The organism is [Mycobacterium] fortunisiensis, assembly GCF_019050325.1.
Classification (GTDB): Bacteria; Actinomycetota; Actinomycetes; order Mycobacteriales; family Mycobacteriaceae; genus Mycobacterium; species Mycobacterium fortunisiensis.
Genome location: NZ_VOMB01000024.1, coordinates 1 through 209,604, shown reverse-complemented (window position 1 = coordinate 209,604; position 209,604 = coordinate 1). Strand labels below are relative to the sequence as shown.

The following is a 209,604-nucleotide window of genomic DNA, read 5'->3' as shown; positions in this document are numbered from 1 at the left end:
TCTCAGCGGCGCGCGGCGAGGGCATCACCCACCCTAACAAGAGCGAGCGAATTAATGACTCAGGACACTAGAACTCTTTGCGCCGAGAGTGACGCCGGGGTCGTTGTGGCATCACGCCCACGACCCCTGCGTCACTCTCGCATCGTTATTTCCGGCTGCGGTGCTAATCGTTCAGCCTCCGGCTGAAGCGCCCGTGCGGCGCCTGGTCCCGCGGCCGGATCACGATCTGGTCGAGGTTGACGTGCGACGGCCGGGCCGCGACGAACCCGATCACCTCGGCGACGTCCTCGGCGATCAGCGGCGTGATGCCCCGGTACACGTTGTCGGCGCGCTCCTGGTCGCCGTCGAAGCGCACCAGGGAGAACTCCGTCTCCACCGCGCCGGGCGCAATCTCGGTGAGCCGCACCGGTTTTCCGAGCAGTTCGCCGCGCAGCGTGCGGTGCAGCGCACCCTGGCCGTGTTTGGCGGCGGTGTAGCCCGAGCCGCCATCATAGGTTTCGAACGCCGCGATCGAGGTGACGGTGACGATCAGGCCGTCGCCGGAGGCGATCAGCTTGGGCAGCAGCGCCCGCGACACCCGCAACGTGCCCAACACGTTGGTCTCCCACATCCACTGCCAATGGTCGAGGTCGGCGTCGAGCACCGACTCCAGTCCCTTGGCCCCGCCGGCGTTGTTGACCAGCACATCCACCCGGCCCAACTGGGCGGCCAGAGCATCGACGGCGGCCTGATCGGTGACGTCCGCCACAATCGCGGTGCCGCCGATCTCGGTGGCCAGGGCCTCGATCCGGTCGGCCCGGCGGGCCACGCAGACCACGTGAAAACCCTGGGTGGCAAGGGTTTTGGCGGTTGCCGCGCCGATACCCGCACTGGCGCCGGTCACCACGGCGACTCGTTTTTCTGACTGAGAAGTCGTCATTCCACCAACATTAGATGGCGTGCTAAATTCTCCGTGTGTCTCGGAGTTCTCAGGCTGCCCTCGTGCGGCGTGCGTGTTGTTGTCGCGCACCCCGCCGCGCCTGAAGCGAGCCCGGACACCGTTTCTGTCCCAGCTGAGTCGCCAGGTGTGGTTCCGCCCCACCCGCCGACACTCAGTAAGGACCCTTCACGTGACCACCGCCGTCGCCGCTCCCGTTCGTAAGACCACCGGCACCTCCGCCCGTGCCATTTCCGGCAACCTCGCCCGCTCGGGCCGGGCACCGTCGCCCGCCGCCGCGCGGTTCCCGCAGTCGCGGCTGCTGCACATCGTCGCCCCCGCGCTCAAGGTGCCCGACGCCGCGCCGGCCTCGGTGTTCAGCGCGGTCCGCACCCGCGGCCCGATCGCCCGTGACGCGATTGCCCAACTCACCGGGCTGAGCATCGCCACCGTCAACCGCCAGGTCACCGCGCTGTTGGAAGCCGGGGTGTTGCGGGAGCGGGCCGATCTCGCCGTCTCCGGGGCCATCGGCCGGCCCCGGGTTCCCGTCGAGGTGAACCACGAGCCCTACTTGACCGTGGGCATCCACATCGGGGCCCGCGCCACCAGCATCGTGGCCACCGACCTGTTCGGCCGCACCCTCGACGTGGTCGAGACGCCGACGCCGTCGGGATCTCAGTCCGCGGCGCTGGCGACCCTGGCCTCCAGCGCCCGTCGCTACCTGAGCCGCTGGCACCGACGCCGCCCGCTGTGGGTCGGCATCGCCTCCGGTGGAGTGGTGGACAGCGCCACCGGATACCTCGACCACCCGCGGCTGGGCTGGGCCGACGCCCCGGTGGGTCCGGTGCTCGGCGAAGCCCTCGGGCTGCCGGTGTCGGTGGCCTCGCACGTGGACGCGATGGCCGGAGCCGAGCTGCTGTTGGGCGGACGCCGGCACAGCGCCGATGCCGCCGGCACCCAGGCCAAGACCAGCCTCTACGTCTACGCCCGCGAGACCGTCGGCTACGCGCTGTCCATCGACGGCCGGGTGCACACCCCGGCGAGCGGGCCCGGCACCATCGCCGGGCTGCCCGCACAGTCCGAATTATTGGGTGGCTCAGGGCAATTGGAGTCCACCGTGAGCGACGAGGCGGTGCTCAACGCCGCCCGCAGGCTGCGCATCATCCCGGCCGAGGGGCCGTCCTCGACGGTGTCGGGGGTGCTGCGGGCGGCCCGCAACGGCAACGACAAGGCCGTCGAGCTGTTGGCCGACCGGGCCCGGGTACTCGGCGAGGCCGTGGCGTTGCTGCGCGATCTGCTCAACCCCGACGAGCTGGTTCTCGGCGGGCAGGCCTTCACCGAGTACCCCGAGGGCATGTCCGTCGTCGAAGAGGCCGTGACCCGGCGCTCGGTGCTGGGCCCCCGCGACATCCGGCCGACGGCGTTCGGCAACCGGGTCCAGGAGGTCAGCGCGGGCATCGTGTCGCTGGGCGGCCTGTACGCCGACCCGATCGGGGCCATGCGGCGGGCGCAAACCCGCCGGTCCGCGAGCGGGGCAGGCGTGGCGGCGGTGTAGACATGACGGTGTGCGTCTAGCCACGGACCTCGAAACCCCCCGCCGGGTTGCGGTGCTATCCGTCCATACCTCGCCGCTGGCGCAGCCGGGGACGGGTGATGCCGGCGGGATGAACGTCTACGTGCTGCAGACCGCGCTACAGCTGGCCCGCCGCGGTGTCGAGGTGGAAGTGTTCACCCGGGCCACCTCGTCCTCGGATGCCCCGGTGGTGCCGGTGGCCCCCGGGGTGCTGGTGCGCAATGTGGTGGCCGGGCCGTTCGAGGGCCTCGACAAATACGATCTGCCCACCCAGCTGTGCGCGTTCACCGCCGGGGTGCTGCGGGCCGAGGCCACCCACGAACCCGGCTACTACGACGTCGTGCACTCGCACTACTGGCTGTCCGGTCAGGTCGGCTGGCTGGCCCGCGACCGTTGGGCGGTGCCGCTGGTGCACACCGCACACACCCTGGCCGCGGTGAAGAACGCCGCGCTGGCCGAGGGTGATGCGCCCGAACCGCTGCTGCGCGCGGTGGGGGAGCAGCAGGTGGTCGACGAGGCCGACCGGCTCATCGTCAACACCGAACACGAAGCCCACCAACTTGTTTCGCTGCACCACGCCGATCCGGAGCGGATCGACGTCGTGCATCCCGGCGTGGATCTCGAGGCGTTCACCCCGGGAGACCGGGATGCCGCCCGGGCCGTGCTGGGCATCGCCCCCGACGAACGCGTGGTCGCCTTCGTCGGCCGGATCCAGCCGCTCAAGGCGCCCGACGTGCTGTTGCGGGCCGCCGCCAAGCTGCCCGGGCTGCGCGTGCTGGTCGCCGGCGGGCCGTCGGGCAGCGGCCTGGCCGAACCCGACACCCTGGTTCGCCTGGCCGACGAACTGGGTATCACCGACCGGGTGACATTCCTGCCCCCGCAGTCCCGTGACCAACTGGTCAACGTGTACCGCGCGGCCGATCTGGTGGCCGTGCCCAGCTACTCCGAATCCTTCGGTCTGGTCGCCATCGAGGCCCAGGCTTGCGGCACGCCGGTGGTGGCCGCGGCGGTCGGCGGTCTGCCGGTCGCCGTCGCCGACGGGGTCAGCGGGGCCCTGGTGAACGGCCACGACGTCGATGACTGGGCCGCCGCGATCGACACCGTGCTGCAGCGCGATCCCGGTCCGCTGCGGGTGGCCGCGGCCGCGCACGCCGCGCAATTCTCCTGGGCACACACCGTCGATGCCCTACTGAACAGCTACGCGCACGCGATGAGCGACTACCGCTCCCGGCACCGCCGGCCGGCCGGTCGCCGTCCCGGGCGCCGGTTCGCGTTGCGCCGGGGGGTGCGGTTGTGACGGGCACCAGCGTCGAACAGATCATCACCGAGGCCCTCGACGAGCACGGGCTCGTCTACCACCACCACGACGGCGGTGACCGCAGCCTGCCCGGCATCGTCGTCGAACTGCCCGGTGAGCGTCGGCTCATCACCAACACGATCCTGAGCATCGGTGAGCATTCGGTGCGGGTCGAGGCGTTCGTCTGCCGCAAACCCGACGAGAACTTCGAGGGCGTCTACCGGTTCCTGCTCAAGCGCAACCGCCGCCTCTACGGCGTGGCCTACACGCTCGACAACGTCGGCGACATCTATCTCGTCGGCCGGATGGCGCTGGCCACGGTGAGTGCCGACGAGATCGACCGGGTGCTGGGCCAGGTGCTCGAAGCCGTCGACTCCGACTTCAACACCCTGCTGGAGCTGGGCTTCCGCTCCTCCATCCAGAAGGAATGGGAGTGGCGGATCTCCCGTGGCGAGTCGCTGAAGAACCTCAAGGCTTTTGAACATTTGATAGAAGAGCCCTCGAACGAGCGTCCGAACGGCACCGGCGACGCCTGAGTCGCTATGACAGGATGAGCGTCATGCCGACGCTGATCCTGCTCCGCCACGGTGAGAGCGACTGGAACCAGAAGAACTTGTTCACCGGGTGGGTCGATGTCGACCTCACCGAGAAGGGCCGCACCGAGGCGGTCCGCGGCGGCAAGCTGCTGGTCGAAAACGAGGTGCTGCCCGACGTGGTCTACACCTCGCTGCTGCGTCGCGCGATCACCACGGCCAACCTGGCGCTGGACGCGGCCGACCGGCACTGGATCCCGGTGCACCGCGATTGGCGGCTCAACGAGCGCCACTATGGCGCGCTGCAGGGCCTGGACAAGGCCGCCACCAAGGAGCGCTACGGCGAAGAGCAGTTCATGGCGTGGCGGCGCAGCTATGACACCCCGCCCCCGCCGATCGAGAAGGGCAGCGAGTTCAGCCAGGATGCCGACCCTCGCTACGCCGACATCGACGGCGGCCCGCTCACCGAATGCCTCAAGGACGTGGTGGCCCGGTTCGTGCCGTACTACGAGGCCACGATCGTGCCCGACCTGGCGGCCGGCAAGACCGTGCTGATCGCCGCGCACGGCAACTCGCTGCGGGCCCTGGTCAAATACCTCGACGGAATGTCCGACGAGGAGGTCGTCGGCCTGAACATCCCGACCGGCATCCCGCTGCGCTACGAGCTCGACGACAACCTCAAGCCGCTGGTGGCCGGGGGGGAATACCTCGACCCCGAGGCAGCTGCCGCCGGTGCCGCGGCCGTCGCCGCGCAGGGAGCCAAGAAGTAGGTTTGCCGCATCTCGTACGCCGCGTACCCCGCGTTTCGCCGAAACCGCATTCCAGCAGGCCGCCACTCGCACTTTCCCTGCCGGAATGCGGTTTCGGCGGTTGTACCCGGGGTTAACTCCGGCCGAACACCTGTATTTGTCGGTGTGACTTGTCCCGATTTGGCCGCTCGTTGCACCGCTGACGTTCACCGGGTGCGTACGATTTTCGCGTGAGCTTGGTGTCGGCGTTACTGCTGACGGCGGTCGTGTCGTTGCTCGCGCTGATCGTCGGTGCGGGCGTGGCCTCGGTGGTCGCGCCCCGCGTCGTCGCCAACCGGCGGCGGCGGGAGGCCGACCGGGCCGGCATGACGGTGTCGCAGATGTTGCAGCACATCGTGGCCGTGTCGCCCAACGGCATCGTCGTGGTCGACACCTTCAACGACGTGGTCTACGCCAACGACCAGGCCGGCGAGCTCGGCATCGTGCGCGACCGGCTGCTCGACGACCGGGCCTGGCGCGCCGCCGAGCAGGTGTTCGCCACCGGCCAGCCGGTCGAGGTCGACCTGTCGCCGCGCAAACTCACCCGCCCGGGCCGTTCGGGCCTGTCGGTGCGCGGCTGGGTGCGGCCGCTGTCGGCCGAGGACCGTCGTTTCGCCGTGGTCTACGCCGACGACCAGTCTGAGCACGCCCGGATGGAGGCCACCCGCCGGGACTTCGTGGCCAACGTGAGTCATGAGCTCAAGACCCCGGTGGGCGCGATGCGGGTGCTGGCCGAGGCGCTGCAGGCCTCCGCCGACGATCCCGACATGGTGCACCGCTTCGCCGACAAGATGGTGGCCGAATCGCAGCGGTTGGCCGACATGGTCGGGGAGCTGATCGAACTGTCCCGGCTGCAGGGCGCCGAGCGGCTGCCCGACCTGGGGGCCGTCGACGTCGACACCGTGGTGTCCGAGGCCCTGTCGCGGCACAAGGTGGCCGCCGACAAGGCCGACATCTCGATCACCACCGACGCTCCGACCGGCTTTCGGGTGCTGGGCGACGCGACCTTGCTCGTCACCGCCATCGCCAATCTGGTGTCCAACGCAATTGCGTACTCGCCCAATGGATCTGGCATATCCATCAGCCGCCGCCGGCGGGGCGGCAGCGTCGAGATCGCCGTCACTGACCGCGGGATCGGAATCGCCAAGGCCGATCAGGAACGGGTCTTCGAGCGGTTCTTCCGGGTCGACAAGGCCCGCTCGCGCGCCACCGGCGGCACCGGCCTGGGCCTGGCGATCGTCAAACATGTGGCCGCCAACCACAACGGAACCATCCGGCTGTGGAGTCAGCCGGGCACCGGGTCGACGTTCACGTTGTCGATCCCGGCCTATCCCGAAACCGATGAGTCAACCGATGACTCAGACGACCGAGAGGATTAGCGAGACCGATGACCAGCGTGTTGATCGTTGAGGACGAGGAGTCGCTGGCCGATCCCCTGGCATTCCTGCTGCGCAAGGAGGGCTTTGAGGCCACCGTGGTGGGCGACGGACCTTCTGCACTGGCCGAATTCGAGCGCTCCGGCGCCGACATCGTCCTGCTGGACCTGATGCTGCCCGGGATGAGCGGTACCGACGTCTGCAAGCAACTGCGGGCCCGATCCAGCGTGCCGGTGATCATGGTCACCGCGCGCGACAGTGAGATCGACAAGGTTGTCGGGCTCGAGTTGGGCGCCGATGACTATGTCACCAAGCCGTATTCGGCGCGCGAGCTGATCGCGCGGATCCGGGCGGTGCTGCGCCGTGGCGCCGACACCGACGACAACGGCATCGGCGACGGCGTGCTGGAGGCCGGGCCGGTGCGGATGGACGTGGAACGGCACGTCGTGAGCGTCAACGGGGAGCAGATCACGTTGCCGCTCAAGGAATTCGACCTGCTGGAATACCTGATGCGCAACAGTGGCCGGGTGCTCACCCGCGGCCAGCTGATCGACCGGGTGTGGGGCGCGGACTATGTCGGCGACACCAAAACCCTTGATGTGCACGTCAAGCGGCTGCGGTCCAAGATCGAGTCCGACCCGGCCAACCCGGTGCACCTGGTGACGGTGCGCGGCCTGGGTTACAAGCTGGAGGGCTGAGCCGGCCGGTGTCTAGGCGGGGTGCCCGGCAACCCGGGTGCGGTTAGCTGACCCCTACCCCGTGCGCAGTATTTGACGGAAGCGTAAAGTCTGCGTGTGCGGTGTCGGCTGTGTGGATCAGAACGTCTGCTGAGCGTGCTCGACCTCGGCGCCACGCCGCCGTGCGAGAAGCTGCTCTCGGCGGCCGAACTGGATCTGCCCGAGCAAACATATCCGCTGAATCTGCGGCTGTGTGAAGACTGCCTGCTGCTGCAGATCCCGGCGCTCATCACACCCGAGGACACGTTCACCGAGTACGCCTACTTCTCGTCGTACTCCGATTCCTGGGTGGAGCACGCCCGCACCTTTGTCGCCGCGGCGCTGGAGCGGCTCGGCCTCGGTGCCGACGCGTTCGTCGTCGAAGTCGCCAGCAACGACGGGTATCTGCTGCAGCACGTCGTCGCCGCCGGGCTGCGGTGTCTGGGCATCGAACCGTCGGTCAACGTCTCCGCGGCCGCCCGGGAACGCGGCATCCCCACCCTGACCGAATTCCTCGACGAACCGACGGCGGCGACGGTGCGCACCGCACACGGGGCGGCCGATCTGGTGGTCGCCAACAACGTCTACGCCCACATCCCCGATCTGCTGGGCTTCACCCGGGCGCTGCGCGCCCTGGTGGCCGACGACGGCTGGGTGTCCGTCGAGGTCCACCACGCCGGCAACCTGGTGCAGTTCGCCCAGTTCGACACCGTCTACCACGAACACTTCCAGTACTACTCGGTGGCGTCGGCGAGCCGGGCCCTGGCCACCGCGGGTCTGACCGTCGTCGACGTCGAGGCCATCGGTACCCACGGTGGCTCAATCCGGTTGTGGGCCAGGCCGGATGCGGTGGCCGGACCGCCGTCGGCGCGGATGGCCGAGCTGTTGGCCGCCGAGGAACGCGCCGGGCTGCACGACGTCAGCGGGTATGCCGATCTGCAGCGGCGCGCCGACACGCTGCGCCAGGATCTGCTGCGTCTGCTGCTCGACTACCGGCGGGCCGGCAAGCGGGTGGTGGCCTACGGCGCCCCCGGCAAGGGCAACACCCTGCTGAACTACTGCGGTATCCGCCCCGACCTCGTCGAGTACACCGTGGACCGCAACCCGTACAAGCACGGCAAGTTCACCCCGGGGGCGCGCCTCCCGATCCACCCGGTGGAGCGCATCGACAAGGACCGCCCCGAGGTGATCCTGGTGTTGCCGTGGAACCTGGAGGCTGAGCTCACCGCACAGCTGGCCGGCACCGGCGAATGGGGCGCCCAACTGGTCTACCCACTGCCGGAACTGCACGTGGTGGTAGCGGGAGGGACGTCGTCATGAAGGTCGTACTGTTCTGCGGTGGGTACGGGATGCGGATGCGCAACGGTGCCGACGACCTGATCCCCAAGCCGATGCAGATGATCGGCAATCGGCCGCTGATCTGGCACGTGATGCGCTACTACGCGCACTTCGGGCACACGGACTTCATCCTGTGCCTGGGCTACGGGGCCGCCGCCATCAAGAACTACTTCCTGGCCTATCAGGAGGCGCTGTCCAACGACTTCGTCATTCGCGACGGGCAGGTCGAGCTACTGCAGTCCGACATCAGCGACTGGTCCATCACGTTCGTCGACACCGGCACCGAGTCGCCGATCGGTGAGCGGTTGCGCCGGGTCAGCCGGTTCGTCGCCGACGACGAGTACTTCCTGGCCAACTACGCCGACGTGCTGACCGACGCACCGATGAACGACATCATCGCCGAGGTCAGGGCCAACGGTGCCGCGGCGTCGATGCTGGTGGTCCCGCCACAGTCCTCGTTCCACTGCCTGGAGCTGTCGGATTCCGGTGTGGTCAGCGGGATCAGCGCGGTGTCGCAGCTGCCGATCTGGGAGAACGGCGGCTTCTTCGTGCTGTCCCGTGCGGTGCTGGATCTGCTGACCGAGGACTGCGATCTGGTCGAGGACGTGTGCGCCAAACTGGCCGCCGACGGCCTCCTGTACGGCTACAAGCACCTCGGTTTCTGGAAGCCGGCCGACACGTTCAAGGAACGCGCCGACCTGGATGCGGCCTATCAGCGCGGCGAGGCGCCGTGGATGCTGTGGGAGAACCGGGCTTCGTGATCGGGCTGCACACTCCCGGAATCGACGAGATCGCGGTGCTGGGCGCGCATTGCGACGACATCGCGATCGGGATGGGCGCCACGCTGCTGACGCTCGCGCGGGCCCGGCCGGGGCTGCGGGTGCACGCCCTGGTGCTGTCCGGAGCCGGCGGGGTGCGAGAGGCCGAGGAACGGGCCGCGCTGAGCGCATTCTGCCCGGGCGCCACCGTGGCGCTGCGGGTGCTCGATGTCCCCGATGGCATGGCCCCGGCCCATTGGGGGCGAATCAAGGCTGAACTCAACGCTTTTCGGCAGAGTTGCGGGCCCGATCTGGTGTTCGCCCCGCACCGCCGCGACGCCCACCAGGACCACCGGATGCTCGCCGAACTGGTCCCGACGGAGTTTCGCGACCAGCTGATCCTGGGCTACGAGATCCTCAAGTGGGAGACCGATACCCCCGCGCCGGCGCTGTTCCACCCGCTCGACGCCGATGTCGCGCACGAGAAGGTGCGGCTGCTGCGCGAGCACTATCCGTCCCAGGCCGGCCGGGACTGGTTCGACGACGCGGCGTTCCTGGGTCTGTCACGGCTGCGCGGCGTGCAGTGCCGCAGCGCGCACGCCGAAGCGTTCGTGCTCGAGAAGGCCATTGTCGGTTTCACGGAAAGGGTTGGGGCGTGAAGGTTCTCGTCACCGGACACCAGGGTTATCTCGGCACGGTACTGGTGCCGATACTGCAGCAGGCCGGGCACCACGTGGTCGGCCTGGACACCGGCTACTTCGCCGACTGCACGCTGGGGCCGCTGCCCGCCGAACCGCCGGGTCTGAACCTCGACCTGCGCGACGTGACGGCCGCCCAGCTCACCGGGTTCGACGCCGTGATCCATCTGGCCGCCCTGTCCAACGACCCGCTGGGCGCGCTCGAGCCCGACGTCACCTTCGACATCAACCACCGCGCCTCGGTGCGGCTGGCACAGCTGGCGCGCGACGCCGGGGTGCGCCGGTTCCTGTACGCCTCCACCTGTTCGGTGTACGGCGCGGCCGGCGACGGCCTGGTCGACGAGCAGGCACCGCTGCGGCCGCTCACCCCCTACGCGATCAGCAAGGTGCGCGTCGAAGACGACGTGGCCGCCCTGGCCGGTCCCGGCTTCGTGCCGGTATTCCTGCGTAACGCCACGGCTTTCGGGTTCTCCGGACGCCTGCGGGCCGACATCGTACTCAACAACCTGGTCGGCCACGCCGTGCTCACCGGGGTGGTGCGGGTGCTGTCCGACGGCACACCGTGGCGCCCGCTGGTCCACGCCTCCGACATCGCCGAGGCATTTCTGCTCTGCCTGACCGCGCCCGCCGCGGTGGTGTCGGCCCGCGCCTACAACATCGGGTCGGAGGTCAACAATGTGACAGTGGCCGAGATCGCCGACGACGTGGTGCGTGCCGTCCCCGGTTCCGCCCTCGCGATCACCGGCGAGACCGGCCCCGACCCCCGGTCCTACCGCGTCGATTTCGGCAGGGCCAGAGGCGAACTCGGCTTCGAGGCCAAACGCACCGTGGCCGACGGTGCCGCCGAGCTCTACGCCGCCTACACCGAACACGGCCTGACCCGTCAGGATTTCGAGCGCAGGTTCACCCGGCTGGCCCGGTTACGGCAACTGCGCGACGACGCGGCCGTGGATACCCAGTTGCGGCGCGTCAGTGCAGTTGCGTGATCAGCCCGGCCCAGCTGCCCGCGGTGGTGTCGCGCTCGGATATCACAGTCACCGGCAACGGCCATCGGATCGCCAGGTCCGGGTCGTCATGGGCGACGGCGACGTCCTCGGCCGGGTCGTGCCCACGGTCGATGCGGTAGCACACGTCCGCGGTGCGGGTCAGCGCCTGGAAACCGTGCAGCAACCCGGGCGGCACGTACAGGTGCCGAAAGTCGTTGTCGTCGAGCAGGAACGACTCGTGCTGACCGAACGTGGCCGAGCCCGGCCTGGCGTCGACCAGGACGTCGTGCACCGCGCCGTTGGCGCACCGCACCAATTTGGCCTCGCCACGACCACGCCGCCCGTGCAGCCCGCGGATCACCCCGCGCCCCGAACGGGACTGCGAATCCTGGACGAACGTCGCTGCGGCACCGGGCACCCCGAGCCAGTCGTCGAAGATCGCGGCATCGAACGTCCGGGTGAACAGGCCGCGCTCGTCGCGGTGTGGATCCGGGACGAACACCGCCACCCCGGCGAGACGCGATGGCTCGATACGCACAGGGTCATGCTGCCATGAGCGGCTGCCGGGGGTGTGGCGGGCGGCGCCGGCAGCGGGTGCTCGATCTCGGCACGGTCCCGGCCGCCGACCACTTTCCCTCGGCGACGGAGCCGATCGGGGCCGGGGAGGTCGCGCACCGGCTGGCCATGGAGCTGTGCGCCGATTGCGGGCTGGCGCAACTGGCCGAGGACGACACGGTGACCGCCGAACCCCGCGGAGTGGAGCCCCAGGCCCTGCGAAACCAGGCGGCCGACGCGGTGGCACGGGTGGCCGACGCCGGCTGGCTGACCGGAAAGACGGTGCGAGAGTTCGGCAGCCCGCACGGTGGCAGTTGGCTCGGACTACTGGCCGAACGTGGATTCAGCGTCGGGCCCGCCGCCACCGCAACGGCCGACGTGGTCCTCGACTGCTTCGGCATCATGCACGAACCCGACCAGCGATCGGCGTTCGCCGAACGGGCCACCGCCACCGCCGACGACGGAGTGCTGCTCCTGCAGTACCACACCTTGGCCGCAATCGTGGCCGGCCGGCAGTGGAATGCGTTGCGGCACGGACATTTCGCCTACTACTCGGCGGCCGCGCTGGACCGATTGCTGGCGGCCGCCGGGATGACCGTGGTCCAGACCTGGCATTTCGACCTGTACGGCGGCACCGAGTTGGTGGCCGCCGTACACGCGCCGGAACGAGGCGCGCGCCGCGCCGTCCGTCCCGCCGGCCCCGAGACCGAACAGCTGCGCCACGGCGCGTTGCAGCGGGCCGCCGAAACCCAGGTCCGGCGGCTACGCGAGTGGCTGGCGGCCCGGCGCCACGACGGGCTGCGGGTGTACGGCTACGGCGCTGCGTCGCGGGCCGTGGCCCTGTTCGCGCTGGCCGGGCTGGATCGGGGGCTGCTCGCCGCGGTCGCCGACGCCGCACCGGCCAAACACGGACGGCGCATGCCGGGCACCGATATCCCGGTCATCTCGCCCGAACACCTCGTCGCCGCCGAGCCCGACCTGGTGCTGCTCACGCTCGCCGAGCTGTCCGACGAGGTCGCCGCTGACCTGCCGCAGTTGGCCGGGCGCTGGGTGCTGCTCGATAGCCTGTGGGAATGACAGCGAAACCGACGCTTTCCGGCGTGACGTCGGCGGGTATCCCGGTGACGCTGCGACCGCCACGGTTCTCCGATGCCGCCGCATGGCGGGCGGTGCGCCTGGCGAACCAGGACTGCATCGAGCCGTATTGGGACCATTCCCCGCAGAGCTGGCCGGAACGCCACACGGTGGGTGCCTGGCTGCGCGAGTGCCTCAAGGCGCGTCGACGCATGCGCCGCGGAGCGGGCCTGCACTTTGTGATCGTCGTCGAGGGCCGGCTGGCCGGCCAGTGCGACGCCTGGATCGACAGGTTCCACGGCCGCAGCGAACTGGGACTGTGGGTGGATTCGCGACAGCACGGTCGCGGGGTGGCCGCTGCCGCCGGTCGGCTGATCGTCGCGCAGCTGTTCGCCGAGCCGGGAATCGAACGGATCGCCGCCCCCATCGCGACCGGCAACACCGCGACCACCCAGGTGGCGCAGCGGGTCGGGTTCGTCCGCGAAGGGGTGCTGCGCCAGTACATGGCGATCGGCAGTGGGCAGCGGCACGACCACGAGCTGTGGAGCCTGACCCGTGACGACTGGCTCAGCGGACCGTGAATGCGGTGACCGGGTAGCGGCCGTCGGCGTCGCGTCCGTCCTGCGCCAGGTTCATCGGCGGAAAGTCCACCCGCGCTGTGGCGTTCGGCTTGTGCTCAGCCCACACCACCTGGGCCCGCACTTCGTAGCGCCCGCGGGGCAGACCGGGATCCACCGGCACGGTGTCCACTTCCGAGGCCGCGGCCGGCTCGGCGGTGACATCGGTGAAGCTCTGGTCGGCGACGAGACCGCGTAGCTCGGTGCCTGCGGTCAGGGTGCGCACCACCTGCCCCGACGACGAGACGATGTCATACCGCGGGTGCCAGCGTTCGTACACCGGCGCCGAGCCGAAGTTGGTCCAGCGCAGCCTCAGATTGAACGGCTGCCCTGCCGGGACGGGCCCGGCCTGCGGCTCGGCAGTCACCGCGTAGCGGTAGCCGCTGAACTTGTTGGCCTTCACCCACACCGCATACTGGTCGGCCGGCATCGGAAAAGCGTTGAGCTGACCGGGAAATCCGGTGCTCGATGTCATCGAGACATGCCGGTTCACCACATCGCGCAGGCCGGTGGTGTAGTAGTCCATGATGCCCGTCGGCGGTGGGTTGGGAATCCACTCGGTGACCACCGGTGCCGTGCGGTACCGGTTGAGCACCACGTTGACGATCGGATCGCGAATCTGGACATACCGCGAGTACTGATTGCCGGCCCAGGTGGGGATCGGGTCGAAGGCGCCGAGCCCGTCAGCCCGGATCCCCACCGGCTTTCGGCGCCCCCGCAGCAACGGGCTGTCCCGGAACAGTTGCTTGGTGATCTCGGGATTGCCGGTGGCGGTCACCAGCGCGGTGTTGGGGAAGGCCCGCAGGTTCGCGTTCACCAGCACGGTGATCGAGTCCTTGGTGATGTACTGGTCGCGGTACTGGCTGAAATAGCCGAGGGCTGACTGGCTGCGCTCCGGGGCCGGGCCCGGACTGCCGAGGACGTCGCGCAGGAAAGCCACGTGGTTCTCGCTGAAATCGCCGTAGCCGGACATCTCGACCACGGCGAGCCGTTCGTCACGGTCGTAGCGCCGCCCCAGGGCGGCAAGGAGATCGGTGAAGTACGACAGGTAGGCCTTGTTGTTCCAGTCCGGTATCACGTACCTGACCCCGTCATGCCGGTAACTGCGAGTGGTGCCGGCCAGGCTGGGCAGCCAGTCCGGCACCGAGATGTCCGTGGCGTCGGGGTAGCTGGTCTCGCAGCACGAATTGAACGCGGTGACACGGAATCCCACCCGGCGACCGGCTTTGTGTGCCGCCGCCAGCGCCCGATCGATCAGGCTGAAATCGTACTTGACGTGGTCGGGGGCATTTTTCGGCAGCTTGCGGGGGTCGCGCGGTTGCAGTGTGCGCCAGTCGATCCGCAGGCTGACATCAGCGGTGCCGGGCCAGCGTGGATGGTCCCGCTGCGCCGGGTCGGCCTGCGGGAACAGCGGCGTCGCCAGGTTCTCGTACTGCCCGCGCAACGGGTTGACCAGGTCGGCCGCGGAGAACGGGATAATCGTGGTCTGCCAACTGGTTTCGCGCACCGGCGGCCCAGATCCGCAACCGGCCAGCACCGTACCGACGAGGAGCACGGCACCGAAAAACCTTGCGTTCACCCGGCCCATGATGGTTGTCCGCCTCCTGATGAGCTCACGGGCTGCCGACGCAGCCGCCACACCACCGTCGACAGCGCGATGAGAATCCAGGTGACCGTCCAGATCTGGATGAAGCCGCTGACATCGAGGATCACGGCGATCACGGCCAGCGCGGCCAGCGATCCGCTGACCGCACTCGCCAGTTCTGCGACGAGCGGGTCCGCGGCCGCCGAGGCCCGCAGGGCCAACAGGAGTGCGACGCCGACCAGCAGGACGAAGCTCACCAAGCCGAACGCCCCGGTCTCCATCAGGCGCGAGAGGTACTGATTGTCCAGTACCGGCTGACGATATGCCGGGTACATCCCGGTGCCCTGTCCGATCCAGAAGTGGTCCCGGTAGTGGCTCGCGACATAGGCCGCCCCCACACCGCGCGACGCGATGGACGAGTCGGTGGTGACGGTGGTGAACGACTGGACGAGCGCGGAAAAGACCTGGAGTTGGGCCAGCGCCCCGACCCCGATCGCGGCCGCCGCGGCGAGCAGCAGCGCGGCGAAACGCTGGACCGGCCACCGCCACGCCATCACCACCAGGGCCGCGGTCAGGCCCACGATCGCCGACCGGGACACCGTCGTCAGCGCACCGCCGGCCATCAGGGCGGTACACAGGATCCACGGCCAGGTTCGTTGGCCTTTCGCCCGGGCGCACACCACGACGGCCAGGCCCAGCGGAATGATCACCGTCAGCACCCCGGCCAGCTCGAGCGGATGCCCCGCGCTGCCCTGCGGGCGTTCGACACCACCCCTGGCCAGATTGGTGACCAGCACGAAATCGCTTGCCTTCAAACCCGGAAGGATGAACATCGGCGCCGGGTCGATGCCGGCGACCAGTTTCACGATCGCGAAGGCGGCCGACAGCGCGCCGCCCAGCACCAGCCCCTTGAGCAGCAGCAGCACCTGGTCGCCGGTGGTGATCATGACGACGATCGCGATCACCATCGCGCTCAGGGTGAGATCGCCGAAGATGTAGCGGTCGGCGAAGACGATGCCGCGCGGCACCGTGCCGCGGCTCATCGCCGCGCCGTAGGACACCAACGACGCGGTCAGGTAGGCCAGCGTCGCCAGGATCAGCCAGCGGTTCGCGATCGGGGATCTGCTGCCCGCCCGGCCGAACAGCACCCAGGCCGGCGCGGCGAGGTAGAGCAGGAACTGGCCGAGGCTGAGCCCGAATGTGAGTGGCACCGTGAAGGTTTGACGCATCCCCAGTAGAAAGAATCCCCCGGCGCCCAGGATGAGTGGTCCGATCAGGTCACGGCGCGGCGCCGCGGCGTGCGTTGCCGCCGGTGCGCTCAGGTCAAGGTTGGGCATGGTCGTCGGCGGGGGAGTCGGTGAGCGGTTCGCCGGCCGGTTTCTCGGCTGGGTCGGGGGCAGGTTCGGGGGCCGGACGCCCGCGGCTGCGCTGGACGATCTCCCGCGTCGCGTCGACGAGCAGCAACACCATCAGGCCGGCGAGGACCGCGCCGAGCGCGTATGTGGCGGCGGCGCGGGCCCCGCTCGTCGGCATCTGGACGGCGTCGGTCGGTTCCACAGACGGAATGAGCAACGCGTTGTTGACCACGGGCACAGCCGAATCGAGCTGGATCTGGTTCAGGCAGGTGCGGGCGTATTCGACGACGGCGGCGGCCGCCTGCCGGGCGGCATCCGGATCGGGGCCCTCGGCCACGATCACCAGCTGAGGCGACAGCTGTGCGTAGAGCGACGCGTCGCCGTATGTGGTGGTGACGGTGAAGTCGCCGGTCCCGCCGGCCTCGGCGGCGGCACGGTGTCCGCCGTCGCTCTGGATTGCCGTGGCCACCACGGCGGCCAGTTGTGCCATGTCGTTGTTGAGGTTGATCAACGGGTTCAGGCCGGCGTCGGGGGATCCGCTGCCGGGCGGTATCACGACCGCCACCGCGGTCGACTGGTACCTCGACGCCGTCGAGGACAGCCCGAAGTAGCCGGCGACGGCCGCAACGATTGCCAGCAGCGTCATGGCAACCGGTCGCGCCAGGAGCGACCGGAGAAACTGGGCGACGTTCAAAGACAATCCCTGCGGGTGAGGTCTGCGGTTGTGAACCGTTTCCGGGCGATATTAACTATCACGGCAATAACTGCAACAGCGATGTGGTACTGATTCGCTGAATCTGGCGACCGAGAAAGGCAGCCAACGTTGCTGACACTCCCCGTCCGGCCGCGCATGCGGGTCGGTAGCACCTCGGTTACCCGGTTGTCTGCGGACGAGGTCGTTGCTCTGGTGCGCCGCCGCCTCACCGCCCCGGCGGCGTCGCCGTTGGCGATCGGCTCGGTGAATCTCGACCACGTGCACCATTTCCGGGCCGGCCGAGCCGAGGTGGCCGGCGGGCCGCAGTGGGTGTGGGTGGCCGACGGGGCTCCGGTGGCCTGGCGCGGCTCTCGACTTGTCGGTGCGCCCTGGCCCCGGGTGACCGGAGCCGACCTGCTCGAGCCGCTGCTGGATGCGTGCGTGCAGCACCGCGTGCCCGTCGGCTTCCTCGGTGGCCGGCCCGACACCCACCGGCGGCTGGCCCAGGTATGGGCCCAGCGGTATCCGACTGCGGAACCGGCCTGGTTCTGGTCACCGAGTCGTGGTGACGTCGAGTGTCCGCTGAAGTCGGCAGAGTTGGCCGGGCAGGTCCGCACCGCCGGGGTGCGCACTCTGGTCGTGGGACTGGGCAAACCACGACAGGAGCTCTGGATCGATCGGCACGCGGCGCGAACCGGTGCCGACGTGGTGCTGGCCTTCGGCGCGGCGGCGGATTTCCTTGCCGGAGTGGTGAATCGAGCCCCCGGCGGCTACCAGCGCCTGGGCCTGGAGTGGTTGTACAGGTTGTGTCAGGAGCCGCGCCGGCTCGCGCGCCGCTACCTGGTGCACGGGCTTCCGGCGCTCCTGAGACTGCGCAACGCGGTGCTGGATACCGGGGGTGCGACGGTGTCACACCGCCCGGACCAGAGCGGCCAAGTTGGCGACCATGCGTGAGGAGGTGAACCGCTCGCGAGCCCGGATCGCCGCTGCGGCACCCATTTCCGCCCGCCGGGCCGGGTCGGACAGTAATTCCCCGATCGCCGCGGCGAACGCGTCGACATCGTCGGGCGGTACCAGCAGGCCGGTGACGCCGTGCTCCACATAGGCGTCCACCCCCGGGTTGGCGGTCATCACCAGCGGGCGGCCACTGGCCATCGCCTCCAGCGCCACCGTGAGACCCGAACCGCTGACGGTCGGCTTCAGCGCGACGGCCACCACGCCGGCCCGCCGGTAGAGATCGCGCATCTTGCCGTCGAGCCGGCCGCGGTACAACGTGCCGAGGTCCTCGGGCAGCCGCACCGGCAGGTCGGTCGCCAACTCCAGGCGGATGCCGGGATACCTGCTGCGCAACCGCGATACCGCGGCGACCAGAAGCGGGTGGTCGCGGTAGCGGTCCTCACCCGCGCCGGCGACGACGGTTGTCCCCGGTTCGGGTCCGGGCTGGACCGAGTAGAAGTCGGTGTCGATGCCGAGCGGCACATAGTGCAGTCGCGACCGCGGCACACCCCACTCCCGGTGCAGGATTCCCAGCACCGGTTCGCACTGGGTGAACACCGACGCGGCGCGCCGCACCGCCCGCTGGGCGAAGGCACCGTGCAGACGCGGGGCGGCACCGCGGTGGGTCAGCCAGCCGATCCCGAGCACCGTGGGCCGGTGCCCGGTGGCGTGCAGCAATGTGGCCGGCACCCCGGTGCGTTCGTCGTACGCCAGCACCACGTCGGCCCGGCGCCTGTCCCCGGCCGTCAGCAGCCCTTCGACCAACTCGAGCCCACAGGTGCGGTACCGCACCGACGCCGCCACGCGTTCGGTGATCCGGCCCGGGGCAACCTCTCCGAAGGTGACGTCGACGCCGTGGTCGGCGAGCCTGTGCAGGCCGTACGGTGACGCGTCCGGCACCTCGCCGCGGCGGTGCCGCTCGGCCCACGCGGTGGCGGAAAGACCCTGTGGCAAAGGTATGTACGCGCGCATCTGTCCCCGGTTCCAGAGTCGCTGAGTTGACTGAGGGTAGCAGCGTGGCCGATGCCGGCACGGCACCCGTGGGGCGGGCAACCAACCGGGCGATGGCCCGGGCGTTCGGTCAGCAACTGTTCTTCCGGGCGCTGGGGATGGTGGCCTCGGTGCTGACGGTGGCGGTCACCACCCGGTATCTGGGGCCGGCCGGTTACGGGTACCTGACCACGGCCGTGGTGTTCGTCGGGCTGTGGACCAGCCTGACCGAGCTGGGTGTGGGCGCCGTCGTGGTGCGCCGGGTGGCGTCGGGCACCGGCGAACTGAGCCGGTTGGTCCGGGTCAACGCCGGGATGTCGCTGGTGTACTGCATCCCGTTGTACGTGATCGCCGCGATCTCCGGGACCGTGGTGTACCGCGGCCAGGACGAAGTCGTCCAGATGGTGCTGATCATCTCGTGCGGCTTGATCCTGACGACCGTGACCAGTTGTCTGGAGCCGGTTTTCCTGGCCAGCCTGCGGTTCACGGCGGTGGCGTGGTCGGACCTGGTCAGCCGGATCGCGTCGCTCGGTGCCACGGTCATGTTGATCGCGATGGACGCCGGCATGGTCTGGTTTGCCGTGGTGCAGCTGATCCCACCGTTGGTGGTGCTGACGATCCAAGGGCTGGCGGCCGCCCGGATCAGTGACTGGCGGCCGGTGTTCTCACTGTCGGAGAGCTGGCACCTGCTGCGGGAAAGCCTGCCGCAGACCGGGGTTCTGATCATCGCGGTGTTGTACTGGCGCGCCGACGGGGTGATCCTGAGCCTGCGCAGCACCCCCGAGCAGGTCGGGGTGTACGGCCTGGCCTACACCTTGGCGTTCACCCTCTCGGTGCTGTCGACGTTCTTCCAGTCCTCGACGCTGTCCACCGCCACCCACACCTTCGCAATCGACCGGAACAGCTTCGCCCGGTTCGTCACCCGGACGGTGGAATCGATGCTGTTTCTGGGCGCACCGATCGCGGTGGTGGGAATCATCGTGGCGCACAGCCTGATCGAACTTGTTGGCTCGTCGGAGTTCGGCGCCCACGGCGGCCTTACCCTGGCATTGCTGCTGGTGGCCGTCACACTGACCTTCCTCAACGCGGCGATCAGCCAAGCCCTGTTCGCCGCGCATGACCAGGTGTTCCTGTTCCGGTTGAACTTCGTCAATCTGATCGGGAACATCGTGCTCAACGTCGTCCTCACGCCCAGCCATGGCGCGGTCGGGGCCGCCGCGGCCCTGATCGTCGCCGAGGCGACCGGACTGCTGGTGGCGACCTGGCGGTTGCGCCGAATCGCCCCCTACCGCACCCCCTGGCCGTTCATCCTTCGGCTGGCGCTGCCGCTGGGTGCCGCTGCCGCGGTGCCGGTGTCCCTGCCGCACGCATCGGTGCTGTGGGTGCTGCCGCTGTCGGCGGCGGTGTATCTGGCGGTGAATCTCGCGACCGGGCCGGTGACGTTGCGGGTGATCAAGCGCATGCTGACCGAACCTGAGCCGCAATGAACGGGGAACTCGACCGGGCCTATCTGGCGCAGCGGTTCCGCGTCCCACGGCCACCGCAGGCCGCGCCGGTGCGGCGTGCGACCGCGGTCCTGATCGTCGCCTACCGCAATCCGATGTTGCTCACTGATTGTCTTGCGGCCGTGCACAACCAGCTGCCGGAGCTGCCGGTCCTGGTGTGGGACAACTCCGGCCCACAGTATCCGGGGATGGCAGCGGTGGCGGCCACCCACCGCGGGGTGCGGTGGTTCCGCGGGTCATCGAATGTGGGGTTCGCCGCGGCGGTCAACGCGCTGGCCGCCGAAGTTCCCGAACACAATCTGTTGCTGCTCAACCCCGACGCGGTGCTGCAGGGGCCACTCGAAAAGACCCTGTCGCGGCTGGATCGGCCCGGTGTCGCGGCGGCAGCGCCGCTGGTGACCGGGCATTCGGTCAGCCAGAAGCACCATCGCACTTGGGATGTCGCTCATCGTGAGCACGGCCTGGTGCGTGCGCTGGTCTCGTACGCCGGGTATGCCGACCGGTTGCGGGGCACTCGGGTGTCCGAACTGTACGGTGCCCGTCCGACCTCGGTCGGCGGCTATCTCACCGGCGCCTGCCTGGCCGTCAGCCGTGATGCCTGGGCGGCGGTCGGCTGCTTCGACGAGGAGTTCTTCCTCTACGGCGAGGAGGCGGACTGGCAGCGCAGGGCCCGTTCGGCCGGCTGGACAGTGGAACTGGTCGACGAGCCCGGGGTGGCGCACACCGGCCACGGCACCGTGTCCGACGATGCCGCCGCGGCGGTGCGGTCGCGAGATCTGTTGCGTGCCAACATCGCCTTGAACCTGGAACTGGACAAGGGCAAGAGGACAGCTGACCGGTACCTGGCCGGAACCTCGGTCCTGGACCGGGTGCAGCGTTCGACCCGGCGGCAGCGTACGGCCCGCCGGCGGCCGGCCGGCACCCGCCCGGCAGTGATCATCACCTCCAACCGGCTGGTCTTCGGCGGCGCTGAACGCCAGCACGTGCTGCTGGCCGCGGAGCTGGACCGGCGCGGATACGAGGTGGTGATCGTGTGCGTCCAACGACTGGGGCCCCTGGTCGCCGAGATTCCGCTGTCGGTGCGGGTGGTGCGGCAGCCGTGGTGGGCGCCGGTGGTGGACGTGGGGGCCGGCCGAGCCATCGTGATCAGCGGTGACACCAACACCGAGACCGGATTCGCCACCGGGTGGCGGGCCGCCGGACCGGGACGCCGGTGGCTGGTGGCCGCACACATTCCGCCGAACCCGCACGGCCCCACCTACTCCGCGGTGCTGGCCGCCGCCATGCGGCGGGCCGACGGTTTCGTCGCGCTGTCACCGCGGCACTGGGCGGAGGCGACGACATACCAAAACCTTGGCAGCACCAGGTTTTTCGCGCCCAACGGGGTGTCAACGCGCGCCGAGGCGGCGTCGGTACCGGCCCGGCCGCCGGTCGCCGAAACCCCGCATCTGGTGATGCTCAGCCGCATCGTCGAGCACAAGAACCCGCACCTGCTCATCGCCGCCCTCGACGGTCTGCGGCACCTGCCGTGGCGGCTGTCCATCTACGGGGACGGACCGGATCGGCAGGAACTACAGGCCGCGATGCCCGCCGGGCTGCTCGACCGGGTGGCATGGCGGGGCTGGTCGCCGGGCCCGGGGCCGGCGCTGGACGATTGTGACCTGCTGTGCGTGCCCAGCCGGTCGGAGGCATTTCCGTTGGTGATCCTCGAAGCCATGGCCCGGCGGATCCCGGTGGCCGCATCGGCGGTGTGTTCGGTCGCCGACATGCTCGACGGCGGGCGGGCGGGCTTTCTCGTCGAGGACATCTCGGTGGCCGGCTGGCGCACCGCGCTGGATGCCGCGCTGCGGGACCTGTCTGGATGGAAAGAGCTGGGCGACAGTGGTTTCCGGAGGATGGTCGAGCGCTACACGATCGAGGCGATGGCCGACGCCTATGAGACGGCGATCGCGGCGGCGTTCGGATGACGGGGCTGCGGGTGCTGTGGCTGTCGCCGTGGATGCGGCCGCTGGCCCGTGTCTACGCCGAGGCCCTGCATGCTGTTGGGGCGCAGGTGTTGCTGGTGACGTCGGACCAGCATCCTTCCTCGGACACCGCCCGTCCCTACGAACGCGTCCTCGATCCCCGCCCGAAGAATCTTCGGACTTGGCCGGATGCCGCGCGAACGGGGTGGCAGATCACGCGGTTCGGTCCGGACGTCGTGGTGTCCGAGCTGGTGCGTGATCCGCGCTGGCTGGCGTTCGCCCCGGCGACGCCGCGGGTCGAGTTGCGGCACGACGACCGGCCGCACGATGTGGGGGAGGTCCGGCCGCGGTGGGAGCGCGAGCTGTTCGGCCGCCGCGCCCGCACGGCCCGGACGGTGGCGTTCAGCCGCTACGTTGCCGACGCCGTGGGGGTCGCCGATATCGTCCCGCTGACCAGCGATCTCGCCGACAGGGACGTGCCGGACCTGGTCCCGGCCACCGCCCGGCGCGACTTCGTGCTGGCCGGCCGGCTCAACGGATACAAGAACATCGACGTGTGCCTGCGCGCGTGGCAGAAACACACCGCGGGCGGTGCCTGGGCCGGTGACGATCTCGTGCTGCTCGGCGACGGCGAGTGGCGCGGCGCCCTGCCCGATCATGTGGTGTGGCACCGCAGGTCGTTTCGGTACGCCGACGTGGTGCCGGTGCTGGCCCGCGCCAAAGGAACGGTCGTGCACTACCGCCGGGCATCCCAGAGCGGGGTGCAGGTGCTGGCCATGCAGTTGGGCGTGACGCCGATCGTGTCCACCTCGGGCGCACTGCCCGAGTTTCAGCCGCCAGGGGAACTGCCCATCGGCGTGGACGATGTCGACGGGTTGAGCCGCGCGTTCGACGAGCTGGCCGACGGTGGCGCTGCGGCCGCCCGAGGCGCACGGGCCCGCGACCATTACCGCCGAACGTATTCTGCGCCGGCGTCGGCGCGGGCCCTGTTCGAGGTGCTCAGCCGTGTTGCGGCGCGGAGAGGCTGAGCCACAGCGTCGCGAGCCGGGCCCGCCAGTCCGCGACGTCGAATGCCTCGGCACGGTGCCGGGCCGAGTCGGCCAGCGCGCACCGCAGGGCGTCGTCTGTGGTCAGCCGTTGCAGCGCCGCGGCCAGCGCCGCGGGTTCGCCTGGCGGAACGAGCAATCCGGTCACGCCGTCGACAACGGCCTCCGGGATGGCCCCGACGGGCGTGCTGACCGGTACCACCCCGTGCGCCATGGCCTCCAGGATCGCCATCGGCAGGCCTTCGTCGTGACTGGGCAGCGCGAAGATGTCGGCGCGCTGCAGCAGCCGGTCTCGGTCGACGGGCCCGACCCAGTCGTGGATCTCGATCACGTCGTCCAGACCGCCGGCGGTGACGAGGGCGCGTACCTGCGCCACCTCACCGTCGCCGGCGATCACGACGCGCAACTGGGCACGGACGTCGGCGGGCAGCCCGGCGACGGCCGCCAGCAGATCGTAGGTGCCCTTGCGCTGACCGACCCGTCCGAGCGAGAGCACCGTGAGGGGACGGGAACTCGGGTCGCGGGCCGGGGCGATCTCGGGCAGGACGACGGGGTTGTGCAGCACCTCGACCTTGTGCCCGGGCAGGGCCAGGCTGCGCCGGTACTGCTCGGCCAGGGTGGCGCCCAGTACCAGCCAGTGGTCGGCCCGCAGTGCGACGCGCACCAACCGGCGGATCGGTGCGGGCAGCGGGTCCAGCCAGCCCGAGAAGTCGAAGCTGTGCCCGTGCACGATCGCCGGGATGCCGCGCAGTCGGGCTGCCATGAGTGGCAACGACTTCCGCACCACGCTGCCGCCGTGCGCCAGGTGGACATGGACGACGTCGGTGCGACCGCACAGAATGAGCGCCGTCGCGATCGCCATGCCACGGACCCCGGTCCACAGCCGGGCCGGCATTCCGGCATCGATGAAGGTGGGAACCGCGGTGAGGACGAACCGTGGATCGGGATCGTCGAGCAGAAGCCGCATCACCGTGGCCATCCCGCCACGGCTCCGGTCACTGGCCGGCGCCGGTCCGATGGCCAGCACCCGGCACCGCACTGCGCTGCGCACCGTGCGAGTATGGCAAACATTATTCGTGACGTGTCTGCCGGCCGGGGCGCTGGCCGCTCGGGGGCATGGGCCGCCGGCCGGGATGACGCGCAGCGTCCCGTCGCAGGATCGGTGCGGGTCGCGGCCAATCGACACGAGTCCCGCGGTCGGCGCCTCGCCGGGCTCGGCGGCGAATTCTGGCGATCTGACGAAAAACTTTGCGGTGTCAATAAATTAGCTGCTGACAGCAATCAATGGTTATTGCGAAACCTGCACTCGAGTGTCAATCGACGTAGGCTCATGTGATTCCACTCACATATTGACGCTCGCGTCTGTTAACTCGGCCTTCGATGCTGCAAGCTTGACGCGTTCTTATGTTGGTTCCGAGGAGTGGCGCAATCATGGGTCTGTCGGATCTGACTGCGTCCCCCGGGCTCTATCACTCAGCAACGAAATTCCTCGACGGCACAAGCGCTGTCGCCGCCGGTCTGCTGCCCGCCCGCGGCTTGCGGTCCCATCAGCGTCGGTACGTGCGCTGGCTGACATTCTCCGACGCGGTTGTGGTGGCCGCGGTGGTGGCCCTGGCACAGACCTTGAGGTTCGGCTCGGTCACCGGCGAGAGCCTGGCCTACACCAACGTCGACTATGCCTTCGTCTCGGCGGTGATCGTGGTGGCCTGGCTGGTGGCCCTGGCTTCGCAACGGAGCCGGGCGGCCCAGGTGCTCGATCACGGACTCGAGGAATACCGCCGGGTGTGGACGGCCACGCTGTCGGTGTTCGCCGTCGTCGCGGTGATCTCGGCGATGTTCCAGCTCGAGATCGCCCGCGGATTCCTGGCCCTGGCACTGCCGCTGGGCCTGGCCGCCCTGACGCTCAACCGCATGCTTGGCCGGCGCTATGTCGCGGCTCGGCGCCGGGCGGGGCAGTTCGTCAGCTCGGTGCTCGCGGTCGGGCACCCCGGCTCGGTGCGGGCGTTGGCGCGGGAGCTCAGTTGCCACCCGCAGGGCGGATACCGCGTGGTCGGGGTCTGCGTTCCGGAGGGTGCGGGGGTGGGGCTTGCCGCGGTGGACGGCATCCCGGCCTACCAGCACCGCGGCGACATCGTGCACGCCGTGCTCCGGTCGGGCGCCGACACCGTGGCACTCACCTCCGGGCATCTCGACCCGAACGAAATCCGGGACCTGTCATGGCAATTGGAGAAGTTGGATATCGACCTGGTGGTGTCGCCGGGCATCGTCGACGTCTCCGGTCCGCGGCTCATGATGCGTCCGGTCGGCGGCCTTCCGCTCATCCACGTCGACAAACCGCAATACGAGGGGGCCAAGCGGTTCCACAAACGGGCCTTCGACCTGTGCCTGGCGACCGCCGCGTTGACCGTGGCGGCGCCGGTGATGCTCGCGGCTGCCCTGGCCATCAAGCTGACCAGCCACGGCCCGGTGTTCTACAAGGCCGAACGCATCGGCCTGGACGGCACTCCGTTCACCATGATCAAGTTCCGCAGCATGGTGGTCGACGCCGATCAGCGGCTGGCCCAGCTCGCCGGACGCAACGACGGCAACGGGGTGCTGTTCAAGCTGCGCCACGATCCGCGCGTCACCCCGGTGGGCCGGTGGCTGCGCCGCTACAGCATCGACGAACTGCCCCAACTGATCAACGTGCTGCGCCGGGAGATGAGCATCGTCGGCCCCCGGCCGCCGCTGCGCAACGAGGTCGACTGCTACGACCAACAGGTGCGGCGGCGGATGTTGGTGCCTCCGGGGATCACCGGGCTGTGGCAGGTCAGTGGCCGCTCGGATCTGTCGTGGGAGGATTCGGTGCGGCTGGACCTGTCGTATGTCGAGAACTGGTCGATGGTAGGCGATCTCGTGATCATCGCCAGCACCGCCAAGGCCGTCGTGCTCGGATCGGGTGCCTACTGAGCCGTGCGTGCCGAACCGACCATGCCACCGCGCACCACATTCGAGCGGTCCAATCACCTGCAGGCCAGGCTGCACGAACTGGTGCCGGGAGGGGCGCACACCTACGCCCGCGGATCGGACCAGTATCCGGAATCCATGGCACCGGTGCTGGTGCGCGGCCGCGGATGCCGGGTCTGGGATGCCGACGGCAACGAGTTCATCGAATACGGAATGGGTCTGCGTGCAGTCACATTGGGCCACGCCTACGCCCCGGTCAACGAGGCGGTATGCGCAGCGATCGCCGACGGCGTCAACTTCAGCCGGCCCACCGTGCACGAGCTCGCCGCGGCCGAGGACTTTCTCCGGCTGGTGCCGGGGGCCGACATGGTGAAGTTCGCCAAGAACGGGTCGGACGTGACCACCGCCGCGGTGCGGCTGGCCCGGGCGTTCACCGGGCGCACCAAGGTCGCGATCTGCGACCAGCCGTTCTTCTCCTCCGACGACTGGTTCATCGGCACCACGGCGATGGCTGCCGGGATCCCGGCACCGGCCGTGGCCGGCACCGTGCGCTTTCGCTACAACGACCTGCCGGCCCTGGAAGATCAGTTGCGGCACAACGATGTTGCCTGCATCGTGATGGAGGCCGCGACCGCCACCGCCGAACCCGAGCCGGGGTATCTCACGGCGGTCCGTGAACTGTGTGACCGGACCGGCACCCTGCTGGTGTTCGACGAGATGATCACCGGCTTCCGCTGGTCGGCCGGTGGGGCACAGGAGGTGTACAGGGTCACGCCGGACCTGTCGTGCTGGGGAAAGGCCATGGGCAACGGCTTCCCGCTGTCCGCGCTCGCCGGCAAGCGCGAGGTCATGGAGCTCGGTGGGTTGCGGACCGATCGCGATCGGGTGTTCCTGTTGTCGACCACCCACGGTCCGGAAACCGCTGCGCTGGCAGCCTTCCGGGCGGTGGTCGCGGCCTACGCCGACGGCGCCCCCATCGCCCGCATGGAGCACGCCGGGCAATTGCTGGCCGACGGTGTCACCGCCGCGGCCGCCGGGCACGGGCTGTCGGCACACGTGCAGGTGATCGGCCGGCCCTCGTGTCTGGTCTTCGTGACGCGCGATGCCCAGCTGGAACCGTCGCAGGCCTTCCGTGCGCTGTTCCTGCAGGAGCTGTTGAAACACGGGGTGCTCGGCCAATCGTTCGTCACCTCGGCCGCCCACGACGACACCGCCGTCGCCCGCACGGTCGCCGCCGTCGATGCCGCGCTGCGGGTGTATCGCCATGCCGTGGACCGAAAGTCGGTGGACGGGTTGCTGATCGGGCGGCCCGTGGCGCCCGCGGTCCGGCGCTCGGCGCAGCCGCGCCGGCTCGAAGAACGGCCGGGCGGGGGTGGTGATGGTGGAACCCGCATTCACTGACCCGGGCAGCGCACCGGGCCGGCCGGGGAATCAGGGCCGCCGCCACGATCCCAAGCGCTACCTCTGGCCGCTCGCCGCGGTCGTCCCCGGCTTGGTGGTGCTCTCCTGGCTGGCGGTGAAAGTCACCGGCCTCAGCTGGTTTTGGTGGTTGGGGCCGGTGCTGGCGTTCGTGCTGATGCCGCTTTTGGACCACCTCGTCGGGACCGACAGCAGCAATCCGGCCGAGGGGGCCTATGTCGATCTCGACCGTGACCCCTGGTATCGCTGGGCCACCTGCCTGTACCTACCCAATCAGTACCTGTCGTTGGTCTTCGCCTGCTGGGTGTTCAGCGGCGGCGGCTGGGTGGCGCTGTCGGTGGCCGACCGGCTCGGGCTGCTGGTGACGGTGGGCATCGTCGGCGGTATCGGCATCAACGCCGCGCACGAGTTGGGACACAAGAATGCCCGCCTCGAACGGCGGCTGAGCCGGGCCGCCCTGGCCCAGACCTGCTACGGCCACTTCGCCGTCGAGCACAATCGCGGCCACCATGCCCGCGTCGCCACCCCGGATGATCCGGCCAGTTCGATGCTGGGACAAAGCCTTTACCGCTTCATCGGACGGTCGGTAATCGGCGGACTGCGTTCGGCCTGGGGATTGGAGGCCCGCCGGCTGGCCCGGCACGGACGCTCGCCGTGGACGTTGCAGAACGACGTGCTCAGCACCTGGCTGACGAGCGCGGCGCTGTTCGCCGGGTTGGCCGTCTGGTTCGGACCGGTGGTACTGCCGCTGCTGGCCGGACAGGCCGTGGTCGGTGTCGGCCTGCTCGAAGCGGTGAACTACATCGAGCACTACGGCCTGCGCCGGGCACGGCTGCCCGACGGTCGCTACGAACGGGTGTCCACACAGCACAGCTGGAACGCCAACACCCTGGTGGCGAACATCTTCCTGTTCCATCTGCAGCGCCACTCGGATCACCACACCAATCCCCAACGGCGCTACCAGAACTTGCGCAGCGTACAGACGGCCCCGCAACTACCGGCCGGCTACGGCACGATGCTGATGCTGGCCCTGGTGCCGCCGCTGTGGCGCCGGGTCATGGACCCTCGCGTGATCGCGCACTACGCGGGCCGGATCGAGCTGGCCGCCCTCGATCCGCGCCGCCGCGACCACCTCCTGCGCGTCCACGAAACGCGCGCCGCATGAGCACGCTGTCGCGCAGGCAGCTGTTCGGCGTCGGTGCGGCCGCCGCGCTGGGCGCGGGCGGGGCGGGCTGGCTGGTGCACCGCCACCCCGAGCCGAGCGCGCCGCGGGCGCACTACCCGGCGATCGTGGTGGGCAGCGGATACGGCGGCGGGGTGTCAGCACTTCGCCTGGGGCAAGCCGGAATCGAGACCCTGGTCATCGAGAAGGGCCGGTCCTGGGACACCCCCGACGAAGACGGCCGGCGCTTCACGAAGATGTTGCCCGCCGACACCCGGGCCGGGTGGTTCCAGGCCGTCCCGCCGAGCCTGGTCACCTCGTTCGAGGGGTTTTCGATCGAATCGGTGGCGCAGCACGCGCCGTCCGCGCAGCCGGTCCAGGCCGGTGTCTGCGACAAGTCCACCCACGGCGCCCATCGAGTTTTCCACGGCGTCGGAGTGGGTGGGGGATCACTGGTCAACGCGGCGGTGGCGGCAATCCCGACCCCTGGCCAGGTTGCCGAGTGCTTCCCCGACATCGGGGCGGACGAGTTCTTCGGGACCTACCTGCCGCGGGCCGAGCAGACCCTGCGGATCAGTTACCGCGACATGGACTGGTTCGAGCGCACGCCGTGGTTCCAGTTCGCCCGGGTGGGCCGCCAATATGCCGCTGCGGCAGGCTATCCCGTCGACTACAGCGGCAGCGCCTACTCGTTCGACTACATGCTGGGCGAGGAGGCCGGCACCGTTGAACGGTCGGCGTTCGCGTTCGAGCAGCAGTTCGGGAACAACCACGGCCGGGTGGGCAGTGTCGACCAGACCTACCTGGCTTCGGCGGTGGCCACCGGCAACGTCACGGTGCGACCGCTGACCGAGGTGACCGCGATCCGCCGGGAGGGCCGCGACGAGTACGTGGTGTCCACCCGGTCGATCGACCGCTGGGGGACAGAGACCGGCCGCCAGGAAATCGGCTGCACACAGCTGTTTTTGAGTGCCGGGGTGCTGGGCACCAATCAGATCCTGTTGCGCGCCAGGGAAACCGGGGCGCTACCGGATCTGCACGATGCCGTGGGACGCGGGTACGGCAACAACGGCGACATGATGGTGGCGCACTGGCTCAACGACAGCGATCCGGCCGGCACCCAGCAATCGCTGCTCGGACTGATCAACCTCGATGGCCGGGCGGACCCGGAAAACCCGGTGTACGCCACCATGTTCTCGATCCCGCTGCCCGTCGAGACCTACATGCTCGGCTACTACGTGATGGTCAAGACGGGCGACCGGGCCGAGATCAGCTACGACCGCGGCTCCGATTCGATCACCATCGACTGGCCCACCGCCCACACCGACCACCTGGTCGAGCGCACGCGAGCGGTCTTCGACAAGCTCACCGGGGCCAACGGGGTGGAGTACCGCGACGACATCTTCTCCGGCGAGGTCTTCGCCCCCAACACCGTGCATCCGCTGGGCGGTTGTGTGCGCGGTGCGGCCACGGATGCGTTCGGCCGGGTCCACGGGTACCAGAACCTGTACGTCAACGACGCGTCGCTGATACCCGGCTACCTGGGCTGCAACCCGTTCATGACCATCACGGCACTGGCCGAACGCAACATCGAGGCGGTCCTGGCCGGGCGACGCTAGGGCGGCCGGCGCGACTACTCGGCCAGTCGGGTCGCCGGGTGCACCGCGACCAGGCCCAGCGCGCTGCGCCGCCGGCACATCGCGGCCAATTCGGCGTAGGCCTTCTCACCGAGCACCGCGGTGAGTTCAGGTGCGTAGGACTCGAACACCGGGCGGGCCCCGACATGGGCGGCCGGATCCCCGGTGCAGTACCAGTGCAGATCGGAGCCGCCCTCGCCCCAGCCGCGCCGGTCGTATTCGGTGATGACGGTCCGCAGGATCTGGGTGTCGTCGGGCCGGGTCACCCATTCCTGGCTGCGCCGGATCGGCAGCTGCCAGCACACGTCGGGCTTCATCGTCAGCGGCTCGACACCCAGCTTGAGGGCCTTGCTGTGCAGCGCGCAGCCGATCCCGCCGGCGAAGCCGGGACGGTTCAGAAAGATGCACGCCCCTTTGTACTTTCGGGTGCGCAGGTTGGGCTTGCCGTCGTACTCGTCGTCCTCCAGGTAGCCCTTACGGCCCAGGCCCTTCTCCCGGAACTGCCAGTCCTCGTCGGTGAGCTGGGCGACCGCGTCATCGAGCCGGGCCCGGTCGTCGTCGTCGGACAGGAACGCGCCGTGCGAGCAGCAGCCGTCGTCGGGACGACCCTCGACCGTGCCCTGGCAGGCCGGGGTGCCGAACACGCACGTCCAACGGGACAACAACCACGTCATGTCGGCCGCGATCAGATGTGTCGCATCCTCGGGGTCATAGAACTCCACCCACTCGCGGGCAAAGTCCAGTTCCACCTCACCGGGATGCACATCTGTCACGCCCCAAACGCTACCTCTATATGGCCGAACACATTTCCCAGCCGCGCCACGACGCGCGGCGGATCACACCGCAGCCCGCGACGATCGGCCCCGGCAAGCTGCGGGCACACCGGCCACAGAGCCCGCCTGGGCTGCGGTTAGGTTGGTGCGGTGCGGTTAGGCGTGCTCGATGTCGGGAGCAACACGGTTCATCTCCTCGTGGTGGATGCGCGCCGTGGCGGTCATCCCACCCCGATGAGCTCGACCAAGGCCGCGTTGCGGCTCGCGGAGGCCATCGACGATTCGGGCAAGCTCACCCGCAAGGGCGCCGACAGCCTGGTCGCCACCGTCGACGAGTTCGCCAAGATTGCCACCAGCTCGGGATGCGCGGAGCTGATGGCGTTTGCCACCTCCGCGGTGCGCGACGCCACCAACTCCGAAGAGGTACTGGCCCGGGTGCGGGCCGAGACCGGGGTTTCGCTCGGCGTGCTCAGCGGCGTCGACGAATCCCGGCTGACTTTCCTGGCGGTGCGCCGCTGGTATGGCTGGAGCGCCGGCCGCATCGTCAACATCGACATCGGTGGTGGCTCCCTGGAGCTGTCCAGCGGGGTCGACGAAGAACCCGAGGTGGCACTGTCCCTGCCGCTGGGTGCGGGCCGGCTGACCAGGGAGTGGCTCACCGAAGACCCTCCTGGACGGCGCCGGGTCGCGATGCTGCGGGACTGGCTGGCCAATGAGCTCGCCGACCCCGCCGTCACCATGCGCCGGTCCGGCAACCCCGACCTGGCGGTGGCGACCTCGAAGACCTTCCGATCGCTGGCCCGGCTGACCGGTGCGGCCCCGTCCGGGGCGGGTCCGCGGGTCAAGCGCACCCTCACCGCGACTGGATTAAGACAGCTCATAGCTTTCATCTCTAGGATGACAGCGGCTGACCGTGCCGAACTGGAAGGGGTGAGTGCCGAGCGGGCACCACAGATCGTGGCCGGTGCTTTGGTAGCTGAAGCTAGTATGCGAGCACTGGAGATCGATTCCGTCGACATTTGCCCCTGGGCGTTGCGAGAGGGGCTGATTCTGCGGAAACTCGACAGCGAGGCCGACGGCACAGCCTTGGTAGAGACGTCTGCGCGGGATGCTGGACGTTTGAGGAAAGCTAGCCCCAAAGGCACACAGGTATGACAGGACCAGAAAACAGCCCATCCGGCACCCGGCCCATCTCGGTCGCGGAGCTGCTGGCGAAGAACGGGACGATCGGAGCACCACCGGTCGGCGGCCGTCGTCGTCGCCGGCGCGCTAACAGCGATGCGGTGACCGTCGCCGAGCTCACCGGCGAGATCCCGGTCATCACCGACGACATGGACGAACCCGAGCCGCAGGACGAGCCGGCCGGCTTCAGCCCCGCCACGCGGCCCGATCCGATGGCCGACACCACCGTCGTGGAGCCGATCGTCGACGAGCCCCGCGGACGCGGCGGGCGCAACGGCGGCCCGCGACCGGCCCGGGTCGCGCCACCGGAACCCGAGGTGGTCCCCACCGAGGCCGAGGACGACTACGACGCGCACCTGGCCGCCCGCGAGGCCGACCCCGAGCCCGTCGAGTTCCGCCCGCGCCCACGTCGCGCGCCGTCCAAGCGGCGGCCCAAGCCCGACTACCAACCGTCGGGCACCGGTGCCGAACGGATGAGCCCGGACCCGCTCGACGAGTTCGACGGCACCGAGACGGACGAAGCCGAGGACACCCACGCCGAGTCGGAAGCGGCCGAGGATGCCGGCTACCCGGGCTTCGGGGACTTTCCGGACTACGCCGACGACTACTCCGACAGCTACGGCGGCGACGGCTCGTACTCGTCGCTGGGCCCGCTGTTCGGCGGGGAGTCCGTCGCCGACGACGTGGCCCGCCGCCCGCGCGGCCGCGCCGGCTTCGACGACGCCGATCTCGATCATGACGACGAGCCGGCCCGGGGTGACGAGGCCGACGAGTTCGACGACTTCGACGAGGACGAGCAGCCCAGCTCCCCGCTGGTGCGCGGGTTGTGGATCGTCGGTCAGTGCGTGATCGCGGTGGCCTTCGGGGCCGGGCTGTTCATCGCGTTCGATCAGCTGTGGAAGTGGAACACCATCGTGGCCCTGGTGCTCGGTGTGCTGGTCATCCTCGGCCTGGCCGGGGGCGTGCGGGTGGTCCGCAAGACCGAGGACATCGGCAGCACGCTGACCGCGGTCGCGGTCGGGGCGCTGGTGACGTTCGGACCGCTGGCGTTGCTGCAGGCGAGTTAGCACCCTGGCAGACGCGAAGAGTCCAACCGCACCAGACACAATTGCCGTTGTGCGCCCAGCCATCAAGGTCGGTCTGTCGACCGCGTCCGTCTACCCGCTGAGAACCGAGGCCGCCTTCGAGTACGCGGCCCGGCTCGGCTACGACGGTGTCGAGTTGATGGTGTGGGCCGAATCGGTCAGCCAGTCCGTGGAAGCCGTAGCCGCGTTGTCGTCTCACTATGGAATCCCGGTGTTGTCGGTGCATGCACCCTGCCTGCTGATCTCGCAGCGGGTGTGGGGTGCCAACCCGATCTCGAAGCTCGAACGCAGCGTGCGCGCCGCCGAACAGCTGGGCGCCCAGACGGTCGTCGTGCATCCGCCGTTCCGCTGGCAGCGGCGCTACGCCGAGGGATTCAGCGACCAGGTGGCCGCGCTGGAGGCCGACAGCGAGGTGCTGGTGGCGGTCGAGAACATGTTCCCGTTCCGCGCCGACCGGTTCTTCGGCGCCGGCGGCACCTCGGTGGAACGGATGCGTAAGCGCGGCGGCAGGCCGGGACCGGGCATCTCGGCGTTCGCACCGTCCTACGACCCGCTGGACGGCAACCACGCGCACTACACGCTCGACCTGAGCCACACCGCGACGGCGGGCACCGACGCCATGGAGATGGCCCATCGGATGGGCGACGGTCTGGTGCACCTGCACCTGTGCGACGGCAAGGGCGCGTCCACCGACGAGCATCTGGTCCCCGGCCGCGGAACCCAGCCCGTCGCCGAGGTGTGCCGGCTGCTGGCGGCCGGCGACTTCGCCGGCCACGTCGTGCTGGAGGTCACCACCTCGGCGGCCAAGACCGCCGCCGAACGCGAGGCGCTGCTGACCGAGTCACTGCAGTTCGCCCGTGCCCACCTGATGCGCTGACCGTGAGGACGCCCATGCCCGGATCCACCCTGTTCACCGATGCCATGGCGCTGACGGCCGCCGGCGACGGTGTCTATCACGGCGAGCTCAACGAGCACTGGACCATCGGGCCCAAGGTGCACGGCGGCGCGATGCTCGCGCTGTGCGCCAACGCGGCCCGTACCGAGTTGGGTACCTCGGCGCAGCCGCTCGCGGTGTCCGGGAACTTTCTGTGGGCACCGGATCCCGGCCCGATGCAGGTGGTCACCACGGTGCGCAAGCGCGGCCGCCGGATCGGCCTGGTGGACGTAGAGCTCCGGCAAGGCGAGAGAACTGCGGTGACGGTGTCGGTGACGCTGGGCGAACCGGAACATCATGTGCCGCCGCTGCTGTCGTTCAACCCGGTGGTGCCGTTGATGACGCCGGAACCGCCGCCGGGGCTGGAGGCGATCGGGCCCGGACATCCGATGGAGCATGTCGTGCACCTGGCGCACGGCTGTGACATCCGGCCGGCGCTGCACACGATGGGCCCGCGCACGGATGGGGGACCGCCCGTGTTCGAGTACTGGGTGCGTCCCAAGGGAGTGGCTCCCGACGTCCTGTTCGCGCTCCTGTGCGGCGACGTGTCGGCTCCGGTCACCTTTGCCGTGGAGCGCACCGGTTGGGCGCCCACGGTCCAGCTGACGGCCTATCTGCGGGCGTTGCCGGCCGATGGCTGGCTGCGGGTGATGTGCACCTCGGTGCAGATCGGGCAGGACTGGTTCGACGAGGACCACATCGTGGTGGACTGCGAGGGGCGGATCATCGTGCAGACGCGGCAGCTGGCGATGGTGCCGGCGGCGTCCTGACGCCGGAGGCGTCGATGCAGCCCTGACGCCGGAGGCGTCGATGCAGCCCTGCGCCGCGACGTGAAATGCTGTCGGCCATGTCGAGAATCGCGATAATCGGCGGCGGCAGCATGGGCGAGGCGCTGCTGTCGGGGCTGTTACGGGCTGGCAGACAGGTCAAGGACCTGGTGGTCGCCGAGAAGTTCGGTGACCGGGCCAAGTATCTGTCGGAGAAGTATTCGGTGCTGGTCACCTCGGTTGCCGACGCTGCCGACAACGCGGCCTGTGTGGTGATCGCGGTGAAGCCGGCGGACGTCGAGCATGTGATCGACGAGATCGCCGAGGCCGCCGTGAAGGCCGACACCGACACCGCCGAGCAGGTGTTCGTCAGCATCGTCGCCGGCGTCAGCACGTCCTACTACGAGAACAAGCTGCCGGCCGGCGCCCCGGTGGTCCGTGTCATGCCCAATGCCCCGATCGTGGTCGGCGGCGGGGTGAGCGCGCTGGCGGCGGGCCGGTTCGTCACCGCCGAGCAGCTCAAGGAGGTCGCGTCGATCTTCGATGCGGTCGGCGGGGTCAGCACGGTCAGCGAATCGCAGCTGGACGCGGTGACCGCGGTGTCGGGTTCGGGGCCGGCGTATTTCTTCCTGATGGTCGAGGCCCTGGTGGATGCGGGCGTGGAGGCGGGGCTGTCGCGGGCGGTGGCCACCGATCTGGCGGTGCAGACGATGGCCGGTTCGGCCGCGATGCTGTTGGAACGTCTCGATGAGGTCAAGGCGGCCGGCGGTTCCGGGCTGGACACTTCACCGAGCCGGCTGCGGGCGATGGTGACTTCACCGGGCGGGACGACGGCCGCTGGGCTGCGGGAATTGGAGCGTGGTGGCCTGCGGGCCGCGGTCGCCAATGCCGTTCAGGCCGCGAAAACGCGCTCTGAGCAGCTCGGAATTACATCTGAGTAATTAGATTAATTCCGATCGATTAGCCCACACCCGTCGCAGTAACCCCACCCGCCACGCTATTCTCCCTTTGTATGCGCGGGTCGGTGCCAGCGGTGGGGAAGCCGCTGGAACTGCCTGTGCCTGATTGATTGGGTTGCGATGACGTCTATGAACGGGCCATCGGCGCGGGATGCTGGTGACGGTCAGCCTCGAGCTCAATTTCTGACGGTCGCCGAGGTGGCGAGCTTGATGAGGGTCTCGAAGATGACGGTGTACCGGTTGGTGCACAACGGTGAATTGCCTGCGGTACGAGTGGGTCGATCGTTCCGGGTCCACGCCAAGGCCGTCCACGATCTGCTGGAGTCTTCGTACTTCGACGCCGGCTAGGCACGCGGTCGCAGCGGGCTGGGCGCCCAGAGCAGGCTGGCGTTTTCCGTTTCGGTGGTTGGCCCGGGTAAAGTAGCCGGGTCAATCATCAGCGTCAGTAAGCGGAAGACACCGGGGTTTATGGGCTCAGTCATCAAGAAGCGGCGTAAGCGTATGTCGAAGAAGAAGCACCGCAAGCTGCTTCGGCGCACTCGGGTGCAGCGTAGAAAACTCGGTAAGTAGCTTTCCGCTGCGGCCGCTAGGCTGAGCCGATGGATTCTGATGGTCGTTCGGGGGGACGCCCGACGGGAGTCCCCGGTCCGTCTGGTGTGGACCACCCAGGTGGTGCACAGTCCGCAGACGCACCGTCCCATCCCAAGGTTGTCCTGGTCACGGGTGCGTGCCGGTTCCTCGGTGGTTATCTGACCGCCAGGCTGGCGCAGAACCCGTTGATCGAGCACGTCATCGCCGTCGACGCGGTCGTGCCGAGCAAGGACCTGCGGCGCCGGATGGGGCGGGCCGAGTTCGTCCGCGCCGACATCCGCAACCCGTTCATCGCCAAGGTGATCCGAAACGGGAACGTCGACACCGTCGTGCATGCCGCGGCGGCGTCCTATGCCCCGCGGTCCGGCGGCCGGGCCACGTTGAAGGAACTCAACGTGATGGGCGCGATCCAGCTGTTCGCGGCGTGCCAGAAGGCGCCGTCGGTGCGTCGGGTCGTGCTCAAGTCCACCTCGGAGGTCTACGGCGCGAGCCCGCGCGATCCGGTGATGTTCAGCGAGGAGAGCACCGCCCGCCGTCCGCCGGGGGACGGGTTCGCCCGCGACAGCATCGACATCGAGGGCTACGCCCGCGGTCTGGCCCGGCGCCGTCCCGACATCGACCTGACCATCCTGCGGCTGGCCAACATGATCGGCCCGGCGATGGACACCGCGCTGTCGCGGTATCTGGCCGGGCCGCTGGTGCCGTCGATGATCGGCTACGACGCGCGCCTGCAACTGCTGCACGAACAGGATGCGCTCGGCGCGCTGGAACGGGCCGCGGTGGCCGGCAAGGCGGGCACGTTCAACATCGGTGCGACGGGCATCATCATGATGAGCCAGGCGATCCGGCGCTCGGGGCGGATCCGGGTCCCGGTCCCGCCGGGAGCGCTGTCGGCGATGAATTCGCTCAGTCGCGCAACGCGTTACACCGAACTCGACCGCGATCAGATGAACTATCTGAGCTACGGCCGGGTCATGGACACTACGCGAATGCACAGGGATCTGGGCTACAGTCCCAAGTGGACGACGGCCGAGGCATTCGACGACTACGTCCGCGGTCGTGGATTGACTCCGATACTCGATCCACGATGGGTACGCTCAATGGAGAGTCGCGCCGTGGGGGTGGCGCAGCGTTTGGGACAGTAGGACTGGCTCTATCCGGGGTGGGGAGAAGGTATCGACGTGTCGGGTGAACCTCACGCGAAAGTTATTCCGCTGCATGGGAACTCGAATCGTTCCTCGGCTGCGCGCCGCGCCGCCGCCCGATCTGAGAGCGCTCGCAGGCATCCGTCGGTGCTAGCCGATCCGGGTGGCCGCGCCTCGGCCGAGCAGATCGCCGCGGTGGTACGCGAAATCGATCAGCGTCGCGGCGCCTCGGGTCAGTCGGCGGCCGACGCCGGGCCCTCCGAACTCGTCAAGGGGATCGCGGCGGCGTCGGATTTCGTCCGCACCCGGATGACCGGCGAGTATTCGGTGGACGAGTTCGGGTTCGATTCGCACATCACCAACGCAATCTTTTTGCCTTTGCTGCGAACATTGTTCCGGTCCTGGTTCCGGGTCGAGGTGTCCGGCATCGAGAACCTGCCCGAGAGCGGGGCGGCGCTCGTGGTGGCCAACCACGCCGGGGTGCTGCCGTTCGACGGGTTGATGACCCAGGTGGCCGTGCACGACCACCACCCGGCGCACCGGGACCTGCGACTGCTGGCCGCCGATCTGGTGTTCGACCTGCCGTTCGTCGGGCAGGCCGCGCGCAAGGCCGGGCATACCGTGGCGTGCACCACCGACGCTCACCGGCTGCTGGCCAACGGTGAGCTCACCGCGGTGTTCCCGGAGGGGTTCAAGGGGCTGGGCAAGAATTTCAAGGACCGCTACAAGCTTCAGCGGTTCGGCCGGGGCGGCTTCGTTTCCGCAGCTCTGCGGGCCCAGGTGCCGATCGTGCCGTGCTCGATCGTCGGGTCGGAGGAGATCTATCCGATGATGGCCGACGTCAAGCTGTTGGCCCGGCTGCTCGGTCTGCCCTACTTCCCGGTGACCCCGCTGTTCCCGTTGGCCGGTCCGTTGGGCATGGTGCCGTTGCCGTCGAAATGGCACATCCAGTTCGGCGAGCCGATCGAGACCACGGAGTACGACGAGAGCGCCGCCGACGATCCGATGGTCACCTTCGAGCTGACCGACCAGGTTCGCGAGACCATCCAGCACACGCTGTACCGGCTGTTGGCCGGCCGCCGAAACATGTTCTTCGGCTGAGCTTTTTCTGCTCGCGCAAAGGAAAGTCAGCCGCCGGACTTTTGCCCGGCAATCATCTTGGCGATCGCGGCGTCGCGCTTGGCGGCGATTGCCGAGCTGATCTCGTCGGCCTCGTCGGGATGGGCGGCCTCGCCGAGCATGGTGACCACACTGGTGGCCACCGGCTTGCCGTCGTCGTCGGTGACCTCGGCGCGCACCTCACAGATCACCGTGCCGTGCGACTCGATCACCGAATCCAGGTACGAGTCGAACCACAGCTTGTCGCCGACCATGATCGGCCGGTGGAAGATGAGCTTCTGGTCCCGGTGCAGCACGCGCTCCAGGTTGATCGGGATGTCGAACTTGTCGAACAGCTCCAGCTGCACTCGCCGCCCGGCCACCGCCAGGAACGTCAGCGACGCCACCACCGCGTCGTGGCCGTACTCCTTGGCGGCCTCGGCGGAGTAGTGGGCGGGATGGTCGTCTTTGACCGCGGAGGCGAACTCCCGGACCTTCTCCCGGCCCACCTCGAAATAGTCGGGGTACCGGTAGTGGGTTCCGATGATGTTTGCGGCGATGCTCATATTCCCTGCGCTGTTCGGTGTGCTGGGCGCACAAAAGTGCCTGGCGGCGGGACCGTCGGGCGGCCCGCCGCGGAAGTTTATCAGCGCGGGACCGCGGCTCAGCGAATGTCGTGACGACGCGACGCCACCGCCGCCAGGGCACCCCCGAGCGCGCCGAGCGCGAGCGCCGACGGCACCCCGATGCGGGCCGCCTTGCGGGCGGTGCGGAAGTCGCGGATCTCCCACCCGCGCTCGCGGGCCACGTCCCGCAGGGCGGCGTCGGGGTTGATTGCCACCGCGGTGCCGACCAGCGACAGCATCGGCACATCGTTGAAGCTGTCCGAATAGGCCGTGCACCGGCGCAGGTTCAGCCCCTCCCGGATGGCCAGCGACCGCACCGCGTGGGCCTTGCCGGTGCCGTGCAGGATGTCGCCCACCAGCCGGCCGGTGAACACGCCGTCCACCGACTCGGCGACCGTCCCCAGCGCCCCCGTGAAGCCCAGCCGCTTGGCGATCGTGGCGGCCAGCTCGTAGGGCGTGGCGGTGACGAGCCAGACCTGCTGCCCGGCGTCGAGGTGCATCTGGGCCAGCGCCCGGGTACCGGGCCAGATCTTGTCGGCGATGATCTCGTCGTAGATCTCCTCGCCCAACTCGACGAGCTCGGCCGTCGAGCGGCCCTCGATGAACGCCAGGGCCTTCTGCTTGCCCTCGGCGACGTCGTCGCTGTTCTCCTTGCCGGTGAGCTGGAACTTGGCCTGGGCGTACACGATGCCCAGGATGTCGCGGTAGGTGAAGTACTTGCGGGCGGCCAGGCCGCGGGCGAAGTGCACCAGCGACGAGCCGTGCACCAGGGTGTTGTCGACGTCGAAGAACGCCGCGGCGGTCAGATCGGGCGGCGGTGCCGGCACCCCGGCGGGGTCGGTGTCGGACTCGAGTTCGGTGACGGCGAGTTCAGCGCTGGCCTCGGCGGCAAGCTCCTGTTCGAGCGCATCGGCACTACCGGATTCGGGCACGTTTTCACCCTAAGTCACCGCGCCGGGATACTGGCGGTGTGGAGCACGTGCGGACCGAGACCGGCGGCCGAGCCACGGTGACGTTGCTGACCAGGGCCGGCTGCAGCATGTGCGCGCGCGCCGCGCAGCAGCTGGCGGCGCTGCGCGAAGAACTGGACTTCGAGCTGGCGACGACGGACGTGGACGAGGCCGCGGCCGCCGGTGACGCGACGCTGCGGGCCCGGTTCGGCGACCTGTTGCCGGTGATTTTGCTGAACGGAACCGAGCACAGCTATTGGGAAGTCGACGAGCAGCAGCTCCGGGCCGACCTGACCGGCCGATGACGCCACCGGCTGAAATTTGGTGGGCAGGGGAGAAAACGATTACCTTGTTAACGTGGTGATGACGCCGTGAGTGTGCTGCTATTTGGGGTTTCGCACCGCAGCGCGCCGGTGTCTGTTCTCGAACAGTTGAGCACTGACGAATCCGATCAGGCCAAGATCATCGACGAGGTGCTGCGGTCCTCGCTCGTCACCGAGGCCATGGTGCTGTCCACCTGCAACCGCGTCGAGGTGTATGCGGTGGTCGAGGCCTTCCACGGGGGCCTGTCGGTCATCGGCCAGGTGCTGTCGGACCACTCGGGCATGTCGCTCAACGATCTCACCAAATACGCCTACGTGCGCTACGCCGAGGCTGCCGTCGAGCACCTGTTCGCCGTCACCAGCGGCCTGGATTCGGCCGTCATCGGCGAGGCCCAGGTGCTGGGCCAGGTGCGTCGCGCCTACGCGACGGCCGAAGAACACCAGACTGTCGGCCGCACCCTGCACGAGCTGGCCCAGCGGGCCCTGAACGTCGGCAAACGGGTCCATTCCGAGACCGGGATCGACGCGGCCGGCGCCTCGGTGGTCTCGGTGGCGCTCGGCATGGCCGAGACCAAACTCACCGGCGGGCTGGCCGGCCGCAGCGCCGCGGTGATCGGCGCCGGCTCGATGGGCGCCCTGGCCGGTGCGCACCTGCTGCGGGCCGGGATCGAGCGGGTCAACGTCGTCAACCGCTCGTTGCCGCGGGCCCAGCGCCTGGCCGCCAACCTCACCGAGCAGGGGGTGCAGGCCCGGCCGATGTCGCTGGATCAGCTGGCCGAGGCCTTGTCCGACGCCGACGTCGTGGTCAGCAGCACCGGCGCGGTGCGCCCGGTGGTGTCGCTGGCCGACGTGCACCACGCGCTGGCGCAGCGCGACGCCACCGCCGGTGATCGCCAGCTGATCATCTGTGACCTGGGCATGCCGCGCGACGTGGATCCGGCGGTGTCCGGGCTGCCCGGTGTCTGGGTGGTCGACATGGACCGGATCCAGCGCGAGCCGTCGGCGCGGGCCGCGGCCACCGACGCCGACGCCGCCCGCACGATCGTCGCCACCGAGGTGGCCAACTACCTGGCCGGCCAGCGGATGGCCGAGGTCACCCCGACCGTCACCGCGCTGCGGCAGCGCGCCGCCGACGTGGTGGAGGCCGAGCTGCTGCGCCTGGACAACCGGCTGCCCGGGTTGGACGCGGCACACCGTGACGAGGTGGCCAAGACGGTCCGCCGCGTCGTCGACAAACTTTTGCACGCACCCACGGTGCGGGTGAAACAACTCGCCAGCGCACCTGGCGGGGACAGCTACGCAGAGGCCCTGCGGGAGCTGTTCGAGCTCGATCCGCAGGCCGTGGAAGCTGTCGCGGCCAGCGAATTGCCCTTCATGACAACAGATCTCGATAAGACTGAGTAGAGCTTGGTAGAAACGCGCGATACGGTAATCCGGATCGGCACCCGGGGTAGCCTGCTGGCGACCACGCAGGCCGGCACCATCAGGGACGCTTTGTCGGCGGCCGGTCACCCGTGTGAGTTGGTGATCATCTCGACCGAGGGGGACCGCAACCAGGGGCCGATCGCCGAGATCGGCGTCGGGGTGTTCACCGCCGCGCTGCGCGAGGCCATCGCCGACGGCCGGGTGGACATGGCCGTGCACTCCTACAAAGATTTGCCCACCGCCCGTGACGCCCGGTTCGTGATCGCCGCGGTCCCGCGTCGTGAAGATCCCCGTGATGCGCTGGTGGCACGCGACGGAATGGTGCTCGGGGAGTTGCCGGCGGGGTCTGTGATCGGGACGTCGAGTGCGCGACGGGCCGCGCAGCTTAGAGCACTGGGTCTCGGTTTGGAAATCCGCCCCCTACGAGGCAACCTAGATACCAGGTTGAACAGGGTTACGAGCGGTGATCTCGACGCCATCGTGGTTGCCCGGGCGGGCCTGGCCCGTATCGGACGCCTCGATGAAGTCACCGAGGCGCTCGAGCCGGTGCAGATGTTGCCGGCACCGGCACAGGGTGCGCTCGCGGTGGAATGCCGAGCCGAGGACACCGAGCTGATCTCGGTGCTGTCGGAATTGGATGACGCCGATACACGCGCCGCGGTCACCGCCGAACGGATCCTGCTCGCCGAACTGGAGGCGGGTTGTTCCGCACCGGTGGGCGCGATCGCCGAGGTGGTCGAGTCCATCGATGAGGACGGCAACGTCTTCGAGGAGCTGTCGTTGCGCGGTTGCGTGGCGACGCTGGACGGATCCGACATGATCCGTGCGTCCGGCATCGGGACTCCCGAGCGGGCCGAAGAGCTTGGGCTCTCGGTGGCGGCGGAGCTTTTCGAGCTGGGTGCACGCGAGCTGTTGGTAGAGCGCGGGAGTGAAGAATGACCATGCGAGGCCGCAAGGCGAAGCCCGGCCGCATCACATTTGTGGGCTCGGGCCCGGGCGATCCGGGGCTGCTGACGGCGCGGGCGCAATCAGTGTTGGCGCACGCCGAGTTGGTGTTCACCGATCCCGACGTTCCCGAAGCCGTACTGGCCCTGATCGGCACCGAGTTGCCGCCGGCGTCCGGCCCGGCCCCGGCCGAGCCGGCCAAGGCCGCTGACGCCTCAGGTGCCGAGGCGACTGCCAGTCCCGCAGACGAGCAGGCCGCCGTCATCCCCGGTGGGCCCGAGATCCGCCCCGCCCTCGGCGATCCTGCCGAGGTGGCCAAGACGCTGGTCGCCGAGGCCCGTCACGGCTACGACGTGGTGCGCCTGGTCGCCGGTGACCCGCTGTCCGTGGATGCCGTCATCACCGAGATCGGTGCGCTGGCCAAGAGCCACGTGAACTTCGAGATCGTCCCCGGGCTGCCCGCCACCAGCGCGGTGCCGACCTACGCGGGCCTGCCGCTGGGGTCCTCGCACACCGTGGCAGATGTCCGGGGTGACGTGGACTGGGCGGCGCTGGCCGCCGCGCCGGGGCCGCTGATCCTGCACGCGACGGCGTCGCACCTGCCCGAAGCCGCCCGCACCCTGATCGAGCAGGGGCTGGTCGAGAGCACCCCGGCGGTGGTGACCGCCAGCGGTACCACCTGCCAGCAGCGGTCGGTGGAGACCACGCTGGGCGGTCTGCTCGACAAGGGCGTGCTGGAGAAGCCGGCCGGCAGCGAGCTGGCCGGTCCGCTCACCGGCCCGCTGGTCGTCACGATCGGCAAGACCGTGGCCAACCGGGCCAAGCTGAACTGGTGGGAGAGCCGCGCCCTGTACGGCTGGACCGTGCTGGTGCCGCGCACCAAGGATCAGGCCGGCGAGATGAGTGATCGGCTCGTGGGCCACGGCGCCCTGCCCATCGAGGTGCCGACCATCGCCGTCGAGCCGCCGCGCAGCCCCGCGCAGATGGAGCGCGCGGTCAAGGGCCTGGTCGACGGACGCTTCCAGTGGGTGGTGTTCACCTCCACCAACGCGGTTCGCGCGGTGTGGGAGAAGTTCAACGAGTTCGGTCTGGACGCGCGGGCGTTCTCCGGGGTGAAGATCGCCTGCGTCGGGCAGGCCACCGCCGACAAGGTGCGGGCCTTCGGGATCAACCCCGAGCTGGTGCCCTCGGGTGAGCAGTCCTCGCTGGGCTTGCTGGAGGAGTTCCCGCCGTTCGACGAGGTTTTCGATCCGGTGAACCGGGTGCTGCTGCCCCGGGCGGACATCGCCACCGAGACCCTGGCCGAGGGCTTGCGTGAGCGCGGCTGGGAGATCGAGGACGTCACCGCCTACCGCACGGTGCGGGCCGCTCCGCCGCCGGCGCAGACCCGCGAGATGATCAAGACCGGCGGGTTCGACGCGGTCTGCTTCACCTCCAGCTCGACGGTGCGCAACCTGGTCGGTATCGCCGGCAAGCCGCACGCCCGGACCATCGTGGCCTGCATCGGTCCGAAGACCGCGGAGACTGCCGCCGAGTTCGGCCTGCGGGTGGACGTGCAGCCGGAGACCGCTGCCGTGGGGCCGCTGGTCGACGCGCTCGCCGAGCATGCCGCACGGCTGCGCGCCGAGGGTGCGCTGCCCCCGCCGCGGAAGAAGAGCCGCCGCCGGTAGGGAACCGTGCCGGTCGAAACGACATTCCGGCAGGCTGGTACTCGAACTTCTTCTGCTGGAATGCGGTTTCGGCGGATAAGGGGACAACGAGAAGGAGGCTTGGCTGTGGCGTTTCCGAGGCACCGGCCCCGTCGCCTGCGCTCCACCCCGGCGATACGTCGTCTGGTGGCCCAGACGACCCTGGAGTCGCAGCACCTGGTGCTGCCGATGTTCGTCGCCGACGGTCTGTCGGAACCGCGCCCCATCGGTTCGATGCCCGGCGTGGTGCAGCACACCCGCGATTCGCTGCGGCAGGCGGCCGCCGACGCGGTGGCCGCGGGCGTGGGCGGGCTGATGTTGTTCGGCGTGCCCCGCGACGAGGACAAGGATCCGACGGGCGCGGTGGGTATCGATCCGGACGGCATCCTCAACGTGGCGCTGCGGGATCTGGCCAAGGACCTCGGCGACGCCACCGTGCTGATGGCCGACACCTGCCTCGACGAGTTCACCGACCACGGACACTGCGGGGTATTGGACCGGGCCGGCAGAGTTGACAACGACGCCACGAATGCCCGCTACGTGGAACTCGCTGTGGCACAAGCGGAATCGGGTGCGCACGTGGTCGGGCCCAGCGGCATGATGGACGGTCAGGTGGCCGCCATTCGCGACGGGCTGGACGCCGCCGGGCACGCCGACGTCGCGATCCTGGCCTACGCCGCCAAGTTTGCCTCGGCGTTCTACGGCCCGTTCCGCGAAGCGGTCTCCTCCAGCCTCGTCGGCGATCGTCGTACCTACCAACAGGATCCGGGCAACATCCGCGAGGCCGTGCACGAGATCGAACTCGACATCGACGAGGGCGCCGACATGGTGATGGTCAAGCCCGCGATGAGCTACCTCGACGTGGTGCGCGCCGCGGCCGACATCTCACCGGTACCCGTTGCGGCATACCAGATCTCAGGTGAGTACTCGATGATCTGCGCGGCCGCCGCCAACGGCTGGATCGACCTGCGCTCGGCGGCGCTGGAGTCACTGACCGGGATCCGGCGGGCCGGCGCCGACATTGTGCTGACCTACTGGGCGGCCGATGTGGCCGGTTGGCTGGCGTGACGGACCCGAGCGGCGAACCACACCCGGACCCGGCCGAACGTCCCGACGACGTCGACACCGGATTCTGGCTGTGGACGGCGGCGCTGGTACTGATGGTGCTCGGCTATCTGATCGACCTGTTCACCGGCACCGGCACCGGCACCGGCACCGGCGTGCAGCGCTCGGTGACCGTGGTGTTCTCGGCGATGTTCGTCGTGGTGCTGACCTCGATCGTGGTGGCCTTCCTCCTGCTCATGCGGCAGGGCTACCGATGGGCCCGCACCTTGCTGACCAGCGGCGGACTCGTATCGATGCTGCATGCGATCAGCAGTCTGCTGACCGGTGAACGTGAGGATGCGGCCGCGGTGGGTTACGCCGTCACCGCCATCGTCGGCTCGGTCCTGATCGCCGGCGGGGTGTACCTGCTGCACCGCAAGGACGCCAACGGTTTCTTCACCCGGTGATTCGCTACGCTTCCCGGCAATGCCTTCATCACCCGCGTCGCAAGAGCCACGTCCGGCGCCGAGTCGACCACTCGTGGCAACTGTCGGCTTCGGCTTCTGGCTGGTGGCCGCGGTGCTGCTGGTCGTCGGTGGAATGTTTGCGGCCTCGGTGAGCTTGCCCGGCGCGGACCCGCTCCTGCTCCGTGGTGGCGGGGTGCTCACCGCGCTCGCCGGGTTCGGCATGGCGTATCTGGCCGGCCGCAGCCGCACCGGTGACCCGCGGTTCCGGCGGGCCGCGATCGCGTTGTCGCTGGCCACCATGGTCATCGTGGCGTTGACCGCCCGGCTCGGTGTGGTCCACATTCTCACGGTGCTCGGTGTGCTCCTGCTGATCGTGGGAACGGGTCTGAGTGCGCTGCCGCAGCGGAGGGAAGACGAAGGTGAGTGAGCAGGTGAACAAGGTCACCCCCGAGGTGCTGTTCTACGAGAACGGGGCCAGCTGGGGCTGGCTGCTGTTGGGCCCGTTCGCCGGGGTCGGGATGGCGATCCTGCAGAAGACCGGCGGATACGGCCACGACCTGTGGATCCCGCTGGTGTTCCTGCTGCTGGTGTCGGGGTTCGTCGCCATCCAGATCAAGGCCGCCCGCATCCACACGTCCGTCGAGTTGACCGCCCACACCCTGCGTCAGGGGGCCGAGACGTTGCAGGTCGACGAGATCGTGGCGATCTATCCCGAGGCGTCGGGTTCAGAAGTGCCCAAGTGGCAGTCCGCGCGTGCCCTCGGCGAGCTCACCGGGGTGCCGCGGGGCCGCACCGGCATCGGGTTGCAGCTCACCGGCAAGCGCTCGGCTCAGGCGTGGGCGCGCAAGCACCGACGGTTGCGCGAAGCATTGGAGCCGCTGGTCGCGGAGCGGACCCCGTGAAACCGCGGGCTGTGCTCGAGCTGGTGGTGGCCGTGGTGGCGGCCGTGGGCGCTGTGCTGAGTTGGCTCGCGGCCAGCACCACGATCGAGGTGGCCCCGGTGCTCGACGGCGAGCCGGCCACCACGGCGGTCGGCTATTCGGCGCCGCTGTTGGTGTTGTCCCTGGTGTTGGCGGGAACGGCCGGCGTGCTGGTGGTGCTGGCTATCGCCCGGTTGCGTCGCTGACCCAAGGCGCGGTTCAAGAATCGAGCCAGGCAAGCTCATCGGACAAGTGCGCGCGCCAGAATTCCTGATCGTGGCCGCCGGGGTAGAAGCCCACGGTCGGGGTCCTCGGTAGCTGGTTGGCGAACATTCTGGACGCGGCGTAAAACCTGTCCCCGGTGCCGCAGTCGATGCGCACCGGGATCGACCCCAGCGCCGGTAGCAATCTCAGCGCAGAGTTCTGCTGCCAGTCTTCGAGGCTGTCGAAGGCGTCGGGCGGCGCGCCCCAGTACGTCAGGTACAGCGCCGCGCTGATCGCACAGACCGCCGCGGTGCGCGCGGCGCCCAGTCTGGCACCCAACAACATGGCGCCGTAGCCGCCCATCGACCAGCCCATGAAGGCCACGCGTGAGGTGTCGAGGCCCTTGGTGGCCAGCATCGGGATCAGCTCGTTGAGCACCATCGCCCCGGAGTCCTCCCCGGAAGCTCGACGGCGCCAAAACGAGTTGCCGCCGTCCACACTGACCACCGCGAACGGCGGCCGGCCGGCTGCGGTCAGCTGGGCCAGTGCTTCCGGGATGCCGAGGTCCATCACGCCCGCAGCATCGTTGTCCATCCCGTGCAGGGCGATCACCGGTCGCAGTGGGCCGTGCTGGCCTGGCGGGCGGGCGATGATCCAGTTGGTTTCGACACCGCCGCGGGCCGCGGAGATGAACGACCCCGAATCGCGGGTCGGCAGCGGGGCGCCCGCGGAGGCGGGTTGGTTGGGGCCCGGAGACGCGTGGGGCGTCGGCGGATCGAGCAGGCCGCCCAATGCCATCAGTCCCGCGGCACCCGCACCGGTGACGCCCAGACGCAGCGCGTCGCGGCGGGTCAGCGAGGTCACCTGCGCATCATTCCAACGGCGGGTCTCAGCACGCGACCGGTCCGGCAACGGCACGATAACGCCGACCACCCTGTCGGTGACCCCGGTCACAGCGTCTTGGTACAAAGTGCGAAATCTGTAACACTGTGTCCATGACCGAGTTGGCCGATCACCCGCAACAGACCGACGGCTTGCCGCTGGGACCGCAATCGCTGGTCTGGAAGTACTTCGGTGACAACCGGATGTATCTGATCGGGCCGCGTCCCGCCGTCCTGCAGAACATGCTGGCCGAGCTTGGGCAGGGCGTGCTGGACCATTCGACGTTCTTCGCCGACACCGCCGAGCGACTCAAGCGCACCATCCCGCCGATCTTCCGGACGGTCTACGGGTCCGAAGCTGACAACGCCGGCCTCCAGGTGCGCGACTTCCACCACCACGTCAAGGGCGATATGCCCGGCCCCGACGGAGAAGTGGTGTCCCGCTATCACGCGCTCGATCCCGACACCTACTTCTGGGCGCACGCCACCTTCGTCGAGCAGATCTTCTACTTCGCCGACACCTTCGTGAAGCGGCTCAGCGACGCCGAGAAGGAGCAGATCTACGCCGAGTCCAAGACCTGGTACCGGCGCTACGGGGTCAGTGACCGGCCGATGCCGGCCACGTATGCCGAGTTCGAGAAGTACTGGGACCGGATGCTCAACGAGGTGGCCGTCCCGCACAAGTCGGCGCGCTACGGCGTCGGCTATGTCACCAAGGGCTTCCCGTGCCCCAAGGCCGTACACCCGGCCGTCTGGCGGATCGTCGCCCTCGTGTTCAACCCGGCCGCGGCGTTCCTGACCACCGGCGGTCTGCCGCCGCGGGCGCGTGACCTGCTGGAGCTGCCGTGGAGTGAGCGCCAGGAACGCAATTATCAGCGGTTCGCGGCATTCTGGCGCAGCCGCCCGGTGAACTGGGTGTGGGATCATCTACCGATGAGCGTGCGCTACAACAAGTTTGCCCAAAAGGGCTATGCCCGGGGCTGATTCGTCGCCCGCGACGGGGTCTGATTCGTCGCCCGCGACGGTGGCAATCCTGGACGCTGCCCTCGTCGAGTTCGAGCGTCACGGTCTGCGCCGGGTCGCGCTCGACGATGTCGCGCGCCGGGCCGGGGTCAGCCGCACCACGATCTACCGCAGGTTCGCCAACCGCGACGAGCTGGTCGCGGCGGTCATCGAGCGGGAGAACGCGGCGCTGTTCGCCGATATCGCCATCGAATTGAAAAATGCCGGACCGCAATCGAATTACTATGTCGAGGCGTTCACGCTGTCGATTCTGCGGTTCCGCCGGCACCATGTGCTCAACCAGATGATCGCCGACGAACCGGTGTTGGTGATGGAGATGCTGCACACCCACTACGGCGCGGCGATCGAGCGAATGGCAGCTGCGCTCAAGGTGATCTTCCCGGCCGGGTTCGCCGACCGGATCGGCCAACGGGCGGTCAACGACCTGGCCGACACCATCCTGCGGTACGCGGCGATGGTGCTGCTGTTGCCCAGCGTCGAACCACTCGACACCGCCGAAGACATCCGAGCCTTCGCCACCCGCCATTTCCTGCCTAGCCTGCCGGTGTCGCTTCGGACGATCTCGGCCTGATCTTCCGCGCCCGGTGGTGGGCGTTGCCTACGCTGGCGGTGTGACCTCACTGGAGCGCGTCGCCCCTGCCTTCGTCGAGATGGCCCACACGATCGTGTGGGCGTCGGTGGCCACCGTCGATGCTGACGGGCGGCCGCGCACCCGCATCCTGCACCCCATCTGGGAGTGGGACGCCACCGATCTGTTCGGTTGGGTCGCAACCGTTCCCAGCCCGGTGAAACGCGCGCATCTGGCGGTGCACCCGTACATGTCGGTCAGCTATTGGGCCACCGGCCACGACACCTGCGCCGCCGACTGTCTGGTGGAGTGGTACACCGACGACGAAACCTGCACGCAGGTGTGGGACCGGTTCGCCAACGGCCCCGCGCCGGTGGGCTATGACCCGTATGTCATCCCGCAGTGGAGCGGCGGGCCGACCTCGCCCGAGTTCGCCGCGCTGCGGCTGACCCCCTACCGGTTGCGCGTCATGCCCGGCACCGTCATGACGTCCGGTTCCGGCGAGCTGCTCAGCTGGCACCAGGGGTGAAGCGTGAATGCTACTAACAAGTAGCCGCAACTATTCATTACGCTACCGTAAGTAGCAATATTGACGAATTCCCAGTTGGTTCAGCACCATTGCCATTGCTAAATATTGCGCATTCAAGTGGACGCAAACTCGGTTCGGACAATACTGAAACACGTTACATATCGGCGGGTAACGTCCCTCGTCGTCGGCTGCGGACGGTGCGCCGAGTCACCGCCTGCGAATGTCGACCAGGATGAAAGGGATCGCATGCACGCAGCTGTTCGGCCCTATCTCAGTGCCGGTATAGCCCTCGTCGGAGCCGGCGTCATCGCCACCGCTCCGGTCCAACCACCTCTGCAAATCCATTCGGATGCAGTGCAACTCGCTGCCGCAGTGGAAAACCCAGCCCAGGTGTTCGCCCCGGTGTTCGAGTTCGCCGAGAATCTCGCCACCGGCATCATCACCGAGGAGCTCAGTGACCCGGCCCCGGTCCTCACCCAGTTCCTCGCCAACCAGATCGAATCGGCCGTGGTGGCGGGCGGCATCGTGGTGGACGGTGTCACGACCCTGGGCGCCACGGCCGCCGGGCTGCCCGACGGGATCGCCGCGGCAGTAGCGGCAATCGCCGAGGGGAACCCGGGGCAGGCGCCCATCGAGATCATGAATGCGGTGCTGACACCGGCCATTCAATTCCTGCAACGGTCGATCCCGCAGGCCGAGTGGCTCCTGCAGCGTCCCCTGGCCGTAGCGCAGGCGTTGGTTCCGGTGGTGCTGGAAAGCGCGTTCTCACTGCCCATCTACCTGGGCATAAGCTATGTGAAGCCGCTGATCGACACGGCCGCCGCGGCGGTGGGTGACGTCCTGGCCGCGGTGGTGACCGGCGATGCCGGCAACGCGATCAACGCTGTGCAACATGGCGTGAAGGATGTCGCCATGCGCACGCTCGATCTGACGGGCGCCACGGTGGCGGTGATCAGCAGCACCCGGCAGGCAGTCAAGACCGCACTCCAGACCCAGCCGGTGGCACCGCATTCGGAGCAGGAGCAGGAGCAGGAGCAGGAGCAGGGCGTGGCGGCCCGCATCCAGGCCGATGTCGCTACGGGTTCGCGAACCACCATCAGCACGGCGGTGACGCCCAAGTCTGTCCGGCCGAGCCTGCGTTCGATCTTCGGTGACGGCAACAAAGTTCGGCCGGGCCGGGCCCTGATGAGGTCTGGTGGCAACGATAGAGCCATGGCGCAGGCACCGGCCGCGGTGGCAGTGAAATCCGCTGTGACGAGGGCGAAGTCGAGCCCCGGCCGGCTCGCGAAGGTCTCCGCTGCGCCGAGTGGATCGTCTGGGGCCGCGGCCTCTTCGGGTGACAGTCAGGAGTAGACGTGCGTCGGGTGCGGCCCAGTGGCCGCACCCGGACCGCATGCCAGGCTGATCGCCGCAGGCTATACCGGACGGTGCCGCACAGTCGGTGCGCTGTGGTGGCCACGATGAAGCCCGGGCGCCAGCATCGGCACCCGCTTCCGGTAGTCGCGGTACTGATCGCCCAGGTTGGCCACCAGATCGTGCTCCTCCAGTTGGATCGCGGCCAGGATGTAGGCGGTGCTGCCGGCCGCGAACAGCAGGTGGCCCGCGGTCATCGTCGGGATCGCCCAGAACGCCACGATGAAACCGGTCATCAGCGGGTGCCGGACCACCCGGTAGAGCATCACCGTGCGGAATCCCGGCTCGTCATACGGCCGGTCCCGCCAGTTCAGCCACACCTGCCGCAGGCCGAACAGGTCGAGGTGGCTGATCATGAACGTCGAGGCAAATGCGGTGGCCCAGCCCAGCCAGAACAGTGTCCACAGAATTGCCTGCCCCACAGGAGATTCCACGTTCCACACGATCGTTGGCATGGTGCGCCACTGCCAGTACAACAGGAACAGCACCAGGCTGGACAGCAGCACGTAGGTGCTGCGCTCGATGGCCTGCGGGACGATCCGGGTCCACCAGCGTTTGAACGCCGGCCGGGCCATCACGCTGTGCTGGCCGGCGAAGACCAACAGCAACAGCAGGTTGACGATCACCGCCTCGGCAGGGGGTGCGGCGATGCCGGAGTCGACGGTGCGTGGCACGGCGAAATCGCCGACGAAGCCGATTGCGTAGAGGAAGGCCGCGACGAACACCAGATAGCTCGCGGTCCCGTAGCCGAGGACGAGTAGGCGCTTCATGGTGACCTCCTGCCACCGGCTGATGATCTCCCACGGTAGTCCTGGAAACCCCAGGTGAACATAGATCTGGAGACCGTGAATCCGGTGGATCTGCCAGAGCAAATCGCGATCAGCGCGGTCTCCCTTGCAGAACTTGCCGCTGGCCCCCTTCACACCCGGCCGGGCCAACCAATGCGGCAGCCGCATGGCACCATCATTCGCCGTTGGGATGCGCTTTCCAGTGGGAATATGAGCGCATGGTCGGGATTGGGGACGTGGTGCAGGAACCTGATGTCAGCGCGTTGCCGTTGGCGCCGAAGAACCCCTTGTCGCTGTGGCGGCTGGCGCGCTCGGTGCGCGATCTGGACGCCGGCCAGGACGTGCTGCGGGCCGCCGGCGGCACGGTCACCCGGGTGCAGTTCGGTCCGCGCTGGTTGGCGCCCCCACTCGTGGCGGTGTTCGACCCGGCGGCCATTCGCGATGTGCTGGGCCGCAACGACGCGTTCGCCGAACGCTGCATCGTCCACGACGAGGTCCGCCATGCCGCCGGCGACAGCCTGTTCGTGCTGCCCAATGAGCCGTGGCGGCCCCGCAAACGGGCGCTGCAACCGGTGTTCACCAAGCACGGGGTGCGTGACTTCGGTGGGCACATGTCGCGAGCCGCTCAGGACACCGTGGACGGCTGGGCCGACGGCGGCGAGGTCGGTCTCGACGCCGACGGCCGGCGGCTGACCATGCAGTCGCTGGGACACTCGGTGCTGGGCATCGATCTCAACGAGCATGCCGAGAGCATCGCCGAACACATGCACGTCGCCTCCTCCTACACCGCCGACCGGGCATTACGGCCGGTGCGGGCGCCGCGCTGGCTGCCCACCCCGGCCCGGCGCCGGGCTCGGCGCGCAGTGGCGGCGATGCTGGCGTTCACCCACGAGATCCTGCAGGGCTGCCGCGACGATCCGGACCGGGACGCCCCGCTGGTGCGGGCGCTGATGGCGGCGGTCGACCCGGAGACCGGGCACCGACTGTCCGACGACGACATCTGCAACGACCTGCTGATCTTCCTGCTGGCCGGCCACGACACCACCGCCACCGCGCTGACCTACGCGTTGTGGGCACTCGGCCACCATCCGGAGATCCAGCAGCGCGTCGCCGCCGAGGCCGCCGCGATCGGGGACCGTGAGCTGACCCCGCAGGACGTGCCGCAACTCGGCTACACCAATCAGGTGCTCAACGAGGCGTTGCGGATGTGCCCGCCGGCGGCCGGGGTGGGCCGGTTGCTGGTGCGCGACATCGCCGTCGGCGGCTACCGGGTGCAGGCCGGCAGCTTGGTGGCGGTGGGTATCGCCGCGCTGCACCGCGACCCGCAGCTGTGGCCGGATCCGCAGGTGTTCGACCCGGACCGGTTCGCTCCGGAGCGGATCAAGCAGCGGGATCGCTGGGAGTTCCTGCCGTTCGCGGGCGGTTCCCGGTCCTGTATCGGCGAACATTTCGCGCGGTTGGAGACGACGCTGGCGCTGGCCACGATCGTGCGGTCGGTCGAGCTCACCTCGCTCGAGGACCATTTTGCCGTCGAGGTGCCGTTCACCACCATCGCCAAGGGGCCGATCCGGGCCCGGGTGCAACCGCGCCGGCCCGCCCACCACAGCGGGGCCGACGCGGACTGACGGGTTTCAGATCCGCCGAAGCAACACCGCCTGCTCGACCGGCACCCGCTCGAAGACCCGCCGCACCCTGCCTTTCACGTGCTCGGCCGCCTCGGCCTTCGTCACCATCCGTGGATCGGCGAGGCGAATCGTCTTGCCGTGCCGGCGCATCTGAGCGCCGCCCGCGGCGGTGATGTTCTTGAGCCAGTCCCGGTTGGGGCCGTAGGTGAGCAGGATCGCGACGCCGTCATCGGTGCTGAACACCGACAGGGGAGTCCGATAGTGGGCGCCTGACTTGCGGCCGACGTGTTCGAGGATGCCGTAGAGCGGCGCCCACCCCGCCCACAGCTTCTGGATGGGATTGGTGACGTACCGGTTGAGTTTGGCCAGCCATTGCGGGAGTTGCATGGCACCATCATTCGCCGTCGGGTCGCGTTGCGCAGTGAGAACATGCCGGTTTCAGCGTTCCACCGTTGCCAGCACGGTGTTGTTGGCGTCGACGATGTTGAGCTTGCGCAGCTTTGGCATCGGTATCGACGTCGCGCCATGTACCACTCCCGCCCCGGTCGGCATCGCCGCCCAGGTGGCGGCCGGCTGCATCTGCCCGCTGTCGTCCATCGTCCGCAGCGTGAATACACCGTCGGGGGGCAGCTCTTTCAGGTCGAGCACGATGGCCGTCCCCCACGGCTTGGGGGTCAGGGTCACCGACCCCGAGGCGCCGGTGGCGGCCATCGAATGCATCGCGAAGGTGCCGGTGCCCGGCGGGGGTGTGTCGCCTCGCGGGATGACAACCAGGAGCGCGACTGCGGCCAGCACCGCAGCGCACGAGCCCAGCGCCACCCGTCTGCGCAGGCGGCGGTGCGCCGCCGCACGTCGCTCGGCCAGCATGTCCGCCAGCGCGGGTGTCTGGTCGTCACCGGCTGTGGATTCGGTTTCGAGATCGGCCGGGTCGGCTTTGCTCAGAAGTGCCGGCAGCGGCGCGAAATCGGCGGCCTGAGCGCGGCACTGCGCACACTCGCGCAGATGCGCCTCGAACGAGGTGCGTTCCTCGGCGTCGAGGCCGCCGAGAATGTAGGCACCCAGAAGAACATGAGGTTCGTCGATCACAGCAGCCCCATCTCGTCGAACACACTGCGCAGCGCGCGCACTGCGTAGTAACTGCGTGATTTCACGGTCCCGACAGCAACATTGAGCCGTTCGGCTGCCTCGGCAAGGGTGAGATCGTCGAAGTACAGCGCCTTGACCACCTCGCGATGTTCGGGGGACAACCGTTGCAGCGATTCCCCGATGACGATCCGTTCCAGGGACTTGTTGACGGCATCCGGGCTCGGCGGCGTGATGGCGGTGCCGAGGTCGGTGTCGGTGTCGACAAGTACTTCGCTCCGGCGTGACCTGCGCCGCCATTGGTCGACGATGACGTTGTGGGCCACCGTGAACAGGAACGATCGGGGATTGCCCTGGGTTGCGTCGATCTGGTCGATGTTCTTCCACGCCCGCGCGAAAGTCTCCTGCACGACGTCCTCGCGCTGCTGTACGTCGACGACGTGGCCGGCGACGAATCGCCGCACCGCAGCGCCGTGATCGGTGTACAGCGCGGTCAACAGCCGGTCGTCGGCGCCGCGCGCCTGCCTTCCGGCCGACAGCCGGCGACGTCGTGGTCGGTTCGCCATACTCAGCGCTTCCCGAAAGTCATTCTGCGCAGCATGCCGTCGCGCAATGTCAACGTGTGCAACAGTACCGCCGACACGTGCGCGGCGATCAGTACGACCAGGGCATAGGCCACCACTGAGTGACAGTTGCGGAGGAGACCGAACAGGCCGGCGTCGAGCGGGGCGATCGGCGGCAGCCGCAGCGTGTCACCCAGGGCGACCGGAACCCCACTCGCCGACAGCATCGCCCAGCCCAGCAACGGTTGCATCAGCAGCAGCACGTACATGCCGAGCTCCGAGCCGATGACCGCGACGCGCTCGGCTTGTCCGACCGTGGCAGGCAGCGCGGGCCCGCGATCGGTGAGTCGGTTGATCACGCGGACGACGAACACCACGAAAACCAGTGTCCCCAGGGCTTTGTGCAGACTCAGCAGCACTCCGTAGTCCGCCAGCGAGTTGGCCAGGACGAACCCGACGAGCAGGGTGGCGAACACCAGGGTTGCGGCCACCCAATGCAGCACGCGAGTGCCGACGGCGTAGCGGGACTCCGCGCGTACCGGCGCGCTCATTGCGCCACGCTCCCGACCTCGACCTGCGGGGCGGCTCCGGTAACACCGGCACGGCGGCGAAACGAGGCCGCATACACCGCCGAACGCGCCGCCAGCAGCGGATCCTCCGACGGCTCGATTCCCTCCGGTAGCACCATCGGGTCGAAGTTGACATCGCGGGCGTTGCCTGCGGCCTCGGTGGCGATCGAGTCGAGCACCACGGTGCCGGTGTCGATGGTGCGGCGATCGGCCGGCCAGGCGATGGTCGCGTCGCGCACGTCGTCCTGCGGTTCACCGATCGTCACCAGTAACCGCCAGCGCAACGGGGTGGACCGGATGTCGCGAACAACGTTGTCGAACAGCCAATTCGGACTGACCGCGGAGGTGGGTGGTGGCATCACCGGCCGCAACGGGCTCAGCGACCATCGCACCGGTGAGCGGTTACCGACCGCATCCACAAAGTAGAAGGCGTTGAGCCCGCGGAAGGTGCTGTCGGCAAAACCGGAGGTGGGCGGTTGCTGTTTGATGGTCGCCAGGGCTGCGGCGGTTTCGGGATGGTCCGCCAGAAAGCGTGCCATGGCCGCGGGGTCCGGCTTGCCGGTACCGGGCACCGGTGTGGATGCCAGCAGCCGGTCATAGAATCCCTGCACCGAATTGTCCTGGAACACAGGCAGGTTCAACATCGCGGTGCGCCATTGTCCGGCGCCGGGATATCCGATCGCCAAGCCCAGGCCGCGCGGGGCGGCAGTGGTATCGGAAATTGCCGGATCACCGCCGGGCAGCGAGAACCGCCCGACCAGCGGTGTGCGGCCGGCCCGGAAGACTGCGGCCTTGGTGAGTTCGGCGCCCGCACCATTGCTGTCGAAGTACCCGGCGACCGCCACCCCTTTGGCGTGGTTGAGGCGATAGCCGCGGTGCACTCCGGCGACCGTGTGAAACGCGTCGACGAATGCCTGCGGGGTCAACCGTCGCTGCGATCCCAGCGGACCACGGGCGTACAGCATGGTGCCGAGGTCGGCGGCCAGGAAGCCGCCGACGGCCGCGATGCCGACGATGACGCTGCGCCGACTGACCGCACTACCGCGCCATGAGGAGGGGATGACCGATCTCGGGTCCATGGACGACCTGCCTGGGGTTGGGGTCTGGGTGTACCCGTAGGTGTACGCACGCCGGGACCCGAAGGTTCATTGCCGTGAACCGGGGCCACCACCGGGTCGGTATTCGGTGGTGCCGCGGCCGGCAAGCACGCAGACTGGAGCCATGGCTTACCTCAAACCGCCCTGGTTTGTCCGGAACGTGGTCAACCGCATCGCGATGGCCACCGGTGCCGGCCGCAGTCAGACGTTGACCGTGACCCGGCGCGGCAGCGGCCAGGCGCAGCAGATCCCCGTCGTCGTCCCGGTGATCGACGGCGTGAAATACCTGGTCTCCACCCGCGGTGAGTCGGACTGGGTACGCAATGTGCGGGCTCAGCCGCGCGTCCGGCTCGGCTCTGACGACTATGTCGCGGCCGAGGTGCCGGTGCCGCAGCGCGGGCCGGTGATCGCGGCATACCGGCCGCTGGCCGGCAAGGTGGTGGAGGGCTATTTCCGTGACCTGCCCGACGACGCCGATCACCCGGTGTTCGCGCTGACCCCGGCGTAGTGACCACGCCGGCTCCGTCATGGGTGAGCCTCGCTGTCCACGAGCTCTCTTGAACCATGCCCGGTTGCCGGCCAGGGCTGCGAGACGGGCCGGGCGCGGACCCGCTGCGGCCACCAGAACCAGCGGCCCAGCAGGGTGGCGATCGCCGGTGTCATGAACGACCGGACCACCAGGGTGTCGAACAGCAGCCCCAGTCCGATGGTGGTGCCGACCTGCCCGATGACGGTGAGATCGCTGACGGCCATCGTCATCATGGTGCAGGCGAACACCATTCCGGCCGCGGTGACGACCGAACCGCTGCCGCCCATCGTGCGGATGAGCCCGGTGTTGAGACCGGCCGCGATCTCTTCTTTGAGCCGGGCCACGACGAGCAGGTTGTAATCGGCACCGACCGCCAGCAGGATGATCACCGCCATCGGCAGCACCATCCAGTGCAACTCGATGCCCAGGATGTGCTGCCACAGCAGCACCGACAACCCGAACGAGGCGCCGAGCGAGAGCACCACGGTGCCCACGATCACCGCGGCAGCCACGATGGCCCGGGTCAAGATCAGCATGATGATGAAAATCAAGACGGCGGCCGCGATTCCGGCTATCAGCAAGTCGTAGCGGGTGCCGTCGGCCATGTCCTTGAAGGTCGCCGCCGTGCCGCCCAGATAGATCGTCGATCCCTCCAGTGGGGTGCCCTTGAGCGCCTTCAGCGCCACCTTCTTGATCGCGTCGATCTTCGCGATGCCTTCGGCCGACATCGGATCACCCTCGTGCGTGATGATGAACCGGGCGGCCCGGCCGTCGGGCGAGATGAACTGCTCCAGTGACTTCTCGAAGTCCTTGTTGTCCAGGGCTTCTGGGGGTAGGTAGAAGGAGTCGTCGTTCTTGGACGCGTCGAACGCGTCACCCATGGCGGTGGAGTTGTCCGCCATGATGCGCATCTGTGCCTGCATACCGCTCTGGGTCTGCTGCATGGTGAGCATCATGGCCTTCATCGACTTCATGGTGTCGATCATCGACGGCATGATCGCGACCATCTGCGGCATCAGGGAATCGAGACGTTCCATCTGGGGAACCATGGCCTGGATGTCGTCGGTCATCGAGCTGATCCCGTCGAGGGTGTCGAAGATCGACCGCATCGCCCAGCAGACCGGGATGTCGTAGCAGTGCGGTTCCCAGTAGAAGTAGTTGCGCATCGGGCGGAAGAAATCGTCGAAAACCGCGATGTGGTCCCGCATTTCCTGCACACCGATGGCCATGTCCTTCATCTGCGTCACCATCTGGTGTGTGGTGTCGGCCATCTGGGTGGTGATGCCCTGCATCTTCTCCATCTGCTCGATGGTCTTCTGCATGTCGTCGGCCTGAGCCAGCATGTCGGTCATCCGTGCCGCCATGAATTCCTGGTTGAGCACCTGGGTGGTGTTCTGCTGGCTCATCACGTAGGGGATCGTCGAATGTTCCAGCGGATCGCCTTCGGGGCGGGTGATCGCCTGCACGCGGGCGATCCCGTCGGCGTAGAAGATTGCCTTGGCGACTTTCTCGAGGACCAGGAAGTCCGCCGGGTTGCGCAGGTCGCGGTTGGTTTCGATCATCAACATCTCGGGGTTGAGCCTCGCTTGGGAGAAGTGTCGGTCCGCGGCCGCGTAGCCCACGTTGGCCTCGATGTCGTCGGGCAGGTAGTTGCGGTCGTTGTAGCTGGTCTGGTAGCCGGGCAAGGTCAACAGCCCCACCATCGCGGCCGCCAGCGCCGCCACCAGGATCGGGCCGGGCCAGCGGACCACCGCCGCGCCCATCTTGCGCCAACCTCGTTGCCGCATCGCTCGTCTGGGTTCGAACAGCCCGAACCGGGTGGCGACGGTGATGATCGCGGGCCCGAACGTCATGGCGGTGGCGATCAGCACCAGCATGCCCAGCGCCAGGGGCACACCCAGAGTCTGGAAGTACGGCAGGCGGGTGAAGCTGAGGCAGAACGTCGCGCCGGCGATGGTCAGTCCGGATCCGACGATCACGTGTGCGGTGCCACCAAACATGGTGTAGTACGCCGCTTCTGGATCCTCGCCGTTCCCGCGGGCCTCCTGATACCGCCCGACCAGAAAGATCGCATAGTCGACGGCGATGGCGATTGCCAACGTGACCAACAGACTCGTCGCGAACGTAGACAGCCCGATCAGGTCGTGGAAGCCCAGGAATGCCACCACTCCGCGCACGGTCAGCAGGCTGACGAACACCATGACGAGGATCAGGATGGTGGTGATCACCGAGCGGAAGAACAACAGCACCATGACGGCGATGACGGCGAAGGTCAGTATCTCGACCAACCGCATGCTGGTGTGGCCGGCCGATTCCTGGTCGGCGGACAACGCTGACGATCCGGTGACGAACGCTTGGACACCGTTGGGCGCGGGCGCGTCGGCGACGATGTCGCGGACCGCCCGGATCGACTCGTTGGCCAGCGCCTCACCTTGGTTGCCGGCGGTATTCACCTGGATGTAAACCGATTTCCCGTCGCCGCTCTGCACACCGGGCGCGGTCAGGCTGTCACTCCACAGGTCTTGGACGTGTTCGACGTGCGCGTCGGCGCGCAGCCGCTCGATCAACGCGGTGTAGTAGCGGCGCGAGTCCTCGCCGAGTGGTTCCTGCCCCTCCAACACGATCATCACCGAGCTGTTGGACTTGTACTCGTTGAACACTTGACCGATGCGCTGCATCCCGACCACCGCCGGCGCACGGTCGGGGCTCATCGACACCGAACGCATCTCGCCCACCTTCTCCAGCTGGGGAGCCGCGACGTTGAAAAACACCGCGACAGCGATCCAGAGCAGCAGGAAGGGAACCGACAGGCGTCGGATCAACCGGGCGGTCCGGCCGAAGTGGGCGTGCTCGTGCGTCGGAGCCGGCGCGGTGTCGGTGGGTGTGGCAGGGCCATTGTGGGAATGCCGGCTCATGCGGATTTCACGATGCAGTAGGTCTGGACGTTGAAGCCGTCGACGATTCGTTCATCCCGCACCTCGTCGTCGACGAGGATTCGGCAGCCCAGGTGCGGCGCGGTGCCCTGGGCGACGACGCTGACGGACGCCGCGGGTGCGGTGGTGGACAGTTCAAGGCGCCAGGGGAGTACCGCTCCGATGACCTTCTGCGGCCTGCCCTTCAGATCCACATAGTGCACGTCGACCCGCGCGCCGGCGGGGCCGAATACCTCGTAGGTCACCTCCTTGGGATCGAACGGATCGGGGTCGTTCGCGAATTCGATCGGTGCGACCGGCGGGCCCTCAGAGGCGAACACGCCGCGTATCCGGCTGACCGTCAGGCCCGCGATCGCCAGCGCAATGACGATGAGGATGGGCAGCCATCCGCGTTTGAGCACCCACAACACGCTCGATCTCCTTGGGGGTTTGTAGAAAAATATCGATCTGATTGGCCGTATGACTTGTAAAACTTGTCCGACTACTGTCAAAAACTTAGCCGAGTGGCCAAGTGGGGACAAGCCGGGCAGCTCGCGCTCGGTCTCGCCGGGAGGCGGGTTAGAGTCGATCGACGCTTGAACTGGGGCGTGCCGGCATGAGGAGGAGCGCCACTTGGCGAAGCCGTCGACAACCCGTCGTTTCGCGCGGGACCGTGTGCTTGCTGCCGCACTGGAGCTGTTCGCCGAACACGGCGTCAGCGGTACGTCACTGCAGATGATCGCCGACCGCATCGGGGTGCGAAAAGGTGCGGTGTACTACCAATTTCAGTCCAAAGACGACATTGCACTGGCCGTCGTCCAGCCGGTGTTCGATGCCATCGAACACGTGACGCGGATCGCCGAGGTGTTGTCCACCTCGGCAGCCCGGCAGGATGTTGCCGTCAGCGGCCTGATCGAGGTTGCCCTGCAGCACCGGCCGATCTCCGCACTGTTCTACTCCGACCGGACCATTCAGAAGCTGGTCGAGACGCACGAAGAGTTTCAGCACACCCGCGATCGGTTCGCCGCACTGCTGTTGGGGCCCGAGCCGGATACCGCCGGGCGGGTGGCGATTTCGATGATCACCGCTGGGATCTATGCCAGCGCAACCGATCCGCAGTTCGCCGATGTGGAGGAGGCCGAACTGCGCCGGTTCCTGCTGGCCTGCTCCAAAAGGTGCATCGGGACTTAGAACGGTCCCGATTCTGAGCTGAATTTCACTGCCGTGCCGGGCGATTGGCACTTCGCCCGGCGCCAGGCGGTCTGAGGCCGTGACGGCCTACTTGATGAAGGCGCCGCCGTTGAGGTTGATGGTCTGCCCGGTGATCCACGAGGCCTCCGGGGAGACCAGGTAGACGGCGAGTGCACCGACATCTTCGGGTCGGCCCACGCGACCGGCCGGGATTGCCGCGGCCATCTCTGCCACTCCGGTGGTGTCCTTCAAGACCATGCCGAGGGCGATCGTATTGGCTGTCACGCCCTGGGCGGCGTTCTCGACGGCGAGGTGGCGCATGAATGCCGTTGCCCCGCCCTTGGCTGCGCCATAAGTGGACACGCCGAGGTTGAGGCCCGTCTCGCCCGCGCCGGACGACAGCGTCACGATCCGCCCCCACCCCCTGTCCGCCATACTCCCGATCGCGGCTTTGCAGCAGTTGAGAACCCCGAAGAGGTTGACCGAGATCGTGGTCTGCCAGTACTCGATCGGCATCTCCCGGAACGTGTACTGGTGTAGCTGCTCGCCCGGGCCGCCGTTGCCGGCACCGTTGATGAGGATGTCGACCGGCCCCACCTGCTCGGTGACCTTCGCGAAGGCGTCGGTCACCGCGGGTAGGTCGGTGACGTCGAAGGGTGCGGCGATGGCGCGCCTACCGGCGGCATTGATGTCGTCGACGACTCGTTGTGCCCGCTCGGGGTGGTAGTCGTTGACCGCCACGATGGCGCCCTGGCGGGCCAGGGCGTGCGAGATCCCTTCGCCGATGTTCTGCCCGGCGCCGGTCACCAAGGCGACCTTGCCGTCGAGTTCAAACATGACCTCATCCTTTCGATCCGTTGCGGCGGGGACGTCCGCCGCCGTGCTGACAACTCTACTCTAACGTAAGAGTAGGGTTGCGCGAAGTCGCGAACGCTGTGAAATGAGACGCAGGATCGATTAGCGGGTGTACTCGGCCAGGGACTCGGCGAACTCCTCGGCCAAGCCCAGGTATTTACGCAGCTGACCGATGGCTTCTTCGGTACGGGCCTGAAACCGGTGCAGGGTTTCGGTGGCGGCACTTCGTTCCGCCGCGCCGGCCCCGTCGTCCTTGAGGGTGTCCAGCGCCCCGAGGAGGTCCTTCATCTCGGCGAGGGTCAGGTTGAGCGTCTTCATCCGCCGAATGAACAGGAGCCGTTGGACGTCGGGTTCGGTGTAGAGCCGGAATCCGCCCGCGCTGCGGGCCGACGGTGTCACCAGGCCGGTTTCGTCGTAGTGACGGATGGTGCGAATCGACAGCTCGGTCCGCGCGGCAACCTGACCGATCTGCATGTTGGCCTCTGCTTTGTCGGCCACCGGCGAACACCTCCATCCCGGGACGCGCGCGTGCAACTCATCCCGCGGTTCAACTGTATCGAGCGTCACGCCGTCCGGGTCGCGTCCACTACACCCCGTAGTTGACGCATTTGCACCGGCTGGGACACTGGTGGCCATGCCTGTGGAAAAACAGACTGAGCGGTCGGCTCAGCTGTTCGCCGACGCCTGCGCCGTCATACCCGGCGGCGTCAACTCCCCGGTGCGTGCCTTCAACTCCGTCGGCGGCACCCCGCGGTTCATCACGAGTGCCAACGGTTACTGGCTCACCGATGCCGATGACAACCGCTATGTCGACCTGGTCTGTTCGTGGGGTCCGATGCTGCTTGGCCACGCCCACCCGGCGGTCGTGGAGGCCGTGCAGAAGGTGGCCGTCAACGGGCTGAGCTTCGGCGCCCCGACGCCGTCGGAGACCGAGCTGGCCGCCGAGATCATTGACCGGGTCGCCCCGGTCGAGCGGCTGCGCCTGGTCAACTCGGGTACCGAGGCCACGATGAGCGCGATCCGGTTGGCCCGCGGCTACACCGGCCGCGCCAAGATCATCAAGTTCTCCGGCTGCTATCACGGCCACAGTGACGCACTGCTGGCCGACGCCGGCTCCGGCGTCGCCACCCTGGGGCTGCCGTCCTCTCCCGGCGTCACCGGCGCCGCGGCGGCGGACACCATCGTGCTGCCGTACAACAACGTCGAGGCCGTCGAAGAGATCTTCGGCCGGTTCGGCGACGAAATCGCTTGTGTCATCACCGAAGCCAGCCCGGGCAACATGGGTACCGTGCCGCCGCTGCCCGGGTTCAACGCGGCGTTGCGCCGGATCACCGCGGCCCACGGGGCGCTGCTGATCCTCGACGAGGTGATGACGGGCTTCCGGGTGAGCCGGGCCGGCTGGTACGGGCTGGATCCTGTCGACGCCGATCTGTTCACGTTCGGCAAGGTGATGAGCGGTGGGCTGCCGGCAGCGGCCTTCGGCGGCAGTGCCGAGGTGATGGGCAGGCTGGCCCCGCTGGGGCCGGTCTACCAGGCCGGGACGCTGTCGGGTAACCCGGTGGCGATGGCGGCCGGGCTGGCCACGTTGCGCCACGCCGACGCCGCCGTCTACGCCCGGCTGGACGCCAACGCCGACCGGTTGGCCGATCTGCTCACCGGGGCTCTGACCGAGGCCGGGGTGGCGCACCGGGTGCAGCGCGCCGGCAACATGCTCAGCGTCTTCTTCACCGACACGCAGGTCGACGACTTTGCCGCGGCCAAGGCCACCGAAACCTGGCGTTTCCCACCGTTCTTCCACGCGCTGCTGGAGGCCGGCGTCTACCCGCCGTGCAGTGCCTTCGAAACCTGGTTCGTCTCAGCGGCTTTGGACGACGATGCGTTCTCCCGTATCGCCGATGCGCTGCCCGGCGCGGCCCGGGCCGCCGCGGAGGCTCGACCATGACGACCAGAACGACGGTGCACGTGATGCGCCACGGCGAAGTGCACAACCCGGAAAAGGTCCTCTACGGCCGGCTGCCGGGCTATCACCTGTCCGAGCGCGGGCAGGCCCAGGCGCGGGCCGCCGCGGACTGGCTGGCCGAGCGCGACGTCGTCTACGTGGTGGCCTCCCCGCTGGAGCGGGCGCAGGAAACCGCCGCCCCGATCGCCGAGCGCCACGAGCTGCCGATCGCCACCGACGACGAGCTCATCGAGTCGTGGAACGTCTTCGAGGGGGAGCGGGTGGCCCCCGGCGACGGTGCGCTGCGCGACCCGAGGAACTGGCCGCGGCTGCGCAACCCGGGAAAACCCTCGTGGGGTGAGCCCTACGAAGAGGTCGCCGAGCGGATGATGGCGGCCATGCACCGGGCCCGGGAGAAGGCGGCCGGGCACGAGGCGGTGTGCGTCAGCCACCAGCTTCCGGTCGAGACGCTGCGCCGGGCCATGACCGGGCGCAAGCTCGCCCACCTGCCGTTGCCGCACAGCCGGCTGTGCAATCTGTCCTCGATCACGTCGTTCACGTTCGAGGACGACAGGCTGATCCGCTGGGGTTACACGGAGCCCTGGGGCATCTGAATGAGGTCGTTGGTCACCCGGGTGAGTGTGGCGGTGCTGGCTGGACTGGTGCTGCTCACCGGATGCTCGACGGGTGACGACGCGGTGGCCCAGGGCGGCACGTTCGAGTTCGTCGCACCTGGTGGCCAGACCGACATCTTCTACGACCCGCCCGAAAATCGGGGTCGCCCAGGGGCTTTGGCCGGCCCGCTGCTGACCGACCCGGCTAAGACGATCTCACTCGACGATTTCGCCGGCCAGGTCGTGGTGATCAACGTGTGGGGCCAGTGGTGTGGGCCGTGCCGGGCCGAGATCAGCCAGCTGGAAAAGGTGTACACCGAAACCCGTGACCAGGGTGTGGCGTTTCTGGGCCTCAACGTGCGCGACAACAACCGGGAAGCCGCAGTCGATTTCGTCACCGACCGCAAGGTGACCTTCCCGTCGATCTACGACCCGGCGATGCGCACCATGATCGCCTTCGGCGGCAAGTACCCGACCACGGTGATCCCGTCGACCGTGGTGCTGGACCGTCAACACCGGGTGGCCGCGGTGTTTCTGCGTGAGCTGCTGGCCGAGGATCTCGAGTCGCTGTTGGCCCGTCTGGTCGCCGAAACCGCCGAACCCGCCGGCGCCGAATCCCAGGGGCCGGTGCGGTGACCGGATTCGCCGAGATCGCCGCCGCCGGACCGGTGCTGTTGGCGCTGGGGGTCAGTGTGCTGGCCGGGCTGGTGTCGTTCGCCTCGCCGTGCGTGGTGCCGCTGGTGCCCGGATACCTGTCCTATCTGGCCGCGGTCGTGGGCGTCGAGGAGCAGCCCGGACCAGGCGCGGTGGCCACGAAAACCGCGCGGTGGCGGGTGGCCGGGGCGGCGGCGCTGTTCGTCGCGGGCTTCACCGTGGTGTTCCTGCTCGGCGCGGTGGCCGTGCTCGGGATGACCACTACGCTGATCGCCAATCAGCTTCTGCTGCAACGCATCGGCGGCGTGGTGACGATCGTGATGGGGCTGGTGTTCGTCGGCTTCATCCCGGCGCTGCAACGCCAGGCCCGGTTCGCCCCGCGACAGTGGTCGACGATGGCCGGGGCGCCGTTGCTGGGTGCGGTGTTCGCGCTGGGCTGGACGCCGTGCCTGGGGCCGACGCTGACCGGGGTGATCGCGGTGGCCTCGGCCTCCGACGGCGCCACCGTGGTGCGCGGGGTCGTGCTCGTGTTGGCCTACTGCCTGGGGTTGGGCATCCCGTTCGTGTTGCTGGCGCTGGGTTCGGCGCGCGCGGTGGCCGGCCTGGGCTGGTTGCGTCGACACACCAGGACCATCCAGATCTTCGGTGGCGTGTTGCTGATCCTGGTCGGCGCGGCGTTGGTCACCGGGCTGTGGAACGACTTCGTGTCGTGGGTGCGCGACGCATTCGTCAGTGACGTGAGGCTGCCGATATGACCCAAGTTTCTCCGCGAGCAGACACGCAGGTACCCGAAAACCGGCGGACAGGGGTACTTTCGCGTCTGCTCGCGCCGGTGCGGAACACCTGGCGGACGCTGACGTCGATGGGCACCGCACTGGTGCTGCTGTTCCTGTTGGCGCTCGGCGCGATCCCGGGCGCTCTGCTGCCGCAACGCAGCCTCAACGAATCCAAGGTCGACGAGTACCTGGCCGAACACCCCACCCTGGGCCCCTGGCTGGACCGCGTGCAGGCCTTCGACGTGTTCTCCAGCTTCTGGTTCACCGCCATCTACGTGCTGCTGTTCATCTCGTTGGTGGGCTGTCTGACGCCCCGGATGATCGAGCATTTCCGCAGCCTGCGCGCGGTGCCGGTACCGGCGCCACGCAATCTGGGAAGGCTGCCCAAACACCACTGCGAGCAGGTGAGCGCCGACAGCGACGCACTCGCCGAGACCGTGACGCGACGCCTGAAAGGCTGGCGCACCGTCACTCGGCAGGCCGGCGAGACAACCGAGATCTCGGGCGAGAAGGGCTACCTGCGCGAGTTCGGCAACATCGTCTTCCACTTCTCGCTGCTGGGACTGCTGGCCGCGGTGGCCGTCGGCAAGCTGTTCGGCTACGAGGGCAACGTCATCGTGATCGCCGACAGTGGGCCCGGTTTCTGCACCGCGTCCCCGGCCGCGTTCGACTCGTTCCGGGCCGGCAACACCGTCGACGGCACGTCACTGGATCCGATCTGCCTGCGGGTCAACGACTTCGACGCGAACTATCTGCCCACCGGACAGGCGCTGTCGTTCGCCGCCGACATCGACTACCAGGCCGGCCACGATCTGGCCGCGAACACCTGGCAGCCCTACCGCCTCGAGGTCAACCACCCGCTGCGGGTCGGCGGCAACCGCATCTACCTGCAGGGGCACGGGTACGCGCCGACGTTCACCGTCACCTTCCCCGACGGCCAGCAGCGCAGCCAGACCATCCAGTGGCGCCCCGAGGAGCAGACCACCCTGTTGTCGTCGGGGGTGATGCGCATCGACCCGCCGGCGGGCACCTATCCCGACGCCGACGAACGCCGCAAGCACCAGATCGCGATCCAGGGCCTGTTCGCGCCCACCAAGCAACTCGACGGCACGTTGTTGTCCTCGCGCTACCCGGCGCTCGACGACCCGGCCGTGGCGGTCGACATCTACCAGGGCGACACCGGTCTGGACACCGGCCGGCCCCAGTCGCTGTTCTCCCTCGACCCGCGCCTGATCGATCAGAAGCGACTGAACAAGGTGGCCCGGGTCAACCTGGTCGAAGGCCAGGACACTCGCCTCGAGGACGGCACGGTGGTGCGGTTCGACGGCGCCATCCCGTTCGTCAACTTGCAGGTCTCCCACGACCCGGCACAGATCTGGGTGCTGGTGTTCGCGATGTCGATGATGGCCGGGTTGCTGGTGTCGTTGGTGGTGCGTCGGCGCCGGGTCTGGGTTCGGATCACGCCCGCCGCTGCGGGTACGGTAAACGTCGAGCTGGGCGGGCTGGCCCGTACCGACAACTCCGGCTGGGGCGACGAGTTCGAGAAGCTGACCGAGCGGTTGTTGCAGGGGTACGCCGTGCCGACGGCTGAAGAGAAAGCGGATCGCGGATGAATACCGAGCACATCGACATCGGACTGGCCAGGTACTCCGACTGGGCGTTCACGTCGTCGGTCGTGGTCCTGGTCGGCGCGTTGATCCTGCTCGCCGTCGAGCTGGCCTCCAGCCGTGGCCGCAAAGCCGATAGTCGTGAGCTGGTCGGGGCGACCGTCGGCGCCGACAGTGCCACTCCCGGCGTCGTCGCCGAGGAACCCAAGCGGCCGCTCGACGAGCGCTTCGGCAAGTCCGGTCTGGCGCTCACCTATGTCGGCATCGGCATGCTGTTCATCTGCATCGTGCTGCGCGGCCTGGCCACCTCGCGGGTGCCGTGGGGCAACATGTACGAGTTCATCAACCTGACCAGCTTCTGCGGCCTGGTCGCGGCCGCGGTCGTGCTGCGCAAGCCGCAGTACCGCGCGCTGTGGGTGTTCGTGCTGGTGCCGGTGCTGATCCTGCTCACGGTGTCGGGCCGCTGGCTGTACTCCAACGCCGCCCCGGTGATGCCCGCGCTGCAGTCCTACTGGTTGCCCATCCACGTGTCCGTGGTCAGCCTGGGCTCCGGGGTGTTCCTGGTGGCCGGGGTGGCCAGCATCCTGTTCCTGCTCAAGATGTCGCCGCTGGCCGACCGCGACGATGCACTCGGCCGGATCATCGCGCGTCTGCCCGACGGGCAGACCCTGGACCGGATCGCCTACCGCACCACGATCTTCGCGTTCCCGATCTTCGGGTTCGGCGTGATCTTCGGTGCCATCTGGGCCGAGGAGGCCTGGGGCCGGTATTGGGGCTGGGACCCCAAGGAGACGGTGTCGTTCATCGCCTGGGTGGTGTACGCGGCGTATCTGCACGCCCGCTCCACCGCGGGCTGGCGGGACCGCAAGGCGGCCTGGATCAACGTCGTGGGTTTCGTCGCGATGGTGTTCAACTTGTTCTTCATCAACCTGGTGACCGTCGGCCTGCACTCGTATGCGGGAGTGGGTTAGGCGCCATCGGGTTGGTTGTTGGTCCGGTCGGGGAGCGTAGGGAAAGAGGAGATTTCGTGTCGGAGCCAGTGTCCGAAACATCCGAGCCAACGTCCGAAGAAGCGGAACCAGCCGAAGCAACCGAACCATCCGAACCGGAGACGCAGGCGCCCGCCCCGCCGGAGCCGAGCGAACCGGCTCTCGACGAGCCGACCGTGGTCCGTCCGGTTGTCCAGCCCCCCGCCGAGCCACCAGTGGTGCCGTCGGTGTTCGCCCCTATCCCGGGATTCCGCAGTCAGCAGCGGTTCTCCAATCCGGCCGAGCCGGGTGTCTCCACCCCGCTGCCGGCGGAGTGGACCGCCCCGACGCCGCCGCATGGCATCCCGGTGATCGCCGCGCCGCCGGTGCCGTCGACGTTCGACCGGCCCGCCGCCGGATCCGTTGCCGGGCCTGCCGGGGTGCCCAATGACCGGCCCGCCGGTGGCGACTTCGCCACGCCGTACCGGGACCTGTCCACGACGGCGTTGCTGGGGCAGCGCAAGAACCCGCCGACCTCGGGCTGGCGCAAGGCGCTGTATGTGGGGTCGTTCAAGACGATCAACGTCGGCGAGAGCCCCAAGACCACCCACCACAACACCCTGATCGGCGAGGTCAGCCAGCCGCTGCAGGGCTGCTACCGGATCGCGTTGATGTCGCTGAAAGGCGGCGTGGGCAAGACCACGATCACCGCGACGCTGGGCGCCACGTTCGCCTCGATCCGCGGTGACCGCGTGGTCGCCGTGGACGCCAACCCCGACCGGGGCACGCTGAGCCAGAAGGTGCCGTTGGAGACGGCGGCGACGGTGCGTCACCTGTTGCGCGACGCCGAGGGCATCGAGCGGTACAGCGACGTGCGCGCCTACACCTCACAGGGGCCGAGCCGACTGGAGGTGCTGGCGTCGGAGAGCGATCCGGCGGTGTCGGAGGCGTTCAGCTCGGACGACTACCTGCGTGCGCTGGAGGTGCTGGAGCGGTTCTACAGCCTGGTGCTCACCGACTGCGGCACCGGGTTGATGCACTCGGCGATGTCGGCGGTGCTGTCGAAGGCCGACGTGCTGGTGGTGATCAGTTCCGGTTCGGTGGACGGAGCGCGCAGCGCCTCGGCGACGCTGGACTGGCTCGACGCCCACGGCCATCAGGAGCTGGTGCGCAATTCGATCGCGGTGATCAACGCGGTGCGGCCGCGTTCGGGCAAGGTGGATCTGTCGAAGGTGGTGGATCACTTCTCGCGGCGGTGTCGGGCGGTGCGGTTGGTGCCGTTCGATCCGCATCTGGAGGAGGGCGCCGAGATCAGCTTGGACCGGCTCAAGCCCGCCACCCGTGAGGCACTGATCGAGCTGGCGGCGGTGGTGGCGGCCGATTTCGCCGGCGTCCGCGCCGGCCGCTAGGCCCGCACGGACCGGGGGCAGATCAGGGGCGGGGATTATCCCCGTGGCCGAGGCGACGCAGGAATTCCGGGTCGTCGTCGGGGCCGATCACCCGTGGGGTGGGCCGATCATTCGAGACCCGCGCCAGCCGCCAGCCGAGGTAGACCAGGCTTGCTGCGGCAATGAGCAGGAGTAGATACGCCACTCGAAACCTCCTTGATCCGAATATACGCGTCGTCGGTAGGCTCGGAGCGTGTCAGGAAGTGGTTCGACCGCCCGCATGGTCACCGACGTCGCTGTTTACCTCGTCGCCCGGCTGGTGCTGGTCGCGGTGCTGACCGCCGCCATCTACGGCGTCGGGCATCTGTTCGTGGCGGATTTCCCGGTGGTGGTGGCGTTGCTGTTCGCGATCGTCATCGCCCTGCCGATCGGCATCTGGCTGTTCCGCCCGCTGCGTGAGCGGGCCACGGCCTCCATCGCCCTGGTCGACGAGCGGCGGCGCAAGGACCGTGAGCAGCTGCAGGCCCGGCTGCGCGGCGAGGAGCCGCCGAAATCGGCTTAGTCGCCTGCACTATCGGATGAACGACGCGCCCTTCTCCCGGTCCAGGTAGGTTTCGCTCTTGTTCTTGAGGAAGCCCACATAGACGGCCAGGGAGAGGGCGATGCACACGGTGACGTAGGCGATGAACCACGGCACGTGGTCGCGGTCCTTGAGCGCCTGGTAGATCACCGGCGCGGTGCCGCCGAACATCGAATTCGCCAGGGCGTAGCCAACTCCCACCCCGAGTGCCCGCACGTGCGCGGGGAACAGCTCGGATTTCACCAGGGCGTTGATCGAGGTGTAGCCGGTCAGGATGATGTAGCCGACGATCACCAGCAGGAACGACAGCAGCGGTGAATGTGTTTGGGGCAGATAGGTGAACAGGACGTAGGTGTAGAGCACGCCGCCGATGCCGAACCACACCAGCAGTGGTTTTCGGCCGACCTTGTCGCTGATCATGCCGCCGACCGGCTGGATCACCATCAGGAAGATCAGCCCGATCAGGTTGATCCAGGTGGCCGTCATCGCCTGGTCTTTGTAGGTGGTCTTGACGATGGCCGGGGCGTTGACGCTGTAGGCGTAGAACGCCAGCGTGCCACCCATGGTGATGAGGAAGCACAGCGCCAGCGGTTTCGCGTACCGGGTGAACAGCTCGCGCAGGGACCCCGAACTGTGGTCGCGGCCTTCTCGGACCGCGTCGAGCTGCTCCTGGGACAGTGATTCGTCCATGGTGCGGCGCAGCCAGAACACCACGATCGCGGCCACGCCGCCGACGGCAAAGCCTATGCGCCAACCGAATTCGTGCACCTGCTCGCGGCTGAGCACGGTCAGGATGATCAGCAGGGTGAATTGGGCCAGCACGTGGCCACCCACCAGCGTCACGTACTGGAACGACGAGAAGAAGCCGCGGCGCTCCCGGGTGGCGGCCTCGGACATGTAGGTGGCCGAGGTGCCGTATTCGCCGCCGGTCGCGAAGCCCTGCACCAGGCGGCACAGGATCAGGATGATCGGTGCTGCGGCACCGATGGTTTCGCGGGACGGCACGATCGCGATCACCAGCGAGCACAGCGCCATCAGCGAGACGCTGACGGTCAGTGCGGCGCGGCGGCCGCGCCGGTCGGCGAAGCGGCCGAAGAACCATGAGCCGAGGGGCCGGGTGAGGAACGTGATCGCGAAGACGGCGTAGACGTAGACCGTGGCGTTCTTGTCGGCCTGGTCGAAGAACTGCGCCTCGAAGTAGGTGGCGAACACGGTGTAGACGTAGACGTCGTACCACTCGACGAGGTTGCCCGACGAGCCTCTGATGGTGTTCCAGATGGCGCGGCGGGTTTCGGCGCGGTCCGACGGTGCGGGCTGATGCGCCTCGGTCGAGATGGTCATCCGCATCCTCGGGTCGGTTCGCGTTGCAGGCCGACGGCCACGTTAGTGCAGCCGCCGTGGTCCGGCGTGGAATTCCGGTCCAGTTCTGGACCGGAAGCGTCAACGTTTCTTGACGGCCATTCATTGTCAAGTTATCTTGACAACGTGAGTGATGTCGATGAGCTACTCGCCGCCGGTGTCAGTGATCCGGACCCTGCCGTGGGGCTGCGGGCGGTGCGGGCTTTGCAGCGGCTACAGGAGCGGCTCGAGGCCATACACGTCGCCAATGCCCGCGAGCAGGGTTGGAGTTGGCAGGCGATCGCCGAGGCCCTCGAGGTGAGCCGTCAGGCCGTGCATCAGAAGCACAATCGGAAGGGATGACATGTTCGAACGGTTCAGCCGTCACGCCCGCGTCGCCGTGATCCTGGCGCAGGAGGAGGCCCGCGAACTGGCGGCCAATGACATCCGGCCCGAACACATTCTTGTCGGGGTGTTGCAGAGCTCGGGACGCGAATTGTCCGCCCTGCTGGCAGGATTCGGCCTGACCTCGGATACGGTTCGTGCCGAGTTGGTGGCTGCCGACGCTCCCGGGGACGAGTCGTTCGACGACGATGCAGAGGCGCTGCGGTCCATCGGGATCGACCTGCGGGCGGTGCGGGCCAACGTCGACCGAAACTTCGGTGATGGCTCGTTCGACAACGCGCTGCGCAGCACCGGGCGGCGGCGCAGGCGCCGTGGACACCTGCCTTTCACCAAGTCCGCCAAGAAGGTGCTCGAGCTGGCGCTACGGGAATCGTTGGCGCACAAGGACGGCTACATCGGATGCGAGCACATCCTGCTGGGAATCCTACGCGGGGGAGACGACCGGGCAGTCGGTCTGATCACCGAGCACGTCGACGCCGATGAGTTGCGCTCCGGCGTCGTCGGGCTGCTCGACAACGCAGCCTAGGCTGAGCCGGATCGCCGAGTTCTACGCCCGGGTCGCTGATATCGACGGACCACAGCCGTCAGGTCGAAAGCGGCGAACTGGCCTGGACTCGCCGAGAAAACGTCAGCCCAGGAACAGGGCCACAGCCACCGCGACGGCCCACACCAGCATGGTCAACCCGGTGTCGCGTAGCACCGGGATCAACTGGGCACCGGTGCTGCCGTCGCGCACCGGCCGCAGCCCCCGCACGGCCGGGACCACCGCCAGCAGACCGAACGCGCACCACGGGGTGGCCAGCATCAGCACCAGCGGCAGCGCCAGGGCCACGGCCACCAGTACCTGGTACAGCAGCCGGGTCCGGGCGTCGCCGAGCCGTACCGCCAGCGTGATCTTGCCGGACACACTGTCGGTCGGGATGTCGCGCAGGTTGTTGGCCACCAGCACCGCCGAGGACAGTGAGCCCATGGCCACCGCCGCGGCCAACCCGACCCAGTCGACGCGCAGCGCCTGGGTGTACTGCGTGCCCAGCACCGCGACCAGTCCGAAGAAGACGAACACGGCCACCTCGCCCAGGCCCAGGTAGCCGTAGGGTTTCTTGCCGCCGGTGTACAGCCACGCCCCGGCGATGCACACCGCCCCGATCACGATCAGCCATGGCGCGCTCACCGCCGCCAGCACCAGGCCGGCCACCGCGCCCACGGCCAGGCTCGTCACGGCCGCGGTCAGCACCGCGCGCGGCGAGGCCAGTTTCGAGCCCACCAGCCGCAGCGGGCCCGAGCGCACGTCGTCGGTGCCGCGGATGCCGTCGGAGTAGTCGTTGGCGTAGTTCACCCCGATGATGAGCGCGAGCGATACGGCCAACGCCAGCAACGCTTTCCACCACACCGCCGAGCCGGCCCAGGCGGCGGCGCCGGTACCGGCGAGCACCGGGGCGACGGCGTTGGGCAGGGTGCGCGGACGCGCACCTTCGATCCACTGCGCAAAACTGGCCACGTCGTCATCGTATGAGCTGGTCCGGTGGCGCCCCGCGCGGACTCTTACACTGAGCCTCATGAAAGAGCAGCTCAGCAGGACCGAGATCGGCAAGGACGTGCTGCAGGAATCTGTCGAGGCCGTCGCCTCGACGGTGGGGCAGGTCACCAACATCATCACCACGGCCGTCAAGGACGTGGCAACCGCCATTGGTGGCCTGGCCACCGATGTGTTCGAGATCGCCGACGGGGCACGCAAGGCCAACGAGGACTTCGACGAGTTCGACGACCTCGACGTCCCGGCCGACGTCCCGGCCGATGTCGCAACCCCCGACGAGGCCGAATAACACTGCATGCTCGGCGTCATCGGCGGTAGCGGTTTCTACTCGTTCTTCGGGTCGCAGGCCCGCACCATCAGCGTGGACACCCCGTACGGGGCACCCAGCGCGCCGGTCACGGTCGGTGTGGTGGGTGGGCAGGAGGTGGCGTTTCTGCCCCGGCACGGGGTCAGCCACGAATACTCGCCGCACACCGTGCCGTACCGGGCCAACATGTGGGCGCTGCGGTCCTTGGGGGTGCGACGGATCTTCGCGCCGTGCGCGGTGGGCAGCCTGACCGCCGAGCTGGGCCCGGGGGCCATCGTGGTGCCCGATCAGTTGGTGGACCGCACCCGTTCGCGCGCGGACACCTATTTCGACTCCGGCGGCATCCACGTGAGTTTCGCCGATCCGTACTGTCCGGCGCTGCGGTCGGCGGCAGCGGGTCTGCCCGGGGTGGTCGACGGCGGCACCATGGTGGTGATCCAGGGCCCGCGGTTTTCCACCCGGGCGGAGAGCCGGTGGTTCGCCGATCAGGGCTTCACCTTGATCAACATGACCGGTTACCCCGAGGCGGTGCTGGCTCGTGAGCTTGAGATGTGTTATGCAGCAATTGCTTTGGTGACGGATCTGGATGCCGGTATCGACGTCGGGTCCGGGGTGACGACGGTGGACGTGTTCGCCGAATTCGAGCGCAACATCGAGCCGTTCAAGAAGCTGGTGCGGGAGGCGCTGGGGGCCGTCGAGGTCGAGCGGGCCTGCACGCACTGTCTGGCCCACGACGGGGTGAAGCTGCCGTTCGAACTGCCCTGATCGGGAGCCACTTGACACCCGTCAAGTTGGGGGGTCGATACTGACGGGGTGAAACCCGCGATCTGTGAGCAGTTCGGTATCGACTTTCCGCTCTTCGCCTTCAGCCACTGCCGTGACGTGGTGGCCGCGGTGACCAACGCCGGCGGCTTCGGTGTGCTCGGCGCCACCGCATACACCCCCGAGCAGCTGGACCAGGAACTGTCCTGGATCGACGAGCAGGTCGGCGGCAAGCCGTACGGCGCCGACATCATCGTGCCGGCGAAATTCGAGGGCAAGGGCGAGAACCTGTCCCGGGGACAGCTCACCGAGCGGATCCCCGCCGAATACCGCGAGTTCGTGGCGCGGCTGCTGGCCGACCACGGCATCGAACCCGAGGCGGAGCAGCGCCTGGGCGGCACCGGGTTGTCCGGCGACACCGGCCGCGAGTTGCTGGACGTCGCGATGAGCCATCCGATCAAGTTGATCGCCAACGCGCTGGGGGTGCCGCCGGACTACATGATCGAGGCCGGACGTGAGCGTGGCGTTCCGGTCGCGGCCCTCGTCGGCGCCCGCGAGCATGCCCTCAAGCAGGTGCAGGCCGGGGTGGATCTGATTGTCGCGCAAGGCACCGAGGCCGGTGGCCACTGCGGCGAGGTGACCACGCTGGTGCTCGTCCCCGAAGTCCTGGAGACGCTGGAGCAAGCCGGCAGCGACATCCCGGTGCTGGCTGCCGGCGGCATCGTCACCGGCCGGCAGATGGCGGCGGCGGTGGCGATGGGCGCGGCCGGGGCTTGGACCGGATCGGTGTGGCTGACCACCGAGGAGGCCGAGACTGCGCCGCACACCGTGCAGAAGATGCTGGCGGCAAGCTCGCGCGACACCGTGCGCTCGACCGGGCGTACCGGCAAGCCGGCCCGCCAGCTGAAATCGGAGTGGACCGACGCCTGGCAGCCGAACCCCGGAGGCCACCAGACTCTGGGGCTGCCACTGCAGAACATGCTGGCCGAGCCGATCATCCGGCGAGTGGATGTGCTTGCCGCCCAGGGGCATCCGGGTGCGCAGGCGCTGGCCACCTACTTCGTCGGGCAGGGCGTGGGTTTGATGAACAAGGTGAAGCCGGCCCGCGAGGTGGTCCGGGAGTTCATCGAGGACTATCTGGGGGCCACCGAGCGGTTGAGCAACTCGCTGCCGGACTGATTCGACCGGCCGAGGGGTTTCGGAATCGCCGGTGTGGGAACAGTATTGAGGTGGCAGTCAACGCGGATCTCAAGATGAGCTCGGACCAATTGTGCTGTGGCGTCGAGCTGGCGCACCGGATCGAAAAGGCCGAAGCCGGCCTGATCGTGGCGGCGACCCGCGCCGCCGGGCACCGTGGCGCAGAAGGCCTGGTGCTGCCGGTGGCCGGCGGGTTCGCCTGCTTTGCCGAAGCCGGTTCGCCGATGAACAAGGTGGTCGGACTCGGCTTCGACGGGGTGCCCGACGAGGCGGTGCTGGGCGAGATCGAGCGAGCCCTGGCGGGCCGGGGCAGCGGCACCCGGGTGGAGCTGTCCAACCTGGCCGATCCGGAGATCACCGCGATGCTGTCCGGTCGCGGCTATCGTCTCGTGGAGTTCGAGAACGTTCTCGGTTGCCCGCTCGGCGCGGCGCCCCCCGGACCGGCGGTGCCGGGGGTGCAGGTGCGCAAGGCCGACGATCTGGCGGCCTGGGTCGACGTCGTGGTGGAGGGCTTCGCCCATCCCGACGCTCACCTTGATGCCCATCCCGACGGTGCGAGCGTGCCGGGCCACGAGGTGTTCGCGGCTGACATCATCGAACGCGCCGAACGGGACATGGAAAAGGCCGGGGCCGTGCCCTATATCGCGATCTGCGACGGCGCGGTCGCCGGTGGCGGGAGCATGCGGCTGGTCGACGGGATCGCGCAGCTCACCGGTGCGGCCACAGCACCGGCGTACCGGCGGCGTGGCGTCCAGGCCGCCCTGCTGGCAGCGCGGCTGGCCGAGGCCGCCGACGCCGGGTGTGACATCGCGGTGGTGACCACCGCGCCCGGCTCGCAGTCCCAGCAGAATGTGCAGCGCCGCGGATTCCAGCTGCTCTACACCCGGGCGATCCTGGTGAAACCGGTTGCGGCGGACTAGTACAGGATTTTGCGCAGGTTGTCCTCGCTGTAATAGGCGTCGAGTTCGGCCTGGCTCATGTCGGGTTTGAACGCCTTGGCCATCTGGGCCACCGACGCCACCGCGTCCGGGTTCCAGCTCTCCGGCTTCCAGGTGTTCGAGCGCAGAAATGCCTTGGGGCAGTGGAAGAACACCTCTTCGACGGCAATCTCGAGCGCCAGGATGGGCCGTTTGCCGCCGACGGCCATGGCGTCGAAATAGTCGGCGTCGGAAAGGATCCGGGCGGTGCCGTTGATCCGCAGGGTGTCGCCGCGGCCCGGGATGACGAACACCGTGCCCACGTGCGGGCGCTGCAGCACGTTGAGATAGCCGTCGACGCGTTTGTTGCCCGGGCGTTCCGGGATGGCGATGGTGGAGTCGTCGAGAATCTGGACGAACCCGGGCGGGTCCCCCTTGGGGGAGACGTCGACGCGGCCCTGGGCATCGGTGGTCGCCACGAACCCGAGCGGAGTATTCCTCAGCCAGTCCTGTTGGGCTTCCGAGAGCCGGGGACGCACCTTGTTGGCGATGGCGGCGTTCGGATGGCCGACGATGGCGCGCAGCTCGTCGACGGAGGTCACTTCTCGGCGCATGTCCCCATCATGCCGAAGCCGGCAACCGAATTGTCGGGCCGCCTCAGCCGAAGCGGACGGCCAGCGCACGCCGGTCGAGCTTGCCGATGCCGCGCCGGGGCAGCTCGTCGACGATGTGGACTTCTCGCGGTGCGGCGGTGGCGTCGAGCGTCTCGGCCACGTGGGCGCGCAGTTCGGCCACATCCGGGGCCGTGGCGCCCGGGGTCAACACGAGGGCGGCCACCACCCGCTGCCCGAGCCGCGGGTCGGGGAGGCCGAACACCGCGCTGTCGGCGATGGCGGGGTGGTGCGCCAACGCCGATTCGACGAGCTGGGGCAGCACCGTGAGCCCGCCGGTGCTGATCGCGTCATCGACCCGGCCCAGTACCCGCAACACCCCGGAATCGTCCACGGCACCAAGGTCATCGGTGCGAAACCAGTCTGGTTCGGCGAACGGGTCGGGGCGCACGGGGTTGCGGTAGCCCCTCGCCAGGGTGGCCCCGCCCAGCAGGATGCGGGACGCGTCGGTTCCCGATGCCGCCGTCGTGCCGGCCCCGATGCGCACCGACACCCCGTCCAGCGGCACGCCGTCGTACACGCAGCCGCCGGCGGTCTCGCTCATCCCGTAGGTGCGAACCACCGTCACCCCAGCGGCTTTCGCGCGCTCGGCCACCCCGGCGGGCATCGGGCCGCCGCCGATCAGCACGGCGTCGAGATCGGCGAGTGCGGCCGCGGCCTCGGGGTCACGCAGGGACTTGTCCAGCTGCACCGCCACCAGTGAGGCGTAGCGCCGGCCACTGCCCAACGCCGCGACCGCGGCGGGGATGTCGGCCGGATCGAAACTGGCCGACAGCGTGACGGGCCGGGTGGCCGCCAGCACACTGCGCACCAGAACCTGAAGGCCGCCAATGTGATACGCGGGCAGTGCCAGCAGCCACCGGCCGGCACCACCGAGACGGGCATGGGTGGATTCGGCACTGGCCCGCAGTGCGTCCGCCGTCAGCAGCGCGCCCTTGGGCTCGCCGGTGGTGCCAGACGTGGAGATCACCACCGCGACGTCGTCGTCGATTTCTTCCCCGGACCGCAAAGCGCTTGTCAGCAAGGAACTTTGACGTTCGTCGTGGGCGGGTACCGGCAAGATTGCCGAGCGACGGCCGGTCAGCACGTCCGTGAGCACCGCCAGCAGTTCGTCGGTTGCCGAGCCGACGGCCACGGGGCGCAGGACGGCTATGTCAGGCCTCCGGGCTCGTTCGGATCGGTGCGGTTGGGGTCGCCGGCAGCCTCGTCGCTGACCTCTTCGCCGTCACGCGGATCGTCCAACGGCCATCCCTTGACCGCCAAGCGTTCCCGGACCCGCTCGACGTCTTGGGCCCGGGGCAGTTCGTCGGTGATCTGGGTGATCAGCACACCGATGTCGATGTGATCGAAATCACCGCGATCGATGAGATCTCGTGCGACGGCTTTGACTTCGTCGTTCGTCAGGCGCCGGGTCAACAACGCCAGCAGCGGCACCCGGTCGGGACCGGGCACCCCCTCGGGGTACCCGGCGTTCAGCCAGGCCGCGATCTTCGCGAGAAATGCGTTCACTGCGCCTACTCCTGATACACCCGAGTGAGTTTCCCCGGCCAGCTGACTCTGAGCGGGAAGACGGCATCGATCGTAGTGGTGTCGACCGACTCTGGCTTGCAGTGAATTTATCGGCCGCGCAAGGAACGGCAAACCGCCCCGGCGAACAAACCGGGTGTCTTAGGTGAACAGTCGATGAACTCATCGACAGCGTATCCGAAATCCCTGCTCAGCTAGGTGTTTCCAACTGGTCAAAATGATCGGTGGTCCGACAGAATTACCGCCATGAGCGCTGAGCTGATCGTCCTGGTGCTGCTGATAGCAACAGCCTTGGCTTTCGACTTCACCAACGGCTTCCACGACACCGGCAACGCGATGGCCACCTCGATCGCCACCCGCGCGCTCAAGCCCAAGACAGCAGTGCTGCTGGCCGGTGTGCTCAACCTGGTCGGCGCGTTTCTCTCGGTCGAGGTCGCCATCACCGTCACCAGCTCGGTGCTCAAGATCCAGGACTCCAAGACCGGCGCGCTCATCCCGTCGATCGACGCCTCGACCGGGTTGACGATCATCTTCGCCGGCCTGATCGGCGGCATCCTGTGGAACTTGCTGACCTGGCTGTTCGGCATCCCGTCAAGCTCCTCGCATGCCCTGTTCGGCGGTCTGATCGGAGCCGGTCTGGCTGCGGTCGGCCTGGCCGGGGTGAACTGGAGCGGTGTCACCCAGAAGGTGCTCATCCCCGCGGTCGCCGCGCCGGTGATCGCCTGCCTGGTGGCCGGCTGCGGAACCTGGCTCGTCTACCGCATCACCCGCAACGTCGCGCAGAAGCGTCGCGAGGCCGGCTTCCGCTGGGGCCAGATCGCCACCGCCTCGCTGGTCGCGCTGTCACACGGCACCAACGACGCCCAGAAGACCATGGGTGTCATCGCGCTCGCCCTGATCACCACCGGACACCTCAGCGGGGATGTGAAGAGCAACGGCTTGCCGTTCTGGATCATCGCCTCGTGTGCGCTGGCCATCGGTCTGGGCACCTACATCGGCGGGTGGCGCGTCATCCGCACGCTGGGCAAGGGCCTGGTGGAGATCGAGTCGCCCCAGGGCCTGGCCGCCGAGGCGTCGTCGGCCGCGATCATCCTGAGCTCCAGCGCCGCCGGCATGGCCCTGTCGACCACTCACGTGGCGACCGGTTCGATCCTGGGCAGTGGCGTCGGCAAGCCCGGCGCCGAGGTGCGCTGGGCGGTGGCCGGACGGATGGCCGTGGCCTGGCTGATCACGCTCCCGGCGGCGGGCATCGTCGGTGCGCTGGCGTTCTGGCTGTCCCACGGGGTCGAGTCGTTGACCTCCTCGGCGCTGGTCGGCGACGGGCTGATCTTCCTGGCGCTCGTCGCGCTGTCGGGGTACATGTGGCGGCGGGCCCAGCAGCAGAAGGTCAACCACAGCAACGTGAACGCCGACTGGGACCACACCACCAACTCGGTGGTACCGGCCGAGGTGCGGGCGGCTGTCCCGTCCGACAGCAGCGCAACGGATACCGAGAAGCCCAACAAGGCAGCGGTTTAGGAGACGTGATGACGTATCTGGAAGCCATCTTCAAGGTGCTGCTGATCGGGCTGGTGCTGGGCGCCGGTCTGCCCGCGGTGTTCGCCGCCGGACTGGTGGCCTACTCCAACGGGTCCGGCGGGGTCAGCGCCGACGGAACCACCCAGGCACCCAATCCCGTCCTCAAGTTCCTCGGCTTGGCCTTGTTCGTGGTGGTCGGCCTGGTGATCCTGGTGGCCATCGCGTGGATCACCCGGACCACGATCATTCACCACACCGGCGTCGACCTGTTCCCGTTCCTGCCGACCAAGTGAGCTGAGCGTCATGGCCGAGGCGACGAGTTTCCTGGACAACGTGTTGAGCTGGCTGCGTGCCGGATACCCGGAAGGGGTGCCGCACACCGACCAGTTCGCGCTTCTGGCGCTGCTCACCCGGTCATTGTCGGAGGACGAGATCGTCCAGGCGGCCCACAACATCCTGCGCTCCAGCGACGGGGACCGCCCGGTCACCGACGACGAGATCCGGCTCGCGGTGCGCGGCGTGACCGACAAGGAACCCAATCCCGAAGAGGTGAACCAGGTGGCGTCGCGGTTGGCGTCGGTGGGTTGGCCGCTGGCCACGCCGGCGCGCTGAGGTTCGGCCTCAGTCGCGGGTGTCGCGGCGCAGCGGATGGGTGTCGGGCACCTGCACGAATATCAGGGTGATGCCGTCGGGATCGGTGACGTGCATCTCGTGCAATCCCCACGGCTCCTGGGCGGCAGCGCGGGCGATCGCCACACCGCGACCTTCCAGTTCGGCCTGGGCGGCGTAGACGTCGCGCACCTGCAGCCACAGTGCTCCCGGGAAAGTGCCGGATTCGGTGGGGCTGTGGTGGCCGGCCAACTCGATCAGCGACTGCCCGGCGTAAAACACTGTGCCGGCACCGTATTCGCGGGCAATCGCCAGGCCGATGCGGTCTCGGTAGAACCGCACCGACTCCGGGTAGTCAACCGGCCGGATCAGCATCCGGCTGGCTAGGATCTCCATAGCCCTTGTCTACCATCGGCCGGACCGGGGCCCGGCGCGACACTCAGACCGGCTGGACCCGTTGCCGTTTCATCACGGCGTCGACCAGCCCCGGTGCCACGGTGTTGAGCGCCTTGGCGGTCACGGCCATCCGCGGGGCGATCTGCACCGGGCGGGTGCGTGCGGCGGTCAGCATCCAGTCGGCGGCCTCGTCGGCGGTCAGGCCGGGCAGCCCGTCGTAGGCCCGGGTGGGCGCGATCATCGGCGTCTTCACCAGCGGGTAGTACAGCGTGGTGGAGTGCACGCCGACTGCGGACCATTCGGTTTCGATGACCCGGCTGACCGCGGCCAGCGCGGCCTTGGAGGCGTTGTACACCGCGAACAGCGGCGAGGATTCGTTGAACACGCCCCAGGTGGCGACGTTGATGATGTGGCCGTCGCGGCGTTCGCGCATGCCTGGCGCCAGGCCGCGGATCAGGCGCAGCGGGGAGTAGTAGTTGAGCGTCATGGTGCGTTCGACGTCGTGCCAACGCTCCAGTGATTCGGCCAGTGGGCGCCGGATCGACCGGCCGGCGTTGTTGATCAGGATGTCGATGCCACCCAGGTCGGCTTCGAGGCGGGCCACCAACTCGTCGATCGCGTCGAGGTCGGAAAGGTCGACGGCGTGGGCGCACGCGTCGCCGCCGTTGGCGCTGATCCGCCCGACGAGGTCGTCGAGCAGTTCCTGACGGCGGGCCACCGCGACCACTCTGGCGCCGCGGGCGGCGAACTTCTCCGCGGCGGCCTCACCGATGCCGGAGGAGGCACCGGTGATCAGGATGCGCTTGCCGGCGACGTCGATGTCGCCGCGGGCTTGCAGCCGTTCGGTCAAAGGCGGACGCATGCTGGTCAGCAACAGCTGATCGGACAGCCGGCGCAGCGGGCTCTTGCTCATCCGCTGAGTTTATTTCGCCTCCCTTTCCCCGCCGAAACGGCATTCCAGCAGGCCGCTACTCGCACTTTTCCTGCTGGAATGCCGTTTCGGCACGCCGAGCCCTCAGAAGTAGCGCGGGAACCCACTCCAGTCCGGATCGCGTTTCTCCAGGAACGCGTCACGGCCCTCGACAGCCTCGTCGGTCATGTAGGCCAACCGGGTGGCTTCCCCGGCGAACACCTGCTGGCCCACCAGGCCGTCGTCGATCAGGTTGAACGAGAACTTGAGCATCCGGATGGCCTGCGGTGACTTGCCGTTGATCTCGGCCGCCCACTGCAGGCCGACGGACTCCAGTTCGGCATGGTCGACGACGTCGTTGACCGCGCCCATCTGATACATGGTCTCGGCGTCATAGGCGCGGCCCAGGAAGAAGATCTCGCGGGCGAACTTCTGCCCGGTCTGGCGGGCCAGATAGGCGCTGCCGAACCCGCCGTCGAAGCTGCCCACGTCGGCGTCGGTCTGCTTGAACCGGGCGTGCTGGCGGCTGGCCAGGGTCAGGTCGCAGGTGACGTGCAGGCTGTGCCCGCCGCCGGCGGCCCAGCCGTTGACCAGACAGATCACCACCTTCGGCATGAACCGGATGAGCCGCTGGACCTCGAGGATGTGCAGCCGCCCGGCCCGGGCCGGATCGACCGTTTCCGCGGTTTCCCCGGCGGCGTACTGGTAACCGGACCGGCCGCGGATGCGCTGATCTCCGCCGGAGCAGAAGGCCCAGCCGCCGTCCTTGGCCGACGGGCCGTTGCCGGTCAGCAACACCACACCGACGTCGGGGGACATCCGGGCGTGGTCGAGGACGCGGTACAGCTCGTCGACGGTGTGCGGCCGGAAGGCGTTGCGTACCTCGGGCCGGTCGAACGCGACGCGCACGGTCGGCTGCTTGGCACCGTCGGCGACATGGCGGTGATAGGTGATGTCGGTCAGGTCGTCGAAGCCTGCCACCGGTTCCCAGGCTGTCGGGTCGAACGGGTTGTCTGCACTCACGTGCTCGACTGTAGAGCGGCGGTGCCCAGAGGTTTCACAGGTACCGTCGCGGGGTACGAATCCCGGCGCGATGGTGCGTACCGCGCACCACCAGACGAGAGAGGGCCACGATGAAGCGCTCAGCGAGTGTGTTGATGGCGGGTTTGGTCGCGGGCGTGGTGCTCGCCGGATGCTCGCCCGCGGTGACCGGGGGTGACACCAAGTGCAAGGACTTCATCGGGCAGGACGAGAAGACGCAGAACGAAGCGGTGTCCAAGATGCTCAAGGATGAGAAGGGCGCCGACCCCGCGCAGTTGGAGATCACCGGCACCCGGTTGGCGGTGCAGACCTTCTGTCAGACGGTCGGCAAGGAGGACTCCAAGATCAAGGAGGCCCCGCACCTGAGCTGAGTGCGGCTAGACCGGGTCCAGTCGAAACACCGGGCAGCGCCCGGCCAGGGCCTCGAACTCGTCGGGGTTGGGCCCGGTCACCAGGCCGGCGTTGCGCATGAAGCCGACGCCGGTCGGAACCAGGATGGGGAACTGCCGTAGCAACGGGCGGGCCTGTTCGGCGGGGATCTCCACCAGGCGCACCCGCTGGTCACGACGGCCCTGGTGCACGGTGGCCTCGCCGGCGGCCCGGGCGTTGGCCGCCCAGTCGCCGCCCGGCAGGCCCGCGACGATGTAGCGCCGACCGTCGACTGTCATCGGGGTGACCGGTGTCGACCGGGGTTTACCGGTCTTGCGGCCGGGCACGGTCAGCACCACGGGCCCCTTGTCGCCGCCGACCCCGAGCTTGTTCAGCCCGATCATCACCTTGTTGACGTACTTCAGCCACCACGGGGGCCGGATGCGGTCGTCAGCCATGTCACCCATTCTGCCGAACAGACGCGGAAGTACCCGAAATCGACTGCGATCGGGTACCTCCGGGTCTGCTCGCGGGAGAAAACTCAGCCCACAGCGCGGGCGGCGCCCTCCCAGAACTGGGCCCGCACGGCCTTCTTGTCGGGCTTGCCCAGCGCGGTCGTCGGCACCGAATCCACCACGATCACTTGCTTGGGGGATTGCACCGAGCCCTTGCGGTCCTTGACCGCGGCCTGGATCTCGGCGGTCACCGTCGCCACGGCCGCGTCGTCGGATGCGGCGTCGGGGCGCAGCACGATCACCGCGGTGACGGCCTCGCCCCACTTTTCGTCCGGGGTACCGATCACGCACACCTGGGCCACCGAAGGATGTTCGGCCACAACGTCTTCCACCTCGCGGGGGAAGACGTTGAACCCGCCGGTGACGATCATGTCCTTGACCCGGTCGACGATGAACCAGTAGCCGTCCTCGTCCTCGCGGGCCATGTCGCCGGTGTGCAGCCAGCCGTCTTTGAACGTGTCGGCGGTGGCGTCGGGCAGCTTCCAGTAGCCGCCGGCCAGCAGCGGTCCGGACACGCAGATCTCACCGACCTCGCCCTGAGGCACCGGCTGACCGGAGGCGTCCAACAGTGCGGTCCGGGCGAACAGCGTGGGCCGGCCGCAGGAGGTGAGCCGCTTCTCGTCGTGGTCCTTCTTGCCCAGGTAGGAGATCACCATCGGGGCCTCGGACTGGCCGTAGTACTGCGCGAAGATCGGCCCGAACCGCCGCAGCGCCTCGGCCAGCCGCACCGGGTTCATCGCCGAGGCGCCGTAGTACACGGTTTCCAGTGACGACAGGTCGCGGGTGTGGGAGTCGGGGTGGTCCATCAGGGCATAGATCATCGACGGCACCAGCATGGTCGCGGTGATGCGACGCTCCTCGATGACCCGCAGCACCTCGGCCGGGTCGAACTTGGGCAGCACGATCATCTCGCCACCCTTGACGATGGTCGGCACGAAGAACGCCGCACCGGCATGCGACAGCGGGGTGCACATCAAAAAGCGCGGGTTCTCCGGCCATTCCCACTCGGCGAGCTGGATCGTGGTCATGGTGGTGATCGAGCGCACGGTGCCCATCACGCCTTTGGGCTTGCCGGTGGTGCCGCCGGTGTAGGTCAGTCCGCCGATGTGGTCGGGGTCCAGATCGGCAGCGGTCAACGGGACGGGCGGGTACTTGGCGGCCTCGGCCACCAGGTCGACGCCGACGCCTTCCAGCGCGGAGGGCACCGGGCCGATGGTCAGCACCTGGCGCAGCGTCGGCACCTTCTCCAGCAGCCCCAGGGCTCGTTCCACGAACGCCGGGGTGGGATCGATGATCAGCGTCGTCACCTCGGCGTCGGTCAGCACGTAGGCGTGGTCGTCCAGCGAACCGAGAGGGTGTAGTGCGGTGCGGCGGTAGCCCTGGGTCTGGCCGGCGCCGATGATCATCAGCACTTCGGGCCGGTTCAGCGACAGCAGGCCGACACCTTCTCCGGCGCCCGCGCCGAGCGCCTCGAAAGCCTGAATGTACTGGCTGATGCGTTCCGCGAGCTCGCCACCGGTCAGGGTGGTGTCGCCGAGGAACAGCACGGGCTTGTCTTTGTTGCGCTTGAGCGCACCGACGGTGAGGTGTCCGGAATGGATGGGATGGTGCAGTAACGCATCACTCATACCCAACAGATTAGAACGTGTTCCAGAAATTGTGGGAGCGGATCCCTGATCCCGTTGTAACGCGATCTGGCGCCGGCCCGAAATGCAGGTAGCGCTCTACTCGTGTTCGTGCTGGTGGAGCTGCTTAAAGTCGCAATTGTGGGGGCGGGAGCCAGTCCCCGGCGGGTTAGGGACCGCCGGGGACTGGTGCTCCGATCAGCGATTGGCGGCCGCGCGGGCGACCTTCGCCACCTTTTCGGCCAGCTCGGCCTTCCACTGGATCTCCTTCTGAATCCACTCGTTGTCCTGCGGGAACTCCTCGGTCTCGCTGACCCGGCGGACCTCCAGCTTCACCCCGCAGCCCAGCGGGCATTTCCGCGCCCACTGTTTGGCCTCTTCCTTTGAGGACACGTCGAGGATCCAGAACCCGTTGAACAGCTCCTTGGCCTCGGTGTACGGCCCGTCGGTCACTACCGGGGGATCGGCATTGAAATCGACGACGAAACCTTCTTCGGGATCGGTCAGTCCCTCGCCGGCCAGCAGCACGCCGGCCTTGATGAGCTCTTCGTTGTAGCGGCCCATCGACGCGATGATCTCGTCGAAGTCGATGTCCTGCTCGCCCATCGTGCCCTCGTTACTACGTCGAACAACACCCCCGGGAAATCGACATGCCGCGTCGAACTTCTTGAAGTTTTTCGAATCGGCCGGCCAACCGGTTCTTAAACACCGCCGATAGAAGTTGATTCATGATCAACAGGAAGGCGCCGCTGTGGCAGGTCACCGGTGCGCTGGTGGTGGTGTTCGTGTCGATGGGCGGGATGTTCGTGAGCACCCGCTTGACGAACCGCCCCATGGTCAGCGCCGGGCCGGTCGTCGGTTACGCGACGGTGCAGGACCAGGACGCCGTCGTGGTGGCCTACGGTCGGTCCGGCGGGACGGTGGGCCCGCCGTTCGGTTCCCATGACCACTGGCAGGAACGGGTGGCCGCGATTTCGCTGGACAGCGGCGAACTGTTGTGGGACACCCAGCTGCATGACAAGGAGGGTTGGGAGCGCGGCGTGCTCGCGGTGGCCGACGGCCTGGCATATGTCGCGAGCGACAAGGGGTTGTCCGTCCTGAAGGTCGAGGACGGCACCGTCGTCGACGACAGCCTCGGCGACGATTTCGTCCAGTCGTTCAGCGGCTACAACGTCGATCCGCGGATCGATGCCGTTGTCGCCCTGACCGATTCCGGTGAGGTCGAGGCAGTGCCGTTGGGGACGACGGAAATCGCGGCGGTAACCGACGACGTCGCCGACGCGTGGCGTACCACCCTGATCGGAGACTCCGCGCCGACGCGCGACGCGGACTTCGGCACCATCAACGTCGACCCGGCCGCGATGCCCCGCGGTATGGTGCTGCCCGGCGGGGACCTGATCTCGGTGCCCAAGCCGTACCAGTCGCCGGATCCGCAACTGATGCGCGGCGGCAGGATGCTCGCCCGGCTCGACGGGCTCACGAATCGGGAACTCGTGTACGAGGTAGTGCGTACCCCGGCCGCGTTGGCCACGCCCGAGCAACTCAAGGAGGGCATCGGCATGTTCAACCACCATCATTCGTCGGCGGTCCCGCTCGGCATCGACCACGGTGTGGTGCTGGTGAAAGGGGAGCCGGTCGATCGTCCGGGCATCGAGGAGTTGCGGCTGTTCGACATCGAGACCGGTGACACCCGCGCGGTGATCGACAACCTCGACGGCTACGTGCGTGCCACCGCGACCCCGGACGGGTCGATCCTGGTGATCGGCGCCGATCGCGGTCGTGGGCTGGACAACGACCGCCTGATCGTCGTGCATCCCGACGGTCGGACCACGATGACCCAGATCGGCGACACCGATTTCTGGGGACGCACCCGGGCAAACGTCACCGCCCCATAGCATCGCGTACATGCCGAGCCCTGTTGCGCCAGCTGATCTCGTCCTCTGCGGAACCATCCTGACCGTAGACGCCGGTCAACCCACCGCGGAGGCGCTGGCGGTGCGCGAGGGCCGGATCGTCGCGGTCGGGAACCGGGCCGAGGTGGCCGGCTGGGTGGGGGAGCACACCGACGTTCGCGAGGTCGACGGCTGCATCATGCCGGGTTTCGTTGAAGCGCATGGCCATCCGTTGATGGAGGCGGTGGCGTTGTCCGGCCGTATCGTCGATATCCGGCCGGTCACCTTGGCGAAAGCCGATGCGGTGCTCGCCGCGATCCGCGATGAGGTGGCCAAGCGTGGGGCCGACGGTGCATTTCTCAACGGCTGGGATCCGTTGCTGCAGAATGGTTTACCCGAGCCAACGTTGGCCTGGCTGGACGGCCTCGCGCCCGAGACACCGTTGGTGATCGTTCACAACTCGGGCCACAAGGCCTTCTTCAACAGTGCGGCGGCCCGCCGGGCCGGTCTCACCCGAGACACCCCGGATCCCAAGGGGGCCAAGTACGGACGCGCTGCCGACGGTGAGCTCGACGGCACCGCCGAGGAGACCGGAGCGGTGTTCCCGCTGCTCGGCGACGCCATCTCGGCCAGTGACTATCCGGAGATGCTGGCCGCCGAATGCGCGCGGCTGAACCGCGCGGGGCTGACCACGTGCTCGGAAATGGCGTTCGACCCGATGTTCCGGCCGCTGCTGGCGCAACTGCACGACCAGCTGACGGTGCGATTGCGCACCTACGAGATGTCGACTGCCGCGCTGCACACCGATGCCGGCCCATTCGAGGGCGACGACATGGTGCGCCAGGTCGGCATCAAGATCTGGGTCGACGGGTCACCCTGGGTCGGCAACATCGACCTGACGTTCCCGTACCTGGACACCGACGCCACCCGCACGATCGGGGTGGTGCCCGGCTCCTGCGGGCACGCCAACTACACGAGAGAACAGCTCGCCGAGATCGTCGGCACGTTCTTCCCGCAGGGCTGGCAGCTGGCCTGCCACGTACACGGCGACGCCGGGGTGGACACCATCCTCGACGTCTACCAGGAAGCACTGGGGCGCTGGCCACGAAAAGATCACCGGCTGCGGCTGGAACACGTCGGCGCCATCACGCCCGAACAGCTGCGGCGTGCGCATTCCCTCGGCGTCACCTGCAGCCTGTTCGTCGACCATCTGCACTACTGGGGCGACGTGCTCGTCGACGGCCTGTTCGGCCCCGAGCACGGTGGACGGTGGATGCCCGCGGGCTCGGCCGTGGCGACCGGCATGCGGATCTCCCTGCACAACGATCCGCCGGTCACCCCGGAGGAACCGCTGCGCAACATCAGCGTGGCCGTCACGCGGACCGCGCCGAGCGGGCGCGTGCTGGGTCCGGAGGAACGGCTCACCGTCGAGCAGGGGATCCGGGCGCAGACCATCGACGCGGCCTGGCAGTTGTTCGCCGACGACGTGATCGGCTCGCTGGAGGTCGGCAAGTACGCCGACCTGGTCATCGTGTCCGCCGACCCGCGCACGACCGACCCGCAGCGCATCGCCGACCTGGAGGTTCAGGCCACGTTCCTGGCCGGCGAGCAGGTTCACCCGAAACCCGGTTGACGGCCCACACGCCGTGGCACGCTCTGGGGCATGTCTGATTTGCCCGTTCCGCACTTTCTCGACGAGCGCGTGGCCCGCTGGGCGGCGGTCAAACCCGATGAGGAGGCGATCACCTATCTGGGTCGCACCTGGACCTGGTCGCAGTGGTACGACCGGATCCGTCGGTTGGCCGGAGCCTTGCGTGGCTGGGGCGTCGGGCGTGGCGATGTGGTCGCTTTCGTGGACAAGAACCACCCGGCCTGCGTGGAGATGACGCTCGCGGCGGCCATGCTCGGGGCGGGCAACGCGATCGTCAATTTCCGGCTCGCCGCCGACGAGTTGGACTACGTGCTCAACGACTGCGGCGCCAGGGTTCTCGTGGTCGGCGAGGAACTCCGCGGCGGCATCGATGCGATCGCCGACCGGCTGACCGCCGTCGAGCACATCGTCACCGTCACCCCCGAGGGCGGCGCGGCGGACGAGTACGAGGAGTTGATCGCCGGCGCCACGCCCGTGGACCGTTCCGCGGACGTGCGGCCCGATGACACGTGCATCGTCATGTACTCCTCGGGGACCACCGGCCGGCCCAAAGGCATTGCGCTGACCCACTCCAACGTCATCGCGCACACCGTCAACGCCTTCGAGGGCTGGACGCTCAGCGACGGTGACAAGAGCCTGGTGGCGATGCCGCTGTTCCACGTCGGTGGCTCGTCCTACATGCAGTGGGGGTTGCACCACGGCGCGCCGACGTACATGACGCGCGAGGTCGACGGCGCGGCACTGGCCGGCGGAATTCTGGCCGGGGCCAACCGGACGTTCCTGGTGCCCGCCGTGCTGGCCAAGGTGTTCGATGCCGGCGAGGATGCCGTGAAGTTGTTCGGATCGCTCAAGACCTTTGCCTATGGTGCGTCGCCGATGCCGTTGCCGCTCTTGCGTTCTGCGCTCGCCGCGTGGCCGGAGACCGAGTTTATCCAGGTGTACGGGTTGACCGAGCTGTGCGGAGCGATCAGCCGGCTGGGGCCCGAGGATCACCGTGGGGCGAGTGAAGCGCGGTTGATGAGTGCCGGCACCGTCGTGCCCGGTGCCGAGGTCAGGGTGGTGGACCCGGACACCGGCGCCGATGCCGGCGTTGGCGAGCAGGGCGAATTGTGGTTCCGCACACCGCAGTTGATGAAGGGCTATCTTAACCGTCCGGAAGCCACGGCGGAGGCGGTCACCCCCGAGGGCTGGTTCCGTACCGGTGACATCGGCCGCGTCGACGACGGCGGTTACGTCTTCGTCGAGGATCGGCTCAAGGACATGATCATTTCCGGCGGGGAGAACATCTACTCGATCGAGGTGGAGCGGGTGCTGGCCGAACACCCCGCGGTGGTCGACGTCGCGGTGATCGGTGTGCCCGACGAGAAATGGGGTGAATCGGTGAAAGCTGTTGTGACACTTGACGAACAGGTGTCCGAGGGTGATCTGATCGCGTTCGCCCGGGAGCGGCTGGCTGGGTACAAATGTCCCAAGACGGTCGACATCGTCGACGAGTTGCCCCGCAACCCCACCGGAAAAATCCTCAAGAAGGAACTGCGCAAGCCGTACTGGGCGGGCCGCGACCGCGCGACGGTGTGAATCGCCGCCACGGTGTGAATCCACTCTGTATTTCCCGTTCCGAGCGGAGTATTTTCGGCCCCATACGTGTGCGCGAGGATGTGGGGTGCGGACATGACAGATGCGCATGTTTGGCAGAAGTTCTCCCGCGGGCCGGCAATCTTGTCCGCCCTGGTTCTGGCGGTCGCCGTCGGGCTGCTCGGGCCGCCGCCGACGGCGGGAGCCTGGTCGAGGCCGGGTTTGCCGGTGGAGATGCTGTCGGTGCCGTCGGCGTCGATGGGCCGCGACGTCAAAGTCCAGTTCCAAGGCGGTGGATCGCATGCCGTCTACCTGTTGGACGGCTTGCGCGCCCGCGACGATGCCAACGGCTGGGACATCGAGACGCCTGCCTTCGAGTGGTTCTACCAATCCGGGCTGTCGGTGGTGATGCCGGTGGGCGGGATGTCGAGTTTCTACACCGACTGGTATCAGCCCGCGGCCGGCAACGGCGGGGTGTGGACGTACAAGTGGGAGACGTTCCTGACCAGTGAGTTGCCACAGTGGTTGGCGGCCAACAGAAACGTCTCCGCGTCGGGCAACGCGGTGGTGGGGCTGTCGATGTCGGGCAGCTCGGCGCTGATCCTCGCGGCCTTCCATCCCCGACAGTTCATCTATGCCGGCTCGTTGTCGGCGTTCCTGAACCCGTCGGCCGGTCCGTGGCCCGGGCTGATCGGATTGGCGATGGGTGATGCCGGTGGCTTCTCGGCCAACGCCATGTGGGGGCCGCCGGGCGATCCGGCGTGGGCGCGCAACGATCCGACGGTTCAGGTGGGCCGGCTCGTGGCGAACCACACCCGCATCTGGGTGTACTGCGGCTCCGGCACCCCGGGTGAGTTGGGCGGCAACGACGTCGCCTCAACGTTCCTGGAAAACACGGCGTTGCAGAGCAATTTCAACTTCCGCGACCAGTACGTCGCCGCCGGCGGGAACAACGCCGTGTTCAACTTCCCACCCACCGGCACCCACACCTGGGGCTACTGGGGCGCGCAGCTGAACGAGATGAAGCCGGACATTCAGCGGGTCCTCGGTGCCGGTTAGGCATCATTGACGGCGTGACCGACGCCGGGCCCGCACTCGAGGACATCCTGGACCGCCTGCACGTCGTGGCCCTGCCGATGCGGGTCCGCTTCCGCGGCATCACGGTTCGTGAGGTGGCCTTGATCGACGGCCCGGCCGGCTGGGGCGAGTTCGGTGCGTTCGGCGAATACCCGGCGCCGGAGGCCGCGGCCTGGCTGGCCGCCGGGATCGAGGCGGCGTACCGACCGGCACCGCCGGTGCACCGCGATCGGATCCCCATCAACGCCACCGTGCCGGCGGTTCCGGCTGCCGAGGTGCCCGGGGTGCTGGCCCGGTTCCCCGGTGCGCGTACGGCCAAGGTCAAGGTCGCCGAGCCGGGGCAGACCCTGGCTGACGACGTCGCCCGCGTCAATGCCGTGCGGGCGCGGATTCCGGTGGTGCGGGTGGACGCCAACGGCGGCTGGACCCTGCCGCAGGCGGTCGAGGCGGCCGCCGCCCTGACGGCCGACGGCGCCCTGGAGTACCTCGAACAGCCTTGCGCGACAGTCGAAGAGCTTGCCGCTCTGCGCGAGCGGGTGAGCGTGCCGATCGCCGCCGACGAGTCGATCCGCAAGGCCGATGATCCGCTGCGGGTGGTGCGGGCGCGGGCCGCCGACATCGCGGTGCTCAAGGTGGCACCGCTGGGCGGGGTGTCGCGAATGCTCGACATCGCCGCGCAGATCGACATCCCGATCGTGGTGTCGAGTGCCTTGGATTCGGCCGTCGGCATCGCCCGCGGGCTGCTGGCCGCCGCCGCCCTGCCGGAGTTGAAGCATGCCTGCGGGCTGGGCACCGGCGGGTTTTTCGTCGAGGATGTCGCCGACGTGCCCGCGCCGGTGGACGGCTACCTACCCGTCGAGGCGGTGGTGCCGGATCCTGCGCGCCTGGCCGCGTTGGCTGCCTCCCCGCAGCGGCGGCAATGGTGGATCGACCGGGTGCGGGCGTGTTATGGGTTGCTTACGTAACTTCTGGCGTGCGTTCGTCGTGGCCTCACCGTGCGGCTCCGCTTTGTCACGCTGGCGTGGCTCTCGACCTCGACGGCCACTCTGACGTGACATTGGCGGGCGGCGACCTGTGATGTCCCGACGGCCCGCGGCCCGACGGCCCGACCATCCAACCCATGTCCTGATTTGTGGGGTCCATGGCGTAGACGCCATCACCGAGTTCGCGAACACTGAAGACGTGACGCGATCGGTGGTGATCCTCGGCTACGCCGGGGTGCAGGCGTTGGACGTGGTGGGCCCGTTCGACGTGTTCACCAGCGCGACGCTGTGCCTGGCCGCCCAGGGCAAACCCGACACCGGCTATGCCGTCAGCCTGGTGTCCGTCGACGGCGCACCGGTCAGCACGCTCACCGGGCTGGAGTTCGTCGCCGCCGCGCCGCCGGACCCCCGGGTTCCGGTCGACACGATCGTCATCCCCGGCGGCATCGGCGCCGACGCCGCCCGGGCCGACCCGGCCGTCATCGAGTGGATCGGCACCGCCGCCCGTCGGGCCCGCCGCGTCGTCAGCGTCTGTACGGGTGCGTTTCTGGCCGCCCAAGCCGGCCTGCTCGACGGTTGCCCGGCCACCACCCACTGGTCGTCGGCCCGCCGATTGTCCGACGAATTCCCCGCGGTGGCAGTCGATCCCGAGCTGATCTTCGTGCGCAGCTCGCAACGGGTGTGGACGGCGGCCGGGGTGACGGCCGGCATCGATCTGGCGTTGTCGTTGGTCGAGGACGATCACGGCACCGACGTGGCCCAGACCGTTGCCCGCTACCTGGTGCTGTATCTGCGCCGGCCCGGCGGTCAGACCCAGTTCGCCGCGCCGGTCTGGATGCCGCGGGCCAAGCGGGCGCCGATCCGCGCGGTGCAGGAGGCCATCGAATCCGAACCCGGTGGCACACACAGTATTTCCGAGCTGGCCAAGCGCGCGGCGATGAGCCCGCGGCATTTCACCCGGGTGTTCACCGACGAGGTGGGCGAGGCGCCCGGCGCGTATGTGGAACGCATCCGCACCGACGCCGCGCGCCGCCAGCTCGAGGAGTCCGACGACACCGTCACCGTCATCGCCGCCCGCTGCGGGTTCGGTACCGCCGAGACCATGCGGCGAAACTTCGTCCGGCGCCTGGGGATTTCCCCTGACCAGTATCGAAAAACCTTTGCGTGAAAGGAAAACCATGCAGATCGCGATCGTGCTCTACCCGAGTTTCACGGCGCTCGACTTCATCGGGCCCTACGAAGTGCTGCGCAACCTGCCCGACGCCCGGGTGCGGTTCGTCTGGCACGAGCCGGGTCCCGTCATGGCGGATTCGGGCGTGCTGACGGTCGGCGCCACCCACTCGTTCGACGAGACACCGGATCCCGATGTGGTGCTGGTGCCCGGCGGCCCGGGCTCGGCCATGGCCGCGCGCGACGAGAAGCTCCTGGACTGGCTGCGCCAGGTGTATCCGGGCAGCACCTGGATGACGTCGGTGTGCTCGGGTTCGGTGGTGCTGGCCGCCGCGGGCCTGCTCGACGGCAAACCGGCCACCTCGCACTGGTCGGTGCTGGGCGCGCTGAAGCTGATGGGCGTGCGGCCGGTGGCCGATCAGCGCATCGTGCGTGCCGAGCCGACAGGCAAGGTCATCACGGCAGCGGGGGTGTCGGCGGGCATCGACCTGGCGATGTGGCTGGCCGGCCAGATCGGCGGCGAGGCCAAAGCCAAGGCCATCCAGCTGATGATCGAGTACGACCCGCAGCCGCCGTTCGACTCCGGGCACACGTCCAAGGCCTCGCTGAGCACGAAAGCCGCGGCCACCGCACTGCTGGGCCGGGACACGGTCAAACCCGAACCGCTCAAGGCCGGGGTGCTGCTGGCCTGGGATCAGGCGATCCGCCGGGTGCGGGGTCGTCGCGTGAACGCCTAACGGCGCCTAACGGAGCAGCACCGCACGAGCCGGCGCACTGATCGAATCGAGTAGCGTCGGCCGGGTGAATCTGGCTTATGACGACCGAGGCAAGGGCGATCCGGTGCTGTTCATCGCCGGTCGCGGCGGGGCCGGCCGCACCTGGCACCTGCATCAGGTGCCGGCACTGCAACGGGCCGGCTACCGCGTCATCACCTTCGACAACCGGGGGATCGGTGCGACGGAGAACGCCGAGGGGTTCGGCACCGAGCAGATGGTGGCCGATACCGCCGAGCTGATCGAGCAGCTGGGGGCGGCCCCGGCGCACCTCGTGGGTGTGTCGATGGGCTCGTTCATCGCGCAGGAGCTGATGCTGGCCCGTCCCGAGTTGGTGCGCTCGGCGGTGCTGATGGCCACCCGCGGTCGTCACGACCGGGCCCGGGACTTCTTCCGCAAGGCCGAGCGGGACCTGGCGGTGGCGGGCGTCACGCTGCCGCCGACGTTCGACGCCAAGCTGCGGATGTTGGAGAGTTTCTCGCCGGCCACGCTCAACGACGACAAGCTGGTGCGCGACTGGAGCGAGATGTTCACCATGTGGCCCACCAAGCAGACTCCGGGCCTGCTCACCCAGCTCGACGTCGGCCCGGAGGACAACCGGCTGCCGGCCTACCGGTCCATCACCAAGCCTGTGCTGGTCATCGGGTTCGCCGACGACGTGGTGCTGCCCGCACACCTGGGCCGCGAGGTGGCCGATGCCATCCCCAACGCGCGGTATCTGGAGATCCCCGACACCGGCCACCTCGGTTTCATCGAGAAGCCGGACGCCGTCAACGCCGCGCTGCTCGAGTTCCTCGCCGGCCAGAACTGACGGCCGTCAGGCCGAGCGTCGCCAACCAATAAGGTGGAGTGGTGAACCCCTCGACGGCACAGGCGCACGTAGTCGTCGACGAACTCATCCGTGGCGGGGTCCGCGATGTCGTGCTGTGCCCGGGGTCGCGCAACGCGCCGCTGGCGTTCGCGCTGTCGGCCGCCGACCGGGCCGGGCGCATCCGTCTGCACGTGCGCATCGATGAACGCACGGCCGGCTACCTGGCCGTCGGGCTCGCGGTGGCCGAACGGGCCCCGGTCTGCATCGCGATGACCTCGGGCACCGCGGTGGCCAACCTGGGACCGGCGGTGGTGGAGGCCAACTACGCCCGGGTGCCGCTGATCGTGCTGAGCGCCAACCGGCCCTACGAGATGCTGGGCACCGGCGCCAATCAGACCTTTGAGCAGCTGGGCTATTTCGGTACCCAGGTGCGGGCCAACATCAGTGTGGGCCTGGCGCCGGATCTGACCGGCGGGCATCCGGGGGAACAGGACACCCTCAACGCCCAGTGGCGCTCGGCAACCTGCCGGGTGCTGGCGGCGGCCACCGGATCGCGCACGGCCAATGCCGGCCCGGTGCAGTTCGACATCCCGCTGCGCGAACCGCTGGTGCCCGACAGTGCCCATGGGGACTCGTCGTTTCCGCCCGGCCGCCCGGACGGCAAGCCCTGGACCTTTACTCCGCCGGTCAGTTTCGACCAGCCGCTGGAGATCGACCTCACCCCGGACACCGTGGTGATCGCCGGCCACGGCGCCGGTGTGCACCCCAACCTGGCCGCGTTGCCGACGGTGGCCGAGCCCACCGCGCCGCTTCCGCAGAACCCGCTGCACCCGCTCGCGCTGCGCCTCGTGCACCCCAAGCAGGTCATCATGCTGGGCCGGCCCACCCTGCACCGCCCGGTCTCGGCGCTGCTGGCCGACCCGGCGGTGCCGGTCTATGCGCTGACCACCGGCCCGCGCTGGCCCGACGTGTCGGGCAACTCGATGGCCACCGGCACCCGCGCCGTGACCACCGGCAGCCCGGATCCGGCCTGGCTGGCCCGCTGCACCCAGCTCAACAGGCATGCCGTGGCGGCGGTCCGCGGTCAACTCGCGTCGCACCCGCAGACCACCGGCCTGCACGTGGCCGCGGTGGTCGCCGACGCGTTGCGACCGGGGGACCAGCTGGTGCTCGGGGCCTCCAATCCGGTGCGCGACGCCGCGCTGGTCGGGCTGAACGCGCAGGGTGTGCAGGTGCGGTCCAACCGCGGTGTGGCCGGCATCGACGGCACGGTGTCCACGGCGATCGGGGCGGCGCTGGCCCACGACCGGGCCGGTGACGGGAACGGGCCGCGCCGGACCATCGCGCTGATCGGCGATCTGACCTTCGTGCACGACAGCTCGGGGCTGTTGATCGGCCCTACCGAGCCGACCCCGGCGAACCTGACCATCGTGGTGTCCAACGACAACGGCGGCGGCATCTTCGAGTTGCTGGAGCAGGGTGATCCCCGCTTCGCCGACGTGTCGTCGCGGGTGTTCGGCACCCCGCACGACGTGGACATCGCCGCCTTGTGCCGCGCCTACCACGTGGAGTACGGCCAGGTCGAGGTCGACGCGCTCGGCGCGGCGCTGGCCGAACCGTTCCAGGGCATGCGGGTGCTGGAGGTGAAGGCCGATCGGTCGTCGCTGCGGGCCCTGCACGCGTCGATCAAGGCGGCGCTGTGAGGCCATCGGAGGTCGCCGCGCGGCTGCGGGGATGGATGCAGCCCCTGATCCCGCACCTGTACGGCGAACCGGGAGAGACGCGCTCAGAGCGGATCATCCGGCGGGTGCGCATCGGGGTGGTGATCGCGGCGTGTCTGGTCACCCTGCAATCGGCGTTGCTCGTGCTGGGGGCCTGGCGCAACGACCGGCAGATCGAGCGCAACATGGGGGTGGCGGCCGCCGAGGTGCTCAGCGCCGGGCCGCGCCGCTCCACGATCGAGTTCGTCACGCCCGACCGGGTGACCTACCGTCCCGAGCTGGGGGTGCTGTACCCCTCCGAACTCGACACCGGGATGCGGATCTACGTCGAGTACGACAAGAACGATCCGGATCTGGTGCGGGTGCGCAACCGCAACGCCTCGCTGGCGATCATCCCGGCCGGGTCGATCGCGGTGGTCGGCTGGCTGGTGGCCGGAGCGGCGCTGACGCTGCTGGCGTTTTTGCAGCGACGGCCCGGCCGCTCCGGGGTCGCCGTCCCGGTCAGTCCGTAGGGCTGGTCGGCTCAGCCGGTCGGGTCAGCTGGTCGGGGTGGCCAGCAGTTTGGCAAGCCACTGCGGGTCGGCGAGGTCGACCATGGCTTCGCCCACCAGGTCGTAGACCGCCGGGGTGGCCACTTGGTAGGCCGTCTCGCTGAGCAGCCCTGCGTTGGCCTCGGTGAGCTCGTCGGCGTCGATGGCCTGTTCGCCGGCGGCGATCTTGCCGGTCTGCTCGGAGCCGATCCCGCTTTCGGAGGCCATGGCGGCGATCTCGTCGTCGCTGGGCCCGGCCGAGCCCTCGGGCTGCTGGTGACCCCACAGGTCCTGCACGAACGCCTGGAAGGCGGCGCCGGTGGTGCCCGGACCCGCGGCCAGGAACATGGCGTTGGCCACCCGGGCCGAGTAGTCGGTGCCGGTCGAATCCAGGAAGGTCAGCGGCCGGTAGGTGACCGCGAGCCGGCCCTGCCGGACCGCGTCGGCGATGTCGTCGCCGACGTTGAGCTGCAGGTGTGCGCAGGCCGGACACTGAGGTTCGGTGAACACGTCGATCCGGGCGGTGGCGTCCGGATAGCCGATCAGGATTCCGGAGCCGTCCTGGGTGACCGCGCTGCCGGGCTTCTCACCGCTGGCCTGCGCGCTGCCGTCGACCAGCCGGCTGCACGCGGTGGTGGAGCCCACCGCGGACACCGCCAGCACGGTCAGCACCGCAGCGGCCACCCGCGTCAATCGCATGCGGCAACCTTATCCGCGGGCATCAGTATTTAGCGTGTCGTATCCCCGAGCGCTACCTGGACGACAGCTGTCCCTGGGACCATCGTGGTGTGCGCGTTGCGATCGTTGCAGAGAGTTTCCTCCCGAATGTCAACGGCGTCACCAACTCGGTGCTTCGGGTGATCGAGCATCTTCGTCGCACCGGTCACGAGGTCCTCGTCATCGCCCCGGACACCCCGCGCGGTCAGCCGCCGGCCGAACGTGTGCACGACGGGGTCCGGGTGCATCGGGTGCCTTCGCGGATGTTTCCCAAGGTCACCTCGCTGCCGTTGGGGGTGCCGCGGCCGCGGATGGTGAACGTGTTGCGCGGTTTCGATCCCGACGTCGTGCATCTGGCCTCGCCCGCGCTGCTGGGATGGGGCGGGGTGCACGCGGCGCGGCGGCTGGGGGTCCCGACGGTGGCGGTGTTCCAGACCGATGTCGCCGGTTTCGCCGAGAGCTACGGCGTCGGCGTCCTCTCGCGCGCGTCGTGGGCCTGGACGCGGCGGCTGCACAGCAAGGCCGACCGGACGTTGGCGCCGTCCAGCTCGGCGATGGAAAACCTTGCTGCCCACCGGATTCCACGGGTGTTCAAGTGGGCTCGGGGGGTCGACATCACCGGTTTCGCGCCGTCGGCCCGCGACGAGGCGCTGCGAACCTCGTGGTCGCCCGGCGGGGCGCCGATCGTCGGGTTCGTCGGGCGGTTGGCCCCGGAGAAACACGTCGAACGGCTGGCCGCGCTGGCCGGCCGCGACGATCTGCAACTGGTGGTGGTGGGGGACGGGGTGGACCGGGCCAAGCTCCAATCCGTATTGCCCTCAGCGGTTTTCACCGGCGAGCTGCACGGGCCGGAACTGGCCGCGGCCTATGCCAGCATGGATGTGTTCGTCCACCCCGGCGAGCACGAGACGTTCTGCCAGGCCGTGCAGGAGGCGATGGCGTCCGGGGTGCCGGTGATCGCCCCCGATGCGGGCGGGCCGCGGGATCTGGTGGCGCCCTACCGCACCGGGCTGCTGCTTGCGGTCGACGAATTCGAGTCGGCGCTGCCCGCGGCGGTCGAGCATCTGATCGCCGAGCGGGCGCGCTATGGCGTGGCCGCCCGCCGCAGTGTGCTGGGCCGCACCTGGCCGGCGATCTGTGAGGAGCTGATCGGCCACTACGAGGCCGTGCAGGGGCTCCGACAGTTGCGCGCCGCCTAGCGTCCATTGCGCGGTGAGGTCAGCCCTAGCTCTGTGCCGCAAGCCACGGGATCAGGCCGCCGGCCAGCACATGCTGTACCTGCCGCGGTGAAAGTCTGTGGTGTACTCCGAAAGTCGTGTCCTTCGTGGTGTTGGTGACCGTGATCGGCAGACCGTCGGTCAAGGTCTGGCGCAGGTTGGCGAGGGAGAGGACGTCGTCCTGCGCGATAGCGTCGTAGTCGGCAGCGTCGTCGAATTCCAGTGCCAGCACGCCGAAATTGGCCAGATTCTGCCAATGGATACGGGCGAAGGACTTGGCGATCACCGCCTGCAGTCCCAGGTAGCGGGGTGCGATCGCGGCGTGTTCACGTGACGAGCCCTGACCGTAGTTTTCGCCGCCCACGACGATGTGACCCGATGGGCTGGATTGCGCACGTTGCGGATAGGTCTCGTCGATCTGGGTGAAGCTGAACATCGCGAGCTTGGGAATGTTGGAGCGGAACGGCAGCGCACGCGCTCCTGCCGGCGAGATCTCGTCGGTCGATATGTTGTCGCCGACCTTGAGCAGGATGGGTGCCGTCACTTCATCGGGCAGCGGCGTCAGCCTGGGAAGGCTGGAGATGTTGGGGCCCTTGATGACCTCGACGGCTTGCGCCTGCTCGGGCGGGCAAGGGGCGACCAGCATTGCGGTGTTGACGCTGAAGTGGGTGGGCAGATCGAGGTCCGGATATTCGATCCCGTTGTCGGCGGCATCGTCCGGGGAAGTTTCGGGGCATGGTCCGCAGCGAGTTGCGGCCGGTTGCCGGGGCCTGGCCCATGCCGATGCAACCCATACAGCCGGCCTGATGGACCCGGGCGCCGTTGATGACCAGCTCTGTCGTGGCGCCCATCCGGGTCAGATCGGTGAGGATCTCGCGTGAGGTCGGGTTGACGTCAAAGCTGACATCGGGTGAGGTCTGGTGGCCGTGCACCATCGCTGCCGCAATCGCGAAGTCCCGTAGGCCGGGGTTGGCGCTGGAGCCGATCACCACCTGCGCCACCGGTTCGCCGGCAACTTCGGACACTGCGACGACGTTGCCCGGCGAGGACGGCTTGGCGATCAGCGGTTCGAGCTGCGAGAGGTCGATGACCTCGTCGAGGTCGTATGCTGCGCCGTCATCGGCGACGAGTTCGGTCCAGTCGTCACCGCGATCCTCGGCGGTGAGAAATTCGCGCACCGCGTCGTCGCTGGGGAACACGGTGGTGGTCGCCCCGAGCTCGGCGCCCATGTTGGCGATGACGTGCCGGTCCATGGCGGCCAGGCCCGCCAGGCCGGGACCGTAGTACTCCATGATGCGATTGACGCCACCCTTGACGTCGTGGCGACGGAGCATCTCCAGGATGATGTCCTTTGCCGAACACCATTGTGGGAGTTCGCCTTCCAACCGGATACCCCATACTTCGGGGGCGCGGAGATGCAGCGGTTCACCGGCGATGGCCAGCGCCACCCCGAGACCGCCGACACCGATCGCCAGCATGCCCAGCGACCCGGCCGCCGGGGTGTGGGAGTCCGAGCCCACCATCGTCTTGCCCGGTATGCCGAACCGCTGCATATGTGTCGGGTGCGAAACGCCGTTGCCCGGCTTGGAGAACCACAACCCGAAGTGTTGTGCTGCGGTGCGCAGGTACTCGTGGTCCTCGGCGTTTTTCTCGTCGGTCTGCAGCAGGTTGTGGTCGACGTACTGCACGCTGACCTCGGTGCGGGCCCGGTCGAGCCGCAGTGCTTCGAGCTCCTGCATCACCAGCGTGCCGGTGGCGTCCTGGGTCAACGTCTGATCGATGTGGATCGCGATCTCGTCCCCGGGTGTCATCGACCCGGAGACGAGATGCGAACCGATCAACTTCTGCGTGACGCTCTGCGGCATCTACACAGGCTTCCCGCGTGCTCACTCGACGAAACCGGCTCGCCTTCCTCGGGCTCACCTTCCTCGCGGGAGAAATCAGCCCTGTGCAAGCACGGACACCGGCTGCCACTGCTCCCACGTCGCCAGCCGGCTTTCGTAGTCGGCCTTCGCCAGCTGCAGCGGCAGCTCACCGAAAAACACTCGCAGCGGCGGGTTTTCGGCGTCGACGATCTTGAGCACCGCCTCGGCCGAGGCTTTGGGGTCGCCCGGCTTGGCGCTGCGCTTGGCCCGGGCCGCCTGCGCTGCCGCGCGCGCCTCGTCGTAGGCGGCGAGCGGCTCGGCATGCCGGGCCGAGGATCCGGCCCAGTCGGTGGAGAACCCGCCCGGCTCGATCAGCGTCACATGCACGCCGAACGGCGCGACCTCGGCGGCCAGCGTCTGCGAGAACCCTTCCAGCGCCCACTTGGACGCGTGGTACATGCCGACCAGCGGGAATGCGGTGATCCCGCCGATGGAGGACACCTGCAGAATGTGCCCGCTGCCCTGCGCACGCAGGTAGGGCAGCGCGGCCTGGGTGACCCACAATGGGCCGAACACGTTCGTTTCGATCTGATCGCGCGCGTCGGCTTCGGAGAGCTCTTCGATGAACCCGAACTGGCCGTAGCCGGCGTTGTTGACGACGATGTCGAGCCGGCCGAAGTGATCGTGGGCCTGTGCGACGGCGGCGAAATCCGCGTCCCGGTCGGTGACGTCCAGCTGGATCGGCAACAGCGCGTCGCCGTACTTGTCGGCCAGATCGGCCAGCGTGGTGGTGTCGCGGGCGGTGGCGGCCACCTTGTCGCCCCGATCCAGGGCGGCGATCGCCCACTCCCGGCCGAAGCCGCGCGATGCACCGGTGATGAACCACACTTTTGCACTCATGATGAACCCTTCGACGTTGTGTTTCCTGCGGTGCAAGCCATCGGAGCCGTCGCCCATTCCCGTTTCTCCCGATCGACAGGTAGTCCACAGGCAGTGGCGACGCCGGGCCAGGGTTTCGGTCACTGTCAATGTATTGGGCAGCGCCCGGTAGCGTCAGGACCGTGAGCCGAGCGAGCCTGGAGAAGAACCCCCACGAAGTGGCGTCGATGTTCGATGCCGTGGCGCGGCGCTACGACCTGACCAACACGGTGCTCTCGCTCGGGCAGGATCGGTTCTGGCGTCGGCAGACCCGCGCGGCGCTGGGCATCGGGCCCGGTGACAAGGTGCTGGACCTGGCGGCGGGGACTGCGGTGTCGACGGTCGAGTTGGCGAGCTCGGGCGCGTGGTGTGTGGCCGCGGACTTCTCGGTGGGCATGTTGGGGGCCGGTGCTGCACGTCCGGTGCCGAAAGTGGGGGCCGATGCCACCCGGCTGCCGTTCGCCGACGGGGTGTTCGACGCGGTCACCATCAGCTTCGGGCTGCGCAACGTGGTCGACCATGTGGCCGGGCTGCGTGAGATGGCCCGGGTCACCCGGCCCGGCGGCCGGCTGGTGGTGTGCGAGTTCTCCACGCCCACCAATCGCGCGTTCGCCACGCTCTACAAGGAGTACCTCATGAAGGCGCTGCCGCGGATGGCCACCGCGGTGTCGAGCAACCCGGACGCCTACGTGTATCTGGCCGAGTCGATTCGGGCCTGGCCGGATCAGGCCGAGCTGGCCCGCCGCATCGGCGAGGCCGGCTGGTCACAGGTGAAGTGGCGCAATCTGACCGGCGGCATCGTGGCGTTGCACGCCGCGACGAAGCCCGCCCCCTAGCGCCCCTTAGCGCCGAACTAGCGCCGAAACGGCATTCCGGCAGCGATTGTTCGAGTAACCATCTGCTGGAATGCCATTTCGGCGGGAGTTGGTCAGGACAGCAACCGGGCGGCGAGAGTGAAGTAGCGCAACGACCGCCGGTCGCGTGCACTGGCGGTGACGCCGGTCAACTCGGCGGCCCGCTCGTGCTGCATGGCCCGAATCGCCCGGTGCGGCACCACCCGTGGCCACCAGTCCGTCGGTGCGAACATCTGCTCGCGAAACGGCTCGAAATGCGGGCCGGCCGAAAGCTGTGTGCGGCACTGGTCCTCGAAGTAGGTGCCGAACTCGGCCCAGCTCGACGGCATCGGGCGGGTGGAGATGCCGTAGCGCCGGTACCACGCGCAGCATTCCTGATAGAGCTGCTCGTGCTCGTCGTCACTGAGCTTGCGGATGAAGGTATTGACCATCATCACAAGGCTTTCCACGTACGTGGCGTGCTGGAAATGGAACACGTCCGGGTTCAGCGCGTGGTAGTTGTTGCCGGCCCGGTCACGGCCCTTGACGTGCTCGTGGGCGAACCGGATGTGCGGCCGCATGTCGGTGTCGGTGTAGGCGATGTTGACGGCCTGGGTGACAGTCCTCTTCTTGTGCAACCAGATTCGCTCCCGCAGCAGCGCATGTTCGGTTATCCCGGCGGCGATCGTCGGGTGCAGCAGCTGCAGGCACACCGCCCTGGGCAGCACGAACAGGTAGCGCCGATCCCGAAGGTATCGCCACAGCAGGGTGTCCGGCCCGAGCTCGGCCGCCACGGCCGTCAGATCAGGGCCTTCTTGCGACGGATCCGGCGGCGTACGTCGTTGATCAGCACGGTGTAGTTGCCGGTGCGCAGCGACTTGGGCAGGAACCGGTTGACCACCGCCACGAACAGGAAAAGATGCTCGAAGCGACGCCGGTCGGTGTCGGTCCACTCGAAGCCCATCGCGTCGCGGAACACCGGTGCCAAAAAGCCGATCGTCAAGAACCGCAGCAGCGGAGCCAGGATGATCCGCATGGGCCAGTTGATCATCTTCAGGTCCACCAGCACCATGATGTAGTCGCGGACGAACGGGGTCATCTGGACCCGCTCGCAGGCGGTATTCCAGTACGCGTCGAAATCGGCCCGGGTGGCCGGCCACATCTCCTCGAGCACCTGCAGTGTGGTGCCGATGGTCATCGCGCTCTGGTAGAAGCCTTCCGCCTGCTCCTCGGTCATCTTGCCGTAGAGCAGCTGATGGGTGTCCTCGTAGAAGATGAACAGGCAGGCCGCCACCCACAACTGCAGTTCCCGGTTGAATGCGTTGTACTTGACCGGGCTGTCCTCGGTGGAGCGGACCTGCCGGTGCGCGACGTTGACCGCCTCGCGGTAGGCGGCGCGTTCTTCGTCGGTGCCGAGGATCGCCACGGTCAGGTATTGCGCGGTGGTACGCAGCCGCTTCCACGGATGATGCACCAAACTGCCTGATTCGACCCGACTTTCGGCCACACCGTAGCCGACCTCGGGCCAGCTCATCTGCATGATGACGTTGGCCGCCGCCCCCGCCGCCGACCAGAAGTCCAGCGCATCGGTGAGATCGACGTCTTTCCGGCGGATCCACCGTGGGATCCGCTGGGTGACGGCGATGCGGGTCTCGGCGGTGGTCAGCCGCGGCTCGGCGGCCTGATCCACGTATGTCGCTGGCATGGAACTCCTTTCGGGTCGAGCGGGTCGAGCGATCGGTTACACGGTTTGCACGTCGTCGACGATCCAGCGGTCACCGCTGCGAACCAGCTTGACCACCATCCGGTATTTCTGGTCACTGCCCTGTGGGGCAGTGACATTGGTGACGTGCTGGTCGACGAACGCGACCACGGTGGCGGTGTCCCCGTCGAGTGATTCGACGGCCACATGTTCGGCGGTGGCGGTCGCGACGCCCTTGCTGGACACCACGATGTCGCGTAGCGCCTTGACCATCTCGTCGTACTTCGCGGCGAACCCGGGGGTGGATTCGGCGACGATCTGGTCACGGGCGGCGTCCATCTTCTGGTAGTCGAAGGCCGCCATCGCCACCAGATAGTCGTGCGATGTCTGCACCGCCTCGGCGCGCAGCGCGTCGTTCTGTCGGTGGTGGTACTCACCGAGCGACAGCATCACCAGCGCCGCGATGGCGGCCGCGGCGACCAGGGCCGCCAGCCCGGCCACGATCCAGCGTCGCAGCCGACCGCCGGTCTCCCCGCCGGTCTCCCCGTCGGTCGGCTCGGGCGCGGCCGGGTCGTCGGACTTCTCCGCCGCAGGGGCGTCGTCGACAGCCGGATCGTCGGTGCCCGTCACCGCCGGCACCGGGTCGTCGGTCGTGCCTGCCTCGGTCGTGTTGTCGTCGGTGTCGTCTGCGCTCACTGTGGACCGCCTCTCAGAATGCTGCTCCATTTGTAGGCCAGCTGGGCCAGGGTCGGGATCTTGACCGGATCATTCACCACGTCCGGACCGATCGGGTACCCAGGGTTCTGAGAATTCTGTAGGCCGAGGTCGTTGGGGCGGGGTGCGTTCACCGCACCGCGCATGAGCATGTCGGGTGCCGGGGGGCAGTACATCACCAGGTTGGGGTTTTTCGGACTGACGTCGCCGATGGCTCGCCGTTCGACGTCGTAGTTGCACACCGGCCCCTGGGTGGCGATCAGCGAGAAGTCGGCCCGGGTCTGGCCGGTGGCGTCCAGCTTGACGATCGAGGTCAGATCCTGCAGGCCCTTCGGGATCGCCGACAGCCCGGTCTGCAGCGCGTCGGTGCGGTCGCCGATGATCGGGGTGACGGTGGCCAGGTTGGCCAGGGTGGCGCCGAAGGTGCCCTGGTAGGTGTCGAGGACTCGCTGCAGCGAACTCAGCGCAGCCGGCGAGTGGTCGGTGAGGTACAGGAAGGCCGGACCGCTGCCGTCGAGCTGGTTGGCCAGCCGTGAGCTGGCCCGCATACCCCGGATGAACGGGTCGCTCTGGCCGGCCATCGTGGTCACCAACTCGGCGGTACCGTCGATCAGGGGCTGCAGTTGGCCGGTCTGGTTGCGGATGCGTTGGGAGATGTCCGAGGCGTTGTCGATCAGGGTGGCCAGATCGGGGCCCAGGCCGTCGAACGCATTCGACAGCTCGGTTCCGACATCCCGAACAGCTTGGACGTCAATGCCTTTCACCAGTTTCGCGGTGTCGCCCATGATGCGGTCCATCTGGATCGGCTGCTGGTCGGCCGGTGCGGCGATGGTATCCCCGGAGGCCAGGTACGGGCCACCATCGGACTGCGGCATGATGTCCACGCTCTGGATGCCCGCGGCCGTCCCCATTCCCACGGTCAGGATCGCATCGCGCGGGATCCGGGTGGCCGGGTCGATGACCAATCGCACCATCGCCGTGCCGTCGGGGGACAGCCACACGTCGTCGACGGTGCCGACCTGCACCCCGCGGACGGTGACGCTGGTGCCCGGGGTCAGGCCGAAGGCGTCGACCATGGAGGCGGTCAGCGTCATCGGTGTCCGGAACCCTTGCGGCCCGGCCACATAGCGGATTCCGAACGGGATGACGATGGCGGCGATCACCGCGAAGATCGCCAGCTGCACCACGACCAGACGTTTCACTTCAAACCTCCCGACCAGAACCCGTCCCCGGCAACGTCGGGGGTGATCGGGCTGCCGTTGACCAACAAACCACCGGTCAGGAGCTTGTCCAGGGTGCCAGGGATGTCCAGGGCGCCGTCGAACATCAGGTAGTCCCCGTGGACGGAGCTGCCGAACTTCTCCAGGAAGTTGTTCATGGCCGCGAGCATCCCGCCGAGCCGATCGTTGAAGGTGCCCATCATGGAGACGACGGTGTTGGCGTCTTCGACCATGGCGCCCATGTCGGCCTTGGACAGCACGTTGTTGGCGGTCGCTGCCAGCGCGGTCGTCGAGGAGAACAGGGTCTGCAGCTTGGCGCGTTGCACGTCGAGCATCGCGACAACCTTGGGCACCGCGTCGAGGTAGCCGGCCACGGCCTTCTGCTCATGGTCGAACTGCCCGGCGATGTTCGCGGCCAGCCGCATCGCCTCGTCGAATTCGCCTTGGTGGGCTGAGGCTTTGGCGGTCAGCAGCGACATCGAGTCGATCAGCCCGCGTACCTTGTCGGCACGTCCGGCGAACGCCTTGTCCAGTTCGGTGACGATGGTGGCGAGTTGGTCGACACCGCTGCGGCTCAACAACGCACCGAATGTGGCCAGTGCGCTTTCGATCTGCGGCCCCAGCTCGGTGTGGCTGGGCGGGATCACGTCGCCGTCGCGCAGGGCGCGCTGAGGCGCCTGCTGCGTGCTGCTGAGCCGGACGAACGGATTACCAAGTGCTGAGGGCAATTCCACGCTGGCGACGGTGTCGGCGTCCAGCCCGGCGCCGTCGGCCAGGCTCAGCTGCACCGAGGCGCCCGAGGCGGCCAGGGTCATCCCGCTGACCCGGCCGACGACCTTCTGCCCGTTGCGCACATCGGCGCCGATGGTGATGCCGTCGGCGGTCGGCAGCACCACGGTGACGGCCATGGTGTCGCTGGGGGAGGTGCGGCCCAGCGGGAGGTCCTGGATGCCGGTCTCGAACACCGTGTCGCTCAACGCCCAGACGCTCGCGACGGCCACGACCACCGCGCAACCGGTCGCGACGCGGGTCAGGGTGGGCTTGAATTCAGGCATCTCCGGTCACCTCGGGTACTTCGGGTTCGGCGCCGGCGGGTTGTCGCCGGTGACGGCGGACATGATGCCCAGCGGGTCCGAGCGGCTGATCGGGAAGGAGATCGGGTTGGTGATCCCCGCGCCCACACACATCGGCAGCATGTTGCGGTCGCAGAAGTTCTGCGCCGCGGCGAACTGGGTGAGCACCGTGGACACGTTGAGCCGGATGCGACCGCGCCGGTCGGGGCCGATGGTGTTGGACAGGTTCTGCATCATCAGCGGGACCAGGTCCATGAACTCGGCCAGCTGTGGCTGTTTGGCGGTCAACACGTCGCCGATGGCGTTGAGGTTGGTCGCGATGGTGCCCAGATCGTCGCCGTGCTCGGTGACGAACGTGTCGACCTGGTCGAGCACCACCTTGAGATCGGCCATGGGCGCGGCGATGTCGACGTTGGCGTCGGCCCAGGTGCTGCCGACCTGGCCGAGTTCGGTGACCATCTGGTTCAGCGACACCTGGCGCTGGTTGAACGCGGCCATCAGCGTGCTCAGGTTGTCCACCACCGCGGTGATGTCCTCGGCCCGGGCACCGAGCACGCCGGTGGCCGCGCTCAGGTTGTGCATCGCGGAGTTGAACAGCTTGCCCTGGTCGCGCCATTGGTCGGCGCCGCGGGACAGCACCGTGCCGAGGTCGCCCTGCTGCGGGCCGATCGCCGAGGTCAGTGTGCTCAGGCTGCCCAGCATGGTGTCGAACGTGATCGGGGAGTGGCTGTGCTCGGCGCCGATCACGTGCCCGTCGGCCAGGGTGGGCCCGGAACCGCTGTAGGCCGGGCCCAGTTCGACACTGCGGTCACTGATCAGGGCCGGGCTGACCACGTAGGCCTCGGGCTCGGCGGGCAGTGTCACGTCGTCGGGCAGTGTCATGGTGACCCGCACCGTGGTGCCCTGTGGCGTCACGGCGGTGACCCGCCCCACCGGTACCCCGAGCACGGTGACCTTGCTGCCCGGGTAGATACCGTTGATGTAGCCGAAGTCGGCGTGCACGGTGCGGGCCCGGTCGGTACGGCCGAAGACGTACCAACCGCCGGCGGCCAGGCACAGGATCGTGAGGATCGCGATCGCGGCTCTGCGTTTCATCGGCACTCCCGCTGGACATTGACGAAGCACAACAGGTTGTCGGGCATCACCACGGACGGCGAGTTGACGTCGGCCCAGGTGCCGTTGCCGGTGGCGTTGGTGACCGCGCGGATCGCCGGGGGCATGTTCTGCAGGGTCTGGTCGATCTTGTCGACGTTGTCCTTCAACGTGCCCGTGACGGCAGTGAGGCCGGTGATCAAACTGCTGAAATCCGCTTGCTTTTCGGTGTAGATCGCAGCCAGGTGGCGCATGATCGCGGTCAGGTTGTCGACGATGTTCGTCAGGGCCTGGCGGCGGGCGGCCAGCGAGGTCACGATGTACTGGGCATTGGCGGCGGTGTCGGCCAGGGAATCGGTTTGGTTGGACAGCATTTCGGCCATCTTGCGGCTGATCCGCAAGATCTCGTCGATCTTGTCCCCGTTTTCGGCGAATGCCGAGCTGGCGGCACTGATCCCGGCCAGGGCCTTGCCGAGTTCGGCGCGGTCGCCGGGCATGGTTTCGGTCAGGGTGGACATCATCGCCGTCAACGGTTGTTGGTCGACGTGCTCGGCGGTGTCGGCGGCCTTGCGCCCGACCTCGTCGAGGCTGTACGGAACAGTGGTGCGCGACAACGGGATCACATTGGAATCCACCCCGTTGATGGTTCCGGCCGGCATGACGTCCAGGAAGCGCTTACCCAGCACGGTCCGCAGCCGCACGGTGACGGTGGTGCGGTTGCCCAAGGCCTGGGCCTTGTCCAGCCGGAAGCCGATACGCACCCGGTCACCGGCCAGCGCCACTGTTTCGACGCGTCCGGCCGGCACCCCGGCCACGTACACCGGTTCGCCACTGGTCAGGCCGCTGGCGTTGGCCAGCTCGGCGACATAGGCGTTGGTCCGCACGTGGTAGACCGCTCGGGGAATCCCGATCGCGACGACCATGATCGAGACCAGGGTGATGGTGCCGATCATGCCTAGTGCCAAGGGAATTGACGGGTTGTGCTTGCGCTGATCCTTGATGAAGAGAAAGATCACCGCGCCGACGAAGAGGTCGATCAGCTTGACGAGGAACATCATTTACAGACACACCTCGGAATGCGTGTAGCCGAAGATGTTGGCTTCGTGGCTGGCGACCTTCAGGGTGAAATTGCACAGGTACAGGCTGACGAACCCGCCGTAGCTCGTCGTGCGGTTGATGGCATCGCCGAACTCCGGTAGCCGGGTCAGCAGTTTTGTGAACTCGTCGCTGTTGGGCTGCCAGGTTTTCAGCATGGCGTCGAGGTTGGTGATGGTTTCTCCGTAGGCCGCGCTGGAGGTGTTGACCGTATTGGCCAGCGTGGCCAGCACGGCGTTGCCCTGGTCGATGAGTGTCTCGAACTGCCGGTCGCCGGAGGCCACCGCGGCGCTGAGCCGGTTGAGCCCGCGCAGCATCTCTTCCAGTTGGGGCGCCCGGCTGTTCATGGTGTGCATCAGCGTCGACATGTTGTCGATCAGCTGGGTGAAAATCCCGGCGTTGTTGCTCAATGAGCCTGTCATCGCGGCGATCTGGGTGAGCAGCGTGGTCAGCGTCTGCGCCTGCCCGCTGAACGTCTCGACAAATCCCCGGGTCAAGGTGTTGACCTGGTCGGGGGACAGCGCGTCGAACAACGGTTTGAATCCGTTGAGCAGTGCGGTCAGGTCCACCGCCGGGGAGGTCTGGGCCAGCGGGATGACGCCACCGGCGGCCAGTCGGGCCGGCGGTTCGTCGGTGGACACGTCGACGATCGCCCCGCCCGGGTCCGACAGTGCGACGTAGCGCGCGCCGAGCATGTCGCCGTACCGCACGGCGGCGGTGACGTTGCCGGTCAGCGTGAAGTCAGAGCTGACCTCGATGTCGACGTCGGCTCGGCTGGTGCCGTCGGAGTTGGGGGCGAACCGGATCGAGTCCACCCGTCCGATCCGAATTCCGTTCATGGTCACCGGGTTTCCGACGTTGAGACCCTCGACGCTGCTGAACTGCGCCTGATAGGTGACGGTGCTGCCGCGCACCGGCACCGACAGGGTGTTGACCACCAGCACTGCGCTGAGTACGCCGGTTGTGCTGAAGGCGCCCAGCTTGGCCCACGACTGCCACCGACCGTTCCGCTTCATGAGACCTGTACTTCCGTGCCACGCACCAGCGGCCCGAGCATGAGGACCGTGGCGATATTGGGTTGGGCCGTGGGGCTGCCGTTCGGCGGCACCAGTTCGTCCTGGAGCACCGCCAGGGCGTGCGCTTCGCCGTCGGCGTCGACGACGGAGCTCGCGGGCGCAACCTCGGGGATCGATGGTGCGGGTGCCGCCGGGATGGCTTCCGCCGGAAGCAGTTCCGGCGGCGGGGTGGGAGCGGGCGCCGACGGGATGGGCGCGGATGGCGGCAGCCCGGGCCCTGGCGGCAGGTGGGAGTGCACCGGCAGGTGCGGTGCGGGCGGGGTGAACGGCGTGACGGGCAGGTCGGCGGCCGGGCGGGCGAGCACATCGGCGGGCTGTGTCGGGACGTCGCCCGACGGTGCGGATTCGGCGCACCGGGCGCCCTGGCTGGTTCCGTAGACCGGACAGTCCTTCAGCGAGTACGGCATCGGCCCGGCGAAGGTCGCCACCGCGGTGATGTTGAACTTGCCCGTGGCGAACACCTTGGCCCCGGCTTCACCGAAAGCCTGTGCCCCGGCCAGCGTGTCGACCAGTCCGAGTGGCTGCGCCGCGGTGGTGGCCATGATCTTGCCGGCCGCGTCGACCACGGTGATCAGGTGCTCGCGGTGATCGGACAGGAACGAGGTGAGCACCGAGGAGAACCGGGCGAAACCGTCGATCGCCGAGGCGAACTTCTTCTGGTCGTCGACCATCCGGTTGGAGACCGAGGTGGCCGCCGACAGCGTGGAGATGATGTCGGGGGTGGCGGTGTTCAGCGAGGCCATCACATCGCGGAATTGCGGTGTGGTGTCGAGGAATCGCAACAGTGACGGGGTCAGTACCTCGGTGCTGGCGCTCAGGTTGTCGATCGTGGTGCCCAGTTCGGTGCCGCGGTTGCGCAGTGACTGGCTGATCGCGGTGAGGGCGGTCTGCATGCGTTCGGGCTTGATCTGGGAGAACAGGGCGACGACCTTGGTGAACACGTCGTAGAGGGCCATCGCGTCGGGGCTGTCATCGACGGCCACGGTGTCGCCGGCTTTCAGGCCGGTTCCCGATCGTTGGCCTTGCGGGTCGACGAGTTGCAGGTAGATGTCGCCGAAGAAGGTGCGGGGCACGATGCGGGCGACGGCCGAGGACGGGATGATGCCGAGGCTGTCGGGTTCGATCGCCAACCGGACCCGGGAGGTGTGGGTGCCCGATTCGATGTCGGCGATGTGCCCCACGTTGACGCCGTGGTAGCGGACCGGAGACCCGCCGGTGATCAGGCCGGCCGACACCGGGACACCGACGTACACGTCGGCGGTGCGCTCGAGCTGCCCGGAGGCCCGGGCCACCAGCAGGGCTGCCACGGCCGCGGCCACCGCCACGGCAGCCAGGCCGCGCAGCGCCAATCGCACCCGGCCGGGTTCGGCGCGCCGGCTCATATGCCCATCCCCGGGATCTCGGGGACCAGGCCCCACAACGCGAAGGTGAGCAGCACGTCGAGGATGCCGACGGCCAGGATCGCGGTGCGCAGCGCGCGGCCGGCGGCCTGGCCCACCCCGGCGGGGCCGCCGGAGGCGAAATAGCCGTAGGTGCAGTGCACCAGGGCCACCACGATCGCGAAGACGATCGCCTTGATCCCGGAGTACAGCAGGTCCTGTGGTCCCAGGGCGAGGTGGAAGAAGTAGTCGTAGGTGCCGGGGGAGGCGCCGTTGAAGAACACCACCACGGTGCGGGTGGACAGGTAGCTGGCCAGCAGTCCGATCATGTAGATCGGGATGACGCAGACGACCGAGGCCAGCACCCGGGTGCCGACCAGGTAGGGGATGGAGCGCAGCGCCATCGCGTCGAGTGCGTCGATCTCGTCGGAGATCCGCATGGCGCCGATCTGCGCGGTGAATCCGGTACCGACCTTGGCGGCCAACGCGATTGCCACCACCACCGGCGCCAGTTCGCGGGTGTTGGCGATCGCGGCCAGCATGCCCGAGAGCGTGTTCATCCCGACCAGGTCCAGCCCGCGCTGGGTTTCGACGCCCAGCATCATGGCCGCGGCCAGGGACATGGCGAACACGATCCCGATGGTTCCGCCGCCGGACAGTAGCGAGCTGGTGCCGAAGGTGACTTCACCGATCTGGCCCAGGGTGTGCTTGCGGTAGCGCACCAGGGCGTAGGGCAGCGACCCGATGACCTTGGCGTAGAACGTCACGTGCTGCCCCGCGACGGCCAGGGCGTCGAAGCCCGCAATGACTGGTCGTGAAACCCGGTGCAGGGCAGCCCCACTGGTGACGGCGGTCATCAGTAGTTACCCACTGCCGGCACCACCACGGTGTACAGCGCGGACATGGTGGTGTTGAGGATGAAGACCAGCGCGAACGCCAGCACCACGGCCTCGTTCACCGCGTTGGCCACACCGCCGGCGCCGCCCTTGGTGTGCAGGCCCTTGAATGTGGCGACCAGCGTGGAGGTGAGCCCGAAGACCGCCGATTTGATCAGGGCCATCACGAAATCCGAGACCTGCCCGTACTGGCTGAAGGTGGCCAGGAACGTTCCGGCGGGCAGATGCTGCACACTGATGTGGTAGAGGTAGCACGCCATCACGCCGCCGAACGTGACGATCGAGCAGAGCGCCAGCGCCACGATCACGGCGGCGATCAGACGCGGGGCGACGAGGCGCTCGATCACGTCCAGGCCCATCACCTCCATCGCGTCGATCTCTTCGCGGATGGTGCGGGAACCGAGGTCGGTGCAGATCGCCGACCCGGCGACCCCGGCCATCATCAGTGCGCACACCAGGGCCGCGGCCTGGCCGACGATGATGAAGGCCACCACGGCGCCTGAGTAGCCGCCGGCACCGATGCGCCCGGCCAGCTCGCCCACCGACACCGCGATGAACACGCCGATGGGCATCATCAGCAGCAGGGCCGGGCCGGTGCAGACCCGGCCGATGAACAGGGTCTGGTGGACGACCTCTTCGAGCACCAGGCGGCGACGGAACAGCGCGGTGACGACGCTGACGAGCGCCTGCACCGAGAAGCCGAGCACGTAGCCGCCCTGGACCAGGACGTCCCGCATGGGGCCCTTGGGCGCTGGTAGCTCGTAGGTCATCGAGTTCCTTCCGCGATGTGGTGGCATGCGCGGGGCCGAACCGGTGACCACCGGTTGTGCTGGGCACGGTTTCGACCCCCCGGTCGCCTGTGGAGCATGTCACATCCTGCGGCGTCGCCGCAAGGATTAAGTGAATGCCTATTCTCGAGCTCGTTGCTCCTGTCTTATGAGGTCGAGAACAGTTCTAGCCCCGTATTTGTGATCATTCGATCGTGTTATGGCATCCGGGACTCAACTCGGCGTGTCGCATCGGCGCGCCGCGTCGAATCACCATTAACTTAGCCTCCACAGGGTTGCCGAGCTGAGGTGGTGTCGGTATGGCGGGTGGGGTCGGGGAACGTCAGGTCACTCGTCGGTCGTTTTTGGCCGGCACGGCGACGGCCGGAGTGGCCGCCGCCGCATTGAGCGGCCCGGGATCCGCACGTGCCGCGCCGGGCTCCACGGTGGCGATATTCGGCGCCGGGGTGGCGGGTCTGACCGCCGCCCATGAACTGGCCGAGCGGGGCTACCGGGTCACGGTGTTCGAGCGCAAGGCGCTCGGTGGCAAGGCGCGTTCCATCGCGGCTCCGTCACCGACGGGCAGTCCGCTGCCGGCCGAACACGGTTTCCGGTTCTTTCCGGGCTTCTACCGCAACGTCACCGACACGATGCGGCGTATTCCGTTCGCCGGCAACACCTTCGGTGTCTGGCAAAACCTGACCCGGGCCACGTCGTATCTGCATTCGGGGCTGGGGCGGGCGGATCTGACCATCCCCCTGCCGTTTCCGATCCCGACGCTGCCCAATCCGATCACGCCCAAGGCGTTCGTCGAGTCGGTGGCCGCGGTGTTCCAGACGTTGTTCCGGTTGCCGCCGCTGGAGGCGGTGTACGCCGCGCAGAAGCTCGCGGTGTACGTGACCAGTTGCGACGAGCGCAAGCTCGGCCAGTGGGACAACATGACCTGGGAGAAGTACATCGGCGCGGACCACAAGAGCAAGGAGTACAACCGCTACCTGGCCGACGGAATCATCCGCAACCTGGCCGCCTCCAAATCCAAGGACGCCAGCGCGCATTCGATCGGGTTGGTGGGCGAGGCCTCGGTGTGGTCGATCCTGCTGCTGGGCAACGACATCGACAACAAGGGTTTCGACCGGGTGCTCAACGGACCCACGAGCCTGCAGTGGATCGATCCCTGGGTCAGCCACCTGCAGTCGCTGGGGGTGACGTTCCGGCTCGGGCAGGCGTTGGCGCGGCTGAGCACCAACGGGCGCCACATCGCGTCGGCCACCGTGGTGGACGGCAACGGGGTGGCCCAGCCGGTGGTCGCCGACTGGTACGTCTCGGCGGTGCCGTGCGAGAAGCTGGCCGCGGTGCTGACTCCCGAGGTGATTGCCGCCGATCCCAAGCTGGCCTCGGTGGCGGCGTTGCGCACCGAGTGGATGAACGGGTTGATGTTCTTCCTCCGCGAGCGCGTCGACGTCACCAAGGGACACGTCAACTACGTCGACTCCGGGTGGGGTCTCACCTCGATCAGCGAGGCACAGTTCTGGAAGCGGCCGCTGACCTCCTACGGGGACGGCACCGTCAGGGATTGCCTGTCGGCGATCATCTCGGACTGGAGTACCCCGGGGAATTTCAACGGACTCAGCGCCCGGCAGTGCACCCCGCCGCAGATCGCCGCCGAGGCCTGGGCGCAGATCAAGGCGCACCTCAACGACACCGGCACGGTGGTGACCGACGCGATGCTGCACTCGTGGTTCCTGGACCCGTCGATCATCGACTCGGGCACGCCCAACGTGCGCAACGACGAACCGCTGTTCATCCAGGACCCCGGGTCGTGGGCGCGGCGGCCGGAGGCGGTCACCGGGATCGACAACTTCTTCCTGGCCGGCGAGTGGATCAAGACCGATCAGAACGTCACCACGATGGAGGGGGCCAACGAGGGCGGCCGGTACGCGGCCAACGGGGTGTTGATGGCCTCGGGCTACAACGGGCCCAAGGTCAAGGTCGTCGAGCTGTTCCAGGCGCCGTGGTGGGGCCCGTTCAAGGCGGCCGACAAGGCGCGGTACCGGGCCAGGCTGCCGCACGCGCTGGACATCGCCGACACCCGCTGGCCCACGTGATTTGGGTGTGTTCAGCGGCGCTCACCGCCGCTGAACACACCCAAATCACACGCCTACGATGGCCCGGTGACCTCGGTACCCGTGCTGGCCATCGCCGGACACCTCGGCGCCGGTAAGACCACGCTGCTCAACCACCTGCTGCGCAATGGCCGCGGGGTCCGCATCGGCGCGCTCGTCAACGACTTCGGCGCGGTCAACATCGACGCCATGCTGGTGGCCGGCCAGGTCGACGCGATGGCCTCGCTGTCCAACGGATGCATCTGCTGCGCGGTCGACGGCGACGAAGTCGGCGAGATGCTGGGCAAGCTCGCGGCCGTCAAACCCCGGCTGGATCTCATCGTGGTGGAGGCCAGCGGGGTGGCCGAGCCGGCCGCCCTGGCCCGCACCATCATCACCGCCGACGACTCCCGCTTCCACTACGCGGGCCTGGTCCTGGTCGTCGACGGCCTGCAACCCGACCTCGGCCACGGGGTGCCGGTCGCCGATCTGGTGGTGCTCAACAAGGCGTCCTCAGGTCCTGACGCCGAAGGCCTGCGGGCGCGGATCCGCGAGCTCAATCCCCGGGTTCCGGTGTTGTCCACCGACTTTGCCCGGATCGACCCGGAGCTGCTGATCGACCCGCCGGAGCGGGCGCCGCAGGCCCAGCTGTCGTTCGACGAGTTGTTGTGCGACGAACATGACCACGCTCATCCGGAGTATCAGAGCGTGGAGTTCCGCGGCGACACCCCGCTGAACCCGCGGCTGTTCATGGAGTTTCTCCGGGATCGCCCCCTCGGGCTCTACCGCGCCAAAGGTTTCGTCGACTTCGGTGCGCAGCGTTTCCTGCTGCAGCTGGTCGGCAGCTCGCTACGGTTCGAGAAGCGGCGGTCGGGCGGCACCGAGTTGGTACTGATCGGCACCGGGATGGACACGCAGGCGCTGCTGGCCGGGCTCCAGCGCTGCGTCGGTGAACCGGCCGACGAGAACGCGATGCTCGGGGTGCTCAAATTCGTGGTGTAGCCGGCCCGGCTATCCTTGCCACTTCCCGGAATCAAGGAGCCGCATTGTTCAAGGTCAACGAGTACTTCGACGGGGACGTCGCCTCGATCGCCTTCGAGACGCCCCAGGGGCGGGCCACCGTCGGGGTCATGGCCGTCGGCGAATACGAGTTCGGCACCTCCCAGCTGGAGATCATGCAGGTGGTCTCCGGCGCGCTGACTGTCAGGCTGCCGGGGCGCCAGGAGTGGGAAACCTTCGAGGCCGGAACACAATTCACCGTGCCCGCCGACAGCAAGTTCCAGGTACGGGCCGACGGTGAGACGGCCTACCTGTGCGAGTACCGCTGACGTCACCCCGTCCCCCTCTGCTGCGCCGTTTCCTACCGCAGGGCTGTTCGGCGTCGCTCGTCACAACCCAGGCGCAGAAATCGGCGACCCGCGAGCGAGTGTGCAGATCACCCGGTTCGGGTAATCAGCAAGCCATGCGACCGATCACCCTGGCCAAAACGACCACCGCGGCATTGACCACTGCGCTCGTCGGCGGCCTGGCCAGCAGGCCGGCCCAGTCCAAGTGGTACGAACGGCTGCGCAAGCCGTCGTTTCAGCCTCCGCGACAAGCATTTCCGATCGTCTGGCCGATCCTGTACGCCGATATCGCGGTGACCTCGGCTCGTACGCTCGATACGTTGCGCGCCGACGGCCGAGCAGACCAGGCCCGCGTCTACACCGCGGCGCTGGGCGTCAACCTGGCCGTCAACGCCGCCTGGTCATGGGTGTTCTTCTCCCGGCGTCAACTGGGCGCCGCAGCCGTCACCGCCGCCGCGCTGACCGTCAGCAGTGCGGATCTGACCCGTCGTGCAGTGTCGGCCCAGGGCGCGCCCGGCGCGACCCTCGCGCCCTACCCGCTGTGGTGCGCGTTCGCGACGGCGCTGTCCACCAGCATCTGGATGCTCAACCGCCCGATCAGCTGAACGGCTTGCGCTGATCCAACCGACGTGACGCCAGGCCGGCGCCACGCCACACCCGGGCGATCCAGTCGTCGTCCTCTTCGGTGACCAAATTGCCCATCACCCGCACGGCGATGCGCATCAGCGTGGTCGAGCGCAGTGCCACCGGACCGGTGGCCGGCAGGAACCGCGGCAGGGTGAGCAGCAGTGCCAGGCGCCGGGCCACCGAGAACCCGTGCGCGTAGTGCTCTTGCAACACCGTCGGCCAGACCTGCGAGTAGTCACCGGAGCCGAGCAGCTCGGCGGCCAGCCGGCCGGTCTCCAGCCCGTAGTCGATGCCCTCGCCGTTGAGCGGGTTGACGCAGGCCGCGGCGTCGCCGACGAGCATCCAGTTGGGGCCGGCCACCCCCGACACGGCGCCCCCCATCGGTAGCAGGGCCGACAGCGCGGCCCGCGGTTCGCCGGTGAATCCCCACTCCGCGCGGCGCAGGCCGGTGTAGTAGGACAGCAGCGGCCGCAGGGCGGCGTGGGCCGGTCGTTTGGCCGTCGCCAGCGCGCCCACGCCGATGTTCACCTCGCCGTTGCCCAGCGGGAAGATCCAGCCGTAGCCGGGCAGCACCTGCCCTTCGGGGGAGCGCAGCTCCAGATGCGAGGTGATCCACGGCTCGTCGCCGCGGGGAGTGGCGATGTAGCCGCGGATGGCGGTGCCGTAGACGGTTTCCTTGTGCCAGGTGCGGCCCAACATCCGGCCCAGGGTGGAGCGGGCGCCGTCGGCCACGATCAGATCGGTGCAGCCGACGGCGGCGCCGTCATCGAGTTGTACCGACTCGACGCGACCGCGCGAATTATGGGAAACCCCAACAGCTTTGGCGCCCAGATGCATTTTGGCACCGTCATCGGCGGCGACCGACCGGATCCGGTCGTCGAGTTCGGTGCGCGGAACCGCGCTGGACGTGGACGGGAACGACGGCCCGGGCCAGGCCACCTCGACGTCGGCGCCGAACCCCGACATCCGCAGCCCGTGGTGCCGAATTCGGGTGTCGAGCCACGGCGCCATACCGAGCCGTTCCAGCTCCGTGACCGCCCGCGGGGTCAGCCCGTCGCCGCACGCTTTGTCCCGGGGGAACTGTGCTGCGTCGAGGACGAGCACGTCACGCCCGGCGCGCGCCGCCCATGCCGCGGCCGCCGACCCGGCCGGCCCGGCGCCCACGACGACCACGTCTGCCTTGATATCCATTGCTCCCAGTATGTTGGACGAATGAGGACACCAGCGACTGTGGTGGCGGGAGTTGATTTCGGGGACCCGGCGTTCGCCGCGGACGTCCGGGACAACGTGGCCAGGATCGAACACCTGATGTCTGACGAGCTGGGCAAAGCCGATGAGCTCATGGCCGAGGCCGTTCAGCATCTTTTCCAGGCCGGCGGCAAGCGGTTCCGCCCGCTGTTCACCGTGCTCGCGGCGTCGTTGGGACCCCGGCCCGACGATCCGGAGGTGACGATCGCCGGCGCCGTCATCGAGCTGGTGCACCTGGCCACGCTGTATCACGACGACGTGATGGACGAGGCCCAGATGCGGCGCGGGGCGCCGAGCGCCAACGCCCGGTGGGGCAACAACATCGCCATCCTGGCCGGCGACTACCTGTTCGCCACGGCGTCGCGGCTGGTGTCGCGGCTGGGGCCGGACGCGGTGCGTGTGATTGCCGACACATTCGCCCAGTTGGTGACGGGCCAGATGCGCGAGACGCGTGGGGCGGCCGAGCATGTCGACTCCGTCGACCACTACCTCAAGGTGGTCTACGAGAAGACCGCCTGCCTGATCGCGGCCTCGGGCCGCTTCGGTGCGACGTTCTCGGGTGCCGATGACGAGCAGGTCGAGCGTCTGCACCGGCTCGGCGGCATCGTCGGCACCGCATTCCAGATCTCCGACGACATCATCGACATCGACAGCGATCCCGACGAGTCGGGCAAGGTTCCCGGCACTGACCTGCGCGAGGGCGTGCACACCCTGCCCGTGCTCTACGCACTGCGCGAGGCCGGTCCGGATGCCGAGCGGTTGCGTGATTTGCTGGCCAAGCCGGTGGAGCGGGACGAGGACGTGGCGGAGGCGCTGGCGCTGCTGCGGCGTTCGGCCGGGATGGTCCGGGCCAAGGAGAAGGTGGCCGAATATGCCGCGCAGGCCCGCGACGAGCTCGCCAGCCTGCCGGCCGGCCCGGGACGCGACGCGTTGGCCACCCTGGTGGACTACACGGTGAACCGTCACGGCTGATCTCGGCCGTGAACCGTCACGGCTGTTTCCGGAACCCTGCCGGGTAACTGAGCGTTTAATCAGCGAAGGTTGCCGAGTGGTTGCCTGGTAGGAGGAAGCTGCGATGACCTGGAATCCGCACGCGAACCGGATCAAGACGTTCCTGTTGCTGGTCGGCATGTCGGCGCTGATCGTGTTCGTCGGTTCGCTGTTCGGCCGCAACGTGATGTACCTGGCGGTGCTGTTCGCCGTCGGCATGAACGTCTACGTGTACTTCAACAGCGACAAGATGGCGCTGCGCGCGATGCACGCCCAGCCGATCACCGAGGTGCAGGCGCCCGAGATCTATCGAATCGTCCGGGAGCTGGCCACTACGGCGCACCAGCCGATGCCGCGCCTGTACATCTCGGACACCGCCAATCCGAACGCGTTCGCCACCGGTCGCAACCCGCGCAACGCCGCGGTGTGCTGTACCACCGGCATTCTGCAGATCCTCAACGAGCGTGAGCTGCGTGCGGTGCTCGGCCACGAGCTGTCCCACGTCTACAACCGTGACATCCTGATCTCGTGTGTGGCCGGCGCGATGGCGTCGGTGATCACGGCGCTGGCCAATATGGCGATGTTCGCCGGAATGTTCGGCGGTAACCGGGAGGGCGGCAATCCGCTTGCCATGCTTCTGGTTTCGCTGCTGGGCCCGATTGCGGCCACGGTGGTGCGGATGGCGGTGTCGCGTCAGCGTGAGTACCAGGCCGACCAGTCCGGCGCCGAATTGACCGGTGACCCACTGGCATTGGCCTCGGCGCTGCGCAAGATCTCCGGTGGCGTCGAGGCGGCCCCGTTGCCGCCGCAGCCGCAGCTGGCCGATCAGGCGCACCTGATGATCGCCAGCCCGTTCCGCGCCGGCGAACGCATCGGCAAGCTGTTCTCGACCCACCCCCCGATCGCCGACCGGATCCGTCGGCTCGAGGACATGGCCGGCCATGACGGGACAAGCCCCGGCCGCTTCTAGGTTTCATCCCCGCCACCCCTGCACCGCGTTCGTCCCCCTGCACCGCGAGCGGCGCGTCGGCTCCGCGACGCGCCGCTCGTCGGCAGCATTTTGAGCACGCTCACACCGCCTCGCCCCCCTTCGCGGAGGGGCCCACATACGCGACTGACCAACTTGCCGCCCCTGGAGCAGATCTTCACCGGCTACGAAGGTGGCTGGCCGGGGAGTTCGACAGCCTGATCAAGGATCTGCGTGGAATCGGGTACGCGCCCATCACTTTCGACGCGGCCGACGATCTGACCTACTGGCGGGCCCGAGATCCCGGGCCGGTCGCCACCTGGGGCGTGGTCACCAAGGACGAGGCGGTCGGCTTCGACTTCTCCCACGAATATCGCGGCGCGTCGAGCAAGCATTTCGCGTTCGATTGGCATCCAGAGCGCTGACGGCGGCCGCGAGCGTGCGTGAACTGCTGCCCGAACACGGTGTGTGGGCAGCAGACACGCACGCTCGCGGTGCTGAGTGCGGTGCTTGAGTTATGCCGCGTCAGCGAGGGTTTCGACGTGGGTGGGTGTCACCCGCAGCACGCCGGCGCTGGCGATGTCGTAGAACAGGCCGATCACGTTGACCCGCCGCGCCAGCGGATGTGACTGCAGGGTCTGCACCTGCACCGCGATGTTGACCATCGACAGTTGGTCCACGGTGCCGAACCCGGCCTCGGCGGCGGACAGTGCCACCGGGTGGCGACCGCCGTCGAACGCTGCCAGCGACGGGTCGCCGTGGGCCAGCCAGGATTTCAGGTGCTCATCGCCGTCGCCTGCCTTGTCCAGCATCGCGGTCATCGCACCGCAGCTGGAGTGCCCGCACACCACGATCGAGGACACGTTGAGATTGTCGACCGCGAACGCGATGGCGGCTTCGATCGAGGCGTCGGCCTGGCCGGCGGGGACGATGTTGCCGACGTTGCGCACGGTGAACAGGTCGCCCGGCCCGCTGCTGGTGATGACGTTGGGCACCACCCGGGAATCGGCGCAGGTGAGGAACAGGGTTTCCGGGTTCTGCGTGTGGGTCAGATCCTGCAGGTGCGGGCGCAGCACCGGGGCGGTACGCCGGTGGTAGGCGGCGAGCCCGTGAAGCACCGACGGGGTCTCGTTCGGCTGCCAGGAACTCCACGGCACCACACCCGACCGCTTGTCGAACGGGGTGAAGTTGCGGATCGGCGGTCCCAGCACCGCGCTGTCCATCTCGACGGCGCCCAGGTCGTGCAGCTCGACATTGTTGCCGGCGGCGCGGTGCTGGCGGCACCAGTCCTCGATGGCCTGATGGGCGGCGTGGTCGATGAAGTCCACGGACAGTTCCACCGTCGCATCGGCGTCGGCGGGCACGGTGGCCAGGGTCTTGGTCAGCTTGGGCAGCGACAGGAAGGTGCAGGAGCCCTCGATGGTGACCAGCCAGTCCTGCGCGCCGGCCGGCTCGGCATGAATCTTGGTCCGCACCACTCGCCACACCGTCAGCGCGATCGCCAGCACCAGGCCGATCGCCACACCTTCGAGCAGGTTGAGGAACACCACGCTCGCGATGGTGATCACGTAGACCGCCAAATCGCCGGTGAGCCTTGCGGTTTCGATATGGGCGCGATTGACGAGCCGCAGGCCGATCATGATGAGCAGGCCGGCCAGGGCCGCGGTGGGGATCATCTGTGCCAGGCCGGCGAACGGTACGGCGAAGGCCAGGATCCACACGCCGTGCATGATCGCCGAGGCCCGGGTGCGCGCACCGGCGGCGACGTTCGTGGAGCTGCGCACGATGACACCGGTGACCGGCAGTCCGCCGACGGCCCCGGAAGCGATGTTCGCGGCGCCCTGGCCGATCATCTCGCGGTCGAAGTTGGTGCGGGGTCCGTTGTGCATGCGGTCGACAGATACGGCCGACAGCAGGCTTTCCACGCTGGCGATGAGCGCGACGGTCAAGATGCCGCCTGCGAAGGCGGCCCAGTTGCCATCGGGCAGGCTGGGCAAGGCCAGCGCGTCGATCAGCGATTCGTTGATCTGAATCCGGCTGACATCGAACGGTGCCAGCACCGACAGGACCGTCACGCCCACGATCGCGACGAGCGGGGCCGGGACTTTGTTGATCGGGGCAGGCACCCAGCGCCACCCCACCAAGGTGACGATGACCAGCAGGCCCAGCAGCAGGCCGGGTCCGTGGGCGCTCATCAGCTGGGCGGGCAGCTCGGAGATGTTGGCCCAGGCCGAGCTGTTGGAGCTGCCGCCGAGTAACACATGTACCTGCTGCAGGGCGATGGTGATGCCGATACCGGCCAGCATCGCGTGCACCACGACCGGGGAGATCGCCAGCGCGGCCCGTGCCACCCGGCTCAGCCCGAACAGCACCTGCAGCACGCCTGCGCCGACGGTGATCGCGCACGTCACCGCCCAGCCGAACTGGCTGATCAGGCCGGCGACCACCACCGTCAGGCCCGCGGCCGGCCCGCTGACCTGCAGGGGGGACCCGCCCAGTGAGCCGGCGACGATGCCGCCGACGATGGCCGCGATGATGCCGGCCAGCACCGGGGCGCCGGAGGCCACGGCGATACCCAGTGACAGGGGGAGGGCGACCAGGAACACCACCAGCGAGGCAGGTAGGTCGTAGCGCAGGACGGACCTGGCCCGTTCCGCGAGTTGTGCGGTTTGCTGCATTGCGCGCCTCCGGGGGGAGTTGGTGATGCGACGGCTCGCCCCGTTGCGGTCCGCGCAAAGTTATTGACGTCGTCGTCGGTAGACGACTACTGAAAGGTGTTGAAGCGCAGAGCGACACAAGTCCAGTCGCGGACCTGCCGCGGCTCGGCTACACCCAATTGCTGTGAGCGAGCGTATTTATCGCTGTGAGCAGCGGCAAGGAAGTTTGCCGCATGCATAGAGAACCCAAATGTTTCAGGCGCGTATCGCGTATCCGAATGTGCCTGGTAGGCAGCGGGAATCACGCCGTACCGCGATCGAGCCAGCACCAAATGTTCACCTGGATGTTTGAAAAGGTATGTATTGCAGGCCTTCTGGCGCCGCGTCACGTGGTATGTCGAAAGTGACCCACGTCATATGAACGTGGCGACAACAAGCATTGCCTTAGAACTCCATATGAACTCCGTGACAACGGTCTGTGTACTGCTCACAATGGGAATATGACGACGATGTCGGTTTCTCCCCGGGCTCAGCAGCCGCGGCAGGCCATCCTCGGACAGCTGCCCAAGATTCACCGTGCCGACGGGTCGCCCATCCGCGTGTTGCTGGTTGACGACGAGCCGGCACTGACCAACTTGGTCAAGATGGCCCTGCACTACGAGGGCTGGGACGTGGACGTGGCGCACAACGGTCATGACGCCGTGGCGAAGTTCGACGAGATCGAACCCGACGTGGTGGTGCTCGACATCATGTTGCCGGACATCGACGGTCTGCAGATCCTGCAGCGGGTCCGCGAGGCCGACGGCTACACGCCCACGTTGTTCTTGACCGCCAGGGATTCGGTGCTGGACCGGGTCTCCGGGTTGACGGCCGGCGCCGACGACTACATGACGAAGCCGTTCAGTCTCGAGGAGTTGGTGGCGCGGCTGCGTGGTCTGCTGCGCCGGTCCAGCCACACCACGCCGCCGTCGGAGGAGATCCTCAAGGTCGGCGACATGGTGCTCGACGGCGCCAGCCGCGAGGTCACTCGTGGTGGCGAGCCGATCAATCTGACGGTCACCGAGTTCGAGCTGCTGCGGTACCTGATGCGCAACCCGCGCCGGGCGCTGAGCCGGGCCGAGATCCTCGACCGGGTCTGGAACTACGGGTTCGGCGGAAAGTCCAGCATCGTCGACCTCTACATTTCGTACCTGCGCAAGAAGGTCGACACCGACCGGGAGCCGATGATCCACACCGTGCGCGGGGTCGGTTACATGCTGCGGCCCGCGCCGTGATCCGTTAATGCCGCTCAGACGATGGGGGCCGCGCTCACTGCGCCGACGATTGGTGCTCGGGGTGAGCGCGATCGTCACGGTGGTGTTGTTCGCGGTCGGCGTGCTGTCGGTCTACAGCCTGCACACGTATGTGACGACGATGAGCGATACCGAGTTGTCGCGGTCGCTGGCGGCGTTCAGCCACTCGTATGACAAATTGCTGGAAAGTCAGGCCGGGCACGAAGCCATCGCGGACGCCGAGGCGCTCACCGCGTTCGTCGGACAGGCCCCCGGCAATCTGATCGCGGTGCTGCACAACGGCGAGGTGGTCCAGTCGGCGGTGTTCTCCGACAACGAGCCACACCCGGCTCCGGTGGCGGTGACCCAGGCGCTCGACCAGTACAACTGGGCCGACGAGCATCCCCGCACCGTGAAACTGCCGGTGCTGGGTGCCTACCGGGTGTCCAGTCAGCCCGCCGACAACGGCGACGTGCTGGTTTCGGGGGTGTCGCTGGACTCGGCGAACACGGTGATCGCCCGCAAGACCGTGACGGTCGCGGTGATGATCGTCATCGCCCTGATCGTCACCGCCCTCGGCACCATCGCGGTGGTGCGCTACTCGCTGCGGCCGTTGAGCCGGGTGGCGGCGACGGCGGCGAAAGTCGCCACGTTGCCGTTGGACGGTGCCGACCACCGCATCACCACGCGGGTGCGCGACAAGGACACCGATCCGGACACCGAGGTCGGTCTGGTGGGGGAGACGCTCAACCAGCTGCTGGTCAACGTCGACAGCGCGCTGGCCGCGTTGGCGGCCTCCGACCGGCGTACCCGCCAGTTCCTCACCGATGCCAGCCATGAGCTGCGCACGCCGCTGGCGGCCATCCAGGGCTATGCCGAACTGACCCGCCAGGACAGTGCGAACCTGCCGCCCACCACCGAGTACGCGCTGGCCCGTATCGAGGCCGAGGCGCGGCGGATGACCGGCCTGGTCAGTGACCTGCTGTTGCTGTCGCGGTTGAGTGAAGGGCAGGAGCTGGAGACCGACGACGTCGACCTGAGCGATCTGGCGGTCGACGCGGTCAACGATGTGGCGGTCGGGGCGCCCGAGCACCACTGGGTGGCCGACCTTCCCGACGATCCGGTGTGGGTGCGCGGAGATCTGGCCCGCCTGCACCAGGTGCTCAGCAATCTGCTGACCAATGCGCGGATGCACACTCCGCCCGGCGTGACGGTCACCGTCGCGTTGACCGAGACCGATGAATTCGCAGAATTGACGATTACCGACGACGGTCCGGGAATCGATGCCGAATTGTTGCCAAATCTATTCGGACGGTTTGTCCGGGCCGATAAATCTCGGTCCCGAGAATTGGGTAGCACGGGTTTGGGACTGGCCATCGTGGCGTCGATCGTGGAGGCCCATCACGGTACCGTCGCTGTCGCCTCAAGGCCTGGTAAAACCGTGTTTACGGTGCGAATTCCACTGGTCGGCAAGACGGCACCGCCGGTGGCCGGTCTGCGGAAGATGTGAATTGAACCTGAATATTCTTTGGCGTCAAAACCGTATGCGTTCCTTCGTATGTGTTCACTATGAGTTGATGGACCCCGAAGAATTGTCTGCCTAGGCTGAAACATATTCAGCAGAAAGCAGGTAGTTCAATGAGGAACACCGTCAGAAATGCCTTTGTCGCCACCGCCGCGGCCGGCCTCGCCCTCGGTGCGCTGGCTCTGGCCGGACCGGCCGCGGCCGCGCCCGGTGGGACTGGCTCAGCCGAGCAGACGATCAAACAGTTGCAGGACGAGGGCTACCGCGTCATCCAGAGCCGGGTGGGCAGCGGATCGCTGGACGACTGCAGCGTCAAGGCGGTCCGTCCGGGGCGGGACATCACCGAGCTCAAGGCCGCTCCGCGGGGCAACACCGAGGAGCGGGTCCGGTACACCACGGTGTACGTCGACCTGGCCTGCGGACAGGACAAATAGCGCGATCCCGGTGCGGTGGACCGCTTCCTCGCACCGGGTTAGGGTGACGGCGTGCTGAGCAGAGTGCTGATCGGGCTCGTGGGTGCCGCGTCGGCGGTGATGGGCGCGGCCGGGGCCGCGCATGCCGACCCGTCGGCGCCACCGGCCGTCCCCAACGTGAACGCGTACGCACCGGTGAAAACCTCGGAATACGCGGTGATGGACAACAACTGGTACGCGTTCGGTGCCCCCGACGGCATCACCTGCGTGCTGCAGCGCACCGGAAGCTACGGCTGCAGCGGGCCGATCCCGGCCGCACCCAACGGGGCCAACCTGGTCAGCGGCGGGCCGGGAGTGCCCGGGTTCGCCAGTTCGCCGGCCCCGGTGTTCGCCGTCGTCGGCGAGGCCAAGCCGCTGCCGCCGAACTCGCGGATCAGCTACCAGACGGTCAGCTGCGGCACCGACGGGGTGAGCACCTCGTGCATCGACGGGCGCAATCAGTCGGGCTTCGTGATCAGCCCGTCGGGCAGTTTCGTCATCGGTGAGCAGGAGTCGGACTTCAAGCCCACGTTCACGATCGGCTGAGGCTCGCCGGGGCGGTTTCGAGGTCGAGCAATCGTTGTAGGCCGGCTCGGTCGCGGCCCTGGGCGACGCCGAGTGACATCAGCAGGCGGGCCCGATGTGGTGACAAGCCCGGTGCCAGCGAGGCGCCGGCCGCGGTCAGGGTTGCGACGCCGCCGGGGTAGCCGTAGCGCGGCGCGACCCGGGCGTCCGGTGCGCGGGTCGTGATGACGACAAGCGTTCCGTCCGAGAGCAGCTCGCACGCGGCGGCGGCCTGGCCGGGCGGCAGGTTGCCGGCCCCGTTGGCGGCGATCACGACGGCCGGTTGTCCTGCACCCGCGTACCGCAACACCGCTCCGTCATCGCCCAGTGCGGCGACGATGACGGGGACGGGTGCGATCGGCGCGGCCGGCGCGCCATAGGCGTTGCCGCGAGGGATGTTTCGGAACCAATCGATTTCACCACCACCCACCACGGCGATCGGTCCGCGGCCGGGTGCGTCGAAGGCGTCGCGGGCCACCCCGGACACCTTGAGCACTTCGCGCGCGGCGAAGACCTGTCCGGAGAAAACCACGACCGGGTCGGCGCTGATTCCGGAGGTGGCGACGGTCAGTGCGTCCGCGAGGTTGGCGGTCCCGTCGCTGTCGGGTCGACCCCCGGTGATCATCGAGCCGGTGACGACGACTGGAACCGGCCACCGGTTGCGGTAGGCCAGCCAGGTCGACACCTCTTCGATCGAATCGGTGCCGGTGGTGATCACGACACCGCCGACGCCTTCAGCGACGAGCGCGCCGATGCGTGCCACGAGCCGCTCCAGCAGTCCGAAATCGACTTCCGAGCCGCCGATGAGCGCGAGATCTTCGGCACCGCCGAATCCGTCGACGCGTTGTGCGAGCGCGGCGGCATCGGTGAAAGGCACTGCCCCGGAGGCGGTTTCGTGCATCGATATGGTGCCGCCGAGACCGATCAGCCGGATGTCGCTCATCGGTCGGCGCCGTCCAGCGGTGTGGTCACGATCAGTGTGTTGTAGTCGGGGATCGGTGCATCCTTGGGGATGCGCCCGATGCTCTGGGCCCAGCGGGCGCGGTCGGCGAGGTCGCCGGCGAGTTCGGGGCCGAGCCGGGTGGTGAAGTCGAATTCTCCGACGACGTCGGCGATCGCCCGCTGCTCGAGGCCGGTCGCCTTGGCGACCGCGGCCAGGGCTGCCGGATCCCGCTCGGTCAGTGGCGTATCGGCTTTGCGGACGGCGGCCACGAACTGCTCCAGTGCCGGCTCGCGGGCAGCCAAGGTGTCGGCATTGGTCAGGTAGAAGCTGTGCTGCTGGTATTTGTTGCTGCCCTGCAGTTCGATCGCGTCGTCCCCGAGCGCGTCGAGCACCTTGGCGATCACGGGTTGGAACACCGCCACGACGTCCACATCGTGATTGGCGATCGCGGTGACGATTTCGGATGGGCCGGTCTGGATCAGTTCGGCGTCGACATGCGCCTCGGCCAGGAAGCTGCTGGCGAAGTAGTGTGCGCTGCTGCCGAGCGGCACCGCGACCTTGCGTCCGGCGAGGTCGGAGATTGTGTTGATACCAGCTGATCTTCGCGCGACGAAGCGGCCTTCGGTCCAGCGGGCGCCATCCGCGATGATCCGTAGGTCGGGATTTTTCAGCGCGGCGGCCGAGGTTGGCACGTCACCGCCGTTGGAGACGTCGATCGCGCCGCCGGCCAGCGCTTCCAGTGCTGCAGCGCCGGTCGGGAAGGGCACCACCTTGACCGTGAGTCCGGTGTCCTCGAGGTAGCCGAGGTCCTGCGCCACCGGCACCTGTGACCAGCTCGGGTCGACGACCCAGCCGACGGTCAGTGGCTGCTGCGCAGCATCGGTGCCGCCGCCGCATCCGGTGAGCGCGCCGGCCACGGTTAACATCACGGCGGCTGCGGTGGCGATCGGTCGTAGTTTCACGTGTGGTCTCCAGTCGGTTCGGTGATCGGGCCCGGGTCGGGGCGGAGCCGGGCGTGCAGGCGCCGCCGTAGCTGGGCGTATCCGCTGAACTCGGCGACGCGGTCTGCGGGCCGTGGTCGGGGCAGGGGATTGTCGAGCTGGTCGACGATGGTGCCGCCGGAGCCCATGATGACGATGGACGAGGCGATACGGATCGCCTCGTCCACGTCGTGCGTGACGAAAACGATGGTGGTGCTGGTCTTTTCCCAGAGGTTGATGGCGAGGTCCTGCATCTGCATGCGGGTCAACGCATCTAGTGCGCCGAACGGTTCGTCCATCAGCAATACCTGCGGGCTGTTGGCCAGCGCCCGGGCGATGCCGACGCGTTGGCGCATGCCGCCGGAGAGTTCGTGAGGTAGTTTGGTGGCCACCTCGGCAGGTAGCTCGACCGCGTCGAGCAACTCCGCAATCCGATCACGTCGTTGGGCGCGAGGAACTTTCGCGGCGCGCAAGGCGAACCTGATGTTGCCGCTGACGGTCGCCCAGGGGAACAGCACGTCGCGTTGGAAGACCACGCCGCGTTCGCGGCTCGGCCCGGTGATCCGGGCACCGTTGAACGAGACGTGGCCGGTGGACGGGCGGACAAAGCCGGCCATGCAGTTGAGCAGGGTGGACTTGCCGCACCCCGACGGGCCCAACAGTGCGTGGAAGGATCCGGCCGGCACCGTCAGATCGAGCCGGTCGAGAACCGTTTTGCCACCGGGATATTCGACGCTGATCCCGGCCGCGGTGATCCCGGCGGCCGTCATGCCTGTTCCTTGGCCCAGCGGACCAGCGCTCGGGTGGCGCGGTGGAACAGCTGGTCGGCCAGCGCGCCGACGAGTCCGAGCGCGACGAGGCAGGCGAACAGCCGGTCCGGTTGGCTGAACAGCCGGGCCTGGTCGAGCCGGAACCCCAGCCCCTCGGCGACACCGGCCTGCTCGGAGGCGACGATCAGGATGAGTGACATGGCGATGCCCTGCCGCAGGCCGGTCAGGATGAAGGGCAGTGCCGCGGGCAGCACCACCGAGGTGAACACCTGGTGCCGCGGAGCGCCGAGGCAGGCCGCCACGCGCAGGTAGTCGTCGCGGGTCGAGGAAATGCCGGTGTGGGTGTTGACCCACACCGGGAAGAACACGCCGAGACTGGTGAGGAACAGTTTGGATTCCTCGCCGATGCCGAACCACAGGATGGCCAGCGGTACCAGGGCAATCGCTGGGATCGGCCGGATGACCTGGATGGTGGGTTCCATGAGCACCCGGGCGGTTCGGCTGCGGCCGGTGAGGGTGCCCACCACGATCGCCAGGGCCGAGCCGACCAGGAAGCCGCTGAGTGCGCGGCGGAAGCTCGCCGTGGCGTCGTCGAGCAGGGTGCCTTCGACGTACATCGCGCGGGCAGCGCCGGCGACGTCACCCGGCGAGGGCAGCAGCGTGGGTGAGAAGACCTCCAGTCGGACTAGCAGATCCCAGGCGACCACGACACCGACCAGGCTCAGTAGTGCGGCGAGCGCGAGGAGGTGTCGGGACGGTGCAGCGGCTGTCCGGGCGGGCCGCGCCGCCAGGGTGGCGCGGGGCTTGAGAATGGTCATCGTGCGACCTGTGGCGAGGTTGCCATCGCGAGTCCCTTCGTGCCGCTGACATGCACGGACGGTCACGGTAGTGCGATACCGACAGGGTCTCGGTCCGGCTCGGTCTGCGGTCGGCCGCGTCCATGTCATTGCGCCAGTTGGGCACGGCGCTGTACTGCAGAAAGGCCGGCCGATAGCGGCAATGCGCCACCGGCCGGCTGTGGTGACCGGTTGCGATCAGGTTGATTTCAAGGGCCGGGGTTCAGAACCCCGAGCCGTGCACCTCGTGGCCGGGTTGCTCGGCCGCCAGGCCGCGGTAGGCGTCCTCCACGGTGCAGCCGTGGTTGATCACCCCGTCCACCTCGCGGGCGATGGGCATGGGCAGGCCGTACCCGTCGGCGAACTCCATGATCACGCTGGCCGCCTTGACTCCCTCGGCGACCTGGTTCATCGAGGCGGTGATCTCCTCGATCTTCTTGCCGGCACCCAGTTGCTCGCCGACGTGACGGTTGCGGCTGCGCTGGCTGGTGCAGGTGACGATGAGATCTCCCATGCCGGCCAGCCCGGCGAAGGTGTCGCGCTGCCCGCCCATGGCCTCGCCGAGCTTGGCCATCTCCCGGACCGCCCGGGCCATCACCATGGCGCGGGTGTTCTCCCCGATGCCCAGCGAGTAGCCCATGCCGACCGCGATGGCGTAGACGTTCTTGAGCGCCCCGGCCATCTCGACACCCACCACGTCGTCGGTGGTGTAGGTGCGAAACCGCTTGGTGCGGAACAGTTCTGCGAGCTTGGCCGCCTGGTGCTGATCGGGCATGGCCAGCACAGCGGCCGCGGCGTAGCCTTCGGCGACCTCGCGGGCGATGTTCGGCCCGGCCAGGATGCCGGCCGGGTGCCCGGGCAGCACTTCGTCGACGATCTGGCTCATCCGCTTGTTGGTGCCCTGCTCAAGGCCCTTGACGAGGGAGACCACCGGGACCCACGGCCGCAGTTCACGGGCCAGTTCGGTGAGCACCCCGCGGAAACCGTGCGACGGGACGCCCATCACGATCACATCGGCACAGTTCGCTGCTTCGCTGAAATCGGTGGTGGCCTTGAGGTTTTCGGGCAGGGCGACGTCGTTGCCCAGATAACGCGAGTTACGCTGCCGCGCGTTGATGTCCTCGGCGGTCTCCGCCGAGCGCACCCACTGCAGGGTCGGCCCGCGCCGGGCGCAGATCGAGGCGACGGTGGTGCCCCAGGAGCCGCCGCCGAGGACGACGACGTTGGGTTCGCGTTGCGCTGGTGCCATGGCGATCAGGGTATTGCCGAGACGCGGTAGCTGAGCCCATGTTGGCGAACTGGGTCGCCCCGGCGGGGACGGTGCCCGCGTGCGCTCGCGCAAACCGCCGACTGGCGCCGGAATCCGCGGCGGGTCGGTCGGCCGTGGCGGTGGCCGACCGTTCCCCTCGTGAACAGTCGCCCCGAATCCCGACTGACATCGCTTGTAGTCAGTAGACTTCGGTGCAGCGCTGCGCAGCGGCGCCGCGCAGCGGGCGTGGACAACATCGGCGGCTTTCTTTCAGGGTTTCGACACGATCAGCAAAGTTAACGGGCATGCCGGACACGGATTTCGTGGCGAGTTCGTCCGCGGGACGCGAATCCCTGGACGACCCGGACGAGGTCCTGACGTCAGCGTCAACCTTGGTGACGCTGGTTTTGGCCGGAATGCACTGCTTTTACCGTCTATACGGTACGTGAGACAGGCGCGCCCGCGCACCGGAATGGACACGGCGAAGTGCCGGTCAGCGGTGCGGATCTGGTGGAAACTGATGAGCCAACCTCGCTAAGTGAATGAGAATTCGGCAAAACGTTGACGGGGTGCGAGTGCCGACGTTACGGTGCCAACCACTGCGAGTTATCCGGTCGAACGTGGCTGCCGTGCCTCGGCCTGGGGAGGGATTGAACGTTGACTGCTCGGCTTAATGAGAGAGGATGACGGCGCCGCCCGAGAGCGTGTCTGATGGGGTCGAACCGGGACGGGGAATCGACGCCATCGAGAATTGGGCCACCGGCTATGCCCGGCGTCATCCGCTGGCGTCGCTCACCACCGTCGGTGACCAATTCGTGCTCGGAGTCCGGACCGTCCAGATCCTCTTCCTCGACCTGGTGACGGGCCGCTTCCAGTGGCAGGAGTTCGTCCGGCAGGGTGCGTTCATGGCGGGCACCGCCGTGGTTCCCACCGTGCTGGTGGCGTTGCCCATCGGCGTCACGCTGTCGATCCAGTTCGCCTTGCTGGCCGGGCAGGTCGGTGCCACGTCGCTGGCCGGCGCGGCCAGTGGCCTGGCGGTGATCCGGCAGGCCGCGTCGCTGACGGCGGCCGTGCTGATGGCCGCGGCGGTCGGCTCGGCCATCACCGCGGACCTGGGTTCGCGGACCATGCGAGAGGAAACCGACGCCATGGAGGTCATGGGCGTCTCGGTGATCCAGCGTTTGGTGGTGCCGCGGTTCGCGGCCGCGATCATGATCGGTGTCGCGCTCACCGGCGTGGTGTGTTTCGTCGGCTTCCTGGCCAGCTTCCTGTTCAACGTGTACTTCCAGAACGGTGCCCCCGGCAGCTTCGTGGCGACGTTCGCCTCGTTCGCCACCACCGGCGACATGATCGTGGCGCTGGTGAAGGCGGTGATCTTCGGCGCGATCGTGGCCGTGGTGTCCTGCCAGAAGGGCTTGTCCACCAAGGGTGGACCGACGGGCGTGGCGAACTCGGTGAACGCCGCGGTGGTGGAATCGATTCTGTTGCTGATGGTGGTCAACGTCGCGATCAGCCAGCTGTACATCATGTTGTTCCCGCGGGTGGGGCTGTGAGATGACGGCGTCCGCGTTCGTTCCCCCGCTGCTCGCCCCGTGGGTGCGGCTCTACCGGCGCGCGTCCACGCCGGTGATCCGGCTGGGCCACATGATGGTGTTCTTCGTCCGCGCGCTGGCGGCGGTGCCGATTGCGCTGCGCCACTACCGCGGGGAGTTCGTCCGGCTGCTGTCCGACATCGCCTGGGGCAACGGCTCGCTCGTGGTCGGCGGCGGCACCGCCGGTGTGGCGGTGGTGCTGGGTATCACGGTGGGTGCGCTCGTCGGGATCGAGGGCTACAACTTCCTGGACCTGCTCGGGCTCGGTCCGGCGACCGGGATCATCTCGTCGTTGGTGAACACCCGCGAACTGGCCCCCATCGCCGCGTCGCTGGCGTTCGCCACCCAGGCCGGCTGCCGGTTCACCGCACAGCTGGGCTCGATGCGGATCGCCGAGGAGATCGATGCGCTCGATTCCATCGCCATCCGGCCGATCCCGTATCTGGTGACCACACGGCTGATGGCCTCGGTGGTCGCGGTGGTCCCGCTGTATGTCCTGTGCCTGGCGGTCAGCTATCTGACCACCCAGGTCGTGGTGTATCTGATCAGCGGCGGCTCCACCGGTTCGTACCTGCACTACTTCACCCTGATGCTGTCCGGTCAGGACATCCTCTACTCGCTGCTCAAGACCGTCATCTTCGTGTGGATCGCCTCGACGGTGCAGTGCTACTACGGGTTCTACGCCTCGGGCGGGCCGGTAGGTGTGGGGGTGGCGGCCGGGCACGCCATGCGGGCCAGCATCACCGTGGTGATCATCGTCAACATGCTGCTCACCATGGCGCTGTGGACGGTCGATTCCGGAGCGAGGTTCGGCGGCTAGATGGGTAACTCACTGGAGACCGACGGCCGGGGCCCGACAGACCGCCAGTTGCTGGGCTGTGGTGCGGCGGTTCTCGTTGTGGCAGCGCTGATTTCGACGGTGCTATTGGTGAAGGCGACCGGTCGCCTGGACGCCCGGGTGCCGGTGGTGGCGGCCCTGATCAACGTCGGTGACGGCCTGCCGCAGCGCTCGGATGTGAAGTACCACGGTGTCCTGGTGGGCATGGTCGACGACGTCGTCCCGGCGGCCAACGGCGAACCCAACTACGTCCACATCAATCTCAAACCCGAGTACGCAGCGTCGATTCCGAGCACCGTCACCGCCCGCGTGGTACCGAGCAACGTGTTCGCGGTGTCGTCGGTGCAGTTGGTCGACCGCGCTTCTGGCCCGGGAAATGGTCCCGCAGCGCCGATCGCAGCCGGCGCCCAGATCCCCGAGGACACCGAGCTGCCCACGGTGCTGTTCCAGACCACGATCAGCAAGTTGCGTGACGTGCTGGCCGCCACCGGGCGCGGGCGGGAGGACAAGACGGTGGGCATCCTGGCCGCCGTGAACGCCGCGACCGAGAACCGCCGCACCGAGTTGCTCAACAGCGGTGCCCAGCTGAATCGTCTGATCGACCAGCTCGATTCGATCGTGGCGACCGATCCCGATCAGACGACCGTGTCGGCCCTGATCGACGCCACCCGTGGTCTGCAGCAGACCGCCCCGGATCTGCTCGACACCCTGCACAAGGCCGTGCAGCCGATGCAGACCCTGGTCGAGCAGCGCTCGCAGCTGACCGCGCTGATCAACGGCGGCATCAACACCATGGACACCACCCACACCTCGTTGGCCAACCATTCCGACCAGCTGGTCCGGATCACCACCGAAATGACGCCGGTGGTAGGGGAATTGGCCCAGTCCTCCGGGAACTGGGTGCCGGCGTTCGTCAAACTCAACCAGCTCTCGGACAAGTTCTTCGAGCACGTCTGGATGCCCGACCACGATTTCGGCAACATGCGGGTGAACCTGTCGTTCACCCCGTCCTACAGCTACACCCGGGCGGACTGCCCGCAGTACGGCGAGCTCAAGGGCCCCAGCTGTTACACCGCCCCGCTGGTGCCGACGCGCCCGGCACTGCCGGATGTGTTGTTGCCGCAGAACTATCAGCCGCCCGCTGATCTGGCACCGCCGCCCGGCACCGTGGTGGGTCCGAGCGGCAACCTGATGGCGGTCGGGCCGCCGCTGGTCAACCCGAACCCCAACCTGGCCGACCCCAATCCGCCGCTGCCGTCCTGGATGCCGCCGTCGCCGCCGGTACCGGGTACGGCCAATCCGGCGCTGGGGCCGACACCACCCCCGCCGGTGCCGTTGTCGCCGCCGGCGCCGGTGGCCCCCCGCCCGGCCAACGCCCCGCCGGCCGCCTCGGTGCCGGGATCGGCTCCCGCCCCTGGCGCCGGTCCGCCGCCCGGACCGCAGAGCCCGCTGCTGCCGGCCGAGGCGGCACCGGCCTCCTTCGGAGGGAACGTGGGTCCGGTGGGGAGCCGGCAGGAACGCGCAGCGTTGAGCGTCGCCACCGGCCGGCCGGCCAGCGCGGCCACCCAATTGCTGCTCGGCCCGGTGGCCCGCGGCACCACCGTGTCGGTTTCGGACAGTCAAGTGGCACAACCAGTTTCCTCCGGAGAGCCTCGATGAAATACCGCGGAGCGATGATCGGGCTGTCACTGTTCATGGTGGTGGCCCTGACCCTGACCTGGCTGGTGTACGTCACGCTGCGTCGTGACGTGGCCGGGCACACCACTGGATATTCGGCGCTGTTCACCGACGTGTTCGGCCTGCGCGAGGGCGACGACGTCCGGATGGCCGGGGTGCGGGTGGGCCGCGTCGAAAAGATCGAACTGGACGGCGCATTGGCCAGGGTGTCGTTCGTGGTTCAGAACGACCAGCAGTTGCTGGGCACCACCGTGGCCTCGGTGACGTACCAGAACATCGTCGGTCAGCGCTATCTCGGCCTGTCACTGGGCAAGCTCGGGGAACCGGGGGTGCTGCCTGCCGGTGCGGTCATCCCGGTCGAGCGCACCGATCCGTCGTTCGACGTCGGCACCCTGCTCAATGGCTACGAGCCGTTGTTCAGCGTGCTCAACCCGCGTGACGCCGACAACCTGACCCAAGGCGTGATCGCCTCACTGCAGGGGGACAAGGCCTCGATCGCGGCACTGGTCGATCAGACCGCGCAGTTGACCGATTCGTTCGCCGGCCGCGACGAGGAACTCGGCCAGGTGATCAACGACCTCAACACCGTGGCCCAGAATCTGGCCAAGCACAACAACAGCCTTGATCAGGTCATCACCGAAACCCGGGGCATGGTGAGCACTTTCGATGCCCGGCGGCCGGAGATGGTGGAGTCGATGGGCTCGATCTCACGAGTGGTCCGCCAGCTGTCCACCATCACCGACGAGGTCTATCCCTCGCTGAACCAACTTGTCACTCGGGAACCTGGCTTCGCCCAACACATGGTGAGTATCGAACCCCAGCTGGCGTTCACCGGCGCCAACCTGCCGCTGCTGCTCAAGGGATTCGCCCGGATCACCAACGAAGGCGCCTACGCGAACTCCTATGCCTGCGACCTGAACGCGACGGGATTCTTCCCCGGGCTCAATGACGTGACACCCATCATCGTCGACGCCGCAACACCGGGGAACAAGGCGGCCTACAGCCCGAGATGCAGGAATATGGCCAATGGCTGAGAAAGCGAAGAAAGTGCACAAGCGGCGCAGACCGCTGGAGGGTCGCAACCGGATGTGGCTGGGAGTCACGGCGATTGCCGTGGTGTCCGTGCTGATCGGGGCGATGCTGATCGTCAAGGTGGCCGATATCGGTTACCGCAAGTACACCGCGCAGTTCCTGCAGGCCGCCGCGCTCAAACCGGGTAACCCGATCACCGTGGCCGGTATCCCGGTGGGCGAGGTGCTCAGCATGAAGCTGGCCGGCGACCACGTCGAGGCCAAACTCAAGGTGCGCAATAACGTTCCGCTCGGCAGGGATTCGCGCGCGGTCATCAAGATCACCACCATCTTGGGGTCGCGCTATCTGGCCTTGCAGCCCGCCGGGGCCGACTCGTTGCCCGGCAACAACTTCGACCTCGACCACACGGAGGTGCCCTACGATCTGCAGGAGGCACTGGCCGACGTCACCACCACCTTTGAACAGGTCGATTCCGACAAGTTCGCCCAATCGCTGGGAATCTTGGGACAGCAGCTCGACGGGCTGCCGGCGATCGTGCCGCGGGCCCTGCAGAACACCCACACCCTGGCGCAGATCATCGCCAGCCGGCGTGACCAGCTGGGCACGCTGTTGCAGACCACCGAGGTGGTCAGCAACACGCTGCGTCGCCAGCAGTCGACCATCGGCAATCTGGTGAACCAGGGCAACGATCTGCTCGGCGAATTCGTCATGCGCCGCGCCTCATTTCAGGCAATGCTGGCGTCTCTGACCAATCTCGTCGAGACCCTCAGTGGTATCGCCATCGACGACCGTCCGGAACTCGAGGCGTTGCTCACCAACATCCGCGAGCTGTCGGACATGTTGGGCCAGCACGACGACATGCTGCGCAGCTTCCTGCAGACCGCCCCGGTGACCTTGCGGGGCCTGGCCAACGCCACCGGTACCGGCAACGCTGCTGACCTCAATGTCGCCAACGGTCTGCTGATCGACTCCTGGATGTGCGCGATCAGCGGGCGGGCCAAGCAGTTCAACATGATCCAGTACCTCAAGGACTGCAAATGAACAGAAGGCTGGTGGCACTGGTCTCGGTGGCCGTACTGGCGCTGGCCGCGGTGGCCGGTGCCGGCTGGTGGTATCTCAAAGACCTGACCAACACCATCACGGTGACCGCCCAGTTCGACAGTGCCGCCGGGCTTTACGAAGGCAACACGGTTGCTGTGCTCGGCATGCAGGTCGGCAAGGTCACCAAGATCACCCCCAAGGGCGGGTACGTGGAGGTCGATTTCACCGTCGACAAGGATGTGCGGGTGCCGGCCGACGTGCAGGCCGTCACCGTCTCCAATTCGATTCTCACCGACCGGCAGATCGAGCTGACGCCCCCGTATCGCGGCGGCCCGACGTTGCAGAACCACGACACCATCGGCCTGAACCGCACCAAGACCCCGGTCGAGTTCGCCCGGGTGCTCGATGTCCTGGACAAGCTGTCGTCCTCACTGCGCGGTGACGGCAAGGGCAACGGGCCGATCGCCGAGGTCGTCAACGCCAGCGCCGCGATCGCCGACGGCAACGGTCAGCAGATGAAGGACGCCCTGGGGGAGCTGTCGGAGGCATTGCGGCTCAGCGCCGACAAGGGGGCGGTGACCCGCGATCAGCTCACCACGATCGTGCGCAACCTCAGCTCGCTGTTCCAGGCGGCAGCCGACAACGATGCCACCCTGCGCGAGTTCGGTTCGGCGGTACGCCAACTCAGTCAGATCATGGCCGACGAGAACTTCGGTACCGGTACCACCGGCAAGAAACTCAACCAGGTGATCACCCAGGTCGGTGAGGTACTGCAAACCCACCGCGACGAGATCAAGCAGATCGTCCTCAACGGCAACACCGCCACCGGCACGTTCGTCGACCACAAGCGGGATCTGGCCGAGCTTCTCGACGTCGCCCCGATGACGCTGGACAACCTCTACAACATCGTGGATCAGCGCAACGGCGCGGCGCGGGTGCACGTGCTCGTCGACAAGGTGCTGTTCGACTCGCAGACGGTCAAGGAGATCTGCAACATGATGGGGCTGCGGCAGTTGGGTTGCAGCACCGGGACAGTGCAGGACTTCGGCCCCGACTTCGGACTGACGTATGTGCTCGACGGCATGGCGGCGATGGGGCAACGATGAGCAAGCCGATACGCAAATATGTGCTGCCCGTGGTGATGACGGCCTGCCTGGTGGTTTCGGGTTGTGCCTCGGAGGGGCTGGCCAGTCTGCCGTTGCCGGCCCCCGGCGTCGGCTCGGGTGGCTACCGGCTGACCGCGATCTTCTCGAATGCGTTGAACCTGCCGGCCAACGCCAAGGTGAAGTTGGCTGGTGCCGACGTCGGCGAGGTCGATTCGATGGTGGCGCACAATTACACCGCGGTGACCACCCTGCGCATCATGGACGGTGTACGCCTGCCGCAGGGCACCACCGCCGAATTACGTTCGGCCACACCGCTGGGCGATGTGTTCGTCTCAGTTCGCCCGCCCAGCCCGGTCGATCCGAATGTGCCGCTGCTCAAGGACGGCGACGTGATCGACCTGGATTCGACGCAGGCCGCCGCCACCGTCGAGTCGCTGCTGGGTTCGGCGGCGATCCTGGTCAACGGCGGTGCGGTACGCAACTTCACCAACATCATCAACGGCCTGGGCAAGGCCACCGGCGACCAGGGGCAGGCGTTCGGCACCCTGATCTCCAAGACCAATCACACGCTGGGAACCCTGAACGCCCGGTCCGAGCAGCTGGAAACTGCGATGACCGAGACCTCGAAGCTGCTCGGCCAGATCGACGAGAAGAACCAGACCGTCAGCGAATTGATGGATCAGGCCGCCCCGGCCACGCAGGTGCTGGCCGAACACACCACCCAGATCGCCGATCTGATCGCCCAGGTCGGCGACACCTCCGAGGAATTGCGCAAGTTCCCGTCCATCGCCGGTACCGACACCAGCGGCCGCAGCGTGATCGCCGACGCCAACACGGTGGCCGGAGCCTGGAACGACGTGGCGTTGGCCCCGAACGCCACGCTGTTCGCGCTCAACCGGCTGATGCCGCCCATCGTGAAGAGCATGCCGAGCAACGCCTGGTCGACCAGGGCGAGCATCGACCGGTTGATTCTCGGTTCGATTCCCGACATCGGGTTCGGCGGGGATGCCGGCCTGCACGGCCCCAAGCGGTACAACTGGCATCAGCTCGTCGGCTCGTTGCAGTACACGCTGCTGCGGCTGCAGGAGCGGGTGGTGGGGCGTGGCCCGACAGTGCCACAGCTGCCGGTGATTCCGAGCCCGACCGAACCCGGTGAGATCGTGCCCGCCCCCGCGCCGGGCGAGGCGCCACCCGCCGAAGCCCCACCGGCCGAAGTTCCGCCGGCCGAAGCCCCACCGGCCGCGGCGCCGCCCGCCGAAGAGGTGCCGCGGTGATCAACTCGCTGGCAGATCTCGTGGTGCGGCTGGTCCGGTTCGGGTATCGCCGCAAGGCCTGGTTGTCGGCCGGCGCCCTGGTGCTGACATTGGTGGTGGCCAGCGCCTACCTGTTGATCGGCGCGTTGCGGGTCAAGCCCTTCGGCTCCACGTACCGTCTCACCGTCCAGCTGCCCGAGTCCGCCGGCCTGTTGCCGAACCAGGACGTGACGTTGCGCGGGGTCCGGGTGGGCCGGGTCGAGCGCCTCGACATCACCGGCTCGGGGGTCAACGCGGTGGTGAATGTCGATTCGGCAGTGCAGATTCCGAGGTCCAGCCAGGTGCGGGTCTCGGGTTTGTCACCCGCCGGTGAGCAGTACATCGACTTCACCGCGAGTTCGGCCCAGGGGCCGTTCCTGACCGACGGCAGTGTCATCGCCGAGGGCACCGTGCCGGTCAGCCTGGCCCAGCTGCTTGCCGACGCCGACGGGGCCCTGGCCCAGGTCGACGTCGACAAGCTGGAGCTGATCCGCCGGGAACTGAGCCTGAGCAGCGCCGGCCCCCGCAAGCTGGCCGACATCATCGACGGCGGTACGTTCCTGCTGTCGACGCTGGATTCGGTGCTGCCCGAAACCGCGAGCATGTTGCGCACCAGCAGAGTGGTTTTCACCCTGGCGGCCGACAAGAACGCCGGTATCGAGGTGGCCTCGGACAATCTGAGTTCCACATTCGACGGGATCAACCGCATGCGCGACGGCTTCCGGCGGTTGACCAATGAAACTCCCGGTGCGCTGAACTCGGTCGACAACCTGTTCGTCGACAACTCCGACACGATGGTGCAGCTGCTGGGAAGCCTGGCCACCACATCGCAACTGCTGTATGTGCGGGTCCCTGCGCTGCACGCGCTGTTCCCGAACTACCGCACGTCGGTTCTCGATGCGATCGGCAGCGTCATGCACGACAACGGGTTGTGGGCCACCGGCGAGATCTATCCGCGCTACACCTGCGACTACGGGACACCTCGTCGCCCACCGTCGGCGGCCGACTACCCGGAGCCGTTCATGTACACGTACTGCCGCAACGACCATCCCGGCGTCCTGGTCCGCGGGGCCAAGAATGCCCCGCGTCCGGCCGGCGACGACACCGCGGGCCCGCCGCCGGGCGCTGACCTGGGCCGTACCACCGATCCGACACCCAAGGGCCGTTACACCATCCCGACGCCGTACGGTGGCCCGACACTCCCGATCGAACCGCCCCGCTGAACTACACAACCTCACCAAAGGAGATGACGGTGACTGTGACGAACGACAAGCAGACTGACGAGCAGGTCGAAGCAGTGGACGACGCGATCGGCATCGAGGAGGCCGCCGAGGGCGCCGAGGCCGACGCCACCGAGCCTGAAACCGACGAGACCGAAGAAACCTCAGCCGACGAGACCGAAGCCGACGAGACCGAAGCCGACGAGACGGAAGCCGACGAGACTGAGCCGGAAGCCGAGGCCACGACACGAAACTGGCGGCGGCACATCCTGCGCGCCGTCCTGGCCGTGATCTTCGTGGCCGCACTGGCACTTTCGGGATTCCTGGGCTGGAAGCTGTGGCAGACCGAGCAGGTGGCCCAGGCCGGCCGGCAGGCGCAGGAAGCTGCGGTGTCGTACGCGCAGATCCTGACGAGCATCGATTCGAACAAGGTCGACGAAAACTTCAACCAGGTGCTGGCCGGCGCGACCGGTGAGTTCAAGGACATGTATTCGCAGTCGAGCATGCAGTTGCGTCAGCTGCTGATCGACAACAAGGCCACCGCGCACGGTGTGGTCGTGGAGTCGGCGGTGCAGTCGGCGAGCAAGGACAAGGTGGTGGTGCTGCTGTTCGTCGACCAGTCGGTGTCCAACACCAGCGTGCCCGACCCGCGCATCGACCGCAGCCGCATCAAGATGACGATGGAGAAGGTGGACGGGCAGTGGCGCACCAGCAAAGTGGAACTCGCCTGAGCCGGCCGATGATGCGGATGGGGAAGCGGACGTGGGCGGCGGTCCTGGCGGCCGGCTCGATGCTGGCCGTCACGACCGCTCCGCCCGCCGCGGCGTCGGCGGCGTCGTTCTGCGACGAGCTGGCCGGTCAGTGGGATGGACAGTTCTGCCGCACGTCGGTGACCTCGGACCGGAAAGCGGTTCGTGACATCACGATGGCGCTGCCCGGTGACCTGGTGGACAACCCCGTCATCCGGCAGTACCTGACCAACCTGATGAACAATTGGCGCACCGCCGCGCAGAAGATGGCCGCCGACAGCGTCGGCGAGCAGCACTTCGAGGTCTTCCACCATGGCGACGCGATGACTGCCGTCTTCCACGAGATGTACTCGGGCACGGTCGGGACCGACGCCCTCGCGCACCCGAATGCCCCCATTTTCAGCGACGCCTACCGCACCTTCACGTTCGCGGGCGGGCGTCAGCTGCAGCTGGCCGATCTGTTCAAGCCCGGCGTCGACCACCGGGTTGAGATCCCGCGACTGGGGGAGCCGTTCATCGTCGCCGCGCTCGACGCGGCACCGCCGCCGCACCAGCCCGGTACCTATCCGTTCACCCCGGACCGCTGGACCCCGGACCAGGTGTACTCGGGTGGTTACAAGGCCTGGGCGCTGACACCGGACGAGTTGATCCTGTACATGCCCGACTACCCGGTCGGCCACGACACCCCGGTCGATTTCACCCCGGGGCGGATGCAGTGGGCGATGGACGGCGGCACGGTGCAGGCGCACATCCCGCTCGCCGCGCTCGCCCCGGTGCTCCAACCGCAGTTCGGCGGCACCTGACTTTCCTGTCTGACGTCCGCCCCGCGCCGAGGGTGACCAGGATCGCGAGATTCTCGGGGAATCTCGCGATCCCCTTCGCCGCAGGCCGGCTTTCGATTCTCCGCGAGGCTAAAGGGTTACTCGAACCCGGTTCGTTGCCACCATGAGCCACACCAATCAGTGCGACTCCATAGGGGACAACGGCCATGCGCTTATTCAGTTCGGTACTCGCGATGCTCAGTGCATTCGTGTTGGTACTGACCGCGTGCGGCTCCTCGGGGAGCTCGGCGCGCACCGAGGACGGCAAGACGGTCCTGCGCTACCAGGGCTGGACCGGCGAGGTGGAGTTTCACGAGCTCGCCGAGGAACTCGGCTACTACCAGAAGGTCAAACTGGAGTGGGTCGGCAACACCACCAGCGGGCCGCAGGACATCCAATCGGTGGCCACCGGCGACATCGACTTCGGCTCGGCGTTCAACGGTGCGGTGGTCAAGCTCAACGCCGCGGGCGCGCCGATCACCTCGGTGCTCAGCTCCTACGGCGCCGATGAGGACGAGTACACCGGCTACTACGTGCTGGAGAACAGTCCGATCCGCTCGGCCCGCGACCTGATCGGCAAAAAGGTCGGCATGAACACCCTCGGTGCCCACCACGAGTTCCTCACCCGGGAATGGCTGGCCAAGCAGGGGCTGACCAACGAGGAGATCAAGACCGTCACCCTCACGGTGGTGCCGCCGGTCAACACCGAGCAGGCGCTGCGCGACGGGCAGATCGACGTCGCCGCGCTCAACGAGATCTACCGCGAGTCCGCCCTGCAGCGCGGCGGTATCCGGCCGTTGTTCACCGACAAGTCGCTGTTCGGCGCGTTCAGCTACGGCACCTATGTGGTGCGCGACGATTTCCTGGCCGAGAACCGGGATGCGGTGGCCGATTTCGTGCAGGGCACGGCCCGGGCGATCCGCTGGACCCAGGTGACCCCGCGCGACGAGGTGGTGGCGAAGTTCCGCGAGATCATCACCAAGCGCAACCGCAACGAGGACACCAAGGCCGTCGAATTCTGGCGCAGCTCGGGCATTCCGGTGACCGGCGGGGTGGTCGCCGAGCGTGAACTGCAGACCTGGATCGACTGGCTGGTCCGCAACGGTGAACTCGAAGCGGGCAAGCTCACCGCAAAAGACCTCTACACCAACGAATTCAATCCGTATGCCAACGGTACGTATCCCGAAGGCAGCGGTCCCGACGGTCAGGCTCTGGCACATGAGTGACACACCCAAACTGCAGCTCCGCAACGTCACCAAACAGTTCGCGATCCGCGGCGAGAAAACCAGTTTCACCGCCGTCCAGGACGTCAGCATCGACCTGGCGGCCGGCGAATTCCTGGTCCTGGTCGGCCCCAGTGGCTGCGGCAAGTCCACGCTGCTGGACTTGCTGGGCGGGCTCAGCGAGCCGTCGTCGGGGGAGATCCTGCTCGACGGGAAGCCGATCACCGGGCCCGGCCTGGACCGCGGCATCGTTTTCCAGCAGTACGCGCTGCTGCCGTGGCGCACGGCCCGCAAGAACGTCGAGTTCGGGCTGGAGGCCAAGGGTCTGCCGGCCGCGCAGCGCCGTGAACGCGCCGAGCACTACCTGGAACTGGTTGGGCTACAAGGGTTTGCCGACCGTTACCCGCACGAGTTGTCCGGTGGGATGAAGCAGCGCGTGGCGATCGCCCGCAGCCTGGCGTTCGACCCCGAGGTGCTGCTGATGGACGAACCGTTCGCCGCCTTGGACGCCCAGACCCGGGAATCCCTGCAGGATGAGCTGCTGCGGATCTGGCAGGCCACCGGCAAGACGATCCTGTTCATCACCCACGGTATCGACGAGGCGCTCTACCTCGGTCAGCGCGTGGCGGTCCTGACCTCACGGCCCGGCAGGATCAAGACGGTCGTCGACGTCGACATCGACCGCAGCGGCGAGGACATCCGCTCCAGCGCCGGGTTCCGCCGGCAACGCCACCACATCTGGTCGCTCCTGCACGACGAAGTTCAGCGCGCCCAGTCCGAGGAGGTTCATGTCTAGCGCGATTGCCACACCCGAGGTGGCCACCTCCGAGGTGGCCACGCAGCCGGAGCCCGCCCCGGACCTCGTCGAGCCGGACACCCGACGCGGCAGGCTGCACACGCTGGCCTGGCGGCTGTTTCGCCCCGCGGTGGTGATCTTGGCGTTCCTCGCGCTGTGGGAGATCGCTCCGCGGATCGGCTTGGTGGACAAGGTTTTTCTGCCGCCGTTCAGTGAAGTGGTGTCGGCCTGGTTGACGCTGGCGGCCAATGGTCAACTCACCGAACATGTTTCGGCCAGTCTGTCGCGTGCCCTGATCGGCCTGGCGGTGGCGATCGTGGTGAGCATCCCGCTCGGGGTGGCGATCGCCTGGTACCGGCCGGTGGCGGATTTCCTCAACCCGATTCTGGAGCTGTTCCGCAACACCGCGGCGCTGGCCCTGCTTCCGGTGTTCATCCTGATCCTGGGGATCGGGGAGACATCCAAGGTGGCGCTGGTGATCTACGCGGCGTCCTTCCCGATCCTGCTGAACACCATCTCCGGGGTGCGCACGGTGGACCCGTTGCTGATCAAATCTGCGCGATCCCTGGGCCTTTCCCCGGTCCGGCTGTTCCAGAAGGTGATCCTGCCCGCGGCCGTGCCGACCATCTTCACCGGTCTGCGGATGGCGGCGGCCTCGTCGATCCTGGTGTTGATCGCCGCCGAGATGGTGGGGGCGAAGGCCGGCCTGGGCTATCTGATCACCGCCGCACAGTTCAACTTCCAGATTCCGAACATGTACGCCGGCATCGTCACCATCGCCCTGGTGGGCGTCACATTCAACGGCATCCTGGTGGCCATCGAGGGACGGCTGTCGGGCTGGCGGACCACCGCTTAGAGGAGAACCATGACGCGACAGCTTCATCTCAACGCCTTCTTGATGGGGGTCGGCCACCACGAGGCGGCGTGGCGGCACCCGCGCACCGACGTGCGAAACCTGACCGACGTCACGCACTTTCAGCGGCTGGCCCAGTTGGCCGAGCGCGGCAAGCTCGATTCGGTGTTCTTCGCCGACGGGCTCGCCGTGGACCCGCGGGTGAAGCACAACACGCAGGCGATCTTCGAACCGATCACCCTGCTGACCGCGATGGCCACGGTCACCGAGCGCGTCGGGCTGATCGCCACGGCCACCACCGGCTACCTCGAGCCCTACACGCTGGCCCGCAGTTTCGCGTCGCTGGACCACATCAGCGGTGGGCGTGCCGGGTGGAACATCGTCACCTCGGCCGGTGCGGACGAAGCGGCCAATTTCGGGATCGACGGTATTCCGGACCACGCCGGCCGGTATCGCCGCGCAGCTGAATTCGTCGATGTGGCCACGGCATTGTGGGACAGCTGGGAGGACGACGCGCTGGTCCTCGACGAGACGACGGGGATCTTCGCCGACCCGGATCGGGTGCATCCGATCAACCACCACGGCGAGCACTTCACAGTGCAGGGCCCGCTGAACACCCCGCGGCCCGTGCAGGGGCGTCCGTTGTTGGTGCAGGCCGGATCCTCGGAGTCCGGCAGGGATTTCGCGAGCCGGTATGCCGAGGCGATCTTCACCGCGCAGCGCTCGGTCGAGGACGGGAAGGCGTTTTACCGCGACGTGAAGAGTCGCGCGGTGAAGTTCGGCCGCAGCGCCGACGACGTGAAGATCCTGCCCGGCATCGTGCCGTTCATCGCGCCCACCGAAGCGGCGGCGCTCGAGCTCGAACAGCAGTTCACCGACCTGATCTCACCGGAATACTCGCTGCGTCAGCTCTCGCAGATGCTCGGCGTGGATCTGACCGCCCACGCGCTGGATGCCCCGCTGCCGGCGCTGCCGCCCATCGAACAGATTCAGGGCAACAAGAGCCGTTACCAACTGGTCAAGGATCTGGCCGGCAGTGAGTCGCTGACCGTGCGGCAGTTGATCGCCAAGCTCGGTGGCGGGCGGGGGCACCGGACCTTCGCCGGCACCGCCGAGCAGGTGGCCGACAACCTGGAGCTGTGGTTCACCGAGGGCGCGGCCGACGGCTTCAACATCATGCCGCCGTATCTGCCCGGTGGTCTGGAGGATTTCGTCGGGCAGGTGGTGCCGATCCTGCAGCGGCGCGGACTGTTCCGGACCGACTACACCGCGACGACGCTGCGCGGGCACTACGGGTTGGCGCACCGGCCCAGCCGTTACACGGTCACTGCCGCCTAGCCTCCCTTTGCCCGGCGAGCGTGCGTGTCTGCTGGCCGCCACTCCGTGGCGAGCCAGCATTCCACGCACGCTCGGCGCGCCCCACTGCTAGCGGTAGTTGACGAACTGCAATGCCACGTCCAGGTCGGCACCCTTGAGCAGGGCGATGACGGCCTGCAGGTCGTCACGCTTCTTGGAGCTGACCCGGATCTCGTCGCCCTGGATCTGGGCCTTGACGCCCTTGGGGCCCTCGTCGCGGATGAGCTTGGTGATCTTCTTGGCCTGCTCGCTTGTGATGCCCTCCTTGATGTCGCCGGTCACCTTGTAGGTCTTGCCGCTGGACTGTGGCTCGCCGGCGTCGAAGGCCTTCATCGAGATGCCCCGGCGGACCAGTTTCTCCTTGAACACGTCGACGGCGGCCTTGACCCGCTCCTCGGTGCTGGAGGTGAGTTCGATCACCTCGTCGCCCTTCCAGGCGATGCTGGTGTCGGTGCCGCGGAAGTCGAACCGGGTGGACAGCTCCTTGGCGGCCTGGTTGAGCGCGTTATCGACCTCCTGACGATCGACCTTGCTGACGACGTCGAAGCTGGAATCCGCCATTGGATGCCTCTCCCTTCCCTCGGTGAGTCCTGCCGGTTTGTAACTTGGGTACATCCTCGTTGTACCCTGCTAGTCGCACCAAACCGGAAACTCCGGCGGCGCGACACCAGGCAGATTGCCCGAGCGGCCAATGGGAGCGGACTGTAAATCCGTCGGCTTACGCCTACGCAGGTTCGAATCCTGCATCTGCCACCCACACCAGGCCCCCTCTTCGGAGGGGGCCTGGTTGGTTTCCGGGCCCCGCAATTCCTGGAACGACGACACCACAAACGATCAGGGCGTCCGTTCGCGCACCGTGGCCGGGGCCAGCCGGGCCATACCCCGCAGGATCCACGGCGCCCGCCGCGCCATCAGATTGACCGCCCGATCGGACGGGTGCATCGAAGCCTGTGGGCCGGGGGTCGGGATGGCCGCCAGCTCGGCCTCCGCCGATACCGGCCGTGCACCGTCTCGATGCACCGCCAGCAGCTGCCAGTCACCGGGCACACCGCGTAGCTCCACGGTGCCGCGGTCCTCGAAGGAGGTGCCCGAGCCCACGACCAGATCGCGCACGGTACGTGAGACGAGGATCTCGCCGGCCCCGGCTTGGCCGAGGATCCGCGCCGCGATGTGCACGGCGATACCGCCGACGTCACCGTCCATGAGCTCGCATTCACCGGTGTGGATGCCGGCCCGGATCTCGATGCCCAGCGTCTCGGCCTCGCTGCGCACCGCCTCGGCGCAGCGGATCGCGTGGGTCGGCCCTTCGAACGTGCTGAGGTGGCCGTCTCCCGTGCTCTTCACCAGCGAGCCGTCGAACTGTTCGGTGAGTTCCGCGGTGGTGGTGCCGAAGCGTTCGAGCACCGCGCGCCACTGCTCGTCGCCCGCTGCCGAGGCGTGCTCGGTCGAGGAGACGATGTCGGTGAACAGCACCGTACGCAGCGCTCGATGGCCCAGGGACGGCGCGGCGTGCATCCCGGTGAGAAGTTCCTCGATGGCGGTCAGGATTCGGTGCGGCTCGGTGAACCACGGGGCGTGGTCTCGGCCGTCGACTTCGAGGTAGCGCGCCCCGGCAATGTGATCGGCGAGGTAGCGGCCGTACTGCACAGGCAGCGGTTCGTCACGGGCATGGACGACCAGGGTCGGTGTGGCGATCGCCGGCAGGATCGGCCGGGCATCGATGTTGAAGGTCGATTCCATCGATGCCCGCATCATCCCCGGGCTGGCGGACATCCGTTCCATCATCGCGCCCTGCCGGGCCGAGCGGAGCGACGGGAACATGCATTTGATCGCCGCGCCGGTGCCCCATGCCGAGCGACCGGCCCGGGCGAGCGCCTGCATGCGCTCGATCTGTGCCGTCGTCGGGCTGTACTGCTCACCGACCTCGTCGACCGCACGTGCCCGCAACTCCACCGGATCGGCGTCGATATCTTCCCATCGGCATCCCAACACGGCGGCGTACGAGCCGTACAGGATCAACGCGCGCACCCGTTCCGGCCGCTTCGCGGTGAACAGCAGGGAGGCGGCTCCACCCTCGCTCATGGCGAACACGGCGGGTTTCACAAAGCCGGCGAAATCCATGATGGCCTCGATTTCGGCCGCGCGATCGTCGAGCGTACGAACCTTGGGGACCGGATCCGACATGCCGACCCCGGCCTTGTCGAACAGGGCAACCCGGCAGAACGTGGCGAGTTGATCGAAGAAAGCCTTGAATTCGGGCATGGCCCAGAACATCTCGATATGGCTGACCACTGGCCCGACGAAGATCAGTTCGACGGGTCCGTCGCCGAACACCTGGCAGGCCAGGCTGAGGTCGCCGCAAGGCGCGTATGACGTCTCCGCCATTGCCCAAGAGTAATTGACAGAGGTGCTGGTCGCGGCGGTTCGAGAAGGGGGCTTTTGCCGCCTGCGGTGCGCCGGCTGCCTTATGTCAGTACGTTGCCGGGATCTCGGTCGACAACCCGGCGCCGAGCGGTCCGCAATGCACGACCTTGTCGGCGAAGTCGGCCAGCACCGGCATGGCGCGCGCCACGGTGTCGTCGTCACCGCCGACCATGGCCACCATGCCGTCGTGCGCGGCCTGATCACCCAGGGCCACAGCGCAATCCAACAGTTCCACGCCGTAAGAGCGGCACTCCTGTGCGAAAGCCCGCACCTCGGGCACCGAGACGGTGGACAGCAGCACCACGATCAAACCCGGTCGGGAACCGGCAAGTACGCCGTCGTCGCCGTGCAACACCTCGCGCACCTGGGCGGCGTCGACGACAGCGATCAGCACCACGTCACTTACCTCGGCCACTTCCGCCGGGGTCGGCACCGCCAAGGCCAGACCGAGTTCTTCGGCTGCCTCCGTGCGGACGTCGTGCACGACCGGGATGCGGCCGCGGCTCTCCAGGCTCACCGCCACGCCACCGCCGAACATGCCCAGCCCGACCACGCCGGCACACGGCGCGATACCGCCGGCGGTGCGGGGCGCCAGGTCGTGCAGGTCCAGGTCCAAGTGGTCGAGTTGGGCAGTCATCGAATTCTCCGTAATCTGAGCAATTTTCGGCTCCCTAAAGCTTAGATCATCTATCTACCTTGTGTGGGCCGCTGACCTGGTGATTCTCGGCACATCGCCAACCCGGCTGTGCGTCACGCCGCATCCGCAGCCGGCCCGAGGAGGTCGGCGACCCAACGCGGCAAAGCACTGGACAGCATCGGCAGAATCGAGGGCATGACCGCGCACTCCGTCGTCGGTGCCAAGCTGGTGAACTTCGCCAGCCAGATCGATGACAACACCGTCGAGCAGGCGAAGCAGACCGCCGCGCTGCCGTTCGTGCACCCACATGTCGCGTTGATGCCCGATGCCCACAGCGGTAAGGGGTCAGCCGTCGGCACCGTTATCCCGACCATCGATGCGGTGATCCCGGCCGCGGTCGGCGTCGACATCGGCTGCGGCATGATTGCCGCCCGCACCGAATTCACCGTCACCGACATCGCCGGGCGTGACCTGGCTGCGCTGCGAACCGCGATCGAGTCGGCGATCCCGTTGTCCCCGGGCAACTACAACGACACGTTGACCCGGTTCCCGTTCACCCAGGGCCGCATCACTGACCTTGCACACCTGGCCGAGCGGGGCGGGATCGACCTGACGCACTCGCCCAAGTGGCGCGAGCAACTGGGTTCCCTCGGCGGCGGCAACCACTTCATCGAACTCTGCCTGGACGAGCGCGACCGGGTGTGGCTGTTCCTGCATTCCGGTTCGCGTGGGGTGGGAAACAAGATCGCCCAGAAGCACATCAAGATCGCGCAGAAGCTCATGAAGCGGTGGTGGATCGATCTGCCGAACCCTGACCTCGCCTACCTGCCTCAGGGCACTCAGGAGTTCGACGGCTACCTGCGAGAGCTCAACTGGGCGCAGCGGTTTGCCTTCGAGAACCGCGCCGAGATGATGGACCGCTACATGTGGGTGTTCGCGGCCTGGATGGGCTACGGGCAGCTCGACGAACCGCACACCGCGGGTGACTTCGAGGTCGAGCGGATCAACACCCACCACAACTATTCCCGCAAGGAACAGCACGGCGGCCGTGAGGTGTGGCTGACCCGCAAGGGCGCCATCGACGCGCACGCCGGCGTGATGGGGCTGATCCCTGGCAGCATGGGCACCCGCTCATATGTGGTGCGCGGTAAGGGAAATGCGGCCGGGTTGTGCTCGGCCCCGCACGGCGCCGGGCGCCGGTTCTCGCGTAACGAGGCGCGCCGCCGGTTCACTGCCGACGATCTCGCACGGCGGATGCAGGGCATCGAATACCGCCATGGCGAACAGTGGGTCGACGAGATCCCGGACGCCTACAAGGACATCGACGTGGTGATGGCCGATGCCGAGAGCCTCATCGAGGTCGAGCACGAGCTGCGCCAGGTGCTCAACGTCAAGGGCACCTGAGGGTCAGGACTTACGGCCGGCAACCAGGTAGACCGCCGGCACCACACCCGAGGTGCTCAGCACTCCGAGCGCGCTGCCCCACAACCACTTCGGCCCGTTGATCCGATCCGGTTGGCGGCCGGCGAGGTCACGCAGTGCCCACGCCCGCAAACCGGCGTCGACGGCCGCCACCACGATGACGGCGGTCTTGGCCTTGGGGGGACAGCTCTTTCCAGCGCTTCTTGGCCACTGCGGGGTCCTTTCGAGCTCGTGACGGCTATGGCGGGGGTGCTGCTACGGGCTGGCGGGCATTGTCGTCACCGGTGCGCCGCCGGAGCTGCCGGATCCACCGGAGCCGCTACCGCTCCCTGAGCCACGGCCGCCGCCGAACAGGCCGCCGCCACCGGACGACGACCCGCTGCCCGAGTCGCTCGAGGAGCCACCGTCGGATGCACTGCCGCCGGACGCATTGCCGCCGGATGCACTGCCGCCGGACGGGTATTGCGGCATTGTCGGGACCTGAGTGGTCGGCACTTCGGCCGGGGGTGTGTAGGCGGGCACGGTCTGGGTCGGCGGCTCGGCGGCCGGAACCGGTGCCTCTGACGTGTGCGTCGGCGGCGCCGGGACGTCGGAGGTGCGCGGCGGGGCCACGGTTGTCGTGGGCGGTGCCGTGGTGGTCGGCGGCGCCGTCGTGGTGGGCGGTGCCGTTGTTGTGGGTGGCGCCGTGGTGGTGGGCGGTGCCGTCGTCGTCGTTGCCGGCGTCGTGGTGGGGGTCGGGGGAGTGGTCGGCACGGTGGTGGGTGTCACGGGCTGCCACGGTTCCGGCAGCGTCGGCCACACCACTGGCGGCAGCGGGATCGGAACCGGTACGGGTATCGGGACTGGAACGGGTGCCGGGCCTTGAGCAGGCGGGGCGGGTGGGGCCACCGGCGGTGCGGCCGGTGGCGGCGTGATGACGGGCGGCTGGTTGACCGGTTGATCGCCGACGTCTGAGCGCACCTTGGGTGCCGCCGGAGCAGCGGGTGCCGGCGTCAGCACTGAAACGGGCAGCGCCACCGGATCCGGCTCGTGCGGCACCGGTGGCAGGTAGCGTCCGGGCACGGTGTCGGACTGTTCGGCCGGCGCCGGTTGGGCGCGCACGTCGGCCGCCGGCCGGACGTTGATCGCGACTGTGACGGCCAATGTGGCGAAGCTGACCACGACGAACGCCAAGGCGCTGCCCATCAGCAGCATCCGCGGCGGCGGGGGCGCGATGACGGTGGTGTAGTCGGGGTCATCCTCTTGCTCGGGGACGAATTCGCCGACCGCGTCCATCGGCATCTCGTCGGCCCAGGGTTCCTCGGCAGCTTCCTGGGAGTAGGCCAGGTCGGGCCCGACCGCCGCGGAATCCACGCTCCCCGGCGTCATCTGGGTGGCATCCGAGGCGGCGGGGGCCATGTGCGTCGCGTCAGAGGCCGCAGGTGCCATCTGGGTGGCGTCGGTGGCAGCAGGTGCCATTTGGGTCGCGTCGAGAACCGGCGCCATCTGGGTGGCTGCGCCGGCGGGTGCGATGTCGCCCACCAATTGGGCCGCACCTCGGGCGATCGCATAGCCCGCATCCGGCAGCACCTCGACGGGCGCAGTCGAACTCAGCTCTGCGGCAACGGAATCCAGGTCGAGGCGTTGCCCCACCAGGACCACCCGGCTGGGGGCCTCGTCGGCGGGCAGGCCCTGTAGCACCGCGGCGCAGGCGGCCGCGGGCCCGGCGGTGCCGATCGGTGCGGTGGCCAACGTCGTCGTGGCGAACGGGGAGGTCGATGCGGGTGCGTCGGCATCGTGGCCAACCACCGTCAGCGACACCGTGTCATCGTCGGCGAGGAGCAGCGCGGCGTCGGCGCCGACGCCGACCGCCAGGGCCGCGGCGGCTTCGGTTTCGGTCACCACTTCGACGTTGGGCACGCTGGCGTCGATCACCCGTTGTCGCAGGGTGTTGGCTGCCGACTCGTCAGGCAGGCACAACCGCGTCGCGGCAACCTGGTTGCCGGACTCGGCCACCGCGGCGTATGTGCCGATGATGGTCTCGGCCAGCTCCGACATCTCGGCGACAAGGTCATCGGGCAAATCGAGCGCGTACTGGTCCAGAACCTCGCCGCCGCTCGCGGGCGAACCGATCATCGCCAGGCGCGCCACACGCCCGGTGACCGCCACCCCGAGGACTACGTCCACGGTTCCACTCCTCGTCTCATGCTTGTCGTACGAGCTCCGACGGACAATTCCAAGCTACCGCACAGGCGCTGCTTGTCAGTCGGCGCAAAAGTGAGCACCCTGGTGGAATTCCGTGCAGTGTCACTCATAGAGAGGAATCGGTACGTGAGCGACGAGCGTTACGACGCGGCCGCCACCGTCGCGGTGGAGACGATGGCGGCGCCGGTCGTGGCGCGGTCGCCGCGGGTTGGCTACGTGCCGTCCCGGGCCAACCGGGTGCGCGACGGCCTCGCGGTGGCGTTGTTGATCGTCGGGCTGTTGCTGCCGTGGAGCCTGGAGTTCGGCGTCGGTGTCCCGGGTAGTGACGGGTCGACGTTCCGCGTGCTGGCCGTGGTGACGGTGCTCGCGATCGGTGCCGCACTGGCCCCGCATCTCGGGCCGTTCCGGCTGAGCGCAGCGCAATCGGACGTCCGGCGCACCAGCCGAATCCGACTCGCGCTCACTATCGCCTACTTCGTGGTGGTCGTCGGGTTCGTCGGCTTTCACATGCTGCAGACCGCGCGCAACGGCGGAACCGGCGCGGTGCCGCCGGGGGTGGGGCCGGGTCTGCTGCTCGGCGTGGCCGGCGCCCTGCTGGCCGCACAGCCGCCCATCACGTCGATCACGATCGAGGACAACAGGTTTCGCCGCTGGTACACCGTCTCGCGGGTGATCGGTTTTGTCTCGATCGCACTCGCCACCTTGTCGGTGGCGTTCAACGTCTACTGGCGGCTTCGCTATCTATTCGTCACCGAGGCACCGTTCGGTGGTCACGACGTCGCGGTCATCGTCACCACGGTGCTCTACGGGGCGGAGGCGATGATCGCGCTGGTCATCGCCTCGCGGTGGCTCACCGAGCGCACCGGGGCGGCTCGGCTGGCCACGACGGCCATCGGTGTTTCGGGCGCCATCGCCGCCACCTTGGTCTGGTTGATCGGCATCGGCCGCGATATCGACGCCTTCCACGGCATCGCGCAGAACACCTCGACCGCGGCGGTGGGGTACGAGGGGTACCTGGCCTGGGCGGCCGGTGCCGCCATCGTGGCGCCGACGACGCTGTACGCGGTCTTTCTGATCAAACCGCCGACCATCGGCGCCTACCGTGGCGCCGCGCAGAAGTGTCTGACGCTCATCGCTTTCTGGGCGTTCGCCGCCGCGCTGCTGCGCGTCGCGGACTTTGTGATCGCCCTGTCACTCGACCTGCCTCGCGCGCTGTACGACAGTGTCGCGATGACGGGATTCAACCTGGTCACCGGGCTGGTGGCGCGGTGGCTGCACCGCCAGCTGGAAAAGGGCGTGACGTCGACCACCGTCGCCGCCGCCTTCAGTGCGGTGGTGTTCGTCTTCACGGCCGCCAATGTGGCGATCGGGGTGGCCTTGGCGCCGCGCTATGCCGGGCCGGCGCCGGCAGCGATATACGGCAACAACCTGGCCCAGCAGATCACCAGCACCTTCGACGTGGCGGTCTGTGTATTGAGCTTCTTGGTGTTGGTCGTGATGGTCTTCACCGGGCCGTTCGTCGGGTACCTGGGGCGCCGCGAAACCCGTGCCGCCAAGTCAGTTGCGGCGAAGTCAGTTGCGGCCAAGTCGGGTGCGGGCAAGTCGGTCTCCGCCGAGTCGCCCGCCACGGCCAAGGCTGCTCCCGGCCCTGACGCGTCGGCCCCGCCCACCATCGCCCGGCAGCCCAAGGTGGCAGCGGTACCGAGAATCGTTCGGCTGAAAGAAGACTCGACGACAGTGCTGGCCGCACCGCCGACCACCGATCTGCAGGTGCCGACGGAGGCGCTGCGAATCCAGCGCCGTCCGCCGCGCCCACCGTCTCAGGGCTAGGGTCCGCGTACTGCCTTGGTGTTGTCGTGGTTGTCGAGGGTTTCCTGCCGGTTGGTGTGGGTGTTGAGCTGAGTTGATCTGGGTGGGTGTGTCCCAGTCGGCGGTGTTCCAGTCCAGGGTCCAGTCCGGCCCCCAGTCCGGATCCCATTCCCGGTTGCAGTCCTGGTTGCAGATCGGGTCTTGATCGCTCTCCCACGTGGGGTCTGGTCGGGGCTGAGGTGTCGCGTCTGACTTGGATGCTGGCTCCGGTGGCCGCTGTGGGGTGTTTTCTGGTGGGGTGAGCAGCAGTTCGGGGCGGTGGTGGTAGTTGATGCGGGCTTGGCCGTGGTCCAGGCCTGGTGGTGGTTGCCATTCGACGTCGCCGTGGTCGTTGATGCTAGTGGTGTAGCCACCGTCGGTGTGGACCAGACGGTTGTCGGGTCCGCAGGCCAAGGCCATCTCGTCGACGTTGGTGTTGCCGCCGTCGGCCCAGTCGGTGACCGCGTGGTGGACCTGGGAGCCGTAGGGCCCAGTGCTGCAGCACGGTTTCGTACATCCCCCGTCGCGAGCGATGAGCATGATGCGTTGGGCCGGGCTGGCGATGCGGCGGGCCCGGAAATAGTTCAGCGCCGCCCCGGTGGCCTTGTCGAAGATCGCCAGATGATGGTTCGCGTGGCCACCCATCCGGATCACGTCACGGATCGGGATTTTGATACCGCCACCGCTGAGGCCGATCCCGGCGCGGGATTCCAAATCTTGCAAGGTGGTGCGGATGATCACCGATACCGGTAGCCCGTTGAGTTTTCCCAGGTCCGGGGTCATCAACGCGATCCGTCCGATCACCAGTAGGGCGTCGTGTTGGCGTTGGGCCAGGCTGCGGTGATCGTTGTCGATCTGGGCTTGGCTGGGGGTCCCCGACACGCAGGGTTGTTCGTCGTCGGGATTGCACATCCCGCGGGCGGCGAATTTGGCGAACAGTACCTCCCACACCGCGGCGGTTTCGGGGGTCATGTTGGCCGTCAACGTGGTCATGGCGTCGCGGCCCTGTTTGCCCATCGAGGCCCCGCGTTTGCGGGCGCGTTCGGTGTCATCGGGTTCGGGGCCGTCCTGATCGAGCAGGAACAGTCGCAGCGCGGCGGTGTCTTTGAGTTCTTTGGGGCCCACCCCGGCCGCGGTACCCACCAAATCGACCTCGAACTGTTCGGCGGTGGTGGTGTCGACGAAGCCCGGCAGGTCAGCGACCGCGTCGCGCAGCACGCTGACATGATCGGGGTTGATCAACCCGGCGGCTTGGGCGGCGGCCACCGCCGGCAGCACCGGGGGCAACGGTTGGCCGGTCAGGCCGCGGCGGGGCCCCAACTGCGCGGCGTCTGCCAGGCGGCGCCCGGCCTCACCGCTGGACAGCCGCCACCGGATCCGCAGCACCGCGTTCCAGGATTTGGCCCCCAACTCCTTCGGGGTGGCCTGCGCCTGCAGGACGGCCAGCAACGCATGGCGCGGGGCCGGCAGTTGGCAGGTCAGGGTTTCGTACTCATCGAGCACCGCCACCACCTGCGCGCGGGTCAGCGACCCGAAATCACAGGCAGCGAACGCCTCAAACGCGGCCCGTAACCCCGCCACCGCCTGCACCGCACCCGACTCCATTCATCGAACATAAATTCGAGCACCGACAAGTTTCTGACTCGAACTTTCGGCAGGGTCGTAGCGTGCGACGCATGGCCATCAAACTTGAGAATGTGGGCATCGCCGTTCGTGATCTGGAGGCAGCGATCTCCTTTTTCACCGATCTTGGGCTGACGCTCGTCGGCCGTGACACGGTCCGCGGTGAGTGGACCGATACTGCCGTCGGCCTTGATGGCAACCACGCCAACATCGCGATGCTGGCGACCCCAGACAGTCACGGTCACATCGAGCTCTTCGAGTACCTCCACCCGGCGGCCATCGAGTCGACACCGGTGCGGCCCAACGAGATCGGCATGCACCGCATTGCCTTTTCGGTCGACGATCTCGACCGCGCCCTCGAGGTCGCCGCGCGGCACGGATGTCGTCCGCTGCGCGGCGTGGCGACCTATGCGGACACCTACAAGCTCACGTATGTCCGCGGTCCCAGCGGCATCCTGGTGATGCTCGCCGAGGAGCTGAAGAAACCGGCGCTTCAGCGCTGACGTGCGTGTGCGCTCTTGTGCTTGGAGGGCCGGTCACGCTTGGTGTGTGGCGTTTTCGAAGCCGGCTTTGCCGAGTGTGCCGAAGCGGCACCGGAGCGCTCGCTTTGTGGCGACGTGCCGGCCCCACCCGGGTGGGTGGTCTTGCCCGCTGTTTTGCCCGTCGTCTTGCCCGCCGACTCAGGTTTCGTCGACCTCGGCGCGTCCGTGACCGCACGTAACCGTTGCTTCGACGATTCGGTGTGCGGGGCGTTTGGTCGATTCGGGGTGTGCCGACTCCGCCGGTCTGCCTGCGGCGCCTCGTCTGCTTCGGGCTCCGTGGTTCGCACCGGAACGCGGTCGTCGTCCGGCTCGGCAGCCTTCTGCGGCGACGTGGCACCGCCGATGGCCTGGAACACGTCGGCCAGCGGTCGGGTGGCCTCGGACAGCGATCGCGTCAGGTCCTCCACCGCGTGGCGTACCGCGTGCGCCCACGGGGAGTCGTCCACCGGATCGATGGGATGCTCGATCCACGGGCTGGGTTCGGCGCCGGAGACAACCGGCGCCGGCAGTGTGGGGACGTAAGGCTCGCCGCCCAGGATCGCCAACGATTGCGCAAATGCGCCCGGCAGTGCGTCGAGGGCTTCCTGCACCTTTTCTTCGGGCGTGGTCCAGCTGAACTCCTTGACCAGGCTGGGATCGGCCGTGCGGTCGTACCCCATCTCGACGAACACCCGCAGCACCGGGTCGATGGCGTCGACAAAACGTTCCGCCCCGATCAGGGACGCCGGGATGCGCAGCGGGGCGAGCAGCGGAAGATATTGCGGCAGCATCACGTACGTGGTGTTGCCGACCTGAGTGACCACCGCGTTGGCGGTGTCGGGGCGCTCCAGCACATATCCGGGAAAGACATGCCCGAACAACATCCCGGGCACCTGGTTAGCGATAGACAGCAGGTTGAAATACGCGGGAAAGTCGACGACACCGTCGTATTGATTCTGGTAGTACGTGGTTTTGAACGGGCTGTCGGATGGCCCTGGGCGGCCGAGCGGGAAGAGGTCGCCCAGGATCGGCAGGTCCTTCCAGGCCGTGAAGCGTGTCAAGAGGCCGCCGTTGGGTTGATACGGATTGCCGATGAGGACGAACTCGTAGTTATCGGCATTGGCAACGTAATTGGGGACTTTGGCCATCGCGGTCCGAGCCAGCTCGGCCACCTCGGTGCCTTGCGATAATCCGATGATCGTCAACTTGTCGCCGGTCGGCGCGGCGGCGATGTCCTGCAAGAGGTAGCCGGCTCCGATCTGCTCGGACCGTTTCAGCGACTGCGGCCAGTACGGAATATCTGACAGCCCAGGCAGATCCGAGATGATCGGGATGCTGACGGTCATCTGCGCCGGGTAGGCGACGGTGTGGAAGGAATCGCCGTCGGGCACGACGCCGCCGTAGAAGGGCAGCGGGATGGACAACCCGAATCCTTCGAAGGACGGCCCCACGCCGATCGTGGTACCCGCCAACCGAACCGAAGCGCTGTACGTGGCGGTGGGCGTGCTGACGCCGACCCCGACGGACGCGGCGACGACTCCGCCGGCCAACAGCATGGACAACCCCCTGCGCATCATGCGCATCCCCCCACTTTTCTCATCGCATGTGATGGCGGCGTGACCGCTTCCCGAGGGTTCATTCAGCCTCGGATGCGTTCGATGCTGCGCCCTCTCGGTACCGATTGGCAGGGAAATGCACCGAATTCGATGTCGAAGGCAGGCAGGAGTGGGCTGACTCGGGTGTGCGCGCAGCCGCGTCGGCAGTCCCGTTTCCTGAGAGTTCTCGTTGGTTCTTGAGGGAACTCTATGCCTCCGAAACGTCGACGCGCGCTGGATGCGGTGCTGTGTCAACATGCAATGGTGGGGAGATTCGGAAGTGCCGGGGTAGCCGTCATGGCGGGGGCGGCTTCCGTGCTGAGCAGTGTGTCGATGCCGTCCGCCAATGCGGCACCCTGTCCGGATGCTGAGGTGATATTCGCCCGCGGCACCATGGAAGCGCCAGGCGTGGGGGACACCGGCGAGGCATTCATCGAATCGTTGCGGGCCAACGTCGCGCCGAAGTCGGTGGAGGTGTATCCCGTCGACTACCCGGCCAGCACCGATTTCCCCACTGCGGTACAGGGAATCGCCGACGCGCGGGAGCGCATCGTGTCGACTGCCACGCTGTGTCCCGACACCAAGATGGTGCTCGGCGGGTTTTCCCAGGGCGCGGCCGTGGTCGGCTTTGTCACCGCAAGCGTTGTGCCGGACGGGATTTCACCGGACAAGGTCCCGGCACCCATGCCGCCCGAGTTGGCCGACCATGTTGCGGCGGTGGCGTTGTTCGGCAAACCGTCAACCCGTTTCATGAAGATGATCAACAACCCGTCGATCGTCGTCGGCCCCAATTACACGACCAAGGCCATCGACCTGTGTGTCGACGACGATTTGGTGTGCGATCCGCAGGGCCGCAGTTTCGGCATCCACACCCAGTACGCCGAGGAAGGCCTGGTGGCCCAGGGTGCCTCCTTCGCCGCGAGCAAGCTTCAGGACTATTGGGCAGCAGAGGCCGCCGAACCCGCCGAACCGCCGCCCCCGGCCACGCTGGTGGGTTCAGGCCCGGCCCGTCCGCAGCCGGCGCAGTCCACCCAGCCGGTGCAGCACATGGGCCCGGCGCCGCAGAACCTGCCTGGTCCGGCCCCCACACCCGTCGCACCCGCCCCGGCGGCTGCGCCCGCCCCGGCGCCACCATCACCCGTCGCGCCGCTGGCCTGACTTATTCGCCGTGCGCCCGGCTGCCGAACAGGTAGAGGCCGGTGTGATGGCCGATGAAGTCGTTGGCGATGAACAGCACACCGGTGATGACGACCACCAGCACCAGCGCGAAGATCGCCCAGCTGAGCCCGACCAGGAAACGCGCCCGCCCGCTGTGCCCGTCGGCGACGGCACCACTGTTGGTGATGTGTAGCCGCACGCCGAGAGCGAACAGGGTCGGCACCGACGCGCCCACCAGCAAGCCGAAGATCAGGATCTTGCTGACTGCTGCGAGATTGATCCAGGCGCTCATGCGAGGTTCCGTTCCTGACGTGCGTCTACCGCGGTGAGGCTGCCCTGCCACGCATCGTTGACGTTCTTGTGGTCGATCGGAGGTTTACGGGACTTGAGCCAGATGGGCACAGTCGAGGCGATCAGGGCCAGGAATCCGAGCAGCGGTCCGGCGGTGCCGCCGATGCCGTGCACGAGGAAGTAGGTGAGCGCTCCGACCAAGCCGGCGGCGGGCAGGGTGATCAGCCACGCGGTGGCCATGGTCCGGGCGACGCCCCAGCGGACTTCGGTGCGTCGGCCCAGTCCGCTGCCGAGGATCGATCCGGTGGCGACGTGGGTGGTCGACAGCGAGTAGCCGAAGTGGCTGGACAGCAGAATCGTTGCCGCCGAGGAGACTTCGGCGGCCATGCCCTGCGGTGCTTCGGTGTCGACGAGACCTTTGCCCAGGGTGCGGATGACGCGCCAGCCGCCCGAGAGGGTGCCCAGGGCGATGGCCACGGCGCACGCCGCGACCACCCAGAACGGGGGCATGGTCGCCGACTCGTCGACCGCGCCGTAGGAGATGAGGGCCAGGAAGATGATGCCCATGGTTTTCTGGGCGTCGTTCGTGCCGTGCGCCAGTGAGATCAGCGATGCCGAGCCGATCTGCCCGTACCGGAACGCGGCGATCGTGCGGTCTTCGGGCAGGCCGCGGATCAGGCGGTAGACCAGCGCGCTGGCGATGCCGGCCACCACGCCGGCGATCAGGGGAGACAACAGGGCCGGCACGATCACGGTGGACACCAGCCCGTGCCAGATCACGCCGTGGCCGCCCACCGCGGCGATCATTGCGCCGACGATGCCGCCGATGAGGGCGTGCGAGGAGCTCGACGGGATGCCCAGCAGCCAGGTGAACAGGTTCCACAGGATGCTGCCGACGAGCCCGGCGAACACGAGCTCCAGCGACACCAGATCGGCCTCGACGAGGCCTTTGGCGATGGTGGCCGCCACGGCGGTGGACAGAAACGCGCCGACCAGGTTCAGGATCGCCGAGAGTCCCACTGCGGTGCGTGGTTTGAGCGCGCCGCTGGCGATGGAGGTCGCCATCGCATTGCCGGTGTCGTGAAATCCGTTGGTGAAGTCGAACATCAGTGCGGTGAGCACGACAATGCACAGCAGAAGGAACTGTAACGACACGGTGAACAATTGTTGAACAAGAACGCTACGAGAACCTAATTAACTGGCTGAGGTCTCGGTCACTTTCTTGCTGTGAACCCGCTGGTGGCCCCGTCAGTTTTTCGGCACCGCGGCGTTCAGCATCTTGATGGCGTCTTTGATGTGTTTGTCGGCCTCGTCCATCGTGCGAGCCAGCTTGTCCAGCCGTCTGGAGCTGTTCGCCGGCGTCAGCGCCACGCATTGGTCGGCCATGCTGCGGAACCCGTCGATCCCGCCCTGCAGGGCGTCGTTGATCTTGACGTCGGGTCCGGGCAGCACCTTGGTCTGCATCGCATCGACGTAGCCGCGCAGGTCGGTGCAGGCGTTGTGCATGGCGGTGTAGTTGGTGACGTGGTCATGGGTCACCATGGCGTCCCCGATCGGGCCCATCTGCGCGCCCAGTCCGGCCACGGCGTCGAACACCGCCTCGCGCCATTCGTCGGTCACCGGAGCGGAGGTCGGGGTGCCCGCGACCGCGCAGCCGGCGAGCGCGGATGTGACGGCCACGGTGGCAGCGATGTACCTCATATGCAGCCAGCTTATGGCCTGTGGGCCCGCGGGTGCGGCCCCTTGTGCGAGCCAACTGTTTGCGCGGTAGTTCGCCGCAGCCGCGTGTAAGCGCCGTCACACCGGTAGCCTGGCTAGCGAGTGACTAGGCAGATCGGGGGATCGACATGGATCTCGTGCTCGGCCTCGCGATGACTTCGAGAGCCGTTCGATGGGTGCTCGTCGGAGGCACGACGGGCGAGGGGCGTCCGGTCGACCGTGGCGCGATCTCCCTGGAGGATGCCGCCACCTATGACCCCGATGGCCTGCTGCGCGGTTTGGTCGACGACACCGAGCTCGACGGCGGCCACCGGATTCATGCGATCGGCGTGACGTGGACGAACGACGCCGCGCCCTTGGCGGGCACGATCATGCAGGCGCTGGATGCGCGCGGATACGGAAACGTCTTCGCGGTCTCGGAGATCGAAGCGGCCGGCATGCTGGCCAGTGGCATCGCCGAGATCACCGAGCATGACGACATCGCGGTGTGCATCGTCGAGCCCGATGCCGCGGTGGTGGCGATCGTGACGCCCGACGATGTCAGCGCCGACCGGGTGGAACGCTCCGAGACGTTCGTCTCCGACATCGCCGGCCTGCTGGCTCTGACCGGCCGGCCGGTGCGCGCGATGTTCGTGCTGGGTTCCGACGCCCATGAGCCGCTCGTGACGGCCCTGGCCGACTCGACGCCCACCGCGGTGATCACCGCGGTGGAAGCCGATCTGGCGTTCGCCCGCGGTGCGGGGCTGGCTGCGGCGCTGGCGGTGAACACCGCTGCCGCCGCCCCCGCCAAGACCGTGCACTGGACCAAGGTCGGCGCCTTGTCCTCGGTCGTGGGTGGTGCGCTGGTGACGCTCGTGGTCGCCACTTCCGCGGCCATCGGGGTGCACCTGCACCCGGGGGCGGTGTCGGAGACGACGCACGCGGCCGTCATCGGAGAATCGGCACCCGAAGCCGGGCCGCGGTCTGAGCCGGTGCAGAAGCCGGTCCAGAAGGTCGACAAGTTCGAGAAGATCGAGAAGGCCGCCACCCCTCCCGAGAAGGCCGCCACCGCGCCCGAGAAGCCGGCCGCGCCGCCTGAGAATCCCCCCGCTCCGGCCGAAAAGCCCGCCGCCCCCGCCGAAATGCCGGCGGCGCCCGCCCCGGCACCGGCTCCCGCTCAGGCCCCGCCGGCGCCCGAGCCGGCTTATGTGCCGCCGCCGGCACCGGTGTACAGCCCGCCGCCGTATGTGCCGCCGCCGGTCACCTATCCGCAGCCGCGGCTGCGGGACCGGATCATCGAGCGCATTCCGATCATCAATCGGTTCCACTGAATTTGGCGGTGAGCCTGGCCCGCTGCAGCCGGGCCTGCTCGGCGCGCACCACCTCGTCCTGATGGGGCGGGGCCTGGTCGGGGTCGTGGGCCAGGCGCCGGATCGGTTCGTCGACGGTGCCCTTGGCCAGCAGTCGGTGGATCCGCACGGTGTGCAGTTCGCTGAGGCGTTGGGTGCGTCCGATCACCTGCCGTTCGGTGCGCGGCCGCCATTGTGGCTCGGCGATGATCATCACGACCGGGGCGTTGAGCCGGCGGAGGTCCAGGGCGCCGGCGCCGATGTGGGCCAGCAGGACCGCTGGGCCGCGATCGGTGGCGAAGGCGTCGACGACGGCCTGCTGATCGGGAACCGATGCGTCCAGGGGTCCGAAAATGTTTCCTGGCAAGGCTTTCCGCGCAACGTCGAGCACCGCGGGAAAATGTGAGAACACCACCACGCGGGCGCTGTTGATGTGGGCTTCGTGGACGAGTTCGACGAGTCGGTCCAGCTTGGCGCCCGGGGTCGGGGTGCCCGACGGCCAGGCGGCCTGGCGGATCGCGTTGAAGTTGCCGCTGGTGACGGCCTGCCCGTAGCGCTCCCGGTCGGTGCGGGTGGGCCGCACCCATTCCTCGGTGGCGATCCGCATCGGTAGTTCGTCGATGACGTCGCGGTAGTCGCGACGCAGATAGACCCGGTCCACCGCGCGGCGGAAGGCGATGGAGCCCCGCTCGCCGGCATTGGGCGCGACCTTGCCTGCGACGTCGGGTTGCAGCAGATCGGCCAGGTGGCGGAAGCCGCCGATCCGCGGGTGCATCGGCACCCCGGACAGGAACAGCACGCGGTTGTCGGAGGTCAGTACGTTGCGTACGGCGCGGGCCCGGTCGGATTTCGGGTCGCGCAGCAGGTGGGCGTCGTCGACGATGACCAGGCTGGGCCGTTCGGGCAGTTTGATGCGCTGCAGGGTCTCGTAGGACACGATGGCCACTCCGCCGGAGGACTTCCACTCGTCCAGGCGGTCTTCGCGCCGGCTGCCGCGGATCTCGACCACCCGCAGCGCTGTGTGCTTGGCAGTCTCTGCGGCCCAATGGATTCCGGTGTTGGACTGGCAGATCACCACGGTGTGGCGGCGTTGTTCGGCGGCCAGGTGTGCCGCGACCGCAAGTGCCTGCAGGGTTTTGCCGAGCCCGAGGTCGTCACACAGCAGCACTCGTTCCCGGGCCAGCGCGTAGCGCACACCGAATTCCTGATATCCGCGCAGTTCGGTATGCAGCAGTGAGCGGTTGAGCACGGTCTGGTCGGCCTGGGCCGCCATCTCGGCCCCGACGAAACCTTGTGCGGCGTCCACATCGGTTGTCCCGGAGGAAAATTCGCTCAGCATCCGGTCGACGTGGCCGGGGTTGAGCCGGTAGGTGGCCCAGGCGTCGCCCTCGGGGTGGTGGGCCTCCTCGATCTGGCCGATCAGTTCCGCCACCGAGTCCACCACCCGGTCGGACGCGGTGCGGCTGCGCAGCCGCGGCATCAGCCGGCGCAGGTGTTTGACCGGGGCGTCGGCCTGGGTCAGGGTCAGCAGGGAGGTCAGTAGCCCGGTGTCGCCGTCGCGCAGTTGCGGTCGGGTGGTGGCGCGCAGGTGATCGGCCATGGCCTGGGCCGCTGCCTGCACGGCCTGGGCGGCGCCGATGTCGACGCCGGGGACCTGGGTCAGCAGCCGGGCCGGGACGCTGTGGACGTCGGCGACGGTGCGGTACTCGGAGTTGGCCAGCCCGCCGAGACGCGCGCCGGGCGCCAGGTACGGGCGCAGCTGTTCCAGCGGTGTTGATTTCAGGGCGTGCGTGACGATGTCGTCGGTGCTCGCGTGAATCCGGTCGGCGACCACGGCGCGGAGTTTGCCGACACGGGCCAGGGTGGCATCGGCGTGGCGGATCAGCTCGTCGGCATCGGCGCTGTCCATGACACATCATCATCGCACCACCCGCGGCTGTCCGGGTGCACGTATCGGTGGCGGCGCCTGGTCTCCGCCGCCCGTGCGGGGCGCGTCCAGGTTCGCCACAGGCAACCGTAAGGTCACGGGGCTAGCCTGAAATCACACCGTACCTATAAGTATGGGAGGTGGCGGGTGATGCGGTCGCAGATGTTGTTGGACGACCACCGACGCCGGTCCGCGCTGCAGGAACGCGTGGATGTGGCCGAGTTCGCCGGTGGTATCCCCGTGGTCCCGGCCCGGTTCCCCGCGGTCCGGTTCGGCCGACGCTGGGTCAGTGCGCTGTGGCTGGTGCCGGTCATGCTGCTGGGGTTGCTGCTCGTCGTCGCGGTGGCCCAGCAACTGCGTCAGTACGGCTGGATGCAGGACTTCCTCACTCGCTATCCGGGCACCTCCACCAGCTACGCACCTGCGGTGACCGACGGTTTCCCCGCCTGGCTGCGCTGGCAGCACTTCTTCAACATCATCTTCATGATGTTCATCCTGCGGTCGGGATTGCAGATCCTGGCCGATCATCCGCGGCTGTATCTGAATGCGGGTTGCCGGCCCGGGACGGAGTGGATGCGGATGCGCGGCGAGGTGCCCGCCGATCGGATGGACAAGGCCGAGCCGGCGCGGGTGTGGACTTCCAAGGATGACGCGGTGACGTTGCCGAAGTGGTTGGGGATACCCGGTTTCCGCCATTCCATCGGGCTGGCCCGGTGGTGGCATTTCGGCTTCGATCTGCTGTGGTTGGTCAACGGCGCGGTGTTCTATGTGCTGTTGTTCAGCACCGGACAGTGGCAGCGGATCGTGCCGCAATCGTGGGATGTGTTCCCCAACGCGCTGTCGGCCGCGGTGCAGTACGCCTCGCTGGACTTCCCGGTCAATCACGGTTTCACCGTCTACAACGGTCTGCAGGTGCTGGCGTACTTCCTCACCGTGTTCGTCGCCGCGCCGCTGGCGTTCGTCACCGGTCTGCTGCAGGCGCCGGCGGTGGCGGCGCGTTTTGGCACCGGCCGTGGGCCGCTGAACCGCCAGGTGGCCCGCACGGTGCACTTCATCGTCTGGCTGTGGATGGTCGGTTTCATCGCGATCCACGTCACGATGGTGATGAGCACCGGGGCACTGGATAATCTCAACCACATCACACTCGGTAGTGACGGCCAATCCTATTGGGCGCTGGCCATATTAGGAGTCGCCGTGGCGGTGGTGGCCGGGCTGTGGCTGGCGGCGTCGCCGCTGACCATCCGGTATCCGCGGCTGGTGCAGAGCGTCGGCCGGTTCACCGTGGGGTGGGCCAAGGCGTGGATGGAGCGGGTGCATCCGCGGGCGACGTACCGGGAGAAGGACATCTCGCCGTTCCTGTGGGCCAACGGCCGCGGGCCCGACTCCGAGCAGTACCGCCGGCTGCAGCGCGGGAACTGGGCGGAGTTCCGGCTGCGCGTGGGTGGGCTGGTGGCCGATCCGGCCGAACTGTCCTATGCCGAGCTGCTGGGGATGCCTAAACATGAACAGATCACCCAGCATTACTGCATTCAGGGCTGGTCGGGGGTGGCCAAGTGGGGCGGGGTCGCGATGGCCGACATCCTGGCGCTGGTGCGTCCGCTACCCGAGGCGCGCTGGGTGGTGTTCTACTCGTTCGCCGACGGGGCCGAGCCCGGCCACGGTCGCTACTACGACTGCCACCGCATCGAGCACATGCGCGAGCCCCTGGCGCTGTTGGCCTACGAGATGAACGGTGCGCCGCTCAGCGAAACCCACGGTGCGCCATTGCGTTTGCGCAATGAGCTGGAGCTGGGCTTCAAGCAGGTCAAGTGGATCGAGGCGATCGAGTTCGTGGCCGATTTCCGGACCGTGGGCTGGGGGCACGGCGGCTACAACGAGGATCACGAATACTTCGGTTACCGGATGCCGATCTAGGGCGGCTCGGACGAATAGTCGATGTGCCCACCTGTCAGCGACTTTTCCGCGACAATCGCAACACCGGTAGCTCCTGTCTCGTCAAACCCATTGTCGCTGAGCGTTTTTGTCACTCCTACACCACTGGTCTCGCCAGGCTCAGCTGTCCAGTGCCCGCCTATGAGCGACTCTGTCGCTGATAGCTGGACAACCCGAAATCTGTGACAGACGAGGCGAAATAGCGTCTACGTGACGCAAGTACAGAATGGGCTCGTGGCACAAGGGGCCCCCGTTATTCATGTGGCGATTGTCGCTCGATTGTCGCTGATAGCCGGGCAGATCGGCATGTGCTCGCCGGCGCCGACACACCGACACACCGCCGCGCCCACAACAGCAAGCGCGTCAGATCATCTCGTTCTTGGTCAGCCAGCGCATCACCGGCCAGCCGACGAACACCGGCAGCCAGCAGGTCAGCACCCGGTAGAGCAGCACCGCCGGCACGCCGATCGCGGCGGGCACACCGAAGGCGGCCAGACCACCGATCAATGCGGCTTCCACGGCGCCGACACCGCCGGGGGTGGGGGCGGCCGAGGCCAGGGTGCCGCCGACCATGGTGACCACCGTGACGGTGACGAATGACGTGGTGCCGCCGAACGCCTCGACACTGGCCCACAGTGCCAGCGCCGCACCGAGGGTGGTTCCGGCCGCGCCCAGCACGATCAGCGCCAGGCGTTGGGGTTCGCGGGCCAGCTTGATCAGGTCGTCGGTGACTTCCTTGAGCTTGGGCCGCAGCGAGGAGGCCAGCCAACGGCGCAGTTTGGGCACCGCGAGGAAGGCGCCGACGAGGCCGAGGGCGAGACCGGCGATCAGGTAGAGGATCGTGGCGCTCGGTACGAAGTGGCCCAGGTCGGCCGAGGCGCCGGCCAGGGTGCTGAACAGGATCAGCAACAGCACGTGCACGATCACCTGCACCGACTGCTGCAGTGCCACCGCCGCGGTGGCGCGCGCCGTGGACAGCCCGCCCTTTTGCAGGAATCGGGTGCTCAGGGCCAGGCCGCCGACACCGGCGGGCGTGGTGGTGGCGGCAAACGTGTTGGCCACCTGCATGATCGACAGGTTGCGGAAGCTCACCAGCCCGTCGGCACAGGCCCACAGCGCGGCCGCGGCGCCCACGTAGGTCAGCGCCGAGACGGCCAGCCCGAGCAGGGCCCACGACCCGTCCATGGTGCGCAGCTCGGAGAAGAACGTCGGCACCGTGCTGATGAACGGGTACGCCACATAGACCAGGGCCACCATCAGCACCAGCTGGATCACCTGGTTGCGGGTGAACCGGGTGATGGTCTCGGCCTGGATCTGGTCGGCGCCGGTCTGGTGTTTCACCTCGTCGCGGGCGGCGGTCATCACGGCTTTGGCGTCGGGGATGGCGTCGCGCACCCGGCGCGGCACCGCGGCCTTGGTCAGCCGGCGCGACGCGGTGAGCACGGCGTCGCGGCCGAAAGTCTCGATGGCCGCGGACACCGCCGAGGGCGGGTCGTAGAGCGCCGTGGTGGTGACGAGCAGCTGGGCGATGTCGGACTGCAGTTGGGCGTCGGTGGCCCCGTATTCGGCGCTGCCGAAGCCGCCGAACAGCACCGCGCCGTCGTCGACGGTGATCTCCTTGCTGCGCAGGTCGCCGTGGGAGATCTGGTGGTCGTGCAGGGTGCGCAGTGCGCTCCACGCCCGGCCGACGGTGATCTCGTCGGTGCACTGGTCGAGCGGGACACCGCGTTTGCGGTTGTGCGCGTACAGGGTCCAGCCGCGGTCCAGTGCGGCCACCGACATGGTGGAGGTGCTGGCCAGGCCGAGGTCGCCGATCGCGATGGCCATCAACGCCCGGTGCTCGACCGCGCGGCGCATCGAGGTCTGCAGGGGTGCGGTCTCGTTGGAGCGCAGCCGCAGCTTGCGCCATACCTGCCGGACCGCGCCGCCGCTGCGCTGGTTGGGTCCGTAGAGCTCGATGACGGCGCTGGAGTCGGGGTCCTGGGAGGCCGCGTCGAGCATAAGGGGCCCGGTGCCGGCCGGGCGTACGACGGTGAACGCGGAGACGACGAAGCCGCGCCGGGCCAGGGCGCGCACCGCGCCGTCGAGCGGGACCTCCAGGGCCGGGGTGCCGACGATCCAGACCACCAGGGCCCCGACGAACCAGCCCGCGGACAGACCCAGCAGTGAGCGGGCCGGCACCACGGCGCTGACCACCAGGTGGATCGGCACGAAGGCCAGCAGCAGCGTCCACCACCAGCGCCGCAGCCGGCGTGACAGCCACGGCCCGGACACGGTGAGCACCGCGGCCAGCATGCCGATCCAGCGCGGGTCGTCGAGGAACTGCGACAGCTGGGAGTCGAGCCGGTCGGTCAGGTCGAAATGCCATCGGGGGGCGGCGATGCCGTTGGCGGTGATCGACAGCGACAGCATGGTGATCAGGGCCGCGGCCGCGTATGCGCCGAGCAGTTTCCACTGCCGGCCCAGGATCAGGCTGACCAGGATGACGAACGGCAGCGCCAGGATCGCGATGCCGTAGGCCAGGTACACCAGGTTGGACTGGGTCGGCGTGAGCACGCCGACGATCTCGGAGATCGATTTCTCCAGCGCCACCCATTCGTAGCGGGTGATCAGCGAGCTGGTGATGACGGTGGCCAGGAAGATCGCGGCCAGCGTCAGGCGCAGGATGTCGTTGGTGCGGCGGGTCGGAGGTTGCAGCAGGCTGCCGGTGACGGTGATGTCCCGTCCGTCAACGCGCATGCTCCCCCTTTCTCCGCGTGTCCTGAGTTCGGGACAAAGGTAGCCGTACCGGATGCCGAGTTCGGCCATTGGTGGCAATCTGGACCGTTACGAATTCACATCGGTCCCACCTGTCACGGCGGGGTGTGATCTGGGCCGACAACGGCAATCGATGTGAGGTAACTTCGAGCGAACTGCCGACGCCGGATAGGCCGTCCCCGAGGAGTCAACGGTGGATGCGACACCCTTCGGCCACTATCAGCTGCAGAAACTGATCGGCCGCGGCGGGATGGGCGAGGTCTATCAGGCCTATGACGCCGACACCGACCGGATCGTCGCGCTCAAGGTGCTGCCCCCGCACCTGGCCGCAGATACCACCTTCCAGGAACGGTTCCGCCGGGAGTCGCACGCCGCTGCCGGGGTGAGCAACCCGCATGTGGTGCCGATCCACGGCTACGGCGAGATCGACGGCCGGCTGTATCTGGACATGCGGTTGATCGAGGGCCGCAACCTGGGCGCCATGCTCACCAAGACCGGCAAGCCGTTGGACCCGGAGTTCGTGGTGGGGATGATCGGCCAGGTGGCCGAGGCGCTGGACAGCGCACACCGGGCCGGGTTGATCCACCGCGACGTCAAGCCGTCCAACATCCTGATCGCCGACAATGACTTCGTCTACCTCATCGATTTCGGGCTGGCCCGCACCGCGGGGGACGCCGGCATGACGACTGCGGGCAGCACCCTGGGCACGTTGGCTTACATGGCCCCGGAGCGGTTCGACGGCGGCAAGGTCGATCCGCGCTCGGATGTCTACGCGCTGGCCTGCGTGCTCTACGAATGCCTCACCGGCGAACGGCCCTATCCCGCCGACAGTCTCGAGCAGCAGATCGCCGGGCACATGGTGTCCCCGGCGCCGCGGGCGTCGGACAAGGACCCGCGGTTGGCCGCCTTCGACGAGGTGATCGCCAAAGGTATGGCCAAGAAGCCGTCGAAGCGGTATCAGAACGCCGGGGAGCTGGCCGCCGCGGCCCGGGCCGCGCTCGCCGTCCCGGTGCGCGTGACGGGCCGTTCGGGGCGGCACTCGGCGCAGCGGGTACCGACCCGGCGGGTGTCCAAGAAGCTGGCCGCGATCGCCGGGGCGACGGTTCTGGTGGCGGCGCTGGGCGCGGTGGGATTGTGGCAGCTGCGTGCCGGCGGCGGGTCTGTGCCCGGGCCCAGCCTGGCCGATTCGGCCTCGACCACCGGGCCGGCGCCGGCGCCGACGGGCGCAGTGGACGATGTCGCGGCGACGGTGCCGGCCGAGGTCCGTGAGTCAGGTCGCCTGGTGATCGGCGTGAACGTTCCGTACGCGCCCAACGAGTTCAAGAACTCCAGCGGCGAGATCGTCGGGTTCGATGTCGATCTGATGAAGGCGGTGGCCCGCACCATGGGGTTGGCGCCCGAGTTCCGCGAGACCGGTTTCGACGCGATCCTGCCGTCGGTGGCCGATGGCAGCTTCAACGTCGGCATGTCTTCGATCACCGATACCGCCGAACGCGAAGAGCGGGCCGACTTCGTCACCTATTTCCAGGCCGGCACCATGTGGGCGCGGCGCACCGGGAGCTCGGCCGATCCGGGTTCGGCGTGCGGCCTGCGAGTTGGCGTGGCGCACGGCACGATTCAGGACACCGCGGAGATCCCGGCCAAATCCGATGCCTGTGTGGCCGCCGGGCTGCCGCCGGTCGAGGAAGTGGTGCGCACCCATCAGGACGAGGTGACGGCGGCCTTGGTCGCCGGCGAGATCGATGCCATGACCGCCGATTCCCCGGTGGCCGGGTTCGCGATCAAGCTCAGCGGCGGGGCGCTGGAACCAGCCGGTGAGGTGTTCGACGCCGCGCCCTACGGGTGGCCGGTGGCCAAGGGCTCGGGTTTGGCCGAGTCGCTGCGGTTGGCGCTGGAGCACGTGATGGACTCCGGGGAGTACCGCACCATCGCCACCATGTGGGGTGTGGAGAAGGGCATGATCAACCAGCCCGTGATCAACGGGGCGTTCCGCTAGCCCGGCGTTCGCGCAGGTCACCGCCGCCTGCATCGGGTGGCGTGCCTCGCCGTTTTTCACCCCTGGGCGGTAGATCGGCTCGGGGCGCAGCCCTGCGGTAGAAACCGGCGCGCCGGCAGCAGCCCGTTCGCAGCCACCCGACGCCGTTCCCCCGATCGGGGGACATGCGATTCCTCCGGTCCAGGGGCCGGTCGGTCGATACAGCCGCGCCCGGATGCGGCGCATTCTTATTTCAACGCCGGAACACCCCGGAAGAAATACGAAAAGCCTTATCCGACAAAGGAGTCGACATGGACACCATCGCCCGCCGCATCGCCGCCGGTTTCGTCCTCGCCGCCGCCCCCGCCCTGATCGCCCTGGGTGCCGCCACCGCCCACGCCGAGCCCTCGGCCGCCGATGCCGGCCCGTCGGTGGGCGCGCATCAGGCCTTCCCGCACCAGCACAACTTCCCGCAGCCCGGCTCGGCCACCCATCACCGTCACCAGCGCAACCACGCCAAGTAGGCCTGGGGGAGGGCAAGGCCCGGACGCAGCCGGCGTCCGGGCCTTTTGCCGGGTGGCCGGGGCTCGTAGGGTGCAGGTATGGACGCCGACGCGGCACTCCCACCGGGGCCGCGGTTGCCCCGCTCGGTGCAGGCAGCCTTGATGCTGCGGTACTGGCCGCGGTTCGTCTCGGCCTGTCGCCGCCGCTACGGCGACGTGTTCACCTTGCGGGTCGCCGAGATGGGCACCCTGGTCTATCTGGCCGACCCGGACGACATCAAGGTGGTATTCGCCGGAGATCCGGCGATATTCCATGCCGGGGAAGCGAATTCGATGCTCAGCAGCCTGCTGGGCGACACCTCGGTGCTGGTGATCGACGAGGATGCCCACCGTGAGCGTCGCCGTCAGATGCTGCCGCCGTTTCACCGTGACGCGGTGGCTCACCAGGTGGAGGTGATGCGCGAGATCGCCGCGGCGAACATCGCGGGCTGGCCGGTGGGCGCGGAGTTCCCGGTGGCCCCGAAGATGGCCGAGATCACCCTGGAGGTCATCCTGCGCACCGTGATCGGGGCGTCGGACCCGGCCCGGCTGGCCGCGCTGCGCGCCGTCATGCCGCGGCTGCTCAGCGTGGGGGCCTGGGAGTCGTTGGCGCTGGCCAGCCCGGGCTTGCTGCGCCGGCGCCCGTGGCGGGCCCTGGAACATCGCATCGAGGAGGCCGATCGGCTGCTGTACGCCGAGATCGCCGATCGTCGGGCCGATCCGCAGCTGGAGCGTCGCACCGATGTGCTGGCCATGTTGGTGCGGACCGCCGAGGGGCACCCGATGACCGACCGGGAGCTGCGCGATCAGCTGATGACGCTGCTGGTCGCCGGGCACGAGACCACCGCGACCGCGCTGTCCTGGACGCTGGAGCGGTTGACCCGGCACCCCGCGGTGCTGGACAAGGCCGTGCACGCGGCCCGCAGCGGCGACGACGACTACCTGGACGCGGTGGCCAAGGAGGCCCTGCGGGTCCGGCCGGTGGTGTTCGACGTGGGCCGGGTGCTGACGCAGCCGGTCGAGATCGCCGGGTATCGGTTGCCGGCCGGGGTGATGGTGGCCCCGGGCATCGGGCTGGTGCACGCCCGCTCCGACGTCTACCTCGACGCCGACCGCTTCGACCCGGACCGGATGCTCACCGCGACGCTGGGGCCCACCACGTGGTTCCCGTTCGGCGGTGGCAACCGGCGGTGTCTGGGGGCGACGTTCGCGATGGTCGAGCTGCGGACGGTGCTGCGCGAAATCCTCTGCCGGGTAGATCTTTTCACCACCACCGCGGCCGACGAACGGCAGCGGGTAAAGCATGTCACGCTGGTGCCGCACCGCGGGGCCCGGATCTGCGTGCGGACTCGGCGGGAACGCTTCGAGGTGCAGCCCCGGGCGGAGTCGGCCCGGCGTCAACCGATCCGGTAATCGGGCAGGTCGACATCGTCGCGCACGGTGCCGGCGAACAGGCCGGCGATCGGGCGTCCCAGGTTCATCGCCCGCAGCGCCACATCGCGGAACCACAGCCCGAACCGGGTTCGGGTGGCGAAGAAGCCGAGCATCCGTTCGGCGCCGGCCTGCTTGCCCTCGATGAACGGCCGCAGCCGGGCTTCGTAGCTGGTGAAGGCGCGGCGGTGGTCGCCATCGGCCAGTGCGAGTTCCCCGGCCAATGCGTAGGCCTCGGTGATGGCCAGGCCGGTGCCCTCACCGCCGAGCAGCGAGATGCAGCCCGCCGCATCGCCGATCAGCAATACCCGATCATCTGACCAGCGGTCCATCCGGATCTGGCTGACCACATCGAAGTAGAGGTCCGCCACGTCGTCGACGGCGGCCAGGATCTCCCGGCAGTCCCAACCGGCGTCGTCGAAGTGCTTGTGCAACTGTTCTTTTGGGGTGCGTCCGCAGTCGTCGTGATCGTCCCGGAACACGAACAGGAACATGGTGCGCTCACCGCGCAGGGTGAACTGCCCGATTTGGCGGCCCGGGACGCTGTAGGTCAGGTAGGCGTCGGAGCTGGCGCCGGGCCGGCAGCCGTCGACCACGCAGGCCGCGACCTTGCAGCCCAGGTAATGCTCGAACTGCTCCTCGGGCCCGAACACCAGGCGGCGCACCGTGGAGTGCAGGCCGTCGGCGCCGATCACCAGGTCGACATCGGTGGCCGGACGGTGCTCGAAGCTCAGGTGCACCCCGTCGGGGCGCTGGTCGATGTCGGTGATGCTGTCGCCGAACACGGTGGCCACGTCGTCTTCGACGGTGCGGTAGATGGCGGCGGCGAGGTCGCCGCGGGGCAGGCTGGTGAAGTCGTTGCCGATCATCCGCCGGAACACGTCGACGCGCAGTTCGGCGCGGGTGGCGCCGTCGGCGCCCAGCGAACGCACCGCCTGCACGTCATAGCCCGCGGCGCGGAGCTCCGGTTCGATGCCCATCTTGCGGGCCACCCGATAGCCGATGCCCCAGAAGTCGATCATGTAGCCGCCGGTGCGAAAGGCCGGTGCCCGTTCGATCAGGATCGGTGTGTGGCCGGTGCGGTGCAGCCAGTGCGCGAGCGCCGCCCCGGCGACGCCCGCCCCACTGATCGCGATGCGCATGACAATTCGATGCTACGCAGTCGGGCCCGGCGCTGCGGTAACCCAGCGATGTCCCGTCGGGTGTCACCCTGGCGTGCCAAGCTGGGGTCATGGCTGTCAAACGTGCCCCGCAGCGTGCCGACCTCGTGCTTTCCGGCGGCGGCGTCAAGGGCATCGGCCTGGTGGGCGCCGTCGTCGCACTCAAGGACGCGGGCTACGACCTGGAGCGGATTTCGGGCACCTCGGCGGGTTCACTCGTCGGCGCGGTGGTGGCCGCCGCGACCCAGCAGGGTGAGCTGTCCAGTGACGAGCTGCGCGAGCTGGCGTTGAGCGTGCCGTACCGCAAATTCCGGGACAGCGGGCCGATCCAGAGCATCCCGGTGCTCGGCACGGCCTGGGGGCTGCTGCGGGAAACCGGGATCTATCGTGGTGATTTCGCCTACGACTGGATTCGCAGCGAGCTGAAGAACCTGGGCGTCAAGACTTTTGGTGATCTGGCCATCGACGACAAGAACTTGCTGCCCGAGCGGCGCTACCGGCTGGTGGTCACCGTGGCCGATCTGACCACCGGGCAGCTGGTGCGGCTACCGTGGGATTACCGGCGGGTCTATGGGCTGGACCCGGATGAGCAGCTTGTCGCCGACGCGGTGCGGGCCTCGATGGCCATTCCGTTCCTGTTCCAACCGGTGACCCTGGAAACCGTTGCGGGGCAACCATGCACGCTGGTCGACGGTGGGGTGCTGTCGAATTTCCCGATCGATTCGTTCGACCGACCCGATGGTGCCGAGCCGCGCTGGCCGACGTTCGGGGTGGCGGTGGTGCCGTATCTGCCCGCGCCGTCGGCGCAGCAGCTCATCCCCGGGCTGGGGCTGCTCGGTTGTGCCACACCGACGTTCCTGGAGAGCCTCATCACCACGATGCTCGTCGGCCACGACCAGGCCCATCTGAGTCAGCCGTGGGTGAAGGTGCGCGCGATCCAGGTGGATTCGACCGATGTCGGGGTGCTGGATTTCGATATCAGCCGCAACGAGGCCGAGGCGCTCTACGCGAAGGGGTACGCGGCGACGACGGAGTTCCTGGGCAGCTGGGACTGGTTCGGCTATCTGGACCGGTTCCGGCGGGCCCATCGGGTTCGGGGTTAGGCGGGTCCGCCGTCGCGTAGCTTCACCATCCGCGTCGTCGAGCTCTCGTCCAGTTCGACGGCATCGGAGCGGGACCGCAGGAAGTCACTGAACGACTTGAACCCCAACGACTTCTCGCTGAACGACGGATCCATCCGTTTCATCTGCGCCTTGACTGCCGAGTTGTGCAGCCACTCGACGTCGTCCTTCTCCAGGCCGATCTGCAGGGCGCGGGTGAGCAGCGCGGTGGCCTGCTGCTGTGGGTCGGGTTCTTCCTTCTTGCGTGAGCGTTTCGGCTGTGCGGCGGCGTCCTGCGGGGTGGGGGTGGGGATGCCGGGCAGTGCGTCGTAGACCACGAACTCGTCGCACGCGGCGGCCAGCATCCGGCTGGAGGCGCCGGCCACGCCGATGCCGACGACGTAGCGGCCCAGCCGTTTACAGCGCTGCGCCAGCGGGATGTAGTCCGAATCGCCGGCGACGATCACGACGTGGGTGAGGTCGGGCAGCCGGAACATGTCCTCGACCGCGTCGACGGCCAGCCGGATGTCGGCGCCGTTCTTGCTGTATGCGGCGGTCGGGAACAGTTGCACCAGGTCCACAGCCCGGCCGACGAGTTGCTCGCGGTAGCCGGCGTTGACGTCCGACGACCAATCCGCGTACGCGCGGGTGAGCACCAAGGTGCCGAAGGAGGAGGCGAAGTCCAGGATCGCGGCGACGTCGACGGTGGCCTGGGCCAGCTTGCCGGGGTCCAGGCCCTTGGCCTTGTCTTTCTGAAAGGAGTTGCGTCCGTTCACCTGGTCGTAGCGGGAAATGACGATGTTGTCGAAGTCGAGGTAGACCGCGACGCGGGTGGCGGGTTCGGTCATGGTCACAGTCTGGCAAATGCCACCTGCATGTGTATATGCGGTTCTAAAGTGGGAATTACTTTCTGGATGGGTCCGCTCGCTCAGGAGAATCGGGAATACCGCACATGCGCGCGAAGGCTGCAGGTCGATTCGCCGATGTGGTCGTCACCGCGATCGCGTCGACGACTTCCCTTGCGCCCGATGCCGAGGACACCTGGGCGCTGCTGTTGGAGGGTCGAAGCGGTATCCGCGCCTTGGAGAAGCCGTTCGTCGAGGAGTTCGACTTCCCGGTGCGCATCGCCGGGCAGCTGACCGAGAACTTCGAGGACAGCGTGAGTCGGGTTGAGCGGCGCAGGCTTTCGTACATGGGGCAGATGTCCACGGTGCTGGGTCAACGGCTCTGGGACAGTGCCGGTGCGCCCGAGGTCGACACCCGGCGGCTGCTGGTCTCGATCAGCCAGGCCCTGGCCACCACCGAGGATCTGATCCTGCAGTACGACACCTGGAAGGAGAAGGGCCTGCGGGCTGTTCCGCCGACGGCGATCCAGAAGTACATGCCGAATGCGCCGGCGGTGGCGGTCGGGCTGCAGCGCGGCGCCAGGGCCGGGATGATCTCGCCGTCGATGGCCGATGCCTCAGGCGCGGCGGCGCTCGCGCAGGCCTGGCGGCACGTCATCCTCGGGGACGCCGACATCGCGATCTGCGGCGGCGTCGAGACCTGCATCGAGGCGGTGCCGATCGCGGCTTTCCACCGGCTGGGCATGATGTCGGCCTACAACGAGGACCCGGAGGCGGCGTGCCGTCCGTTCGCCAAGGACCGCGACGGCATGGTGTTCAGCGAGGCCGGCGCCCTGATGCTGATCGAAACCGAGGAGCACGCCAAGGCCCGCGGGGCCCCGATCCTGGCCCGGCTGATGGGCTGCGGCAGCACCGCCGACTGCTATGACCCGATCCAGCCCGACCCGACCGGTATGCGGGCCGGTGACGCCATCAGCCGGGCCATTGAGCTGGCCGGCCTGGCCCCCGAGGACATCGACCACGTGAACGCCCACGCCACCGGCACCGAGTGCGGCGACGCGGCCGAGGCGCGGGCCATCCACCGGGCGTTGGGGCGCCACCAGCCCGCGGTGTATGCGTCGAAGGGGGCGCTGGGGCACTCGCTGGGGTCGGCGGGGGCGGTGGAGGCGGTGCTGACCGTGCAGGCCCTGCGCGACGGAGTCATCCCGCCCACCCTCAACCTGAAGAACCATGATCCGCAGCTGAACCTGGATGTGGTGGCCGATCAGCCCCGGCGCGGCACTTACCGGTACGCGGTCAGCAATTCCTTCGGCTTCGGCGGCCACAACGTCGCCTTGGCCTTCGGTGCCTACTGAGGTGGTTTGGTGAAGCTGAACTGGCCGACCTCCGAGAGGCCGCGGCGGAAGAAGTCGGCACAGCCGGTGATGTAGCGCAGGTAGCGGTCGTAGACCTGCTCGGAGGTGGTGGCGATCGCCTCGGCGCGATGCGCGATCAGATTCGCCGCCCAGGTGTCCAGGGTCCGCACGTAGTGCTCGTTCATCAGCTGTGGATCCTCGTCGGAAAACCCTGCCGCCGTGGAGAAGTCATGCATGTCCTCGTCCGACGGCAGCTGCCCGCCCGGGAAGATCTCCTTGTAGATGAAGCGGGTGAACTTCATGTCGCTCAGCGTGATCGGGATGCCGTGCTCCCGCCAGTAGTTGATCGGGTGGGTGAAGATCGTCTCGATGACCATCCGCCCGTCGTCCGGCAGTACGCGGTGGGTGGTGTCGAAAAAGGCGCCGTAGCGGGACTTTCCGAAGGCCTCGAATGCCTCGATGCTGACGATGCGGTCCACCGGCTGGTCGAACTGTTCCCAGCCCTGTAGGCAGACCTGGTGGGAGCGGTCGGTGTCGACCTGGTCCAAAAGGCTTTGGCAGTAGGCGTGTTGGTTGCGGCTCAGGGTCAGTCCGATGACGTTGACGTCGTAACGCTCCAGTGCGCGTTTCATCAGCGCACCCCAGCCGCAGCCGACGTCCAGCAGCGTCATTCCCGGTTGCAGCCCGAGTTTGTCCAGCGCCAGGTCGATCTTGGCCATCTGGGCTTCTTCCAGCGTCATGTCGGTGTGCGTGTAGTACGCGCAGCTATAGGTCCGTGACGGGTCCTGAAAGAGCCCGAAGAAGTCGTCGGACAGGTCGTAGTGGGCTTGAACATCTTCGAAGTACGGCCGCATCTGGACCGTCCCCGCCATACCGTCGGCCATGCGCAGCAACCTCCCGGTGTTACGTTTTTTCGCAGGTGAATTGGCAAACGTCGGTGTAGCCGTCGCGGAACAGGTCGGCCTCGGTCGCGTGGTCCCGCACCATCGCGATGAGCGGGATCCGGCCGCCGGGATAGATCTCGGTGACGATGAACCGGAAGAAGCGCATCAGCGACATGGTGGTCGGCAGACCCAGCTCGGCGACCTCTTCCTTGCTGGTGGAGACGATGGTGTGCAGCAGCATGACGCCGTCGTCGGGCAGCAGCGCATAGGTTTTCTTGAAGTAGTCGGGGTACTTCTCGAAGCCGAAGTGCTCGAATGCCCCGATCGAGACGACCCGGTCCACCGGCTCGTCGAAATCCTCCCAGGCCTGCAGGCGCACCTCTTTGTGCCGGGGGCTGTCGGACTCGGCGAACCGCCCTTCGATGTGGGCCAGTTGGTTGTGCGACAAGGTCAGGCCGATGACGTTGACGTCGTACTTGTCGACGGCCCGCAGGATGGTCGAGCCCCAGCCGCAGCCGATGTCGAGCAGCGTCATGCCCGGTTGCAGCCGGAGCTTGCCCAGTGCCAGATCGATTTTCGCCATCTGGGCCTGTTCCAGCGTCATGTCGTCACGCTCGAAGTAGGCGCAGCTGTAGGTCTGGGTGGGGTCCTGCCAGAGCCGGAAGAACTCGTTGGACAGGTCGTAATGCGAGCGAACTTCGTCTGCCGTCGAACCCTGTCGTTCGCCGGGACGCGCGCCGATGAAGGTTGTTGCGGTCGTTTCGTGGTGCTTGGTTTCTGCCACTATCCGCTCCGTACAGCTGTGGATTCGGTAGCTGACCTGGCGCACCGCTTTCTTCATACGCCGTTTTGCGACGTTACTCCGCTGAAATTGTTCGTGACAGCGGTTTACCGAACTCGCTGCAATGGGCTCAGTTGAACGCCGTGCTGCCGGGCACGCCGTGCGTGGTGCTGATGAGCTTGGCGTAGCAATGATCTCGATCGAACTCGGAGAGGCGGCACCAGCCCAACGCGCCGCTGGCGGCGTCGAAGGAGATCGGTGCGATGGTCACCCAGAAGTTGGCGGCGTCGAACGTCGACCAGTCGCCCGACCACAGCAGCTTGGCCCCGTAGTCCCGACGCAGTTGCAGGTGCTCCTGCAAGGTCCTCGCGTTGTCCCACACCACGCCTTCGGCGACCATCCCCAGCCGCTTGGAACTCAGTTGCGGCACCCACCGATCGGCGCCCTCGGCACTGACGACGGCATGGTCGGCGCCGGCGAGCTGGCGCAGTTGGGCCAGGCTGGAGTCGACGGATTCGGGCTGGGCCGTCGGCGTGTGGGTGGGGGTGGGCGGCTTGGGTGGTATCGCAGTCGGTGGCGCCGAGACCGTCTTGTACACGGTCGGGGCGGCGACGGTGACCGGTGCCGCCGTGGAGGTGGGTGGCGAGTCGCCGGGCCGGGCCGAGTTCTGTTGCAGCAGCAGACCGATGACCAGCCCGACCGCACCGAGCAACAGTGCCGACACCACGCCGACGACGGCGATCGGCACCAGTGACGGGCGGGATTGCGCGGGCGGTGGCGGAGTCTGTGCCGAGGCGAATACCGGTGGTGAAAATTGCGGTGCCAGTTGAGTTTCGGCACTGGCAGCGATCTGCACGGCAGTCGGGTTCAGCGCACGTCGGGCTGCCGATGCCAACTCGGTGGCGCTGCGGTAGCGGTCCCCGGGTTGCTTGGCCATGCCGCGGGCGATGACGTCGTCGAGGGCCGGCGACAGTTGCGGTCGGGCCGTACTCGGATGGGGTGGCGGCGTGGACAAGTGGGCCGAGATCAGCCGCTCATAGCTGTTGACGGGGAACGGCGGCGCTGCGGTCAGGGCCTCGTAGAGCACGCAGGCCAGGGAGTAGATGTCGGCCGCGGGTGTGCACGGCGCGTCGCCGAAGCGTTCCGGGGCGATGTAGCCGAGCGAGCCGATCTGCATGCCGGCCTGGGTGAGGCTCGGATCGCCTTGGGACTGGGCGATCCCGAAGTCCAGCAGGTAGGCGAAGTCCGCCGCTGTCACCACGATGTTCTGCGGCTTGACGTCGCGATGGACGAGCCCTTGCGCGTGCGCCGCGTCGAGTGCGGCCGCGATCTGCTCGACGATCGACACCGCGCGCTGCGGGTCGAGCGGGCCGTTGCCGAGCAGTTCGTGCAGGGTCTGCCCGCGGACCAGACGCATGTCGATGAACAGGTTTCCGTCGATCTCGCCCCAGTCGTGGATCGGTACGACGTGCGGTTCCTGCAGGCCGGCGGCCGCGTGCGACTCGCGCAGGAAACGGGCGCGGAACTGTGCGTCCTGCGCGTATTCCTCGCGCAGGATCTTCACCGCGACGGTCCGGTCCTTGTCCAGGTCGACGGCCTCGTAGACCTCGCCCATGCCGCCGCGACCCAGCAGTGCGGTGAGCTCGTACCTGCCGAACCGGGTGCCGGTGCGCGAGCTGATCTCAACCATTTGTGGGCCTCCTCGAAAGCGAACAGGCCAACGTAGCGGGAGCCACCGACAACTGGGGTTCACGCCTCATTGGTCACACTGGCACCAGGAAGCGGGTGGTGTGCTGCGGAGTGAAGTTTACTCGTCGTCCGGAGCGTCGTTCTCAGTTTCGGACTGGCCGATGAGATGACGGGACCCGGTGGGGCCGAGCAGTTCCCGGAATGCCTGCACGGTGTAGCCGACCACCATCGAGTCGGTTTTGGCGCGCGCGGTGGCCGACCGCGGCAGGCTGAACAGCGGCCCCATCTCGCCGAAGTATTCGCCGGGCGCCAGGACGGTGATGACTTCCTCACCGCCGCTGGATAATTCGCGAACAATCTCCACCTCGCCGGCGGTCAGGATGTAGATCAGGTCACCCATCTCGCCCTGGGAGAACAGCACCTCACCGGCCTCCAAGGTGACCGCCTCGGAGGTTTCGTGCTCCACGGCGACGTGCGGGATGAGTTCGACCACCTTGTCGGCGAGCGGCAGGATGCGGGTGTCGTGGGTGGCCACCACGACGACGCGGTCTTCGCTGGCCAGTTCACGGATGAGCCGCAGCACCTCTTCGACCTGGATGAAGTCCAGGTGGGCGGTGGGTTCGTCGGCCAAGATCAGCGGCGGGTCCAGGGCGATGGCGCGGGCGACCGCGACGCGCTGTTGTTGGCCGCCGCTGAGGTTGCCGGGCCGGTGCTGCACCCGGTCGGCGAGCCCGACCCGGGTCAGCAGTTCCATGGCGCGTTCGCGGGCGCCGTAGCGGCTGTAGCCAGCGGCGCGCAGCGGCACCATCACGTTCTCCAGCGCGGTCAGGCTGGGCACCAGGTTGAAGGCCTGGAACACGATCCCGACGGTGTCGCGACGATAGTCCGAGAGGGTGCCCTTGGTCAGGGTGGCGACGTCGATGTCGCCGAACTCGATGCGCCCGGCCGTGGGTTTCAGGATCCCGCCCAGGCACGACAACAGGGTGGTCTTGCCGCAACCGCTGGGGCCCAACAGGATTGCCAGTGAGCCGGCCGGGACTTCCAGGTCGAGCCCGTCGATCGGGCGTACCGCGTAGCCGCCGCTGGAGTACTCCACGACGAGGTCTTTGACGAGCAGATCGGCCATGTCAGGGACCTCGGAACGCCAGGGCGGGGTCGACGGTGACGGCCCGGCGCAGCCCGGCCACGCTGGCCAGCAGGCCGATGCCCACCGCGACGATCGGCAGGGCCACGAACGCCGCGGTCGGCACGTCGCAGCGCATCGGGAACGGCGGCCCGAGCACCAGCGACAGCCCGGCGCCGAGCAGGGCGGCCAGCAGGGCCACCAGCACCGCCTGCATGGCCAGCCCGGCCATGATCGAGCGGGTGGCCACGCCGACGGCCTTGAACACGGCGAAGTCGCGGGTGCGTTCCAGGGCCGACAGGTAGATCACCGAGCCGACGATCAACGCCGCGACCGCCCACAACAGCCCGGCCATCAGGCTCATCGCCTGGTTGGCGCCGCGCAGCGGGCGGACCATGTCGTCGATGGCGCCGGCCCGGTCGACGATGCGGAAGCCCGGGGGAGCGGCGCCAGGGGTGCCGACGATGCCGACCGAGGAGATCAGCCGCTGGCCGGAGAACAGGAGTTGTTGCGCGCCGGGCACTGTCAGGTAGATGTTGTCCTGGCCGGCCAGCGCGGTGGAATCGTCGACCAGGCCGACGACGCGGAGCTTGTCTGCGCCCACGTCGATGTCGGCGCCGATCGGGCGGTGCATGGTGGTGGAGACCGCGACTTCGTTGGGGGCCTGTGCAGCGCGGCCTTCTTTGATGGTCGGCGTGCCCGGCCCCCGGTCCGGCACCCCGAACACGTTGACGTTGCGTGGGGTCCCGTTGTTGGGGATCGTCGAGGAGCCGTAGACCATCGGGACGGCGGTCTGCACGCCCGGTAGGCGGGCGGCGCGCTGAACCTCGGTGGGCGGCAATGGCGCTGAGCCCAGGAACGGTCCGGCCGCACCTTCCTTGATCATGAAGTTGTCCAGGCCGAGCGCGTCGACACTGCGTTCGGCTTCCACCCGGAAGCCATATGCCAGGCCGGTGAGCACCAGCGTCATGGCAAAGACCAGGCCGGTGCCGACCACGGCGATCATGAACCGCCGTTGCCGCCACTGCAGATCGCGTAATGCCGCGATCAACACGTTGGTGCCGTCCGCATCTCTTCCGACGTTACCGAGAAGGATGTTGCTGATGTTGGTTGTTGAGGCGATTGATGTGGGAAGGGCTCGTCAGGTCAGGTCAATGGGCGTCCTGCCAGGCCTGCCAGATCTCGGGGCGTAAACGCCCACGGTCGGGAACCTCCAGGCCGGCTTCGCGGGCCCAGGCGCGTACCTCGGCGGTGCTCGGTCCGGTCGTCTCAGCCGGCGCGGCGATGTCTATCGTCACACCTGAAATACGTTGGAGTGCAGCAGGTTCAGTGATCGCCCAGGTGTGCGCGGCGGCGAGGAAGCGATACGTCCACTCCTCGGCGAGCGGGCGGGTCTCGCAAAACACGATCGGCACGTTGGGCCAGCGGACCTGCAACTCGGCCAGTCCGTCGGCGACCACCGCGGGCCGGACGCGGTCGAGTTTGAACAGTTGCGAATAGCGCTCCTCGACGACGACGGCCGCCCGCGGCAGCGCGGCCAGATCGGCAATCTGGTACCGCAGCCGGCCTTTGATCAGGCTGGACACCAGATCGGCCAGGGATTTGCGCTCGACACCGGCGACCAGCCGTCCGTCGACCGCCACGCCGTAATCGCCGCACGGCAGCGCCTTGGCCACGGTGGTGGCTTGCTGCGCGCCGAATCGATAGGCGTAGCGCTCGTGGCTGTCGACGAGGATCTGCAACTCCTCGATGCCCTGGGCCCGCGCCGTCGGGGTGCGGACATTCGGGCGGGCCTGTTTGCGGGTGCGGGGTGACTGCCAGAACACCGCATCACGGCCGCGGGCGGTGGTGAACACCAGCTGGGAGCGGTTTTCTCTGCCTCGGTGCACAATCACGTCGATCGACGCACCTCGACGTTGGCAGGACCGCAGTGGCAGGCGTTCGACGATCTCGGGTTCGCTCGGCCACTCCTCGAGGCTGACCGGGTGGCAATACAGCGCCTTGACCCGCGGCCAGGTGTCCGAGGTGCGAAACAGCAGGTCGCCGCCGGTCTGAGGAATCCGCAGCAGATAGCCCAACCGGGAATCCTCGGCTGGGTTCAGCGCGATGAGTAACTCCGCCACACCACGATTCTGCGGGCGTCGCGCGGGTATCGGTAACTTCGCCACACGCGAGGATGTGGAAAGTGGTCGAACGACGTCTTCTACGAATGTTGCCGAACGGCTACAAGGAGGCGCCGAGAATGCAGATCAAGACGATGGGTGACGTCGGCGCGCTGGTCCGTTCGGCGCGCGCACCGCACGCGGCATGAAGCAAGCCGATCTCGCCGAATCCGTTCCCACTCTCACCATACGGCTCGGGGTGGGGCTTGCGGCAAGGCCCCTGACCTGCTGCAGAATCTGTCGATCCGTGACGAGATGGGGGATGTTGTGACTGGTACGCCGAAACCGTTTGAGGTGCACTCCTCCGGTGCGCTGCTGCACGGCACCAAGGCCGACCTGGCGATAGGGGATCACTTGGTGCCGGGGCGGGAGTCGAATTACCAAGCCGGACGGATCATGAACCACGTGTACGTCACCCGCACCTTGGATGCCGCGGTGTGGGGAGCCGAGATGGCCGCCGGCGAGGGGCGGGGCCGCATCTACATCGTCGAACCCGAAGGTGCGCTGGAAGACGACCCGAATGTCACCGACAAGAAGCTGCCCGGCAACCCGACCCACTCCTACCGAACCCGTGAGCCGGTGAAAATCGTCGGGGAGATCACCGACTGGGTGGGGCATTCACCCGAGCAGCTGCAAGGCATGCGCGATGGTCTGGCTGACCTTCGGCGGCGAGGGCTGGACGTCATCTACGACTGATCTGTCACCGGCCTCCGCTCTGTCACCGGCCTCCGCTCTGTCACCGGCCTCCGCGTTTGGCCGGCGGCTCAGGTCGCAAGTCTTCTTCGGGACACTGTGACGAACGTGCAGCTTTTCCAGGCCAGAATTGCGATATCACCCGGAAACCCTGCACGCTCGCCACAGCGCCGCAGCCGCTACCCACAGCCCGGCGTGCGTGCCAGGTCAGTTCGCTCGATACGGGGATTTGTGCCCACCGGCCGTACCCTTCCATCGTGAACGCGATCGACCCCGACCAGCTCAGCACGTGCCTGCGGGTGCTGTCCGAGGTGCACAAGCTGCCTCCCGACCATCCCGATGCCGTTGCTGTGCGCCAGGCCACCGCCAAGATGTTCAAGGCGCTGAAGAAGGTTCGCCGGGCCGCCGCACGCGATCGGGTGGCGGCCGCTGACCGCGCCGTCATCGCCGCCACCGCCACAGGGGCGCCGGGACGGATCGACGACGAGACCCAGGGTCTGCCGCTGGTGTCTACCGCGGTCGGGGCCAGTGCGGGCACGCTGCTGCGCTCGCGGGCCTGCTACATCTGCAAGAACCATCACACCGTGGTCGACGCCTTCTACCACCAGCTGTGTCCGGATTGCGCCGCGGTCAACCGGGCCAAGCGCGATGCTCGCACCGACCTCACCGGGCGTAGGGCTCTGCTCACCGGCGGGCGGGCCAAGATCGGCATGTACATCGCGCTGCGGTTGTTGCGCGACGGCGCGCACACCACGATCACCACCCGCTTTCCCCACGACGCGGTGCGCCGCTTCGCCGCGATGGAGGACAGTGCCGACTGGTTGCACCGGCTGCGGGTGGTGGGGATCGACCTGCGTGACCCGGCCCAGGTGGTCGCGCTGGCCGACGAGGTGGCCGCGCAGGGGCCGCTGGACATCCTGATCAACAACGCCGCGCAGACGGTGCGCCGCCCGCCGGGTTCGTATGCCGCGCTGGTCGAGGCCGAGCAAACCCCGCCGCCGGCCTTGGTGGACGTGGTCACCTTCGACCATGTCAGTGACGCGCATCCGCGTGCCCTGGCCGGGAGTCTCGGCGAGCACCCGGCGCCACATGCTCCATCAATTCCCGGGTCGCTTCGCTCCTGCCCTCCGGTCACCGAACTGGCCCTGACCGCCCGCAGCGCCTCGCCGGAGCGGATCGCCGCCGGGACTGCCATCGACGCCGGTGGGCTGCTGCCCGATACCGCGTCGGTCAACAGTTGGACCCAACGCGTGCACGAGGTCGACGCGATGGAGCTGCTCGAAGTGCAGCTGTGCAACCAGACCGCGCCGTTCATCCTGGTGAGCCGGCTGCGCCCGGCGCTGGCCGCCTCACCCGCCCGACGCAAGTACGTGGTGAACGTGTCGGCGATGGAAGGCCAGTTCAGCCGCGGCTACAAGGGACCCGGGCACCCGCACACCAACATGGCCAAGGCCGCGCTGAACATGCTGACCCGCACCAGTTCTGGGGAGATGCTGGAGCAGGACGGCATCTTGATGACCGCCGTCGATACCGGCTGGATCACCGACGAGCGTCCGCACCCGACGAAGCTACGGCTGGCCGAGGAAGGTTTCCACGCGCCGCTGGATCTGGTGGATGGTGCTGCGCGCGTGTATGACCCGATCGTGCGCGGGGAGCTGGGCGAGGATCTGTATGGGTGTTTCGTGAAGGATTACTCGCCGGCCAGTTGGTGATAAGTCTACCCTTAGTAGGTAGACTTCTACCATGAGTCTCAATATCAAGAACGAGCGGACGGTTGCGCTGGTGCGTGACCTTGCGCGCCGTACTGGGCTCAGCCAGACCAGTGCTGTCGAGGAAGCGGTGCGCGACAAGCTTGCCGAGCTCGAGCGCGGTCGCAGTCGCGATGCCCGGCGCGCCCGGGTGAACCGGTTGCTTGCCGACTTGGATCAGTCGATGACTGCCCGGCAGAAGCGGCAGATCCGTGCGGAGCAGAACGAGTTGTACGACGATCACGGGTTACCCGTGTGATCGTCGATACGTCGGCGGTCATTGCGATCGCGCTCAATGAGCCAGAACGCGACCGACTGGTCGCTGCCCTGATGGACGCGCCCGATCCGAAGATTTCCGCCGCGACCCTCGTCGAGGTCGCGGCCGTACTCGTCCGGCGGCTCGCACCTGAAGACTTCCGGCGTGTCGAGCGTCTTATCGATCAACTGGGAATCAAGACGGTGTCCTTCGATGCCGAACAAGCTGCCAGTGCGGCGCGCGCCTACCGTGAGTTCGGAAGGGGCAGTGGACATTCAGCCGGACTGAATCTCGGCGACTGCTACTCGTACGCCCTGGCCGATGTGGCCGGCGAACCGCTCTTGTTTGTCGGTGATGACTTCTCGCACACCGACATCAGTGCAGTGGAACTCCGCTGACCGACTCATCCTCGCGCGGTGGTCGATGTCCTGTTGCCGACGCTGTGACGAGCGTGCAGGCTTTCCAGCCAGAACGGCGAGATCACCCGGAAACCCTGCACGTTCGTCACAGCGCCAGCTACCACCTGATGTCCCACAGATCCCGTCCCCTGCGGTCGGCCCGCGACCTGCCTACTCTGTCGGCATGTTGACCGAACTGATCGCTCTCCCCGGCGGCACCTACCGCATGGGATCGCAAGACTTCTATCCGGAGGAAGCCCCGGTGCACGAGGTCACCGTGGGCCCGTTCGCGATCGAGCGGCATCCGGTCACCAATGCACAGTTCGGCGAATTCGTCTCTGCCACCGGCTATGTCACCGTCGCCGAACGCGAGCTGGACCCGGCGGCGTTCCCGGGCGTCCCGGCCGACGAGCTCGTCCCCGGGGCTCTCGTGTTCTGTCCCACCGACGGCCCGGTGAACCTGCGGGACTGGCGGCAATGGTGGACGTGGGCGCCCGGAGCCTGCTGGAAACATCCGCAGGGCCCGGGATCCTCGATCGAGGACCGGCTCGAGCATCCCGTGGTGCAGGTCGCCTACCCCGACGCGGCCGCCTATGCGGCCTGGGCCGGCCGCCGGCTTCCCACCGAAGCGCAGTGGGAATATGCGGCTCGGGCCGGGAGCACTACCACCTACGCCTGGGGCGACGACGTACGGCCGCAGGGGCAGTTGATGGCCAACACCTGGCAGGGCAAGTTCCCGTATCGCAACGACGGTGCCCTCGGCTGGGCCGGCACGTCACCGGTGGGCACGTTCTCGCCCAATGGCTTCGGCCTGCTCGACATGATCGGCAACGTGTGGGAATGGACCACCACCCGCTACACGCCGCGGCACCAGGCCACCCCGCAGGTGTCGGGATGCTGCCCGGCGCCCAACGGGGATCCGACCGTGATGCAGACGCTCAAGGGCGGGTCACACCTGTGTGCGCCTGAATACTGCCACCGCTACCGGCCGGCCGCGCGGTCCTCGCAATCCCAGGACAGCGCCACCACGCACATCGGTTTCCGCTGCGTCACCGACTGAACGAGTGGCGGAAGCGCCGCTAAAACGCCGCCCGATAGCCGCTGGCCTAGGGCTTTGCGATGTAACAGGTGGCGTAACACGCTCCGTATCGCCACCACCTGACATCGATGGCACAGTGAGGTCATGACCCGCCGCCCGCACATCCCGCCGAAGGACTTCCCACGTCCTGCGCCGCGGGAGTACGCCGGAACGCGGGCCGACGCGGCGCGCTGGGCCCGCGATGTGCTGCGCGGCCAGATCCTCGACGGCGTCTACGGCGGGCTGGCCGCGGCGCGACCGATGCTGCCGTCGGAGAACGAACTCGCCGCCGAGTTCGGGGTCAGCCGCAATGCGATCCGCGAAGCGCTCGAGCTGCTCCGGGGCGAGGGCCTGATCACCCGGGTTCAGGGCGCGGGCACGTTCGTCACCGGTGCCAAGCTCAGCCAGCGCATCGACCGGCTGGAAGGGCTGGCCGAATCGCTGGCCGGACATCAACTGCCCGTGGAGAACTCGGTGCTGTCGGTGCGCGAATCGGTGGCCTCGCCATTCGTCGCGGCCAAACTCCAACTGCCGGAGAACGCGCCGATCCTGTTCATCGAACGATTGCGCTCGGTCAGTGGGGTACCGCTGTCACTGGACACCACGTCACTGCGAATCGGGGCGATCCCCGTCGACGCGAACCTGGACAGCCAGGACGTCTTCGCCCTCATCGAGCGGGAACTCGGGATGCGGCTGGGCTGGGCGGAGATGACCGTGGAGTCGGTATCGGCCGACGCCAAAACTGCTGAGCTGCTGCAAATTCGAACCGGGGCGCCACTGTTGCTGCTGCACCGGTTGACCTATCTCGAAGACGGCACCCCGTTCGACTTCGAGACCGTGCGCTACCGCGGGGACCGCTGCTCACTGGTCACCACCGCCGCGCGCGGACCCGATCGATCACCTCAGGCGAATCAGCCGCCTCAGCCGCCAAAGTAGCCGGCGCTTTCCCTTCACCCTCAACAGTTTTCACCCCACCGACAGAGAGGTAGTTCAACCATGCCCAAAAAGCCCAACATCGTGTATTTCCACGTCGACAACCTGGGGATGGGGGAGCTCGGCTGCTACGGCGGCGGCATCCTGCGTGGCGCCGACACCGCCCGGATGGACGCGTTCGCCGCCGAATCGCTCAAGCTGTCGCACTTCGTCGTCGAACCGCAGTGCACCCCCACCCGCTCGGCGCTGATGACCGGGCGGTACCCGATCCGCTCGGGCAACCACACCATCGCGCTGGGCGGCAATGGCGGCGGCATCGTGGCCTGGGAACGCACCATGGGCGACATCTTGTCCGAAGCGGGCTATGCCACAGCGTGTTTCGGCAAGTGGCACATCGGAGCCGAAGACGGCCGGTGGCCGACCGATCACGGCTTCGACGAGTGGTACGGCCCGGCCCGCACCTATGACGAATGCCTGTGGCCCGACGACCCGTGGTACAAGGCGGAGCGTGACGGCTACTCCTACATGTATGACGGCACCAAGGCCGACGGTGTGCACACCACCGACCAGCAGTTGACGGTCAAGCTCAAGGGTGAGGTCGACGGTGAATACGACCGCCGGGCCAAGGCGTTCATGAAACGCAGCGTGGAGGACGACAAGCCGTTCTTCCTCTACCACAACCACTCGTTGATGCATTTCCCGATGGAGGTCCGCGACGAGTTCAAGGGCAAGAGCACCAATGGGGCCTGGGGTGATTCGCTGCTCATGCTCGATCACGACTTCGGCAGCATCCTGGACTACCTGACGGAGCTCGGTGTCGACGACAACACCATCGTCATCATGGCCGGGGACAACGGCGCCGAGGACCACCTGGCCGGCCGTGGCACCGCGGGATTCTTCGACGGGTCCTACTTCAGCTCCGCCGAGGGTGGTATCCGGACCCCGTGCTTGATCCGCTGGCCGGGCAAGGTCGCCCCGCGCGAGAGCAACGAGATGGTGCACGTCACCGACATGTTCCCGACGCTGCTGCGGTGGGCCGGCTGCGATGTTCCCGAGGACCGCATCATCGACGGTATCGACCAGCGGGAATTCTTCAGCGGCGCCGAGGAATCCGGCCGTGAGGGCTGCATGGTGTGGCTCAACGAGGAGCTGCACGCGGTGAAGTGGTCGCAGTTCAAGATCAACTTCAAGCGCCAGCAGCATTTCCACGATCCGGAAATCCCGCTCGGGTTCGCCCGCATCACGAATCTTCTGGAAGACCCGAAGGAACGTGAGGCGGTCAATCAGACGTGGGTGCGGTGGTGGGTGATGCAACACGCCTACCGCTTCATCCAGGAGTTCGAGGCCAGCGTCGAGACCGAGGCACTTATTCCGGCCGGCGCCCCAATCGATTTCGTCCCGGCCCGCAGCCAGTAACCCCGGAGGGAAACACCGTGTCCACTACCTATGACGCCGCGTCGATCACGATCCTCGAAGGACTCGACGTCGTCCGCAAACGGCCCGGCATGTACATCGGGTCGACCAGTGAGCGCGGCCTGCACCACATGGTGTGGGAGGTGGTGGACAACGGGGTGGACGAGGCAATGGCCGGCTACGCCACCCGCGTCGACGTGACATTGCTTGCCGACGGCGGCGTCGAGGTCAGCGACGACGGCCGCGGCATCCCGGTGGCCATGCACGAGACGGGGATTCCCACCGTCGACGTGGTGATGACCCAGCTGCACGCCGGTGGCAAGTTCGACGGCGAGTCCTACCAGGTGTCCGGTGGTTTGCACGGGGTCGGGGTATCGGTCGTCAACGCGCTGTCCACCCGGCTGGAGGTGGGCATCCACCGCGACGGCTACCAGTGGTCCCAGCACTACGACCGGTCGGTGCCGGCCACCCTGACCCGCGGTGCACCGTCCAACCGCACCGGCACCACCGTCCGATTCTGGTCGGACCCTGAGGTTTTCGAGACCACCGAGTACAGCGCCGAGACCATCGCCCGGCGGCTGCAGGAGATGGCCTTTCTCAACAAGGGCCTGATCCTCACCCTCACCGATCGGCGTGACCCCGACGGCGAGACCCGCACCTACCACCATCCCGGCGGCCTGATCGACTACGTCCGCCACATCAACCGGGTGAAAGACCCGATCCAGACGTCGGTCATCGCGTTCGACGGAGCGGGCCCCGGTCATGAGGTCGAGATCGCGATGCAGTGGAACGCAGGGTATTCCGAGTCGGTACACACGTTCGCCAACACCATCAACACCCATGAGGGTGGCACCCATGAGGAGGGTTTCCGGGCGGCGTTGACGAGCGTGGTCAACAAGTACGGCAAGGACAAGAAACTTCTCAAGGACAGCGGCAAGGGGCACGCTCCGAACCTCACCGGTGAGGACATCCGTGAGGGTTTGGCCGCGGTGATCTCGGTGAAGGTGTCCGAACCGCAGTTCGAGGGCCAGACCAAGACCAAGCTCGGCAACGCCGCGATCCGCTCGTTCGTTCAGAAGGTCTGCCACGAGCAGCTGACCCACTGGTTCGAGGCGAACCCGGCCGAGGCGAAGGTGATCGTCACCAAGGTGGCGTCGTCGGCGCAGGCCCGGGTGGCCGCGCGGCGGGCCCGCGAGTTGGTGCGGCGTAAGAGCGCCACCGACATCGGTGGGCTGCCGGGCAAGCTGGCCGATTGCCGGTCCACGGATCCGAGTAGGTCCGAACTGTATGTGGTGGAGGGCGATTCGGCCGGTGGCTCGGCCAAGAGTGGTCGGGATTCGATGTTCCAGGCGATCCTGCCGTTGCGCGGCAAGATCATCAACGTCGAAAAGGCCCGCATCGACCGGGTGTTGAAGAACACCGAGGTCCAGGCCATCATCACGGCGTTGGGTACCGGTATCCATGACGAGTTCGACATTTCCAAGCTGCGGTATCACAAGATCGTGTTGATGGCCGATGCCGATGTGGATGGTCAGCATATTTCGACGCTGTTGTTGACGTTGCTGTTCCGGTTCATGAAGCCGCTGATCGAGAACGGGCATGTGTTCTTGGCGCAGCCGCCGTTGTACAAGCTCAAATGGCAGCGTCAGGAGCCGGAGTTCGCCTACTCCGACCGGGAGCGCGACGCGCTGTTGCAGGCGGGGCTCGCCGCGGGCCGGAAGATCAACAAGGACGACGGTATCCAGCGGTACAAGGGTCTCGGTGAGATGGACGCCAAGGAATTGTGGGAGACCACGATGGATCCGTCGGTGCGGGTGTTGCGTCAGGTGACACTCGACGATGCTGCCGCGGCCGACGAGCTGTTCTCCATCCTGATGGGCGAAGACGTGGAGGCCCGTCGCAGCTTCATCACCCGCAACGCCAAGGACATTCGCTTTCTCGATGTCTGACCGGCAGGTCCCTATGTCCTGTCCGAAACACTGTGACGAGCGTGCGGCTTTTCCGGCCAGAATCGGCAGTTCGCCCGAATATCCTGCACACTCGTCACAGTGCTCGCCCCTGTGGATAACTCCGGGTTGAGCCGGCACATTGTCGGGGGCCCCGCCGATGCTGGCACCATGACCGGACAATTCCCAGGGGCGTTCTCGGGCCGACAACCCAGCCCATTTCTCGGCCGGGAGGCGGTGCGGGCCGGCCTGCTCACCACGCACGAGCTGGAGACGAAGTACCGCGCTGTCTACCGCAACGTGTATCTCGACAACGAGGTTGCCCTGACGCCCTTGTTGCGTGCCCGGGCCGCCTGGCTGTTCGCCGGCCCGGATGCCGTGCTCAGCGGAGTGTCGGCGGCTGCCGTCCATGGCACCAAATGGCTGAACGCCGATGCACCGGCGGAGATCGTCCGCGCCAATCGTCATGCACCGAAAGGGCTGCGGGTGCACTCGTACGCCCTTGCTCCAGAGGATGTCATGCAAAGGGAGGGCATGAGGATCACCACCGCTGCGCGGACGGCATTCGATCTGGGCCGATTGCTGCCGCACGAGGAGGCGGTACCGATCATCGACGCGTTGATGAACAAGACCTTGCTCGACCCGGAGGACGTGTGGGCCTTGAGGCGCGCGAACAGCGGGGTTCGTGGCGTCGACCGGTTGCGGAGTGCACTTGCGGTGGCCGACGGCGCTTCCCAAACCCCGCTCGAGACGCGAACTCGACTGGCGCTGCGCTACATCGGCATACCGGGGCTCGAAACTGGGATCCGGTTCTACGACGTGTGCGGGATGATGTGTAACCGCGTGCCGATGGGCTGGCCGCGATGGCAGCTCGCCATCGAGTGTGACGAGGAGGAGGATACGCCGGGCTATCGCGAGCGGGTGCACAAGCAGACGGCCGAACTCGAATGGTTCGGCTGGTCGGTGGTGTGGGCAACCAAGGCGATGGTGTCCGGTCGATCGGAGCTGGTACCGCGGGTGCGGCAGAAACTGTTGGCCGCGCGGCGTCAGGCCGGCAGCGCCAGGTAGGTCACGATCAGCGCGCCCTCGATGATGACGGCGGATCCGACGGCGGGCACGTAGCGGCGGCCGGCGGCGGCGCAGTCCCCCGGGCGCGCCAGCAGCTGCCGGCGACGCTGCGCCCCGAGCATGTAGACCGCAGCTGCCAGCGCGGCGGCCGCCACGACGACGGCTGACCGCAGCTGGTTGTCGAGGAGATGGCCGTCGCGCATCAACACCAGCACGCCCGACGCGGCGATCGCCAGTGCGGTGCGCGTCCAGGCCAGGGCGGTCCGCTCGGCCTGCAGACCGCGGTCCTGCGCCAGCGCCTGGCGCGTCATCGCACCGTCGCCACGATCGCCACACCCACCGTGATCAGGCCCATCATCGCCAGGCCGGCGGTTAAATACGTCGGTACGGCGGCGCGGGGCAGCGGCTGGTCGTGGCGCATCGCCCGGTCCACCTGGGCCCACCGGCGCAGGCCCGCGATCGCCGTCAGGATCGCCATGACCCCGACCGCCACGCCCAGTATGTGGCGCACACCCGGAATTGTCAGTTCGGGCATGAACTGCACCACCGCCACCGCTGCGGCGAGCAGCCCCAGCGAGGTGCGCTGCCAGGCCAGAAACGTGCGTTCGTTGGCCAGCGTGAACCGATAGTCGGGTTCGATCGGAATCTCCACGGCTGCAAGCTTTTCCGAAACATCGGCGGGTCGCCAGGATGGCACCGGTGGCGTAACCTCGGCGTTCATTCTGTGCGGATGGCGTAACTGCCGCGCAACCTCACATGACAGTGAGGTAACAGAAACCGTCGACGCTTGTGTGCATGGACGACGTGCAAGATCTCCCTCGGGGCCGGTGGCGGGCCCGGTCGGCTGCTCTGCTGGCCGCAGTCACGGTGGGCGGCGCGCAGCTGCTGACCGGGTGCGGTCTGCTCACCGAGCCGACCGTCGTCGTCAACGTCGGCTACCAATCCAAGACCATCAACACCGTCAACGCCGGCACCCTGCTGCGCGATCGCGGCGACTTCGAGAACGAGCTCAAGGCACTGGGCGCGGCCACCAACACCAGGTATCGGGTGGTGTGGCAGGACTTCGCCTCCGGAGCCCCGCTGACCGCGCAGATGATCGCCACCCACGTCGACATCGGCTCGATGGGCGACTATCCGCTGCTGACCAACGGATCCAAGACCCGCAAGTACGACGACGCGGCTACCGAGATGGTCGCGACCACCGGTTACAACCTGCGCGGGTCGCTCAATCAGGTGGTGGTCCCGTCGGATTCGTCAGCGCAGACCCTGGCCGATCTGTCCGGCAAGAAGGTGTCCACCAGCCTCGGATCGGCCGGCGACGGGATGTTCTCGTCGGCGGTGCGCAACAACGGTATGGACAAGAACGCCGTGCACATCGTCAACCAGGACCCGTCGGTGGGCGCGTCGGCCATCGACGGGGGACAGGTCGACGGGCTGGCGCAGTTCGTGCCCTGGCCGCAGCTGGTGGTCTACCGCAACCAGGGCCGGCTGCTGTACGACGGCGGCGACAACAACGTGCCGACGTTCCACGGGGTGGTGGTGCGCAAGCAGTTCGCCCACGGGCATCCCGCGGTGATGGCGGCGTTCCTGCGGGCGATGAAGGCCACCACCGACGCCGTCGTCGCCGATCCGCTGGCGGCCGCGCAGCGGGTGGGGGAGCTGACCGGTATCGAGCCCGAGGTCATCTACCTCTACAACGGCCCCAACGGGCTGGTCAGCTTCGACATCACCCTCAAGGAGCAGTTCCGCACCGCGTTCGCCTCGGTGAAGCGCTACCTTGTCGGGCGTGGTTCGGTGACAAAGGATTTCGATGTGACCGGGTTTGTCAACGACGGGTATCTGCGCCAGTTGTTCGGCGGCGACTATGACTGGCGCAGCGCCAGTGTGGCCAACCCGATGACGCTCACCGGTTTCGACGAGGTCTGTGAGCTGCCGGTGAACGATCCGGCGCAGGCGTCCGAGATATGGCCGTCGGGAGCCGAGACCACCGAGGTCGCCGCGACGCCGACCTGCCTGCTGCGGCGGGTGGCCGAGATACCCGAGCTGCGGGCGGCCTATGTGCCCGACACGATGACCGGGCTGCGGATCTTCGCCGATCACGCCGTCTGGCTTGAAGATCCATCCGCACAACCGACTCAGCGGTACAAGCCGTTCGCCACCAAAGCCGGTGCCGACACCTACCGGGCCGACCATCCACAGGCCCGGCCCGTCGCGTACTCGGCTGCCGTGGGGCAGTCCCGCACCGCCGGCTGAACCCCTCTCAGAAAGGAAACCGTATGACCGACCTCATGACACGGCCAACGATCACCGCCCCGCGGTTGTGGTCCCCGGCCCACCGGGGCGAGAAGTCGTCGCGGCGCGGCCTGGCAGAGCTACTGCCTGCCTTCGTCACCCGACGGGTTCCGGCGCTGCTGCTGCCGCTGATCCCGATCAGCGCGTTCCTGGCGGCCTGGCACCTGCTGACCACCAACAACGTCGTCGCGTGGCTGCGGTTCAATCGCATGCCCGCCCCGGAGGCGGTGTTGCAGGCGCTGTTGGCGCGGGTCAGCTCGGGCAGCTACTACGACGACCTGCTGGCCAGCCTGCAGCGCATCCTGCTCGGCTTCGGCCTGGCCGCGGTGGTCGGTATCGGGTTGGGGGTGCTGGTCGGGCGCTCGGAGATCGCCCGAATGGCGTTGCGGCCCTTCATCGAACTGATCCGGCCGATCCCGGCGATCGCGCTGGTGCCGCTGACCATCCTGCTGTTCCCGTCCAGCGAGCAGGGCATCGTGTTCATCACGTTCTTCGCGGCGTTCTTCCCGGTGGTGGTCAGCACGATCCACGCCATGGACTCCATGCCGAAGGTGTGGGAGGAGGCCGCCCAGACCATGGGTGCCGGACGAATGTCGTTGCTGTTCCAGGTGATCATCCCGGGCGCACTGCCCGGCATCTTCGCCGGGCTGTCGGTGGCGATGGGTGTGGCGTGGATCTGTGTGGTGAGCGCGGAGATGATCTCCGGCCAGTTCGGCATCGGGTACTACACCTGGCAGGCCTACGGTCTGCTCGATTACGCCGGTGTCGTGGTCGGCATGATCTCCATCGGCGCACTGGGGCTGGGCACCGCCTGGCTGGTCGAGCGGGTCGGGCGTCGGGTCAACCGTTGGCTGCCGAGGGCCGCCCGATGAGCGCCGGCGCCGTCAACCTGCAGCAGTTGCAGCTCGGCTTCAATGGAGTCGTCGCCGCCAACATCACGCTGGAGATCCGACCCGGCGAAGTGGTGGTGTTCCTCGGCCCGTCCGGTTGTGGCAAGTCGACGATCCTGCGGGCCCTGGCCGGTCTGCTGAAACCGATGGGCGGCACCGCGACTGTCGACGGTGCACCCGTCACCGGCAACGCGGCCCAGTGCGCCATGGTGTTCCAGGAGGACGCGTTATTCCCGTGGCGTTCCGCGCTGAAGAATGTCCAGTTTCCCTTGAAAGTCCGGGGGATTCGCGGCCGGGAGCTCAAGGAGACCGCGGCTGCGCGGCTGGAACAGGTCGGGCTCGGCGCCTATCTCGATCACCTGCCCAGCCAGCTGTCGGGCGGGATGCGGCAGCGGGTGCAACTGGCCCGCACCCTGGCCTGTGAGCCGCGGGTGATGTTGATGGACGAGCCGTTCGGTGCGCTGGATGCCCAGACCCGACTGGAGATGCAGCAGTTGCTGACGTCGGTGTGGGAGATGCAGAAGATGACGCTGCTGTTCGTCACCCACGATGTCGACGAGGCGCTGCTGCTGGCCGACCGGATCGTGTTGTTGAGCCACCGGCCGGCGACCGTCGCCGATGTCATCACGATCGAGAAGCCGCGTACGCCCGACGCGCAGTTCGAGGAGTCCTACCAGCGGCGCCGCCGCGACATCCTGGACTTCCTCGGGCACCGCCCGGCCGCTTGATCTGTTTTCGCCCAAGGAGTTTCGATGAGCATCACCGTCCCTGGATTCCGCGCGCCTGCGACCGGTTCGGCCGGGCCGTCGTTGCGGTCAGCGTCCGTGCTGCGCACCGAGGTACTGGCCGGCCTGGTCGTCGCGCTGGCCCTGATCCCCGAGGCCATTGCGTTCTCGGTGATCGCCGGCGTCGATCCGCGGGTGGGGCTGTTCTCCACGGTGACCATGGCGATCACCATCGCCGTCACCGGCGGGCGGCCGGCGATGATCACCGCCGCCACGGCCGCGGTCGCGCTCGTCGTCGCCCCGGTGGCCCGGGAGTTCGGGGTGGGGTATCTGGTCGCCACCATCCTGGTGGCCGGGGTGTTCCAGATGCTGCTGGCGTTCTTCGGGGTGGCCAAGCTGATGCGGTTCATTCCGCGCAGTGTGATGGTCGGCTTCGTCAACGCGTTGGCGATCCTGGTGCTGGTATCGCAGCTGCGGCATCTGGTCGACGTGCCGTGGCTGGTGTATCCGCTGGTGGTGGTGGGCGTGGTCCTGATGTTCGCGCTGCCGAAGCTGACCACGGCGGTGCCGGCGCCGCTGGTGGTGGTGCTGGTGTTGACGGTCGCGGTGGTGTACTTCGGCTGGGATGTGCCCGATGTGGGAGATCAAGGGGCCCTGCCGGATTCGCTGCCGGTGCCCGGTTTCCCGGACGTGCCACTAACTTTGCACACCCTGCAGGTGATCGCGCCATATGCGTTGGGGGCGGCGCTGGTCGGGCTGTTGGAGTCGCTGATGACGGCCAAACTGGTCGATGACATCACCGATACCCCGTCGAACAAGACTCGCGAGGCCTGTGGGCAGGGCGTGGCCAATGTGGTGACGGCGTTGTTCGGCGGCATGGGCGGATGCGCGGTGGTGGGGCAGACCATGATGAATGTCAAGGTCGCCGGGGCCCGGACGCGGTTGTCCACGCTGTTGACCGGGGTGTTCGTGTTGATCCTGGTGGCGACGTTGGGCGATCTCGTCGGCCGTATCCCGATGGCCGCGCTGGTGGCGGTGATGATCGTGGTGTCGTTCGCGACGTTCGACTGGCACAGTGTCACGCCCCGGACCCTGAAGGTGTTGCCGCGCAGTGAAACCCTGGTCACGGTGGTGACGGTCGTCGCGACCGTGGCGACCGGGAATCTGGCGGTCGGGGTGTCGTTGGGCGTGCTGGCCGCCATGGTGGCGTTTGCGCGTCGCGTCGCGCACTTCACCTCGGTGACCGTGCTCCCGGGGCCTGAGGATGTGCGGACCTACCGGGTGCGCGGGGATCTGTTCTTCGTGTCCAGCAATGACCTGGTGCACCAATTCGACTATGCCGGTGATCCTTCCGAAGTGGTGATCGACATGTCCGGAGTGTCGGTGTGGGACGCCTCGTCGGTGGCGAGCCTCGACGCGATCCGGCTCAAGTACCTGGCCCGGGGCAAGTCTGTTTCGTTCGTGGGGCTGGACGGGGTGAGTCTGGATCGGCTGAACCGGTTGTCGGGCCGGTTGGGGGTGTGAGCGTCGGGGGTCTGTGGTTCTCGGTGCTGGTGCGGGGTGGTTCAGGTCCGATGTTCGGTTCGGAACACTGTGACGAATGTGCAGCTTTTCCCTGCCAGGACGGCGAGTTCGTCCGGAAAGCCTGCACGTTCGTCACAGTGCCTTCGGGCCCGTATGGATCCCGCCCGGGCGAACCGTAAGGCGGCTCGGTGACCGTAGGTGACAATGAAGGTCGGACGACGTATTCGGGGAGGTAGATGATGCTGGGCGGTGCAGCGTTGTGGCTCACTACAGGTCCCGTCGGAGGTCTCGGTGGCGCCGGGGGAGGCGCATTCGTCAGGGATGCTTGGTGTCCGCACTGAGCCTTCCCACGCCAAAGAACTGGGCAGTATCCGGCAAGCGGCTGTTCTGGTTGGTCACCGGCGCAACCGCGGGCTCGGCCTATTTCATCGTCCTAGGGATTCTTGCCGGTCTGCGCGGCAACTACCTGACGTCGGTTCTGCTGTTCGGGTTCGTCACGTTTCCGATCCTGATGATCGTTGGGCTGCTGTTGGCGGCAGCCGGCAAGACGCGGACGCGGACCTCCAGCGACGCAACCGGATTCACCGTGTGGCCGGACAAGCGGGTGGGCATTCTGTATGTGACAGGACTCGCGGTGATCGCGCCCTCGGCACTGCTGCTGGGTTCTTCATACCGCGAGGTGCGATCGACATTCCTATGTCGCGAGGGATGCAGATCTTCTCGCCTCCGCTGTTCATGGCACTTGCCGCGTTGGCGGTCATCGGCTTGATTGCAAGGGTGCGACGACGAGGAGTCGGCTACCTCAAGTTCACACCCGCAATGGTCGAGGTCGCTGACGTGCTCAAAACCAGGGCCGTTGAATGGGATGACATTGTCGACGTCAAGGATCATTCGGAGACCAAGGACGGCAAGAAGGCCGGCAGGCCGGTGGTGCTGTGCCTCCGTGACGGCAGCGAGAAGGTTATCGGTGGCCTGAACCTCTACGTCCCCACGGGCGTCGCGCTGTACTGGCTGGTCCGGCATTACTGGCGGCATCCCGAGGACCGGATGGAGTTGGTGGGCTCGCGGGCTCCGGAGCGGCTGCGCGAAGGACGATTCGATCTGAGTTAGCAATAGGGCGCGAGGACGGACTGCTAAAAGCAGGGGTCGCCGGCCGGCGGGGTTAGGATTCTGTCTTGCGCGGGGGAGGGATGATGGCGGGCTTTGTCGTCGCTGATGTCGACTATGACCAGTTCGGTGGCGGCGAGTTCGCGGCCGTTGAGGAGCTTCGTCAGCAGTTGCCAGTGGCAGCACGGCTGTCGCGGCAGATGGCTGGATCGGATCGACCTGACTACGCATTGGCCGTGCTGGAGCGCCCGATCAAGTATCACCCCGCCGATGAGTTCGATTGGGGCAGATGCCAGTCAGAGTTTGTCGGTGAGGATGCGGCCGGCCGCTTCGTGTGGATCTACGCCGTGATCATCGCGAGTTTGATGGCGGGAACGCAGTTGCATGCCGGGATGAAAGGGTTCCCGGTGCGGTTCGCGTACGTCATCGACAACACCCTTGGTCGCGACGAGCAACTGGACTTCGACAAGTGCGACTACATCTCGTACGCGATGATCGACGATCTGCCAGAGCAACCGACCCCGGCCAAACCACGGGTTCAATGAGTCGCGGGCATGCGGCGCCTTCGTCGGGGCCGCCCAAGTACGGACGGCCCCGACGTCCGACTACGGCGTCAGCTCCACGGTGACACCGCCGGAGAACATCGAGTCGTGCAGTTCGATGCGGGCCGGCACCGCGGCCGCCGGCATGTCGTAGACGAGGGACACGTCGACGGCGTTGCCGGGGTTGATGTTGTCCCAGACCGGGATATCCGAATCACCCAATGCGATCTGCGCTGATGCGTCGGTCTCGAAACTGCGGCCCTGGGTGTCGATCAGCTTCTGGTTGGACGGGCTGAATCCCTGGGCCCGGTCACCGATGTTCTGCACGCTCAGCGTCACGATCACGAACTGCCCCTGCGCTTTCTGACGCAGATACGGGTTGTCGCCGACCTCGGCCAGGCCGGGCTGCACCGTCTTGACGACGAACTCGAACTTGCCGTCCCGGACCGGGGTGTTGAGCCGGGCCGTCGAGGTGTCCTGGTGGGCGGGGGCCTGTGCGGCGAGCGCGGAGCTGGGCTTGGCGTCCTGCTTCGTGTCGTCCTTGTCCGAGAAAGCCGATATGACGGCGAGGAAAGCGACGACGCCGATGACGATCATCGGCCATTTGCGCTTCTTGGCGCGGGGCGGTGCGTACTGAGGAAAGCCCTGCGCGGCAGGGTAATTCGGGTCTGCAGGCTGCTGGTACGGATTGCTCATCGATTTGTCCTTCTGTCTCTCGCCCGGGCACCGGTGCCAGGCGAACAGGAGAACGTACAACCGGGTGCCGACAAGTTCGGGTCGTGGTGATCCGGCCACCGGTCTCACCTGCACGAGGCCGATAGCTCAGCTGCGTGTGCATGCTGCGATCAGCTGATTCTCGGCATCGATGAGTCGTTGAACGACGTCGAGGTAGTGCATGGTTCGGCTGCCCTTGTCGTCGTCGCTTGCGGCGCGTGCCTGCTCGACGGACACGACGACCTCGGTCGACAAGTCGGCAATCTGCTGCAGTGAACGATTGACCCCCGGGACACGAGCCCGGTCTGCATGGCGTCGCAACTCATCGGACCAGGCGCGGTATTCGGACAGATCCGGTCCATCGGTGCCGATCAAGCGTGGGTTGAGTAGATCGCGGTGTGCGCTGACATGGAGACCAACGTCCCGCACGATGCGGCAGTCCTGGTTGGTGACGGCCGCGACGAACACACATGCCGTAGCGGCCGCCGTCGTCACCACGAAGATCAGTCCGATGCCGAGCCAGCGTTGACGGGCGGTGGGTTGGCCGGGGGGCACTGCCTGCGCGACGACTTGGGCAACCTGCGGTTCGGCGGCTGCCGCGGCGCGCAGCCGGACCAGGCGTGGCCCGCTGCGCCGCCGGGCCCATTCAGACCGCACCGCGGTGGCGGCGAGCAGTACCCCGACTCCGAGGTACATCACTGCGATCCGTGGCTGGTCGAGCGTGAATTCGAGGGCTGGAAGGACTACACCGAACAGTGCGATGAGCAGCCAGGTGAGGCGGCGTCGCGTCGGGGAGACCAATCGTCGATACGCATCGGAGAGGTCGCCGGCGCGCACGGCCGCGGCCAACACTGCTGGATCAGTGGGTACCGGTTCGCGGCGTAACGCCCGCGCGACGGCGGTGCGTTGGGCAGAGGTGAGCCCGGCGAGCGTGGCCGAGAAACTGTTCACGACGGGCTGAGCCAACAGCGTCATCGGCGCGGCGATGAGAAGGCCGAAGATGCTCAGGGCAGCGCCCACCATCCAGGTCGGCCACAGAGTCCACCAGTGGTGCCCCGGTTCCAGCACCGCCCAGCAGAAAAACAGAAGCCCCAAGATGGCAAACGCTGACGTGATGAGCCAACGCACCCACCACGGCGCCGTGTCGTACCAAACCCACACCGAAGTGCCGTTCCTTTCGACCGAGAGTGCTGCGTGAGCCGCGAAGAAGATCCGGAGTGACGAGTGCCGCGTGCTTGCGGTCAGCGCGCGATCACTGCGATTGTGGCAGGCTGGCGCGTCCGGATGTTCCGCCGGGCTTCCCAGCCACCGACTGGCAGCGTCGGACGCGGGAGTTGCGACCTGCCCGATCACGCAGGGGAGCCTGCTACGTTTCCTGTTGCGCAAGGGATACGCCGATTCGGCGGCGTGAGGCGCTGGCTGCCGTCGCATCGGTCGAGCGACACCGGGCTCGCACCTGCACGACGACGTCGCGGGGTTGGTGCCGTCCGGCGATCGGTGAGGTCAGCGATCGGGTTCCGAGACGACGATGTTCGGGCCTCGGAGGAATGCCCGTGAGGGCGGGATAGTCGGGGAGTCTGGGTAGTGGGTCTTTGTGGGAGGTCGTCAAATTCCTTGATGCCCTCCCTCATCGGTGGATACTCCGGAACGCCGAATTCCAGTGAGTACATTGCCAGTCCAGCAGCGGGGTACGTCGGCGTCCACGTCCTCGGCAGAGCGGCGGCCCTTATGCCTTGAACCGCTCCATGTGCACCATGATCTGGTCGATCAACTCGTCGGGAAGCTCCATCGTCAGCTTGGCGTCGTCGAGCGAGAGTGCGTTCTCCCCGGCGAAGGGCAGTAGTTCCTGGGCCTGTCCCACGCGATCGCACATCGTCCGGATGAAGCGGTCGTATCCCATCAGCGGGATCATGGCGAAGCTGCCAACGTCCTGAACGAACACGATCAGGCTGGAGTCGACCGGGGTCTGCAGACACCGCTCGGCTTCGACCAGCAGCGTCTCGTGATAGTCCATCAGCCGGTGCGCGAGGGTTACGACCGACTCGGCGTCCGGGCCTCCGTCACCGGCAGACATCGACAACGCACCCGTGAACGCCGGACTGAGCATGAACTGCTCCAGCTGATGGACCAGACCGGCGATGGTGTCCATCGCGTGCCACGCCAGCCACGCATAGTGTGGGCCGTCCAGCGGCGCCGCGGGCCCGGGTTGGTATCCCGACGCGCACGCGCGGAGCCGTGAGCGCACGCGGTTGCGGCGTTGCAACAGCACCGATGTGAACGCCGCCAAGTGCCACAGCGGAAGTTTCTCGGCGAGTAGCCGCTGCAGTTCGTCTAGGGTCGTGGCGATTTCGGCGATGTCATCCTGTGCGGTGTCCGGCAGGTAGGTGCGCTCCCGCGTCGGCGCGATCGCCCGTGTCATCCCCTCGGCTGTGGTGCGGAAATCTTCCGGCCACTCCCACGGTTCGAGATCGCCTGGCCGTCGCGCCCGATACGCCGCCTGTCCGGCGACGCCGAGTGCGCACGCACCGGCCAGCCCGAGCCACCACGATTGGGTCCCGAACGCTGCCAACAACAGGACGCACCAGGCAATCAGGCTCACCCGTGCGGCGGTGGAGAGCCCGTTGAGCAGTTCGAACCTGGGCACGCTCGGATCGTAGAACTTGGCACCGACAACACCGCGGGATGATGGTGTGCCTGGTCAACGGCTCAGGTCCTGGTGGCGTGAGCCGTTTGTCGGTGCCGGGTGCCACGATGTGCGGCTACCTCGAACCAGGAGGAAATCATGAGTAGCCCTTATGAGACCGCCCAGTCTGTCCCCGGCATCATCGGCGAAACCGGCTGGCGCCCCGACCCCACCGGCCGGCACGAGGGGCGGTACTTCATCAGTGGGCAACCGACCGACCTCACCCGCGACGGTGGGGTCGAGACGTTGGATCCGATGGGGACCAGCCAGTTGGAAGGCGTTGCTGTTCAGCAGGATTCGTCCGGGGGCTCGCGGCGCTGGGTGTGGGTCCTGGTGGCCGTCGTGGTCGCGATGACTCTCGTTGGTGCGGGAGTCGGGGCGTACCTGTATCTGCATCGTGAGCGGGTCAGCCCAGAAGATCAGTACCTGGCCGCGCTGAAGGATTCCGGTCATGCGGGGGAATTCAACTCCGATGCCAACGCCGTCGCGCACGGCCGGCAGGTGTGTCGTGAACTGAACGACGGCGGTCCGCAGCAGGGTATGCCGGCCGATGAGGTTGCCGTGCAGAACTTCTGCCCGGAGTTCGCGGAGGGATTTCACGTCCTCGAAACGGCGACGATCACCGGGACCTTCACGCTCAACGACGACTCGCCCAGCGCGTACTACCCCTCGATCGAGGTGGACGGATCAACCTGCGCCGGTGCCGGCGGGTACAGCGATGTCAGTGCGGGCACAGCGGTGACCGTCAAGAACGCCAAGGGAGAAATCCTGACCACGACGTACCTGGGGCCGGGACATGTAATTCCCGGCCAGGTTGTGAACGCGTAGTCGCTCGATAGGGGTGAGGCCGCCGATGCCGGTGTGGGCT

The 209,604-nt window shown here is 67.8% G+C and carries 203 protein-coding genes, 1 tRNA gene and 4 pseudogenes; 129 read left to right on the top strand and 79 right to left on the bottom strand.

Annotated elements, in window-relative coordinates; genetic code table 11:
- Positions 1-163: 163 nt before the first annotated feature.
- Complete coding sequence (locus tag FR943_RS23265; protein WP_217160626.1) at positions 164-919, bottom strand: SDR family oxidoreductase; 756 nt, start codon at positions 917-919, stop codon at positions 164-166.
- A 190-nt stretch (positions 920-1,109) separates the two neighbouring features.
- Between FR943_RS23265 and FR943_RS23260 the strand changes: the two genes are divergently transcribed.
- The 10 genes from FR943_RS23260 (at position 1,110) to FR943_RS23215 (ending at position 10,979) form a co-directional block, all read left to right on the top strand.
- Positions 1,110-2,471 (top strand): ROK family transcriptional regulator, encoded by a 1,362-nt coding sequence (locus FR943_RS23260; protein WP_372448230.1) that lies wholly within the window; start codon positions 1,110-1,112, stop codon positions 2,469-2,471.
- Between the two features lie 10 nt (positions 2,472-2,481).
- Positions 2,482-3,786: a D-inositol-3-phosphate glycosyltransferase gene (gene mshA, locus FR943_RS23255; RefSeq protein ID WP_217160625.1), complete on the top strand. Its 1,305-nt coding sequence runs from the start codon at positions 2,482-2,484 to the stop codon at positions 3,784-3,786.
- Positions 3,783-4,322, top strand: a complete 540-nt coding sequence (locus FR943_RS23250) for a type III secretion system chaperone family protein (RefSeq protein WP_217160624.1) — start codon at positions 3,783-3,785, stop codon at positions 4,320-4,322. The genes mshA and FR943_RS23250 overlap by 4 nt, the downstream gene beginning before the upstream one ends.
- A 23-nt stretch (positions 4,323-4,345) precedes the next feature.
- A complete protein-coding gene (locus FR943_RS23245; protein WP_218046093.1) occupies positions 4,346-5,089 on the top strand; it encodes a phosphoglyceromutase in 744 nt (247 codons plus the stop codon).
- Between the two features lie 209 nt (positions 5,090-5,298).
- Entirely contained in the window at positions 5,299-6,486 is a 1,188-nt protein-coding gene (locus FR943_RS23240) for a sensor histidine kinase (protein WP_217160622.1), read from the top strand.
- A gap of 8 nt (positions 6,487-6,494) precedes the next feature.
- Entirely contained in the window at positions 6,495-7,181 is a 687-nt protein-coding gene (gene regX / locus FR943_RS23235) for a winged helix-turn-helix domain-containing protein (RefSeq protein WP_217160621.1), read from the top strand.
- Positions 7,182-7,277: 96 nt separating this feature from the next.
- Positions 7,278-8,519 (top strand): methyltransferase domain-containing protein, encoded by a 1,242-nt coding sequence (locus FR943_RS23230; protein ID WP_217160620.1) that lies wholly within the window; start codon positions 7,278-7,280, stop codon positions 8,517-8,519.
- Entirely contained in the window at positions 8,516-9,298 is a 783-nt protein-coding gene (locus FR943_RS23225) for a glycosyltransferase family protein (RefSeq protein ID WP_217160619.1), read from the top strand. The genes FR943_RS23230 and FR943_RS23225 overlap by 4 nt, the downstream gene beginning before the upstream one ends.
- Positions 9,295-9,954: a PIG-L deacetylase family protein gene (locus tag FR943_RS23220; RefSeq protein ID WP_217160648.1), complete on the top strand. Its 660-nt coding sequence runs from the start codon at positions 9,295-9,297 to the stop codon at positions 9,952-9,954. The genes FR943_RS23225 and FR943_RS23220 overlap by 4 nt, the downstream gene beginning before the upstream one ends.
- Positions 9,951-10,979, top strand: coding sequence for an NAD-dependent epimerase/dehydratase family protein (locus FR943_RS23215; protein WP_217160618.1), 1,029 nt, complete (start codon positions 9,951-9,953; stop codon positions 10,977-10,979). Before FR943_RS23220 ends, FR943_RS23215 begins: the two co-directional genes overlap by 4 nt.
- On the opposite strand, the gene FR943_RS23210 is transcribed toward FR943_RS23215, so the two are convergent.
- Positions 10,963-11,517, bottom strand: a complete 555-nt coding sequence (locus FR943_RS23210; protein WP_217160617.1) for a dTDP-4-dehydrorhamnose 3,5-epimerase family protein — start codon at positions 11,515-11,517, stop codon at positions 10,963-10,965. The genes FR943_RS23215 and FR943_RS23210 overlap by 17 nt on opposite strands.
- Positions 11,518-11,531: 14 nt before the next feature.
- Here FR943_RS23210 and FR943_RS23205 point away from each other — a divergent pair, with 14 nt between their 5' ends.
- Both FR943_RS23205 and FR943_RS23200 read left to right on the top strand, forming a co-directional pair.
- A complete protein-coding gene (locus tag FR943_RS23205) occupies positions 11,532-12,611 on the top strand; it encodes a methyltransferase domain-containing protein (protein ID WP_217160616.1) in 1,080 nt (359 codons plus the stop codon).
- Complete coding sequence (locus FR943_RS23200; RefSeq protein WP_217160615.1) at positions 12,608-13,189, top strand: GNAT family N-acetyltransferase; 582 nt, start codon at positions 12,608-12,610, stop codon at positions 13,187-13,189. The genes FR943_RS23205 and FR943_RS23200 overlap by 4 nt, the downstream gene beginning before the upstream one ends.
- On the opposite strand, the gene FR943_RS23195 is transcribed toward FR943_RS23200, so the two are convergent.
- Genes FR943_RS23195 through FR943_RS23185 form a run of 3 tightly spaced genes read right to left on the bottom strand, consistent with a single transcriptional unit; the run spans position 13,176 to position 16,811 of the window.
- Positions 13,176-14,804 carry a DUF4832 domain-containing protein gene (locus FR943_RS23195; protein ID WP_217160614.1) on the bottom strand — a complete coding sequence of 543 codons (1,629 nt, stop codon included), beginning with the start codon at positions 14,802-14,804 and terminating at the stop codon, positions 13,176-13,178. The genes FR943_RS23200 and FR943_RS23195 overlap by 14 nt on opposite strands.
- Positions 14,801-16,147 (bottom strand): O-antigen ligase family protein, encoded by a 1,347-nt coding sequence (locus tag FR943_RS23190; RefSeq protein WP_217160613.1) that lies wholly within the window; start codon positions 16,145-16,147, stop codon positions 14,801-14,803. The genes FR943_RS23195 and FR943_RS23190 overlap by 4 nt, the downstream gene beginning before the upstream one ends.
- Positions 16,134-16,811 (bottom strand): hypothetical protein, encoded by a 678-nt coding sequence (locus FR943_RS23185; RefSeq protein WP_217160612.1) that lies wholly within the window; start codon positions 16,809-16,811, stop codon positions 16,134-16,136. Before FR943_RS23185 ends, FR943_RS23190 begins: the two co-directional genes overlap by 14 nt.
- Positions 16,812-16,988: 177 nt before the next feature.
- On the opposite strand from FR943_RS23185, the gene FR943_RS23180 reads away from it, so the two are divergent.
- On the top strand, positions 16,989-17,813 hold the full coding sequence (locus FR943_RS23180; RefSeq protein ID WP_217160611.1) for a WecB/TagA/CpsF family glycosyltransferase: 825 nt from the start codon (positions 16,989-16,991) through the stop codon (positions 17,811-17,813).
- Here FR943_RS23180 and FR943_RS23175 read toward each other — a convergent pair.
- A complete protein-coding gene (locus FR943_RS23175; RefSeq protein ID WP_217160610.1) occupies positions 17,769-18,827 on the bottom strand; it encodes a glycosyltransferase family 4 protein in 1,059 nt (352 codons plus the stop codon). The genes FR943_RS23180 and FR943_RS23175 overlap by 45 nt on opposite strands.
- A 26-nt stretch (positions 18,828-18,853) precedes the next feature.
- On the opposite strand from FR943_RS23175, the gene FR943_RS23170 reads away from it, so the two are divergent.
- The 3 genes from FR943_RS23170 to FR943_RS23160 are packed head-to-tail and all read left to right on the top strand — an operon-like array spanning position 18,854 to position 23,342.
- Entirely contained in the window at positions 18,854-20,332 is a 1,479-nt protein-coding gene (locus FR943_RS23170; protein WP_246585209.1) for an oligosaccharide flippase family protein, read from the top strand.
- A complete protein-coding gene (locus FR943_RS23165) occupies positions 20,329-22,317 on the top strand; it encodes a glycosyltransferase (protein WP_217160609.1) in 1,989 nt (662 codons plus the stop codon). The genes FR943_RS23170 and FR943_RS23165 overlap by 4 nt, the downstream gene beginning before the upstream one ends.
- On the top strand, positions 22,314-23,342 hold the full coding sequence (locus tag FR943_RS23160; protein WP_218046092.1) for a glycosyltransferase: 1,029 nt from the start codon (positions 22,314-22,316) through the stop codon (positions 23,340-23,342). Before FR943_RS23165 ends, FR943_RS23160 begins: the two co-directional genes overlap by 4 nt.
- On the opposite strand, the gene FR943_RS23155 is transcribed toward FR943_RS23160, so the two are convergent.
- Positions 23,314-24,411, bottom strand: a complete 1,098-nt coding sequence (locus tag FR943_RS23155; RefSeq protein WP_308170637.1) for a glycosyltransferase family 4 protein — start codon at positions 24,409-24,411, stop codon at positions 23,314-23,316. The two genes, FR943_RS23160 and FR943_RS23155, sit on opposite strands and share 29 nt — an antisense overlap.
- 380 nt (positions 24,412-24,791) lie before the next feature.
- On the opposite strand from FR943_RS23155, the gene FR943_RS23150 reads away from it, so the two are divergent.
- Genes FR943_RS23150 through FR943_RS23135 form a run of 4 tightly spaced genes read left to right on the top strand, consistent with a single transcriptional unit; the run spans position 24,792 to position 30,506 of the window.
- A complete protein-coding gene (locus FR943_RS23150; RefSeq protein ID WP_217160608.1) occupies positions 24,792-26,309 on the top strand; it encodes a sugar transferase in 1,518 nt (505 codons plus the stop codon).
- A gap of 21 nt (positions 26,310-26,330) precedes the next feature.
- Complete coding sequence (locus FR943_RS23145) at positions 26,331-27,707, top strand: glutamate-1-semialdehyde 2,1-aminomutase (protein WP_217160644.1); 1,377 nt, start codon at positions 26,331-26,333, stop codon at positions 27,705-27,707.
- Complete coding sequence (locus FR943_RS23140) at positions 27,688-28,890, top strand: alkane 1-monooxygenase (protein WP_308170636.1); 1,203 nt, start codon at positions 27,688-27,690, stop codon at positions 28,888-28,890. The genes FR943_RS23145 and FR943_RS23140 overlap by 20 nt, the downstream gene beginning before the upstream one ends.
- A complete protein-coding gene (locus tag FR943_RS23135; RefSeq protein ID WP_217160606.1) occupies positions 28,887-30,506 on the top strand; it encodes a GMC oxidoreductase in 1,620 nt (539 codons plus the stop codon). The genes FR943_RS23140 and FR943_RS23135 overlap by 4 nt, the downstream gene beginning before the upstream one ends.
- A gap of 14 nt (positions 30,507-30,520) precedes the next feature.
- Here the strand turns inward: FR943_RS23135 and FR943_RS23130 are convergent, their stop codons facing one another.
- The gene (locus FR943_RS23130; RefSeq protein ID WP_217160605.1) at positions 30,521-31,297 is read right to left on the bottom strand and encodes a DUF3109 family protein; all 777 of its coding nucleotides are present in this window, start codon (positions 31,295-31,297) and stop codon (positions 30,521-30,523) included.
- 150 nt (positions 31,298-31,447) lie between these two features.
- On the opposite strand from FR943_RS23130, the gene FR943_RS23125 reads away from it, so the two are divergent.
- The 9 genes from FR943_RS23125 (at position 31,448) to FR943_RS23085 (ending at position 39,061) form a co-directional block, all read left to right on the top strand.
- Entirely contained in the window at positions 31,448-32,452 is a 1,005-nt protein-coding gene (locus tag FR943_RS23125; protein ID WP_217160604.1) for a Ppx/GppA family phosphatase, read from the top strand.
- Entirely contained in the window at positions 32,449-33,546 is a 1,098-nt protein-coding gene (locus tag FR943_RS23120) for an Rv0497 family membrane protein (RefSeq protein WP_217160603.1), read from the top strand. Before FR943_RS23125 ends, FR943_RS23120 begins: the two co-directional genes overlap by 4 nt.
- Before the next feature lie 49 nt (positions 33,547-33,595).
- Positions 33,596-34,441 carry a sugar phosphate isomerase/epimerase family protein gene (locus tag FR943_RS23115; protein WP_217160602.1) on the top strand — a complete coding sequence of 282 codons (846 nt, stop codon included), beginning with the start codon at positions 33,596-33,598 and terminating at the stop codon, positions 34,439-34,441.
- Positions 34,442-34,455: 14 nt separating this feature from the next.
- Complete coding sequence (locus FR943_RS23110) at positions 34,456-35,268, top strand: thioesterase family protein (RefSeq protein ID WP_217160601.1); 813 nt, start codon at positions 34,456-34,458, stop codon at positions 35,266-35,268.
- Positions 35,269-35,345: 77 nt separating this feature from the next.
- The gene (gene proC / locus FR943_RS23105) at positions 35,346-36,206 is read left to right on the top strand and encodes a pyrroline-5-carboxylate reductase (RefSeq protein ID WP_217160600.1); all 861 of its coding nucleotides are present in this window, start codon (positions 35,346-35,348) and stop codon (positions 36,204-36,206) included.
- A gap of 138 nt (positions 36,207-36,344) precedes the next feature.
- Positions 36,345-36,572, top strand: coding sequence for a cell division/environmental response transcriptional regulator (locus FR943_RS23100; RefSeq protein WP_003882954.1), 228 nt, complete (start codon positions 36,345-36,347; stop codon positions 36,570-36,572).
- A 120-nt stretch (positions 36,573-36,692) separates the two neighbouring features.
- A complete protein-coding gene (locus FR943_RS23095) occupies positions 36,693-36,794 on the top strand; it encodes a 30S ribosomal protein bS22 (protein ID WP_003402602.1) in 102 nt (33 codons plus the stop codon).
- 29 nt (positions 36,795-36,823) lie between these two features.
- Complete coding sequence (locus FR943_RS23090; RefSeq protein ID WP_217160599.1) at positions 36,824-37,960, top strand: SDR family oxidoreductase; 1,137 nt, start codon at positions 36,824-36,826, stop codon at positions 37,958-37,960.
- A gap of 36 nt (positions 37,961-37,996) precedes the next feature.
- The gene (locus FR943_RS23085) at positions 37,997-39,061 is read left to right on the top strand and encodes a lysophospholipid acyltransferase family protein (protein ID WP_217160598.1); all 1,065 of its coding nucleotides are present in this window, start codon (positions 37,997-37,999) and stop codon (positions 39,059-39,061) included.
- 26 nt (positions 39,062-39,087) lie between these two features.
- Here FR943_RS23085 and FR943_RS23080 read toward each other — a convergent pair whose 3' ends face one another.
- Both FR943_RS23080 and FR943_RS23075 read right to left on the bottom strand, forming a co-directional pair.
- Positions 39,088-39,624, bottom strand: a complete 537-nt coding sequence (locus tag FR943_RS23080) for an FAS1-like dehydratase domain-containing protein (protein ID WP_217160597.1) — start codon at positions 39,622-39,624, stop codon at positions 39,088-39,090.
- 98 nt (positions 39,625-39,722) lie between these two features.
- Positions 39,723-40,616, bottom strand: a complete 894-nt coding sequence (locus FR943_RS23075) for an HAD family hydrolase (RefSeq protein WP_217160596.1) — start codon at positions 40,614-40,616, stop codon at positions 39,723-39,725.
- Between the two features lie 38 nt (positions 40,617-40,654).
- Between FR943_RS23075 and FR943_RS23070 the strand changes: the two genes are divergently transcribed.
- The 9 genes from FR943_RS23070 to FR943_RS23030 all read left to right on the top strand — a co-directional run bounded on the left by FR943_RS23070 (position 40,655) and on the right by FR943_RS23030 (position 47,652).
- Complete coding sequence (locus FR943_RS23070; RefSeq protein WP_308170635.1) at positions 40,655-40,939, top strand: glutaredoxin family protein; 285 nt, start codon at positions 40,655-40,657, stop codon at positions 40,937-40,939.
- A gap of 66 nt (positions 40,940-41,005) precedes the next feature.
- The gene (locus tag FR943_RS23065) at positions 41,006-42,361 is read left to right on the top strand and encodes a glutamyl-tRNA reductase (protein ID WP_217160595.1); all 1,356 of its coding nucleotides are present in this window, start codon (positions 41,006-41,008) and stop codon (positions 42,359-42,361) included.
- Positions 42,362-42,364: 3 nt separating this feature from the next.
- Entirely contained in the window at positions 42,365-43,321 is a 957-nt protein-coding gene (gene hemC, locus FR943_RS23060) for a hydroxymethylbilane synthase (protein ID WP_217160594.1), read from the top strand.
- Positions 43,318-44,997: a bifunctional uroporphyrinogen-III C-methyltransferase/uroporphyrinogen-III synthase gene (locus FR943_RS23055; RefSeq protein WP_217160593.1), complete on the top strand. Its 1,680-nt coding sequence runs from the start codon at positions 43,318-43,320 to the stop codon at positions 44,995-44,997. Before hemC ends, FR943_RS23055 begins: the two co-directional genes overlap by 4 nt.
- A 105-nt stretch (positions 44,998-45,102) precedes the next feature.
- Entirely contained in the window at positions 45,103-46,083 is a 981-nt protein-coding gene (gene hemB / locus FR943_RS23050; RefSeq protein ID WP_308170634.1) for a porphobilinogen synthase, read from the top strand.
- Positions 46,080-46,526, top strand: coding sequence for a hypothetical protein (locus FR943_RS23045; protein ID WP_217160591.1), 447 nt, complete (start codon positions 46,080-46,082; stop codon positions 46,524-46,526). Before hemB ends, FR943_RS23045 begins: the two co-directional genes overlap by 4 nt.
- A 73-nt stretch (positions 46,527-46,599) precedes the next feature.
- Positions 46,600-46,953: a hypothetical protein gene (locus FR943_RS23040; protein ID WP_372448228.1), complete on the top strand. Its 354-nt coding sequence runs from the start codon at positions 46,600-46,602 to the stop codon at positions 46,951-46,953.
- A complete protein-coding gene (gene mce1N, locus FR943_RS23035; RefSeq protein ID WP_217160589.1) occupies positions 46,946-47,428 on the top strand; it encodes a transport-regulating membrane protein Mce1N in 483 nt (160 codons plus the stop codon). The genes FR943_RS23040 and mce1N overlap by 8 nt, the downstream gene beginning before the upstream one ends.
- The gene (locus FR943_RS23030) at positions 47,425-47,652 is read left to right on the top strand and encodes a hypothetical protein (protein WP_217160588.1); all 228 of its coding nucleotides are present in this window, start codon (positions 47,425-47,427) and stop codon (positions 47,650-47,652) included. The genes mce1N and FR943_RS23030 overlap by 4 nt, the downstream gene beginning before the upstream one ends.
- A 13-nt stretch (positions 47,653-47,665) precedes the next feature.
- On the opposite strand, the gene FR943_RS23025 is transcribed toward FR943_RS23030, so the two are convergent.
- Positions 47,666-48,514, bottom strand: coding sequence for an alpha/beta hydrolase (locus FR943_RS23025; RefSeq protein ID WP_217160587.1), 849 nt, complete (start codon positions 48,512-48,514; stop codon positions 47,666-47,668).
- Between the two features lie 131 nt (positions 48,515-48,645).
- Here FR943_RS23025 and FR943_RS23020 point away from each other — a divergent pair, with 131 nt between their 5' ends.
- From FR943_RS23020 to FR943_RS23005, 4 genes are all read left to right on the top strand, one after another.
- Complete coding sequence (locus tag FR943_RS23020; RefSeq protein WP_217160586.1) at positions 48,646-49,515, top strand: oxygenase MpaB family protein; 870 nt, start codon at positions 48,646-48,648, stop codon at positions 49,513-49,515.
- Positions 49,502-50,125, top strand: coding sequence for a TetR/AcrR family transcriptional regulator (locus FR943_RS23015; RefSeq protein ID WP_217160585.1), 624 nt, complete (start codon positions 49,502-49,504; stop codon positions 50,123-50,125). The genes FR943_RS23020 and FR943_RS23015 overlap by 14 nt, the downstream gene beginning before the upstream one ends.
- Positions 50,126-50,204: 79 nt before the next feature.
- Entirely contained in the window at positions 50,205-50,651 is a 447-nt protein-coding gene (locus FR943_RS23010) for a pyridoxamine 5'-phosphate oxidase family protein (RefSeq protein WP_218046113.1), read from the top strand.
- Between the two features lie 246 nt (positions 50,652-50,897).
- Positions 50,898-52,004 carry a hypothetical protein gene (locus tag FR943_RS23005; protein ID WP_217160583.1) on the top strand — a complete coding sequence of 369 codons (1,107 nt, stop codon included), beginning with the start codon at positions 50,898-50,900 and terminating at the stop codon, positions 52,002-52,004.
- Between the two features lie 62 nt (positions 52,005-52,066).
- Here the strand turns inward: FR943_RS23005 and mddA are convergent, their stop codons facing one another.
- Entirely contained in the window at positions 52,067-52,834 is a 768-nt protein-coding gene (mddA, locus tag FR943_RS23000; RefSeq protein WP_217160582.1) for a methanethiol S-methyltransferase, read from the bottom strand.
- A gap of 236 nt (positions 52,835-53,070) precedes the next feature.
- Between mddA and FR943_RS22995 the strand changes: the two genes are divergently transcribed.
- Positions 53,071-54,477: a cytochrome P450 gene (locus FR943_RS22995; protein WP_217160581.1), complete on the top strand. Its 1,407-nt coding sequence runs from the start codon at positions 53,071-53,073 to the stop codon at positions 54,475-54,477.
- A 6-nt stretch (positions 54,478-54,483) separates the two neighbouring features.
- Here FR943_RS22995 and FR943_RS22990 read toward each other — a convergent pair whose 3' ends face one another.
- Genes FR943_RS22990 through FR943_RS22970 form a run of 5 tightly spaced genes read right to left on the bottom strand, consistent with a single transcriptional unit; the run spans position 54,484 to position 57,771 of the window.
- On the bottom strand, positions 54,484-54,864 hold the full coding sequence (locus FR943_RS22990; RefSeq protein WP_217160580.1) for a nitroreductase family deazaflavin-dependent oxidoreductase: 381 nt from the start codon (positions 54,862-54,864) through the stop codon (positions 54,484-54,486).
- 51 nt (positions 54,865-54,915) lie between these two features.
- Positions 54,916-55,563: a zf-HC2 domain-containing protein gene (locus FR943_RS22985; RefSeq protein WP_217160579.1), complete on the bottom strand. Its 648-nt coding sequence runs from the start codon at positions 55,561-55,563 to the stop codon at positions 54,916-54,918.
- Positions 55,560-56,126, bottom strand: a complete 567-nt coding sequence (locus tag FR943_RS22980) for a sigma-70 family RNA polymerase sigma factor (protein WP_217160578.1) — start codon at positions 56,124-56,126, stop codon at positions 55,560-55,562. Before FR943_RS22980 ends, FR943_RS22985 begins: the two co-directional genes overlap by 4 nt.
- 2 nt (positions 56,127-56,128) lie before the next feature.
- Complete coding sequence (locus tag FR943_RS22975) at positions 56,129-56,674, bottom strand: cytochrome b (protein WP_217160577.1); 546 nt, start codon at positions 56,672-56,674, stop codon at positions 56,129-56,131.
- Entirely contained in the window at positions 56,671-57,771 is a 1,101-nt protein-coding gene (locus FR943_RS22970) for a catalase family peroxidase (RefSeq protein WP_217160576.1), read from the bottom strand. The genes FR943_RS22975 and FR943_RS22970 overlap by 4 nt, the downstream gene beginning before the upstream one ends.
- A gap of 142 nt (positions 57,772-57,913) precedes the next feature.
- On the opposite strand from FR943_RS22970, the gene FR943_RS22965 reads away from it, so the two are divergent.
- Complete coding sequence (locus tag FR943_RS22965; RefSeq protein WP_217160575.1) at positions 57,914-58,297, top strand: nitroreductase/quinone reductase family protein; 384 nt, start codon at positions 57,914-57,916, stop codon at positions 58,295-58,297.
- A gap of 17 nt (positions 58,298-58,314) precedes the next feature.
- On the opposite strand, the gene FR943_RS22960 is transcribed toward FR943_RS22965, so the two are convergent.
- Together FR943_RS22960 and FR943_RS26530 are read right to left on the bottom strand one after the other, a co-directional pair.
- Positions 58,315-61,233, bottom strand: a complete 2,919-nt coding sequence (locus FR943_RS22960; protein WP_217160574.1) for an MMPL/RND family transporter — start codon at positions 61,231-61,233, stop codon at positions 58,315-58,317.
- On the bottom strand, positions 61,230-61,661 hold the full coding sequence (locus FR943_RS26530; RefSeq protein WP_217160573.1) for an MmpS family transport accessory protein: 432 nt from the start codon (positions 61,659-61,661) through the stop codon (positions 61,230-61,232). Before FR943_RS26530 ends, FR943_RS22960 begins: the two co-directional genes overlap by 4 nt.
- Before the next feature lie 202 nt (positions 61,662-61,863).
- Here FR943_RS26530 and FR943_RS22950 point away from each other — a divergent pair, with 202 nt between their 5' ends.
- A complete protein-coding gene (locus tag FR943_RS22950) occupies positions 61,864-62,421 on the top strand; it encodes a TetR/AcrR family transcriptional regulator (RefSeq protein ID WP_217160572.1) in 558 nt (185 codons plus the stop codon).
- A gap of 87 nt (positions 62,422-62,508) precedes the next feature.
- On the opposite strand, the gene FR943_RS22945 is transcribed toward FR943_RS22950, so the two are convergent.
- Entirely contained in the window at positions 62,509-63,258 is a 750-nt protein-coding gene (locus FR943_RS22945) for an SDR family NAD(P)-dependent oxidoreductase (protein ID WP_217160571.1), read from the bottom strand.
- Positions 63,259-63,378: 120 nt separating this feature from the next.
- The gene (locus FR943_RS22940) at positions 63,379-63,750 is read right to left on the bottom strand and encodes a MerR family transcriptional regulator (RefSeq protein WP_217160642.1); all 372 of its coding nucleotides are present in this window, start codon (positions 63,748-63,750) and stop codon (positions 63,379-63,381) included.
- A gap of 160 nt (positions 63,751-63,910) precedes the next feature.
- Between FR943_RS22940 and hemL the strand changes: the two genes are divergently transcribed.
- The 7 genes from hemL (at position 63,911) to FR943_RS22905 (ending at position 71,243) form a co-directional block, all read left to right on the top strand.
- Complete coding sequence (gene hemL / locus FR943_RS22935; protein WP_217160570.1) at positions 63,911-65,218, top strand: glutamate-1-semialdehyde 2,1-aminomutase; 1,308 nt, start codon at positions 63,911-63,913, stop codon at positions 65,216-65,218.
- Positions 65,215-65,829, top strand: coding sequence for a histidine phosphatase family protein (locus FR943_RS22930; protein ID WP_217160569.1), 615 nt, complete (start codon positions 65,215-65,217; stop codon positions 65,827-65,829). Before hemL ends, FR943_RS22930 begins: the two co-directional genes overlap by 4 nt.
- Complete coding sequence (locus tag FR943_RS22925; protein WP_217160568.1) at positions 65,830-66,465, top strand: TlpA disulfide reductase family protein; 636 nt, start codon at positions 65,830-65,832, stop codon at positions 66,463-66,465.
- A complete protein-coding gene (locus FR943_RS22920) occupies positions 66,462-67,238 on the top strand; it encodes a cytochrome c biogenesis CcdA family protein (RefSeq protein ID WP_217160567.1) in 777 nt (258 codons plus the stop codon). Before FR943_RS22925 ends, FR943_RS22920 begins: the two co-directional genes overlap by 4 nt.
- A complete protein-coding gene (gene resB / locus FR943_RS22915; protein WP_217160566.1) occupies positions 67,235-68,872 on the top strand; it encodes a cytochrome c biogenesis protein ResB in 1,638 nt (545 codons plus the stop codon). The genes FR943_RS22920 and resB overlap by 4 nt, the downstream gene beginning before the upstream one ends.
- Positions 68,869-69,837 carry a c-type cytochrome biogenesis protein CcsB gene (ccsB, locus tag FR943_RS22910; RefSeq protein WP_217160565.1) on the top strand — a complete coding sequence of 323 codons (969 nt, stop codon included), beginning with the start codon at positions 68,869-68,871 and terminating at the stop codon, positions 69,835-69,837. The genes resB and ccsB overlap by 4 nt, the downstream gene beginning before the upstream one ends.
- A gap of 194 nt (positions 69,838-70,031) precedes the next feature.
- Positions 70,032-71,243, top strand: a complete 1,212-nt coding sequence (locus FR943_RS22905; protein WP_443732537.1) for a MinD/ParA family ATP-binding protein — start codon at positions 70,032-70,034, stop codon at positions 71,241-71,243.
- A 22-nt stretch (positions 71,244-71,265) separates the two neighbouring features.
- On the opposite strand, the gene FR943_RS22900 is transcribed toward FR943_RS22905, so the two are convergent.
- Positions 71,266-71,427 carry a hypothetical protein gene (locus FR943_RS22900; protein ID WP_217160564.1) on the bottom strand — a complete coding sequence of 54 codons (162 nt, stop codon included), beginning with the start codon at positions 71,425-71,427 and terminating at the stop codon, positions 71,266-71,268.
- Positions 71,428-71,502: 75 nt separating this feature from the next.
- On the opposite strand from FR943_RS22900, the gene FR943_RS22895 reads away from it, so the two are divergent.
- On the top strand, positions 71,503-71,784 hold the full coding sequence (locus FR943_RS22895; protein WP_217160640.1) for a DUF4229 domain-containing protein: 282 nt from the start codon (positions 71,503-71,505) through the stop codon (positions 71,782-71,784).
- Between the two features lie 9 nt (positions 71,785-71,793).
- Here the strand turns inward: FR943_RS22895 and FR943_RS22890 are convergent, their stop codons facing one another.
- Positions 71,794-73,143 (bottom strand): MFS transporter, encoded by a 1,350-nt coding sequence (locus FR943_RS22890; RefSeq protein WP_217160563.1) that lies wholly within the window; start codon positions 73,141-73,143, stop codon positions 71,794-71,796.
- A 144-nt stretch (positions 73,144-73,287) separates the two neighbouring features.
- On the opposite strand from FR943_RS22890, the gene FR943_RS22885 reads away from it, so the two are divergent.
- Entirely contained in the window at positions 73,288-73,503 is a 216-nt protein-coding gene (locus FR943_RS22885) for a helix-turn-helix domain-containing protein (protein ID WP_217160562.1), read from the top strand.
- 1 nt (position 73,504) lies between these two features.
- Positions 73,505-74,071, top strand: a complete 567-nt coding sequence (locus tag FR943_RS22880; protein WP_217160561.1) for a Clp protease N-terminal domain-containing protein — start codon at positions 73,505-73,507, stop codon at positions 74,069-74,071.
- A 102-nt stretch (positions 74,072-74,173) separates the two neighbouring features.
- Here FR943_RS22880 and FR943_RS22875 read toward each other — a convergent pair whose 3' ends face one another.
- Positions 74,174-75,043 carry a 1,4-dihydroxy-2-naphthoate polyprenyltransferase gene (locus FR943_RS22875; protein WP_217160560.1) on the bottom strand — a complete coding sequence of 290 codons (870 nt, stop codon included), beginning with the start codon at positions 75,041-75,043 and terminating at the stop codon, positions 74,174-74,176.
- Positions 75,044-75,101: 58 nt separating this feature from the next.
- On the opposite strand from FR943_RS22875, the gene FR943_RS22870 reads away from it, so the two are divergent.
- The 4 genes from FR943_RS22870 (at position 75,102) to FR943_RS22855 (ending at position 78,265) form a co-directional block, all read left to right on the top strand.
- Complete coding sequence (locus FR943_RS22870) at positions 75,102-75,368, top strand: hypothetical protein (protein WP_217160559.1); 267 nt, start codon at positions 75,102-75,104, stop codon at positions 75,366-75,368.
- Between the two features lie 6 nt (positions 75,369-75,374).
- On the top strand, positions 75,375-76,151 hold the full coding sequence (locus FR943_RS22865) for an S-methyl-5'-thioadenosine phosphorylase (RefSeq protein WP_217160558.1): 777 nt from the start codon (positions 75,375-75,377) through the stop codon (positions 76,149-76,151).
- 48 nt (positions 76,152-76,199) lie between these two features.
- On the top strand, positions 76,200-77,327 hold the full coding sequence (locus tag FR943_RS22860; RefSeq protein ID WP_217160557.1) for a nitronate monooxygenase: 1,128 nt from the start codon (positions 76,200-76,202) through the stop codon (positions 77,325-77,327).
- A 74-nt stretch (positions 77,328-77,401) separates the two neighbouring features.
- On the top strand, positions 77,402-78,265 hold the full coding sequence (locus tag FR943_RS22855; RefSeq protein WP_217160639.1) for a GNAT family N-acetyltransferase: 864 nt from the start codon (positions 77,402-77,404) through the stop codon (positions 78,263-78,265).
- Here the strand turns inward: FR943_RS22855 and FR943_RS22850 are convergent.
- From FR943_RS22850 to FR943_RS22840, 3 genes are read right to left on the bottom strand one after another with little or no spacing between them, the layout of a single operon-like run.
- Positions 78,262-78,876: a pyridoxamine 5'-phosphate oxidase family protein gene (locus tag FR943_RS22850; protein WP_217160556.1), complete on the bottom strand. Its 615-nt coding sequence runs from the start codon at positions 78,874-78,876 to the stop codon at positions 78,262-78,264. The genes FR943_RS22855 and FR943_RS22850 overlap by 4 nt on opposite strands.
- Before the next feature lie 43 nt (positions 78,877-78,919).
- The gene (gene menE, locus FR943_RS22845; protein ID WP_372448227.1) at positions 78,920-80,068 is read right to left on the bottom strand and encodes an o-succinylbenzoate--CoA ligase; all 1,149 of its coding nucleotides are present in this window, start codon (positions 80,066-80,068) and stop codon (positions 78,920-78,922) included.
- Positions 80,069-80,082: 14 nt separating this feature from the next.
- A complete protein-coding gene (locus FR943_RS22840) occupies positions 80,083-80,442 on the bottom strand; it encodes a DUF3349 domain-containing protein (protein ID WP_217160555.1) in 360 nt (119 codons plus the stop codon).
- Positions 80,443-80,706: 264 nt separating this feature from the next.
- Between FR943_RS22840 and FR943_RS22835 the strand changes: the two genes are divergently transcribed.
- The 3 genes from FR943_RS22835 to FR943_RS22825 are packed head-to-tail and all read left to right on the top strand — an operon-like array spanning position 80,707 to position 82,590.
- The gene (locus tag FR943_RS22835; protein ID WP_217160554.1) at positions 80,707-81,978 is read left to right on the top strand and encodes an inorganic phosphate transporter; all 1,272 of its coding nucleotides are present in this window, start codon (positions 80,707-80,709) and stop codon (positions 81,976-81,978) included.
- Between the two features lie 8 nt (positions 81,979-81,986).
- On the top strand, positions 81,987-82,271 hold the full coding sequence (locus FR943_RS22830) for a hypothetical protein (RefSeq protein ID WP_217160553.1): 285 nt from the start codon (positions 81,987-81,989) through the stop codon (positions 82,269-82,271).
- 10 nt (positions 82,272-82,281) lie between these two features.
- Entirely contained in the window at positions 82,282-82,590 is a 309-nt protein-coding gene (locus FR943_RS22825; protein WP_217160552.1) for a DUF3349 domain-containing protein, read from the top strand.
- Between the two features lie 9 nt (positions 82,591-82,599).
- Here FR943_RS22825 and FR943_RS22820 read toward each other — a convergent pair whose 3' ends face one another.
- The 3 genes from FR943_RS22820 to FR943_RS22810 form a co-directional block, all read right to left on the bottom strand.
- Positions 82,600-82,983, bottom strand: coding sequence for a VOC family protein (locus FR943_RS22820; protein WP_217160551.1), 384 nt, complete (start codon positions 82,981-82,983; stop codon positions 82,600-82,602).
- A gap of 43 nt (positions 82,984-83,026) precedes the next feature.
- Positions 83,027-83,896, bottom strand: coding sequence for an SDR family oxidoreductase (locus tag FR943_RS22815; protein ID WP_217160550.1), 870 nt, complete (start codon positions 83,894-83,896; stop codon positions 83,027-83,029).
- A gap of 102 nt (positions 83,897-83,998) precedes the next feature.
- Positions 83,999-84,916: a 1,4-dihydroxy-2-naphthoyl-CoA synthase gene (locus FR943_RS22810; protein WP_217160549.1), complete on the bottom strand. Its 918-nt coding sequence runs from the start codon at positions 84,914-84,916 to the stop codon at positions 83,999-84,001.
- A gap of 110 nt (positions 84,917-85,026) precedes the next feature.
- Here FR943_RS22810 and FR943_RS22805 point away from each other — a divergent pair, with 110 nt between their 5' ends.
- Positions 85,027-85,305, top strand: coding sequence for a hypothetical protein (locus FR943_RS22805; RefSeq protein ID WP_217160548.1), 279 nt, complete (start codon positions 85,027-85,029; stop codon positions 85,303-85,305).
- 6 nt (positions 85,306-85,311) lie between these two features.
- On the opposite strand, the gene FR943_RS22800 is transcribed toward FR943_RS22805, so the two are convergent.
- The 3 genes from FR943_RS22800 to FR943_RS22790 form a co-directional block, all read right to left on the bottom strand.
- On the bottom strand, positions 85,312-85,761 hold the full coding sequence (locus FR943_RS22800) for a nitroreductase family deazaflavin-dependent oxidoreductase (RefSeq protein ID WP_217160547.1): 450 nt from the start codon (positions 85,759-85,761) through the stop codon (positions 85,312-85,314).
- Positions 85,762-85,844: 83 nt separating this feature from the next.
- Complete coding sequence (fadD8, locus tag FR943_RS22795) at positions 85,845-87,446, bottom strand: fatty-acid--CoA ligase FadD8 (protein WP_217160546.1); 1,602 nt, start codon at positions 87,444-87,446, stop codon at positions 85,845-85,847.
- 195 nt (positions 87,447-87,641) lie between these two features.
- Complete coding sequence (locus FR943_RS22790) at positions 87,642-88,049, bottom strand: YciI family protein (protein ID WP_217160545.1); 408 nt, start codon at positions 88,047-88,049, stop codon at positions 87,642-87,644.
- A gap of 122 nt (positions 88,050-88,171) precedes the next feature.
- Here FR943_RS22790 and FR943_RS22785 point away from each other — a divergent pair, with 122 nt between their 5' ends.
- From FR943_RS22785 to FR943_RS22740, 10 genes are all read left to right on the top strand, one after another.
- The gene (locus FR943_RS22785) at positions 88,172-89,338 is read left to right on the top strand and encodes a PA2928 family protein (protein ID WP_217160544.1); all 1,167 of its coding nucleotides are present in this window, start codon (positions 88,172-88,174) and stop codon (positions 89,336-89,338) included.
- A gap of 10 nt (positions 89,339-89,348) precedes the next feature.
- Positions 89,349-90,968: an amidohydrolase gene (locus FR943_RS22780; RefSeq protein WP_217160543.1), complete on the top strand. Its 1,620-nt coding sequence runs from the start codon at positions 89,349-89,351 to the stop codon at positions 90,966-90,968.
- Between the two features lie 30 nt (positions 90,969-90,998).
- Complete coding sequence (locus FR943_RS22775) at positions 90,999-92,564, top strand: long-chain-fatty-acid--CoA ligase (RefSeq protein ID WP_217160542.1); 1,566 nt, start codon at positions 90,999-91,001, stop codon at positions 92,562-92,564.
- Between the two features lie 93 nt (positions 92,565-92,657).
- On the top strand, positions 92,658-93,620 hold the full coding sequence (locus tag FR943_RS22770; RefSeq protein ID WP_217160541.1) for an esterase family protein: 963 nt from the start codon (positions 92,658-92,660) through the stop codon (positions 93,618-93,620).
- Between the two features lie 14 nt (positions 93,621-93,634).
- Entirely contained in the window at positions 93,635-94,603 is a 969-nt protein-coding gene (locus FR943_RS22765; protein WP_217160540.1) for an o-succinylbenzoate synthase, read from the top strand.
- Positions 94,604-94,820: 217 nt separating this feature from the next.
- A complete protein-coding gene (locus FR943_RS22760; protein WP_308170633.1) occupies positions 94,821-95,789 on the top strand; it encodes a GlxA family transcriptional regulator in 969 nt (322 codons plus the stop codon).
- Between the two features lie 10 nt (positions 95,790-95,799).
- Positions 95,800-96,528 (top strand): DJ-1/PfpI family protein, encoded by a 729-nt coding sequence (locus FR943_RS22755; protein WP_217160538.1) that lies wholly within the window; start codon positions 95,800-95,802, stop codon positions 96,526-96,528.
- A gap of 64 nt (positions 96,529-96,592) precedes the next feature.
- Positions 96,593-97,375, top strand: a complete 783-nt coding sequence (locus FR943_RS22750) for an alpha/beta fold hydrolase (RefSeq protein ID WP_217160537.1) — start codon at positions 96,593-96,595, stop codon at positions 97,373-97,375.
- Positions 97,376-97,416: 41 nt separating this feature from the next.
- The gene (gene menD, locus FR943_RS22745) at positions 97,417-99,078 is read left to right on the top strand and encodes a 2-succinyl-5-enolpyruvyl-6-hydroxy-3-cyclohexene-1-carboxylic-acid synthase (RefSeq protein WP_217160536.1); all 1,662 of its coding nucleotides are present in this window, start codon (positions 97,417-97,419) and stop codon (positions 99,076-99,078) included.
- Between the two features lie 35 nt (positions 99,079-99,113).
- Complete coding sequence (locus FR943_RS22740; protein WP_217160637.1) at positions 99,114-99,608, top strand: DUF3592 domain-containing protein; 495 nt, start codon at positions 99,114-99,116, stop codon at positions 99,606-99,608.
- A 24-nt stretch (positions 99,609-99,632) separates the two neighbouring features.
- Here FR943_RS22740 and FR943_RS22735 read toward each other — a convergent pair whose 3' ends face one another.
- Entirely contained in the window at positions 99,633-100,325 is a 693-nt protein-coding gene (locus FR943_RS22735; protein ID WP_217160535.1) for a DsbA family protein, read from the bottom strand.
- Between the two features lie 89 nt (positions 100,326-100,414).
- Between FR943_RS22735 and FR943_RS22730 the strand changes: the two genes are divergently transcribed.
- The gene (locus FR943_RS22730; RefSeq protein WP_217160534.1) at positions 100,415-101,542 is read left to right on the top strand and encodes a glycosyltransferase family 4 protein; all 1,128 of its coding nucleotides are present in this window, start codon (positions 100,415-100,417) and stop codon (positions 101,540-101,542) included.
- Between the two features lie 25 nt (positions 101,543-101,567).
- Here the strand turns inward: FR943_RS22730 and FR943_RS22725 are convergent.
- Both FR943_RS22725 and FR943_RS22720 read right to left on the bottom strand, forming a co-directional pair.
- Positions 101,568-103,425 (bottom strand): annotated as a pseudogene (locus FR943_RS22725) (aconitate hydratase).
- 75 nt (positions 103,426-103,500) lie between these two features.
- Complete coding sequence (locus FR943_RS22720; protein ID WP_217160533.1) at positions 103,501-104,325, bottom strand: SDR family oxidoreductase; 825 nt, start codon at positions 104,323-104,325, stop codon at positions 103,501-103,503.
- Positions 104,326-104,486: 161 nt separating this feature from the next.
- Here FR943_RS22720 and FR943_RS22715 point away from each other — a divergent pair, with 161 nt between their 5' ends.
- Entirely contained in the window at positions 104,487-105,179 is a 693-nt protein-coding gene (locus FR943_RS22715; protein WP_217160532.1) for a demethylmenaquinone methyltransferase, read from the top strand.
- Between the two features lie 92 nt (positions 105,180-105,271).
- Here the strand turns inward: FR943_RS22715 and FR943_RS22710 are convergent, their stop codons facing one another.
- The 11 genes from FR943_RS22710 to FR943_RS22660 are packed head-to-tail and all read right to left on the bottom strand — an operon-like array spanning position 105,272 to position 116,193.
- A complete protein-coding gene (locus tag FR943_RS22710) occupies positions 105,272-105,970 on the bottom strand; it encodes an oxygenase MpaB family protein (RefSeq protein WP_217160531.1) in 699 nt (232 codons plus the stop codon).
- A gap of 5 nt (positions 105,971-105,975) precedes the next feature.
- Positions 105,976-106,881: an oxygenase MpaB family protein gene (locus FR943_RS22705; RefSeq protein ID WP_217160530.1), complete on the bottom strand. Its 906-nt coding sequence runs from the start codon at positions 106,879-106,881 to the stop codon at positions 105,976-105,978.
- 36 nt (positions 106,882-106,917) lie between these two features.
- Positions 106,918-107,574, bottom strand: a complete 657-nt coding sequence (locus FR943_RS22700; RefSeq protein WP_217160529.1) for an Rv1363c family protein — start codon at positions 107,572-107,574, stop codon at positions 106,918-106,920.
- Positions 107,571-108,794 (bottom strand): MlaD family protein, encoded by a 1,224-nt coding sequence (locus FR943_RS22695; RefSeq protein ID WP_308170632.1) that lies wholly within the window; start codon positions 108,792-108,794, stop codon positions 107,571-107,573. The genes FR943_RS22700 and FR943_RS22695 overlap by 4 nt, the downstream gene beginning before the upstream one ends.
- Entirely contained in the window at positions 108,791-109,867 is a 1,077-nt protein-coding gene (locus FR943_RS22690; protein ID WP_217160528.1) for an MCE family protein, read from the bottom strand. The genes FR943_RS22695 and FR943_RS22690 overlap by 4 nt, the downstream gene beginning before the upstream one ends.
- 6 nt (positions 109,868-109,873) lie before the next feature.
- Positions 109,874-110,980 (bottom strand): MCE family protein, encoded by a 1,107-nt coding sequence (locus FR943_RS22685; protein ID WP_217160527.1) that lies wholly within the window; start codon positions 110,978-110,980, stop codon positions 109,874-109,876.
- Positions 110,977-112,035, bottom strand: a complete 1,059-nt coding sequence (locus tag FR943_RS22680; RefSeq protein WP_308170631.1) for an MCE family protein — start codon at positions 112,033-112,035, stop codon at positions 110,977-110,979. Before FR943_RS22680 ends, FR943_RS22685 begins: the two co-directional genes overlap by 4 nt.
- Positions 112,036-113,088, bottom strand: a complete 1,053-nt coding sequence (locus FR943_RS22675) for an MCE family protein (RefSeq protein WP_217160526.1) — start codon at positions 113,086-113,088, stop codon at positions 112,036-112,038.
- Positions 113,085-114,530: an MCE family protein gene (locus FR943_RS22670; protein WP_217160525.1), complete on the bottom strand. Its 1,446-nt coding sequence runs from the start codon at positions 114,528-114,530 to the stop codon at positions 113,085-113,087. Before FR943_RS22670 ends, FR943_RS22675 begins: the two co-directional genes overlap by 4 nt.
- A complete protein-coding gene (locus FR943_RS22665; RefSeq protein WP_217160524.1) occupies positions 114,527-115,384 on the bottom strand; it encodes an MlaE family ABC transporter permease in 858 nt (285 codons plus the stop codon). Before FR943_RS22665 ends, FR943_RS22670 begins: the two co-directional genes overlap by 4 nt.
- Positions 115,384-116,193: an MlaE family ABC transporter permease gene (locus FR943_RS22660; RefSeq protein ID WP_217160523.1), complete on the bottom strand. Its 810-nt coding sequence runs from the start codon at positions 116,191-116,193 to the stop codon at positions 115,384-115,386. The genes FR943_RS22665 and FR943_RS22660 overlap by 1 nt, the downstream gene beginning before the upstream one ends.
- Positions 116,194-116,510: 317 nt before the next feature.
- Between FR943_RS22660 and FR943_RS22655 the strand changes: the two genes are divergently transcribed.
- The 4 genes from FR943_RS22655 (at position 116,511) to FR943_RS22640 (ending at position 120,243) form a co-directional block, all read left to right on the top strand.
- Complete coding sequence (locus FR943_RS22655) at positions 116,511-118,295, top strand: hydroxysqualene dehydroxylase (RefSeq protein ID WP_217160522.1); 1,785 nt, start codon at positions 116,511-116,513, stop codon at positions 118,293-118,295.
- A gap of 66 nt (positions 118,296-118,361) precedes the next feature.
- Complete coding sequence (locus tag FR943_RS22650) at positions 118,362-119,294, top strand: CobW family GTP-binding protein (RefSeq protein WP_308170630.1); 933 nt, start codon at positions 118,362-118,364, stop codon at positions 119,292-119,294.
- Between the two features lie 44 nt (positions 119,295-119,338).
- Positions 119,339-119,620 carry a pyrimidine/purine nucleoside phosphorylase gene (gene ppnP / locus FR943_RS22645; protein WP_217160521.1) on the top strand — a complete coding sequence of 94 codons (282 nt, stop codon included), beginning with the start codon at positions 119,339-119,341 and terminating at the stop codon, positions 119,618-119,620.
- A gap of 134 nt (positions 119,621-119,754) precedes the next feature.
- The gene (locus FR943_RS22640; RefSeq protein WP_217160520.1) at positions 119,755-120,243 is read left to right on the top strand and encodes a TspO/MBR family protein; all 489 of its coding nucleotides are present in this window, start codon (positions 119,755-119,757) and stop codon (positions 120,241-120,243) included.
- Here the strand turns inward: FR943_RS22640 and menJ are convergent.
- Positions 120,236-121,456, bottom strand: coding sequence for a menaquinone reductase MenJ (gene menJ / locus FR943_RS22635; protein WP_217160519.1), 1,221 nt, complete (start codon positions 121,454-121,456; stop codon positions 120,236-120,238). The two genes, FR943_RS22640 and menJ, sit on opposite strands and share 8 nt — an antisense overlap.
- Positions 121,457-121,477: 21 nt before the next feature.
- Between menJ and grcC1 the strand changes: the two genes are divergently transcribed.
- From grcC1 to FR943_RS22620, 3 genes and pseudogenes are all read left to right on the top strand, one after another.
- The gene (gene grcC1 / locus FR943_RS22630; protein ID WP_217160518.1) at positions 121,478-122,485 is read left to right on the top strand and encodes a nonaprenyl/(2E,6E)-farnesyl/geranylgeranyl diphosphat synthase; all 1,008 of its coding nucleotides are present in this window, start codon (positions 121,478-121,480) and stop codon (positions 122,483-122,485) included.
- Positions 122,486-122,588: 103 nt separating this feature from the next.
- Positions 122,589-123,473, top strand: coding sequence for a zinc metalloprotease HtpX (gene htpX / locus FR943_RS22625; RefSeq protein WP_217160517.1), 885 nt, complete (start codon positions 122,589-122,591; stop codon positions 123,471-123,473).
- Between the two features lie 162 nt (positions 123,474-123,635).
- Positions 123,636-123,889: pseudogene (locus FR943_RS22620) on the top strand (DUF1326 domain-containing protein); the annotation flags it as partial.
- Between the two features lie 96 nt (positions 123,890-123,985).
- On the opposite strand, the gene FR943_RS22615 reads toward FR943_RS22620, so the two are convergent.
- Entirely contained in the window at positions 123,986-126,148 is a 2,163-nt protein-coding gene (locus tag FR943_RS22615) for a SulP family inorganic anion transporter (protein ID WP_217160516.1), read from the bottom strand.
- A 479-nt stretch (positions 126,149-126,627) separates the two neighbouring features.
- Here FR943_RS22615 and FR943_RS22610 point away from each other — a divergent pair, with 479 nt between their 5' ends.
- The 4 genes from FR943_RS22610 (at position 126,628) to FR943_RS22595 (ending at position 129,921) form a co-directional block, all read left to right on the top strand.
- Complete coding sequence (locus FR943_RS22610) at positions 126,628-127,401, top strand: response regulator transcription factor (RefSeq protein ID WP_217160515.1); 774 nt, start codon at positions 126,628-126,630, stop codon at positions 127,399-127,401.
- A gap of 7 nt (positions 127,402-127,408) precedes the next feature.
- Entirely contained in the window at positions 127,409-128,908 is a 1,500-nt protein-coding gene (locus tag FR943_RS22605; protein WP_217160514.1) for a sensor histidine kinase, read from the top strand.
- A 128-nt stretch (positions 128,909-129,036) separates the two neighbouring features.
- A complete protein-coding gene (locus FR943_RS22600) occupies positions 129,037-129,357 on the top strand; it encodes a hypothetical protein (protein WP_217160513.1) in 321 nt (106 codons plus the stop codon).
- A gap of 51 nt (positions 129,358-129,408) precedes the next feature.
- A complete protein-coding gene (locus tag FR943_RS22595) occupies positions 129,409-129,921 on the top strand; it encodes a hypothetical protein (protein ID WP_217160512.1) in 513 nt (170 codons plus the stop codon).
- Here the strand turns inward: FR943_RS22595 and FR943_RS22590 are convergent.
- From FR943_RS22590 to FR943_RS22570, 5 genes are all read right to left on the bottom strand, one after another.
- Positions 129,908-130,882, bottom strand: a complete 975-nt coding sequence (locus tag FR943_RS22590; protein WP_217160511.1) for an asparaginase — start codon at positions 130,880-130,882, stop codon at positions 129,908-129,910. The two genes, FR943_RS22595 and FR943_RS22590, sit on opposite strands and share 14 nt — an antisense overlap.
- Positions 130,879-131,844: an ABC transporter substrate-binding protein gene (locus tag FR943_RS22585; RefSeq protein ID WP_217160510.1), complete on the bottom strand. Its 966-nt coding sequence runs from the start codon at positions 131,842-131,844 to the stop codon at positions 130,879-130,881. Before FR943_RS22585 ends, FR943_RS22590 begins: the two co-directional genes overlap by 4 nt.
- The gene (locus FR943_RS22580; protein WP_217160509.1) at positions 131,841-132,632 is read right to left on the bottom strand and encodes an ABC transporter ATP-binding protein; all 792 of its coding nucleotides are present in this window, start codon (positions 132,630-132,632) and stop codon (positions 131,841-131,843) included. Before FR943_RS22580 ends, FR943_RS22585 begins: the two co-directional genes overlap by 4 nt.
- Positions 132,629-133,450, bottom strand: a complete 822-nt coding sequence (locus FR943_RS22575; protein ID WP_217160508.1) for an ABC transporter permease — start codon at positions 133,448-133,450, stop codon at positions 132,629-132,631. Before FR943_RS22575 ends, FR943_RS22580 begins: the two co-directional genes overlap by 4 nt.
- 241 nt (positions 133,451-133,691) lie before the next feature.
- A complete protein-coding gene (locus tag FR943_RS22570) occupies positions 133,692-134,717 on the bottom strand; it encodes an NAD(P)H-dependent glycerol-3-phosphate dehydrogenase (protein WP_217160507.1) in 1,026 nt (341 codons plus the stop codon).
- Between the two features lie 683 nt (positions 134,718-135,400).
- Here FR943_RS22570 and FR943_RS22565 point away from each other — a divergent pair.
- From FR943_RS22565 to FR943_RS22500, 14 genes are all read left to right on the top strand, one after another.
- Positions 135,401-136,270, top strand: a complete 870-nt coding sequence (locus FR943_RS22565) for an MlaE family ABC transporter permease (RefSeq protein ID WP_217160506.1) — start codon at positions 135,401-135,403, stop codon at positions 136,268-136,270.
- Position 136,271: 1 nt separating this feature from the next.
- Positions 136,272-137,129 carry an MlaE family ABC transporter permease gene (locus FR943_RS22560; RefSeq protein WP_217160505.1) on the top strand — a complete coding sequence of 286 codons (858 nt, stop codon included), beginning with the start codon at positions 136,272-136,274 and terminating at the stop codon, positions 137,127-137,129.
- Entirely contained in the window at positions 137,130-138,806 is a 1,677-nt protein-coding gene (locus tag FR943_RS22555; protein WP_217160504.1) for an MlaD family protein, read from the top strand. It abuts the gene before it with no gap.
- Positions 138,803-139,858 (top strand): MlaD family protein, encoded by a 1,056-nt coding sequence (locus FR943_RS22550; RefSeq protein ID WP_217160503.1) that lies wholly within the window; start codon positions 138,803-138,805, stop codon positions 139,856-139,858. Before FR943_RS22555 ends, FR943_RS22550 begins: the two co-directional genes overlap by 4 nt.
- The gene (locus FR943_RS22545; protein WP_217160502.1) at positions 139,851-140,897 is read left to right on the top strand and encodes an MlaD family protein; all 1,047 of its coding nucleotides are present in this window, start codon (positions 139,851-139,853) and stop codon (positions 140,895-140,897) included. The genes FR943_RS22550 and FR943_RS22545 overlap by 8 nt, the downstream gene beginning before the upstream one ends.
- The gene (locus tag FR943_RS22540) at positions 140,894-142,003 is read left to right on the top strand and encodes an MCE family protein (RefSeq protein ID WP_217160501.1); all 1,110 of its coding nucleotides are present in this window, start codon (positions 140,894-140,896) and stop codon (positions 142,001-142,003) included. The genes FR943_RS22545 and FR943_RS22540 overlap by 4 nt, the downstream gene beginning before the upstream one ends.
- On the top strand, positions 142,000-143,277 hold the full coding sequence (locus FR943_RS22535; RefSeq protein WP_217160500.1) for an MCE family protein: 1,278 nt from the start codon (positions 142,000-142,002) through the stop codon (positions 143,275-143,277). Before FR943_RS22540 ends, FR943_RS22535 begins: the two co-directional genes overlap by 4 nt.
- Entirely contained in the window at positions 143,274-144,518 is a 1,245-nt protein-coding gene (locus FR943_RS22530) for an MlaD family protein (RefSeq protein ID WP_217160499.1), read from the top strand. Before FR943_RS22535 ends, FR943_RS22530 begins: the two co-directional genes overlap by 4 nt.
- Positions 144,519-144,541: 23 nt before the next feature.
- Positions 144,542-145,246, top strand: a complete 705-nt coding sequence (locus FR943_RS22525; RefSeq protein WP_217160498.1) for an Rv1363c family protein — start codon at positions 144,542-144,544, stop codon at positions 145,244-145,246.
- Positions 145,247-145,263: 17 nt separating this feature from the next.
- Positions 145,264-146,067, top strand: a complete 804-nt coding sequence (locus FR943_RS22520; protein ID WP_372448225.1) for a DUF3298 domain-containing protein — start codon at positions 145,264-145,266, stop codon at positions 146,065-146,067.
- A 212-nt stretch (positions 146,068-146,279) separates the two neighbouring features.
- Positions 146,280-147,311 (top strand): ABC transporter substrate-binding protein, encoded by a 1,032-nt coding sequence (locus FR943_RS22515; RefSeq protein ID WP_246585212.1) that lies wholly within the window; start codon positions 146,280-146,282, stop codon positions 147,309-147,311.
- The gene (locus tag FR943_RS22510) at positions 147,304-148,104 is read left to right on the top strand and encodes an ABC transporter ATP-binding protein (protein WP_217160496.1); all 801 of its coding nucleotides are present in this window, start codon (positions 147,304-147,306) and stop codon (positions 148,102-148,104) included. Before FR943_RS22515 ends, FR943_RS22510 begins: the two co-directional genes overlap by 8 nt.
- Positions 148,097-148,960 carry an ABC transporter permease gene (locus FR943_RS22505; protein WP_217160495.1) on the top strand — a complete coding sequence of 288 codons (864 nt, stop codon included), beginning with the start codon at positions 148,097-148,099 and terminating at the stop codon, positions 148,958-148,960. Before FR943_RS22510 ends, FR943_RS22505 begins: the two co-directional genes overlap by 8 nt.
- 9 nt (positions 148,961-148,969) lie before the next feature.
- A complete protein-coding gene (locus tag FR943_RS22500; RefSeq protein ID WP_217160494.1) occupies positions 148,970-150,295 on the top strand; it encodes an LLM class flavin-dependent oxidoreductase in 1,326 nt (441 codons plus the stop codon).
- Positions 150,296-150,382: 87 nt separating this feature from the next.
- Here the strand turns inward: FR943_RS22500 and FR943_RS22495 are convergent, their stop codons facing one another.
- Positions 150,383-150,874: a YajQ family cyclic di-GMP-binding protein gene (locus tag FR943_RS22495; protein WP_217160493.1), complete on the bottom strand. Its 492-nt coding sequence runs from the start codon at positions 150,872-150,874 to the stop codon at positions 150,383-150,385.
- A gap of 109 nt (positions 150,875-150,983) precedes the next feature.
- Here FR943_RS22495 and FR943_RS22490 point away from each other — a divergent pair.
- Positions 150,984-151,066, top strand: a tRNA-Tyr gene (locus FR943_RS22490).
- Between the two features lie 81 nt (positions 151,067-151,147).
- Here the strand turns inward: FR943_RS22490 and FR943_RS22485 are convergent.
- Entirely contained in the window at positions 151,148-152,698 is a 1,551-nt protein-coding gene (locus tag FR943_RS22485) for an adenylate/guanylate cyclase domain-containing protein (RefSeq protein ID WP_217160492.1), read from the bottom strand.
- Positions 152,699-152,783: 85 nt separating this feature from the next.
- A complete protein-coding gene (locus FR943_RS22480; RefSeq protein WP_217160491.1) occupies positions 152,784-153,374 on the bottom strand; it encodes an NAD(P)-dependent oxidoreductase in 591 nt (196 codons plus the stop codon).
- A 195-nt stretch (positions 153,375-153,569) separates the two neighbouring features.
- Between FR943_RS22480 and FR943_RS22475 the strand changes: the two genes are divergently transcribed.
- Positions 153,570-154,778, top strand: a complete 1,209-nt coding sequence (locus FR943_RS22475) for an RtcB family protein (RefSeq protein WP_217160490.1) — start codon at positions 153,570-153,572, stop codon at positions 154,776-154,778.
- 3 nt (positions 154,779-154,781) lie between these two features.
- On the opposite strand, the pseudogene FR943_RS22470 reads toward FR943_RS22475, so the two are convergent.
- Positions 154,782-155,007: pseudogene (locus FR943_RS22470) on the bottom strand (hypothetical protein).
- 44 nt (positions 155,008-155,051) lie between these two features.
- The gene (locus FR943_RS22465; RefSeq protein WP_308170629.1) at positions 155,052-156,962 is read right to left on the bottom strand and encodes a DUF7159 family protein; all 1,911 of its coding nucleotides are present in this window, start codon (positions 156,960-156,962) and stop codon (positions 155,052-155,054) included.
- A gap of 144 nt (positions 156,963-157,106) precedes the next feature.
- Between FR943_RS22465 and FR943_RS22460 the strand changes: the two genes are divergently transcribed.
- Positions 157,107-158,810, top strand: a complete 1,704-nt coding sequence (locus tag FR943_RS22460; protein WP_217160488.1) for a DUF7937 domain-containing protein — start codon at positions 157,107-157,109, stop codon at positions 158,808-158,810.
- Between the two features lie 222 nt (positions 158,811-159,032).
- Here the strand turns inward: FR943_RS22460 and FR943_RS22455 are convergent.
- A pseudogene (locus FR943_RS22455) lies at positions 159,033-160,433 on the bottom strand (HNH endonuclease signature motif containing protein); the annotation flags it as partial.
- 71 nt (positions 160,434-160,504) lie between these two features.
- Between FR943_RS22455 and FR943_RS22450 the strand changes: the two are divergent.
- Positions 160,505-160,954, top strand: coding sequence for a VOC family protein (locus FR943_RS22450; protein WP_217160631.1), 450 nt, complete (start codon positions 160,505-160,507; stop codon positions 160,952-160,954).
- Here FR943_RS22450 and FR943_RS22445 read toward each other — a convergent pair.
- On the bottom strand, positions 160,945-162,555 hold the full coding sequence (locus FR943_RS22445) for a PE-PPE domain-containing protein (RefSeq protein ID WP_246585207.1): 1,611 nt from the start codon (positions 162,553-162,555) through the stop codon (positions 160,945-160,947). The two genes, FR943_RS22450 and FR943_RS22445, sit on opposite strands and share 10 nt — an antisense overlap.
- 309 nt (positions 162,556-162,864) lie before the next feature.
- On the opposite strand from FR943_RS22445, the gene FR943_RS22440 reads away from it, so the two are divergent.
- Positions 162,865-163,725 (top strand): cutinase family protein, encoded by an 861-nt coding sequence (locus FR943_RS22440; RefSeq protein ID WP_217160487.1) that lies wholly within the window; start codon positions 162,865-162,867, stop codon positions 163,723-163,725.
- 1 nt (position 163,726) lies between these two features.
- Here the strand turns inward: FR943_RS22440 and FR943_RS22435 are convergent, their stop codons facing one another.
- The 3 genes from FR943_RS22435 to FR943_RS22425 all read right to left on the bottom strand — a co-directional run bounded on the left by FR943_RS22435 (position 163,727) and on the right by FR943_RS22425 (position 165,717).
- On the bottom strand, positions 163,727-164,017 hold the full coding sequence (locus tag FR943_RS22435) for a hypothetical protein (RefSeq protein ID WP_217160486.1): 291 nt from the start codon (positions 164,015-164,017) through the stop codon (positions 163,727-163,729).
- Positions 164,014-165,171: an inorganic phosphate transporter gene (locus FR943_RS22430; protein WP_217160485.1), complete on the bottom strand. Its 1,158-nt coding sequence runs from the start codon at positions 165,169-165,171 to the stop codon at positions 164,014-164,016. The genes FR943_RS22435 and FR943_RS22430 overlap by 4 nt, the downstream gene beginning before the upstream one ends.
- Positions 165,172-165,264: 93 nt before the next feature.
- The gene (locus FR943_RS22425; RefSeq protein WP_217160484.1) at positions 165,265-165,717 is read right to left on the bottom strand and encodes a hypothetical protein; all 453 of its coding nucleotides are present in this window, start codon (positions 165,715-165,717) and stop codon (positions 165,265-165,267) included.
- A 146-nt stretch (positions 165,718-165,863) separates the two neighbouring features.
- Here FR943_RS22425 and FR943_RS22420 point away from each other — a divergent pair, with 146 nt between their 5' ends.
- Complete coding sequence (locus FR943_RS22420) at positions 165,864-167,045, top strand: DUF7159 family protein (RefSeq protein ID WP_217160483.1); 1,182 nt, start codon at positions 165,864-165,866, stop codon at positions 167,043-167,045.
- Here the strand turns inward: FR943_RS22420 and FR943_RS22415 are convergent.
- Positions 167,029-168,972 carry an SNF2-related protein gene (locus FR943_RS22415; RefSeq protein WP_217160482.1) on the bottom strand — a complete coding sequence of 648 codons (1,944 nt, stop codon included), beginning with the start codon at positions 168,970-168,972 and terminating at the stop codon, positions 167,029-167,031. The genes FR943_RS22420 and FR943_RS22415 overlap by 17 nt on opposite strands.
- Positions 168,973-169,140: 168 nt before the next feature.
- Here FR943_RS22415 and FR943_RS22410 point away from each other — a divergent pair, with 168 nt between their 5' ends.
- On the top strand, positions 169,141-170,904 hold the full coding sequence (locus tag FR943_RS22410; RefSeq protein ID WP_217160481.1) for a molybdopterin-dependent oxidoreductase: 1,764 nt from the start codon (positions 169,141-169,143) through the stop codon (positions 170,902-170,904).
- Positions 170,905-171,285: 381 nt separating this feature from the next.
- On the opposite strand, the gene FR943_RS22405 is transcribed toward FR943_RS22410, so the two are convergent.
- Entirely contained in the window at positions 171,286-173,661 is a 2,376-nt protein-coding gene (locus tag FR943_RS22405) for a lysylphosphatidylglycerol synthase transmembrane domain-containing protein (RefSeq protein ID WP_217160480.1), read from the bottom strand.
- Positions 173,662-173,872: 211 nt separating this feature from the next.
- Between FR943_RS22405 and stpK7 the strand changes: the two genes are divergently transcribed.
- The 3 genes from stpK7 to FR943_RS22390 all read left to right on the top strand — a co-directional run bounded on the left by stpK7 (position 173,873) and on the right by FR943_RS22390 (position 177,609).
- Complete coding sequence (gene stpK7 / locus FR943_RS22400; RefSeq protein WP_217160479.1) at positions 173,873-175,675, top strand: serine/threonine protein kinase StpK7; 1,803 nt, start codon at positions 173,873-173,875, stop codon at positions 175,673-175,675.
- Positions 175,676-175,965: 290 nt separating this feature from the next.
- On the top strand, positions 175,966-176,178 hold the full coding sequence (locus FR943_RS22395; protein ID WP_217160478.1) for a hypothetical protein: 213 nt from the start codon (positions 175,966-175,968) through the stop codon (positions 176,176-176,178).
- Between the two features lie 78 nt (positions 176,179-176,256).
- Positions 176,257-177,609: a cytochrome P450 gene (locus FR943_RS22390; protein ID WP_217160477.1), complete on the top strand. Its 1,353-nt coding sequence runs from the start codon at positions 176,257-176,259 to the stop codon at positions 177,607-177,609.
- On the opposite strand, the gene FR943_RS22385 is transcribed toward FR943_RS22390, so the two are convergent.
- Positions 177,594-178,769 (bottom strand): FAD-binding domain, encoded by a 1,176-nt coding sequence (locus tag FR943_RS22385; protein WP_217160476.1) that lies wholly within the window; start codon positions 178,767-178,769, stop codon positions 177,594-177,596. The genes FR943_RS22390 and FR943_RS22385 overlap by 16 nt on opposite strands.
- Positions 178,770-178,858: 89 nt before the next feature.
- On the opposite strand from FR943_RS22385, the gene FR943_RS22380 reads away from it, so the two are divergent.
- Positions 178,859-179,890: a patatin-like phospholipase family protein gene (locus FR943_RS22380; protein ID WP_217160475.1), complete on the top strand. Its 1,032-nt coding sequence runs from the start codon at positions 178,859-178,861 to the stop codon at positions 179,888-179,890.
- Here FR943_RS22380 and FR943_RS22375 read toward each other — a convergent pair.
- Positions 179,887-180,735 (bottom strand): NYN domain-containing protein, encoded by an 849-nt coding sequence (locus FR943_RS22375; protein ID WP_217160474.1) that lies wholly within the window; start codon positions 180,733-180,735, stop codon positions 179,887-179,889. The two genes, FR943_RS22380 and FR943_RS22375, sit on opposite strands and share 4 nt — an antisense overlap.
- 104 nt (positions 180,736-180,839) lie before the next feature.
- Between FR943_RS22375 and FR943_RS22370 the strand changes: the two genes are divergently transcribed.
- Positions 180,840-182,087, top strand: a complete 1,248-nt coding sequence (locus FR943_RS22370) for a KasA/KasB family beta-ketoacyl-ACP synthase (protein WP_217160473.1) — start codon at positions 180,840-180,842, stop codon at positions 182,085-182,087.
- Here FR943_RS22370 and FR943_RS22365 read toward each other — a convergent pair.
- From FR943_RS22365 to FR943_RS22340, 6 genes are all read right to left on the bottom strand, one after another.
- Entirely contained in the window at positions 182,081-182,971 is an 891-nt protein-coding gene (locus FR943_RS22365; RefSeq protein WP_217160472.1) for a cyclopropane mycolic acid synthase family methyltransferase, read from the bottom strand. The two genes, FR943_RS22370 and FR943_RS22365, sit on opposite strands and share 7 nt — an antisense overlap.
- 19 nt (positions 182,972-182,990) lie before the next feature.
- Positions 182,991-183,755, bottom strand: coding sequence for a class I SAM-dependent methyltransferase (locus tag FR943_RS22360; RefSeq protein ID WP_372448223.1), 765 nt, complete (start codon positions 183,753-183,755; stop codon positions 182,991-182,993).
- A 127-nt stretch (positions 183,756-183,882) separates the two neighbouring features.
- Entirely contained in the window at positions 183,883-185,433 is a 1,551-nt protein-coding gene (locus FR943_RS22355; RefSeq protein ID WP_217160628.1) for a serine/threonine-protein kinase, read from the bottom strand.
- A gap of 126 nt (positions 185,434-185,559) precedes the next feature.
- Positions 185,560-186,567, bottom strand: a complete 1,008-nt coding sequence (locus FR943_RS22350) for an ABC transporter ATP-binding protein (protein ID WP_217160471.1) — start codon at positions 186,565-186,567, stop codon at positions 185,560-185,562.
- Position 186,568: 1 nt separating this feature from the next.
- On the bottom strand, positions 186,569-187,618 hold the full coding sequence (locus FR943_RS22345; RefSeq protein WP_217160470.1) for an ABC transporter permease: 1,050 nt from the start codon (positions 187,616-187,618) through the stop codon (positions 186,569-186,571).
- Positions 187,619-187,715: 97 nt separating this feature from the next.
- Positions 187,716-188,687 carry an ERCC4 domain-containing protein gene (locus FR943_RS22340; protein ID WP_217160469.1) on the bottom strand — a complete coding sequence of 324 codons (972 nt, stop codon included), beginning with the start codon at positions 188,685-188,687 and terminating at the stop codon, positions 187,716-187,718.
- Between the two features lie 294 nt (positions 188,688-188,981).
- Between FR943_RS22340 and arr the strand changes: the two genes are divergently transcribed.
- From arr to FR943_RS22295, 9 genes are all read left to right on the top strand, one after another.
- Complete coding sequence (arr, locus tag FR943_RS22335) at positions 188,982-189,422, top strand: NAD(+)--rifampin ADP-ribosyltransferase (protein ID WP_217160468.1); 441 nt, start codon at positions 188,982-188,984, stop codon at positions 189,420-189,422.
- Positions 189,423-189,676: 254 nt separating this feature from the next.
- Entirely contained in the window at positions 189,677-191,131 is a 1,455-nt protein-coding gene (locus FR943_RS22330; protein WP_217160467.1) for an SDR family NAD(P)-dependent oxidoreductase, read from the top strand.
- Between the two features lie 31 nt (positions 191,132-191,162).
- Positions 191,163-191,426, top strand: a complete 264-nt coding sequence (locus tag FR943_RS22325) for a type II toxin-antitoxin system VapB family antitoxin (protein ID WP_217160466.1) — start codon at positions 191,163-191,165, stop codon at positions 191,424-191,426.
- Positions 191,423-191,821: a type II toxin-antitoxin system VapC family toxin gene (locus FR943_RS22320; RefSeq protein ID WP_217160465.1), complete on the top strand. Its 399-nt coding sequence runs from the start codon at positions 191,423-191,425 to the stop codon at positions 191,819-191,821. Before FR943_RS22325 ends, FR943_RS22320 begins: the two co-directional genes overlap by 4 nt.
- 184 nt (positions 191,822-192,005) lie before the next feature.
- The gene (locus FR943_RS22315; protein ID WP_217160464.1) at positions 192,006-192,881 is read left to right on the top strand and encodes a formylglycine-generating enzyme family protein; all 876 of its coding nucleotides are present in this window, start codon (positions 192,006-192,008) and stop codon (positions 192,879-192,881) included.
- Positions 192,882-193,004: 123 nt separating this feature from the next.
- Positions 193,005-193,835: a GntR family transcriptional regulator gene (locus FR943_RS22310; RefSeq protein ID WP_218046084.1), complete on the top strand. Its 831-nt coding sequence runs from the start codon at positions 193,005-193,007 to the stop codon at positions 193,833-193,835.
- Positions 193,836-193,895: 60 nt separating this feature from the next.
- Positions 193,896-195,248, top strand: coding sequence for an arylsulfatase (locus tag FR943_RS22305; protein ID WP_217160463.1), 1,353 nt, complete (start codon positions 193,896-193,898; stop codon positions 195,246-195,248).
- Positions 195,249-195,265: 17 nt separating this feature from the next.
- Complete coding sequence (gene gyrB, locus FR943_RS22300) at positions 195,266-197,194, top strand: DNA topoisomerase (ATP-hydrolyzing) subunit B (protein WP_217160462.1); 1,929 nt, start codon at positions 195,266-195,268, stop codon at positions 197,192-197,194.
- 168 nt (positions 197,195-197,362) lie between these two features.
- Positions 197,363-198,259: a hypothetical protein gene (locus FR943_RS22295; RefSeq protein ID WP_217160461.1), complete on the top strand. Its 897-nt coding sequence runs from the start codon at positions 197,363-197,365 to the stop codon at positions 198,257-198,259.
- Here FR943_RS22295 and FR943_RS22290 read toward each other — a convergent pair.
- Together FR943_RS22290 and FR943_RS22285 are read right to left on the bottom strand one after the other, a co-directional pair.
- A complete protein-coding gene (locus FR943_RS22290; protein ID WP_217160460.1) occupies positions 198,238-198,570 on the bottom strand; it encodes a DUF202 domain-containing protein in 333 nt (110 codons plus the stop codon). The genes FR943_RS22295 and FR943_RS22290 overlap by 22 nt on opposite strands.
- Positions 198,567-198,911, bottom strand: coding sequence for a YidH family protein (locus FR943_RS22285; protein ID WP_308170628.1), 345 nt, complete (start codon positions 198,909-198,911; stop codon positions 198,567-198,569). The genes FR943_RS22290 and FR943_RS22285 overlap by 4 nt, the downstream gene beginning before the upstream one ends.
- 143 nt (positions 198,912-199,054) lie before the next feature.
- Between FR943_RS22285 and FR943_RS22280 the strand changes: the two genes are divergently transcribed.
- The 7 genes from FR943_RS22280 (at position 199,055) to FR943_RS22250 (ending at position 205,342) form a co-directional block, all read left to right on the top strand.
- Complete coding sequence (locus tag FR943_RS22280; protein WP_217160458.1) at positions 199,055-200,512, top strand: ABC transporter substrate-binding protein; 1,458 nt, start codon at positions 199,055-199,057, stop codon at positions 200,510-200,512.
- Between the two features lie 35 nt (positions 200,513-200,547).
- Complete coding sequence (locus FR943_RS22275) at positions 200,548-201,423, top strand: ABC transporter permease (RefSeq protein ID WP_246585206.1); 876 nt, start codon at positions 200,548-200,550, stop codon at positions 201,421-201,423.
- Entirely contained in the window at positions 201,420-202,169 is a 750-nt protein-coding gene (locus tag FR943_RS22270; RefSeq protein ID WP_217160456.1) for an ABC transporter ATP-binding protein, read from the top strand. Before FR943_RS22275 ends, FR943_RS22270 begins: the two co-directional genes overlap by 4 nt.
- Before the next feature lie 24 nt (positions 202,170-202,193).
- A complete protein-coding gene (locus tag FR943_RS22265; protein WP_217160455.1) occupies positions 202,194-203,690 on the top strand; it encodes a SulP family inorganic anion transporter in 1,497 nt (498 codons plus the stop codon).
- 325 nt (positions 203,691-204,015) lie between these two features.
- Complete coding sequence (locus tag FR943_RS22260; RefSeq protein WP_217160454.1) at positions 204,016-204,459, top strand: hypothetical protein; 444 nt, start codon at positions 204,016-204,018, stop codon at positions 204,457-204,459.
- Between the two features lie 8 nt (positions 204,460-204,467).
- Entirely contained in the window at positions 204,468-204,800 is a 333-nt protein-coding gene (locus FR943_RS22255) for a hypothetical protein (RefSeq protein WP_217160453.1), read from the top strand.
- Between the two features lie 83 nt (positions 204,801-204,883).
- Positions 204,884-205,342 (top strand): hypothetical protein, encoded by a 459-nt coding sequence (locus FR943_RS22250; RefSeq protein WP_217160452.1) that lies wholly within the window; start codon positions 204,884-204,886, stop codon positions 205,340-205,342.
- A gap of 60 nt (positions 205,343-205,402) precedes the next feature.
- Here FR943_RS22250 and FR943_RS22245 read toward each other — a convergent pair whose 3' ends face one another.
- From FR943_RS22245 to FR943_RS22235, 3 genes are all read right to left on the bottom strand, one after another.
- A complete protein-coding gene (locus FR943_RS22245) occupies positions 205,403-206,035 on the bottom strand; it encodes a DUF4352 domain-containing protein (protein ID WP_217160451.1) in 633 nt (210 codons plus the stop codon).
- 126 nt (positions 206,036-206,161) lie between these two features.
- Complete coding sequence (locus tag FR943_RS22240) at positions 206,162-207,406, bottom strand: 7TM-DISM domain-containing protein (protein WP_217160450.1); 1,245 nt, start codon at positions 207,404-207,406, stop codon at positions 206,162-206,164.
- A 373-nt stretch (positions 207,407-207,779) separates the two neighbouring features.
- Positions 207,780-208,697, bottom strand: a complete 918-nt coding sequence (locus FR943_RS22235) for a hypothetical protein (protein ID WP_217160449.1) — start codon at positions 208,695-208,697, stop codon at positions 207,780-207,782.
- A gap of 138 nt (positions 208,698-208,835) precedes the next feature.
- On the opposite strand from FR943_RS22235, the gene FR943_RS22230 reads away from it, so the two are divergent.
- Positions 208,836-209,564, top strand: coding sequence for a DUF732 domain-containing protein (locus FR943_RS22230; RefSeq protein ID WP_217160448.1), 729 nt, complete (start codon positions 208,836-208,838; stop codon positions 209,562-209,564).
- Positions 209,565-209,604 lie beyond the last annotated feature (40 nt).

Coding starts and splice junctions, on each gene's coding strand:
- FR943_RS23265 (WP_217160626.1), bottom strand. CDS start 919: ATGACGACTTCTCAGTCAGAAAAACGAGTCGCCGTGGTGACCGGCGCC.
- FR943_RS23245 (WP_218046093.1), top strand. CDS start 4,346: ATGCCGACGCTGATCCTGCTCCGCCACGGTGAGAGCGACTGGAACCAG.
- regX (WP_217160621.1), top strand. CDS start 6,495: ATGACCAGCGTGTTGATCGTTGAGGACGAGGAGTCGCTGGCCGATCCC.
- FR943_RS23225 (WP_217160619.1), top strand. CDS start 8,516: ATGAAGGTCGTACTGTTCTGCGGTGGGTACGGGATGCGGATGCGCAAC.
- FR943_RS23205 (WP_217160616.1), top strand. CDS start 11,532: ATGAGCGGCTGCCGGGGGTGTGGCGGGCGGCGCCGGCAGCGGGTGCTC.
- FR943_RS23200 (WP_217160615.1), top strand. CDS start 12,608: ATGACAGCGAAACCGACGCTTTCCGGCGTGACGTCGGCGGGTATCCCG.
- FR943_RS23190 (WP_217160613.1), bottom strand. CDS start 16,147: ATGCCCAACCTTGACCTGAGCGCACCGGCGGCAACGCACGCCGCGGCG.
- FR943_RS23185 (WP_217160612.1), bottom strand. CDS start 16,811: ATGACGCTGCTGGCAATCGTTGCGGCCGTCGCCGGCTACTTCGGGCTG.
- FR943_RS23175 (WP_217160610.1), bottom strand. CDS start 18,827: ATGCGCGCGTACATACCTTTGCCACAGGGTCTTTCCGCCACCGCGTGG.
- FR943_RS23165 (WP_217160609.1), top strand. CDS start 20,329: ATGAACGGGGAACTCGACCGGGCCTATCTGGCGCAGCGGTTCCGCGTC.
- FR943_RS23160 (WP_218046092.1), top strand. CDS start 22,314: ATGACGGGGCTGCGGGTGCTGTGGCTGTCGCCGTGGATGCGGCCGCTG.
- FR943_RS23150 (WP_217160608.1), top strand. CDS start 24,792: ATGGGTCTGTCGGATCTGACTGCGTCCCCCGGGCTCTATCACTCAGCA.
- FR943_RS23145 (WP_217160644.1), top strand. CDS start 26,331: ATGCCACCGCGCACCACATTCGAGCGGTCCAATCACCTGCAGGCCAGG.
- FR943_RS23135 (WP_217160606.1), top strand. CDS start 28,887: ATGAGCACGCTGTCGCGCAGGCAGCTGTTCGGCGTCGGTGCGGCCGCC.
- FR943_RS23120 (WP_217160603.1), top strand. CDS start 32,449: ATGACAGGACCAGAAAACAGCCCATCCGGCACCCGGCCCATCTCGGTC.
- FR943_RS23110 (WP_217160601.1), top strand. CDS start 34,456: ATGCCCGGATCCACCCTGTTCACCGATGCCATGGCGCTGACGGCCGCC.
- proC (WP_217160600.1), top strand. CDS start 35,346: ATGTCGAGAATCGCGATAATCGGCGGCGGCAGCATGGGCGAGGCGCTG.
- FR943_RS23100 (WP_003882954.1), top strand. CDS start 36,345: ATGACGTCTATGAACGGGCCATCGGCGCGGGATGCTGGTGACGGTCAG.
- FR943_RS23095 (WP_003402602.1), top strand. CDS start 36,693: ATGGGCTCAGTCATCAAGAAGCGGCGTAAGCGTATGTCGAAGAAGAAG.
- FR943_RS23090 (WP_217160599.1), top strand. CDS start 36,824: ATGGATTCTGATGGTCGTTCGGGGGGACGCCCGACGGGAGTCCCCGGT.
- FR943_RS23080 (WP_217160597.1), bottom strand. CDS start 39,624: ATGAGCATCGCCGCAAACATCATCGGAACCCACTACCGGTACCCCGAC.
- FR943_RS23055 (WP_217160593.1), top strand. CDS start 43,318: ATGACCATGCGAGGCCGCAAGGCGAAGCCCGGCCGCATCACATTTGTG.
- FR943_RS23020 (WP_217160586.1), top strand. CDS start 48,646: ATGACCGAGTTGGCCGATCACCCGCAACAGACCGACGGCTTGCCGCTG.
- FR943_RS23015 (WP_217160585.1), top strand. CDS start 49,502: ATGCCCGGGGCTGATTCGTCGCCCGCGACGGGGTCTGATTCGTCGCCC.
- FR943_RS23010 (WP_218046113.1), top strand. CDS start 50,205: ATGGCCCACACGATCGTGTGGGCGTCGGTGGCCACCGTCGATGCTGAC.
- FR943_RS23005 (WP_217160583.1), top strand. CDS start 50,898: ATGCACGCAGCTGTTCGGCCCTATCTCAGTGCCGGTATAGCCCTCGTC.
- mddA (WP_217160582.1), bottom strand. CDS start 52,834: ATGAAGCGCCTACTCGTCCTCGGCTACGGGACCGCGAGCTATCTGGTG.
- FR943_RS22995 (WP_217160581.1), top strand. CDS start 53,071: ATGGTCGGGATTGGGGACGTGGTGCAGGAACCTGATGTCAGCGCGTTG.
- FR943_RS22990 (WP_217160580.1), bottom strand. CDS start 54,864: ATGCAACTCCCGCAATGGCTGGCCAAACTCAACCGGTACGTCACCAAT.
- FR943_RS22980 (WP_217160578.1), bottom strand. CDS start 56,126: ATGGCGAACCGACCACGACGTCGCCGGCTGTCGGCCGGAAGGCAGGCG.
- FR943_RS22975 (WP_217160577.1), bottom strand. CDS start 56,674: ATGAGCGCGCCGGTACGCGCGGAGTCCCGCTACGCCGTCGGCACTCGC.
- FR943_RS22970 (WP_217160576.1), bottom strand. CDS start 57,771: ATGGACCCGAGATCGGTCATCCCCTCCTCATGGCGCGGTAGTGCGGTC.
- FR943_RS22965 (WP_217160575.1), top strand. CDS start 57,914: ATGGCTTACCTCAAACCGCCCTGGTTTGTCCGGAACGTGGTCAACCGC.
- FR943_RS22960 (WP_217160574.1), bottom strand. CDS start 61,233: ATGAGCCGGCATTCCCACAATGGCCCTGCCACACCCACCGACACCGCG.
- FR943_RS22945 (WP_217160571.1), bottom strand. CDS start 63,258: ATGTTTGAACTCGACGGCAAGGTCGCCTTGGTGACCGGCGCCGGGCAG.
- FR943_RS22940 (WP_217160642.1), bottom strand. CDS start 63,750: ATGCAGATCGGTCAGGTTGCCGCGCGGACCGAGCTGTCGATTCGCACC.
- hemL (WP_217160570.1), top strand. CDS start 63,911: ATGCCTGTGGAAAAACAGACTGAGCGGTCGGCTCAGCTGTTCGCCGAC.
- FR943_RS22930 (WP_217160569.1), top strand. CDS start 65,215: ATGACGACCAGAACGACGGTGCACGTGATGCGCCACGGCGAAGTGCAC.
- FR943_RS22925 (WP_217160568.1), top strand. CDS start 65,830: ATGAGGTCGTTGGTCACCCGGGTGAGTGTGGCGGTGCTGGCTGGACTG.
- resB (WP_217160566.1), top strand. CDS start 67,235: ATGACCCAAGTTTCTCCGCGAGCAGACACGCAGGTACCCGAAAACCGG.
- ccsB (WP_217160565.1), top strand. CDS start 68,869: ATGAATACCGAGCACATCGACATCGGACTGGCCAGGTACTCCGACTGG.
- FR943_RS22895 (WP_217160640.1), top strand. CDS start 71,503: ATGGTCACCGACGTCGCTGTTTACCTCGTCGCCCGGCTGGTGCTGGTC.
- FR943_RS22890 (WP_217160563.1), bottom strand. CDS start 73,143: ATGACCATCTCGACCGAGGCGCATCAGCCCGCACCGTCGGACCGCGCC.
- FR943_RS22880 (WP_217160561.1), top strand. CDS start 73,505: ATGTTCGAACGGTTCAGCCGTCACGCCCGCGTCGCCGTGATCCTGGCG.
- FR943_RS22870 (WP_217160559.1), top strand. CDS start 75,102: ATGAAAGAGCAGCTCAGCAGGACCGAGATCGGCAAGGACGTGCTGCAG.
- FR943_RS22865 (WP_217160558.1), top strand. CDS start 75,375: ATGCTCGGCGTCATCGGCGGTAGCGGTTTCTACTCGTTCTTCGGGTCG.
- FR943_RS22855 (WP_217160639.1), top strand. CDS start 77,402: ATGAGCTCGGACCAATTGTGCTGTGGCGTCGAGCTGGCGCACCGGATC.
- FR943_RS22850 (WP_217160556.1), bottom strand. CDS start 78,876: ATGCGCCGAGAAGTGACCTCCGTCGACGAGCTGCGCGCCATCGTCGGC.
- FR943_RS22835 (WP_217160554.1), top strand. CDS start 80,707: ATGAGCGCTGAGCTGATCGTCCTGGTGCTGCTGATAGCAACAGCCTTG.
- FR943_RS22830 (WP_217160553.1), top strand. CDS start 81,987: ATGACGTATCTGGAAGCCATCTTCAAGGTGCTGCTGATCGGGCTGGTG.
- FR943_RS22825 (WP_217160552.1), top strand. CDS start 82,282: ATGGCCGAGGCGACGAGTTTCCTGGACAACGTGTTGAGCTGGCTGCGT.
- FR943_RS22820 (WP_217160551.1), bottom strand. CDS start 82,983: ATGGAGATCCTAGCCAGCCGGATGCTGATCCGGCCGGTTGACTACCCG.
- FR943_RS22815 (WP_217160550.1), bottom strand. CDS start 83,896: ATGAGCAAGAGCCCGCTGCGCCGGCTGTCCGATCAGCTGTTGCTGACC.
- FR943_RS22805 (WP_217160548.1), top strand. CDS start 85,027: ATGAAGCGCTCAGCGAGTGTGTTGATGGCGGGTTTGGTCGCGGGCGTG.
- FR943_RS22800 (WP_217160547.1), bottom strand. CDS start 85,761: ATGGCTGACGACCGCATCCGGCCCCCGTGGTGGCTGAAGTACGTCAAC.
- fadD8 (WP_217160546.1), bottom strand. CDS start 87,446: ATGAGTGATGCGTTACTGCACCATCCCATCCATTCCGGACACCTCACC.
- FR943_RS22790 (WP_217160545.1), bottom strand. CDS start 88,049: ATGGGCGAGCAGGACATCGACTTCGACGAGATCATCGCGTCGATGGGC.
- FR943_RS22785 (WP_217160544.1), top strand. CDS start 88,172: ATGATCAACAGGAAGGCGCCGCTGTGGCAGGTCACCGGTGCGCTGGTG.
- FR943_RS22780 (WP_217160543.1), top strand. CDS start 89,349: ATGCCGAGCCCTGTTGCGCCAGCTGATCTCGTCCTCTGCGGAACCATC.
- FR943_RS22775 (WP_217160542.1), top strand. CDS start 90,999: ATGTCTGATTTGCCCGTTCCGCACTTTCTCGACGAGCGCGTGGCCCGC.
- FR943_RS22770 (WP_217160541.1), top strand. CDS start 92,658: ATGACAGATGCGCATGTTTGGCAGAAGTTCTCCCGCGGGCCGGCAATC.
- FR943_RS22755 (WP_217160538.1), top strand. CDS start 95,800: ATGCAGATCGCGATCGTGCTCTACCCGAGTTTCACGGCGCTCGACTTC.
- FR943_RS22740 (WP_217160637.1), top strand. CDS start 99,114: ATGCAGCCCCTGATCCCGCACCTGTACGGCGAACCGGGAGAGACGCGC.
- FR943_RS22735 (WP_217160535.1), bottom strand. CDS start 100,325: ATGCGATTGACGCGGGTGGCCGCTGCGGTGCTGACCGTGCTGGCGGTG.
- FR943_RS22720 (WP_217160533.1), bottom strand. CDS start 104,325: ATGAGTGCAAAAGTGTGGTTCATCACCGGTGCATCGCGCGGCTTCGGC.
- FR943_RS22705 (WP_217160530.1), bottom strand. CDS start 106,881: ATGCCAGCGACATACGTGGATCAGGCCGCCGAGCCGCGGCTGACCACC.
- FR943_RS22690 (WP_217160528.1), bottom strand. CDS start 109,867: ATGCCTGAATTCAAGCCCACCCTGACCCGCGTCGCGACCGGTTGCGCG.
- FR943_RS22685 (WP_217160527.1), bottom strand. CDS start 110,980: ATGAAACGCAGAGCCGCGATCGCGATCCTCACGATCCTGTGCCTGGCC.
- FR943_RS22680 (WP_308170631.1), bottom strand. CDS start 112,035: ATGATGTTCCTCGTCAAGCTGATCGACCTCTTCGTCGGCGCGGTGATC.
- FR943_RS22675 (WP_217160526.1), bottom strand. CDS start 113,088: ATGAAGCGGAACGGTCGGTGGCAGTCGTGGGCCAAGCTGGGCGCCTTC.
- FR943_RS22670 (WP_217160525.1), bottom strand. CDS start 114,530: ATGAGCCGGCGCGCCGAACCCGGCCGGGTGCGATTGGCGCTGCGCGGC.
- FR943_RS22665 (WP_217160524.1), bottom strand. CDS start 115,384: ATGACCGCCGTCACCAGTGGGGCTGCCCTGCACCGGGTTTCACGACCA.
- FR943_RS22660 (WP_217160523.1), bottom strand. CDS start 116,193: ATGACCTACGAGCTACCAGCGCCCAAGGGCCCCATGCGGGACGTCCTG.
- FR943_RS22655 (WP_217160522.1), top strand. CDS start 116,511: ATGGCGGGTGGGGTCGGGGAACGTCAGGTCACTCGTCGGTCGTTTTTG.
- FR943_RS22640 (WP_217160520.1), top strand. CDS start 119,755: ATGCGACCGATCACCCTGGCCAAAACGACCACCGCGGCATTGACCACT.
- menJ (WP_217160519.1), bottom strand. CDS start 121,456: ATGGATATCAAGGCAGACGTGGTCGTCGTGGGCGCCGGGCCGGCCGGG.
- grcC1 (WP_217160518.1), top strand. CDS start 121,478: ATGAGGACACCAGCGACTGTGGTGGCGGGAGTTGATTTCGGGGACCCG.
- htpX (WP_217160517.1), top strand. CDS start 122,589: ATGACCTGGAATCCGCACGCGAACCGGATCAAGACGTTCCTGTTGCTG.
- FR943_RS22615 (WP_217160516.1), bottom strand. CDS start 126,148: ATGCAGCAAACCGCACAACTCGCGGAACGGGCCAGGTCCGTCCTGCGC.
- FR943_RS22610 (WP_217160515.1), top strand. CDS start 126,628: ATGACGACGATGTCGGTTTCTCCCCGGGCTCAGCAGCCGCGGCAGGCC.
- FR943_RS22605 (WP_217160514.1), top strand. CDS start 127,409: ATGCCGCTCAGACGATGGGGGCCGCGCTCACTGCGCCGACGATTGGTG.
- FR943_RS22600 (WP_217160513.1), top strand. CDS start 129,037: ATGAGGAACACCGTCAGAAATGCCTTTGTCGCCACCGCCGCGGCCGGC.
- FR943_RS22590 (WP_217160511.1), bottom strand. CDS start 130,882: ATGAGCGACATCCGGCTGATCGGTCTCGGCGGCACCATATCGATGCAC.
- FR943_RS22580 (WP_217160509.1), bottom strand. CDS start 132,632: ATGACGGCCGCCGGGATCACCGCGGCCGGGATCAGCGTCGAATATCCC.
- FR943_RS22575 (WP_217160508.1), bottom strand. CDS start 133,450: ATGACCATTCTCAAGCCCCGCGCCACCCTGGCGGCGCGGCCCGCCCGG.
- FR943_RS22570 (WP_217160507.1), bottom strand. CDS start 134,717: ATGGCACCAGCGCAACGCGAACCCAACGTCGTCGTCCTCGGCGGCGGC.
- FR943_RS22565 (WP_217160506.1), top strand. CDS start 135,401: ATGACGGCGCCGCCCGAGAGCGTGTCTGATGGGGTCGAACCGGGACGG.
- FR943_RS22560 (WP_217160505.1), top strand. CDS start 136,272: ATGACGGCGTCCGCGTTCGTTCCCCCGCTGCTCGCCCCGTGGGTGCGG.
- FR943_RS22555 (WP_217160504.1), top strand. CDS start 137,130: ATGGGTAACTCACTGGAGACCGACGGCCGGGGCCCGACAGACCGCCAG.
- FR943_RS22550 (WP_217160503.1), top strand. CDS start 138,803: ATGAAATACCGCGGAGCGATGATCGGGCTGTCACTGTTCATGGTGGTG.
- FR943_RS22545 (WP_217160502.1), top strand. CDS start 139,851: ATGGCTGAGAAAGCGAAGAAAGTGCACAAGCGGCGCAGACCGCTGGAG.
- FR943_RS22540 (WP_217160501.1), top strand. CDS start 140,894: ATGAACAGAAGGCTGGTGGCACTGGTCTCGGTGGCCGTACTGGCGCTG.
- FR943_RS22535 (WP_217160500.1), top strand. CDS start 142,000: ATGAGCAAGCCGATACGCAAATATGTGCTGCCCGTGGTGATGACGGCC.
- FR943_RS22525 (WP_217160498.1), top strand. CDS start 144,542: ATGACGGTGACTGTGACGAACGACAAGCAGACTGACGAGCAGGTCGAA.
- FR943_RS22520 (WP_372448225.1), top strand. CDS start 145,264: ATGGGGAAGCGGACGTGGGCGGCGGTCCTGGCGGCCGGCTCGATGCTG.
- FR943_RS22515 (WP_246585212.1), top strand. CDS start 146,280: ATGCTCAGTGCATTCGTGTTGGTACTGACCGCGTGCGGCTCCTCGGGG.
- FR943_RS22510 (WP_217160496.1), top strand. CDS start 147,304: ATGAGTGACACACCCAAACTGCAGCTCCGCAACGTCACCAAACAGTTC.
- FR943_RS22505 (WP_217160495.1), top strand. CDS start 148,097: ATGTCTAGCGCGATTGCCACACCCGAGGTGGCCACCTCCGAGGTGGCC.
- FR943_RS22500 (WP_217160494.1), top strand. CDS start 148,970: ATGACGCGACAGCTTCATCTCAACGCCTTCTTGATGGGGGTCGGCCAC.
- FR943_RS22495 (WP_217160493.1), bottom strand. CDS start 150,874: ATGGCGGATTCCAGCTTCGACGTCGTCAGCAAGGTCGATCGTCAGGAG.
- FR943_RS22485 (WP_217160492.1), bottom strand. CDS start 152,698: ATGGCGGAGACGTCATACGCGCCTTGCGGCGACCTCAGCCTGGCCTGC.
- FR943_RS22480 (WP_217160491.1), bottom strand. CDS start 153,374: ATGACTGCCCAACTCGACCACTTGGACCTGGACCTGCACGACCTGGCG.
- FR943_RS22475 (WP_217160490.1), top strand. CDS start 153,570: ATGACCGCGCACTCCGTCGTCGGTGCCAAGCTGGTGAACTTCGCCAGC.
- FR943_RS22450 (WP_217160631.1), top strand. CDS start 160,505: ATGGCCATCAAACTTGAGAATGTGGGCATCGCCGTTCGTGATCTGGAG.
- FR943_RS22445 (WP_246585207.1), bottom strand. CDS start 162,555: ATGCGCATGATGCGCAGGGGGTTGTCCATGCTGTTGGCCGGCGGAGTC.
- FR943_RS22440 (WP_217160487.1), top strand. CDS start 162,865: ATGGCGGGGGCGGCTTCCGTGCTGAGCAGTGTGTCGATGCCGTCCGCC.
- FR943_RS22435 (WP_217160486.1), bottom strand. CDS start 164,017: ATGAGCGCCTGGATCAATCTCGCAGCAGTCAGCAAGATCCTGATCTTC.
- FR943_RS22425 (WP_217160484.1), bottom strand. CDS start 165,717: ATGAGGTACATCGCTGCCACCGTGGCCGTCACATCCGCGCTCGCCGGC.
- FR943_RS22420 (WP_217160483.1), top strand. CDS start 165,864: ATGGATCTCGTGCTCGGCCTCGCGATGACTTCGAGAGCCGTTCGATGG.
- FR943_RS22415 (WP_217160482.1), bottom strand. CDS start 168,972: ATGGACAGCGCCGATGCCGACGAGCTGATCCGCCACGCCGATGCCACC.
- FR943_RS22410 (WP_217160481.1), top strand. CDS start 169,141: ATGCGGTCGCAGATGTTGTTGGACGACCACCGACGCCGGTCCGCGCTG.
- FR943_RS22405 (WP_217160480.1), bottom strand. CDS start 173,661: ATGCGCGTTGACGGACGGGACATCACCGTCACCGGCAGCCTGCTGCAA.
- FR943_RS22395 (WP_217160478.1), top strand. CDS start 175,966: ATGGACACCATCGCCCGCCGCATCGCCGCCGGTTTCGTCCTCGCCGCC.
- FR943_RS22390 (WP_217160477.1), top strand. CDS start 176,257: ATGGACGCCGACGCGGCACTCCCACCGGGGCCGCGGTTGCCCCGCTCG.
- FR943_RS22385 (WP_217160476.1), bottom strand. CDS start 178,769: ATGCGCATCGCGATCAGTGGGGCGGGCGTCGCCGGGGCGGCGCTCGCG.
- FR943_RS22380 (WP_217160475.1), top strand. CDS start 178,859: ATGGCTGTCAAACGTGCCCCGCAGCGTGCCGACCTCGTGCTTTCCGGC.
- FR943_RS22375 (WP_217160474.1), bottom strand. CDS start 180,735: ATGACCGAACCCGCCACCCGCGTCGCGGTCTACCTCGACTTCGACAAC.
- FR943_RS22370 (WP_217160473.1), top strand. CDS start 180,840: ATGCGCGCGAAGGCTGCAGGTCGATTCGCCGATGTGGTCGTCACCGCG.
- FR943_RS22365 (WP_217160472.1), bottom strand. CDS start 182,971: ATGGCCGACGGTATGGCGGGGACGGTCCAGATGCGGCCGTACTTCGAA.
- FR943_RS22350 (WP_217160471.1), bottom strand. CDS start 186,567: ATGGCCGATCTGCTCGTCAAAGACCTCGTCGTGGAGTACTCCAGCGGC.
- arr (WP_217160468.1), top strand. CDS start 188,982: ATGGGGGATGTTGTGACTGGTACGCCGAAACCGTTTGAGGTGCACTCC.
- FR943_RS22325 (WP_217160466.1), top strand. CDS start 191,163: ATGAGTCTCAATATCAAGAACGAGCGGACGGTTGCGCTGGTGCGTGAC.
- FR943_RS22315 (WP_217160464.1), top strand. CDS start 192,006: ATGTTGACCGAACTGATCGCTCTCCCCGGCGGCACCTACCGCATGGGA.
- FR943_RS22310 (WP_218046084.1), top strand. CDS start 193,005: ATGACCCGCCGCCCGCACATCCCGCCGAAGGACTTCCCACGTCCTGCG.
- FR943_RS22305 (WP_217160463.1), top strand. CDS start 193,896: ATGCCCAAAAAGCCCAACATCGTGTATTTCCACGTCGACAACCTGGGG.
- FR943_RS22295 (WP_217160461.1), top strand. CDS start 197,363: ATGACCGGACAATTCCCAGGGGCGTTCTCGGGCCGACAACCCAGCCCA.
- FR943_RS22290 (WP_217160460.1), bottom strand. CDS start 198,570: ATGACGCGCCAGGCGCTGGCGCAGGACCGCGGTCTGCAGGCCGAGCGG.
- FR943_RS22280 (WP_217160458.1), top strand. CDS start 199,055: ATGGACGACGTGCAAGATCTCCCTCGGGGCCGGTGGCGGGCCCGGTCG.
- FR943_RS22275 (WP_246585206.1), top strand. CDS start 200,548: ATGACACGGCCAACGATCACCGCCCCGCGGTTGTGGTCCCCGGCCCAC.
- FR943_RS22270 (WP_217160456.1), top strand. CDS start 201,420: ATGAGCGCCGGCGCCGTCAACCTGCAGCAGTTGCAGCTCGGCTTCAAT.
- FR943_RS22265 (WP_217160455.1), top strand. CDS start 202,194: ATGAGCATCACCGTCCCTGGATTCCGCGCGCCTGCGACCGGTTCGGCC.
- FR943_RS22250 (WP_217160452.1), top strand. CDS start 204,884: ATGGCGGGCTTTGTCGTCGCTGATGTCGACTATGACCAGTTCGGTGGC.
- FR943_RS22245 (WP_217160451.1), bottom strand. CDS start 206,035: ATGAGCAATCCGTACCAGCAGCCTGCAGACCCGAATTACCCTGCCGCG.
- FR943_RS22230 (WP_217160448.1), top strand. CDS start 208,836: ATGAGTAGCCCTTATGAGACCGCCCAGTCTGTCCCCGGCATCATCGGC.